The organism is Kribbella amoyensis (assembly GCF_007828865.1).
Taxonomy (GTDB): domain Bacteria; phylum Actinomycetota; class Actinomycetes; order Propionibacteriales; family Kribbellaceae; genus Kribbella; species Kribbella amoyensis.
In genome coordinates this window covers 1-230,686 of the sequence record NZ_VIVK01000002.1, presented here as the reverse complement: position 1 = coordinate 230,686, position 230,686 = coordinate 1, and the positions used below count along the sequence as shown (strand labels likewise).

General features: G+C 69.9%; 209 protein-coding genes, 1 tRNA gene, 3 rRNA genes and 2 pseudogenes (1 of these 215 cut by a window edge). 92 read left to right on the top strand and 123 right to left on the bottom strand.

Annotation, left to right across the window (positions count from 1 at the left end):
• A protein-coding gene (locus FB561_RS31350) for a sensor histidine kinase (RefSeq protein ID WP_145813663.1) crosses the window boundary here: on the top strand, window positions 1–131 show its final stretch. 1,057 nt of this gene lie to the left of the window's left edge; 131 of the gene's 1,188 nt are visible here — the last part of the coding sequence; the start codon falls outside the window, past its left edge; it ends in the stop codon at window positions 129–131.
• Window positions 122–781 carry a response regulator transcription factor gene (locus tag FB561_RS31345; protein ID WP_145813662.1) on the top strand — a complete coding sequence of 220 codons (660 nt, stop codon included), beginning with the start codon at window positions 122–124 and terminating at the stop codon, window positions 779–781. The genes FB561_RS31350 and FB561_RS31345 overlap by 10 nt, the downstream gene beginning before the upstream one ends.
• Before the next feature lie 77 nt (window positions 782–858).
• On the opposite strand, the gene FB561_RS31340 is transcribed toward FB561_RS31345, so the two are convergent.
• Entirely contained in the window at window positions 859–1,620 is a 762-nt protein-coding gene (locus tag FB561_RS31340; protein WP_145813661.1) for an SDR family oxidoreductase, read from the bottom strand.
• Between the two features lie 55 nt (window positions 1,621–1,675).
• On the opposite strand from FB561_RS31340, the gene FB561_RS31335 reads away from it, so the two are divergent.
• Window positions 1,676–2,266 carry a TetR/AcrR family transcriptional regulator gene (locus FB561_RS31335; RefSeq protein WP_145813660.1) on the top strand — a complete coding sequence of 197 codons (591 nt, stop codon included), beginning with the start codon at window positions 1,676–1,678 and terminating at the stop codon, window positions 2,264–2,266.
• Here the strand turns inward: FB561_RS31335 and FB561_RS31330 are convergent.
• Window positions 2,259–2,882: a maleylpyruvate isomerase family mycothiol-dependent enzyme gene (locus FB561_RS31330; RefSeq protein WP_145813659.1), complete on the bottom strand. Its 624-nt coding sequence runs from the start codon at window positions 2,880–2,882 to the stop codon at window positions 2,259–2,261. The genes FB561_RS31335 and FB561_RS31330 overlap by 8 nt on opposite strands.
• A 69-nt stretch (window positions 2,883–2,951) precedes the next feature.
• On the opposite strand from FB561_RS31330, the gene FB561_RS31325 reads away from it, so the two are divergent.
• Complete coding sequence (locus tag FB561_RS31325) at window positions 2,952–3,386, top strand: MarR family winged helix-turn-helix transcriptional regulator (RefSeq protein ID WP_145813658.1); 435 nt, start codon at window positions 2,952–2,954, stop codon at window positions 3,384–3,386.
• Between the two features lie 136 nt (window positions 3,387–3,522).
• Window positions 3,523–3,828 (top strand): ArsR/SmtB family transcription factor, encoded by a 306-nt coding sequence (locus FB561_RS31320; RefSeq protein WP_145813657.1) that lies wholly within the window; start codon window positions 3,523–3,525, stop codon window positions 3,826–3,828.
• Between the two features lie 24 nt (window positions 3,829–3,852).
• On the opposite strand, the gene FB561_RS31315 is transcribed toward FB561_RS31320, so the two are convergent.
• The 4 genes from FB561_RS31315 to FB561_RS31300 form a co-directional block, all read right to left on the bottom strand.
• Window positions 3,853–4,227: a VOC family protein gene (locus FB561_RS31315; RefSeq protein ID WP_145813656.1), complete on the bottom strand. Its 375-nt coding sequence runs from the start codon at window positions 4,225–4,227 to the stop codon at window positions 3,853–3,855.
• A 3-nt stretch (window positions 4,228–4,230) separates the two neighbouring features.
• Window positions 4,231–5,070, bottom strand: a complete 840-nt coding sequence (locus FB561_RS31310) for a MerR family transcriptional regulator (RefSeq protein WP_145813655.1) — start codon at window positions 5,068–5,070, stop codon at window positions 4,231–4,233.
• A 102-nt stretch (window positions 5,071–5,172) separates the two neighbouring features.
• On the bottom strand, window positions 5,173–6,552 hold the full coding sequence (locus tag FB561_RS38850; protein ID WP_145813654.1) for a chitinase: 1,380 nt from the start codon (window positions 6,550–6,552) through the stop codon (window positions 5,173–5,175).
• Window positions 6,552–8,456, bottom strand: coding sequence for a ricin-type beta-trefoil lectin domain protein (locus FB561_RS31300; protein ID WP_145813653.1), 1,905 nt, complete (start codon window positions 8,454–8,456; stop codon window positions 6,552–6,554). Before FB561_RS31300 ends, FB561_RS38850 begins: the two co-directional genes overlap by 1 nt.
• 283 nt (window positions 8,457–8,739) lie before the next feature.
• On the opposite strand from FB561_RS31300, the gene FB561_RS31295 reads away from it, so the two are divergent.
• Complete coding sequence (locus FB561_RS31295; protein WP_145813652.1) at window positions 8,740–9,996, top strand: glycoside hydrolase family 16 protein; 1,257 nt, start codon at window positions 8,740–8,742, stop codon at window positions 9,994–9,996.
• Window positions 9,997–10,054: 58 nt separating this feature from the next.
• Here the strand turns inward: FB561_RS31295 and FB561_RS31290 are convergent, their stop codons facing one another.
• Together FB561_RS31290 and FB561_RS31285 are read right to left on the bottom strand one after the other, a co-directional pair.
• Entirely contained in the window at window positions 10,055–11,395 is a 1,341-nt protein-coding gene (locus tag FB561_RS31290; protein WP_145813651.1) for a GH1 family beta-glucosidase, read from the bottom strand.
• A gap of 78 nt (window positions 11,396–11,473) precedes the next feature.
• On the bottom strand, window positions 11,474–12,688 hold the full coding sequence (locus FB561_RS31285) for an ROK family transcriptional regulator (protein ID WP_145813650.1): 1,215 nt from the start codon (window positions 12,686–12,688) through the stop codon (window positions 11,474–11,476).
• 304 nt (window positions 12,689–12,992) lie between these two features.
• On the opposite strand from FB561_RS31285, the gene FB561_RS31280 reads away from it, so the two are divergent.
• From FB561_RS31280 to FB561_RS31250, 7 genes are all read left to right on the top strand, one after another.
• Window positions 12,993–14,042 carry a LacI family DNA-binding transcriptional regulator gene (locus FB561_RS31280; RefSeq protein WP_145813649.1) on the top strand — a complete coding sequence of 350 codons (1,050 nt, stop codon included), beginning with the start codon at window positions 12,993–12,995 and terminating at the stop codon, window positions 14,040–14,042.
• 172 nt (window positions 14,043–14,214) lie between these two features.
• Window positions 14,215–15,894, top strand: coding sequence for an ABC transporter substrate-binding protein (locus FB561_RS31275; protein WP_145813648.1), 1,680 nt, complete (start codon window positions 14,215–14,217; stop codon window positions 15,892–15,894).
• A gap of 75 nt (window positions 15,895–15,969) precedes the next feature.
• Complete coding sequence (locus FB561_RS31270) at window positions 15,970–17,034, top strand: ABC transporter ATP-binding protein (RefSeq protein ID WP_145813647.1); 1,065 nt, start codon at window positions 15,970–15,972, stop codon at window positions 17,032–17,034.
• Window positions 17,031–18,011: an ABC transporter permease gene (locus tag FB561_RS31265; RefSeq protein WP_145813646.1), complete on the top strand. Its 981-nt coding sequence runs from the start codon at window positions 17,031–17,033 to the stop codon at window positions 18,009–18,011. Before FB561_RS31270 ends, FB561_RS31265 begins: the two co-directional genes overlap by 4 nt.
• A 3-nt stretch (window positions 18,012–18,014) precedes the next feature.
• The gene (locus FB561_RS31260; protein ID WP_145813645.1) at window positions 18,015–19,055 is read left to right on the top strand and encodes an ABC transporter permease; all 1,041 of its coding nucleotides are present in this window, start codon (window positions 18,015–18,017) and stop codon (window positions 19,053–19,055) included.
• Complete coding sequence (locus FB561_RS31255) at window positions 19,055–20,065, top strand: ABC transporter ATP-binding protein (protein ID WP_145813644.1); 1,011 nt, start codon at window positions 19,055–19,057, stop codon at window positions 20,063–20,065. The genes FB561_RS31260 and FB561_RS31255 overlap by 1 nt, the downstream gene beginning before the upstream one ends.
• Window positions 20,066–20,113: 48 nt before the next feature.
• A complete protein-coding gene (locus tag FB561_RS31250) occupies window positions 20,114–21,520 on the top strand; it encodes a GH1 family beta-glucosidase (protein ID WP_145813643.1) in 1,407 nt (468 codons plus the stop codon).
• A 45-nt stretch (window positions 21,521–21,565) separates the two neighbouring features.
• On the opposite strand, the gene FB561_RS31245 is transcribed toward FB561_RS31250, so the two are convergent.
• The 4 genes from FB561_RS31245 to FB561_RS31230 form a co-directional block, all read right to left on the bottom strand.
• Window positions 21,566–22,000 carry a DoxX family protein gene (locus tag FB561_RS31245; protein WP_145813642.1) on the bottom strand — a complete coding sequence of 145 codons (435 nt, stop codon included), beginning with the start codon at window positions 21,998–22,000 and terminating at the stop codon, window positions 21,566–21,568.
• Window positions 22,001–22,084: 84 nt separating this feature from the next.
• Window positions 22,085–23,479: an alpha/beta hydrolase gene (locus tag FB561_RS31240; protein ID WP_238335238.1), complete on the bottom strand. Its 1,395-nt coding sequence runs from the start codon at window positions 23,477–23,479 to the stop codon at window positions 22,085–22,087.
• Between the two features lie 195 nt (window positions 23,480–23,674).
• Window positions 23,675–25,432 (bottom strand): bifunctional metallophosphatase/5'-nucleotidase, encoded by a 1,758-nt coding sequence (locus FB561_RS31235; protein WP_145813641.1) that lies wholly within the window; start codon window positions 25,430–25,432, stop codon window positions 23,675–23,677.
• Between the two features lie 198 nt (window positions 25,433–25,630).
• Window positions 25,631–27,223, bottom strand: a complete 1,593-nt coding sequence (locus FB561_RS31230; RefSeq protein WP_145813640.1) for an FG-GAP-like repeat-containing protein — start codon at window positions 27,221–27,223, stop codon at window positions 25,631–25,633.
• A gap of 123 nt (window positions 27,224–27,346) precedes the next feature.
• On the opposite strand from FB561_RS31230, the gene FB561_RS31225 reads away from it, so the two are divergent.
• From FB561_RS31225 to FB561_RS31210, 4 genes are read left to right on the top strand one after another with little or no spacing between them, the layout of a single operon-like run.
• Window positions 27,347–28,069 (top strand): SDR family NAD(P)-dependent oxidoreductase, encoded by a 723-nt coding sequence (locus FB561_RS31225; protein ID WP_202880958.1) that lies wholly within the window; start codon window positions 27,347–27,349, stop codon window positions 28,067–28,069.
• On the top strand, window positions 28,066–28,791 hold the full coding sequence (locus FB561_RS31220) for a FadR/GntR family transcriptional regulator (protein WP_145813638.1): 726 nt from the start codon (window positions 28,066–28,068) through the stop codon (window positions 28,789–28,791). The genes FB561_RS31225 and FB561_RS31220 overlap by 4 nt, the downstream gene beginning before the upstream one ends.
• Window positions 28,788–29,933 carry a galactonate dehydratase gene (gene dgoD, locus FB561_RS31215; RefSeq protein WP_145813637.1) on the top strand — a complete coding sequence of 382 codons (1,146 nt, stop codon included), beginning with the start codon at window positions 28,788–28,790 and terminating at the stop codon, window positions 29,931–29,933. Before FB561_RS31220 ends, dgoD begins: the two co-directional genes overlap by 4 nt.
• Window positions 29,927–30,757 carry a hypothetical protein gene (locus tag FB561_RS31210; protein ID WP_145813636.1) on the top strand — a complete coding sequence of 277 codons (831 nt, stop codon included), beginning with the start codon at window positions 29,927–29,929 and terminating at the stop codon, window positions 30,755–30,757. Before dgoD ends, FB561_RS31210 begins: the two co-directional genes overlap by 7 nt.
• Before the next feature lie 8 nt (window positions 30,758–30,765).
• On the opposite strand, the gene FB561_RS31205 is transcribed toward FB561_RS31210, so the two are convergent.
• Entirely contained in the window at window positions 30,766–32,583 is a 1,818-nt protein-coding gene (locus FB561_RS31205; protein ID WP_145813635.1) for a sialidase family protein, read from the bottom strand.
• Between the two features lie 142 nt (window positions 32,584–32,725).
• Between FB561_RS31205 and FB561_RS31200 the strand changes: the two genes are divergently transcribed.
• Both FB561_RS31200 and FB561_RS31195 read left to right on the top strand, forming a co-directional pair.
• Window positions 32,726–33,352 carry a bifunctional 4-hydroxy-2-oxoglutarate aldolase/2-dehydro-3-deoxy-phosphogluconate aldolase gene (locus FB561_RS31200; RefSeq protein ID WP_145813634.1) on the top strand — a complete coding sequence of 209 codons (627 nt, stop codon included), beginning with the start codon at window positions 32,726–32,728 and terminating at the stop codon, window positions 33,350–33,352.
• The gene (locus tag FB561_RS31195; RefSeq protein WP_238335237.1) at window positions 33,349–34,311 is read left to right on the top strand and encodes a sugar kinase; all 963 of its coding nucleotides are present in this window, start codon (window positions 33,349–33,351) and stop codon (window positions 34,309–34,311) included. Before FB561_RS31200 ends, FB561_RS31195 begins: the two co-directional genes overlap by 4 nt.
• A 175-nt stretch (window positions 34,312–34,486) precedes the next feature.
• Here the strand turns inward: FB561_RS31195 and FB561_RS31190 are convergent, their stop codons facing one another.
• On the bottom strand, window positions 34,487–35,986 hold the full coding sequence (locus FB561_RS31190) for an ATP-binding protein (RefSeq protein WP_145813633.1): 1,500 nt from the start codon (window positions 35,984–35,986) through the stop codon (window positions 34,487–34,489).
• Window positions 35,986–37,647: an NAD(P)/FAD-dependent oxidoreductase gene (locus FB561_RS31185; RefSeq protein ID WP_145813632.1), complete on the bottom strand. Its 1,662-nt coding sequence runs from the start codon at window positions 37,645–37,647 to the stop codon at window positions 35,986–35,988. The genes FB561_RS31190 and FB561_RS31185 overlap by 1 nt, the downstream gene beginning before the upstream one ends.
• A 220-nt stretch (window positions 37,648–37,867) precedes the next feature.
• On the opposite strand from FB561_RS31185, the gene FB561_RS31180 reads away from it, so the two are divergent.
• The gene (locus FB561_RS31180) at window positions 37,868–40,132 is read left to right on the top strand and encodes a S8 family peptidase (protein WP_170284901.1); all 2,265 of its coding nucleotides are present in this window, start codon (window positions 37,868–37,870) and stop codon (window positions 40,130–40,132) included.
• Complete coding sequence (locus tag FB561_RS31175) at window positions 40,033–40,896, top strand: hypothetical protein (RefSeq protein ID WP_170284924.1); 864 nt, start codon at window positions 40,033–40,035, stop codon at window positions 40,894–40,896. Before FB561_RS31180 ends, FB561_RS31175 begins: the two co-directional genes overlap by 100 nt.
• A 64-nt stretch (window positions 40,897–40,960) precedes the next feature.
• Here FB561_RS31175 and FB561_RS31170 read toward each other — a convergent pair whose 3' ends face one another.
• The 4 genes from FB561_RS31170 to FB561_RS31155 all read right to left on the bottom strand — a co-directional run bounded on the left by FB561_RS31170 (window position 40,961) and on the right by FB561_RS31155 (window position 44,146).
• Window positions 40,961–41,437: a winged helix-turn-helix transcriptional regulator gene (locus FB561_RS31170; protein WP_145813630.1), complete on the bottom strand. Its 477-nt coding sequence runs from the start codon at window positions 41,435–41,437 to the stop codon at window positions 40,961–40,963.
• On the bottom strand, window positions 41,434–42,678 hold the full coding sequence (locus tag FB561_RS31165; protein WP_145813629.1) for an MFS transporter: 1,245 nt from the start codon (window positions 42,676–42,678) through the stop codon (window positions 41,434–41,436). Before FB561_RS31165 ends, FB561_RS31170 begins: the two co-directional genes overlap by 4 nt.
• A gap of 112 nt (window positions 42,679–42,790) precedes the next feature.
• Window positions 42,791–43,561: a helix-turn-helix transcriptional regulator gene (locus FB561_RS31160; RefSeq protein WP_145813628.1), complete on the bottom strand. Its 771-nt coding sequence runs from the start codon at window positions 43,559–43,561 to the stop codon at window positions 42,791–42,793.
• A 198-nt stretch (window positions 43,562–43,759) separates the two neighbouring features.
• Window positions 43,760–44,146, bottom strand: coding sequence for a hypothetical protein (locus FB561_RS31155; protein WP_145813627.1), 387 nt, complete (start codon window positions 44,144–44,146; stop codon window positions 43,760–43,762).
• Window positions 44,147–44,333: 187 nt separating this feature from the next.
• Between FB561_RS31155 and FB561_RS31150 the strand changes: the two genes are divergently transcribed.
• The 4 genes from FB561_RS31150 (at window position 44,334) to FB561_RS31135 (ending at window position 48,597) form a co-directional block, all read left to right on the top strand.
• On the top strand, window positions 44,334–45,662 hold the full coding sequence (locus tag FB561_RS31150; protein WP_145813626.1) for a helix-turn-helix domain-containing protein: 1,329 nt from the start codon (window positions 44,334–44,336) through the stop codon (window positions 45,660–45,662).
• Between the two features lie 34 nt (window positions 45,663–45,696).
• Window positions 45,697–46,806 (top strand): branched-chain amino acid aminotransferase, encoded by a 1,110-nt coding sequence (locus tag FB561_RS31145; protein WP_202880957.1) that lies wholly within the window; start codon window positions 45,697–45,699, stop codon window positions 46,804–46,806.
• 120 nt (window positions 46,807–46,926) lie between these two features.
• A complete protein-coding gene (gene ligD / locus FB561_RS31140; protein ID WP_238335236.1) occupies window positions 46,927–47,949 on the top strand; it encodes a non-homologous end-joining DNA ligase in 1,023 nt (340 codons plus the stop codon).
• Window positions 47,950–47,958: 9 nt separating this feature from the next.
• The gene (locus FB561_RS31135; protein ID WP_145813625.1) at window positions 47,959–48,597 is read left to right on the top strand and encodes a nucleoside/nucleotide kinase family protein; all 639 of its coding nucleotides are present in this window, start codon (window positions 47,959–47,961) and stop codon (window positions 48,595–48,597) included.
• On the opposite strand, the gene FB561_RS31130 is transcribed toward FB561_RS31135, so the two are convergent.
• Window positions 48,587–49,333 (bottom strand): TetR/AcrR family transcriptional regulator, encoded by a 747-nt coding sequence (locus FB561_RS31130; protein ID WP_145813624.1) that lies wholly within the window; start codon window positions 49,331–49,333, stop codon window positions 48,587–48,589. The two genes, FB561_RS31135 and FB561_RS31130, sit on opposite strands and share 11 nt — an antisense overlap.
• Window positions 49,334–49,414: 81 nt before the next feature.
• Here FB561_RS31130 and FB561_RS31125 point away from each other — a divergent pair, with 81 nt between their 5' ends.
• The 5 genes from FB561_RS31125 to FB561_RS31105 all read left to right on the top strand — a co-directional run bounded on the left by FB561_RS31125 (window position 49,415) and on the right by FB561_RS31105 (window position 52,508).
• The gene (locus FB561_RS31125; RefSeq protein WP_145813623.1) at window positions 49,415–50,329 is read left to right on the top strand and encodes an ATP-binding cassette domain-containing protein; all 915 of its coding nucleotides are present in this window, start codon (window positions 49,415–49,417) and stop codon (window positions 50,327–50,329) included.
• A complete protein-coding gene (locus tag FB561_RS31120; RefSeq protein WP_145813622.1) occupies window positions 50,326–51,099 on the top strand; it encodes an ABC transporter permease in 774 nt (257 codons plus the stop codon). The genes FB561_RS31125 and FB561_RS31120 overlap by 4 nt, the downstream gene beginning before the upstream one ends.
• A 299-nt stretch (window positions 51,100–51,398) precedes the next feature.
• Window positions 51,399–51,593, top strand: a complete 195-nt coding sequence (locus tag FB561_RS31115; RefSeq protein WP_145813621.1) for a hypothetical protein — start codon at window positions 51,399–51,401, stop codon at window positions 51,591–51,593.
• Window positions 51,594–51,675: 82 nt separating this feature from the next.
• Entirely contained in the window at window positions 51,676–52,140 is a 465-nt protein-coding gene (locus tag FB561_RS31110; RefSeq protein WP_145813620.1) for a hypothetical protein, read from the top strand.
• 41 nt (window positions 52,141–52,181) lie between these two features.
• A complete protein-coding gene (locus FB561_RS31105; RefSeq protein ID WP_145813619.1) occupies window positions 52,182–52,508 on the top strand; it encodes a putative quinol monooxygenase in 327 nt (108 codons plus the stop codon).
• Window positions 52,509–52,514: 6 nt separating this feature from the next.
• Here the strand turns inward: FB561_RS31105 and FB561_RS31100 are convergent, their stop codons facing one another.
• The 3 genes from FB561_RS31100 to FB561_RS31090 all read right to left on the bottom strand — a co-directional run bounded on the left by FB561_RS31100 (window position 52,515) and on the right by FB561_RS31090 (window position 54,158).
• Window positions 52,515–52,931, bottom strand: coding sequence for an SgcJ/EcaC family oxidoreductase (locus FB561_RS31100; protein WP_145813618.1), 417 nt, complete (start codon window positions 52,929–52,931; stop codon window positions 52,515–52,517).
• A 35-nt stretch (window positions 52,932–52,966) separates the two neighbouring features.
• Complete coding sequence (locus FB561_RS31095) at window positions 52,967–53,272, bottom strand: hypothetical protein (protein WP_145813617.1); 306 nt, start codon at window positions 53,270–53,272, stop codon at window positions 52,967–52,969.
• Between the two features lie 91 nt (window positions 53,273–53,363).
• Entirely contained in the window at window positions 53,364–54,158 is a 795-nt protein-coding gene (locus tag FB561_RS31090; RefSeq protein ID WP_145813616.1) for an NAD(P)-dependent oxidoreductase, read from the bottom strand.
• A 69-nt stretch (window positions 54,159–54,227) separates the two neighbouring features.
• On the opposite strand from FB561_RS31090, the gene FB561_RS31085 reads away from it, so the two are divergent.
• Both FB561_RS31085 and FB561_RS31080 read left to right on the top strand, forming a co-directional pair.
• A complete protein-coding gene (locus FB561_RS31085; RefSeq protein WP_145813615.1) occupies window positions 54,228–54,602 on the top strand; it encodes a DUF1304 family protein in 375 nt (124 codons plus the stop codon).
• A gap of 80 nt (window positions 54,603–54,682) precedes the next feature.
• Entirely contained in the window at window positions 54,683–55,135 is a 453-nt protein-coding gene (locus FB561_RS31080) for an iron chaperone (protein ID WP_145813614.1), read from the top strand.
• Between the two features lie 37 nt (window positions 55,136–55,172).
• Here FB561_RS31080 and FB561_RS31075 read toward each other — a convergent pair whose 3' ends face one another.
• The 4 genes from FB561_RS31075 to FB561_RS31060 all read right to left on the bottom strand — a co-directional run bounded on the left by FB561_RS31075 (window position 55,173) and on the right by FB561_RS31060 (window position 59,118).
• Window positions 55,173–55,811, bottom strand: a complete 639-nt coding sequence (locus FB561_RS31075) for a response regulator (RefSeq protein ID WP_238335235.1) — start codon at window positions 55,809–55,811, stop codon at window positions 55,173–55,175.
• A 6-nt stretch (window positions 55,812–55,817) separates the two neighbouring features.
• Window positions 55,818–57,815 carry a sensor histidine kinase gene (locus FB561_RS31070; RefSeq protein WP_145813613.1) on the bottom strand — a complete coding sequence of 666 codons (1,998 nt, stop codon included), beginning with the start codon at window positions 57,813–57,815 and terminating at the stop codon, window positions 55,818–55,820.
• 7 nt (window positions 57,816–57,822) lie between these two features.
• Window positions 57,823–58,512 (bottom strand): hypothetical protein, encoded by a 690-nt coding sequence (locus tag FB561_RS31065; RefSeq protein ID WP_145813612.1) that lies wholly within the window; start codon window positions 58,510–58,512, stop codon window positions 57,823–57,825.
• A 96-nt stretch (window positions 58,513–58,608) separates the two neighbouring features.
• On the bottom strand, window positions 58,609–59,118 hold the full coding sequence (locus tag FB561_RS31060; protein ID WP_145813611.1) for a DUF402 domain-containing protein: 510 nt from the start codon (window positions 59,116–59,118) through the stop codon (window positions 58,609–58,611).
• Window positions 59,119–59,193: 75 nt separating this feature from the next.
• On the opposite strand from FB561_RS31060, the gene FB561_RS31055 reads away from it, so the two are divergent.
• Window positions 59,194–59,862, top strand: a complete 669-nt coding sequence (locus FB561_RS31055; RefSeq protein ID WP_145813610.1) for a DUF1345 domain-containing protein — start codon at window positions 59,194–59,196, stop codon at window positions 59,860–59,862.
• Here FB561_RS31055 and FB561_RS31050 read toward each other — a convergent pair.
• From FB561_RS31050 to FB561_RS31025, 6 genes are all read right to left on the bottom strand, one after another.
• Window positions 59,846–61,063: a threonine/serine exporter family protein gene (locus FB561_RS31050; protein WP_145813609.1), complete on the bottom strand. Its 1,218-nt coding sequence runs from the start codon at window positions 61,061–61,063 to the stop codon at window positions 59,846–59,848. The genes FB561_RS31055 and FB561_RS31050 overlap by 17 nt on opposite strands.
• Window positions 61,064–61,076: 13 nt before the next feature.
• Entirely contained in the window at window positions 61,077–62,423 is a 1,347-nt protein-coding gene (locus FB561_RS31045) for a dipeptidase (protein WP_145813608.1), read from the bottom strand.
• Between the two features lie 5 nt (window positions 62,424–62,428).
• Complete coding sequence (locus FB561_RS31040) at window positions 62,429–62,878, bottom strand: hypothetical protein (protein WP_145813607.1); 450 nt, start codon at window positions 62,876–62,878, stop codon at window positions 62,429–62,431.
• Window positions 62,875–64,353 carry a glutamate/gamma-aminobutyrate antiporter GadC gene (gene gadC, locus FB561_RS31035; protein ID WP_145813606.1) on the bottom strand — a complete coding sequence of 493 codons (1,479 nt, stop codon included), beginning with the start codon at window positions 64,351–64,353 and terminating at the stop codon, window positions 62,875–62,877. The genes FB561_RS31040 and gadC overlap by 4 nt, the downstream gene beginning before the upstream one ends.
• A gap of 170 nt (window positions 64,354–64,523) precedes the next feature.
• Complete coding sequence (locus FB561_RS31030) at window positions 64,524–65,651, bottom strand: aminopeptidase P family protein (RefSeq protein ID WP_145813605.1); 1,128 nt, start codon at window positions 65,649–65,651, stop codon at window positions 64,524–64,526.
• The gene (locus tag FB561_RS31025) at window positions 65,648–67,147 is read right to left on the bottom strand and encodes an MFS transporter (RefSeq protein WP_145813604.1); all 1,500 of its coding nucleotides are present in this window, start codon (window positions 67,145–67,147) and stop codon (window positions 65,648–65,650) included. The genes FB561_RS31030 and FB561_RS31025 overlap by 4 nt, the downstream gene beginning before the upstream one ends.
• A 289-nt stretch (window positions 67,148–67,436) precedes the next feature.
• On the opposite strand from FB561_RS31025, the gene FB561_RS31020 reads away from it, so the two are divergent.
• The 4 genes from FB561_RS31020 (at window position 67,437) to FB561_RS31005 (ending at window position 70,655) form a co-directional block, all read left to right on the top strand.
• Complete coding sequence (locus FB561_RS31020; protein ID WP_145813603.1) at window positions 67,437–67,853, top strand: peptidoglycan-binding domain-containing protein; 417 nt, start codon at window positions 67,437–67,439, stop codon at window positions 67,851–67,853.
• Window positions 67,854–68,570: 717 nt separating this feature from the next.
• Window positions 68,571–69,185: a type IV toxin-antitoxin system AbiEi family antitoxin domain-containing protein gene (locus tag FB561_RS31015; RefSeq protein ID WP_145813602.1), complete on the top strand. Its 615-nt coding sequence runs from the start codon at window positions 68,571–68,573 to the stop codon at window positions 69,183–69,185.
• Window positions 69,186–69,277: 92 nt separating this feature from the next.
• A complete protein-coding gene (locus FB561_RS31010; protein ID WP_202880955.1) occupies window positions 69,278–70,084 on the top strand; it encodes a nucleotidyl transferase AbiEii/AbiGii toxin family protein in 807 nt (268 codons plus the stop codon).
• A 136-nt stretch (window positions 70,085–70,220) separates the two neighbouring features.
• Window positions 70,221–70,655, top strand: coding sequence for a hypothetical protein (locus FB561_RS31005; protein WP_145813600.1), 435 nt, complete (start codon window positions 70,221–70,223; stop codon window positions 70,653–70,655).
• A gap of 191 nt (window positions 70,656–70,846) precedes the next feature.
• Here FB561_RS31005 and FB561_RS31000 read toward each other — a convergent pair.
• Window positions 70,847–70,920 (bottom strand) — tRNA-Met (locus tag FB561_RS31000).
• 105 nt (window positions 70,921–71,025) lie between these two features.
• On the opposite strand from FB561_RS31000, the gene FB561_RS30995 reads away from it, so the two are divergent.
• Window positions 71,026–71,988, top strand: a complete 963-nt coding sequence (locus FB561_RS30995; protein WP_145813599.1) for a GNAT family N-acetyltransferase — start codon at window positions 71,026–71,028, stop codon at window positions 71,986–71,988.
• Between the two features lie 93 nt (window positions 71,989–72,081).
• Here the strand turns inward: FB561_RS30995 and FB561_RS30990 are convergent, their stop codons facing one another.
• The 6 genes from FB561_RS30990 to FB561_RS30965 all read right to left on the bottom strand — a co-directional run bounded on the left by FB561_RS30990 (window position 72,082) and on the right by FB561_RS30965 (window position 78,103).
• Entirely contained in the window at window positions 72,082–72,618 is a 537-nt protein-coding gene (locus tag FB561_RS30990; RefSeq protein WP_238335234.1) for a hypothetical protein, read from the bottom strand.
• Window positions 72,619–72,760: 142 nt separating this feature from the next.
• On the bottom strand, window positions 72,761–75,742 hold the full coding sequence (locus FB561_RS30985) for a UPF0182 family membrane protein (protein WP_145813598.1): 2,982 nt from the start codon (window positions 75,740–75,742) through the stop codon (window positions 72,761–72,763).
• Entirely contained in the window at window positions 75,739–76,386 is a 648-nt protein-coding gene (locus tag FB561_RS30980; RefSeq protein ID WP_202880954.1) for a PPA1309 family protein, read from the bottom strand. The genes FB561_RS30985 and FB561_RS30980 overlap by 4 nt, the downstream gene beginning before the upstream one ends.
• Window positions 76,374–77,411 carry a YlbL family protein gene (locus tag FB561_RS30975; protein WP_145813597.1) on the bottom strand — a complete coding sequence of 346 codons (1,038 nt, stop codon included), beginning with the start codon at window positions 77,409–77,411 and terminating at the stop codon, window positions 76,374–76,376. The genes FB561_RS30980 and FB561_RS30975 overlap by 13 nt, the downstream gene beginning before the upstream one ends.
• Complete coding sequence (locus FB561_RS30970; RefSeq protein WP_145813596.1) at window positions 77,408–77,647, bottom strand: hypothetical protein; 240 nt, start codon at window positions 77,645–77,647, stop codon at window positions 77,408–77,410. The genes FB561_RS30975 and FB561_RS30970 overlap by 4 nt, the downstream gene beginning before the upstream one ends.
• Window positions 77,648–77,677: 30 nt before the next feature.
• Window positions 77,678–78,103: a molybdenum cofactor biosynthesis protein MoaE gene (locus FB561_RS30965; RefSeq protein ID WP_145813595.1), complete on the bottom strand. Its 426-nt coding sequence runs from the start codon at window positions 78,101–78,103 to the stop codon at window positions 77,678–77,680.
• A 168-nt stretch (window positions 78,104–78,271) separates the two neighbouring features.
• Here FB561_RS30965 and FB561_RS30960 point away from each other — a divergent pair, with 168 nt between their 5' ends.
• Both FB561_RS30960 and FB561_RS30955 read left to right on the top strand, forming a co-directional pair.
• Window positions 78,272–79,594, top strand: a complete 1,323-nt coding sequence (locus FB561_RS30960; protein ID WP_145813594.1) for a zinc-dependent metalloprotease — start codon at window positions 78,272–78,274, stop codon at window positions 79,592–79,594.
• A complete protein-coding gene (locus FB561_RS30955; protein WP_145813593.1) occupies window positions 79,591–80,133 on the top strand; it encodes an NUDIX hydrolase in 543 nt (180 codons plus the stop codon). Before FB561_RS30960 ends, FB561_RS30955 begins: the two co-directional genes overlap by 4 nt.
• 222 nt (window positions 80,134–80,355) lie before the next feature.
• On the opposite strand, the gene FB561_RS30950 is transcribed toward FB561_RS30955, so the two are convergent.
• Complete coding sequence (locus FB561_RS30950; RefSeq protein ID WP_202880953.1) at window positions 80,356–80,967, bottom strand: DUF2064 domain-containing protein; 612 nt, start codon at window positions 80,965–80,967, stop codon at window positions 80,356–80,358.
• Window positions 80,964–81,368 carry a winged helix-turn-helix transcriptional regulator gene (locus FB561_RS30945; RefSeq protein ID WP_145813592.1) on the bottom strand — a complete coding sequence of 135 codons (405 nt, stop codon included), beginning with the start codon at window positions 81,366–81,368 and terminating at the stop codon, window positions 80,964–80,966. Before FB561_RS30945 ends, FB561_RS30950 begins: the two co-directional genes overlap by 4 nt.
• A gap of 115 nt (window positions 81,369–81,483) precedes the next feature.
• Here FB561_RS30945 and FB561_RS30940 point away from each other — a divergent pair, with 115 nt between their 5' ends.
• Window positions 81,484–82,413 (top strand): NADP-dependent oxidoreductase, encoded by a 930-nt coding sequence (locus FB561_RS30940; protein ID WP_145813591.1) that lies wholly within the window; start codon window positions 81,484–81,486, stop codon window positions 82,411–82,413.
• On the opposite strand, the gene FB561_RS30935 is transcribed toward FB561_RS30940, so the two are convergent.
• From FB561_RS30935 to FB561_RS30920, 4 genes are all read right to left on the bottom strand, one after another.
• A complete protein-coding gene (locus tag FB561_RS30935) occupies window positions 82,403–84,181 on the bottom strand; it encodes a helix-turn-helix domain-containing protein (protein WP_145813590.1) in 1,779 nt (592 codons plus the stop codon). The two genes, FB561_RS30940 and FB561_RS30935, sit on opposite strands and share 11 nt — an antisense overlap.
• Before the next feature lie 17 nt (window positions 84,182–84,198).
• Window positions 84,199–85,506: an MFS transporter gene (locus FB561_RS30930; protein WP_145813589.1), complete on the bottom strand. Its 1,308-nt coding sequence runs from the start codon at window positions 85,504–85,506 to the stop codon at window positions 84,199–84,201.
• 17 nt (window positions 85,507–85,523) lie between these two features.
• The gene (locus FB561_RS30925; RefSeq protein ID WP_145813588.1) at window positions 85,524–86,261 is read right to left on the bottom strand and encodes an SDR family NAD(P)-dependent oxidoreductase; all 738 of its coding nucleotides are present in this window, start codon (window positions 86,259–86,261) and stop codon (window positions 85,524–85,526) included.
• Window positions 86,262–86,336: 75 nt separating this feature from the next.
• The gene (locus tag FB561_RS30920) at window positions 86,337–88,628 is read right to left on the bottom strand and encodes a rhamnogalacturonan lyase (RefSeq protein ID WP_145813587.1); all 2,292 of its coding nucleotides are present in this window, start codon (window positions 88,626–88,628) and stop codon (window positions 86,337–86,339) included.
• Window positions 88,629–88,815: 187 nt separating this feature from the next.
• Here FB561_RS30920 and FB561_RS30915 point away from each other — a divergent pair, with 187 nt between their 5' ends.
• The gene (locus tag FB561_RS30915; protein WP_145813586.1) at window positions 88,816–91,077 is read left to right on the top strand and encodes an FdhF/YdeP family oxidoreductase; all 2,262 of its coding nucleotides are present in this window, start codon (window positions 88,816–88,818) and stop codon (window positions 91,075–91,077) included.
• Here FB561_RS30915 and FB561_RS30910 read toward each other — a convergent pair.
• Window positions 91,052–92,212 (bottom strand): MFS transporter, encoded by a 1,161-nt coding sequence (locus FB561_RS30910; protein WP_145813585.1) that lies wholly within the window; start codon window positions 92,210–92,212, stop codon window positions 91,052–91,054. The two genes, FB561_RS30915 and FB561_RS30910, sit on opposite strands and share 26 nt — an antisense overlap.
• 106 nt (window positions 92,213–92,318) lie before the next feature.
• Here FB561_RS30910 and FB561_RS30905 point away from each other — a divergent pair, with 106 nt between their 5' ends.
• Entirely contained in the window at window positions 92,319–92,855 is a 537-nt protein-coding gene (locus FB561_RS30905) for a CGNR zinc finger domain-containing protein (RefSeq protein WP_238335233.1), read from the top strand.
• On the opposite strand, the gene FB561_RS30900 is transcribed toward FB561_RS30905, so the two are convergent.
• From FB561_RS30900 to FB561_RS30890, 3 genes are all read right to left on the bottom strand, one after another.
• Window positions 92,831–93,523 (bottom strand): nucleoside/nucleotide kinase family protein, encoded by a 693-nt coding sequence (locus FB561_RS30900; protein ID WP_145813583.1) that lies wholly within the window; start codon window positions 93,521–93,523, stop codon window positions 92,831–92,833. The genes FB561_RS30905 and FB561_RS30900 overlap by 25 nt on opposite strands.
• Before the next feature lie 74 nt (window positions 93,524–93,597).
• Window positions 93,598–95,787: an MMPL family transporter gene (locus FB561_RS30895; RefSeq protein ID WP_145813582.1), complete on the bottom strand. Its 2,190-nt coding sequence runs from the start codon at window positions 95,785–95,787 to the stop codon at window positions 93,598–93,600.
• Between the two features lie 654 nt (window positions 95,788–96,441).
• Window positions 96,442–96,978: a M48 family metallopeptidase gene (locus tag FB561_RS30890; RefSeq protein ID WP_145813581.1), complete on the bottom strand. Its 537-nt coding sequence runs from the start codon at window positions 96,976–96,978 to the stop codon at window positions 96,442–96,444.
• A 511-nt stretch (window positions 96,979–97,489) separates the two neighbouring features.
• Here FB561_RS30890 and FB561_RS38060 point away from each other — a divergent pair.
• A complete protein-coding gene (locus FB561_RS38060; RefSeq protein WP_012922897.1) occupies window positions 97,490–97,648 on the top strand; it encodes a DUF5679 domain-containing protein in 159 nt (52 codons plus the stop codon).
• Window positions 97,649–97,832: 184 nt separating this feature from the next.
• Window positions 97,833–99,146 (top strand): ABC1 kinase family protein, encoded by a 1,314-nt coding sequence (locus tag FB561_RS30885; protein ID WP_145813580.1) that lies wholly within the window; start codon window positions 97,833–97,835, stop codon window positions 99,144–99,146.
• 4 nt (window positions 99,147–99,150) lie between these two features.
• Here the strand turns inward: FB561_RS30885 and FB561_RS38055 are convergent, their stop codons facing one another.
• Both FB561_RS38055 and FB561_RS30880 read right to left on the bottom strand, forming a co-directional pair.
• Window positions 99,151–99,318, bottom strand: a complete 168-nt coding sequence (locus tag FB561_RS38055) for a hypothetical protein (protein WP_170284899.1) — start codon at window positions 99,316–99,318, stop codon at window positions 99,151–99,153.
• Window positions 99,319–99,327: 9 nt separating this feature from the next.
• Window positions 99,328–100,887: an MFS transporter gene (locus FB561_RS30880; RefSeq protein WP_238335232.1), complete on the bottom strand. Its 1,560-nt coding sequence runs from the start codon at window positions 100,885–100,887 to the stop codon at window positions 99,328–99,330.
• On the opposite strand from FB561_RS30880, the gene FB561_RS30875 reads away from it, so the two are divergent.
• A complete protein-coding gene (locus FB561_RS30875; protein ID WP_145813579.1) occupies window positions 100,886–101,278 on the top strand; it encodes an NUDIX domain-containing protein in 393 nt (130 codons plus the stop codon). The genes FB561_RS30880 and FB561_RS30875 overlap by 2 nt on opposite strands.
• On the opposite strand, the gene FB561_RS30870 is transcribed toward FB561_RS30875, so the two are convergent.
• From FB561_RS30870 to FB561_RS30850, 5 genes are all read right to left on the bottom strand, one after another.
• The gene (locus tag FB561_RS30870; RefSeq protein ID WP_145813578.1) at window positions 101,275–103,029 is read right to left on the bottom strand and encodes a SulP family inorganic anion transporter; all 1,755 of its coding nucleotides are present in this window, start codon (window positions 103,027–103,029) and stop codon (window positions 101,275–101,277) included. The two genes, FB561_RS30875 and FB561_RS30870, sit on opposite strands and share 4 nt — an antisense overlap.
• 328 nt (window positions 103,030–103,357) lie before the next feature.
• Window positions 103,358–103,579 carry a hypothetical protein gene (locus tag FB561_RS30865; RefSeq protein ID WP_238335231.1) on the bottom strand — a complete coding sequence of 74 codons (222 nt, stop codon included), beginning with the start codon at window positions 103,577–103,579 and terminating at the stop codon, window positions 103,358–103,360.
• A gap of 28 nt (window positions 103,580–103,607) precedes the next feature.
• The gene (locus FB561_RS30860; RefSeq protein ID WP_012922902.1) at window positions 103,608–103,895 is read right to left on the bottom strand and encodes a WhiB family transcriptional regulator; all 288 of its coding nucleotides are present in this window, start codon (window positions 103,893–103,895) and stop codon (window positions 103,608–103,610) included.
• A gap of 151 nt (window positions 103,896–104,046) precedes the next feature.
• Complete coding sequence (locus FB561_RS30855) at window positions 104,047–104,241, bottom strand: hypothetical protein (RefSeq protein ID WP_145813577.1); 195 nt, start codon at window positions 104,239–104,241, stop codon at window positions 104,047–104,049.
• 369 nt (window positions 104,242–104,610) lie between these two features.
• Entirely contained in the window at window positions 104,611–106,728 is a 2,118-nt protein-coding gene (locus FB561_RS30850; protein ID WP_145813576.1) for an ATP-dependent DNA helicase UvrD2, read from the bottom strand.
• A 114-nt stretch (window positions 106,729–106,842) separates the two neighbouring features.
• Between FB561_RS30850 and FB561_RS30845 the strand changes: the two genes are divergently transcribed.
• Entirely contained in the window at window positions 106,843–107,082 is a 240-nt protein-coding gene (locus tag FB561_RS30845) for a mycoredoxin (protein WP_145813575.1), read from the top strand.
• Between the two features lie 54 nt (window positions 107,083–107,136).
• Here the strand turns inward: FB561_RS30845 and nudC are convergent, their stop codons facing one another.
• Complete coding sequence (nudC, locus tag FB561_RS30840; RefSeq protein ID WP_145813574.1) at window positions 107,137–108,060, bottom strand: NAD(+) diphosphatase; 924 nt, start codon at window positions 108,058–108,060, stop codon at window positions 107,137–107,139.
• A 114-nt stretch (window positions 108,061–108,174) separates the two neighbouring features.
• Here nudC and deoD point away from each other — a divergent pair, with 114 nt between their 5' ends.
• Window positions 108,175–108,888 (top strand): purine-nucleoside phosphorylase, encoded by a 714-nt coding sequence (deoD, locus tag FB561_RS30835; RefSeq protein WP_145813573.1) that lies wholly within the window; start codon window positions 108,175–108,177, stop codon window positions 108,886–108,888.
• Window positions 108,889–108,892: 4 nt separating this feature from the next.
• Here the strand turns inward: deoD and FB561_RS38845 are convergent, their stop codons facing one another.
• Window positions 108,893–109,060 carry a hypothetical protein gene (locus FB561_RS38845; protein ID WP_238335230.1) on the bottom strand — a complete coding sequence of 56 codons (168 nt, stop codon included), beginning with the start codon at window positions 109,058–109,060 and terminating at the stop codon, window positions 108,893–108,895.
• A 16-nt stretch (window positions 109,061–109,076) separates the two neighbouring features.
• On the opposite strand from FB561_RS38845, the gene FB561_RS30830 reads away from it, so the two are divergent.
• Window positions 109,077–109,454, top strand: a complete 378-nt coding sequence (locus FB561_RS30830) for a hypothetical protein (protein WP_238335229.1) — start codon at window positions 109,077–109,079, stop codon at window positions 109,452–109,454.
• A gap of 3 nt (window positions 109,455–109,457) precedes the next feature.
• On the opposite strand, the gene FB561_RS30825 is transcribed toward FB561_RS30830, so the two are convergent.
• Window positions 109,458–110,003 (bottom strand): hypothetical protein, encoded by a 546-nt coding sequence (locus FB561_RS30825; protein WP_238335228.1) that lies wholly within the window; start codon window positions 110,001–110,003, stop codon window positions 109,458–109,460.
• 104 nt (window positions 110,004–110,107) lie between these two features.
• The gene (locus FB561_RS30820; RefSeq protein ID WP_145813571.1) at window positions 110,108–110,788 is read right to left on the bottom strand and encodes a GOLPH3/VPS74 family protein; all 681 of its coding nucleotides are present in this window, start codon (window positions 110,786–110,788) and stop codon (window positions 110,108–110,110) included.
• A gap of 174 nt (window positions 110,789–110,962) precedes the next feature.
• Between FB561_RS30820 and FB561_RS30815 the strand changes: the two genes are divergently transcribed.
• The 4 genes from FB561_RS30815 to FB561_RS30800 all read left to right on the top strand — a co-directional run bounded on the left by FB561_RS30815 (window position 110,963) and on the right by FB561_RS30800 (window position 114,543).
• Window positions 110,963–111,550, top strand: a complete 588-nt coding sequence (locus tag FB561_RS30815; protein ID WP_145813570.1) for a GNAT family N-acetyltransferase — start codon at window positions 110,963–110,965, stop codon at window positions 111,548–111,550.
• Between the two features lie 2 nt (window positions 111,551–111,552).
• On the top strand, window positions 111,553–113,307 hold the full coding sequence (locus FB561_RS30810) for an IucA/IucC family protein (RefSeq protein ID WP_272952587.1): 1,755 nt from the start codon (window positions 111,553–111,555) through the stop codon (window positions 113,305–113,307).
• Between the two features lie 55 nt (window positions 113,308–113,362).
• Window positions 113,363–113,872 carry a Uma2 family endonuclease gene (locus tag FB561_RS30805; protein ID WP_145813568.1) on the top strand — a complete coding sequence of 170 codons (510 nt, stop codon included), beginning with the start codon at window positions 113,363–113,365 and terminating at the stop codon, window positions 113,870–113,872.
• Between the two features lie 116 nt (window positions 113,873–113,988).
• On the top strand, window positions 113,989–114,543 hold the full coding sequence (locus FB561_RS30800; RefSeq protein ID WP_145813567.1) for a Uma2 family endonuclease: 555 nt from the start codon (window positions 113,989–113,991) through the stop codon (window positions 114,541–114,543).
• Window positions 114,544–114,558: 15 nt separating this feature from the next.
• On the opposite strand, the gene FB561_RS30795 is transcribed toward FB561_RS30800, so the two are convergent.
• Entirely contained in the window at window positions 114,559–115,026 is a 468-nt protein-coding gene (locus tag FB561_RS30795) for a GNAT family N-acetyltransferase (protein ID WP_145813566.1), read from the bottom strand.
• Window positions 115,026–116,414 carry an MFS transporter gene (locus FB561_RS30790; protein WP_337692333.1) on the bottom strand — a complete coding sequence of 463 codons (1,389 nt, stop codon included), beginning with the start codon at window positions 116,412–116,414 and terminating at the stop codon, window positions 115,026–115,028. Before FB561_RS30790 ends, FB561_RS30795 begins: the two co-directional genes overlap by 1 nt.
• A gap of 90 nt (window positions 116,415–116,504) precedes the next feature.
• Here FB561_RS30790 and FB561_RS30785 point away from each other — a divergent pair, with 90 nt between their 5' ends.
• Window positions 116,505–117,134: a TetR/AcrR family transcriptional regulator gene (locus FB561_RS30785; RefSeq protein WP_272952586.1), complete on the top strand. Its 630-nt coding sequence runs from the start codon at window positions 116,505–116,507 to the stop codon at window positions 117,132–117,134.
• Between the two features lie 392 nt (window positions 117,135–117,526).
• On the opposite strand, the gene FB561_RS30780 is transcribed toward FB561_RS30785, so the two are convergent.
• From FB561_RS30780 to FB561_RS30740, 9 genes are all read right to left on the bottom strand, one after another.
• On the bottom strand, window positions 117,527–120,766 hold the full coding sequence (locus FB561_RS30780; RefSeq protein WP_145813564.1) for an ATP-dependent DNA helicase: 3,240 nt from the start codon (window positions 120,764–120,766) through the stop codon (window positions 117,527–117,529).
• Window positions 120,766–123,939 carry an ATP-dependent helicase gene (locus FB561_RS30775; RefSeq protein WP_238335227.1) on the bottom strand — a complete coding sequence of 1,058 codons (3,174 nt, stop codon included), beginning with the start codon at window positions 123,937–123,939 and terminating at the stop codon, window positions 120,766–120,768. The genes FB561_RS30780 and FB561_RS30775 overlap by 1 nt, the downstream gene beginning before the upstream one ends.
• A 158-nt stretch (window positions 123,940–124,097) precedes the next feature.
• Complete coding sequence (locus FB561_RS30770; RefSeq protein ID WP_202880952.1) at window positions 124,098–124,400, bottom strand: MGMT family protein; 303 nt, start codon at window positions 124,398–124,400, stop codon at window positions 124,098–124,100.
• A gap of 121 nt (window positions 124,401–124,521) precedes the next feature.
• On the bottom strand, window positions 124,522–125,361 hold the full coding sequence (locus FB561_RS30765; protein WP_145813561.1) for a TIGR03560 family F420-dependent LLM class oxidoreductase: 840 nt from the start codon (window positions 125,359–125,361) through the stop codon (window positions 124,522–124,524).
• 100 nt (window positions 125,362–125,461) lie between these two features.
• Window positions 125,462–125,728 carry a DUF2277 domain-containing protein gene (locus tag FB561_RS30760; RefSeq protein ID WP_145813560.1) on the bottom strand — a complete coding sequence of 89 codons (267 nt, stop codon included), beginning with the start codon at window positions 125,726–125,728 and terminating at the stop codon, window positions 125,462–125,464.
• Window positions 125,729–125,808: 80 nt separating this feature from the next.
• Complete coding sequence (locus FB561_RS30755) at window positions 125,809–126,657, bottom strand: alpha/beta fold hydrolase (RefSeq protein WP_145813559.1); 849 nt, start codon at window positions 126,655–126,657, stop codon at window positions 125,809–125,811.
• A gap of 125 nt (window positions 126,658–126,782) precedes the next feature.
• Window positions 126,783–127,973: an adenylyltransferase/sulfurtransferase MoeZ gene (moeZ, locus tag FB561_RS30750; RefSeq protein ID WP_145813558.1), complete on the bottom strand. Its 1,191-nt coding sequence runs from the start codon at window positions 127,971–127,973 to the stop codon at window positions 126,783–126,785.
• Window positions 127,974–128,159: 186 nt separating this feature from the next.
• Window positions 128,160–130,862: a Calx-beta domain-containing protein gene (locus FB561_RS30745; RefSeq protein WP_145813557.1), complete on the bottom strand. Its 2,703-nt coding sequence runs from the start codon at window positions 130,860–130,862 to the stop codon at window positions 128,160–128,162.
• Between the two features lie 183 nt (window positions 130,863–131,045).
• Complete coding sequence (locus tag FB561_RS30740) at window positions 131,046–131,957, bottom strand: alpha/beta fold hydrolase (protein WP_145813556.1); 912 nt, start codon at window positions 131,955–131,957, stop codon at window positions 131,046–131,048.
• A 41-nt stretch (window positions 131,958–131,998) separates the two neighbouring features.
• Between FB561_RS30740 and ligD (FB561_RS30735) the strand changes: the two genes are divergently transcribed.
• From ligD (FB561_RS30735) to FB561_RS30715, 5 genes are all read left to right on the top strand, one after another.
• The gene (gene ligD, locus FB561_RS30735) at window positions 131,999–132,925 is read left to right on the top strand and encodes a non-homologous end-joining DNA ligase (RefSeq protein WP_145813555.1); all 927 of its coding nucleotides are present in this window, start codon (window positions 131,999–132,001) and stop codon (window positions 132,923–132,925) included.
• A 39-nt stretch (window positions 132,926–132,964) separates the two neighbouring features.
• Window positions 132,965–133,195, top strand: coding sequence for a hypothetical protein (locus tag FB561_RS30730; protein WP_145813554.1), 231 nt, complete (start codon window positions 132,965–132,967; stop codon window positions 133,193–133,195).
• Between the two features lie 142 nt (window positions 133,196–133,337).
• A complete protein-coding gene (locus FB561_RS30725; protein ID WP_145813553.1) occupies window positions 133,338–133,967 on the top strand; it encodes a TetR/AcrR family transcriptional regulator in 630 nt (209 codons plus the stop codon).
• 122 nt (window positions 133,968–134,089) lie between these two features.
• Entirely contained in the window at window positions 134,090–134,317 is a 228-nt protein-coding gene (locus FB561_RS30720) for a DUF3107 domain-containing protein (protein ID WP_145813552.1), read from the top strand.
• A 178-nt stretch (window positions 134,318–134,495) separates the two neighbouring features.
• Window positions 134,496–134,771 (top strand): GlsB/YeaQ/YmgE family stress response membrane protein, encoded by a 276-nt coding sequence (locus FB561_RS30715; protein ID WP_145813551.1) that lies wholly within the window; start codon window positions 134,496–134,498, stop codon window positions 134,769–134,771.
• A gap of 79 nt (window positions 134,772–134,850) precedes the next feature.
• Here the strand turns inward: FB561_RS30715 and FB561_RS30710 are convergent, their stop codons facing one another.
• A complete protein-coding gene (locus FB561_RS30710) occupies window positions 134,851–135,534 on the bottom strand; it encodes a ferritin-like fold-containing protein (protein ID WP_170284897.1) in 684 nt (227 codons plus the stop codon).
• Window positions 135,535–135,993: 459 nt separating this feature from the next.
• On the opposite strand from FB561_RS30710, the gene FB561_RS30705 reads away from it, so the two are divergent.
• Together FB561_RS30705 and FB561_RS30700 are read left to right on the top strand one after the other, a co-directional pair.
• Window positions 135,994–138,180, top strand: coding sequence for a DEAD/DEAH box helicase (locus FB561_RS30705; RefSeq protein WP_145813549.1), 2,187 nt, complete (start codon window positions 135,994–135,996; stop codon window positions 138,178–138,180).
• A 186-nt stretch (window positions 138,181–138,366) separates the two neighbouring features.
• Complete coding sequence (locus tag FB561_RS30700; protein ID WP_238335226.1) at window positions 138,367–139,350, top strand: DUF4349 domain-containing protein; 984 nt, start codon at window positions 138,367–138,369, stop codon at window positions 139,348–139,350.
• A gap of 51 nt (window positions 139,351–139,401) precedes the next feature.
• Here FB561_RS30700 and FB561_RS30695 read toward each other — a convergent pair whose 3' ends face one another.
• Window positions 139,402–140,151: a ParA family protein gene (locus tag FB561_RS30695; protein ID WP_145813548.1), complete on the bottom strand. Its 750-nt coding sequence runs from the start codon at window positions 140,149–140,151 to the stop codon at window positions 139,402–139,404.
• A gap of 107 nt (window positions 140,152–140,258) precedes the next feature.
• On the opposite strand from FB561_RS30695, the gene FB561_RS30690 reads away from it, so the two are divergent.
• The 3 genes from FB561_RS30690 to FB561_RS30680 all read left to right on the top strand — a co-directional run bounded on the left by FB561_RS30690 (window position 140,259) and on the right by FB561_RS30680 (window position 143,786).
• Window positions 140,259–141,785 carry an MFS transporter gene (locus tag FB561_RS30690; protein ID WP_145813547.1) on the top strand — a complete coding sequence of 509 codons (1,527 nt, stop codon included), beginning with the start codon at window positions 140,259–140,261 and terminating at the stop codon, window positions 141,783–141,785.
• 16 nt (window positions 141,786–141,801) lie between these two features.
• Window positions 141,802–142,659 (top strand): alpha/beta fold hydrolase, encoded by an 858-nt coding sequence (locus tag FB561_RS30685; protein ID WP_145813546.1) that lies wholly within the window; start codon window positions 141,802–141,804, stop codon window positions 142,657–142,659.
• A gap of 131 nt (window positions 142,660–142,790) precedes the next feature.
• Window positions 142,791–143,786 (top strand): ArsR/SmtB family transcription factor, encoded by a 996-nt coding sequence (locus tag FB561_RS30680; protein ID WP_145813545.1) that lies wholly within the window; start codon window positions 142,791–142,793, stop codon window positions 143,784–143,786.
• A gap of 320 nt (window positions 143,787–144,106) precedes the next feature.
• Here FB561_RS30680 and FB561_RS30675 read toward each other — a convergent pair whose 3' ends face one another.
• From FB561_RS30675 to FB561_RS30625, 11 genes are all read right to left on the bottom strand, one after another.
• Window positions 144,107–145,126, bottom strand: a complete 1,020-nt coding sequence (locus FB561_RS30675; RefSeq protein WP_145813544.1) for a hypothetical protein — start codon at window positions 145,124–145,126, stop codon at window positions 144,107–144,109.
• On the bottom strand, window positions 145,123–145,638 hold the full coding sequence (locus FB561_RS30670) for an RNA polymerase sigma factor (RefSeq protein WP_145813543.1): 516 nt from the start codon (window positions 145,636–145,638) through the stop codon (window positions 145,123–145,125). Before FB561_RS30670 ends, FB561_RS30675 begins: the two co-directional genes overlap by 4 nt.
• A 227-nt stretch (window positions 145,639–145,865) precedes the next feature.
• Window positions 145,866–146,180, bottom strand: coding sequence for a hypothetical protein (locus FB561_RS30665; RefSeq protein ID WP_145813542.1), 315 nt, complete (start codon window positions 146,178–146,180; stop codon window positions 145,866–145,868).
• Window positions 146,177–147,004: a hypothetical protein gene (locus tag FB561_RS30660; protein WP_145813541.1), complete on the bottom strand. Its 828-nt coding sequence runs from the start codon at window positions 147,002–147,004 to the stop codon at window positions 146,177–146,179. Before FB561_RS30660 ends, FB561_RS30665 begins: the two co-directional genes overlap by 4 nt.
• A gap of 95 nt (window positions 147,005–147,099) precedes the next feature.
• The gene (locus tag FB561_RS30655; protein WP_145813540.1) at window positions 147,100–148,059 is read right to left on the bottom strand and encodes an ABC transporter ATP-binding protein; all 960 of its coding nucleotides are present in this window, start codon (window positions 148,057–148,059) and stop codon (window positions 147,100–147,102) included.
• Between the two features lie 3 nt (window positions 148,060–148,062).
• Window positions 148,063–148,878, bottom strand: coding sequence for an ABC transporter permease (locus tag FB561_RS30650; RefSeq protein ID WP_238335224.1), 816 nt, complete (start codon window positions 148,876–148,878; stop codon window positions 148,063–148,065).
• Entirely contained in the window at window positions 148,871–149,668 is a 798-nt protein-coding gene (locus FB561_RS30645; protein ID WP_145813539.1) for an ABC transporter permease, read from the bottom strand. The genes FB561_RS30650 and FB561_RS30645 overlap by 8 nt, the downstream gene beginning before the upstream one ends.
• 192 nt (window positions 149,669–149,860) lie before the next feature.
• On the bottom strand, window positions 149,861–150,712 hold the full coding sequence (locus FB561_RS30640; protein ID WP_145813538.1) for an alpha/beta hydrolase: 852 nt from the start codon (window positions 150,710–150,712) through the stop codon (window positions 149,861–149,863).
• Between the two features lie 86 nt (window positions 150,713–150,798).
• Entirely contained in the window at window positions 150,799–151,686 is an 888-nt protein-coding gene (locus FB561_RS30635; protein ID WP_145813537.1) for a RecB family exonuclease, read from the bottom strand.
• A complete protein-coding gene (locus tag FB561_RS30630; protein ID WP_145813536.1) occupies window positions 151,686–152,303 on the bottom strand; it encodes a MarC family protein in 618 nt (205 codons plus the stop codon). Before FB561_RS30630 ends, FB561_RS30635 begins: the two co-directional genes overlap by 1 nt.
• Complete coding sequence (locus FB561_RS30625; protein WP_145813535.1) at window positions 152,300–153,181, bottom strand: PHP domain-containing protein; 882 nt, start codon at window positions 153,179–153,181, stop codon at window positions 152,300–152,302. Before FB561_RS30625 ends, FB561_RS30630 begins: the two co-directional genes overlap by 4 nt.
• A gap of 80 nt (window positions 153,182–153,261) precedes the next feature.
• Here FB561_RS30625 and FB561_RS30620 point away from each other — a divergent pair, with 80 nt between their 5' ends.
• The 3 genes from FB561_RS30620 to FB561_RS30610 all read left to right on the top strand — a co-directional run bounded on the left by FB561_RS30620 (window position 153,262) and on the right by FB561_RS30610 (window position 155,747).
• Window positions 153,262–153,666, top strand: coding sequence for an NUDIX hydrolase (locus FB561_RS30620; protein ID WP_145813534.1), 405 nt, complete (start codon window positions 153,262–153,264; stop codon window positions 153,664–153,666).
• Window positions 153,667–153,834: 168 nt separating this feature from the next.
• Window positions 153,835–154,653 carry a GNAT family N-acetyltransferase gene (locus FB561_RS30615; RefSeq protein WP_145813533.1) on the top strand — a complete coding sequence of 273 codons (819 nt, stop codon included), beginning with the start codon at window positions 153,835–153,837 and terminating at the stop codon, window positions 154,651–154,653.
• Window positions 154,654–154,766: 113 nt separating this feature from the next.
• Complete coding sequence (locus FB561_RS30610; protein ID WP_145813532.1) at window positions 154,767–155,747, top strand: hypothetical protein; 981 nt, start codon at window positions 154,767–154,769, stop codon at window positions 155,745–155,747.
• A gap of 23 nt (window positions 155,748–155,770) precedes the next feature.
• Here FB561_RS30610 and FB561_RS30605 read toward each other — a convergent pair whose 3' ends face one another.
• Complete coding sequence (locus FB561_RS30605; protein WP_145813531.1) at window positions 155,771–156,346, bottom strand: histidine phosphatase family protein; 576 nt, start codon at window positions 156,344–156,346, stop codon at window positions 155,771–155,773.
• Between the two features lie 116 nt (window positions 156,347–156,462).
• Between FB561_RS30605 and FB561_RS30600 the strand changes: the two genes are divergently transcribed.
• Genes FB561_RS30600 through FB561_RS30575 form a run of 6 tightly spaced genes read left to right on the top strand, consistent with a single transcriptional unit; the run spans window position 156,463 to window position 164,042 of the window.
• A complete protein-coding gene (locus FB561_RS30600; RefSeq protein ID WP_145813530.1) occupies window positions 156,463–157,503 on the top strand; it encodes a LacI family DNA-binding transcriptional regulator in 1,041 nt (346 codons plus the stop codon).
• 11 nt (window positions 157,504–157,514) lie between these two features.
• Complete coding sequence (locus FB561_RS30595) at window positions 157,515–158,813, top strand: sugar ABC transporter substrate-binding protein (RefSeq protein ID WP_145813529.1); 1,299 nt, start codon at window positions 157,515–157,517, stop codon at window positions 158,811–158,813.
• 6 nt (window positions 158,814–158,819) lie between these two features.
• Complete coding sequence (locus tag FB561_RS30590; RefSeq protein WP_238335223.1) at window positions 158,820–159,767, top strand: carbohydrate ABC transporter permease; 948 nt, start codon at window positions 158,820–158,822, stop codon at window positions 159,765–159,767.
• Complete coding sequence (locus FB561_RS30585; RefSeq protein WP_145813528.1) at window positions 159,767–160,579, top strand: carbohydrate ABC transporter permease; 813 nt, start codon at window positions 159,767–159,769, stop codon at window positions 160,577–160,579. Before FB561_RS30590 ends, FB561_RS30585 begins: the two co-directional genes overlap by 1 nt.
• A 20-nt stretch (window positions 160,580–160,599) precedes the next feature.
• Window positions 160,600–162,192 carry a glucoamylase family protein gene (locus FB561_RS30580; protein ID WP_145813527.1) on the top strand — a complete coding sequence of 531 codons (1,593 nt, stop codon included), beginning with the start codon at window positions 160,600–160,602 and terminating at the stop codon, window positions 162,190–162,192.
• Between the two features lie 20 nt (window positions 162,193–162,212).
• Window positions 162,213–164,042: a GH39 family glycosyl hydrolase gene (locus FB561_RS30575; protein ID WP_145813526.1), complete on the top strand. Its 1,830-nt coding sequence runs from the start codon at window positions 162,213–162,215 to the stop codon at window positions 164,040–164,042.
• Here the strand turns inward: FB561_RS30575 and FB561_RS30570 are convergent.
• The 9 genes from FB561_RS30570 to FB561_RS30530 all read right to left on the bottom strand — a co-directional run bounded on the left by FB561_RS30570 (window position 164,039) and on the right by FB561_RS30530 (window position 173,759).
• Window positions 164,039–165,007: a 2-hydroxyacid dehydrogenase gene (locus FB561_RS30570; RefSeq protein WP_202880951.1), complete on the bottom strand. Its 969-nt coding sequence runs from the start codon at window positions 165,005–165,007 to the stop codon at window positions 164,039–164,041. The genes FB561_RS30575 and FB561_RS30570 overlap by 4 nt on opposite strands.
• Window positions 165,004–166,302, bottom strand: coding sequence for a glucarate dehydratase family protein (locus tag FB561_RS30565; RefSeq protein WP_238335222.1), 1,299 nt, complete (start codon window positions 166,300–166,302; stop codon window positions 165,004–165,006). The genes FB561_RS30570 and FB561_RS30565 overlap by 4 nt, the downstream gene beginning before the upstream one ends.
• 88 nt (window positions 166,303–166,390) lie before the next feature.
• A complete protein-coding gene (locus FB561_RS30560; RefSeq protein ID WP_145813524.1) occupies window positions 166,391–167,197 on the bottom strand; it encodes an IclR family transcriptional regulator in 807 nt (268 codons plus the stop codon).
• Between the two features lie 77 nt (window positions 167,198–167,274).
• A complete protein-coding gene (locus FB561_RS30555; RefSeq protein ID WP_145813523.1) occupies window positions 167,275–168,270 on the bottom strand; it encodes an ABC transporter ATP-binding protein in 996 nt (331 codons plus the stop codon).
• Window positions 168,267–169,295, bottom strand: coding sequence for an ABC transporter ATP-binding protein (locus tag FB561_RS30550; RefSeq protein WP_202880950.1), 1,029 nt, complete (start codon window positions 169,293–169,295; stop codon window positions 168,267–168,269). Before FB561_RS30550 ends, FB561_RS30555 begins: the two co-directional genes overlap by 4 nt.
• Complete coding sequence (locus FB561_RS30545; RefSeq protein WP_238335221.1) at window positions 169,292–170,281, bottom strand: ABC transporter permease; 990 nt, start codon at window positions 170,279–170,281, stop codon at window positions 169,292–169,294. Before FB561_RS30545 ends, FB561_RS30550 begins: the two co-directional genes overlap by 4 nt.
• Window positions 170,282–170,304: 23 nt before the next feature.
• The gene (locus tag FB561_RS30540) at window positions 170,305–171,234 is read right to left on the bottom strand and encodes an ABC transporter permease (RefSeq protein WP_145813521.1); all 930 of its coding nucleotides are present in this window, start codon (window positions 171,232–171,234) and stop codon (window positions 170,305–170,307) included.
• 13 nt (window positions 171,235–171,247) lie between these two features.
• A complete protein-coding gene (locus tag FB561_RS30535; RefSeq protein WP_145813520.1) occupies window positions 171,248–172,801 on the bottom strand; it encodes an ABC transporter substrate-binding protein in 1,554 nt (517 codons plus the stop codon).
• A gap of 76 nt (window positions 172,802–172,877) precedes the next feature.
• Window positions 172,878–173,759 carry a LysR family transcriptional regulator gene (locus FB561_RS30530; protein ID WP_145813519.1) on the bottom strand — a complete coding sequence of 294 codons (882 nt, stop codon included), beginning with the start codon at window positions 173,757–173,759 and terminating at the stop codon, window positions 172,878–172,880.
• A gap of 70 nt (window positions 173,760–173,829) precedes the next feature.
• On the opposite strand from FB561_RS30530, the gene FB561_RS30525 reads away from it, so the two are divergent.
• The 7 genes and pseudogenes from FB561_RS30525 to FB561_RS30495 all read left to right on the top strand — a co-directional run.
• Entirely contained in the window at window positions 173,830–174,978 is a 1,149-nt protein-coding gene (locus tag FB561_RS30525) for an L-talarate/galactarate dehydratase (protein WP_145813518.1), read from the top strand.
• A complete protein-coding gene (locus FB561_RS30520) occupies window positions 174,975–175,916 on the top strand; it encodes a 2-hydroxyacid dehydrogenase (RefSeq protein ID WP_145813517.1) in 942 nt (313 codons plus the stop codon). The genes FB561_RS30525 and FB561_RS30520 overlap by 4 nt, the downstream gene beginning before the upstream one ends.
• Window positions 175,917–175,998: 82 nt before the next feature.
• Window positions 175,999–176,913 (top strand): 5-dehydro-4-deoxyglucarate dehydratase, encoded by a 915-nt coding sequence (kdgD, locus tag FB561_RS30515; RefSeq protein WP_145813516.1) that lies wholly within the window; start codon window positions 175,999–176,001, stop codon window positions 176,911–176,913.
• Window positions 176,913–178,502: an aldehyde dehydrogenase (NADP(+)) gene (locus FB561_RS30510; RefSeq protein ID WP_145813515.1), complete on the top strand. Its 1,590-nt coding sequence runs from the start codon at window positions 176,913–176,915 to the stop codon at window positions 178,500–178,502. The genes kdgD and FB561_RS30510 overlap by 1 nt, the downstream gene beginning before the upstream one ends.
• 71 nt (window positions 178,503–178,573) lie before the next feature.
• Complete coding sequence (locus tag FB561_RS30505; protein ID WP_145813514.1) at window positions 178,574–179,524, top strand: 2-hydroxyacid dehydrogenase; 951 nt, start codon at window positions 178,574–178,576, stop codon at window positions 179,522–179,524.
• Entirely contained in the window at window positions 179,521–179,907 is a 387-nt protein-coding gene (locus tag FB561_RS30500; RefSeq protein WP_145813513.1) for a universal stress protein, read from the top strand. The genes FB561_RS30505 and FB561_RS30500 overlap by 4 nt, the downstream gene beginning before the upstream one ends.
• A gap of 104 nt (window positions 179,908–180,011) precedes the next feature.
• A pseudogene (locus FB561_RS30495) lies at window positions 180,012–181,304 on the top strand (alpha-L-fucosidase); the annotation flags it as partial.
• Window positions 181,305–181,333: 29 nt separating this feature from the next.
• On the opposite strand, the gene FB561_RS30490 reads toward FB561_RS30495, so the two are convergent.
• A complete protein-coding gene (locus FB561_RS30490) occupies window positions 181,334–181,849 on the bottom strand; it encodes a MaoC family dehydratase (protein WP_145813511.1) in 516 nt (171 codons plus the stop codon).
• A gap of 211 nt (window positions 181,850–182,060) precedes the next feature.
• Here FB561_RS30490 and FB561_RS30485 point away from each other — a divergent pair, with 211 nt between their 5' ends.
• Window positions 182,061–183,095, top strand: coding sequence for an ArsR/SmtB family transcription factor (locus FB561_RS30485; RefSeq protein ID WP_145813510.1), 1,035 nt, complete (start codon window positions 182,061–182,063; stop codon window positions 183,093–183,095).
• A gap of 69 nt (window positions 183,096–183,164) precedes the next feature.
• Here the strand turns inward: FB561_RS30485 and FB561_RS30480 are convergent, their stop codons facing one another.
• The gene (locus FB561_RS30480; protein WP_145813509.1) at window positions 183,165–183,680 is read right to left on the bottom strand and encodes a YflT domain-containing protein; all 516 of its coding nucleotides are present in this window, start codon (window positions 183,678–183,680) and stop codon (window positions 183,165–183,167) included.
• A gap of 86 nt (window positions 183,681–183,766) precedes the next feature.
• Here FB561_RS30480 and FB561_RS30475 point away from each other — a divergent pair, with 86 nt between their 5' ends.
• Both FB561_RS30475 and FB561_RS30470 read left to right on the top strand, forming a co-directional pair.
• Window positions 183,767–184,873 carry a magnesium and cobalt transport protein CorA gene (locus FB561_RS30475; RefSeq protein WP_238335220.1) on the top strand — a complete coding sequence of 369 codons (1,107 nt, stop codon included), beginning with the start codon at window positions 183,767–183,769 and terminating at the stop codon, window positions 184,871–184,873.
• Between the two features lie 219 nt (window positions 184,874–185,092).
• Window positions 185,093–186,103 (top strand): ArsR/SmtB family transcription factor, encoded by a 1,011-nt coding sequence (locus tag FB561_RS30470; RefSeq protein ID WP_238335219.1) that lies wholly within the window; start codon window positions 185,093–185,095, stop codon window positions 186,101–186,103.
• Between the two features lie 75 nt (window positions 186,104–186,178).
• On the opposite strand, the gene FB561_RS30465 is transcribed toward FB561_RS30470, so the two are convergent.
• From FB561_RS30465 to FB561_RS30455, 3 genes are all read right to left on the bottom strand, one after another.
• Window positions 186,179–188,962, bottom strand: coding sequence for an AfsR/SARP family transcriptional regulator (locus FB561_RS30465; protein ID WP_170284896.1), 2,784 nt, complete (start codon window positions 188,960–188,962; stop codon window positions 186,179–186,181).
• A gap of 115 nt (window positions 188,963–189,077) precedes the next feature.
• A complete protein-coding gene (locus FB561_RS30460; RefSeq protein ID WP_145813506.1) occupies window positions 189,078–190,268 on the bottom strand; it encodes an acyl-CoA dehydrogenase family protein in 1,191 nt (396 codons plus the stop codon).
• Window positions 190,269–190,440: 172 nt separating this feature from the next.
• Window positions 190,441–191,946, bottom strand: a complete 1,506-nt coding sequence (locus FB561_RS30455; RefSeq protein WP_145813505.1) for a serine/threonine-protein kinase — start codon at window positions 191,944–191,946, stop codon at window positions 190,441–190,443.
• A gap of 149 nt (window positions 191,947–192,095) precedes the next feature.
• Between FB561_RS30455 and FB561_RS30450 the strand changes: the two genes are divergently transcribed.
• Together FB561_RS30450 and FB561_RS30445 are read left to right on the top strand one after the other, a co-directional pair.
• Complete coding sequence (locus FB561_RS30450; RefSeq protein ID WP_145813504.1) at window positions 192,096–192,758, top strand: peptidylprolyl isomerase; 663 nt, start codon at window positions 192,096–192,098, stop codon at window positions 192,756–192,758.
• Window positions 192,759–193,027: 269 nt separating this feature from the next.
• Window positions 193,028–193,417: a VOC family protein gene (locus FB561_RS30445; RefSeq protein WP_145813503.1), complete on the top strand. Its 390-nt coding sequence runs from the start codon at window positions 193,028–193,030 to the stop codon at window positions 193,415–193,417.
• Window positions 193,418–193,440: 23 nt separating this feature from the next.
• Here the strand turns inward: FB561_RS30445 and FB561_RS30440 are convergent, their stop codons facing one another.
• Together FB561_RS30440 and FB561_RS30435 are read right to left on the bottom strand one after the other, a co-directional pair.
• The gene (locus FB561_RS30440) at window positions 193,441–194,412 is read right to left on the bottom strand and encodes an HpcH/HpaI aldolase/citrate lyase family protein (protein WP_145813502.1); all 972 of its coding nucleotides are present in this window, start codon (window positions 194,410–194,412) and stop codon (window positions 193,441–193,443) included.
• Between the two features lie 121 nt (window positions 194,413–194,533).
• The gene (locus tag FB561_RS30435) at window positions 194,534–195,802 is read right to left on the bottom strand and encodes a YeeE/YedE family protein (RefSeq protein ID WP_145813501.1); all 1,269 of its coding nucleotides are present in this window, start codon (window positions 195,800–195,802) and stop codon (window positions 194,534–194,536) included.
• Window positions 195,803–195,887: 85 nt separating this feature from the next.
• Here FB561_RS30435 and FB561_RS30430 point away from each other — a divergent pair, with 85 nt between their 5' ends.
• A complete protein-coding gene (locus FB561_RS30430; RefSeq protein WP_145813500.1) occupies window positions 195,888–196,415 on the top strand; it encodes a hypothetical protein in 528 nt (175 codons plus the stop codon).
• Between the two features lie 6 nt (window positions 196,416–196,421).
• Here the strand turns inward: FB561_RS30430 and FB561_RS30425 are convergent, their stop codons facing one another.
• Both FB561_RS30425 and FB561_RS30420 read right to left on the bottom strand, forming a co-directional pair.
• The gene (locus tag FB561_RS30425) at window positions 196,422–200,177 is read right to left on the bottom strand and encodes a S8 family serine peptidase (RefSeq protein ID WP_202880949.1); all 3,756 of its coding nucleotides are present in this window, start codon (window positions 200,175–200,177) and stop codon (window positions 196,422–196,424) included.
• 135 nt (window positions 200,178–200,312) lie between these two features.
• Window positions 200,313–201,281, bottom strand: a complete 969-nt coding sequence (locus tag FB561_RS30420; protein WP_145813499.1) for a helix-turn-helix domain-containing protein — start codon at window positions 201,279–201,281, stop codon at window positions 200,313–200,315.
• A gap of 174 nt (window positions 201,282–201,455) precedes the next feature.
• Between FB561_RS30420 and FB561_RS30415 the strand changes: the two genes are divergently transcribed.
• From FB561_RS30415 to FB561_RS30395, 5 genes are all read left to right on the top strand, one after another.
• Window positions 201,456–202,718: a magnesium transporter MgtE N-terminal domain-containing protein gene (locus FB561_RS30415; protein ID WP_145813498.1), complete on the top strand. Its 1,263-nt coding sequence runs from the start codon at window positions 201,456–201,458 to the stop codon at window positions 202,716–202,718.
• Window positions 202,708–203,238: a DUF1003 domain-containing protein gene (locus FB561_RS30410; protein WP_145813497.1), complete on the top strand. Its 531-nt coding sequence runs from the start codon at window positions 202,708–202,710 to the stop codon at window positions 203,236–203,238. The genes FB561_RS30415 and FB561_RS30410 overlap by 11 nt, the downstream gene beginning before the upstream one ends.
• 92 nt (window positions 203,239–203,330) lie before the next feature.
• Window positions 203,331–204,476, top strand: a complete 1,146-nt coding sequence (locus FB561_RS30405; protein ID WP_145813496.1) for an Mrp/NBP35 family ATP-binding protein — start codon at window positions 203,331–203,333, stop codon at window positions 204,474–204,476.
• A 39-nt stretch (window positions 204,477–204,515) separates the two neighbouring features.
• Complete coding sequence (locus FB561_RS30400; protein WP_145813495.1) at window positions 204,516–205,613, top strand: GNAT family N-acetyltransferase; 1,098 nt, start codon at window positions 204,516–204,518, stop codon at window positions 205,611–205,613.
• A 68-nt stretch (window positions 205,614–205,681) separates the two neighbouring features.
• Window positions 205,682–206,506 carry an SAM-dependent methyltransferase gene (locus FB561_RS30395; RefSeq protein WP_170284895.1) on the top strand — a complete coding sequence of 275 codons (825 nt, stop codon included), beginning with the start codon at window positions 205,682–205,684 and terminating at the stop codon, window positions 206,504–206,506.
• 118 nt (window positions 206,507–206,624) lie between these two features.
• On the opposite strand, the gene FB561_RS30390 is transcribed toward FB561_RS30395, so the two are convergent.
• The 13 genes from FB561_RS30390 to FB561_RS30330 all read right to left on the bottom strand — a co-directional run bounded on the left by FB561_RS30390 (window position 206,625) and on the right by FB561_RS30330 (window position 220,687).
• Complete coding sequence (locus FB561_RS30390) at window positions 206,625–207,278, bottom strand: NUDIX domain-containing protein (protein ID WP_145813494.1); 654 nt, start codon at window positions 207,276–207,278, stop codon at window positions 206,625–206,627.
• Complete coding sequence (locus FB561_RS30385) at window positions 207,275–209,083, bottom strand: CTP synthase (protein ID WP_145813493.1); 1,809 nt, start codon at window positions 209,081–209,083, stop codon at window positions 207,275–207,277. Before FB561_RS30385 ends, FB561_RS30390 begins: the two co-directional genes overlap by 4 nt.
• A 21-nt stretch (window positions 209,084–209,104) precedes the next feature.
• Window positions 209,105–210,130, bottom strand: coding sequence for a glycosyltransferase family 4 protein (locus tag FB561_RS30380; RefSeq protein ID WP_145813492.1), 1,026 nt, complete (start codon window positions 210,128–210,130; stop codon window positions 209,105–209,107).
• A complete protein-coding gene (gene murJ, locus FB561_RS30375) occupies window positions 210,127–211,731 on the bottom strand; it encodes a murein biosynthesis integral membrane protein MurJ (protein WP_145813491.1) in 1,605 nt (534 codons plus the stop codon). Before murJ ends, FB561_RS30380 begins: the two co-directional genes overlap by 4 nt.
• Window positions 211,732–211,762: 31 nt before the next feature.
• On the bottom strand, window positions 211,763–212,575 hold the full coding sequence (locus FB561_RS30370; RefSeq protein WP_145813490.1) for a hypothetical protein: 813 nt from the start codon (window positions 212,573–212,575) through the stop codon (window positions 211,763–211,765).
• Window positions 212,575–213,519 carry a copper transporter gene (locus FB561_RS30365; RefSeq protein WP_145813489.1) on the bottom strand — a complete coding sequence of 315 codons (945 nt, stop codon included), beginning with the start codon at window positions 213,517–213,519 and terminating at the stop codon, window positions 212,575–212,577. The genes FB561_RS30370 and FB561_RS30365 overlap by 1 nt, the downstream gene beginning before the upstream one ends.
• The gene (gene steA / locus FB561_RS30360) at window positions 213,516–214,697 is read right to left on the bottom strand and encodes a putative cytokinetic ring protein SteA (protein WP_145813488.1); all 1,182 of its coding nucleotides are present in this window, start codon (window positions 214,695–214,697) and stop codon (window positions 213,516–213,518) included. Before steA ends, FB561_RS30365 begins: the two co-directional genes overlap by 4 nt.
• Before the next feature lie 128 nt (window positions 214,698–214,825).
• Window positions 214,826–216,550, bottom strand: a complete 1,725-nt coding sequence (gene recN, locus FB561_RS30355; protein ID WP_145813487.1) for a DNA repair protein RecN — start codon at window positions 216,548–216,550, stop codon at window positions 214,826–214,828.
• Between the two features lie 2 nt (window positions 216,551–216,552).
• Window positions 216,553–217,488, bottom strand: coding sequence for an NAD kinase (locus FB561_RS30350; RefSeq protein WP_145813486.1), 936 nt, complete (start codon window positions 217,486–217,488; stop codon window positions 216,553–216,555).
• Between the two features lie 42 nt (window positions 217,489–217,530).
• Window positions 217,531–218,349, bottom strand: coding sequence for a TlyA family RNA methyltransferase (locus tag FB561_RS30345; RefSeq protein WP_145813485.1), 819 nt, complete (start codon window positions 218,347–218,349; stop codon window positions 217,531–217,533).
• On the bottom strand, window positions 218,350–219,081 hold the full coding sequence (locus tag FB561_RS30340) for a hypothetical protein (RefSeq protein ID WP_145813484.1): 732 nt from the start codon (window positions 219,079–219,081) through the stop codon (window positions 218,350–218,352).
• Between the two features lies 1 nt (window position 219,082).
• Window positions 219,083–219,493 carry a polyhydroxyalkanoate synthesis protein PhaF gene (locus FB561_RS30335; protein ID WP_145813483.1) on the bottom strand — a complete coding sequence of 137 codons (411 nt, stop codon included), beginning with the start codon at window positions 219,491–219,493 and terminating at the stop codon, window positions 219,083–219,085.
• An 84-nt stretch (window positions 219,494–219,577) separates the two neighbouring features.
• Complete coding sequence (locus FB561_RS30330; RefSeq protein ID WP_145813482.1) at window positions 219,578–220,687, bottom strand: HAD-IIA family hydrolase; 1,110 nt, start codon at window positions 220,685–220,687, stop codon at window positions 219,578–219,580.
• Between the two features lie 24 nt (window positions 220,688–220,711).
• On the opposite strand from FB561_RS30330, the gene FB561_RS30325 reads away from it, so the two are divergent.
• Entirely contained in the window at window positions 220,712–221,869 is a 1,158-nt protein-coding gene (locus FB561_RS30325; RefSeq protein WP_145813481.1) for a DUF1015 family protein, read from the top strand.
• 16 nt (window positions 221,870–221,885) lie between these two features.
• Here the strand turns inward: FB561_RS30325 and FB561_RS30320 are convergent, their stop codons facing one another.
• From FB561_RS30320 to FB561_RS39060, 6 genes and pseudogenes are all read right to left on the bottom strand, one after another.
• Window positions 221,886–222,824, bottom strand: a complete 939-nt coding sequence (locus FB561_RS30320) for a tetratricopeptide repeat protein (RefSeq protein WP_145813480.1) — start codon at window positions 222,822–222,824, stop codon at window positions 221,886–221,888.
• 1,220 nt (window positions 222,825–224,044) lie between these two features.
• Window positions 224,045–224,162, bottom strand: a 5S ribosomal RNA gene (rrf, locus tag FB561_RS30315).
• A 150-nt stretch (window positions 224,163–224,312) separates the two neighbouring features.
• Window positions 224,313–227,437: ribosomal RNA gene (locus tag FB561_RS30310) — 23S ribosomal RNA — on the bottom strand.
• A 442-nt stretch (window positions 227,438–227,879) separates the two neighbouring features.
• Window positions 227,880–229,399: ribosomal RNA gene (locus FB561_RS30305) — 16S ribosomal RNA — on the bottom strand.
• Together the 16S, 23S and 5S rRNA genes form the textbook arrangement of a ribosomal RNA operon.
• A 566-nt stretch (window positions 229,400–229,965) precedes the next feature.
• Window positions 229,966–230,433, bottom strand: coding sequence for a tyrosine--tRNA ligase (locus FB561_RS30300; protein WP_272952590.1), 468 nt, complete (start codon window positions 230,431–230,433; stop codon window positions 229,966–229,968).
• Window positions 230,433–230,686: pseudogene (locus tag FB561_RS39060) on the bottom strand (hypothetical protein); the annotation flags it as partial. The gene FB561_RS30300 and the pseudogene FB561_RS39060, both read right to left, overlap by 1 nt.

Sequence of the window (230,686 nt, the reverse complement as noted above, 5' to 3'; positions counted from 1 at the left end):
GCGGCGCCGATCCGGGCGGGCGCGGGCTCGGCGGACTGGCCGGTCGGGTCGCGGCCGTCGACGGAACCTTCCAGGTCCAGAGCCCACCCGGTGGGCCCACCGTTGTCCGAGTGGAGTTGCCGTGCGTCTGATCCTGGCCGATGACACCGTCCTGCTCCGCGAGGGCATGGTCCGCCTGATGGAGGAGGAGGGCCACGAGGTGATCGCATCCGTCGGTGACGGCCAGACCCTGATCGCCGCGGTCACCAGGTTCGCCGACGCCGGTGAGCCACCCGACGTGGTGGTCGTCGACGTCCGGATGCCGCCGACCCATACCGACGAGGGGCTCCGCGCCGCGTTGACGATCCGCGAGCGCTGGCCCGACATCGGCGTCCTCGTTCTCTCGCAGTACGTCGAGAAGGCTTACGCGACCGAGCTGATCACCTCCGGCCAGGAGGGCTTCGGCTACCTGCTCAAGGACCGGGTGATGCGCGTCGAGGAGTTCGTGGAGGCACTCGACCGGATCGGGGCCGGTGGTGTCGCGTTCGACCCCGATGTGGTCCGCCAGCTCCTCGCCCGCACCACCCACACCGATCCGCTCAGCAAGCTCACTCCCCGCGAGCGCGAGGTCCTCGCCCTGATGGCGGAGGGCCACACCAACCAGGGCATCGCCGGCAAACTCTTCATCTCCCAGAGCGCCGTCGAGAAGAACGTCAACGCCCTGCTCGACAAACTCGGCATCGCCCCCGAGCCGGGTTACAGCCGCCGCAGCCTCGCCATCGCCACTTACCTCACCAACTGACACCGCCCGCACCAACTGACCAACTGAAACCGCCTCGACCACCTGAACGGCCGCGCCCGCACCAACTGACGCAACACCTATCCGAGAGGAGCCCCGAGCAGAACGCCGCCGCTGGCTTCGAGGGTCTGGGCCGTGATCCAGCGGGCGTCGTCGGACGCCAGGAACGCGACCGCATCGGCGACGTCGGCGGCGGACCCGAGCCGGCCGAGTGCGGTGAAGCCGGCCAGGTAGTCCTCGATCCCGGTGAACACCTCGGCGTTGTCGGCCGTCTTCGTCGCGCCGGGCGACACCACGTTGACGGTGATACCGCGCGGACCGAGTTCGTGGGCGAGGGTGCGGCTCATCACCTCGACCGCGCCCTTCGTCATCGCGAACGACGTCTGCGCCGGGTTCGCGATCCGGGTCGCGACCGTGGACAGCGTGATGATCCGGCCGTGGTCCGACAACAACGGCAACGCCCGCTGGATCACGAAGTACGGCGCCCGGACGTTCACCGCGAACAACCGGTCGAACTGCTCCGGCGTATCCCCCGTGATCGGTCCGGCCGGTGCGGCGGCCGCGTTGTTCACCACGATGTCGAGCGCCCGCCCACCGAGCCCCGCCTCCAACTCGGCGAACAACCGATCCACCTCACCGTTCACCCCGAGGTCCGCCTGGATCGCGACCGCGGCCCCACCCGCGGCCTCGATCCGGGCCACCGTCTCCCGAGCACCGTCCGCGCTTCCCCCGTAGTGCACGGCCACGAACGCCCCGTCCGCGGCCAGCCGCTCGGCGATCGCCCGGCCGATCCCCCGCGACGCCCCGGTCACCAAGCCGGTCCGCCCATCCAGTCGCAGCATCGTCCCCAACTCCCTCATATGTGTTAGTCACTACCAGTTTGGTATGTTCTACCACATGACGAGCTTGCGGGAACGCCGGAAGACCGAGACCCGGCAGACGGTGCAACGGCACGCCCTGCGTTTGTTCGAGGACCGTGGCTACGACGAGACCACCGTGAACGACGTCGCGCAGGCGGCCGGCGTCTCCGCAATGACGGTCTACCGGCACTTCCCGACCAAGGAAGACCTCGTGCTCTGGGACGAGTACAGCTCCCTCACCGCCACGGTTCTCGCCGAGCTTCCACCCGAGGAACACCTGGCCCGACGGATCGGCCACGCCCTGATCCAGACCGCGACGACGGCGATCGGCGCGTCGCCGAGTCGGCGGCAGCTCCTGCTCACCCAACTCCGGTTGATGATCTCGGTCCCCGCGCTCCGCGCCCGCCACCTCGACAACCAGTACGCCGCCCAGGACGCGATCGTCCGCGCAGTCTGCGGCGAGGAGCCGGATCCGGACCAGGAGTTCCACACCCGCGCGATCTCGGGAGCCTGCCTCGGCGTGACCCACATCGCCCTGGTTCGCTGGGCCAAGGAAGACGGCAAGCCCGACCTCGCCGCGTTGCTTCGCGAAGCGCTCGCCGCCACGTTCCCGGCGGAATTCAGCTGAGCCGGTCCACGCCCCGACCGGTCAGCTCCGGCACCGACACGGTGCGCCCGCTCAACACCAACAGCAGGTCGCCCATCACCCCGCGGACCTCGGCGCCCTCGCCCACGCTCCACGCGCAGTCGGTCGCGACCAGCCGTACCCCGGCCAGCCGCTTCCGCGCTTTGAACGGGAACGCCTTCGTCCAGATCCGCTCTGCCGCGACCATCGCCGCATTCACGGGCACGTCTCGCCGAATCCCCAACGGGCGCGCGATGTCCTGCGTGTGAATCAGCACGTCCAGTAACGGATCGGCGGTCGTCGTCCCCGGCGGATGACGCCGCGACCCGGCGTACTCGCGGTACTGGGCGACGATCTCGGCCGGCGCGTACTGGGAACCCGCGCGCCGCGCCTCCTCGTACACCATTCGGTTGAAGTCACCGCGCGCCCGAGCCAGTCCTCGCACAACCGGCCAGACGCGTGCTTGTGGGGAGGAGATGACGTGGGCGGCGACGTCGCGGACTCGCCAGCCCGGGCAGACCGACGGCGTGTCCCACTGCTCGATCGTCAGGCCGGACAGCAGGTCGGCCAGGCTCGCTCGTTCGGCGTCGATGTGGTGCCAGATCGTCTCCGTGTCCACCGCTCCCCCAGTGGTAAGCCTCTCTGACCAAATTAGACAGCTTCTCTGACCATCGGTCAAGATGGCGGGGTGCCGGACCCACTGAACCTCGGGCTGTTGCTGTTCATCCCGTACCGCGCGCTGGAGAACCGGGTGTTCGAGGCGCTCGCGGCGGCCGGGTTCGACGACCTCACCCCCGCGCAGGGCCGGATCTTCCAGCGGATCGGGCCGGACGGCACCCGGCTGACCGAGCTCGCCGAGCAGGCCCAGGTCACCAAGCAGACGGCCGGCTTCCTGGTCGACCAGCTCGAGCGCTCCGGCTACGTCGAACGCGTCCCGGACCCCACCGACGCCCGCGCCCGCCTGGTCAAGATCGCTGCCCGCGGCCACCAGGCCGTCCCGGTCGCCAACACCGTCGTCGCCGAGGTCGAAGCCGAGTGGACCGCCCACCTCGGTCCCGCCCGGGCCAAGCAACTGCGCGAAGCCCTCACCAGCCTTCGCGAGATCACCGACCCCTGGGCATAACGCTCCAGCTGGGCCCGTAGGAAGAACGAGCCCGGCTGCCAGGAGAGATCGGCGCGGCCAGCTGCGGTACGGAATCAGCCCGACTGCGGATTGAGATGCCGCGCGACCGGACGGCCGGCGGGGTTATATTCCTCATATGGCAACTACGTTCGAGGTGCTCGCGGAACCGCGGCGGCGGGAGATCCTGGACCTGCTCCGGGCCGGCGAGCGCCCGGTCGGCGAGCTCGTCGAGCAGCTCGACCTCAGCCAGCCGGCGGTGTCGAAGCACCTCAAGGTCCTCCGCGACGCCGGCCTGGTCGAGGTCCGGCAGGACGCCCAGCGCCGCTGGTACCGGCTGCGGCCCGCGCCACTGGCCGAGATCGACGCCTGGCTGGCGCCGTACCGGGACCTGTGGCGGGACCGCCTCGACGCGCTCGAGGCCCACCTCGACCGAATGGACTGAGCACCCGCCGAGCCCGGAGACGCGTCAGCGAATCTCCGCCAGGTCGAACAGGTTGCCCTCGGGATCGGCCAGGGTGATCCAGTGCGCGCCGTACTCGTCGTACTCGTCCAGCCGCTTGGCCCCGAGTCCGACCAGCCGGTCCACCTCGTCGGACCAGTTCCGCGTGGCCAGGTCCAGGTGCAGCCGGTTCTTCCCGGTCCGCGGCTCCGGGACCTGGAGGAACATCAGCGCCGTCCCGGCCCCGTGCTTGTTCACGGTGGCGAAGTACTCGTTGCCACCGGCATCGACTTCCCGGCCCATCACCCGGGCCCAGAAGCCGGCCAGACCGGCCGCGTCGGCGCAGTCGAAGGTGACGTGCTCGAGCGAGATGCCCGAGCCGGCAGCGGATTCAGCAGACATGGTTCAGCCTTTCGTACTGGAGACGTTCGTCGAGGGGATGCGCCGGATCGGCCAGCAGATCTCGGTGCGGTAGTCGGCCGGCCCGGCACCGTCGTCGCCGGGTCCGACCAGGTAGAGCTCACGGATCGGGCCGGGCGCCACCTCGCAGTGCTCGGCGACGTGGCTCCCGAGGGCTCCGTAGGTGCGGTCGAAGTCGGTGAACGGCCCGCCGTGCACGGTGATCGCGAAGAAGCCCGCGGGCAGGTCGATCAGCTCCACGCCGTCGGCCGGCGCCTGGTCGGGTGCGACGGGCACGAACGCGACCACCTCGCCCGCCTCGTCGGCGAAGAACTCGTCGCTGTACGTCGCGCCGGCCGTCGCCGTGATCCCGGCCCGGGCGGCGGCCGCACCCAACCGGGGGAACACCTCACCGCACCACGGCCCGATGTCGTCCCGCGCGACGTGGTCGGCGACGCCGTACGCCCGGAACGCGGGGATGAAGCGGTACTCCACGGAGAGCGCCGACGTCGGCAGCGTGAGCATGGTCCGCAGCGACGCGACCACGTCCTGGGTCCGGACCAGCTCCTGCTCCATCTGGTCGAGGTGCGCCCGCAGTTCCTGGTCCCGCGTGGTCAGGTCGGGCGCGTCCACGACCGCCCGGACCTGCGCGAGCGGCATCTGCAGACTCCGCAGCCGCCGGATCAACTGCGCCACGTCCACCTGGTCCGTCCCGTACCGCCGGTACCCGGTGGACGCGTCGATCGAGGCCGGAGTGAGCAGGCCGATGTCGTGGTAGTGATGCAGCGTCTTCACGCTCAGATGAGTGAGCCGCGCGAACTCACCGATGGTCACCGATGCCGTCATGACCCCTAATCTGCACCCTCCGGCAACCGGAGGGTCAACACCGCCCCGGAACGGCGAACGGCCGCCACCCCAACCAGGCGACGGCCGTTCCCACCTCCGGGCTCAGCCGCGGTAACGACCGATCACCTTGGTGAACTCCCAGTTCTGTTGCGGGACACCACTGCACGTGTCCGCACCGCCAGCGTTGCAGGGCCGGTCCCGGTTGACCGACCAGAAGGTGAAGCGGGCGAGGTGATGCTGGGACGCGTAGCTCAGCATCGACTCGAAGTCGGCCAGGTTCACCCGCTCCCCGGCGACATCGGTGATGCCGTTCATCGAGGAGATGCCGATCTTGCGGTACGCCGCGTCGTCGGACAGCCCGTACGCGTCCCGGACCCGGTTCTTCAGTCCGTCGGCCGCTTGCCGGGTGAGCGTCGCCATGTTGGTCGTGCCGCCGCCGAAGTTGAACGGCATGATCACCCAGCCGTCCAGGTTCAGCCCGGAGGCCGCGCCCCGCCGGATCAGGTCCTGACCGTCACCGTCCGGTCCGGTCGTGCTGGTGCCGAAGGTGAGGTAGGTCGCGATCCCCGGGTTGTTCTGCTCGACGATCTTCAGCGCGTCGATCACCCGCTGCCGGGTGGTCGGGTTGGAGAACTCGCTCGCCTCGATGTCGACGTCGATCGCCTTCAGCGACAGCGCGTTGATCACCTTCTGGTACGCCCCGGCCAGCTCGCCCGCGCTGTTGCAGTTCTCACCGAGCTTGTTGCCGGACCAGCCGCCGACCGAGACCACCACGTCCCCACCGTTCGCGCGGATCGCGTTGACCGCCTGCTGGTCGACGCCACCGGTGAGCGGCCGACTGCCGTCCCACATCGGGTTGCAGTACCCGTTCGACAGGATGAACGCCATCGTGAACCACTTGACCCCGGTCGCGTTCATCACGGTCGCCGGGTTCGGCGGACTACCCCAGCCCTGGTACAGGTACGGCGCCGCCGCCATCGGCGCAGCACCGGCCGGCGGCGGGTTGCCGGGCAGGGCGGGCGCGGTCCACTTCTGGTTCGCCGCACCCGTGCAGGACCACAGCTGCAGCGGCGTCGCGTTCGTCGATCGGTTGCCGGTGACATCGAGGCACTTGTCCGCCTGTGGATTCACCAGGTCCCGGCCGGACGTGTACGTCCATTGTTGTGCGGCCGATCCGTTGCAGGTCCAGAGCTGGACCTTCGCGCCGTTGGCGACCGATCCCCCGCTGACGTCGAGGCACTTGCCGAGCGCCTTGACGGTGCCGTCCGAGCTCCGGGTCCAGTTCTGCGCGTTCGACCCGTTGCAGTCGTACAACTGAACCGCGGTACCGTCCGCGGAGTTGGCGGCGGCGACATCCACGCACTTGCCGGCCAGACCGGTGATCGTGCCGGTGGCCTCGACCGCCTGCGCGGCCGGCGGCGCGACGAGCAGGCCGGCTCCGAGGGCGACGACCGCGACGGTGGCCAGTACCCGGGCCCGCATCAGACGGTCCACTTCTGGTTCGCGGCGCCGGTACAGCTCCACAGCTGCAGTGGGGTGGCGTTCGCCGCATTGTTGCCGGTGACATCGAGACACTTGTTCGCCTGTGGATTCAGCAGGTCTCCTCCACTCGTAGGGGTCCATTGCTGGGCGGCACTGCCGTTACAGGTGAAGAGCTGGACCTTCGCCCCGTTCACCACCGACCCGGCGTTGACGTCGAGGCACTTGCCGAGGGCACGGATCGTCCCGTCGCCCGGCCGGGTCCACTGCTGGGCGGCCGTCCCGTTGCAGTCGTACAACTGGACCGCGGACCCATCGGTACTGTTGGCTCCGGCCACGTCGACGCACTTGCCGCCGAGTCCGGTGATCTGCCCACCGGTCCCGCCACCGCCACCGCTCTGATTACCCGCCCAGGTGAAGGTCGCCGAGGTCTTGGTGGGCAGCGTGTAGACGAACGACTGACCACCCCAGTTCACCCGGACCGACTGCGCACTGCCGGTGGTGTTGAACGCGATCAGCGCCTTCGACCCGTCCGGGTTCTTCCAGGCCACGTTCTTCACCGAGCTGTTCGCGGTCGAGTCGATCCGGACCGCCCCCGGCTTCACGAACTTGGTCAGGTGCCCCATCGTGTAGTACTCGACGGTCTTGTCCACCTGACCGGCCCGGGCACCACCCCGCTGCACGGTCACCAGGCCGGTACAGACGTTGCACCCGGCACCGACGTACGGAAGCATGTTCTGGTCCAGCGCGAGGCTCCACTTCACCCAGGATTTGGACCAGTTCCGGGTGTAGTCGATCAGGTTGTTCATGTCCTCGACCTGCTGGTTCGGGATCCAGGTCCCGCCCGAGTGCTCGGTCATGTAGTGGTTCACGGCCGGGTACTGGTTGTGCACCTGGGTCTGCAGGTTCACGTCGCCGCCGTACCCGTGCCACGCGATCCCGCCGAACAACGGGTCGTTGCGCAGCGCCGCGTCGGCGAGTGGGACCGACCCGAGATCGTTGTAGTTGCCCCAGTTGTAGTCGAGGATCATCACCTTGGTGGTGATGCCCGCCGCCCGGAACGCCGGCAACAGGTGGTTCTTGGTGAACTCGAGCAGCCCGGAACCGTTCCAGTTCATCGAGGCGTACCCGGTGTCGTCGGTGCCGCAGCAGGTCGGCTCGTTCTGCACCGACACGTAGTCGATGTGGTTGCCGGCGGCCTCGTTCTGCTGGACGTACTTGACGAAGTACTGGGCGTACATCGGGTAGTACTCCCACTTCAGCCAGCCGCGGTTGGTGAACTTGTTGTTGTCCTTCATCCAGGCCGGGGCGCTCCACGGCGCGCCCTTGACCTTGAGGGCCGGGTTCAGCTGCTTGGCCTGCTTGGTCAGCGGGACCACGTCCGCCAGGTCGTGGCCGATGCTGAAGTCGTTCAGGTCACAGCAGGTGTCGTCGAAGGAGTAGTTGAACCGGGCCAGGTCGGAGGCGCCCATCGGGTTGCGGGTGAAGGCCAGGCCGATCCCGTTCACCGGGTCGAACAGGTCCTTCATCACCTGGTTGCGGGTGGCGGCCGTGATCGTATTGCTGCTGTTGAGCAACCACGCCGCGCTGTCGGCGAAGGAGGCGCCACCACCCTCGAACGACTGGTACGTGGTGTTCTCGTCGACGGTGACGGTCTGGTTCGCCGTCCCGCCGGCCGGGCCGAAGGCGATCGGGGTCTGTTGCTGCAGGCCACGAGTCACGGTGCGGCCGGCCGCGTCGCTGGTGGTGGTCAGCCAGATGTTCACCGGCTCGCCGGCGGCGTGCGCGAGTGGCGGGTTCCCGACACCGAGCCCGGTCGCGACCACGGACAGGATCGCGAGCCCGGCGAAGGCGGGAAGTTGGCGGCGTCGCCGTCCGGGGCGACCACGACGAAGGGTCCTGGGCATGACGGATCTCCCTTTGCTGCAAGGGCTTCCACGAGGGTGGACTGATCCCCCGGATCCGGCGTCTGCCCGCGCCGCAACAGGTGGTCATGATGAGGTAACCATCGGTGAACGACCGTGTCAACGCCGGACGGGCACTTTTTCCATGTCTTGGATTTACTCGTGGCCTTGACGTGAAAGCGTTCTCACAGCAGGCTGCCTCCCGTCCCCTGTCTCGTTCACGTCCCGCCCCGCCCCCACCGGCCGGACCGCCCGAACGTCCGGCCGAGCGAGAAATGAGGCATCCATGAGAGTCCCGCGTTCCCGGATCCGGACCGCTGCCCTGCTTGCCGCAGGCGCCGCGCTGCTCGGCACCGCCCTCCTGCAATCCCCCGCGACGGCGCGAACACCGGCCGCCGACAGAGCCGAACCAGCCGCCGCACCCACAGCGGTGATCTGGGAGGACAACTTCGACGGCCCGGCCGGTCAAGGCCCCGACCAGAACAAGTGGCGCTACGACATCGGCGGCTCCGGCTGGGGCAACAACGAACGCCAGTACTACACCGACTCGCGCAGCAACTCCGCTCTCGACGGCAACGGCAACCTGGTGATCACCGCGCGCCGGGAGAGCGGCGGCCACCAGTGCCACTACGGCACCTGCGAGTACACCTCGGCGAGGTTGCTCACGGCCCAGACCTTCACCCAGACCTACGGCCGGTTCGAGGCCCGGATCAAGATCCCGCGCACGCAGGGGATCTGGCCGGCGTTCTGGATGCTCGGCGGCCTCAACTGGCCGGGCGACGGCGAGATCGACATCATGGAGAACATCGGCCGCGAACCCGCCACCGTGCACGGCACGATCCACGGCCCGGGCTACTCCGGCGCCGGTGGTATCGGTGCCTCGTACAACCATCCGAACGGCTGGTCGTTCGCCGACGACTTCCACACCTTCGCCGTCGACTGGGCGCCGGACTCGATCACCTGGTCCGTCGACGGCGTCCAGTACCAGCGCCGCACGCCGGCCGACCTGAATGGCAACCCCTGGGTCTTCAACCACCCGTTCTTCATGATCATGAACGTCGCGGTCGGTGGTAACTGGCCCGGGTACCCGGACGGGACGACCGTGCTCCCGCAGACGATGACCATCGACTACGTCCGCGTCTCCACCCTCGGCAGCAGCGGTGGCACCGGCAGCCAGATCACCGGCCTGGCCGGCAAGTGCCTCGACGTGGCCGGCGCCAACAGCGCGGACGGCACCACGGTCCAGCTGTACGACTGCAACGGCACCGCTGCGCAGAAGTGGACCCGCCCGGGGGACGGCACGATCCGCGCCCTGGGCAAATGCCTGGACGTCGCCAACGCCGGCATCACCGACGGCACCCGCGTCCAGCTCGCGACCTGCAACGGGAACGCGGCTCAGCAATGGGTCTACACGTCCGGCCGGGACCTGGTGAATCCCCGGGCGAACAAGTGCCTCGATGTCACCGGCAACAACGCGGCCAACGCCACCCCGACCCAGATCTGGACCTGCGGCGGCGGCGCCAACCAGAAGTGGACCGTCTGACCGTGATGACCTGAGACCAGGCCCTCCCGAACGGCCAGTGTCGGGAGGGCCTGTGCTCTCAGCGGCGGTGCGCGCGGATCAGGTCGGCGTACCGCTTGCCGCTGGTCTTCAGCACCCGCGTCCCGGTCGCGTAGTCCACGTAGGCGAGCCCGAAGCGAGGGTCGTACCCGTACGCCCACTCGAAGTTGTCCAGCAGCGACCAGGCGAAGTACCCAGCCAGCGGCGCGCCCTGCTCGACGGCACGGGCACAGGCGGCCAGATGCCCTTCCAGATAGGCGGTTCGCTGCGGATCGTCGACCGCGAACGACGCGTCCGGGTGGTCGACCCAGGCCGAGCCGTTCTCGGTGATGTAGATCCTCTCGGCGCCGTACTCCTTGGTCAGGCGCAGGATCAGCTCCTCCAGCCCGGCCGGGTGGACCTCCCAGGCGAGCATGGTGTGCTCCTGGTTCGGGCCTTCGACCTGGCTGAATCCCAGCCGGGGAACGGAATCGTCGGCCCGGACGATCTGCCGGAAGTAGTAGTTCAGCCCGACGAAGTCCGTCGGCGCGGCGATGATCTCCAGGTCGCCGGGCTGCTCAGGCAGCTCCACGCCGTACGTCTCCACCATGTCCACCGGGAAGCCGCGGCCGCCGACCGGGTCGAGCCACCAGCGGTTGACGTGGCCGTCGGCGATCCGGGCGGCCCGGATGTCCTCTGCGCTCTGGCTGGCCGGCTCGCACGGACTCAGGTTGACCACCAGCCCCACCGACGGCGGCTCGGGACAAGCGGCCCGCAATGCCTTGACGCCGAGGCCGTGCGCGAGCAGCAGGTGGTACGACGCGCGCACCGCGATCGCCGGGTCGGTGATACCGGGCGCCATCCGCCCTTCCCAGTGCCCGATCCAGGCCGAGCACAGCGGCTCGTTCAACGTCACCCAGTCCCGCACCCGGTCCCCCAGCTTGGCGCCGACGACCTCCGCGTACTCCGCGAACCGGTACGCCGTGTCGCGCTGGGCCCAGCCGCCGAGATCCTGCAGCGCCTGCGGCAGGTCCCAGTGGTACAGGGTGACAAACGGTTTGATGCCCTTGGCAAGCAAGTCGTCGACGAGGCGGTCGTAGTACGCCAGGCCGGCCGGGTTCACCGGGCCGGAGCCGGTCGGGATCACCCGCGGCCAGGCGATCGAGAACCGGTACGCGTCCACGCCGAGCTGCTCGAGCAGGGCGAGGTCCTCGGGCCACCGGTGGTACGAGTCGCAGGCGACGTCACCGGTGTCACCGTTGTCGATCGCCCCGGGAACGCGGCAGAAGGTGTCCCAGATCGACGGCAGCCGGCCGTCGGCGTCGACGGCCCCCTCGATCTGGTACGCCGAGGTGGCGGTGCCCCAGACGAAGTCCTGCGGGAGCGGGCTGAGCTCGGCCATCGGTGACCCCCTGAGGGTTCGGGTAGGCGGGTTTTTTCAAAGCATAAATGAAGGTCCGCCGACCCCCGCCGCGTCTCGTCAGCCGGCCGCGACCCGCCGGGTCGTGCCGCCGTCGCGCAGCAGCCGCAGCACCGGCAAGGTGGCCGCGCCGAGGGCGACCGCGTCCCGCCCGAGCTCACACGGCTCGATGGTGACCTGGTCGTACGGACGGCGCAGCGCGTGCTTGCCGACCGCCTCGCGCACCTCGTCCAGGTAGCGCTCGCCGAGCAGCAGCCCGGACCAGCCGCCGAGCACGATCCGCTCGGGGTTGACCAGGTTGACCAGGTTCGCGAATCCCGCACCCAGGTAGCCGATCGTGTCCTTCACGACCTGCGCCGCGATCTCCGACGAGTCCACCGCGTCGAGCACCGCGACGAACGCGGCCTCTTCGTCGGCCTCCGGCGCCACCTCTCCCCCGGCCAGGCGATAGCGATCCAGGACGCCCTCGGCTCCGACGTACGCCTCGAGGCAGCCCTCGGCTCCACAGCGGCACGGGCGGCCGCCGTAGACGATCGTGGTGTGGCCCCACTCGCCCGCGCTGCTCCTGGTCCCGCGGTAGCTGGAGCCGCCGGTGACCAGGGCGGCGCCGACACCCGAGCCGACCAGCGCGACCACGGCATCGGTCGCGCCGCGGCCCGCGCCGAACCACATCTCCGCCTGGCCGAGCGTGTTCGCGCCGTTGTCGACCTGGATCGGGATGTCGGTCGCCGCGGCGAGCATCGCGCCGAGCGGGACCGCGTCCCAGCCGAGCGTCTGGGCATGCACGACCGCGTCGGCGGGTCCCTCGACCACACCGGCGACGGCGACGCCCATCCCGAGCACGCGATCCGCGGTCACCCCCGCCCTCTCGATCACGTGTTGCAGGCCCTGCAGCACGTACTTCACGGCGAGCTCGGGGGCCGGTTTCGGCGTCTCGATCGGGTAGACCACGGTCGCCCGGACGGTCATCGAGAGGTCGAACAGCTCGACCCGGACCCGGGTCTCACCGACCTCCGCGCCGACCACGTACCCGAACTCCCGCGCGACCCGGAGCAGCACGCGCGGACGGCCGCCGTCGGACTCGACCGAGCCGGCCTCCTCGACGATGCCCTCCTCGAGCAGTTCGGCGACGAGGTTGCTGACACTGGCCGCGCTCAAGGCGGTCTCGTGGCTGAGTTCGAACCGGCTGAGCGGTCCCTGGCGATAGATGCTGGTCAGGATCACCGACCGGTTGGTCCGGCGCATGTCGCGCACGGTGGTCCGGCGTACGTCCATGGTGTGTCGACCCGCCCTCTGCAACAGCTCCGCCGAACGCGGCCTGGGCAGCCGCTGGAATCGATCCCCGTCCCGCGGACCATCATGCACCAGCACGGTGCCGCCGAGGCCGGGCCGAACCCGCGCGGACCCTTCCTACAACTCGTGAACTTAGCCGTGTTTCGTTACCGCGTCGTGATTGACGCGACCTGGCGGGCTCCGCTTCACTCTACGGAACCGCTTCCGAAACCGGTTCCGAACTCCACGTTCACCGGCCGGAAACACCGCCGACGCATCACCCCGACCGCCCGAGGGGAGCTGTGCAGTGTCGATCACGATCGCCGATGTCGCCGCGCGTGCCGGAGTCAGCAAGACGACGGTCTCGCGGGTACTGAACGGCAAGGGCGAGCTCGATCTGCGCACCGCCGAGCGGGTCCGCCAGGTGATCGCCGAGCTCGGGTACGTCCCGAGCGCCCGGGCCGTCGGCCTGGCCCGCGGCCGGACCCGGATCGTCGGCATGCTGGTCCCCTCGCTCACCTGGCCCTGGATGGGCGAGGTGCTGCAGGGCGCCGTGGACGTGGTCGAGTCCGAGGGGTACGGGCTGTTGCTGTTCACCTGCAACCGGGGTGAGGAGTCGATGCAACAGTTCGCCTCGCAGGTCTCGGCGCAGTCGTTCGACGGCCTGCTGGTGATCGAACCCGAGGGCACGCTGTCCTACATCGAGCAGCTGCACGCCCGTGGTCTGCCGGTCGTCCTGATCGACGACCGGGCCAAGCAGCCGCTGTTCCCGTCCGTCGCCACCACCAACCGGGCCGGCGGCGCGTCCGCGGCCCAGCACCTGCTCGAACTGGGCCGCCGCAAGCCGCTGGTGATCACCGGCGTGGACTGGTTCGGCTGTACCCAGGAACGCCTCGCCGGTTTCCGCGACACCTACGCGGCCGCCGGGTACGAGCTGGACCCACGGCTCGTCCTCGAGGGCGACTTCACCCACGAGAGCGGACGCCGCGGCGTCCAGCAGGCGCTCGACGCCGGCCTGGAGTTCGACGCGATCTTCGCGCACAACGACCTGTCCGCGGGCGGCGCCATCCAGGCCGTCCGGGAGGCCGGGCGGACCGTGCCGGACGACGTGTCGGTGGTCGGCTTCGACGACATCCCGTACGCCCAGCACACCGAACCACCGTTGACCACGGTGCATCAGCCGATGCGCCGGATGGGCCAGGCGGCGGCCCGGATGCTGATGAGCTACTTCGGCGGCGAGCCGCTGCCGGAGGAGCCCGAGGTGCTGCCCACGACGCTGATCGTCCGCAGCTCGACCGCCCCCACCCGCCCCTCCACCCCCGACCGTCCCACCGTCCCGGCCGGCGCCGGGCACTGAGCCCCCGGCGGCGAGGTAGCTGCCCCTGCCTCGTCGCCGGTCCCCCAGCGAGACCGATCCGTTAAGGCGTCCGCTCTTCCCATGAGAGCGCTTTCACGCCACGATGCGACCCCAACACCTGACAGTCATCCGGCCGTCATCCGCCAGCAGTTGGACGAACACAGGAGGAACGATGCGAGCTCGACGCACCGTCGCGCTGGCCCTCACGGGCCTGCTCGCGGCAGTCACCTTGGCTGCCTGTAGCAACGGGGACACCAACAACTCGACCGCCAACACCGGTGGCACCTCGACGGTGCTGAACGTCGGGATGCCGAACGGTCCCCAGACCGAGAACCACAACCCGTTCCTCGGGTCGTCGTCCGGTGCGTCGCTCGGCTATCGGTGGATGATCTACGAACCGCTGGTGATGCTGAACGGCATCAAGCCGAAGGAGCCCGGCAAGCCCTGGCTGGCCACCGAGTGGAAGTGGGCCGACAACTTCACCAAGCTGTCGTTCACGATCCGGGACGGGGTCAAGTGGTCGGACGGCAAGCCGATGACCGCCGAGGACGTCGCCTACTCGTTCCAGCTGCGCAAGGACAACGAGGGGCTGAACCAGGACGCGATCCCGTACGGCACCATCACCCAGACCGGCGACAAGGTCGACCTGACCTTCACCCGGTCCCAGTTCGTCAACCAGGCCAAGCTGCTCACCGTCTTCGTCGTGCCGAAGCACCAGTGGTCGACGTTCAAGGACCCGAGCCAGGACGTGGTCAAGGAGCCGATCGGCACCGGCCCGTACCAGCTGAAGTCGTTCACGCCGCAGACCACGACGCTGGAGCTGCGGGACGCGTACTGGCAGGAGCTGCCGAAGGTCAAGGAGCTGCGGTACACGTCGTACAACGACAACAACGCGCAGACCACCGCGCTGGCCAACGGCGCCGCCGAGTGGAGCTTCGTCTTCATCCCGAACTACAAGGCCGTCTACGTCGACAAGAACCCGGACCACCACAAGCTGTGGTTCCCGGCAAACCTGGGCATCCACGGGCTGTGGATCAACACCACGAAGAAGCCGTTCGACAACCCGGCCCTGCGGCGCGCGATGGACAAGGTGATCAACCGCGACGACATCTTCCTGCAGGGTGAGGCGGGCTACTTCTACCCGAAGGTCGAGTCGATCACCGGGATCCCGACCCCGGCGGGTGAGTCCTTCATCGCACCCGAGTTCAAGGACAAGGTGCACGCGGTGGATGTCGAGGGCGCGAAGGCCGAACTGGCCGCGGCCGGTTTCAAGCTCGAGGGTGACACGCTGAAGGACCCGAGCGGCAAGCCGGTCACGCTGACCCTGACGAACCCGGCCGGCTGGTCGGACTACGTCACCGACCTGGAGATCATCAAGGACAACCTGACCCAGATCGGGATCAAGGCGACCGTCGACAAGGCGAACCAGGACGCCTGGTTCAAGGCCGTTGACGAGGGCAACTTCGACGCCACCATGCACTGGACCAACGGCGGCGCGACGCCGTACGACATCTACCAGAACATCATGGACGGCAAGATCCTCAAGCCGGTCGGCAAGGGCGGGGTGAGCGGCAACTACGGCCGGTTCGACAGCCCGGAGGCGACCAAGGCGCTGGACGAGTACGCCAACGCCAAGGACGACGCGGCCCGCACCACCGCGCTGAACACGCTGCAGAAGATCATGGTCGAGCAGATGCCGATCATCCCGACCTCGGCGTCCAACGTCGGCGGCATGTACAGCACCAAGAACTGGGTCGGCTGGCCGGACGAGCAGAACCAGTACGCGCCGGCCCAGCCGACGCAGCAGAACGCGCTGCAGATCGTCCTGAACCTGAAGCCCGCGGGCGCCTGACCGCCCGGCGCGCCCGGGAGGCCGATCCGGCTCCCGGGCGCGCAGCCCTGTGCCGATCCAGCGAGGAGTCAGGAAATGACGGCGACCCAGACCGAACCGACCACCGGCGACGTGGTCCTCGAGGCCGAAAACCTCACCAAACACTTCCCCGTCCGGCGGGGACTGCGCACCCTGTTCACCCGCGACCGCCCGACGGTGCACGCGGTGGACGACATCCAGCTGACCCTGCGCCGCGGCCAGGTCACCGCCCTGGTCGGCGAGTCCGGCTCCGGCAAGTCCACGGTCGCGCGCCTGCTCGCCCAGCTGTACTCGCGGACCTCCGGCGACATCCGGTTGCACGGCGAGTCGGTGACCGTGCACGGCGGGCGGAAGTTCCGCGCGTACTGCCGGCAGGTGCAGATGATCTTCCAGGACCCGTTCGCCTCGCTGAATCCAGTCCACACCGTCCGGTACCACCTGACCCGGTCGCTGCGGATCCACGGCCGGGCCGGGAACTCCGCGGCCGAGCTGGAGCGGAACCTGCGCGACCTGCTCGGCCGGGTCCAGCTGACGCCGCCCGAGCGGTACCTGGACAAGTTCCCGCACGAGTTGTCCGGCGGGCAGCGGCAACGGGTGTCGATCGCCCGCGCGCTCGGCGCCGACCCGCAGGCGCTGCTCGCCGACGAACCGGTGTCGATGCTGGACGTGTCGATCCGGCTCGGCGTGCTGAACCTGCTCCGCGATCTCAAGGAGCGGCTCGACCTGGCCATCCTCTACATCACCCACGACATCGCCTCGGCCCGGTACTTCGCCGACGAGACCCTGGTGATGTACGCCGGCCGGATGGTCGAGGGCGGGGACTCCGAGTCCGTGACGCAGCGGCCGGCGCATCCGTACACCCGGCTGCTGATCGAGAGCGCGCCGGATCCCGACCGGCTGGACCGGGTCGGGGACGCGAGACCCGCGCCGGACGACGCGGGTGGGGGTGAACCGCCGAGCCTGATCGCGCCGCCGGCCGGGTGCCGGTTCAATCCGCGCTGTCCGTCGGCGTTGCCGAAGTGCTCCACCGACCTGCCGCCGCGGTTCGAGCTGCCGGTGGTGGACGGGAGCAAGGGCCACTGGGCCGCGTGCTGGCTCTACGAGGAAGGAGCGGCCCGGTGAAGTTCCTGCTGCAGCGGCTGGCGTTCTACCTGTTCACCGCCTGGGCCGCGATCACGATCAACTTCTTCATCCCGCGGCTGATCCCGGGCGACCCGGTGACCTCGTTGATCACCAAGTTCCAGGGCCAGATGAGCACCGAGGCGATCAACTCCTTGTACGTGCTGTTCGGGCTGGACAAGGACGCCGGAGTGTGGAGCCAGTACGTCGACTACTGGGGCCAGGTGTTCCGCGGCGACCTCGGGTTGTCGTTCACGTTCTTCCCGACGCCGGTGTCGGACATCCTCGGCCAGAGCCTGCCGTGGACGATCGCGCTGGTCGGCATCACCACGTTCGCGAGTTTCGTGATCGGGACCGGGCTCGGCGTGCTGGCGGGGTGGCGCCGGGGGTCCTGGCTGGACGGGTTGTTGCCGGTGGCCACCTTCTTGTCGTCGATCCCGTACTTCTGGCTCGGGCTGATCGCGATCGCGCTGCTGGCCGGACAGGGCAGCTTCTTCCCGTCGTCCGGCGGGTACGAGCCCGGCCTGGTCCCGGCCTGGGACGGCACCTTCATCGGCAGCGCGGTCCAGCACAGCCTGCTGCCGGCGCTGACGATCCTGATCTCGTCGGTGAGCGGCTGGATCCTCAGCATGCGGAACATGATGGTCACGGTCGCGTCCGAGGACTACATCACCGTCGCGCACGCCAAGGGCCTGACCGAGCGCCGGGTGATGCTCGGGTACGCGGCCCGCAACGCGTTGCTGCCGAACGTGTCCGGGTTCGCGCTGTCGCTCGGGTTCATCGTCGGCGGCACCCTGCTGGTGGAGATCGTCTTCTCCTACCCGGGGATCGGCTACAACCTGTTCCAGGCTGTCGGCGCCAAGGACTACCCGCTGATGCAGGGGGTCTTCCTGGTGATCACGATCTCGGTCCTGGTGGCCAACCTGATCGCCGACATCGCGTACCTGCTGCTCGACCCGCGTACCCGGAAGGAGGGCTGACCGATGTCCGCACCAGCCAGCACCATCACCGCGGTCACGCCGGACGGCCCCGAGGTCGAGGCGGCCCCGGCCAAGCGCCGCCGGCTCCGGTTCGTCGCGAACCCGAAGGCCGCCACCGGGCTCGTCGTGCTCGCGTTCTTCTGCCTGATCGCGATCATCGGCCCGTGGATCGCGCCGTACGACCCGTCGGCGCGCAGCAGCGACCTGATCCAGCCGCCGTCCGCGCAGCACTGGTTCGGTACCACCCATCTCGGCCAGGACATCTTCTCCCAGGTCGTCGTCGGCACCCGCGGCGTGATGTTCGTCGGGTTGCTGGCCGGGATCGTGGCGACCGTGCTGTCGGTCCTGATCGGGGTGAGCTCCGGCTTCCTCGGCGGCGCCGCGGACGAGGGGCTGTCCGCGCTCGCGAACGTCTTCCTGGTCATCCCGGCGCTGCCGCTGATCATCATCGTCGCGTCCACCATCCCCGGCGCCGGTGACCTGATGGTTGCCCTGGTCATCGGGTTCACCTCGTGGGCGTGGGGTGCCCGGGTACTGAGAGCCCAGACCTTGAGCCTGCGGCGCCGGGACTACGTCGAGGCGGCGCGGGCGACCGGTGAGAGTACCTGGCGGATCATCACCGTGGAGATCCTGCCGAACCTGACCGCGATCATCGCGTCCGGGTTCATCGGCACGGTGATCTTCGCGGTGATGTCGGAGATCACCCTGGCCTTCATCGGCATCTCGACGATCTCGGAGTGGAACTGGGGCACGATCCTGTTCTGGGCACAGAGCCAGCAGGCACTCGCCCAGGGCGCGTGGTGGTGGTTTGTCCCGGCCGGGCTGGCGATCGCGGTCCTCGGCACCGCGCTGTCGCTGGTGAACTTCGGCATCGACGAGTTCGTCAGCCCGCGGTTGCGCAGCAGCGGTCACACCCGGGTCCGGACCAAGGACGGCCGGACGGTCCGGATGCGGGTCGGATTCACCCCGGTCCTCACCACCAGCGGCAAGGACGCGCCGGTCACCCCGGTGATCCGGACCGACGAAGCGAAGGGCACGCTCTGATGGCGGGCAAGGAACCGGTACTGGAGATCCGCGACTTCAGCGTCGACTACGGACTGGGCGACCAGGCGGTCCGAGCGGTCCGCGACGTGACGTTGACCCTGCATCGCGGCGAGGTGCTCGGGCTGGCCGGTGAGAGCGGGAGCGGCAAGTCGACGCTCGCGTACGGCGTGACCCGGTTGCTGCCGCCGCCCGGCGTGATCAGCGGCGGCTCGGTGACGTACCACCCGCCGGGCGACCAGCCGTACGACGTGATGGCGCTGAGCAACGCCGAGTTGCGCGCGTTCCGCTGGGCGGAGACGTCGATCGTGTTCCAGGGCGCGATGAACTCGCTGAACCCGGTGCACAAGATCTCCACCCAACTGCTCGACGTGATCAAGGCACACGAGCCGCGGCTGAGTCCGCAGGCCCGGTTGGCGCGGGCCAAGGACATGCTGAAGCTGGTCGGCATCTCGGCCGACCGGATGGACGCGTACCCGCACCAGCTGTCCGGTGGGATGCGGCAGCGGGTGATGATCGGGATGGCGCTCGTGCTCGAGCCGCAGATCGTGATCATGGACGAGCCGACCACCGCGCTCGACGTGGTGATGCAGCGGCAGATCCTGGCCCAGCTGGTGGAGTTGCGCGAACGCCTCGGGTTCTCGGTGCTGTTCATCACCCACGACCTGTCGCTGCTGGTCGAGTTCTCCGACCGGATCGCGATCATGTACGGCGGCCGGATCGTCGAGGAGGCGAAGTCGGCCGACCTGTACAAGGACTCCCTGCACCCGTACAGCGAGCGGCTGCTGCAGTCGTTCCCGGCGTTGCGTGGCCCGCGCCGGGAGTTGAGCGGGATCCCCGGGTCGCCGCCGGACCTGCGCGGGATGCCGTCCGGCTGCGCGTTCCACCCGCGCTGCCCGCACGCCTTCGACCGCTGCTCGACCGACGTCCCCGTCCTCGGGGTCCCGGCGGCCAGGAACGACCCGAGCCGTTCGGTGGCCTGCTGGCTGCCCGGCCGGATCCCGGTCGGCTGACCTCCCTCCCACGAAAGGAGCCGGTACGGTCTCGGCCGTACTCCGCCTATGAACTCCACAACCACCACCGCGCCCGTTACCGAGCAGGAGCTGATCGCGTCACTGCCGGCCGGGTTCCGCTGGGGCGTCGCCACCTCGGCGTACCAGATCGAGGGCGCCGTCGACGCCGACGGCCGGACCCCGTCGATCTGGGACACCTTCTGCCGGGTCCCGGGCGCGATCGACGGCGGCGACACCGGTGACGTCGCCTGCGAGCACTACACCCGGATGCCGGCCGACGTCGCGCTGATCTGCGAGCTCGGGCTGGACACCTACCGGTTCTCGGTGTCCTGGTCCCGGGTCCAGCCGTACGGCACCGGCCCGGCCAACCCGGCCGGGCTGGCGTTCTACGACCGGCTGGTCGACGAACTCCTTGCCCAGGGCATCGATCCATGGGTGACCCTGTACCACTGGGACCTGCCGCAGGAACTGGAGGACGCCGGCGGCTGGCCCGCGCGCGACACGGCGTACCGGTTCGCGGACTACTCGATGCTGGTGTTCGACGCGCTGAGCGACCGGGTGAACACGTGGACCACGCTGAACGAACCGTGGTGCTCGGCGATGCTCGGCTACGCGTACGGAGTGCACGCGCCCGGGCGGCAGGACTTCCCGGCGGCCGTGTCCGCGGTCCACCACCTCCTGCTCGGCCACGGACTCGCCACCGAACGGATGCGGGCCGCGTCGCCCCGCAAGATCGACATCGGCATCACCCTCAACGCGGCCACGGCGTACCCGGCCAGCGACGCGGAGCCGGACCTGGAAGCGGTCCGCCGGGCCGACGGGATGGGGGCGCGGCTCTACCTGGATCCGCTGGTGCACGGCCGGTACCCGGCGGACGTGGTCGCGGACCTGGCCGAGCAAGGGGTGGAGCTGCCGGTCCAGGACGGCGACCTGGCCACCATCGCGGCGCCGATCGACGTTCTCGGGATCAACTACTACTTCAGCCAGAAGTTCACCGGGTTCGGCGAGGACGGCCGGACCGTCGACGCCGACGGCCGGCCGGTCACCCGGACGCTGCCGCTGGACCGGCCGCGGACCGCGATGGACTGGGAGATCGTGCCGGAGGGGTTCACCGACCTGCTGGTCCGGATCGGCCGGGACTACCCGGGGCTGCCGATCGTCGTGACCGAGAACGGTGCCGCCTTCCACGACGTCCCGGACGCGGCCGGCTTCGTCGCCGACGCGGACCGGACGGCGTACTTCACCTCGCACCTGGCGGCGGTCGCGGCGGCGATCCGGCAGGGCGCCGACGTGCGCGGGTACCTGGCCTGGTCGCTGCTCGACAACTTCGAGTGGGCTTACGGGTACGACAAGCGGTTCGGCATCGTCCGCGTCGACTACACCACCCAGGCGCGCATCCCGAAACAGAGCGCGCTGCACCTCAAGGAACTCGCCGAGCGCCACCGCGCCCGGTGACCGTTCGCCCCTCGCCGGCGGTGGCCCGGCGAGGGGCGTTCGCGGTCACGCCCTGATCCGGCCCGCGGCCAGCTCGCGGAGCGCGGCCCGACGGGACCAGGCGACCACACCGGCCACCAGCAGTACGACCAGGGGGACGACCGGCGCGACCCCGAGAACGAACACGTTGGTGACCGTGGCCCCGGCCATCAGCCCGGCCAGGCCGAGGGCAGCGGGACCGGCCAGCCGCGGGATCAGCAGGCCGAGCGCCCCGGCCACCTCACAGCAGCCGACGAAGAACCGCAGCCACTGGCCGGCCCCGATCTCGGCGAACATCTCCACCATCACCGGGTTCCCGGTCAGCTTCATCAGCCCGGCCGGGACGAACTGGACCGCCAGCGCCAGCTGCAGCACCCACAACCCCACGGTCGCCGGCCGCACCTTCCACGTCCTCGCCGTCGTCCTCGCCGTCGTTCTGGTGGTCGTTCCCAACTCGGTCATCGCTCTCTCCTGTCGTCGTTCGATCACTACGACGACCCTGCGTCCCCCGGCCACCTGAGAGCATCCGTGCCGAGCACTGATCCACTACGGAACCGCTCCGGTGGACAGAAAGGTGTTGACCGTCTTCACCATCGCCGGCACCCGCTCGTCGTACACGCCGTGGCCGCGCCGATCGACGGTCCGGAGCGTCGACTTCGGCAGCTTCCGGTGCAAGGACTCGGCCCAGCTCAGCGGGATGTTGTCGCGCTCGGCCTGGACGATGAGCAGCGGGACGTCGTTGCCGATCGTCAGCTCCGGCTCGGTGGTGCGGTCCCGCCAGTAGGCGCACTGCAGGATCGTGGTGGCGAACAGCGGCTCGGTCCGGCGAGTGCGCTGCACGTCCCGCCAGTACTGCGTGGGCCCGCTCGGCCAGCCGCGGTCGTTACAGGTGAACGCGAACGACGCGGCGGCGAACCGGGACAGCATCGGCACAGAGCTGTAGTACTGCGCGAGCCAGGCCTGGAGTTCCTCGGTCGGTGCGGACCCGTGGATCAAGGTGCTGACGTTGCGCGCCATCAGCTCGCGGTCGCTCTCGTCGCCGAGGGCGGACTGCAGCAACCACGGCAGCGCCGCGGAATCGACGCGGTACTCCCCCACCGTGATCGGCCGCTCCAGCAACCGGGTCACGGCCCGGCGGACCTCCATACCGGTTCGGCCGAGGTGGTACTTGTCGTCCCGCCAGGCGACCCAAGCGGCCCACTCGTCGAACGCGGCCTCGACGCGCTCGCCGGTCGCGAGATGCCGGTACTCCGAGCCTTCCACGTCCGTCACGCTGTCGACGACCATGCGGTCCACCCGATCGGGGAAGAGCTGGGCGTAGACGACCCCGAGGTCGGCACCCCAGGAGACCCCGTAGTACGAGATCTTCTGCTCGCCGAGCGCGGTCCGGACGGCGTCGAGATCGCGGGCGGCGTTGCGGATGCTCGCGTGTTCGAGCAGACCGGGGTTGCGTTCCCGGCAGGCGGTGGCGAAGTCCTTGGCCTTGCGATCCGAGGTCACGAAGTTCGTCCGGGTCACCGAGGTTCGTAAGACGTCGGCGAGGCGTACCGGTCCGCAGTCGAGGGGGTCGCTGCGGCCCATGAACCGTTGATCGATCCCGATCAGGTCGTACTGCGCGGCGACCTCACCGAGGAGCGGCCGCAGCGCGAGCGGATAGGTGATCCCCGGGCCGCCGGGACCACCCGGATTGGTCAACAGGACGCCACGTCGCTTGGCCGGGTCGGCGGGGATCCGCGAGATCGCCACGTCGATCGTGCGGCCGCGTGGCTTCGTGTGGTCGAGCGGCACCTTCACGGTCGCGCAGGAGGCGCCGGATTCGGCGAGTTGCTTGCCCTCCTCGTCGGCCGGCCCGGTCCGGCAGTCGTGCCAGGCAACCGGGGTGCAGGTGGAGGCGGACGCGCACCACTCACCAAGCCCTGCCGACGGCGTCCGCAGCGCCACTGCCGAGCGTGGGACATCCGGAGGCTCGCGGGTTGGTGAGTGGTGGAGGTTCGTGGCCACTCCCACCACGGGAAGCAACAGGAGACTCATCAGAACTCGCATGCCGACGACGCTACGAAGCGCGCGGGCGCGAGTCCCTGGTCCCAGGGCCAGGACCGAGGTAGCGCACGGGCTACCTCGGTCCTTGGAAAGGGCTCAGCCCTTGGTCGTGACCCGGGTGAGCGGGGCCGGGGTGAGGGTGCGGTGCTCCCGCAGGTACTTGGCGAACGTCTCGTGGTCGGTGTCGTTGCGGACCGGGTTCGTCGCCTGCTTGAACGCCGGGTACCCGTCCGCGCCGATGACCGTGTACGCCAGCGCCGCGACCCGGTACGTCCGGGCCGGATCGAGCGCGGCGCCGTCGATCTTCACGTCCGCCGGGTCGACCCGCGCACCGACCGGCTTGCTCGCGTCGTAGGCGTACGCGACGTTGCCGGACACCGCGAGCGGGGCGAACTTCACCGACCCGTCGGCCTGCGACTGCCACTGCTGCTCGAGGATCGCGTCCAGCTGGGCGCCGGTGAGGCTCACGGTGAGGACCGGGTTGCCGTAGCCGTAGGCATCCCACGACTCACCGAGCAGGACCCGGCCGTCCACGTCGCCGGGTTTGTTGCTGTTGGCCACCAACAGGTCACCGCGCAACGCCGTACTACCGACCGCGGGCTTGGTCGCGATCAGGCCGAGATCGGCGCGGCCGTCCTTGCGGGCGGTCCACAGGTGCACGTCGGCCGCGAGGTCGCCGAAGGTGCTCTCCCCCGCCGCGTTGGCGGTGCGGGTGAAGTCGCCGGTGATGGTCGCCACCGGTTCGGCGTACCGGCGCTGACCGGCCGTGGTCCAGTAGTCGACGATCTTCTGGATCGCGGGATCCGGCGTGACCGTCCGGGTGACGGCGTGGTTGACCGACGTCGTCCTGTCCCGCAGTACCTCGCCGGTCCTACGGTCCAGCTGCAGGTTGATCTCGTTGATCAGCCGGCCGTGGTTCGCGGCCTCGACGACCGGGCGTGGGTTGCCGTCGGGGTCGGGCAGGCTGCAGTTGAAGGCAGCGTGCCAGTGACCGGTGACGATCGCGTCGATCTTCGGCGAGACCCGGCGGGCCAGGTCGATCGCGGGGCCGCTCGGGTTCACGCAGTTGTCGAACGTCGCTGACGCGTCGGTCCCGCCGTCGTGCAGGTTCAGCACGATCGCCTTGACGCCGCGCCTGGCCAGTTCGTCGGCGGCCGCGTCGGCCGAGGCGACCGGGTCGAGCGCGCGGAGGTCCGGCTGGTACGAGGTGGACCCGACCGGGGTGTCCGGCACGGTCAGGCCGATGAAGCCGACCGGGTACGACCGGCCGTGGTCCTGGACCCAGCGGATCGTGTACGGCGCGACGATGCGGCGGCCCTTGGTGTCCACGATGTTGGCCGACTGGAACTCGAAGTCGGCGCCGCGGAACCGGCGCCCGGTCGAGTCGGTGAAGCAGCTGTCCACCCCGACCCGGCCGAAGCACTTGCCCTTCGACATGTGGTCGACCAGGAAGCTCTTCGACACGTCGAGCTCGTGGTTGCCGACGCTGGAGAACTCGACCCCGAGCGCGTTCAGCACCTCGACCGTCGGCTCGTCGGCGTGCGCGTCCACCTCGAACGGCCAGCCGGAGAAGTTGTCGCCGTCGGTGAAGAAGATCGAGTTCGGGTGACCGGTCCGGATCGACTTCAGGTGCGTGGCCAGGTAGGCGGCGCCGCCGACGGTGATCGGCTGCCCGTCCGGACCGGCGATGGTGCCGCCGTCGGCCGTCGAGGGCGGCCGGAGGTACCCGTGGAAGTCGGTGATCGAGACCAGCTGGACCGGTACCGGGGTCGGCGCGGCGGACGCTGGGGTGAGGGCGCCGAGCAGCGCGGTCACGACCAGACCGGCGCCGCTCCAGCGGAGAATTCTGCGCATAAGTGTCTCCTGATGGGCGGGGATAAGCACTTACCCTCAGAATCCTGGCGCGAAACGGCGCGGATGTCACCAGCAAACGACGCGCCGTCGAAGCGTGGAGGAAATTAACTGCCGCAGATCGGTTGAACTTCTGATCAAATAGAGCCAGGCGGTGGTCGGTGGTCCCGCGAAGTCACCGGCCACCGCCCTTTGTCCGGGTCAGCCGTTCCAGCCACCGCCGCGCTTGATGCGGGTGCCGAGGCCGTTCGCCTTGCCCGGGTAGAGGTACACGTCGCCGCCGGTGTTGGCGACGGTCATCAGGTCCGGGATGCCGTCACCGGTGAGGTCGCCGACGCCGGTCAGCGAGCGCATCCCGTTCCAGCCGCCGGTGCCGATCTCGACCCGCCCGGTGCCGCCGGGGAACGTCGGGCCCTTGTACAGCCAGAGCTTGCCGGTGCTCGAGTCGACGGCGACGAAGTCGGGCTTGCCGTCCCGGGACAGGTCGCCGACCGCGGCCAGCTTGGTCATCCTGGTCCAGCTGGTCCCGAGCTGCTTGCGGGTCCCGAGGCCGTTGGCCTTGCCCGGGTAGACCCAGAGCTTGCCGGTGGACTTCTCGATCGCGACCAGGTCCGCGTGCGCGTCACCGGTGATGTTGCCGACGTTGATCAGGTCGCGCATCCCGGTCCAGCCGCCGGTCCCGATCAGGATCCGGCTGGAGCCGGCCAGGCCCGGGCCCTTGTACAGCCAGAGCTTGCCGGTCGACTTCTCGATCGCGGCCACGTCGGCCTGGCCGTCGCCGGTCAGGTCGCCGACGCCGGTCAGCTCGGACATCCCGTTCCAGCTGGTACCGATCTTGACCGCGCTGCTGCCGCCCTCGAAGGCGCCGTTGCCGTTGTTCGTGTACCGGTAGAGGTCGCCGGTCGGACGGTGCACCGCGATCAGGTCCGCCAGCTTGTCGCCGCTCAGGTCCCCCGCGTTGGCGAGATCGGCGTCCGAGTGACCGGCGACGTACGCGAGGCCGTAGCTCTGCATGGTCGCGTTCAGCGCCGCGGCCGACAGGGTGTGCGTGCCACCGGACGGCTTCCACGGGTCCCACACGGTCAGCGTCTTCTTGGTCAGGTCGTAGCCGTAGATCAGGATGGCGTGGCCGAAGTGGCCGGACATGCCCTTGTTCCAGGGCAGCTTCTCCATCCAGACCCCGATCGTCGGCGCCTTCTGCAGCGTGCCGATGTCGTAGGCGGCCCAGTTCAGCAGGTTCGTCGCGTTGCCGGTGGTGTCGGCGTTCCAGACCGAGTACGCCAGCGGGTTGACGTATTTGTTCATCACCGGCAGCGAGGTGCGGCTGTAGGTGCCGTCGGTGGTGGTGCCCATCTCCTTGGCCAGCGTCTGCTGGCTGACCGTGACGCCGTAGGTGCCGAGGCTGATCGAGCTCGACGCCGGCACGCAGAAGTAGTTGGTGCTCTGGTAGACACCCTTGATCGACAGCTTGCCCGTCGCCGGCGCCGCGGCGACCGCCCGCGCGACGGCAGCGGCCGACTTCGGCCGGGGCGCCGCACCGGGTGTGCCGTCCGCGGCGGTGACCTCGGCGGCGGTGGTGGCACCGGCCGGCCGGGTGACGCCGCTGGGCGAGCTGGGCGCGAAGGCCGCGGCCTCGGCCGCGCTGAGCGGGACCGAACCGGTGGCCGGGGGCAACTGCTCGGCGCTCGCGGGGGCGCCGGTGTCCGCGGTGGCCATGTGCGCGACGCCGCCGACGACGAGCCCCAGGCTCACCACGACCGCTGCGCCGAGCTTCCACTGCTGACGAAGTTTCATGCACGTCCTCACAACTCGGGCGGATCGAAAGACGACCCACCCAAGCACATCAGAGGGGCAGACTGTGGCAGTATTTATTCGTAAATTATGATCAATGCTCTTGACCCGGAAAGGGGCATCCCCGTGCAGCTGGCTGGACAGGTGATCGTGGTGACCGGCGCCGCCACCGGAATCGGCGCGGCCTGCGTCCGGCGCTTCCTCGACCAGGGCGCGTCGGTCGTCCAGGTCGACGTGCAGCCCTGTCCGGAGGAGCCCGGCCGGTCCCTCGCCGTCCTCGGTGACGTGGCGGCCCCGGACACCTGGGCCGAAGCGCTGTCGCGGGCCCACGACGAGTTCGGCCAGGTCACCGGCCTGGTCAGCAACGCGTTCACGGTCGACGTCCGCCCCGCCCACGAGCTTTCGCCGGGATCGTGGCAGCGCCAGCTCGACGTCAACCTGACCGCCGCCTTCCTCGGCTTCCGCACCCTGCACGCCGATCTGGCCGAGGCCGGTGGTTCGGTGGTCCTGGTGTCGTCCGTGCACGCGATCGCCGGCCTGCCCGGACATCCGGCGTACGCCGCGAGCAAGGGTGCCCTGGTCGCGCTGAGCCGGCAGCTGGCGGTCGAGTACGGCGGCTCGATCCGGGTCAACACGGTACTGCCGGGCCCGGTCGAGACCGCGGCGTGGGACCGGGTCAGCGCCGAAGGCAAGGACCAGAGCGCCCGGGCGACCGCGGTCGGCCGGCTCGGACGGCCGGACGAGGTGGCGTCGGTGGTGGCGTTCCTGCTGTCCGCCGAGGCATCGTTCGTGACGGCGGCGAGCCTGACCGTCGACGGCGGCTGGTCCGCGGTGAAGGACTCGGCATGACAGGGACGGGGATCCGACGCGGGGTGTCCCGCGGACTGCACGGCCAGATCGTCGAGGTGATGGCCCAGCGCATCCTGTCCGGGCAGATCCCGGAGGGCGCCACCATCAACGTGCCCGCTCTGCAGGCCGACCTCGGTGTCAGCCTGACCGCGGTCCGGGAGGCGCTCAAGGTACTGACCGCGAAGGGCCTGGTCGACGCGCGGCAGAAGCGCGGTACGTTCGTCCGGCCCCGGTCGGACTGGAACCTGCTGGACGCGGACATGATCCGCTGGCAATTCTCCGACGCCGACAACCGGCCCGAGCTGCTCGAGCAGTTGCACGAGGTCCGCGGCATCGTCGAACCGGCCGCCGCCCGGCTGGCCGCGCTGCGCGCCGAAGCAGAGCACCTGCAGGCCCTGGACGAGGCGCTGGCCGCGATGGCGGCGGCGACCGACGACCTGGCCGCGGTGACCGCCGACCTGGCCTTCCACAAGGCGTTGCTGTCCGCCACGGGGAACGAACTGCTGACCAAGATGGAGGTCATCATGGAGACCGGCCTGGCCGACCGCGACCGGCTGGTCCACAAGGCGAAACCGTCCGACGACCCGGTACCGAGCCACCAGCGGGTGGTGGCGGCGGTCCGGGCCGGCGATCCCGAGGGCGCCGAGCTGGCGATGCGGGAGTTGCTGGCCAAGGCGGCCGAGGACCTCACCGAGGCGCGCGGCTCCAGGGGTCGCAAGTGAAGATCGAGCGGATCGAGACGTTCCTGGTCCCACCGCGCTGGCTGTTCTGCCGGATCGAGACCAGCGACGGCGTCGTCGGCTGGGGCGAGCCGGTGGTCGAGGGCCGGGCCGAGGTGGTCCGCACCGCGATCGAGACGTTGTCGGAGTACCTGATCGGCCAGGACCCGCTGCAGATCGAGCGACACTGGCAGATCCTGTCCAAGGGCGGCTTCTACCGCGGTGGCCCGGTGCTGAGCAGCGCGGTCGCCGGGCTCGACCACGCGTTGTGGGACATCGCCGGCAAGGTGTACGGCGCGCCCGTCTCCGCGTTGCTGGGCGGCCGGGTCCGCGATCGCGCCCGGGTGTACGCGTGGGTCGGCGGGGACGAGCCGGCCGAGATCGCCGAGCAGGTGGCCGAACAGGTCGCGGCCGGGATGACCGCGGTGAAGATGAACGCGAGCGGCCGGATCCAGCCGTCCCCGTCCGCCGCCGAGATCAAGGGCGTCGTGGCGCGACTCGCCGCCGCCCGTTCGGTCCTCGGCGACGAGCTGGACGTGGCGATCGACCTGCACGGGCGGATCGGCGTCGCGGGGGCACGGCGGATCCTGCATGCGGTGGAGGACCTGCACCCGCTGTTCGTGGAGGAGCCGATACTGCCGGAGTACCTGCACCACCTGCCCGACGTCGTGCAGAGTTCGACGGTACCGGTGGCGTTGGGCGAGCGGCTGTACAACCGGTCCGAGTTCGTGCCCGCTCTGGACGCGGGAGTGGCCGTGGTTCAGCCCGACGTGTCGCACGCGGGTGGGATCTCGGAGTTGCGGCGTATCGCGGTCCTTGCGGAGACGCACGGGGCACAGTTCGCGCCGCACTGTCCGCTCGGACCGATCTCGCTCGCGGCCAGCTTGCAGGTCTCGTTCGCGACTCCGAACTTCTTGATCCAGGAGCAGAGTCGCGGTATCCACTACAACGTGGAGAGCGACCTCACCTCGTACGTCGTGGACCCGGCGCCGTTCACCTGGGTCGACGGGCACGCGGAGTGGAATCCCCTGCCAGGCTTGGGGATCACGGTCGACGAGGACGCGGTCCGCGCGGCCGATCGCTTGGGCCACGCCTGGCGCAACCCGGTCTGGACCCACGAGGACGGATCCTTCGCAGAATGGTGAACCACCGTGCCGAGGTGACCGTCGATCCACGCGACGGCGGCCGCTGGACGTCGCTCCGGCTGGCCGGCCGGGAGTGGCTGTGGGCCGGACCAGGGTTGGTATCGGGTCCACGTGTCGGCCGGTCGTCGTTCGTGGACGCGGGCGGGCTGGACGAATGCTTCCCGACCGTGCGCGGCGTCCCCGACCACGGCGGCCTGTGGAACCAGCCCTGGAGCCCGTGGCCCGAGGACGAGTCCTGGGACGCTGTTCGGTTCGAGGACGCGGTGTTCCTCCGGCGGGTGAACGGTCGTCCGAGGCCGGTTGGGGTCTCAGAGCCGAACGGGCCGTCGACCGTCTGGGTGGACTATCGGGTGATCGCGGCCCCGGGGTACCGGTTTGTCTGGGCGGCGCATGCTCTGCTCGATTGCGGGGTCGGTGCGTCGATCGAGGTACCTGAGGGGAAGACGTGCCGGTTGTACCCGGAGGCGGCCGGCTCGTGGATCGAGGGCGAGTGGCCGAAGCCTGGTGGGATCGACCTCGGCTCGTACGGGCCGACCGACGGGAGCGCGGTGGGTGCCGTGGTGCTCGACTGTCCGACCGCGTCGGTCCGGGATGCGAATCTGGAGCTGACCTTCACGTTGAGTTGCCCAGGGCAACCAAATTCGACCGCGCTGTGGCGGAATCTCGGTGGCTTCCCGGCCGATGCGCCGTACCGGAGCCTCGGGGTGGAGCCGATGCTTGGGCGGGTGTTCGACCTCGCCGAGGCCGGGCCCGACGACGCCGCCGTCGTCCCGGCCTCGGGTGAGCTGACCTGGCGGCTGACGGTGTCCGCCAGATCAGCGTGAGGCCCCTGTCAGCCGAGCGGGAGGTCCAGGACGACGTCCGGGACGTTGGTCGCGTTGGTGGTGCGGATGGACGTGATCTCCGCCTGGGACAGCGCCCGCCGGTAGAGGCGTACCTCGTCGAGCGACCCGTCGAAGTGGTGCGCCCCGTCGAGCCGCTGGCCGACGTACATCTTGAACGGGCGCGCCGGGCTGACCGAACCGGCCGGCGCCGTACTGCTGCCGACCTGGGTGCCGTCGACCCAGAGGGAGAGCGTGCCCGCCTTACGTTGCAGGGCGACGTGGTGCCAGGCTTTGTCGTTGTACGCCTTCGTGGACGAGACCGACGCCGTCTTGCCGTTGGTCGTGATCAGGCCGCGGATCCGGGCATCGGCCGGCTCGGCACGCAGCCAGAACTGGGAGAACTCGTTGATCCCGTACCCCCAGAAGATCGCCTGCGGGGCCGTACTCGCGCCGTACTTGATCCACGTCATCGCGGTGAAGTCACCAGCCCCGACCGCGAGCGACTCGGCGAACGGCAGCTGGATCGCGTCGTCGGTCCCGTCCAGGTCCCGCGCCTGGCCGAACTTCCCCGCGACCGAAGTGGTACCGCCGCGCAGGTAGGCGTTGTTGGCGAGGCCGGACACGTCCGGCGTCGTCGGGGCTCCGAGCGGCGCATCCGGGTGCCCGATGTCCGACTCGGTGAACCGGGCGAACCGGATCTGGTCCCGCGCGTCCACCGAGCCGCCCTCGTACAACAGCCCGATCTCGCCGGTGTCGAGCATCGTCATGTCCGAGTACCCGGACCAGTCGCTGGTGATCCTGGTGCCTTCAGCAACGGTCTGCCAGGTGTTCCCCTCGGTGAAGCTGGACCGGATCGTCAGGTACCGCCGCCGCTCGGGATCCGCGGGCGAGGCGAACAGGATCCGGTTGTACTTCGCGCCCTGGTCGGTCGCGCGGAGGCGGAGCAACGATCCCTGGACGGTCGGCGAGGTGAGGCCGGTGACGGTCTGGAACGGTGCGGCGAACGTCTCCCCGCCGTCGTTGCTCACCGCGAACGCGCGGCTGTTGCCACCGGTCGCGCCGTTGTTGCGAGCGCCCGCGTAGATCCCGCCGTCGACCTTCTCGACCACGCTGATCTCCTGCGGGACCATCCCGTCGGTCCGGACATCGGTCGCACCCTTGTGCCAGGTGTCGCCGCCGTCGTCGCTGTAGACGAGCTGGCCGCCGCTCCCCTCCGGGCTGCCGTAGTTCGTCCCGGCGACCAGGCGGCCCTTGTGCGCACCGCGGGTCAGCTGGATCCCGTGCACCGGGCCGGTCGCGTACCAGCTCCAAGTGGGGTCGTCGATCTGTGCGCCGATGTCCCGCGCCTTGCTGAACGTCTTCCCGTCGTCGTCGCTGTACTGCACGTACGGCGTCCGCGGGCGGTTGACGGTCCCCGGGTCCATCGTGGTGAGCAGGACGATCCGGCCGGTGTCCTGGTCCACGATCGGGGTCGGGTTGCCGCGGGTCGCGACGGCGTTCGGGTCGTCGTCGGTCCCGGACAGCACCACCTGCGGCGCGGACCAGGTCCGGCCGTCGTCCTCGGACCTGCGCAGGACGAGGTCGATCTCCTGGGAGTCGCCGCACCAGGTCCGCCGCGCCTCCGCGAAGGCGAGCAGCGTCCCGGCGGTCGTGCGGACGATGGCGGGAATGCGGTAGCAGCCGTAGCCGGCGTCGCCCTTGTTGAAGAGGACGGTCTGCGTGACGGCGGCGGAAGCGGGTGGGATCTGGTCGGAGCCGGCCAGCAGTCCCGCGCTGAGCAGCGCGGTCGACAGCAGGATGAACAGCAGGCGGCGTGGTCTGGGCATGGGTTCCTGCCTTCCGGTGAGCAGAAAACTGACAGGGCGGAGCGCTCACCTCGAAAGTTATCCACCGCCGGACTGTTTGAAACGTGGACATCGGACGTCCTATGTCCTAGCTGATCCCCTACGGTTGGAGCCTGGAGGAACGATGGAACTGCTGGCAGAACTGAGCCGCCGCAAGGTGCTCGCGATCATCCGCGCCGACGGACCGGACCGCGCCCTGGAGTGCGTCCGGACCCTGGTCGACGCGGGCATCACCGCGCTGGAGATCTCGCTGACCACGCCCGGCGGGGCCGAGGCGATCGCGAAGGCGCGGTCCGAGCTCGACCCGTCCGTCCTGATCGGCGCCGGGACCGTGGTCACCGCCGCCCAGGCCGACGAGGTCGCCGCCGCCCGGGCCGGCTTCGTGGTCACCCCCGCGATCACCCGGGGCGCCCACCGCAGCGTCGAGCTCGGCCTCCCGCTGTTGTGCGGCGCCCTGACCCCGACCGAGGTGGTCGGCGCCCTCGACCTCGGCGCGCTCGCGGTGAAGATCTTCCCGGCCAAGGTGTACGGCCCGGGCTACCTCCGCGAACTCCGCGCCCCGTTGCCGAACGCGCCCCTGATCGCGGTCGGCGGCGTCGACGCGGCCACCGCCCCGGAGTACCTGGCCGCGGGCGCCCTCGCGGTCGGCGTCGGCTCGCCCTTGCTGGGTGATGCGGGCAAGGGTGGTTCGCAGTCCGCCCTGGCTGCCCGGGCCGCCGAGTTCCTCGCGGTCACCGGGGCTGAGCGGTGAGCCCGTCACCGGTGGTGGGTGCGGGGCTCGAGGTCCTGACGCTGGGCGAGGCGATGGTGTCGATCCGGACCAGCACCGCGCTGCGGATGGGCGGCGACGCGCGGCTCTCGGTCGCCGGGTCGGAGAGCAACGTCGCGATCGGGCTGTCCCGACTGGGTCACCGGGCCGCGTGGATCGGCGCCGTGGGCAACGACGAACCAGGCCGGCTGATCCAGCGCACGCTCCGGGCCGAGGGCGTCGACACGGCCTACCTGCGCTTCTCCGACGACTCGTTCACGGGCTTCATCGCCTTCGACCAACCGGCCCACGACATCACCAGGGTCAGCTACCACCGACGTGGGTCGGCCGGGTCCCAGCTCACCGCCGAGGAATGTGTCGGTGCACTGGAGGTTGCTCGGCCGGCGATCCTCCACGTCACGGGGATCACGCCGGCTCTGTCCGAGACGGCTCGCACCGCGACGGAGTCCGCCGTACGCGCGGCTGCCGAGGTAGGTGTGCGGGTGAGCCTGGACGTGAACTACCGCGGCCGCCTCTGGTCCCGATCCGAAGCGGCCGCCGTCCTTCGTACGCTGCTGCCTTCGGTCCACACGGTCTTCGCGTCCGAGGACGAGCTGGACTTGTTGACCGACGCGGACAAGCCGGTCGACGCGCTGCGGGAGAGCGGTGTGCAGGAGGTCGTGGTCACGGCGGGCGGCAAGGGCGCGTGGTCCCACACGGAGGCGGGCACGATCCACCAACCGGCTCTGCCCGTCACGGTCGTCGACAGCATCGGAGCCGGCGACGCCTTCGTCTCCGGGTACCTGTCAGCCACCCTCGACAACCAGTCCCCCGAACAACGCCTGACCCGAGCAACAACCTCGGGAGCCTTCTGCGTGGGCGCCTACGGCGACTGGGAAGCATTGCCAACCCGAGAAGACCTGACCCTCCTGACCCACACCCACGGCACAGCCCTCCGCTAGCGAAGCCACCTGCCTGGCTGGAAACGCGAGCAAGCTCGCAGCAGTAGTTGACGCGGTGCGGTCGGGTGAGTGGCGCGCGCCGGCGGCCGCGGTAAAGCAGCCCGGTACGCCGAGCCAGCACCACGCCGACCCGCACACAACCACGCCGCCGACGACCGGCGGCGTCGGGTGGTACTTAGTCGGCGGGGCCGGCCAGTAGGTCGGACTGGGCCTCGATCTCCTCTTCGGGGTTGATCGGGAGGACGATCTTGAAGCGGGTGTCGCCCGGTGCGGACTCGACGCGCAGGTCGCCGTGGTGTTTCTTGACCACGATGCGCCAGGAGATGTCGAGGCCGAGGCCGGTCCCTTCGCCGATGGGCTTGGTGGTGAAGAACGGCTCGAAGATGCGGCGGCGGATCTCCGGCGCGATCCCGGGGCCGGTGTCGCCGATCTCGACCACCGCGTACGCACCGTCGCGCTTGGTCCGCAGGGTCAGGGTGCCGGTGCCGTCCATCGCGGAGACGGCGTTGTCGATGATGTTGGTCCAGACCTGGTTCAGCTCGGCCGCGTACGCCGGGATCGGGGGCAGGTCGGGATCGAAGTCCTTCACCACCTCGAGGCCCTGGAGTTTGCCCGACATCATCACCAGCGTGGACTTCAGCAGTTCACGCAGATCCACCACCTGGAACGGCGCCCGGTCGATCTGCGAGTACTGCTTGGCCGCGCCGACCAGGGTGGAGATCCGGGTGACCGAGTCGTCGATCTCGTTCATCAGCGATTCGGTGTCGATCGTGTACATCAGCCAGCGGACCGCGCCTTCGAGGTACTTCGGGCCGACCGCCGTCAGCACCTCCTCCATCCACGGCACGTCCAGCCCGGCCGCGGCCAGGACCGGGGCGACGTCCCAGCTGGCCTGGACGTCGTGGTCGTCGAGCCAGTCGGTCAGCGCGTCCTCCGCGTCGGCCAGTTCGATCGCGGACAACTCCTTGGTCTTCGCCTTCGCGACCCGCTCGACAGCGGCTTCCTGCAACTCGATGATCTGGTGCAGCTTGGTCGCGTCCAGGGTGCCGTCGGCAAGCATCGCGAGCTTGGCCCGCATCCCGGCGACCCGCTGGCGCAGAGCGGCCGCGGCCCGGACCGCGGCGGCGGCCGGGTTGTTCAGCTCGTGGGTGAGACCGGCCGACAGCGACCCGAGGGCAAGCAGGCGCTCCCGCTCCCCCATCGTCTCGTTGGTCCGGCGCATCCCCATGATGAAGCCCTCGATCAGGTGCACCGCCATCGGGAACCAGGTGTTCATCATCTGCGCCATGATCGCGGCGTCGATGACGAAGAACTCCGACGGACCGAGCACCCGCATCGTGGCCGTGTAGGCCTTGCGGTCGTCGGCGCCGAAGAAGGCGTTGAAGGCTCCCGAGTACACCCCGCGCTGGGTGGTCCGGTTGATCTCCACCTCCTCGCCGTGGGACAGCTTGCAGAGCCGGACGCCACCTGAGAGCAGGACGTAGCAGCAGGTCGCCGCGTCGCCCTCGGTGAAGACGATGCCCTCCTCGACCGACTGCACGTAGCCTGCCTCGGACAGCCAGGTCAGCTGCTCGTCGGTCAGGCTCTCGAACAGGAACAGCGTGCGCAGCTCGTCGATCGGCAGCCGGCGCGGTTCCGCGTCGGTCGCCTCGGCGGTCTCGTTCTGCGAGCTCATCACAACATCTCCAGGTATCGGTGCACCAACGTCACGGCCATCGCTCCGTCGCCTACCGCGGACGCCACCCGCTTGACCGACTCGGCCCGCACGTCACCGGCGGCGAACACGCCCGGCATGCTCGTCTCCAGGTGGTACGGCTCCCGCTCCAGCGACCAGCCCTGCGGCTTGCCGTGCAGATCGGGCCCGGTCAGCACGAACCCGCGCTGGTCGCGGAGCAGGTCCGCCGGCAACCAGTCGGTCCGCGGTGCGGCGCCGATGAACACGAACATCCACTCCGAGTCCACCTCGCGCGACTCACCGGTCGTGCTGTTCCGCAGGGTCAGCCGCTCCAGGTGATCCGACCCCTTGCACGACACCACCTCGGTACAGGTGTGCACGTCGATGGTGTCGATGGCGTCGATCTGGTTGATCAGATAGCTCGACATGGTCGCCTCGAGCGAAGGACCCCTCACCAGCATATGCACGCGCTTCGCATGCCGGCTGAAGTAGACGGCCGCCTGACCCGCGGAGTTGGCCCCGCCGATGATGTAGACGTCCTGGCCGGCGCAGCTCGGGCCCTCGGTGGTCGCGGAGCCGTAGTACACCCCGCGCCCGCACAGGTCGTCGACGCCGGGCGCCTGCAGGGTCCGGTACGAGACGCCGGTCGCCAGGATCACCGAGTGCGCGGAGATCTCGCTGCCGTCGGAGAAGAGCAGCTTGCGCGCGGAGCCGAGGGTCTCCAGCCCGACCACCTGGCGCGCGGTGAGCAGCTCGGCGCCGAACCGGACCGCCTGCCGCCGGGCCCGGTCGGTCAGCTGGGCACCGGAGACGCCGTCGGGGAAGCCGAGGTAGTTCTCGATCCGGCTGGACTGACCCGCCTGGCCACCGGTGGCGAGCTGCTCGACCAGGACCGTCCGCAGTCCCTCGCTGGCGCCGTACACCGCGGCGCCCAGGCCGGCCGGACCGCCGCCGACCACGACGAGGTCGTAGAACTCCTCGGCCGGTGCGGTCGACAGCCCGACCTTCGCGGCCAGCTCGGCGTCGGTCGGAGCGACCATCACCGTGCCGTCCGCCGTGATCACCACCGGCAGGGTGGAACCGTCCACGCCGGCCGCGTCCAGCAGTCGTTTGCTCTCCTCGTCGTCCACCCCGTACCAGCGGTACGGGACCGCGTTCCGGGCGAGGAAGTCGCGGGCCGCGAACGACGGCGCGGACCAGCGGTGACCGATCACCCGGGTCTCGTCGGTGGACGGCTCCGGGGTCGACTTCCACAGGTCGAGCATGCCGTCGACCACCGGGTACAACTTCTCCTCCGGCGGGTTCCACGGCTTGAGCAGGTAGTGGTCCAGGTCGACCACGTTGATCGCCTGGATCGCGGCGTCGGTGTCGGCGTACGCGGTCAGCAGCACCCGCCGGGCGAGCGGAAACAGGTCCATCGCCTGCTCCAGGAACTCGATCCCGGTCATCTGCGGCATCCGGTAGTCCGCCAGCAGCAGCGCGACCGGCTCACCGCGCAGCTTGAGCTCGCGCAGCGCCTCCAGGGCCTGCGGACCGGTCTCGGCCCGGACGATCCGGTGCTCCTCGCCGTACCGGCGGCGCAGGTCACGGGCGATGGAACGGGACACACCCGGGTCGTCGTCCACGGTGAGGATCACCGGGCGGGAAGTCGACGCTGTCATGCCTCATTGATACCAGCGCGCCCGCGGTCGGCGGGAGCGCTGTCCACGCCGGTCACTGGCAGTTTTCCGTCAGTGGCCAGATGAAGCCAAAACGGTGTACCCGCGGGCCGGCGTTGGCAAGCTTTCGCCGTCCGTGCTCGGGGGCGGGCGACCGGGGCCACCGCCGCGGTCAGGACAACCGTGGGACGCCGAACGGGCGCGTCCCCAGTGGAGGCATCGCGTGAACCATCCATTCCTGCGCCGGCGGACCGCTCTGCTCGCCGGCGCCGTTCTGGTGACCGCCGCGCTGGCAGCACCGAACGGCACCGCCGCGCTCGCGGCACCCACCGAGGGCGTGGCCGCGACCCCGCCGGTCACCACGTCGGACCTCGCGGCGAAGCTGCCGCGGTTCGTCCCGGGCCGGTACATCGTGACGCTGGCCGACGCGCCGGTCGCGACGTACGCGGGTGACGTGGCCGGGCTGAAGGCGACGAAGCCGGCCAAGGGCCGCAAGGTCGACACCGCCGGCCCGGACGGCAAGCGGTACGCCGGGTACCTGACCGGCCGGCACCGCCAGGTCGCGGCGAAGGTCGGGGCGGAGGTCCGGCGGAACTACACCACCGCGGTGAACGCGTTCGTGGCCGACCTGACCGCGAAGCAGGCCGGCGAGCTGAGCCGGACCGGTGGCGTCGTGTCGGTCGTCCCGGACCAGCTGCGCACCGCGCTCGACGACCGCAAGTCGACCGACTTCCTCAAGCTGTCCGGCAAGCAGGGCGTCTGGAACGCGCTCGGTGGTCAGAAGGCGGCCGGCCAGGGCATCGTGGTCGGCGTCGTCGACACCGGGGTCTGGCCGGAGAGCGCCTCGCTGTCCGGGCCGAAGCTGGGCACCAAGGCGCCGACACCGGGCGACCCGTACCGGCCGTACCGCTCCGGCACCACCACGGTCATGCACAAAGCCGACGGCGACACGTTCACCGGAACGTGCCAGACCGGGGCCGAGTTCACCGCCGACCTGTGCAACACCAAGCTGATCAGCGCCCGCTACTTCGGTGACGGCTGGCTCAGCCTGGTCCCGCCGGAGCAGCGCGCCGACTACGTCTCCCCACGGGACGGCAACGGCCACGGCACCCACACGGCCAGCACCGCCGCCGGCCGGTACGGCGTCGACGTCGCGGAGAACGGCGTCAACCTCGGTACCGTCTCCGGCGTCGCCCCGGCCGCCAAGGTCGCCGTGTACAAGGCGCTCTGGGAGGGCAAGGACGGCAAGAACTCCGGCGGCGCCACCTCCGACATCCTGGCCGCGATCGACCAGGCCGTCGCCGACGGCGTCGACGTGATCAACTACTCGGTCGGCTCGATCTTCGAGTCCACGCACACCGACCCGATCCAGCTCGCGTTCCTGTCCGCGGCCTCGGCCGGCATCTTCGTCGCGGCGGCCGGCGGCAACTCCGGTCCGGACCCGTCCACGCTGGACAACACCTCGCCGTGGGTGACCACGGTCGGCGCCAGCACGGTCGCGCCGTGGGCCGCTACCGTTGCGCTCGGCAACGGGCAGAAGTACGCCGGGATCAGCACCACGCTGGCCCGCCAGACCACCTCGGTCCCGCTCGTCAACGGCCAGGCCGTGAAGACCGCGGGTGCCACCGACGCCGACGCGCTGCTCTGCCAGGCGGGCACTCTCGACCCGGCCAAGGCGGCCGGCAAGCTGGTGGTCTGCGAGCGCGGCGTCAACGCCCGGGTCGACAAGTCGGCCGAGGTGAAGCGCGCGGGCGGTGTCGGGATGGTGCTGATCAATCTGTTCGACCAGGACGCCGTCGGCGACTCGCACACCGTGCCCACTGTGCACCTGAACGTACCCGGCGCGCTGTCGGTCAAGGAGTACGCCACGACCGCGGGCGCCACCGCGCAGCTGGTCCCCGGCAACACGACCGGCCAGACCGCGGCGTACCCGCAGATGGCCGACTTCTCCTCCCGCGGCCCGTCGCTGTCGAGCAACGGCAACCTGCTGAAGCCCGACCTCGCCGCACCCGGCGTGAACATCCTGGCCGCGGTCGCCCCGCCGACCAACGGCGGTCAGAGCTATGCGTTCTTGTCCGGTACCTCGATGGCCGCGCCGCACATCGCCGGTCTGGCCGCGCTCTACCTCGGCCAGCACCCGACCTGGTCGCCGATGGCGGTCAAGTCGGCGCTGATGACGACCACCAGCGACGTGCTCAAGGCCGACGGTTCGATCGACAACGACCCGTTCGCCCGCGGCGCGGGTGAGGTCCAGCCGGCGAAGATGCTGGACCGGGACTGGTCTACGACTCCGGCGACCTCGACTGGCTCGGGTACCTGGAGGGCAGCGGCATTCGCACCGGGACCGGTGTCCCGGCGATCGCCCCGAGCGACTACAACGCGCCGTCGATCGCGATCGGCCAGCTGCTCGGCACCCGGACGATCACCCGGCGGATCACGGCCGTCTCCCCCGGCGTGTACCGGGCCAGCGTGGACCTGCCGGGGATGACGGCGGTCGTCAGCCCGTCGATCCTCTCCTTCACCAAGGCCGGTGAGACCAAGACCTTCACGGTGAAGCTCACCCAGGACACGGCGACCTCGAACCAGCCGACCACCGGCTGGCTGACCTGGTCGGGCGCCGGCAAATCGGTTCGCAGCCCGATCGTGGTCACCCCGACCTCCACGCTGGCGCCGACCGAGGTGAAGGGTTCGGGCGCGGCCGGGAGCATCTCGTACACCGCGACCTCCGGCTTCGCGGGAAGCCCGCTCGGCGCGTACGGCGTGGTGTCCGCCCCGGCCGTACCAGGCGAGGTGGTCGCGGGTGCTCCGGACGCCGAGCTGCCGGACTACCCGGTGACCGCGACCAGGGACACCAAGGCGATCCAGTGGCACGTGAAGACGAAGGACCCGAACGGCTCCATCTGGATGGTGCTCTACAAGGTGGTCGACGGCCGGATCCTCCTCCAGTCGTTCCAGGGTGACGGCTCGAACCAGGCGACCGCCTCGGTGGCCGCGCCGACGCCGGGCGTGTGGGGCGTTCTCACCATCACGCTGTCGAACCCGCCGGGCGCCGACACCACGGAGTACGACATCCAGACCAACGTGGTGAGCAGCACGGACCGCGGTGGCCTCCAGGTCACGCCGGCGACGGCCCCGGTCGCCAACGCGCCGTACCAGGTGACCGCGTCGTGGTCCGGCCTGGACCCGGCCAAGCACTACACCGGGTACGTCGAGTACCCGAACGGCGTGGGCACCGTGGTCGCGATCAACTGATCGTTGCCCCTAGCAAGAAAAACGGCGGGCTGGGTGTGCTGACCGGCCCGCCGTCCTCTGTTGTTCAGCGCCAGGTACCGCGGTCGGCGGGACCACCCGCGACCGGTTCGAACTCCACGTCCTCGTCCGGAACCGCGGTGCCGTCCTCGGTGACGAACCCGACGTCCACCAGCTCCCGGGACCGCCGGTCACGCCGCAGCACGGTCGGCCCGGCTTCACGCGGAACGTGCACGTCACCCCACTGCTGCAACGCCGCCAGCACGAGCTTGAGGTCCGCACCGGCCGGGGTCAGGTGGTACGACGACCGGGTCCGCTCGCCCTCGGCCCGGTAGTCGCGCTTCTCCAGCAGGCCGGACTCGACCAGCGAGGCGAGCCGGTTGGTCAGGATGTTCGGCGCGATCCGCAGGTAGTCGCGGAAGTCGGCGAACCGGGTGGTGCCGAGGTGCGCCTCGCGCAGGATCAGGAACGACCAGCGATCGGTGACCAGGTCGAGCGTCCGGGCGATCGAGCAGTTCGGCTGGGTCGCGGTCCGGGTGGTCATCGCCCCTCCTCAGGCAACCGGCGGTGGCCGCGGGCCAGGATCCCGGCGGCCACGATCACGAGCAGCGCCAGCGTACCGATGACGGTCACGCCGAGCAGGAGCGCCGTGCTCAGCCCCGCCGCCGTCGCGACCAGGCCGAGCGTCACGGCGATCGCGCCCTGCAGGACGTACGCCACCAGGTACACGGCGGCGACCGTGCCGCCCCGGTGGTGGGCCGGTGCGCGGGTGGCGATCAGGCTGAGTCCGCCGGAGAACAGCAGCCCGTAGCTCGTCCCACCGACGATCGCGGTGGCCAGGAACACCGGCAGGGAGTGCGCGGTCGCGGACAGCTCGAGCAGACCGAGGTCGACGAGCGTGAGGACGGCGCCCACGGTGACCAGCCGAGCGGCCGGGAAGCGGCGGCCGACGATCGCGGTCACGCCGGTCGCGACCGAGAAGATCGCCAGCAGCAGACCGATGACGAAGATGTTCGTGGTCCCGACGAGATCGCGGATGACCTCCGCCCCGAGCGCGAGGAAGACCGAGCCGAACGCGTACGCGGTGGTCACGGCGACGGCCGCGGCGGCGTACAGCACCCGGAGGCCCTTCGGCACCGTGATCGCGCGCGGGCGCCAGCGGCCCTGGCTCTCGTCCTTGGTGTGCCGCGGCATCCGCCAGACGAAGCCGAACACGATCGCGATCACGGCCAGCAGGACCCAGAAGTCGAGGTGCAGCGGGGCCGGGGCGTACTCGATCAGGCCGCCGCCGACGACCGTCGCCAGTGCTAGACCCACCGCGGTGGCCGCGGTGGTGACCGACGACGCCTTGGCTGCCTTGCCGTGTGCGCTGAACTCGACCGCGGCCGCCGTGGCCGGGGTCAGCGCCAGCCCGACGCCGGCGCCCATCAACGCGCGACCGGCGTACACCCAGCCGACCGACGGGGCGACCGCGAAGAGCAGGACACCGCCGAGCAGCGCGGCCACGCCGTACAGCATGGTGGCGCGGCGGCCGATGTAGTCGGAGAGCTGGCCGAAGATCAGCAGGAAAACCACCAGCACCACCGGGTACACGGCGAAGATCGCGGTCGTCGCCGTCGGGGTGAGGTGCCAGGTCGAGGCGTACAGCGGGTACGTCGTGGTGGGCGCCGCGCTCGTCCACAGGCTGATGCCCGCGACCGCGGCGGCGGTCCAGAAGCCGGCCCGGCGGCTCAGGGCGCGACGCGGGCGCGTGGTCGCCGAGACGGGCAGGTCGAGAGTGGTCATACCGGTTCCTTCCGGGAATCCCCTGAGTTGCGGGATGAAACCCAGAACGCCTGAGTTGCTTTGCGCAATCCAGCGTGGCCCAGTGACCCCCGTCACGCCTGCCGTCGCGGGGTCAGATCCAGCGTCGGCGGGCGGCCTGGACGCCGGCCTGGAACCGGGTCTGCGCGCCGAGGGACTCCATCAACGCGCGGACCCGGCGCTGCGTCGTCCGCGGACTGATCTGGAGCCGCCGGCTGATCATGTCGTCGGTCGCGCCACCCGCGAGCAGCAGCAGGATGTCCCGGTCGTGCGGCCGCAGCCCCGGCAGCTCACCGCTGAACGGAAGCCCGGGCATCGGGACCGCCAGCGCCCACAACATCTCGAAGGTGGCGATCAGCCCGTCCAGCAGCCCCGACGAGCGGATCAGCAGGTAGTGCTCGGACGGTGATCGCGTGGTCAGGCCGATCAGCGCGGTGTCGTCGTCGCCGATCGCCATCTTCATCGGCACCTGGGCGATCACCCGGCTGCGCTCCCCGGCCGTCTGCAGCTCGGGCAGCACCCCCATGATGTCCTCGCTCTCGAACACCTCGGTGCCGTAGATCGCGCGGTACCCGATCCCCGCCTGCAACCGCTGCAGCTCCAGCGCCTGCTGGGTCGACGGCGGCGTCACGTACGGCGGCCGGTCGAGCACGCGGACCTCCCGGCGCGCGTCTTCCTGCAACCGCTCGTACGCGCGGAGCAGTGTGGGTCCGTGCTCGATCAGCTCGACCTGGTTGCCGGTGAGCACCGGTGTCCCCCGGGCACCGCGCAGCTCGTCGGCGACATTTCGCAACCTGGCCAGCTGCGCGTCGAGCTCGTCGAGCGGATCGGTGCGAGCCGACGCCTCCCCACTTTCGTCCTGCACTCCCCACCTGCCTCTGTCGTCGCCGTCCTGCCGTCGCGGCCAGTCCCAGCACCCCGACTCGCGGCCGACCGCCGCTCACCTTAATCCCGTCCCCGCTGGCCTGACACCGTTGTCTCAGCGGCGACCGATCCGACGATCCGGCGGAGGCCGGCCACCGGGCGGCCGGCGGGATGGCTCGCGGGGTGGCTCGCGGGATGGTTAGCGGGGTGGGCAGGACAGGCATGGCCAGGTTCGGCCGCAGCCCAGGCAGCTCCCGTCCGGGGCGGCCGCCGGGAGCCAGCGAGCCCTGCTGCCCGGCACCGGCCGCGGCTTCTCGGCGTGCGACGGCGGAGCTGTTGACTGGGTGCGGCTGTCGAGCCAGCGGACCTGGGTGTCGTCGTGGCCGTGCAGGGTGAGGAAGGCGGTGACGCCGCCCATCCACAGCGAGACGGCCGGGAAGGTGCTGTCCTCCCCGCACCACCGCACGACCGCGAACCCATCGGCCCATTCGACGCCCTCCCCCACCGTCCTGGTGGCACCCGACCCGGACCGCAGCAGCCAGAAGGGCCGCGGCGGCCCCTGCTGCGTCACGTCCTGTCGGTCCACACCAGCAAGCCTCACCGCCGCCCACTGCCTCCACCAGGTGTGATCTGTGGGCTGTCCGAACAGCCCACAGCCCACTCCTCGCACGGACACCGCAGTACCCACGTTCTGTCGGCGGGCCCCTGTAGCGTCCCCACCACGCAGCGCATGGACCGGCCATCCGGCCCACGCCCGAGCGGGGGAGGAACTTGTGGCAGAGGAACGTGTCGATCCACCGTTCGGGGTGCGGCTGAGGCAGTCCCGGCAGGAAGCCGCACTGAGCCTGCGGCAGCTCGCGGCCCGCGTGGGCTACGACTACAGCTACCTGTCCCAGGTCGAGCGCGGCCGACGGCCCGGCTCGGCCCACCTGGCCCAGCTGTGCGACCGCGAGCTGGACACCGGCAGCACCCTGGCCACCGCCTTCGCACTGCACCGGCCGCCGCACCGCCCCACGCCCCGGCCGACCCACCCACCGACGCACCAGACCATCCACCAGCCGACGCACCGACCGGCAGCACCGCGGCCGTCCGGCCGGCCGCCGGTGGAGCTGGAGACGGTCCGGCACGGGCTGGCCGGCTGGCTGGGGCGGTCCAGCCACGACGAGTGGAGCTCGGTCGCGGCCGCCCGCGCGGCGGCCTTCACGACCACCCCGTCGGCGGACCTCCTGCCCGACCTCACCGCCGACCTGCGGGCCCTGCCCGAGATCGCGGTTGCCCGCCCGGAGGAGCTCGCGGTGCCCGCCGCCGAGCTGGCCGTCCTGATGGCGTTGACCGTCGCGTCGCTCGGCCGGGTGCGTGCCGCGGCCGAGTGGTGGCGGACCGCCCGCACCGCTGTTGAAGGTGCGCGGCGGCTGCAAGGCGACGACTCCGGGATCACGACGCGGGTGTACGCAGCCGAGGCGTGGAGCGGTCCGGCGGAGGGCCGCTCGTTGCCGGAGATGCTGGCGGTGGCCGACGCCGCTGTGCGCTGCTCGGAGAGTGCGCGACCGGACGACGACGCCGCACGACCAGCTGACCGAGCTCGTGCCCTCGCCGCCCGAGCCCGGGTGCTTGCCTTGCTCAACCGATCGGCCGAGACGCGGCAGACCCTCTGCGTACTCCGGGAAATCGCTGCCGGGCTCGACGGTCCCGCGACCCCGTTCGACTGGCCGCGGTACGAGACGGATCGGGTGGTGGGCTTCGTCCTCACCGCACTGGGTGACTCGGTGCCCGCCTGGCTCGCGCTGGATCGCGCGTTGGCGGGTTGTCCGCGGGTGTACGTGCGGGAGCGGGCCGAGCTGGAACTGCTGGGTGCGGAGTGCCTCGTCCGGGACGGCGAGTTCGTCACCGGGCTGTCGACGGCGATGCGGGTCCTGGTCGAGCTGCCGGACCAGTGGCACACGCACTACCTGTACGACGTCGCCGGCCGCGTACTCGCCGCAGTACAAGGGAAAGACGCGGGTCGGCCGGCTGTGCGGGACTACCGCGAGCTGCTGCGGCGCAGACCGTACGGTAGTCGCTCTGTGGGCGGCGGGTCGAGCACGGCGCCGACGCAGGAGTAGCGTGCCGCAAAGACCGGAACGGATCGGAGTGGCAGTGGCAGACACGTGGGACTTCGGGCTGGAGTTGCGGAGCGATCCGGCGACGACGGCGGCCCGGACCGCAGTACTGGACAAGCCCGGCTTCGGTCAGGCGTTCACCGACCACATGGTGGTGGCATCCTGGTCGGCGGATCGCGGCTGGCACGACCAGCGGGTCACGGCGTACGCACCGCTCAAGGTCAGCCCCGCCGCGGCCGTACTGCACTACGCGCAGGAGATCTTCGAGGGCCTCAAGGCGTACCGGCACGAGGACGGGTCCGTGTGGGCCTTCCGCCCGGACCGGAACGCCGCCCGCTTCACCACCAGCGCCGAGCGGCTCGCGCTGCCGAAGGTGCCGGAGCAGGACTTCGTCGCCGCGCTGCGGGCCCTGGTGACGGCCGACGAGAGCTGGGTGCCGCCGTACGGCAGCGGTGAGACCAGCCTGTACCTGCGCCCGTACATGATCGCGACCGAGGCCGCACTGAGCGTCCGGCCGGCCCGTGAGGTGCTGTTCGGCGTGATCGCGTCACCGGCCGGCGCGTACTTCGCCACCGGGCCCAAGCCGGTGTCGATCTGGCTCAGCACCACGTCGATCCGGGCGACCCCGGGTGGGACGGGCGCGGCCAAGTGCGGCGGCAACTACGCGGCCAGCCTCGCTGCCCTCGCCGAAGCGACCGAGAACGGCTGCGACCAGGTCGCGTACGTCGACGCGGTCGAGCGCCGGTGGCTGGAGGAGAGCGGCAGCATGAACCTCTTCTTCGTGTACGCCGACGGCCGCATCGTCACTCCGGAGCTGTCCGGCTCGATCCTGGAAGGCGTCACCCGGTCCTCGGTGCTCCAGCTCGCCGCGGACCTCGGTCACCCGGTCGAGCAGCGCCGGGTCTCCGCCGACGAGTGGCGCGACGGCGTCCGCACCGGCGAGATCACCGAGGCGTTCGCGTCCGGGACGGCCGCCGTGATCACCCCGATCGGCCGGCTCGCCTGGCCGGACGGCGACCTGACCATCGGCGACCACACCCAGGACCACGGCGTCGGCCCGGTCACGGCCAAGCTCCGCACGACCCTGCTCGACCTGCAGTACGGCCGCATCCCCGACCAGCACGGCTGGCTCACCCGCCTGTCCTGAACCCGCACCACTCACCAAGCCCCGCCGACCGGCCCGGCTGGGCGTGGACCACGCTGATTCCGGGGGAAGTCGGGGACTTGGTGAGTGCTGGATGTCCGGACAAGCGGCTAAGTTGGCCGCATGGCTGAGTCCAAGGCGGGGAACGGGTCCGGGGCGGGCAACGGGTCGAAGGCTGCCAAGAGCGCGAAGGCGAAGACGCCGGCGGTGGAGCTGCAGGTCGGTGAGCGGACCGTGCGGATCTCCAATCCGGATCGGGTGTACTTCCCGGCCCGCGGCGAGACCAAGCTCGACCTGGTGAACTATTACCTGTCCGTCGGCGACGGCATCGTGCGCGCGCTGCGGGAGCGGCCTTGCATGCTGCACCGGTTCCCGGAGGGCGTGTCCGGCGAGAAGGTGCACCAGAAGCGGCTGCCGCACGGCGCCCCACCGTGGATGGAGACCGTCCGCGTCCACTTCCCCCGGTACAACCGGACCGCCGACGAGCTGTGCGTCACCGAGGTCGCGCACGTCGCGTGGGCGGTGCAGATGTCCACCGTCGAGTTCCACCCGTGGAACAGCCGCCGCGCCGACACCGAGAAGCCGGACGAGTGGCGCATCGACCTCGACCCGATGCCGGACTGCCCGTTCGACCGGGTCCGCCGGGTCGCCCATGTCGCGCACGAGGTGCTCGACGACCTCGGCGCCGTCGGGTACCCGAAGACGTCCGGCGGTTCCGGCATCCACATCTACGTCCGGATCAAGCCCGAGCACGGGTTCGCCGACGTACGCCGCGCCGCGCTGGCGTTCGCGCGCGAGGTGGAGCGGCGCGCGCCCGACGACGTGACCACGACCTGGTGGCGCAAGGACCGCGATCCGAGCAAGCTCTTCGTGGACTACAACCAGAACACCCGCGACCACACGATCGCCAGCGCGTACTCGGTCCGCGGCAACCCGGAGGCCACCGTCTCCACCCCGATCCGCTGGGACGAGGTGGACGACGTCGAGCCGCGCGAGTTCACCATCGCCACGGTGCCCGCCCGGTTCGCCGAGCTCGGTGACCTGCACGCCACGATCGACGACGACCCGTACTCCCTCGACACCCTGCTCGAGTGGGCCGCCCGCGACGAACGCGAAGGCGCCGAGGAACCACCGCAGCCTGACTAAGATCTCCTGATGCGCTCCCTGGATCGGACCGCCGCCTTTGCCCGTGCGGCCGAGCTCGCGACGCTCGCGACCAGCACCCGGCGGGCGATCCTCGGTATCACCGGTGCCCCCGCGGCCGGCAAGTCCACGTACGCCGAGGAGCTCGCGGCCGGGCTCACCACGTCGGGCCATCGGGTCGCGCTGGTCCCGATGGACGGGTACCACCTCGCGCAGTCCGCGTTGGAGGAGCTCGGGATCGCCGACGTGAAGGGTGCGCCGCACACGTTCGACGGCGCCGGGTACGCCGCGTTGCTCCGGCGGCTGCGGGACCGTACCGGCGAGACGGTGTGGGCGCCGCGGTTCCACCGGGAGCTGGAGGACTCGATCGCGGCCGCCATCGGGGTCGGCCCGGAGATCGACCTGGTGCTCACCGAGGGCAACTACCTGCTGCTGGACCAGGAGCCCTGGGCAACGGCTCGCGGATCCGTCGACGAGATCTGGTACCTCGAACTCGACGACGACACCCGGCACGCCCGGCTGACCGCGCGGCACCAGCACTTCGGCAGGTCGGCGCAGGAGGCCCACGACCGGACCTTCGGCAGCGACGAGCGCAACGCCCAGTTGATCGCGGCAACCAAACACCTGGCCACGGCGACCCTCAGTCTGTAGCGCTCCCGCAGGTCCGCTCGATGAAGGCGGCCACCCCGTCCAGGTAGAGCTGCAGACCGAAGTCGAAGTCCGCGTCGTCGGCCTCGTCGAAGGACGTCTCCACCTCGAAGACGCCCGCCTCCAGGACCCGCGCCACCGCCGGCAGTTCGCGCGGATCGACCACCCGCGCCAGCGTCGCGCCGTACCGGGCGAAGACCTCCGGGTTGTCGGCGAAACCCGCGGCCAGGTCGAGCGCGAGCCGGATCTCGCCGTGTACGTAGGTCATCAGGCCCATCACGACGCCGACTTTGCCCGCCTCGTCCAGCCCGGTGCCGGCGAGCGCGGCGAGCGCGGAGTCGAACCAGGCCAGGTTGTTCGGCCCGGCGGGCGGACCGGAGATCGGCAGCCGGGCGTACCACCGGTGCTTGCGGATCGCCGTCATCACGCTGTCGGCCCAGAACGTCAGCCCGGTCCGCCAGTCGGCCCCGGTGGGCAGCGGCCCCGGTCGCTCGAGGGCGGCGTCGGACATCAGCACGAGCAACTCGTCCTTGCTCTTCACGTGGCGGTAGAGCGCCATCGTGGAGTTGCCCAGCCGCTCCGCGACCCGGGCCATCGACACCGCGCCCAGCCCCTCGGCGTCGGCCAGCTCGATCGCCGCCCGGGTGATGTCGTCGGCGGTCAGCGACGGCTTCGGCCCACGCCGGCTGCCGTCCCGCAGCCCCCACAGCAGGGCCACGTCGGCGGGTAGCTCGTTCATCTCCACCCCCTCAGTCTAGAAACGCCTATTGCGTACCTGCTACGCTAATTAGCGTACCTAATACGCAGTAGGAGGGGACGGATGATCGTCGAGGCGACACAACTACGGAAGTCGTACGGAGCCACGCACGTCCTGCGGGGCGTCGACCTGCGGGTCCGTGAGGGCGAAGTGCTGGCCCTGCTCGGGCCGAACGGCGCGGGCAAGACCACCACCGTGCGGATCCTGACCACGCTCACCCGGCCGGACGGAGGAACGGCGACGATCGCCGGGTACGACGTGGTCCGCGAGCCGACCCGGGTCCGCGGCGTCATCAGCCTCACCGGGCAGTACGCGGCCGTCGACGACAACCAGACCGGCCGGGAGAACCTGGTCATGGTCGGCAAGCTGATGCACCTCGGCGGGACCACGGCGCGGCGGCGGGCCGGCGAGCTGCTGGAGCGGTTCGCGCTGACCGACGCGATGGACCGCCGGGTGAAGACGTACTCCGGCGGGATGCGGCGCCGGCTCGATCTCGCGATGAGCCTGATCGGCCGGCCGCGGGTGATCTTCCTGGACGAGCCGACCACCGGGCTCGACCCGGCCAGCCGGCTGACCATGTGGGACGCGATCGGCGAACTGGTCCGGGACGGCACCACGATCCTGCTCACCACCCAGTACCTCGAGGAGGCCGACCGGCTCGCCGATCGGATCGTGCTGCTCGACGGCGGCGTGATCACGGCGTCCGGGACCGCGGACGCGCTCAAGGCCCGGATCGGCGGCGAGCGGATCGAGGTGTTCTTCACCGACCCGGCCGACGCGGCGAAGTCGGTCCAGGTACTCGGCGGCGTCGCCGACGGCGTCACCGTGAACCTGCCGTCCGACGGGACCGCGAATCACCTGCACACGGTCCTGGACGAGTTGCGCGACCAGGGTCTGCGGCCGGCCCGGGTGTCGTCGCACCGGCCGACCCTCGACGACGTGTTCCTCACCCTGACCGACCGGGAGAAGCAGCCATGAGCCATGACGGAGTCGCCGCGGCCGTGACCGACGCGGCCACGATGATCGACCGGTCCGTCCGGTTGACCCGGCGCAACGTCGACACCCTGTTCGTGTCGATCCTGCTGCCGCTGCTGATGATGGCGTTGTTCGTGTACGTGTTCGGCGGCGCGATCGAGACCGGCACGGAGTACATCAACTACGTGGTGCCCGGCATCCTGCTGCTCACCACCGGGTACGGCGCGTCGAACACCGCGATGGCGGTCGCCGACGACATGACCAGCGGCATGATCGACCGGCTCAGGTCGTTGCCGATCCGCAGTTTCGCGGTGCTGACCGGGCACGTCACCGCGAGCGTGCTGCGGAATGCGGTCTCGACCGGCATCGTCATCCTGGCCGCGCTGGCGATGGGGTTCCGGCCGGCCGCGACGTGGCTGGACTGGCTCGCCGCGATCGGGCTGCTGCTGCTCTACGTCCTCGCACTGTCCTGGCTGGCGGCCGGGCTCGGCGTGATCGCGAAGTCGGTCGAATCGGCCAGCACGCTCAGCTTCTTCATGTTGTTCCTGCCCTATCTGAGCAGCGCTTTCGTGCAGCCGGAGACGATGCCGCGGTTCCTCCGGCCGATCAGCGAGCACCAGCCGATCACGCCGGTGATCGAGACGGTCCGGAGCCTGCTGATCGGGACGCCGCTGGGCAACAACGGCTGGATCGCGTTGGCCTGGTGCGGGGGTCTGCTGGCCGGTTCGTTCGTGCTCGCGACCGTACTCTTCCGCCGGCGCGCCGGGCGCTGATCACGATCTGCCTTGCGGCGGGCTCGGAAAAACGAGTGCCCCGATCAAGGATCGGGGCACTCGCCCGTGCGGGTCCCGGGGGGAGTGGGACCTCCACACGTGGGGGGATTTCGAATCTATCGCGCGCGGAGGGTCACGGCGGAACAATTCGGCGATTCTTTCCAGGTCGTCCGCTCAGCGGTGCCTACCCGGCCGAAGAAATCTGGAAAAAGTTTCGGCGACGATGTCGAACCCGGCGGGTCCTCTCCGACGTATCAGTGACAGCAGGAACCGATCAGCAGACTGAGGAGAGGGTCAGGATGAACGAGAACGCCGCCAACCAGATGATCGTGACGATGCTGGCCGAGGGGAACCCGGTCTGGTACGTCGCCGCCATGGTCAACATGCGCAGCCACGACGTGTACATGATCGGCCGCGCCGCCGGCTACCCCGATCAGGCCAAGCTCCGCCACGCCGTCTGGGCCCGGCAGAACCGCACTCGCACCGCCGCCTGAAACGCCCAGCCGCTGATTCCCGCCGGCTCGCCCCTTGATGTGTCATCGTCTTGGCTGGGAGCTCGAGTGGAGGGGGAATCAGATGGCTGGTCCGTTGTCCCGGCTCTTCCTGAACAAGGGGCGCGAGGAGGAGGCGATCATCGAGGCGCCGGCCTTCAGCATCACGAAGGTCCTCGCGGTCGCGGCGCCCCTGGTGACCACCCTGGTCGGGGTGATCGCGGACAAGGTCGACTGGTTCAAGCTCGACATGCGCGCCTCCCACTTCACCGCTCTCGCCATCGGGGTACTCGGTCTGATCGCGGTCGCCGGCTCGGCCGACGTGCTGGCCCGGGCGATCGCCAGCCGCGGCAAGTCCACCGGCTCGGTGATCAGCTTCGCCACCCCACTCGGCGCGGTCCGGGTGACCGAGGCCGAGGACGTCCCGGTCGCGGCCGTCGCCGTCTCCGCGGAGCAACCACCGCGCTTCCTCTGCCTGCATCCCGACGGAGCGCTGGTCTGGGAGACCGAGCAGGATCTGCGGTTCACCACCGCGAAGGTCGCGTCCTGACCCTCCTGCCGGCGCGGAGATCGCTCGGTAGCATCGCGACCATGATCTTCATCACCGCGAAGTTCCGGGTCCAGCCCGAGCACGCTGCCGACTGGCCCAGCATCTCCGAAGCCTTCACCCAGGCCACCCGGGCCGAACCAGGCTGCCTCTGGTTCGACTGGTCCCGCTCGCTCGACGACGCCGACGAGTACGTCCTGGTCGAAGCCTTCCGCGACGACGACGCCGCCACCGCGCACGTCACCTCCGACCACTTCAAGGCGGCCCAGCAGACGCTGCCGCAGTACCTGGTCGAGACGCCGCGCATCGTCAACTTCAAGGTCGACCAGGACGACTGGTCCGAACTCGGCGAACTGGCCGTCAAGCGCTGAGCAGTTCTACTCCGGCACGACGACGGTGTTCTGCGCGGCCGCGATCCGCCAGCGGCCGGCGTCCTTGGCGAGGAGGTAGACCGGCGTGCCCTGGTCGACAGGTGCGGGATCTTCGCCGGCCGGGGTGTAGGTCTGGTTGACGTTCACGACAGCGATGTCGGACCGCACGAACAGCAGGTGATCAGGCACGTACGTCGCGGTCGCGTGCTGCGTCGCGCCCGGAAGAACCCGCCGGGTGAACTCCTCGATCGTCGCGCGCCCGTACAGCCCCTTCCCGTGCCCGGTCACCCAAAGAGCGTCCGCACGGAACAACCCGATGAACGCATCCACGTCCTCGGCACGCTGTGCCTTCTCGACCTGCGCGACCAGCTCCTCGATCGCGTCCACGTCAGCCTGGCTGGGAATCTGTCCGGTGATGTCCATGCACCGGGATCCTGCTAGCTCAACCAAACTTGAGGTCAAGCCCGGCTCTCGATCTCGTACTGCGTCCGCAGGTCGCCGAACCCGTCCTCGCGCCCGCGTCGGACCACCACGACTCGGTCGCCGACGACCCGGCGGACCCGGTCGGCGATCTCCTCGGCCTGGCCGGGCATGCAGTACAGCGCGAGGACGAGCGCGCTGTCCGCCGTCAAGGTGAGCGACCAGGGCACCTCGCACGGCCCGTCGTGCTCCTCCACCGGGCAGATCGTCCCGGTGACCAACCGCTTCAGCACGTCGTCGTCCGCGGCAGCACCGTGCACCCAAACCTCGTATCCGTCCACCATGCCCCGACCGTACGCACCACCCACCACCCATCACATCGGGGTTGCCCCGGTGCGGACCCCAACGCCGTCCGGGTACGGCCTGGGGAGGTACCTAGCCTCTGAAGTGGTTGATGATGCGGCCGATGTCTTCTTGTTGGGCTTGGGGGTAGGACTTGAGTCTTTCGTGGACCGCTTCGGCGATCGGGAGGTCGGCGGCCTCGGTGGCCAGGGCTACGTCCTTGGCGGCCAGTTCGGTTTGGTAGTAGGCGCCTTCGGCAAAGGCCCTTGCGGTCAGGCCGGCCAGGGGTGAGCTCGCCAGGGCTTTGCGTACCTGGTCCTCCGGCAGGCCGAACGCGTCGGCCAGTTGCAGCGCCTCGCCGACCACGGTGACGCCGTTGACGATGGCGTTGATCATCACGATCTTCAGCGCAGCCCCGGTCCCGACTCCGCCAGTGCGCTGGACCTGGCCGAACAGCTCGAGCAAGGGCATCACCTCGTCGGCGTCGCCGCCGACCAGGAGGTTGAGCTCGCCGCCGGCCGCCTTGTCGACGCTTCCCATCACCGGCGCGTCCACCAGCTTCGTCCCCGCGGGCAGCAGCGCGGCCACCTCACGAACAGCGGCCGGGCCGATCGTGGACACGTCGACCAGGACCGCTCCGGGCTTCAACTCCTTGGCGAACTCACCGACCACGGTGAGCACCGCCCGGGGATCCGCGAGCATCGTCACGACCACGTCCGCGTCCCGCACCGCCTCGGCCGGGGACGCCGCCACCCGCTCGAATCCGGCCGCCTTGTCCGCCGACCGGTTCCACACCGTCAACTGGTACCCGGCCGCGGCCACCCGTCGAGCCATCGGCGCGCCCATCGACCCCAACCCCAGAAACGCCACCTTGCTGCTGTTGTCCATCCTCCCAAACTAGCCTCTTGATTTAGTCAGAGACTCGTACCATTCTGAGGACAGGGTCAGGGGGAAACGATGGGAACGACCGAACAGGTACTCGCGATCGTCATCGGTCTCATCCTGGTCGCCGTCTGCGTGCTGGAGCTGTTCTTCTACGACCGGCCGCAGTTCTTCCCGCTGTTCCTGATCAGGTCCGAGGACAAGGACGCGGTCCGGCTCTGGCGGATCTCGATCGCCTTCTACAACCTGACCACCGCGGTTGCGCTGTTCGTCGGTGCGTACCTGCTCGGCACGTCGTCCTCGGACGCCGGTACGGCCCTGATCGTGTTCACCGCCTGCCAGCACGTGTTCCTCGCGATCGTCATGCTGATCACCCAGCCGAAGCTCTGGCTCAACTCGGTCATGGAGGCGTCGCCGAACCTGCTGCTGCTCGGCGTCGCGCTGGTCTGACCATCGATCAGTTTTCGAGAAGTTTTCCGCCGGTCGCGCTGCCTAGCATGAGTCTCGTACCGACCAGGAGGAGAGCAGATATGACCACGAAGAAGTCCACCGCCGAGAAGTCCTACGACGGGTTCAGCGAGGACGAGCGCGCCGCGATGAAGGAGCGGGCGAAGGAGCTGAAGACGACCCAGCGCGGCGCCAAGGCCAAGGAGGATGGCGAGGCCGCTGTCCGCGAGAAGCTCGCCGAGATGGGTCCGGCGGACCGGGCCATCGGTGAGCGGATCCACGAGCTCGTCCTGCACGCGGCTCCCGACCTCACCCCGAAGACCTGGTACGGCATGCCCGCCTACGCCCGGGACGGCAAGCTGATCTGCTTCTTCCAGTCCGCCGAGAAGTTCAAGTCCCGGTACGCCACCCTCGGCTTCGAGCAGCACGCCGATCTCGACGAGGGCACCATGTGGCCGACCGCCTTCGCCATCACCGAGCTGACCAAGGCCAACGAGGCCCGGATCACCGAACTCGTCCAGCGCGCCACCAGCTGACCGGCACGCAGATAGGGGCCGATAGCAACGGAACGGCTCAGGCGAGCCCGGCGTCACGGGCTCGCACGATGGCCTGGGCCCGGTCGGGGACGCCGAGTTTGGCGAAGATGTTGGTGATGTGGTTCCGGACGGTCTTGTCCGAGACCACCAGGTGACGGGCGATCTCAGGATTCGACCGGCCGTGCGCGATGAGCGTGAGGATCTCCTCTTCGCGATCGGTGAGCATCGGGAACGGGCCGGCGCGGGCGGCCCGGCGTTCGGCGGTGAGCCGGCCGAGGACCAGGCCCGCGATGTCGGCGCCGAAGACGGCCTCGCCTGCCGCCACCGCACGGACCGCCTCCAGGATGAGGTCACCGGAGGCGCCCTTGACGAGGTACCCACGGGCACCCGCCTGCAGAGCCGCGTGGACCGATTCCTCGTCGTCGAGCATCGTGAGGACGAGGACGGCGACCTCGGGGGCGTCGTCGGTGAGTTGCCGAGTGGCCGCGATCCCACCGGTACCGGCCATGTGCAGGTCCATCAGCACCACGTCCGGCCGGAGTTCGCCGACCTTCGCGATCGCCGCGTCCCCGTCACCGGCTTCGGCCACCACCTCGACGTCGGATTCCTCGGCCAGAACCCCGACCAGGCCGCGCCGGAACACCGGATGATCGTCAGCCACCAGGACCCGGATCACGGCCAGTCACCTCGTCAAGGACGATCGGCCCGCAGGCAACGCGGCGGCGACCTCGGTCCCACGGCCCGGCCGGAACGTCACGGTGCAGACACCACCCAGTTCCTCGGCGCGTTCCCGCATCGACATCAGCCCGGTGCCGGGAGTACGGGGTGGTTCGGCGGTGCCGTTGTCGGTGATGTGGAGATGCAGGTGGCTCGTGTCGTAGTCGAGGTCGACCTGGCACGTCGTCGCGTGGGCATGCCGGAGGGTGTTGGTCATCGCCTCGGTCGCGATGCGGTACGCCGCGACCTCCAGGGCGGACGGGAGCTCGTTCGCGGGAGTGGGGTTCGTGACCGTGTAGACGAGACGGCCGCCGGAGCGCGTCGTGAGCAGGTCGGCCTGATGCCGGAGGGCGGTGACCAGGCCCTCGTCGAGAGCGGGCGGGCGGAGATCGGCGACGATGCGGCGGACCTCGTCCACGCAGTCGGTGACATCGCCGCGGAGTTCGCGGAGCAGGTGGGTACCGCCGGCCGGGTCCCGGGTGACGACGCGGTCGGCGGCTTCGAGGCCGAGCGAGATCCCGGCGAGGGCGGGGCCGAGTCCGTCGTGCAGGTCCCGGCGGATCCGGTGGCGTTCCTCCTCGCGCGAGGCGACGACGCGTTCGCGGGAGCGGCGGAGTTCGCGGGTCGCCCGGACGCCGTGGGCCGCGACCCCGGCTTGCCGCGCGAACGCCTCCAGCAGGCGGCCGTCGGATCGGGCCAGCTGTTGTTCGCCCCGACGGAGCCCGACCACGAGGAGGCCGACTTCCTCGCCGGCGTGGCTCAGCGGGAAGTAGGCGACCCGGTCCGGCTGTGTCCCCGAGGTAAAGGCGGGGCTGTCCTCCCCCGCGAGCCGAACCTCGGCGTACGGGAGGTTGAGCGCGGTGCGGACGCCTTCGACGGTGGCAGGGAGTACGTCGTCGGTGTCGATGGCGGCGCTCAGCCGGTCGCCCAAGGTGGTGAGCGCGGACATCGGGTCGCGGCGCTCGCCGTACATCAGCCGGTCGACGACGCGCTGCACTCGTCGGCTCGCACCGGCCAGCAGCATGGCGGCCACTGCGGCGAGGACCGCGGGCAGGAGACCGGCGTCGGACCTGGCGCCGAGCAGTGCGGCCGCGGCGAGGTACACGCCAAGCGCGACCGCAGTGAGAGCGGCGTACACGACCGTGCGCGACAGGACGAGCTCTATGTCGAACAGGCCGTGCCGCACGACGCCGATCGTCAAGCAGGCAACGGCGATGACGTTGAGGACGAAGTCGACCACCTGCGGCACCGGGATGAACGACACCGGCCCGGCCAGAGCAACGGCGGCCACGAACCACGCGGCCTGCTGCCGTTGCCGCGTGTCCACCTGGCGCATCCGCAGCACGATCGCGATCACTGCAGCTACACCGACCACGAGTACGACCCCGAACCCGGCCGCGACGATCACCAGCTGCACGTCGTCAGGCACGGCCAGGTCGAGCGGGTTCCGGATCTGCGGGAACCCGGCGTCGTCCACGGCAGCCTGCGTCGTTCCGAACCCGACGAACGCGACCACCCCCGCTACGAGCGCAGTACGGGCGGGCCAGCGCCATCGGTACGACGGGAGCCGGCCGTCTGGGTACAGCAGGGGCACAGCGGCGACCGTCGCGAGGAACGGCGGCAACCACAGCACCGCAGCGAGCCATGCGGCCACTCCCCCGAGCGGCAGCGGGGTCGGGTCGAGCGCGATCGCGGCGTACTCCGAACAGGCGGACCCTGCTGATGCGCAGACGCCACCCGCACCCAGGACCCAGCCGAGGCGGTTCCCTGGTTGCGACGCGAGGACCAGCGCGCCGACGATCCCGAACGTGAGTCCGGCGAGCCACTGGTTCGCCCGGTTCTCCCCGATCAGGTCGGCGGCGTCCGTCACGGTGGTCAGCGCCAGCGTGAGCGAGGTGAGCGCGAGCGCGCCGGTGGCCCCGGCGACGATCACCGGGGCCAGAGGCCACTGCCGAACGGTCATCTCAAGGTCAGTGTGCGCGCACTCGCTCCCGTTGGCGCGGGGTCCGCACATATCCGGTGACGATCGCCCAGGCCAGGACCAGTCCGGCCGCCAGCGCCGCGAGGTGTCCGGCGACACCCTGCTGCAGGACGATGTCGAGGACCACGAAGGTGACCCCGAAGATCACCACGAGTCGCGGTGCGTACGGGGATCGCCACAGCGCGATGTTGATCAGCACGGTCCCGATCAGTGCGCCCCCGAGGAACATCACCAGCAGCAGTACCCCGGGTACGGTCGGTTCGCTGCTGTCGAGGATCGCGATGGCCGCGTCCTGGTGCCCGGCCCTGGTCGCGAACAGCGCGGCCAGCTCGGCCCCCTGGATCGCGGCGAGGCCGGTCATCGCCGCGGTGAGGCAGACGGCCGCGGCGGTCGCGATCCGGCGCGAGTGCCGGCGCGCGATCGTCACCGTGACGTACACCTGCCCGAGCAGGAACGGCACCGCCAGCAGCCCGGCCGCCTTCGACCACTCGATCCGGTCGGGATGCGCCACCCACCAGGCGACCCGGCTCGCGGTCGTGTCGCTGCCCGGCTCGAGCAGGAACTCCGCCACCTGCAACGCGGCGCCCACGGTCACGAGCAGCGCCGCCACCCAGCGGATCCGGCCCGTGAACACGGGGGCCGGCCGGTTGTCCCGGGTGTCTTCGACGATGACAGTCATGATGCACTCCCTGAATCGACTCCCTGTCGACAAAGAGCGTCGGCCGCCGTCGGCCCCAACCGCACGGGACCGCGGTCCCAACCCTCGATCTGGGACTCAGAACGGCGGCAGCTCGGCCAGCTTCGCGACGGTGGCCGGTGGGAAGTCGGGCCAGGAGGTCAGCGCGTCCTCGTCCAGGTTGCGCAGGTGGGAGTCGATGAAGCGCTGTGTCGTGCGCAGTGCCCGGATCGCCGTGGCGGTGTCGATCTCCCCGTTCTCCAGTGCGTCGGCGAACTCGTCCAGGTCGAGCACCTCGTACCGCAGGCTGGTGGCCGGCAGGACGAAGTCGATAGCGCGATCGTGGACGACCAGCCGGCCTGGTTCCGCTTCCTCGACGTCGACCACGTCGATGTACCAGCCGCCTCGGAGCGTGCCGCTGAACGTGTTCGGCCGGGTGATCTGCACCCCCTCGTCGGCGAGGACGAAGCACCGGTCGGTGGTCGGGAGGCCGGGGACCTGCCAGCGCGGAAGGATCGCCACGTCGTACGCGACGACGTTGTCGCCGGTTCGGACGCCACGGCACCACTGACCGGTCCGGTGGTACACGGACACTTCCTCGAGGATCACGGGGCCCAGTATCGACCTCTTCCGGACCAGCAGCCCTGGACGAGCCGGCGGCGTACCCTGGCGAGCGGGGGTGCCATGAGCACTGGCGGGGAGTCGGAGGGGCCGGTTCGGGGCGAACGCCGGTGGCCGAGTGTGGCCGCGGTCGTGGTGGCGATGGCGTTGACGCTCCTCCGGCCGAAGGAGTTGCGGATCGCCCCGGTGTGGGTGTTGCCGGCGGTCGAGATCGTGCTGCTCGCGGTACTGATGGTGCGCGACCCCGGCCGGATCGACAAGCGGTCCTCGTTCCTGCGGGGTGTGTCGATCGCGATCGTGGCGCTGCTGGTGCTGGATGCCTTGGTGGCGACGGTCCGGCTGATCGCGGCCCTGATCGAGGGCGGCGCGATGACCAACTCCCCCGAGATCCTGCTCGCGGCCGGCGGGGTGGTGTGGTTGTCGAACCTGATCTCGTTCGCCTTGCTGTACTGGGAACTCGACGCGGGCGGCGCCGCCAACCGGGCGCACCGGATGCCGCGGTACCTCGATCTCGCCTTCGTCCAGCAAATCAGTCCGGAGGTCGCCCCTCCCCACTGGCGCCCCGGCTTCGGCGACTACCTGTACCTGGCGCTGACCACGTCGACCGCGTTCAGCCCGACCGACGTGATGCCGCTGGCGTTCTGGGCCAAGCTGGCGATGGGCCTGCAGTCGCTGATCTCGCTGGCCGTCGTCGGTCTCGTCGTGGCCCGTGCCGTCAACGTGTTCTCGTGATCCGCCGGGTCGTCGCGAGCACACCGATGGCGATCGAGATCGCGACCGTCGGTACCTGGAGCAGGAAGTCGCGCAGGCTGTCGAACCCGGAGATCACGTCGCCACCGATCAGTGCGGTGAAACCCCGCAGCCCGAGCCCGCCGACGGTGAGGACGAAGAACCCGCCGACCACCAGCAACAGCCGCGGTGGCCGGTGGTTCGGGGCCGACAGCACGTTCGCGACCGCGCCGAGGGCGATCCCCGCGAGCAAGGTACCGAAGACGTCCCCGCCCAGCCTGGTCGCGCCTTGCTGGAGCAGATAGGTACCGATGACGGTCGGCAGCAACCACGGCACCATCCTCGGCTGCCCGTTGAACGCCAGCACCAGGCCGACCGTGAACGGGATCCACGCCAGCACGACCACGAGAAACGGCAACGTGGCTTCGACGGGCGTCTCGGTCAACGCCTCGTCGCGATCGGTCAGCTGGGTCGCACCGACGATGCCGACCACGAGCATGCCGAGCAAGAGGGCCGCGTACACCAGGCGGACCGCGCCCGCGCTGAGATGCCCCGCTACCAGCTCGGCCACGGACGCGGACAGGTAGTCGCCGGGGACGACGACGAACAACGCGGGCACGACCACCAGGACGACACCCGAGGTCGCCGTCATGCCGTCGAGCAACGTCGCCGCCAGGACCGTCAACGTGAACGCGGCGACGAACGGCAGTACCGGCTCGAAGCGGCGGCGTTCGAAGGACACCAGCAGGACACCCATCACGGCACCCAGCAAGGCGGTCGCGGCGACCTCGGACGCGGTGGCCACGACGCTCGGCGCGAACCCGACGGCGAACAGCATGACCCCGACGACCCGCAACCAGGCCGGCCATCTCGGCCCGCTCGCGGCGAGCTCGTCGACCCGGCGGCCCGCTTCGGCCGGTGCGAGTCCCGCCTCGATGTCGGCGACCAGCACCTTGAGCGCGGCCACCTGGTCCAGCCGGGACAGCCCCGGTGCGGCGCGAACGACGGCGACCGGCGCGGACGCGGGCGAACTCCGGTCGGCGAGCAGGATCTGCTCAGGCAGGATCAGCAGGCCGACCTCGATCCCGAACGCCCGGGCGACCCGGGTGACGTACAGCTCCAGCATCCCGACGCCTTCGGCACTCGATGCCAGCAGCAACGACGCGATCCGGACCGTCACCCCGAACGGCTCGGACGAACTCATCGGGTGCAGTGGGTCAGCTGCGCACGGCCGCGAACTGCCGGAGGAAGAGGGCCTCGGTGTGGGCGAGCCGCTCGATCTCACCGGGATCCACGCTCTCGTTCGGGGCGTGGATCAGGGCCAGCGGTTCCTCGACACCCATCATGATCACCTCGGCGTCCGGGTAGGTGTCCGCGAACACGTTGCACAACGGGATCGATCCACCCTGCCCGAGCCTGACCATCTCCCGGCCGTACGCCTCCTTCATCGCGGCCGCCATCACCCGGTACGCCGGCCCATCGGTCGCCGCCCGGAATGGCGACCCGGTCGCCTCCTCCTCCACGGTCACCCGCACACCCCAGGGAGCCACCGCGCGCAGATGGTCCTCCAGCGCCTTGGCAGCCTGTTCCGGCCCGGTCCCCGGGGGAATCCGCAGGTTCAACCGGGCCTTCGCCCGCGGCACGATCGCAGCCGTGGAACCGAGGACGGGTGGGGAGTCGATCCCCAGGATGGTGATCGCGGGACGGGCCCACAACATGTCCGACACCGTGCCGGATCCGAGCAGCTCGACCCCGTCCGGTACTCCCGCATCGGTCCGGAACGTCTCGGCGGCGTACGGTTCCCCGGGCCAGACCTGGGTGTTGTCCAGGCCGCGGATCGTCGTGTCACCCCGGGCGTCGCGCAAGGTGGCGAGCATCGCGACGAGGGCCGCGAGACCGTCCGGCGCGGGACCGCCGAACATGCCCGAGTGCAGCTCCGACGGGATCGCGTACACGGTGACGACCACGTTGACCAGGCCGCGCAGGCTGACCGTGACCGCGGGACGTCCGACAGCCGCGTTGCCGGTGTCGCAGACCAGGATCGCGTCGGCCCGCAGCAGGTCCGCGTTCTTCGGGACGAAGTCCTCCAGTCCACCGGTGCCCTGCTCCTCCGAGCCTTCCACCACCAGCTTGAGGTTCACCGGGAGATCGTTGCCCAGAGCCCGCAACGCGGTGAGGTGCATGAGGATGTTGCCCTTGCAGTCCGCCGCACCCCGCCCGTACCACCGTCCGTCGACCTCGGTCAGCTCGAACGGCGGAGTTCGCCAGGCGTCGTCGTCGAGCGGTGGCTGCACGTCGTAGTGCGCGTACAGCAGGACCGTCGGAGCGTCCGGGCCGGGGCCGGGCCGCGATCCCACCACCGCGTGACTGCCGTCCGCGGTCTCCTCCAGATGGGCGTCCGCGAATCCTTCGGCGGCGAAGGCGTCCAGCACCCACTTGGCGGCCTTCGCACACTCCTCCGGCGGGAACTGGCGAGGATCGGCGACCGACCTGATCGCGACGAGTTCGGACAGTTCGCCGTGCACCCGGCCCATCAGACCGGCCACGCTCTCTCGTAGCTCCATCGCGATCACTCGTTGATCGTGTCGTCGTACTCGAGCTGGTCGACGTACTGCTGGAACTTCGGCAGCTCGTCGGGGCAGTAGATCTTGATCACCAGCAGTTGCCCCTTGATGATCCGGCTGTCCGCGATCACCGGCCGGGCCCCGGGTCCACCGGCGCCGTTCGCGATCATGCCGTACAGGATCGCCTTGCTGAGCGCCTCGGACGGATCGGCGCACAGCGCTCCGCCGTCGTCGCCGAGGACACCGGTGATCTGCTCGACCGACGGCGTCCGCTGGATCCCGGCCTGGTGCAGGGCGCCGATCAGCTGGTTCGCCTTGTCCTCGGCCTCCCGGTTCGACTTGCCGGCGGAGTAGGTGATCAGCCCGATGATCAGCAGCACCACGAGGGCGGCCCCGATGACGATGTAGATCGTCCGGCGTTCGCGCTTGGTCGACATCTCGTTCATCGTGCTCATGCTGAACCCGCCTCCGCCTCGCCGGCCTCCACCTCGTCCTCGGGCAGCTTCCAGGACGGTTTACGGAGCCGGTAGAACAGGAACGGCACCAGCAGGCCGAGGCCGAGCGCGCCGCCCGCGACGATGATGAAGTACACGCCGCCGTTGCCCGACTCGAACTGCGAGGGCGGGATGAACCCGACCAGCAGCGCGGCCAGCGATGCCGTGAAGCCGACCCCGCAGAGACCGATCAGCATCGGCGCCTTGTAGCCCCGTGGGTGATCGGGATCCTTGCGGCGCAGCTGGACGGCCGCGACGAACATCAGCAGGTACATGATCAGGTACACCTGCGTGGTGATCACCGAGAAGATCCAGTACGCGCTGGAGACGTTGGGGATCAGCGCGTAGCCCAAGGCAATGACCGTGGTGACGATGCCCTGCGTGACCAGGATGTTCTGCTGCACGCCGTTCTTGTTGAGCCGCTGCAGGAACGGTGGCAGGTAGCCCTCCTGCCGGGAGATCAGCAGCAGGCCCTTCGACGGCCCGGCCAGCCAGGTCAGCATGCCGCCGAGCGACGCGGTGACCAGCATGATGCCGAAGATCGGCGTCAGCCACTGCGTCCCGAACTCCGCGAACACCGCGTCGAACGCCTGCATCACGCCCGCGGTCAGCGACAGCTGGTCGGCCGGGACCACCCAGCTGATCGCCAGCGCCGGCAGGATGAAGATCAGCAGCACCAGGCCCATCGCCATGAAGATCGCGCGCGGGAACTCCTTGCCCGGGTTGCGCAGTGAGCCGACGTGCACCGCGTTCATCTCCATGCCCGAGTACGACAGGAAGTTGTTGACGATCAGCACCAGGCTGGACAACCCGGCCCAGGCGGGCAGCAGGTGGTCGGCGTTCATCGGCGCGGCGGACTGGTTGCCCTGGCCGAGGAACGCGATGCCGAGAATCACCAGCACCGCACCGGGGATCAGCGTGCCGATGATCAGGCCACCGCTGGCCAGCCCGGCGACGCCCTTGGTGCCGCGCGACGACACCCAGACCCCGGTCCAGTACACGACGACGATGACGCACGCGGTGTACGGGCCGCTGGAGGCCAGCTCGGGATCGAAGACGTAGGCGAGCGTGCTCGCGACGAAGCCGAGCAGGCTCGGGTAGTAGAAGATCGTCATCGCGAACTGGCACCAGACCGCTAGGAACCCCATCGGCTTGGAGATCCCCCGCGCCACCCAGTTGTAGACGCCGCCGTCGTACCCGGAGGCCAGCTCGGCCGACACCAGCGAGGTCGGCAGCAGGAAGACGATCGCGGGGACGATGTAGAGGAAGACACAGGCCAGCCCGTACACGGCCATCGTCGGCGACGGCCGCAGACTGGCCACCGAGCTGGTCGTCATCAGGGCCAACGCGACCCACGAGATCCAGGCCCGTGCCGGGACGGCGGCCCGCTCGGCCTTCGCGACCGGCTTGTCGGCGGGGACGTCCATGGCGTTCATGGCGTCGCCCCGGTGATCGTGGCGCGGCCGTCGGTACGGTCACTCCTGGATCGTGGCCCTGCGATTGCCTCCAGCACCATCGTGGTCCCCCTTCTGAGGCCGACACAGCCGGCGACGTGATGGTCCCGCGAGCGTGGTGCCGGCCACCTCACCTGTCGAGGGTGAGATGGTCACCCGACGACACGGATCCCGTGATCGGTGGAATTGAAGCGCCGCCCGCCGTCGGCGGTGACCGTGACGATGTCCTCGATCCGGACCCCGAACCGGCCGGGCAGGTAGATGCCGGGCTCCACCGAGAAGCACATCCCGGGGACCAGCGGTTGCTCCTCCCCCTCGACCATGTACGGCGGCTCGTGCGTCGTGGTCCCGATCCCGTGCCCGGTCCGGTGGATGAAGTACTCGCCGTACCCCGCGTCGGTGATCACCGCACGCGCGGCCCGGTCGATGTCCTGGCAGGTGACCCCGGGCCGGACCGCGTCCACGCCCGCCTGCTGCGCCGCCCGCACGATGTCGTGCACCTTCTGGATCTCCGCGGTCGGCTCCCCGACCGTGACGGTCCGGGTGGTGTCGGACCCGTACCCGTCCATCAGCCCGCCGAAGTCGAGCACCACGGCATCGCCTTCCTCGATCACCCGCTCACCGGCTTCGTGGTGGGGGTTCGCGCCGTTCGGGCCGGACCCGACCACGGTGAAGTCGACCTGCTCGTGCCCGAACTGCCGCAGCAACGCGGCCAGGTCCGCGGCGACCTCGGTCTCCCGCCGGCCGGCGAACTTGGCGTTCACGATCTCGCCGTACGTCGCATCGGCCGCCGCACCCGCCGCCGCGAGCCGGGCCAGCTCGTTGTCGTCCTTGACGGCCCGCAGCATCGGCAGACACGCGCTCAACCCTTCGTACCGCGTGCCGGGCAGCGCTCGTTGCAGGCCGAGCAGGTGCAGGGCCCAGGACGAGTCGGAGATGCCGAAGCGCCCGTCGTTCCGCAGGAGTGCGCTCGCGGCGGCGTACGGATCCGAGCCGTCCGTCCAGTCCACTAGCGTCAGGCCCGTTGCGCCTTTCGCGGCCGCGGCGTCAGGGTGTTCGAGGATCGGGACGAGCAAGGTGGGTTCGCGGTCCGGGAGCAGGGCCAGCATCGTGAGGCGTTCGGTGATCGCGGTCGGCTGGTAGCCGGTCAGCCAGACCAGGTCCGGTCCGGGCCCGACGATCACCCCGGCCAGCCCGGCCTGCTCCGCGTCCCGCGTCACCCGGGCCATCCGGGCCGCGTAGTCGTCGGCGGTGAACGGGACAGGTTCGTTCGCGGTCATGGGTTCCTCCGGTCAGCGTTCGCGGCGGCTGTGGTCGGCAAGGTGTGGGAGACCGCGGCGGCGGAGGCGGCGGCGTCCTGCAGGGTTCCGCGGGCGGCCCGGTGCCGGCCCATCACCACGGCCATCAGGACCCCGACGAAGCTGAACACCGCCATCACCCAGGACGCGGTGGCCAGACCGGCCGCGAGCGCCTCCGACTCGGTGTGCCCGGACTCGGTGCGGTTCTGGATCACGCTGGCGTAGATGGTCGCGGCCAACGCGGTCGCCACGGCAGCGCCGACGTACCGGGCCATGTTCGACACTCCGGAGGCGGACCCGACCTGGTCGGCGGACACGGACGCCGTCGCCGCGGACGAGGCGGGGCCGTTCGACAGTCCCATCCCGACCGCGATCGCGACCAACGGCAGCAGGAACGGGAGGTACTGCCAGGACGGCTGGACGAATCCGATCACGGCGAACCCGGCCGCCGTGATCAGGAAGCCCAGCCCGACGACCTGCCGACCACCGAGCTTCGCCGCGAACCGCGGGACGAGTGGAGCGATCGCAACCAGGCCGGCTGTGGCCGGGAGCGTGGCGAGGCCGGCCTGGAGGGGGCTGAAGCCGAGGGCCTGCGGGTCCTGGAAGTACAGGCTGAGCAGGTACATCAGGCCGTTGATCGTGCCCGCGCCGATCAGGATCGCGATCGTGGAGCCGACCAGGATCCGGTTCCGCAGCAGGGCCAGGTCGAGCAACGGGACGGCGACCCGGCGCTCGACGGCGACGAACCCGAATCCCGAGCCGATCGCCACGACCAGACAGATCAGCGTGCCCAGCGAGACCCAGCCCCAGTCGCCGCCCTTGCTCAGGGCCAGGACCAGCGGGCTGAGTGTCGTGGCCACCAGCACGGCCCCGGCGAAGTCGATGTCCCGCGGCCGGTTCGGATCGCGCGACTCGGCCACGGTGAAGTAGGTCAGCACCACACAGACCAACCCGATCACGGCGTCGATCCAGAACAAACCCTGCCACCCGGTGACGTCGACGAGCACCCCACCGACCAACGGCCCCGCGGCGGCACCAACGGCAGCGGCCGCGCCCCACAGCGATACCGAACGCAGTTGCGCCGCACCGCTGCTCGCCACGGACAGCAGGCTGAGTCCACAGGCGAGGATCGTCGAGCCGGCGGCGCCCTGGATGGCCCGCCCCGCGATCACCATGCCGCCTGTCGTGGACAGCGCGATCAGCACACACGAGACGACGAACAGCAGCAGCCCGAGCTGGAAGACCCGCTTCCGCCCGAACACGTCCCCCAACGACCCCGCCGTCACGATCACCGCTGCCCCGACCAGCGAGTACCCGGTGACGGCCCACTGCAGGGTGTCGACCGACGTGCCGGTGTCGTCGCTGATCGCGGGCAGCAGGATGCTGACCGCGGACGTGTTCGCGTTCACCACCAGCGTCGACAAACAGGTGGCCGCGAGCACCCCACCGGTCCGGACGGTCGCCTGAGGAACGCTCATCGGATACCTCCGAACGGTGGCTGACTCGCTCCGGATGGTAGGGCGACCAACTCACCGCCAACTCACCCTTCCCGGGCGAGGGCTCACCGTCCCGGGCGAGATGGAGGGTGAATGACGCGGCCGTAAGTCAGACCGCGCGCGGGTGGTACGGGCGGTACGGGCAGGCCGGTGGAGGTGGTGACTTCTATCGTTGGAATCGGGCTGCCCGATCGACGTACCAGGGGCGACCCGGGGCGTTTCTCAGGCGGCCGCTGATCCAGAAGTGTTATCCCCTGAGAGGAATATCCCCATGCGCAAGAAGTTGGTCGGCGTCCTCGTCGCCATCACGGCCCTGCTCGGCACTTCGATCGTCGCCACCCCGGCGGCGTCGGCGGCCAAGGCACCCTGCCGGCAGAACGTCTACGGACCCGGTGGCACCGGCAACTGTGTGAAGGCCCTGCAGGGTCTCGCCAACGTCCTGTCCATCAGCAACAGCGCCCGCCGCGAGGCCGGGCCGATCTCGGTCGACAGCGTCTACGGCACCCAGACGAAGAACGCCATCTGGAAGATCCAGACCGCCGCCCGCGCCGCCAAGCACCCGGGCACCAAGGTCGACGGCTGGGTCGGCCCGCAGACCTGGGCGATCCTCTGCTACTACGGCGCCTTCTGGGGCAGCGACACCAAGGCCCGCGACACCTACCGCTGGGCCAAGTCCTACGCCTGCTGACGAGTCCTGAGTTCTCCGTCGGCTGACGGAGCCGTGGAAACCGCTGCCGGGCTGGTGGATCACACCGGCCCGGCAGTTCACGTCTCGGTCAGTCCCACCACAGGTGACCAGGCGAGCGTTCGGCGGAACCTCGATCTGCTGCAGCGGCGGCGCCCCGTTCCACCAGTCGTGCCCCGGCTCGTCCGGCGACAACTCGTCGGCCCAGGCCCGGACCTCATCCGGCGCGGCGGTGGTCACCACGTACACGTGATCGCTGAACGGCCACTCGTCCTCCGCGACCACCTCGGACACCCCGACCCACACACCGAGCACCTCAGGCCGGTCCCGGATCGCACTCAACACGGCATAGAACCGAGCGGTCCCCGGATGCTCCGGCAAATTGCACCCGATCGACCCAGGATCGTCGTTCCCGTCGAAGAACAACTCCAACGGCACCACCGGCTCCGGCCCAGCCCCCTCCTCGTACCCACCCTGCCGACCGATCTCCGCCTGCAACTCCGCCAGCATCCCAACTCCCCAGTACTCGACACGACCGAATCCTCCAGCCCGGCAAGAACAGTCCGATGATCCGCCCCACCGGGTCCACGCCGCCGATGTGATAATCCGGCCAGTCACGTTCTCACCCATCGACAGCTTTGTTGTCTAAGCCGGTTCGGCCGCCGCGAGTCGTGTATCGAATCGCACCCTTAAACAACATCAAGGGGTATGATTTAGTACATGATGTCCGTCGATCCACCTCGTGCACGCCAACGGCTGGCGACGCTGCCGCCCACTTTCACCACGGCGCAGGCACGCAGGGCCGGGCTACCGTCGCGGGATCTGGCGGCTCTGGTCAGCGACGGTGCCGCGATCGAACTCTCACGCGGGGTCTACCGGCGATCAGATGCCCCCGAGACCGCACATCTCGATCTGCTGGCTGTACACACACGGGCGTCCCACGCAGTCGTCTGCGGCGAGTCCGCACTCGCGCTCCACGATCTGATCGACGACATTCCAGCCGCCGTCCACATCGCCGTACCGCGTGGCACCCGCCGCCCGGCGATCTCCTACCCACCCATCGTCGTCGCGCAGTTCGCGACCAAGACCTTCGACCTCAACATCGAGCAGTACGAGGCTGCCCCAAGCGAGTTCGTACCGGTCTACGACGCGGCCCGGAGCGTGGTCGATGCCATGCGCCACCGCAACCGCATCGGCCAGACACTGGCCCTGGCCGCGCTCGGCCGTTATCTGCGAACCAGTGGGCCCGACGGGGTCGGGAAGCTGCAACGCATCGCGCGCGAACTACACGCCCTGACAGTGATCCGGCCGGCCGTCGAGGCGGTGCTCGCCTGATGGTCAACCCAGCCCGCGACACCACCCCCGGCCGCGTCTACAACGACTTGCGGAACTCAGCACGCCGTGACCGGCGCGCTACCGACGAGGTCATGATCGAGTACGTCCTCGAACGATTTCTCTACCGTCTGGCCGCATCTCCCGCAGGCCGAGAACACTTCGTCCTCAAAGGTGGCCTGCTCCTGGCCCAGTTCGGCGCACGCCGCACGACGCGAGACATCGACATTCTCGGACAGGCCTTCACCGGCGAGGAGACCGAGATCATCCGGCGGGTCAGGGCGATCGCCGCGACCGAGATCGACGACGGCGTCGCGTTCGATGGAGCAAACTTGAGAACAGCCCCGATTCGTGAGGACGGCCGGTACCACGGGCTCCGACTCGTGATGCCTGCCTCGATTGCCCGTGCGCAGCTCAAGCTTCAGCTAGATGTCAGCCTCGGCGATCCCATCACCCCTGAGCCCCAACTCATCGCCTATCAACAACTGTTGGAGACCGAGACATTCACTATCCTCGGCTATCCGCTCGCCACCGTCATCGCCGAAAAACTGTCCACCGCTGTCGAACTCGGTGACCTCAACACCCGCGACCGTGACTACGGCGATCTCTACCGCCTGCTACGTGCCAACGTCCTCCGCGCCGACGAAGTATCCACCGCTCTAGAAGCCACCGCGGCACACCGACGCATCACCTTGAGACCACTCAGTTCGAGCATCGTTGATCTCCCCCAGCAGCGGCAACGCTCCTACTCCGCGTGGCTACGGCGTCAAGGCCAGGCTGCCAGCGGCTACCCAACGAGCTTCGCGGACACGGTCGCGGTGGTCGCAGCTTTCGCGGACCCACTCATCAGCGGCCAGGCCCGGAGCAAGAGCTGGGATCCTGAGATCGCTCGGTGGACCTGACCGACGCGTCAGGCGCCGGACCCTTCTTCGTAGTCGGTCCTCGGTGTGCGCGACAGTGATCTGAAAGTGACGACTGTTTACCTGACCGTGTTCGGCAAGCGGCGAAAGGAAAGCAGATATGAGGAACTCACGGATAATGTCGTTGCTCGCGGCCACGGTCACGGCCGCCAGTTCTCTCACCCTCCTAGGAGCGTCGTCCGCGGCTGCGGCCGAGCCCTTGTCCCCGCAAGCCGGCCCGTCGCCACAAGCCGGTCTGTGTGGCTCCGGTGTCTACCTCGACGGCCTCCGCGCCCTCGACACCGAGCCCGGTCACGACGAGGTGTACATCACGAGGGCCGGAACCAAGATCTGGCCGGCGACCGCGGACTATGTGTCGATCGCGGCCGGCCAGCGGGTCGAGATCGACAAGTGTGTCGCCCGCCCCGCCCAGATCCAGATCTGGGACGTGGACGGCGTCTTTCCGTTCGAGACGCGCCAGCTCATCTGCGGCTTCACGATCCACGGTGAGTCCACCTTCGACCAGAAGTGCAGCAGCGGAGTCGGCAGCTACCGGGTCGGCGTCCTCCGCTAGTCTCCCTGGCTCGGCCCTGGGTACCGATCGGGGTAAATCTTCAACGACGAGGTGGCCGGCTCAGCCGGTTGATCTGATGTGAAGCAGCTCACGGCCGTCGGCACCAAGGTTCAACGGCGCCGGGAACCCGCCGTCGACTGCACGTCTGACAAAGCGAAAGGCCCGGACCGGTGGTCCGGGCCTTTCTGGAGTAGCGGGGGCAGGATTTGAACCTGCGACCTCTGGGTTATGAGCCCAGCGAGCTACCGAGCTGCTCCACCCCGCGTCGTTGTGTCTTTAGTTTAGGGGATGGGGTGGGGAGAAACCAAATCGGGGTCGGGGGCCGAAAAGGTGTGTCCCGGTGGGGGTCGCTGGGCGTACCTTCCGGGGTATGGCTGGGAGGGTGATCAGGGAGTTCGGTGCGGGGGATCTCGGGGCGGCGGCGCGGTTGCTGGCCGGGCGTCACCGGGAGCATCGGGTGAAGTACCCGCTGTTGCGGGCCGACTTCGAGGACCCGCGGGTGGCGTTGACCGAGGTGACCGCGGCCTGGGAGACCGAGGGGGCCTCCGGGGCGGTGCTGGTCGACGGTGACGAGGTGACCGGGTACTTGCTCGGGGCACCGAAGTCGGCGACCTGGGGACCGAACGTGTGGGTCGAGTCCGCCGGGTTCGCGGTCCAGGAGCCGGAGACGGTCCGGGACCTGTACGCGGTGGCCGCGGCGAAGTGGGTCGACCAGGGGCGGACGGCGCAGTACGTGGTGGTGCCGGATCAGGCCGAGTTGGTGGACGCGTGGTTCCGGCTCGGGTTCGGTGGGCAGCACGCGCACGCGATTCGGGATGTCCCCGCGTTGCCGCTGCCGGTGCGTGACGGCGGGACCGTCCGGCGGGCGGACCGCGGTGACGTGCGTGTCCTGGCCGAGCTGGATCTGGTGTTGCCGCAGCACCAGGGGTTGTCGCCGGTGTTCTCGGCCGGTGAGGTGCCGACGCTCGAGGAGGCGCTCGCGGACTGGGAGGAGGCGATCGACGATCCCGAGTTCGCCACCTTTGTTGCCGAGGTCAACGGTCGGGTGATCGGGTCGGCGATCGGTTGCTCGCTGGAGAAGTCCAGCTCGCACACCGGGCTCGCACGTCCGGACAACGCCGGCTTCCTCGGCTTCGCGGCCGTGTTCCCGGACGCTCGCGGACACGGCGCCGGCCGCGCTCTCGGGGAGGCCGTGCTGGCGTGGTGCGCCGAGACCGGGTACGACTCGGTGGTGACGGACTGGCGGGTGACGAACCTCCTCTCCTCGCGCACCTGGCCGCGCCTCGGTTTCGAGCAGACCTTCCACCGCGTCCACCGCCTGATCGGCTACTGAGCACCCGCAGACCGAGCAGACCAGGCTGACCGAGGCTGGCCGGATCGCAGCGGCCGCACCGGGCGATCGGTGCGGCCGCCGCGCCGGACCAGCTCAGCCGGCGTTCTCCGGGTGGAACCCGGACGCCACCGCGACCAGCTCGTCCGCGGCGAACCGGCCCCGGTCGATCATGACCTCGGCCGCCACCCCTGGCTCGACGAAGAAGAACGCCTGGTCGTCGGCCACGTAGCCGCCGTACGAGCCGAGCTGGGTGGCGGTGAGCTCCCAGGTCTCCGGGTCCTTCTCGTGGTACTCGGTCAGGAACGTGCGCAGCGTCTCGAGGTCGGTCAGCTGCGCCCCGCGGACGGTCTTGACGGTCAGGTCGACCTTCGTCGCGCCCTCGGGATCGGGACCGGTCTCCCAGACCCGGCTGACGAACTTCACGTCCTCCCACTCGTACTGGAAGTCGCTCGGGCTGCCGAGGCCGTCGGGCAGGTGGTCGATGGCGAATCCGTCCAAGGTGCACACCTCTCGCTGGGTCGTGGTCGCGGAGATCGGATGGGCGACGGCGGGCGGGGTGGGGAGCGCGATCCCGGCTCCGAACAGGACCAGGGCGCCGGCCGCCACGATACGGGGACTGAACACGGACATGCTGCCTCCTTCGCAGGTGTTGTCGTACTGAGAAGGTGCAGTCGTCACCACCACTTGGAGCCGACGAGTTCCGGAGCTGTGGACAAACGAAAGCGGCGGCCTCCCCTCCGAGGAGAGGAAGCCGCCGCTCACGAACCGAACGTCAGCCGGTCGGCGAGGTCGGTGGACTCGTCGGTGTCGGCGGTGGCGTCCCCGGCGTCCCGCTCGGGGTCGGCGTCGTCGGTGTCGCCGGCAGTTGCGCACCGGCCGCGATGGCCCGGTCGATCGCCGCCTTCATCTTGTTGACCTCACGCTGGTACCCGGCCAGGTCGCCGGCCTTCAACGCCGTCTGGGCCGCGTTGTACGAGTTCTGCGCCTCGCTCAACGCCGACTTGATCGTCTCGTTCGCCGGTGGCGTCGTGGTCGGTGGTTTGTTGTCGTTCGGGTTCTCGTCGGTGTTGACCGACGTGTTGAACACCTTCGCCAACGCCTCCTGCAGGGTGGCCCCGTACGCGACCCGGTCACCGAAGCCGACCAGGACGTACCGGAGCACCGGATAGCTACCCGGACCGCTCGTCCGCACGGAGTACACCGGTTGGACATAGAGCAACCCGTCACCCAGGGGCAGCGTCAGCAGGTTCCCGAACTGGGCTCTGGCGCCGCTGCTGGGTTGGTTGATCGGCAGCAACGCCTGTCTGATCGACTCGTCGGTCTGGAACTTGTTGGCCACCTGTCCCGGGCCTGGAATCTGCACGTTCCCCGGTAGTCGGAGGATCCTGAACTGACCGTAGTCCGCTGAGGAAGCCTCCGCATCGACGGCCAGGAAGGCGGTCAGGTTCTCCCGGTCGGCGTTCGGCACGTACACCGAGGTGAGCGAGAACCGGGCGTCCTTCTGCCCCGGCATCCGCAGCGACAGGTAGAACGGCGGCTGCTTCTGCACGGACGCGTCGTTGGAGCTGGTCCCCGCGGTCGGGTCGGCCGGGACCCGCCACAGGTCGCTGTTCTGGTACCAGGTACCCGAGTCGGTCACGTGGTACTTCGCGAGCAGGTCGCGCTGCACCTTGAAGATGTCCTCCGGGTAGCGCAGGTGCGACATCAGCGCCGGCGAGATGTCCGACCGCGGCTTGACCGTGTCCGGGAACGCCTTCATCCACGTCTTCAGCACCGGGTCGCTCTCGTCCCAGGCGTACAGGTCGACCGATCCGTCGTACGCGTTCACGACGGCCTTGACCGAGTTGCGGATGTAGTTGATCTCCTCGCTCGGCTGGGACGCGATCGACCCGCGGCCCGTGGTGGTGTCCCGGGTGCTGTCGTCCAGCGCGACCTTCTGCGCGTACGGGTAGTTCGCCGAGGTGGTGTACCCGTCGACGATCCAGACCACCTGGCCGTCCACGACGGCCGGGTACGGGTCGCCGTCCGGGGTCAGCCACGGTGCGGCCTTCTCGACCCGCTCCCTTGGACTGCGGTCGTAGAGGATCTTCGACGCCTCGTTCACCCGGCTGGACAGCAGGATGTTCGCGTCCCGGAACTTGGTGGCGTAGAGCAACCGGTTGGCGAACGAGCCGACCGGGACGCCGCCCTTGCCCTCGTAGGTGTTCAGCGTCGGGTCGCCGCCGTCCTCACCCTCGGGCGTGTCCAGCTCGACGGCCGGGGCACCCTTCGGCGCACCGACGATCGAGTAGTCCGGGGACTGCTCGCCGAAGTAGATCCGCGGCTCGTACTTGCCGAGGTCGCCGACCGGCGGCAGGTCCTTCGACGACCACACCGGCGTACCGTCGTCGGCGCGCTGGTTGCCGTTCGCGGCGACCACGCCGTACCCGTGGGTGTAGACGGTGTGGTCGTTGTTCCAGTTGCGCTGGCCCGGAGGCAGCCGGTCGACCTGGACCTCGCGGACCGCGATCACGGTGTCCTTGACCTGGTTGCCGATCTTGTACCGGTCGACGTCCAGGTCGGTCGGGAACGAGTAGAAGCCGCGGACCTGCTGCAACTGCTCGAACGTCGGACCGACCACGCTCGGGTCGATCAGCCGGATACCCGGGAGCAGCCCGGCGTCCTGGGACAGCTGGGCCGGGGTCGCCGTGGTTTTCGCGTTGTAGTTGATGACCTCGGTCTTCTCCAGGCCGTACGCCTGCCGGGTGGCCTCGATGTTCTTGGTGATGTACGCCGCCTCGCGGACCGGCTCGCTCGGCCGGACCCGCAACTGCTGCAGGGCCGCCGGCCACAGAGCGCCGAGCAGCACGGCGGACAGCACCAGCACGACCGTGCCGACGCCGGGGAGCAGCCAGGTCTTCCGGATCACGTTCGCGAAGAACAGACCGGCACACAGCACCGCGATGACCGCGAGGATCTCCTTGCTCGGCAGGACGGCGTTGTCACCCGTATAGGAGATACCGGTGAAGAGTCTGCTGTCCTCCACGGTGAGGCCGAACCGGTCGAGCCAGTAGCTGAACGCCTTGAGCAGGACCAGCAGGCCGAGCAGGACGGAGAACTGCACCTGCGCCGCGCCGGACGCCTTCTGCCCCTTCGCCGACGGCCGGAAGCCGCCGTACAGGTAGTGCGTGATGATCGCGGCGACCAGGGAGAGCAGGACGATCGAGTACCCGAAGCCGAGCAGGACGCGCAGCCACGGGTAGTCGAAGACGAAGAACGCGATGTCCTTGTTGAAGTGCTTGTCGGTGACGCCGAACGGGGTCCGGTTCCGCCAGGCGAGGAAGACCTTCCACTCCCCCGACGCGGCCGAGCCGCCGAACACCAGCATCAGCGTGGCGAGCACGCCGATCGCGATCTTGCCGCGCTGTTTCAGCAGCTCGCCGTACCGCTCGAAGCCGGGCGACGGCGACGGCGCCAGCGCGACCCGGGGCCGGGTCCGGAAGGCGATGATCACGTTCGCGACCACGGCGGCGGCCATCAGCAGGCCGACCACGACGAACAACAGCACCCGGGTGCCGAGCACGGTGCTGAACACCGAGCCGAGGTCGACCGAGCGGTACCAGAGCCGCTGCGTCCAGACGTCGGTGAAGACGCTGAACAGGATCAGCAGCACGATCAGGGTCGCGATGGTGGGCAGCAGGGCCCGTGGCCGCTGCCCCGGAGTACGCCGCGACCTCCGCGGCTCCTCCGGCATGTCGTAGACGCCGTCGCTCATGCTTGCTTCTCCTCGTCGTCGCCCCGGACGTCGTCGACCGAGGTGCCGTCGACCGGGCGGCCACCCGCGGCCCGGTCACCGTCCGCCGGTTCGCCCGACGGCTCGAATGTCAATGACAGTACTTGGCAGAGCGTAGGGACCAAGTCGGCGCCGGTCAGAACGGCGCTGTCCTCGTCGTGGGCCCGCAGCCGGACGGCGCCGAACCGCTCCCCGTCCCGCAGCACACCGGCGATCATCCGTACCTCGTGCCGGCGCGGGTCGCTGGCCGCCATCCGGGCCAGCTCCTGGTCCGACTCGGCGTCGGCCAGCCCCTGCTCGACCGAGGCCGGCAGCACCACCCGCTCGACGGCGAGGGCGCAGCCGCTGACGCCGTCGGGCCACTCGATCCGGGCCAGCGCGTCGGCCAGGTTCGCGTCGTCGACGCCACCGGGCAGCTCGCCCTGGGCCACCGGCGTGAGCGGCTGCGAGGCGTCGTCCGCCCCGAGCTCGGCGGCCAGCTGCGGCTCGGCGGCGAGCAGCTCGGCGGTGGGGACCAGCGCGAACAACTGCGCGGGCTGGTCCCAGCCCGCGCCGCTGACATGCTTCTCGATCTCCACCACAGCTCGCCGCAGCGCGTCGGTGGGCAGGGTTTCTACGGGGTGCATGCCGGGACCTCTCCGGAGCCGCTGGCCAGGGTCTTCAGGGAACTGATCGCGTCCTCGAGCTTGGTGATCTTCACCAGCTGGATGCCGTCCACGCCGGCGTGCACGGCGGCCGCGCAGTTCGGCGCCGGGACCAGGAAGACGGTGGCGCCGTCGTCCTTCGCGCCGGCGATCTTCTGCTGGATGCCACCGATCGCGCCGACCTGGCCGAGCGCGTCGATGGTGCCGGTGACGGCGACGTGCTTGCCCTCGAGCAGCGGGCCGGGGGTGAGCTTGTCGTAGATGGCCAGCGCGAACGCCGTGCCCGCGCTGGGGCCGCCGATGTCCTGGCCGAGGTTCACGCTGACCTTCACCGGGGAGTCGACGCCCACGGTGATGCCGACCATCGGCCGGGACGGCTCGCCCGGGGTGGCCGCGGTCTTCACCACGACGGTCTGCTCCTGGCCGCCCCGGCGGATCAGGAAGTCGACGTTCTCGCCGACCTTGTTCTTCCGGACCAGCTCACCGACCTGCGGTACCTGGGTGGCGGCCTGGCCGTCCACCTTCAGCACCACGTCGCCCGGCTTGAGCTTGCCGTCGGCAGGGCTGTCCTTGGCGACGGTCGAGACCTTCGGGTGGTACGGGACCTTGGCGGCCTGCAGCGCGGCGGCGACCGCACTGTCCTGCGAGCCGGTCATCTCGGCGGTGTTCTGCTCCTCCACCTCGCTCGCGCTCTGCTCGGGCGGGTAGATGATCGCGCGCGGGAACAGGTCGTGGTGCGGGTCGAGCCAGTTCCGCATCGCCTGCGGCAGGGTCAGCTCGCGGTCGGGCGAGGTCACCGATACCGTGGTCAGGTCGAGCTGACCGGTGGTCGGGAACGTCTCGTGCCCGCTGATCTCGATCACCGGCTTGTTCTTGCTGCTGCCGAGCGTGTCCTTGACCGGCCCCGGGCTGAACGACACGAACGGCACCGGGAAGACGGTGACCAGTCCGAGCGAGCAGACGAGGACGACGATCGAGGTGACCAGCGTGGCGGTACGACGTGTCACGAACCCTGCCCTGCGATCTTTGACTTGTGGAAGAGGCCGCGCAGCCCGCGGCGCGGCGTGGGGGTGGCGCGGGGGCCCGGAGCGGCCAGCGCGTCGGTGAACCGGCGGAAGTCCTCCACCGACGCGAACCCGGTCCCGGACCGGCGCGGCCCACGGCTCCGCCCCCGCCAGGCGGCCCAGCCCATCGCGAGGACCGTGGCGGCCAACGGGAACACCAGCCAGGCCAGCACCTTCATCCGGTCACCTTCATGCGCCCAGCGTACGTGTCAGCAGGCGCCGACCCACTCGCTCGCTCCGTCGGTGAAGTGCTGGTGTTTCCAAATCGGGACCTCGGCCTTGAGATCGTCGATCAGCCGCCGGCAGGCCGCGAAGGCGACCTCCCGGTGCGACGCGGCGACACCGACGATCACCGCGGCGTCACCGATCTTCAGCGCGCCGGTCCGGTGGACGGCCGCCAGCGCCGTCACGGCCGGGTCCGCGCAGACCCGCTCGGCCACCGCCCGCAGCTGCTCCAGCGCCTCCGGGTGCGCCTCGTAGCTGAGCTCGTCGACGCCCCGCTCGTGGTCGTGGTTGCGCACGGTGCCGATGAACAGCGCGGTGCCACCGGCCGTCGGATCGGCGATCGCGGCCAGCACCTCGTCACTGGACAACGCGTCGGCGCGGATGTCCAGCAGCCTGATCGCGTCGGTCATGACCATCCCTCCATTCCCCGGGACTGAACACCGTATCCAACCCGTCCCAGCCTCCGCTTGCCGCCGCGGGCGAAGTCACACGCCTGAAACCGTTCACCCTGGGCGGAACGGTCCGCGGCAACCAGTACGTTGGAGTTGTACGCCCCAGCGCAGAGGAAGGCCACTCCGATGAGCGACGAACCGGACAACCCGTTCAAGGGAACTCCGTTCGAGGCCATGTTCCAGCAGTTCTCCGGCATGGCCGGCGCGGGCGGTGCCCCCGACCTGAACGCGATCTTCGCGCAGGTCCAGCAGCTGCTCAGCGGGACCGCCGACGGGCGGCCGGTGAACTGGGACCTGGCCAAGGACCTCGCCCGCAAGACCGTCGCGGCGAACGGTGACCGCTCGGTCACGAGCACCGACCACGAGCGGGTCGCCGACGCGGTCCGGCTGGCCGAGCACTGGCTGGACCAGGCCACGACGCTGCCCGAGGCGTCCACCTCGTCGGCGGCGTGGAGCCGGGCCGAGTGGATCGAGAACACGCTGCCGGTCTGGCAGACCGTGGTCGACCCGGTCGCCGAGCACGTCGCCGGCGCGATGGGGACGGCCCTGCCCGCCGAGGCGCAGCAGCTGGCCGGTCCGATGGCCGGCATGCTCCGCCAGCTCGGCGGCTCGATCTTCGGCGCCCAGGTCGGTCAGGCACTCGGTGAGCTGGCCGGTGAAGTGGTCAGCTCGTCCGACATCGGCCTGCCGCTCGGCCCGGGCAGCCAGGCGGTGCTGCTGCCGGACAACGTGGCGAAGTTCGCCGAGGGCCTCGGGGTGACCGACGAGGACGTCCGGCTGTACCTGGCGCTGCGCGAGTGCGCGCACCAGCGGCTGTTCGCCGGCGCCCCGTGGCTGCGGCAGCGGCTGTTCTCGCACGTCGCCGACTACGCGGCCGGGATCCAGGTGGACGCCGGCAAGATCGAGCGCGCGATGGCCGACGTCGACATGCAGAACCCGGAGGCCATGCAGGAGGCGCTGGCCGGCGGCCTGTTCGAGCCGGAGGACTCCGAGCAGCAGAAGGCGTCGCTGGCCCGCCTGGAGACCGCGCTCGCGCTGGTCGAGGGCTGGGTCGACGACGTGGTCCGCGAGGCCACCAAGGACCGGATGCCAGCCGCGGTCCAGCTGGCCGAGACGGTACGTCGTCGCCGCGCCGCCGGTGGTCCTGCCGAGCAGACGTTCGCGACGTTGGTCGGCCTGCAGCTGCGGCCCCGCCGGCTCCGCGACGCGGCGAACCTGTGGGCCGCGGTCCGCGACGCGCGTGGCGCCGAGGGCCGGGACACGCTCTGGTCCCACCCGGACCTGTTGCCCAGCGCCACCGATCTGGACGACCCGATCGGATTCGCGCAGTCGGCCGGCGAGCTGTCCGGTCTCGACATCGACATCACCGACTTCCTCACCGAGGAGGAGTCCGGGGACCAGGGCAACGAGAAGAAGGACGACGGCGGCGAGGACGACAAGAACCGGTGACGCTGCATCAGGACGCCACCGACACGCTGACCCGCTGGACTCCCCCGGACGCCGACCAGGCCGAGCTCCGGGAGCACTACCTGCGCCATCTCGCCGCGCACGAGGACGGGCTGGTCCGGAGTTGCCGGCCCGAGCACCTCACCGCGTCGGCGCTCGTGGTCGACCCCTCGACCGATCGGGTGCTGCTCACGTTGCACCGGACGGTCGGCCGCTGGTTGCAGCTCGGTGGGCACTGCGAGGACGGCGACACCACGCTCGCCGGGGCCGCCCTGCGCGAGGCGACCGAGGAGTCCGGGCTGACCGACCTGCGGGTCGATCCGATGCCGTTGCAGTTGTCCCGGCACCTGCTCCTCGCGGGCGGTTGCCGCGACGCATACCACCTGGACGTGCAGTTCCTGGTGACGGCCGACGCCGGGACGCGGTACGTGGTGAGTGACGAGTCGGACGATCTCGCCTGGTTCCCGGCAGCCGAGCTGCCGGCCGGGATCGACCAGTCCGTCGTCGACCTGGTCCGAAGGGTTTACCGCCAGGTCGGGTAGGGGCCGGAAGCTGACAGGTGTGCGGGCCGGTCCCTGTGATCCGGCCCGCACACGTCTGCTGCGAGTCGCAGACCCGACGGGCCGTCGTCGTCCCCTGACACCGGTCCTGCCGATCACCGCCCCTGAACGGCACCGACAGACCCGGCTCGCGACGACGGCCGCGCGGACACCCCCATGGCTTCTCTCGGACAGAGAACGAGCGGGACGCGAGAAGGTGACGGCTCAACTTCCACGAAGTTGGGAGCGGGTCGCGTCCCAGCCCTCCAGGCCCGGATCCAGCCGGGCGATATCGGCCGCCGAGCGCAGCCGGTGCCAGCCCGGACCGAGGGCGACCGCGTGCCGCCGGGGTTTGTGCTCGTCCAGCGTGGCCAGCGACGTGTCGAAGTCCGGAGCCAGCTCGTCGACCCACCCGGCCACCGGCAGCCGGACCCCGATCGCGGCCAGCGAACCGTCCTCGGCCGGGGTCACCGCCAGATCCGCGGATCCGAGCGCGCGGAACAACTTGCCGACCAGCAGCCCGGGCAGATCCGGGACGTCGTGGCTCACCGCAACGACCGCCGGCGACGGGCCCACCTTCGCCACCGCGTCGAGCACGGCCCGCTCCGCGTCGACAGCGAACACGGGTGTCCCCGGCCAGGTCAGCGCCGCCAGCTCCTCCACCGACTCGTCGTCCCCGCCTGCCACGGCGATCGCGACGTCGACGAGATCGAGGGCGGCCAGTACCTCGTACGTGTCCTCGGCCAGCGCGAGCCGCCAGGCCTCCGGGTCCCGTCCAGGCGGTGCCCACGTCCCCCGGGCCGGTACGACCAGGACGACGTAGCGCCGATCGCTCACCGGGCCGCCACGGCGTCGTACGCCTCGCGCGACGTCGCGACCTCGTCCATGTGCGTCTCCGCCCACGTCTTGATGGCGGCGATCAACGGCATCAACGTCGTCCCCAGCGGAGTCAGCTCGTAGTCCACCCGGACCGGCACGGACGGCGTGACCTCCCGGACGACCAGGCCGTCCCGCTCCAGCGAGCGCAGCGTCTGGGTCAGCATCTTCTGGCTCACCCCGGCGATCCGGCGGGACAGGTCCGAGTACCGTTTCGGCCCGTCGCCGAGCGCGCAGAGGACCAGGGTCACCCACTTGTCGCTGATCCGGTCCACCAGCTGCCGGGTCGGGCACACCGCGATGAAGGCGTCGTACGCGCGCGCGGCCTCCTCGCGGCGCTGCGCGGCGGTCCTCGTCGGCATCAGGGCTCCCCTCGGGGTCGGATACGCACTTCCAGGTGCCTACTTACCGAAAGAGAGTAGCTCTCCGATAGTTGTGTCAGCAACACGAGATCACACCACTTCCGAGGAGAATCCCATGCGCGCACTTGTCACCCGGCGGCCCGAAGGCGTCGACCACCTCGAGCTCGTCGAGACCGACATCCCCGAACCGCGGCCCGGGCAGGTCCGGATCAAGGTAGCGGCCGCCACCGTCAACCCGGTCGACCTCGCCCTGGCCGGCGGCCAGCTGATCCAGGCCGGCCTGACCGCGGCTCGCCCCCAGTTCGGCCTCGGCTGGGACGTGGCCGGCACCGTCGACGCGGCCGGCCCCGGCGCCGACCTGCTTCCCGGTACGCCGGTCATCGGGCTCGCGGCGCATCTCGGCCAGCCGCTGAAGACCCACGCCGAGTTCGTCGTCCTGGACGCCGACGCGGTCGCCCCCGCACCGGCCGGCCTCGACCTGGTCGCGGCGGCGACGATCCCGCTCAACGCCCGCACCGCCCAACTGGCCGTGGACGCGCTCGACCTCGAACCAGGCCAGACCCTGCTCGTCACCGGTGCGGCGGGCGCCGTCGGGGGGTACGCCATCGAGCTCGCCAAGCACCGCGGGCTCACCGTGATCGCGAACGCGGGCGACGAGGACGAGGACCTCGTTCGCGGGCTAGGGGCCGACCACTTCGTACCGCGGACCGCGGACCTGCCGTGGGCGGTACGGGACGTGGTTCCCGGCGGGGCGGACGGGGTGGTCGACGGTGCCGTCCTCGGGATCACCGCGCAGGAGGCGGTCCGCGATTACGGCGCCCACGCGCACCTGGTCGGCCCGACTCCGTGGGCGCTGCGCGGGATCTCGGTCCACCACATCCTGGCCCACGCGGATCGTCGCGCGCTGACGGAGCTCGTGCAGTTGGTGGAGAAGGACATCCTCTCGACCAGGGTCGCCACCACGTACCCGCTGGCCGATGCGGCCACGGCGTACGAGCGGCTGGCCAAGGGCGGAGTACGGGGGCGGCTGGTCCTCATCCCCTGAGGGTGGTGAGGAGCCGGAGCGCGACCTGGACGTCGAGGGCATGTTCCGGTTGTTGCCAGCCTTCGCCCAGGAGGGCTGTGATGCGGTCGAGGCGTTGCTGGACGGTGTTCGGGTGGATGTGGAGGGCTGCGGCTGCGCGGGTCGGGCTCTGGCTTGCCGCGAAGTACGCCTGGAGTGTGCCGATCAGGTCGGTACCGCGCTGTTCGTCGTACGTGAGCACAGCACCGAGTACGTGATCTACATGCGCTTCCACATCCACCGCGGCCGCACCGACCAGGCCCGCGACGCCCAGGTCGTCCGGAGCCGCTGACTGGCCGTACTTGCCGAGGCGGAGCATCGTGGTGACCAGTCGCGTTGCCCGCTGGTGCGTGTCGACCAACGGCGCTCCCCACGCAGCCGGACCGACCACCGCGATCGTCACACCGACCCGGCGAGCCACCTCGCTCAGTGTGCGAGCCGTGGCCACCGCGTCGGGCAGGGCCAGCAGGAGTACGAGGTCCCCGGCGTACGGGCCGGCCAGGACCAGCTTCTCGCCGAGCGGCGCCGGCAGCCTGGCCAGTACTGCGCTGTGGTCGCCCCGGCAGACCGCGACCACCACTGTGCTGGGGAGTCGGCGAGTGGACTCCAACAGGCGAAGGCGGTCGGCGAGGGCTCGTGGTTCGGAGTTGCCGCTGAGGGCGTCGGCGAGGATGTCTGCCTGGGCGCGTTGGGACTGCTCGGCGGCTTGGCGCCGGAACAGCAGCACCAACGCGGTGACCACTGCGGCGCGTTCCACGATGCGCTGATCCGCGCCGGACAGTTCGTCGACGCCACCGATCACCAGAGCGCCCAGCCGCTCCCCCTTGGCCGTCGCGGCGATCATCCAGCCGTCGCCGACGCGGGTCAGGCGGCCTGATTCCGAGGCGGCCGCGGCCTTCCGGGCCAGGTCGTGGTCGACGTCGCCGGCCACGGCCAGTTCGTTGCCGAGGGCATCCACCAGGACGACCCAGACGTCGAGGAGTTCGGCGACGGCGGCGGCGATCGCGTCCACGTCGCCACCGGACAGGACGATGTCGGCGAACCGGTCGTGCGCGGCCGCTGCGTGCTCCACACCCGCGTGGGCGGCCGACAACTGCTCCAACGCCGCGGCTGTCTCGGCCGCCGCCCGGACCTGGACGATCGTGACCGCGGCCAACGCGGCCAGGGAACCGAGCAGCGAGACCTCCTCGCGGTTGAACGGCCGCCTGGTCCGGTTGGACGCGAACAGGACACCGACGAAGGCGCCGTCCACGATCAGCGGCGTGCCGAGGATCGCGACCAGCCCCTCCTCCCCGACCGCGTCGTCGATCGGGCTCGTGTGCCGGAAGCGGTGGTCCTTCGGGTAGTCGGCGGTCCAGTACGGCTTGTACGTCTCGGCGACGAGGCCGCCGAGACCTGCGCCGAGCGGGACCCGCAACTGCTGGAAGGCGGCCGACACGGATCCGTCGGTGGCTCGCATGTACGTGTCGCCGCGGGCCGGGTCGAACAGGGTCAGGTAGGCGACGTCGGTCCCGATCAGGGTGCGGGCCCGGTGCACGATCGTGTGCAGGACGCTGCCGGGATCCCGGGCCGAGGCCAGTTCGCGAGCGACGTCGACGAGTGCGGACAGCTCCGCCTCGCGCTTCTTGCTCGCGTCCATCCCGGCCCGGATCCGCAGCGCGAGCTCACGGGCCGCCGCGTCGTTCCCGGCGGCCCGTGCCAGCTCGCTCCCTGGCGCGTCCTCGGCCAGGAGCCGTAACAGCTCCTCCACGGAGGCGATGATGCCAGTCAGACCTCGGCGAGGTCGCGGCGGCGGGTTTCGCCGTACGAGGTGACCGCGACGATCGAGATCAGCGAGCAGACCGCCACGTAGATCGCGATCGCGTACCCGGTGTCGTACGCCTTCAGCAGCGCCACCGCGATGAACGGGGCCAGGCCGCCGGCGACGATCGAGGCCAGCTGGTAGCCGACCGAGACGCCGGAGTACCGGACCCGGGTGCCGAACAGCTCGGTGAAGAACGATGCCTGCGGCCCGTACATCGCGCCGTGCAGGACCAGGCCGACGGTGACGGCGAGAGTCGCGAGCGCGAAGTTCTTGGTGTCCACGAACGCGATGAACACGAACGCCCAGACGCCGACCCCGACCGCGCCGAGCAGGTACACCGGTTTGCGCCCGATCCGGTCGGACAGCGCGCCCCACAGCGGGATCGTGCAGAAGTGCACGGCGGCGCCGATCAGCACCGCGTTCAGCGCGAACGACTTGCCGAGGCCGAGGTGATCCTTGGCGTAGGTGGCGATCACGATCGTGAAGATGTAGTAGCTGACGTTCTCGGCCATCCGGGCACCCATCGCGGTCAGCACCTCGCGCGGGTACTTCGTGATCACCTCGAGGAACGGGATCCGATCGGTCGGCTGCTGCTTCGCCCGGGCCTGCTGGAACAGCGGTGACTCCTCGATCCGCAGCCGGACCCAGAGCCCGACCAGGACGAGCACCGCGGACAGCAGGAACGGGATCCGCCAGCCCCAGGAGTTGAAGGCGTCCTCGTTCTGGAAGGCCGCGAGCGCCGCCAGCACGCCGTTCGCGATCAGCTGGCCGGCCGGCGCACCCGCCTGCGGCCAGGAGGCCCAGAAGCCGCGCCGTGCCGGATCACCATGTTCCGACACGATCAGGACGGCCCCGCCCCACTCGCCACCGAGCGCGAAGCCCTGGATCAGCCGGAGCACGGTGAGCAGGATCGGGGCGAGCGCGCCGACCTGGGCGTACGTGGGCAGCAGGCCGATCGCGAAGGTGGCCAGACCCATCATCAGCAGCGACAGCACCAGCAGCTTCTTGCGGCCGATCCGGTCGCCGAAGTGGCCGAACACGACGCCGCCGATCGGCCGGGCGAAGAACCCGACCGCGAAGGTGGCGAAGCTGAGCAACGTACCGGTCAGCTGCTCGCCCTTGGGGAAGAACAGTTCCCCGAACACGACCGACGCGGCCACGCCGTAGAGGAAGAAGTCGTACCACTCGACGGTGGTCCCGACCAGGCTGGCGCCGACGATCCGGCGGATCGGCGTCCTGGTCCCGGTCTGGTCTGTGGAGGTTGTACTCATGGCGGCTCCTGTGATGACTAGTGGGCGGTCCAGCCGCCGTCGAGGACGAACGAGCTCCCCGTGACAGAGGCCGAGGCGGGACCGCACAACAGCGCGACCAGCTCCGCCACCTCGGCCGGCTCGATCAGCCGCTTCACCGCGACCGGTTCGAGCAGCACCTTGTCCAGCACCTCGGCCTCGGTCAGGCCGTGCGTGGCCGCCTGGTCGGCGAGCTGCGCGGTGACCAGCGGGGTGCGGACGTACGCCGGGTTCACGCAGTTGCTGGTGACCCCGTGCGGCGCCCCTTCCAGGGCGACCACTTTGCTGAGGCCCTCCAGCCCGTGCTTGGCCGCGACGTACGCCGCCTTGAACGGGCTGGCGCGCAGTCCGTGCACCGAGCTGATGTTGACCACCCGGCCCCAGCCGCGTCCGTACATGTACGGCAGCGACTGCCGGATCAGGCGGAACGGCGACTCGAGCATGAGCCGCAGGATGTACCCGAACCGCTCCGGCGGGAACTGCTCGACCGGGGCGACCTGCTGGACGCCGGCGTTGTTCACCAGCACGTCCACGTCGGTCGGCAGCCGGTCCAGCCGATCCAGGTCGGCGAGGTCCGCCCGCAGCGGCTCGATACCGGCCGCGGCCAGCGCCTCGAGTCCGTCGGCGTCGTAGTCGACGGCGATCACGTGCAGGCCCTCGTCAGCGAGCCGCCGGGCGCAGGCTGCGCCGATGCCGGAGGCGGCGCCGGTGACGAGGGCACGACGTGGTGTGGTCATGCGGAGACCTTAGGAATCCGCCTGGCGTGCGGCTATGTGATGGCGTCACACACCTTGGCCGCCGACCATGTGAGATCAGCGGGTGAGTGGAACCTTCGACCAGTCGACGTCGGAGGCCAGGTAGAAACTCGGGTACGACGGCTGGTTGTACGTCGTCTGCTGCCGCGCGACCTCGGCGCGGTACTGCGCGTCGTGCATCAGCGTGTACAGCTTCCGGTCGGTCACCTCGGTGCTCAGGTAGATCCGGATCGCGCTGCTGTCGGCCGTACGGACGAGCAGTTCCTCCCGCCAGTCACCGAGCACGTCGGCGACGAGGGACGGGTTGCCCTTGGTGCCGTTGTTCGTGCGGGTGTCCGTGGCGGTGAGCAGGGTGCCGCGGCGCCAGTCCTTGATGGTCGGAGTGGTGTCGCCGGAGCCGTCCACGAGCTGCGTGGTCATGTCCGCCGCCCAGCGGATGCTCTGGTTCGTCCCGGGCATCGCCGTACCGAGTGCGTCGCCGTCCGCGGTCCGCAGCCGGGTCGCCCACGTCTCCAGGCCCGGCTCCTCCGGCACGATGTCGCCGACCATGCCGCGGCCCGTGTCGCGACCGGAGTACTCCCCGTAGAGCACCTCGCCGGTCTTCGCGTCCCGCAGGGCGTACCCGTACGGGGCGGAGGTGGCGCCCTCGTGCACGGTGAAGATCTCCTTGCCCGGCCGCTGCGGGTCGATGTCGGTCACGTGCATCGCGTCGCCGTGGCCGAGTCGTGCGACGGCACCAGGGTTCGCACTCTGCGGTGGGAGCACGTCCTTGGAGCTGTAGAGCACGCTGCCGTCGTCGTCGATCGTGGCGGCGCCGTAGACGATCTCCTGCTTGCCGTCCTCGTCCACGTCCGACGCGCTGAGCGAGTGGAAGCCTTGTGTGGTGATGGATCCGTACTGCGGGTCGGTGCCGTCACGGCCGTGCGGGCTGTCGTTGAACGGGTTCGTCATCGGGGTCCAGCCGCTGTCGACGGCCCACTGCTTGGTGATGCGGTCACCGTTCCACCCGTACGCGGCCAGCGTGGTCCGCGTGTAGTAGCCGCGGGCGAACACTGCGGACGGGCGCTTCCCGTCGAGGTACGCGACACCGGCGAGGAACCGGTCGACCCGGTTGCCCGGTTCGATCCGGGACATCGCGTAGTCGCCCCAGCGAAGACCGTCGTCGGCCCGCCCCGGCTCGTACCGGATCGTCTGCAGCTCCTTGCCGTCGGAACCACGGAACACCGACAGGTACTCGGGTCCGCTGAGGATGAACCCCTCGAAGGCGCGGAGCTGGTTCCGGGTGCTGCGGCTCGGTGCGTACGTGTCCATGAAGTAGTCGACGAGCGCGGCCGCATCGCTGTGGGACAAGGGATAGCTGTACCGGTCGGGGATGCCGAACGCGGCCTCGAGCGTCTTCGGCCACTGCCCGGCCACCACCTCGGGCTGTGCGTGCCAGTGCTCGAACAGGTCGACCAGGTGGTCGTAGTAGTCGGTGGCGCTGACCCGGTAGTCGTCCTGGTGCGTGTAGCCCGCCTTGCGGTCCGCGGCCGGCATCGTCACGTACCGCTCGGACCGGACCCGGCCGTCCCGGTCGTAGCTCGTGGTCTTCGTCCCGGGCGCCGTCTTCAGCATCATCTCCGAGCGGCCGTCACCGTCGAAGTCGTACACGAGGAACTGCGTGTAGTGGGCGCCGGCCCGGACGTTCTTGCCGAGGTCGAGGCGGTACAGCAGAGTCCCGTCCGCCTTGTACGTGTCGATGTACACGTTGCCCGTGTAGCCGACCTGGGAGACGTCCTTGGAGTTCGACGGGTCCCACTTCACGACGTACTCGTACTGCCCGTCTCCGTCCACGTCGCCGACGCTCATGTCGTTGGCGGAGTAGGTGTACGGGTCGCCCTTGGGCGTGACGCCGTCAGCGGGTTTGCGGAGCTTCAGCTCGGTGTGGTCGGTGGCCCATGGCTCGACCGTGTCGCTGAGGTCGTCCTCGCGCCCCTTGACCACGGACACGACCCGGTACTTCGCGCCAACGGTCGGCGTGCGGTCCAGGTAGTTCGTGCTGTCGGTGACAGTGGCAAGCTTGCGGCCGCCGCGGTACACGGCGAAGTCGGTGCCGGTGAGACCGTGGTCGCCGGCTCTGGTGGCTTCGTGGGCGAGCAGCCGCCAGCTGAGGAAGACGCCTTCGCTGGTGGTGGCGGCGGTCAGGCCCCGGTCCAGCTTCTCCATCTTCGGCGCCGGCCGGTAGGTGGCGGTGACTTGGCCGGACTGCAGTGGCCGGGCCTGCGCCGGACCGCTGAACGCGGCGGTGGCGGCCAGGGCCAGGGTGAGCACGGGGACGACGAGCCGGCGGGATCCGGAGGCAGTGACCATGGTCGAAATCCTTGGGTGGCGGGAGGCGGCCCGCTTGACCAGACAGCGGCAAGCGCTTTCCTCGCTGAGGCTAGGGCTGAGCCCGCGCACTGTCGACGGATCTGTCCGCAATCGGTCGCGGAACTGCCATCGATTGACGACGCCTATCGAACCTGCCCGTGCTGAGAGGACGATTTATGGTTGAAGCATGGTCGACATCGAACAACCGAAGAAGAAGGCCGCAGGGGTCCCGGCCGTGCTTTCCTCGTTCAAGTTCGGTTTCCGCGAGATGGGCCCGGCGAGGACCGGCAAGGTCTTCCTGAAGATGAACCAGGACGGCGGCTTCGACTGTCCGTCCTGCGCGTGGCCGGATCCCGACCACAAACGCAAGCACGCGGCCGAGTTCTGCGAGAACGGCGCCAAGGCCGTCGCCTGGGAGGCGACCCGTAAACGGGTCCCGCGGGCGTTCTTCGCCGAGAACTCGATCGACGACCTGAACCGGATCTCGGAGTACGAGCTGGGCAAGCTCGGCCGGATCACCGAGCCGATGCTGAAGCGGGCCGGCTCCGACCGGTACGAACCGGTCGGCTGGGACGAGGCGTTCCACGTCGTCGCCCGGCACCTGCGCGCCCTCGACACGCCCGACGACGCCGTCTTCTACACCTCCGGCCGGACCAGCAACGAGGCCGCCTTCCTGTACCAGTTGCTGGTGCGCGCGTACGGCACGAACAACCTGCCGGACTGCTCGAACATGTGCCACGAGTCCTCCGGTACGGCGCTGACGCGGGTGATCGGCAGCGGCAAGGGCGCGGTCACCCTGGAGATGCTGGAGGAGGCCGAGCTGATCGTCGTGGTCGGCCAGAACCCGGGCACCAACGCGCCGCGGATGCTCAGCCACCTGGAGATCGCCAAGAAGAACGGCGCCGACCTGGTCTCGGTGAACCCGTTGCCCGAGCCGGGGATGATGAACTTCAAGAACCCGCAGCGCCCGTCCGGCTGGGTCGGCAAGGGCACCGAGCTCGCGGACCAGCACCTGCAGATCCGGATCGGCGGCGACCAGGCCCTGTTCCTTGCCGTCGGCCACCTTCTGCTGGAGGCCGAGGCGAACGCCCCCGGGACCGTGCTGGACAAGACCTTCATCGACCGGCACACCAGCGGGTTCGAGCTGTACGCCAAGCACAACGCCGAGCTGGACTGGCCGGCCGTCGAGCTGGCGACCGGGCTGAACCGGGCCGAGATCGAGGAGTTCACCCGGCGGTTCCTGAAGTCCAAGGCGACCGTGATCTGCTGGGCGATGGGGCTGACCCAGCACCGCGAGGCCGTGGCCACCATCACCGAGATCGTCAACGTCCTGCTGCTGCAGGGCAACATCGGCAAGCCGGGCGCCGGACCGTGCCCGGTCCGCGGTCACTCGAACGTCCAGGGCGACCGCAGCATGGGGATCTGGGAGAAGATGCCCGACGCGTTCCTGGATCGGCTGGACGCGGAGTTCGCGTTCAGCTCGCCGCGGGAGCACGGGATCGACGCGGCCGCGACCGTCCAGCGGTTGCGTGACGGTGGCGTCCGGGTCTTCTTCGCGATGGGCGGCAACTTCGCGATGGCGACACCTGACACCGATGTGGTGCACCGGGGTCTGCGCGAGTGCGATCTCACCGTGCATGTGTCGACCAAGCTGAACCGCTCCCACACCGTGACCGGACGGGAGGCGCTGATTCTGCCGACGCTCGGCCGGACCGACCACGACCAGACCGCCGCCGGTCCGCAGTCGGTGACGGTCGAGGACTCGCAGGGCGCCGTCCACCTCTCCACCGGCAACCTGCTGCCCCCGTCACCTGAGCTGCGCTCCGAGGTCGGCATCGTCACCGGGCTCGCGCAGGTCCTGGTGCCCGACGTCGGCGAGATCCCGTGGGCCGATTTCGCGGGCGACTACAGCCTGATCCGGCAGCGGATCGGCCGCGTCTGCGACGGGTACGAGAACTTCGAGGACCGGCTGCGGGAGAACGAGGGCGGCTTCCTGCTCGCGCACGCGGCAAGGGATCGGCGCGAGTTCAGGACGTCCGACGCGCGGGCCCAGTTCAGCGCGAACGACCTGACCTGGTTGCCGACCGAGCCGGGCCGCCTGCTGCTGCAGACGATGCGGAGCCACGACCAGTTCAACACCACGGTGTACGGGCTGGAGGACCGGTACCGCGGGGTGCACGGGACGCGCGAGGTGGTCTTCGTGCATCCGGACGACCTGGCCGACCTGGGGCTGGCGGACGGGCAGTACGTCGACATCGTGAGCGAGTACGCCGGGGTCGAGCGCCGCGCTTCGCGGTTCCGGCTGGTGTCGTACCCGACTGCTCGCGGGTGCGTCGCGGCCTACTACCCGGAGACGAACGTGCTGATGTCGGCCGACGACGTTGCCAAGGGCAGCAACACCCCAGTGGCGAAGGGCCTGACGGTCAGGCTGGAGCCAACCGAGTCCTGAACCACGGTTGCAGCGCGGCCAGGACGACGGCCACGGCCGCGCTCGACAACCACAGCCCCTCGGGACCGGTGGACTCCAGCAACCGCGTCACGGTGAGCGGGGCGATCGCGGTCGCTACACCCCAGCTCAGGCCGAACACGGCGAGGTAGCGGGCTCGCGCGTGCTCCGGTGCGAGCCCGGACGCCTGGGTGAGGTAGCGGGTGAGCAGGAAGAGTTCGCCGAGGCTCCAGAACACGGTGGCGACCAGGAAGACCACGAGGTGCTGAGCGAACGCGCTCACGACCAGGCCGACCGCGAGTAGGAGATAGCCGATCGCCATCGACCGGAAGTCGTCCAGGCGCTGTACGCGGAGCAGGCGCTGGCCGAGGATCAGGACGACCGCCGACGTGGCCAGGATGAAGCCGCTGCCGGAGGTGGACAGCCCCTTCTCGACCAGGGTCAGCGGGAGCCCGATCACCAACTGCATGGCGAGCGTCGCGAACGCGGTACCGCTGACGAGCAGCAGCAACAGCCGGCGGTCACGCCAGACCGGTACCTTCGTCGTCGGCTGCCGGTCGCGCGGGCGGTCGGCCGGGAGCGCGACCGCGACCAGGACCGCGCAGGCCAGGCAGGTGAGCGCGTCGGCGGCGAAGAGCCAGCGCAGGTCCCAGTGACTGACCGCGGCCGCCAACAAGCCGGCGAGTACACCGGCCGCCGCGAGCGCCGCACTGAGCAACCCGTACGCCGCGGGTCGGTCGGCGGGGTCGGTCACATCGGCGATCGTCGCCTGACTGGAGGGTTCGTAGATCTCGAAGGCGAGCCCGAGCAGCACCGCGGCGGCGATCGCGGACCAGAGCACAGGGCTCACCGCGATCCAGAGCTGGGCTGCGCACCCGACGAGGCCGAGGACGATGGTGCGCCGGCGGCCGAGACGGTCGGCCAACTGGCCCCCGATCAACCGGGACGGGATCGTGGCCAGCCCGAAGACGGCCAGGATGAACCCGGTCTCGCCGAGCGACGCGCCGAACTCCACGGTCAGCAGCACCCCCAGGAACGGCAGTGTGAACGCGCCGATCCGGTTCACCGCGCGGGCTGTCACCAGGATCCACACCGTCCGGGAGATCTGCCGGGGTGGCGCGGCCTCGGTCGTGGTCATCGTCGCCTCCGTGACTACCTAAACGGGTATGGTCAGTCATGCGAGGTCGAGACTACGGAGATTGCACGTGACCGGTCAAGCGTCTTTTGATAGTCATACGCGGAGTGTGCTGGCCGCGTCCGTCGAGTACGTCAACCGGCTGACACCCGGCTGGTCCGGCGGCACGGAGTACGCCGGGCCCGAGGACGAGGCGCAGGCGGTCGGCGAGGCGCTGGTCGCGATCGGGTACCCGCAGCCGACCGTCCGCGGGGAGGACGCGCGGCGGTTGGCGGTACTGGCCGGGCGGATGCGGATCGTGTTCGAGACGGCGCATGCGGGCGACCTGGATCGAGCGGCGCAGGAGATCAACGCGCTCCTGCTGGACACCAACGCGCGACCGCAGCTCGATCGGCGGGAGAACGGGTGGAGCCTGCATTTCCACGGCCCCGACGACGGCCTGGTCAACGGCTGGGCCGCTGGTTGCGCGGCCGGACTCGCGTTGGCGGTCGGCAGTGACCTGGCCGGGCGGCTGGGTGTTTGTGCGGCGCGCCAGTGTGACCGGGTTTTCGTCGACACGTCCCGCAACGGTCAACGGCGCTTCTGCTCAGCCCAATGCCAGAGCCGGGTCAAGGCAGCCGCTCATCGAGCCCGCCGGTCCGGCTGACCCTTCGGCTGCCTTGTGATGGTGGGGTTGGCGAAGTCCTCGTTGTCGACCACCAGTTGCGCGCGGTCTTGCGGGCGCACCTGGTCGACGTACATCCGTTCGCCGGGGATGTATCTGGTGCGGTAGCGATGCTCGGCCGCGGCCGCCGAATCCATCCACTGCTGATCGCGGGCCGTCCCCCGCCGAAGGACCTCGTCGAAGCCGATGTGTACAAAGATCCTCAGGTCCCAATGGGCGTCGAGCTCTGGGCGCTGCAGGAACGCGCCGTCCGCGATCAGCACCGCGTCGTCGGCCGCCGTCGCCTCTGGCACGTCGAGAACCTCGCGTGCAGAGCTGTCTCGCAGACCGGTCGTGTAGCGGCGACTTCCGCCCGGCCCGAGGGGAACCAGCAACCGGCTGCGGATCGCGTCGAGGTCCCACATGTCCAGGTAGTAGCTCTCCGCCGAGTCGACCGGGTAGGCGGTCCGCAGCTCGACGGCCAGCTTGAAGTAGTCGATATCGGCCCGGATGATCTCGCGGTCGGTCCGGGCCCGGAGTACGACGGCCAGCTCGTCTGCGAGCGTCGTCTTGCCCGCCGCCGAACAGCCGTCCACGGCGACCCGCACTGGATGGGGCCGCTCGACCTCGAGCACGGCGTCGGCCAATGTCTGCAGCAATACGGTCCGCACCGCCCCATCCTCCCCGAACCCGTTCCGCCCCGCCCGCCGGAGCAACCGACGAACGGGGCGGAGTTGGCGAGATGTCAGCCGACCGGGGTCAGCTCACGCTCGTCCTCCTGCGGCGCCGGCGGGGCGGCGTGCCTGGCGCGGCGGCCGCGGAGCCACTTCGGGGCCCACCAGTTCGCCTCGCCGAGCAGGATCATCGCGCTGGGCAGCACGACGGCCCGGATGATCGTCGCGTCGATCAGGATGGCGACCGCGAGACCGACCCCGAGCTGCTTCATGTCCAGCGTGCTCAGCGTCGCGAAGACCGCGAACACCCCGATCATCACCGCGGCCGCACTCGTCACCACACCGGCCGATCCGGTGATGCCCTGCGCGACCGCCTGCCGCGTCGGCACCCCGCGAAGCACGGCCTCGCGGATCCGGCTGACGACGAACACGTGGTAGTCCATCGACAACCCGAACAGCACCACGAAGAGGAACAGCGGCAACCAGGACACCACCGCACCGTTGGAGCGGAAGTCGAGCAACCCCTCGGCCCAGGTGTTCTGGAAGACCGCGGTCACCACCCCGTACGCCGCGCCCGCGCTGAGGATGTTCAGGCCGATCGCGGTCAGCGCGACCACGACGGACCGGAAGGTCACCATCATCACGATCATTGTCAGCAGCAGTACGAACCCGATCACCAGCGGCAGCTTCGCCTTGGTGTGCGCGGCGTAGTCCACGTCCGCGGCGACGAACCCGCCCACGGCGTACTCGACTCCCGGCACCTTGCCGACCGTCTCAGGCATCAACTCGTTGCGCAGCTTGGCCAGCGAATCCCTGGCCTGCTCGCTGCCGCCCTCGTACGGGGTCGCGACCTCGAGCACGGTGACTGTGCGGTCCTGCGAGACCCGCGGCTTCTCCAACCCGTCCTGCGCGAACAACGGGTCGCTCTTGGTCCGCTGAACCAGCTCCGCCAGCTCGGTCTCGACGGCCGCCTGCTGCGCCGCGGGAGCCCGGACGGCCACCTGGTGACTGGTTCCCGTGCTCGGGAACGCGGCGGTCAGCCGGTCGTACGCCTGCATCACCGCGGTGTCGCGGGGCAGATCCTCGGTGCCTGGGAACTTCAAGTTCATCCCCAGTGCCGGGGAGGCCAGCGCCAGCAGCGCGACCACGGAAACGAGCAAGGTGGCGAGCGGGCGCTTCAGGGCCGGCTTCAGGACGGCCGGCCAGAACCGGGGCTCGCCGGTCCGCGCGGTCAGGCGCCAGAGCAGCGGGATCCGCGGACGGTCGACCCAGCGACCCAGCTTGGCCAGCACTGCGGGCAGGACGGTCAGCGAGCCGACCACCGCGACCGCGACGACCAGGATCGAGCCGACCGCGAAGGACGAGAACACCGCGTCCCGGGCCAGGAACAGCCCCGCCATCGAGATGATCACCGCGGTCCCGGACACCACGACCGCGTGCCCCGAGGTAGCCGCCGCAATCTCGACCGCGTCGACGTGGCCGCGGCCCTTGGCTCGCTCCTCCCGTTCGCGGCGGAGGTAGAAGAGTGAATAGTCGACGCCGACGGCCATCCCGATCAGCAGGATGACGCTGTTCACCGCGTCGACCGCCGGGACGAAGTGCGAGGCGGCCGCGGCGAGCCCGATCGCGGCGGCGACCGCGGACAACGCCAGTAGCAACGGCACCGCCGCCGCGATCAGCGCTCCGAACGCCACCAGCAGGATCGCCAGGGTCACCGGCAGGCTGAACATCTCGGCCCGCTTGAAGTCCTCGCCGAGCGTCTCCTCGAGCGCCTTGCCGATCGACTCGCCGCCGACCTGCTCGACCCGCAGCTCGGGATGCTCCTGCTGGATCTTGGCGGTGGTGTCGAGCAGCGGCTGGACCCGGTCCTCGGCGTCACCGTCCTTCAGCGTGACCCGGAGGATCATCGCGTCCTGCTTCGGCGCGACGATCGGCTGAGCGACGTCCGCGACCCCACCGAGAGCGCGCATCCGCTCGGTCACCACCTGGGCGACCTGGTTCGCCCGGACCTGGTCGAGCTTCCCGGCGGTCGGCGTGATCAGCACGCTCTCCACGTCCGGGTCGTCGAAGTTGCCGGACTTCACGATGTCCTCCGCGCGGGTGACCTCACCGATGTCACCCTCGTTGTCGGACTCCTTGGTCCCCGTCACGTTGCCGAGCGCGAAACACGCGACGACCACGACGAGCCACATCGCGATCGCCCGCCACGGATGGGTGGCACTCCAGCGCGCCGCCCTGACCGTGAGCTGTCCCCTGGCCATTGACTTCCCTACCCCTCCGCGCCCCCTCCGGCGCTGCCGCCCGGCCCGGCCCCACGCCGGTGCTGGTCACGGGGTCAAGCCTTCGGGAGACAGGCCACCCGCCACCATGAGGGAGACCACCGAATCCCCCTGGGGACACCCCCACCCCCACCCCTGCGGAAAACCACACCCCAGCCACCCGAGAACCCCGCCGACCCCGCCAGGAAATCGCCATCCCCCCAGTCCCACCAACCCTGACCACACCCCGGCTCCCCCACCTACCCGAACCAGAACCCCACCTCGGGGCTGCGGACACCTCGCCGGGACCGCGGACGCATCACCGGGACCGCAACCGGGAGCCCGGGAGCCCGGGAGCCGGGACCGGGGACACCTCGCCGGGACCGGGGACAGCCAGCCGGGGGTACGAACACCTTGCCGGGACCGGGGACCGGCGAAACCGGGACCGTGAACACGTTGTGCGCTGTCCCAGGCCCCGGGTTCCTGTTCAAGGTTGAGGGCCCCCGGCGGAGCGGGGCGCGGGGTACGGGGGCGCGATGCTGGGGGGCTCGGCGCGGCGGCGCGAGGTAAGGGGCGCGATGCTGGGCGCTCGGCGCGGCGGGGCGAGGTACGGCGGGGCGAGGTGCCGGCGCGGGGTACGGCGGCGTCTGGTACGGGCTAGAAGTCGTCGAGGGTCAGGTTGGCGGCGGCTGAGACGCCTTCCAGGTAGCCCTCGGCTCTTTCGGCTTTGGGGTAGCGGTGGACCAGTTTCCAGAAGGCCGCGTTGTGGCTCGGTTCGACCAGGTGGGCCAGTTCGTGGACCAGGACGTAGTCGACGACCCAGGACGGCATCGACTGCAGCCGGGTGGACAGCCGGATCGAACGGTCCGCCGGAGTACAGGATCCCCACCGTCTGTTTTGGTTCGAAACCCACCTCACCGACGCAGGTTCGGGCACTTCCGGGAGGTGGCGACACGCGAGTTCGTGTGCTCTGGCCAACAATTTTTCGTCCGACACGCGGGATCGGCTGCGCTGCTTCTCCAACCGCTGGAGCATGGTCTCGACCCAGCGCGCCTCCTCGGCGGCGGAGAGCCGGTCGGGCATCAGCACGACCACCCGCTCACCGTCCCGGTAGGCGCTCACGGTCCGCTTGCGCCGCTTGCTGCGGCGGATGTCCACGTACGGCGGGATCGGGCGCGGTGGGGAGTCGGCCATGGGTCAAACCGTATCCCGCGAATCCACCGACTTTCTTCCGTCCACATCCTGTGCATGAACGTTTTCGCAGGTCAGACGCAAGATGGCGAGACTGTGGACAATCTCTGTTCACATCGTGTTCCCCCGCATGTCCACAGTGCCGCCCGGCGCGTCCCACAAGTTGCGCACAGGGTTATCCACAGGGGTGGACAATCCGGTCTTGTGCCGGCGCCCGGTGGCTTCTAGCGTCGTCGGCAACAGGCTCCCGGACCGGCTCCGGGGCTGCTCGGAGGGGAAGCCGAGCGGTTCCGGCGCCGGATCACCGGGAGCCTGTTCCCTGCCGGGACGACGGGCGGAAAGGGGTTTCCACGCGGCACGCGGGCCGGGTGGTGCGCTTGAGCCACGCTCAGCCTGCCGTAGGGTGAATCCCGACTGGGCCGAACGGCCTACGGCAGGACGGTCTGCCGTTAGCATCCACGCGGCCAGGGGGCTGGAACCCCGGGCTGGTATTCAGAGCAAGGAGAGGGCCCTCATGGCAGAGACCTGGAGCGGCGAGTTCTACTGCGTCAAGTGCAAGGCCAAGCGCACCGCCGACGGCGAGGTCAAGGTCAACGACAAGGGCACGCGCATGGCCAAGGCCAAGTGCCCCGAGTGCGGTACGAACCTGAACCGGATCCTCGGCAAGGCCTGACGCACCAAGTCGTAGGGGCGGCGGCCCGGGGCAACCCGGGCCGCCGCCCCTCGTCGTTGCCGGGCACCTCGCGCCGCGGCCGGTACAGTCCGGAGACGGGCGCCGGGGACGCGGAAGGCAAGGCCGTACGACGCGCCGGTGCCCCCGGCTGTCGGCGGCTTGGGTGACCCGACAGAATGGGAACGTGTCCGACCTTCCCCGCAAGGCGCTGAGCCGCACCGCCAAGCTCGCCAGCCTGCCGCTCGGCGCCGCCGGGCGCGCCACGGTCGGGCTCGGCAAGCGGATCGGCGGGGCGCCGGCCGAGGCGGTGATGGCCGAGTTCCAGCGCCGCACCGCCGACCAGCTGTTCGCCGTCCTGGGCGAGCTCAAGGGCGGCGCGATGAAGTTCGGGCAGATGCTGAGCCTGATGGAGACGGCGATGCCGGAGGAACTCGCCGCGCCGTACCGGGCGACGCTCACGAAGCTGCAGGACTCCGCTCCCCCAATGCCGGCCTCGACCGTGCACACGATCCTGGCCCGCGAGCTGGGCAAGCGCTGGCGGGACCGGTTCGAGGAGTTCGACGACCTGCCGGCCGCGGCCGCGTCGATCGGCCAGGTCCACCGGGGCCGCCTCAAGGACGGCCGCGAGGTCGCGATCAAGCTGCAGTACCCGGGTGCCGCCGAGGCGCTGCGTGCGGACCTGCGCCAGCTCGGCCGGTTCGCCCGGACGTTCGGCACCCTGGTCCCCGGCCTGGACATGAAGCCGCTGATCACCGAGCTGCAGGAGCGGATCGGCGAGGAGCTCGACTACGACCGCGAGGCCCAGGCCCAGCAGCAGTACGCCGACGCCTTCAAGGGGCACCCCGAATTCGTCGTCCCGCGGGTGGTCAAGCACTCGCCGACGGTCATCGTGTCGGAGTGGATCGAGGGCAAGCCGCTGTCCAGGGTGATCGCGGACGGGACCCAGGAAGAGCGCGACGACCTCGGTCTGAAGTACGTCCGGTTCATGTTCAGCGGACCGCGGCTGGCCGGCCTGCTGCACTCGGACCCGCATCCGGGGAACTTCCGCGTGATGCCGGACGGGCGGCTCGGTGTGGTCGACTTCGGCCTCTGCGCGCGACTCCCCGACGGGCTGCCGCCGGCGATCGGGCGGCTGCTGCGGATCTCGCTGTCCGGGGACGGCGCCTCGGTGCTGGCGGGGCTGCGCGAGGAGGGGTTCATCAAGCCCCGGATGGAGATCGACCCGGACCAGCTGATGGACTACCTGGCGCCGTTCGCGGAGCCGGCCCGGACGGAGACGTTCAAGTTCAGCCGGGCCTGGATGCGCGAGCAGGCGAACCGGGCCGGCGATCTCCGCTCCCCGAACGCGTCCCTGGCGCTCCGGCTCAACCTGCCCCCGTCGTACCTGCTGATCCACCGGGTCTGGATCGGTGGGATCGCGGTGCTGTCCCAGCTCGAGGCGGAGGCGCCCTTCCGCGAGGTGCTGGAAGAGTTCCTGCCCGGGTTCGCGGAGGACTGAGCGGCTACCACCAGGCGCTGTCGAGCTTGCCCTCGATGCTGCGGACGTTCTCGCGGGCACAGCGGTCGCAGTAGACGAGCCGGCGGCCGTTCTCGAGCGACGTCACCCAGGTGAGCGGCAGATCCTCGCTCTCGGCTTGCTGCCCGCACAATGCACAGGTCGGGTTGGCCATGCCACCAATCTAGTGGCTTCCGTCGTCGCCGAGGACGGGCAGCGAGCGCAGTACTCGGCTGAGCAGGACCGCGAGGCCGGTGACGACGACCGCGCCGATCGCGGCGAGGACGTGCACGCCGTCGGTGAAGGCGGACTTCGCCAGGTCCACGGGGTACTCCGGAAGGCCCGCCGACAGCGCAGTGGCCAGGGAGTCGCCCGCGTCGGCCGGCGCCGATCCGCGGTACACGGCGGTGACGATCGAACCGAGGATCGCGATGCCCAGCGCGTACCCGAACTCGTTGCCCGTCTGGGTGATCGCGGCGGCCGCACCCGCCTTCTCCGGCGGCGCGGAGCTGATCACGAGGTTCGTCCCGAGGACCACCAGCGGCGCGACACCCAGGCACTCGACCGCGAAGGCGACGACGAACCCGGTGACCGAGTCGGCGAACACCATCAACACCATCCCCGCCGACGTGAACAGCAGCGCACCGGAGGTCAGCCGACCCGGCCGGATCCGCCGAGCGAGCACCGGCGCGATCTGGAAGCTCACCGTCGACGTCAGCATGCCTGGCACCAACGCGAGTCCCGCCTGGAGCGGCGACAGCCCCTGCACCAGCTGGAAGTACTGCGCGACGAACACCATCACGCCGCCGGAGGTCATCGAGTACGCCGCCATGCTGCCGAGCGTCGCGCTGAACTGGAGCCGCCGGAACAGTCGCAGGTCCAGCAGCGGATCGGTCAGCCGCAGCTGCCGCCGCACGAACAACCAGCCGAGCGTGATCCCGACGACGAGGAACGCCGCCGGTACCGGACCCCAACCGTGCGAGGCGAGCTGCTTGAGCCCCTGGATCGCCGGCAGGATCGCGCCGAGCGACAACGCCACGCTCGGCAGGTCGATCCGGCCCGCCGTCTGGTCGCGGAACTCGGGCAGCAGGAACGGGCCCGCGATCAGCAGCACGACCATCGCCGGGACGCCGATCAGGAACGCCGAGCCCCACCAGAAGTGCTGCAGCAGGACGCCACCGACGACCGGGCCGATCACCGCGCCGACCGTGAAGCAGCCGGTCAGGAGGCCGATCGCCTGCGCCTTCCGCCGCGGATCGTCGAACAGGCTCATTCCGATCGACAGCACGCACGGGGTCAGTGCCGCACCCGCGATCCCGAGCCCGGCCCGGGCGCCGATCAGCATCTCCGGACTGGTCGAGTACGCCGCGACCACCGAGGCGATCCCGAACACCGCGGCCGCGCCGAGCAACAGCCGGCGCCGCCCGATCCGGTCCCCGAGCGAGCCCATCGTGATCATGAACCCGGCCACCATGAACCCGTACACGTCCATGATCCACAGCTGCTGGCTGCTGCTCGCGCCGAGGGCGGACGCGATCGGCGGCAGCGCCAGCAGCATCACGAACGTGTCCAGCGAGACCAGCAGGATCGCCAGCGCGAGCACCGCCAGCCCGGCCCCTTGCCTCCGGTGCACCCGGGTCAGCGTCTCCACGGTCGGCATGGTCAGGATCCCTTCGGTCGGTCCGTCCTCGTCACCAGTGCGTCGGACGGCCCGGACCCGGATCGACATACCCTTCCGGATCATGCGATGGAAGATCTTCGGCGAACGGGACGCCTGGTCCAGTCCCTGGCTCCGCGTGACCCGCCTGGACGTCGAACAGCCGGACGGCGAGCGGGTCGAGTACCACGGGATCCGCGCGAGCGACGTCGCCGCCGCGGCCGTCACGGACGCCGAGTCCCGGGTCCTGATGCTGTGGCGGCACCGCCTGCTGACCGACACCTGGGGCTGGGAGCTGCCGATGGGCCTCGTCGAACCCGGCGAGTCACCGGCCGAGGCGGCCGCGCGCGAGGTCGAGGAGGAGACCGGCTGGCGGCCTGGCCCGTTGCGCGAGCTGATCTACGCCCAACCCGCCGCGGGCATCATCGACTCGGCGCACCACGTCTTCCACGCCGGTACCGCGACCCGGATCGGCTAGTCGGGGATCTCGTACGAGCCGGGGCCGCGCTCCCAGGTCCGGCCGGTACTCGCCTGGTACGCCTCGACGGCCATCCTGATCGTCTCGAAGAAGTCGCCCGGCTTGATCGTGTCGGTCAGCTCGTAGTGGTCGAGGCGGCGCCGGACCGGGTCCTTGAGCTCGGCGAAGACCAGTCGGATCCCCTGTTCGTGCAGTCCGCGGACCAGGTCGCCGAGCATGTCGGCGGCGGTGGTGTCGATGTCGGTGATCGGCTCGGCCGCGACCAGGATCCAGGCGGGTCGTGGTTCGGCGGCGGCCAGCGCCCGGACCTGGTCACGGAACGACCGCGCGTTGGCGAAGAACAGCGGCGCGTCGAACCGGTAGATGACCAGCCCGGGCAGATGCGTGGTCGCCGGGTGGAAGGTGAGGTCGTGGTACCCGGCGAGGTCCTCGGAGCGGCCGAGGACGGCCTGGTGCGGGCGCCACGCGCGGTTGAACACAACCAGGATCGACAGCCCGACCGCGATCCCGATCCCGGGCAGGACGCCCAGCAGCGCGACGCCGAGGAACGCCGCCAGGGCGAGGACGAAGTCGGAGCGGCGCTGCCGGCCGAGCCGCCGGAGCCCGGGGAGGTCGGCCAGCGACAACGAGGCCGCGATGACGACGGCGGCGAGGGTCGGCTGTGGCAGGTTCCGGAGCAGCCCGGGCGCGAAGACCAGCAGGGCCGCGATCGCGAGCGCGCCGACCAGGCCGGTCACCTGGGTCTTCGCCCCGTTCTGCGCCGCGACCGCCGTCCGCGACCCGCTGGTACTGACCGGGAACCCCTGGAACAGGCCGGCCGCGATCGAGGCGGCGCCGACAGCGACCATCTCCCGGTCGGCCGACACCTCCTCCCCACGGCGCGCGGCGAACACCGACGCGGTCGAGATCGTGTCGGTCAGCGACACCAGCGCGATGCCCAGCGCTCCGGCCAGCAGCAGCCCGAAGTCCTCCAGCGGCACGCTCGGGATCACGAACGGTGGTAACCCCTCCGGCATCGGCCCGACCACGTCCACCCCGCGCTCCGGCAGATCGAACAAGGTCACGCAACCGATCGCGAGCACCACCGCGACCAGGACGCCTGGTACCCGAGGCAGGATCCGCTGGAAGAGCAGGATGAGGATCAGGCTCCCCACCCCGACCGCAAGCGCGGGCCCGACCGTGTCACCGTCGACCAGCCCGCGGAAGAACCCGGCCGCCTCGTCGAGGAAGTTGTCGGCGTCGACCGAGAAGCCGAAGAGTTTCGGCAACTGACCGACCAGGATGGTCAGCGCCAGCCCGTTCATGTACCCGAGCTGGGTCGGCTTGGAGAGCAGGTCCGCCACGAACCCGAGCCGGAAGATCCCGGCGAGAACGGTGATCGCGCCGACCATCAGGGCCAGCATCGACGCGTACGCGACCGCGCGGCCCGGGTCGCCGTTCGCGGTGACGAGCGGGATCACGGTGGCGGCGATCATCGGGCCCAGCGAGGAGTCCGGTCCGAGGACGAGAACCCGGGACGGGCCGAAGACGGCGTACCCGAGCAGGGCGAGCACGGTGGTGTAGAGCCCGGTGATCGGCGGCAGCCCGGCCAGTTCGGCGTACGCCATGCCCTGCGGGACGAGCAGGGTGGTGAGGACCAGGCCGGCGACCAGATCGCGGCTCAGCCAGCGCGGCTGGTACGTGCGCACCGTGGTGAAGCCGGGCAGGGTTCGCCACGAAGCCTGCTCGGTCCCCCGCTGGACATCTGTCACAAGGGCATCGTCGCCGCGCCCGCCCGACCTGCCAAGAGGGACTGAACATGCCGAGGGGCGGCATCCGGTGGTGGATGCCGCCCTCGGCTCGGGCCGGCAGTGCACGGTCCCCTGTTCCGGGACTGCGCGGCCGTGGGTGGCCCGCCGCCGCGCGGGAACCGCGAGACGGCGGGCGGTCGGCTGCCGCCCGGAGACGGGGTCCGGGTGGACAGCCGGTGGTCAGGGCTGGGGCGGCACTCGGGAGATCGGCTCCCGCCGCCCAGCTGCCTGGGTGGAGCCGGCCGGCCGGACCGCGACGGTCCGGCCGGTGGATCGGCTCCGGGGTGGATCAGACCAGACGGGCGAGGGTGAGGCGCGCCTTTGCGCTGGCCCTCTCCGCGCGCCGGGTGGCCCGCTCGGCCTGCTTCTGCGCCTTGGCAACCTGCTGCGCCAGGCGGAAGCGCCGGTTCTGCTCGGCGTCGTTCAATTTAGAACGACAATGAGCACGAGCAAGATCTTCCTGAAGTAAATTCATCTCAATTCTCCTGCGTGAAGTCTGGTTCCGGTTCATGGTTCGAAGTCTCGATTCGGGGGCGGGATCAGGCAGCGGTCACGGTGTCGCTCTTGCGGGGACGTCCGCGGGGCCGCTTGCGCGGAACCACGACGCCCTGGACGAACAGCTCGCCGCCCCACACTCCCCACGGCTCGGAGCGCTCGAGCGCCCCGGCCAGGCACTCGGCCTTGAGCGGGCAGGTGGTGCAAAGAGACTTGGCGTACTCCACGTCCGCCGGGGATTCGGCGAAGAAGAGTTCTGGCGCGTAGGACCGACAGGGCAGGTCCTGCGACGCGGCCACCTCGGTGAAGGCATCGAGGAAGCTCACGCTCATTCCGGTCACCTCCTAGTGACTGTCTTGCTGGTAACTCTTGTCGTCCTGACCGACCACCGGTTGGTGGCCGGAAATCTGGGTCTGACAAACAGAAAGGCCGCGGACCCTAGGTGGGTTCCGCGGCCTCGGAGGTGCCGGCTGACTTCGAGAGTCAGGCCGGTGGACTCCATGCTCGAGAACCCTGACCGCCACGCTTGGCATCCGACACAGCTCCGCCCTGGAACGGAACGGCGATCGGCGCCATCAGCACAACGGCCGCGACGTGCAGCTGCGAGGCACCCTGAATCGGGGCGCAAGCGAGCGCGGCAACGCCGGACTTCGGCTTCTGCGCCATGTTGGTGATCATTTCCAGGGCACCTCCTCTCGTTGTGTGCGAACGGGCGGCAAGCTCGATCGCTATGGTGTTTGAAGTTTTCGGCCACAGGTCTGACCGCAGAAAGAACAGTACGCCGAGGCACGCGAGGCCCGCAAACTATTTATCGCCAGTTTCCGAAGTTGGCCGGAAGTTGCCGTTGCAGCGGCGGAAAGTAGCTGCCACGACGACCGATCCAGCACGCTCCGGGGCCTCACCAGCACCCTCCGAGATCGTTGCCTGTGTCACCTAAATGCCACCGGCCCGATCCCCGTCTGCTCCCAGCAGAATCACACCCCACCAGAGTGCGCCCCGAACCCCAACCCCGCAACGGGATTAGCCAGGGACGCCGGGCGTCCGGGGTCAGCGGGTGCAGATGTTGAGGACCGGTTCGCCGTACTTCTGGAGTTTGGTGCGGCCGATGCCCGGGATCCGGAGCAGTTCGCGCTCGTCGGTGGGGCGGAGTTCGGCGATGGCGGTGAGGGTGGCGTCGGTGAAGATGACGAAGGCGGGCATGCGCTCCTCCTCGGCCTTCTCGGCGCGCCACTCGAACAGGGCGTCGTAAAGCTTCTGGTCCATCGTCGAGGGGCAGTCCTCGCAGCGGCCGAGCTTGCGGGCGCCCGCGTCGAGCAGGCCGCGCCCACAGACGCGGCACTTCGGGATCGGCTTCTCGGTACGCTCGCGGCCGGTCCGGGCGGACGGCTGCCAGTCGGACGCCGGCCGGGACGAACCACGGACGCCTAGCGTGTCCAGGAACCGCGTCGGACCCCGCTGCCCCCGTCCACCCGGCGAGCGGGAGGTCGACCAGCTGATCGCGAGCTGGTCCTTCGCCCGGGTGACACCGACGTAGAAGAGCCGGCGCTCCTCCTCGACCTGCGCGGGGGTCTGGGCGTAGCTGATCGGCAGCGTGCCCTCGTGGGCGCCGACGATGAACACGCAGCCCCACTCCAGGCCCTTCGCGGTGTGCAAGGTCGCCAGCGTGACGCCCTCCGCGAGCGGCGCGTGCTGGATCGCCGCCCGCCGGTCCAGCTCGGTCATCAGCTCGGCCAGTCCGGCCTCGGGGTGCGCGGCCGCGTAGTCCGACGTCATCGTCACGAGCGCGCTGAGCGACTCCCAGCGATCCCGGACGGCGCCCTTGCCCTTCGGCGGCTCCGGCGTCCAGCCGGCGCCCGCGAGCACGCCGCGGACCACCTCCGCCAGGTCTCCGCCGGGCTCCCCCGCCTTCGCCTGACCGCGGAGCAGCATCGCCGCCTGCCGGATCTCGGGCCGCTCGAAGAACCGCTCGGCGCCCTTCAGGACGGCCGGGATGCTCCGCTCGGCGAGCGCCTGCTCGAAGTTCTCGGACTGGGCGTTGGTGCGGAACAGGATCGCGATGTCCCGCAGCGCCGTCCCCGAGTCCCGCAGCTTCGCGATCGCCCGGGCGACAGCGTCCGCCTCGGCGACCTCGTCCGGGTACTCCCGGTACGTCGGCGTGGGGCCGGCGTCGCGCTGGGACCGCAGGGTGACGCGACCGGGCAGACCGGCCGGGCCGGTGGAGTCGAGGATCTTGTTCGCGACGTCGACGATCTGCGGGGTGGACCGGTAGTCGCGGACCAGCTTGATCACGGTCGCGTCGTCGTGCCGGGAGGCGAAGCGGACCAGGTTCTCCGGGTCGGCGCCGGCCCAGGAGTAGATGGTCTGCGCCGGGTCGCCGACCACGCAGACGTCGCCACGGCCGCCGAGCCACAGGTCGAGCAGGCTCTGCTGCAACGGGCTGACGTCCTGGTACTCGTCGACGACGAAGGTCCGGTACTGGCGGCGGATCTCGGCCGCGACCCGCTCGTCCTCGGCCAGCAGCGCGACGGCGCAGAGCAGCACGTCCTCGAGGTCGATCCGGCCGCGCTCCAGCTTCACGTCCTCGTACGCCGCGAAGATCCGGGCGATCGTGGCCGGGTCGAAGGCGGCCAGCGTGCGTCCGGAGGTCGGGGCGAGCTTGGCGTAGTCGTCCGGGCGGACGTTGCTGACCTTGGCCCACTCCACCTCGCCGGCCAGGTCGCGCAGGCCGGGCGTGTCCACCCGGACCCGGCACCGCGACGCCGCCTCGGTGAGCAGCGGGAACTTGCGGTCCGCGATCGGCGGCAGCTCCGACTTGTACACCTTCGGCCAGAACCATCTCGCCTGCCGGAGCGCGGCCGAGTGGAACGTCCGGGCCTGGACGCCGTCCGCGCCGAGCTGGGCGAGCCGCCCGCGCATCTCCCCCGCCGCGCGCTGCGTGAACGTCACGGCGAGCACGCGGGCCGGGTCGTACGTGCCGGTGCGCACGCCGTACGCGATCCGGTGGGTGATCGCGCGGGTCTTCCCGGTGCCGGCGCCGGCCATCACGACGACCGGGCCGTGCAGGGCGGTGGCGACGGCGCGCTGCTCGGGGTCCAGCGCCTCGAGCAGGGCGTCGGCCGACCGGGCGGCAACGACCTGTGTGATGTCGCTCACGGGCTGAGACATGCGGGAACAGGACCCCCGGGCGCTGTGGTTCAGATAGGACGAGAGCAACCCTAGACGGGCCGGCCGACAGAACGCGCAGCCCGTTGACCCCGCAGAGAGACGGAGCGAGCCACGATGGCGGCATTCACGATGTACTCGACACCTTGGTGCGGTTACTGTCACCGGTTGAAGGGGCAGCTGAAGCGGGCCGGGATCGAGTTCGCGGAGGTCGACATCGAGCAGGTGCCGGGGGCGGCGGAGATCGTCGAGAAGATCAACAACGGGAACCAGACGGTCCCCACGGTGGTCTTCGCGGACGGCACCGCGATGACGAACCCGAGCCTCGCCCAAGTCGCGGAGAAGCTGGCCGCCTGAGGACGACGAACGCGGCGCCGAGCCCCCGAGGGCCGGCGCCGCGTTCTTCTGTTGTTACCAGCTGCCGGTGAGGGAGTTGCCGTACCAGCCTTCGATCAGGCGGCGGGAGATGGAGATGTTGCCGGGGAGGGCCATGGTGCCGGCTTTTACCAGGGCGGTGAGGTCTTCGCGGCTGAACCAGCGGGCGTCGGAGATCTCGTCGTCGTCGACCTCGATGTCGAACCCGGTAGCGGTGGCGTAGAAGCCGAGCATCAAGCTGGACGGCAGCGGCCACGGCTGGGATCCGGCGTACCGGACGTCCTCGCCGACGATGACGCCGGTCTCCTCCAGCACCTCCCGGCGGACCGCGGCTTCCAGCGACTCGCCTGGTTCGACGAAGCCGGCCAGGGTCGAGTACCGGCCCTCGGGCCATTTCGGGTTCCGGCCGAGCAGGGCGCGATCCTGGTCGTCGGTGACCAGCACGATGATCGCCGGGTCGCTCCGCGGGAAGTGGTGCATCCCGCACGACGGGCACTCCAGTACGTGCCCCGCCTCCACCGTCTCGGTATGCGCGCCGCAGTTCCCGCAATGCGTGTGGACGGCGTGCCAGTTGGCCAGGCCGACCACGTTCACCGCGATCCCGGCCTCCCGGTCGTCCAGCAGCCCACCGATCTCGCGCAGTCCGGCGTACTCCTCGCCCGGTTCGCCCTCCACCAGTACGGCGAACACGGCGCGCCCGTCTGCCGTCTGCCCGGCCCCGCTCTCCCGGTCGATGCCGAGGAAGATCCGTCGTCCCTCCGGCGCCTCGGCGGGTGGTACCAGCTTCAGCGTGGTCCGGTCCGGGTTCACCAGCAGCTGGTCCCCCGCGACGGTCGCCACCTGGGTGTCCGGATCGGCCCAGGCCTTGTCCAGCCATTCCTGGTCGCGGCGGCGGTCCGCGGCGCGGTCGAGGACCGAACGGGACAGGGCGAGGGACTGCGGATCGATCGAGTAGGCCACGGCGACCAAACTATCTCGCCCGGCCCCGGCACCCGCCGACACACCAGGCACCCGTCTCCGCGGTCCCGCCGGTCCGGGCCCGGGACGAGCGGTCTGCCGTGAGAGCATCCCCGCATGAGTATTCACATCGCCGCCGAGAAGGGGCAGATCGCACCGCGGGTGCTGTTCCCGGGCGACCCGCTCCGGGCCAAGTGGATCGCGGAGACGTACCTCTCCGACGTCACCTGCTACACCGAGATCCGCAACATGTTCGGGTTCACCGGTACCTACAAGGGTGAGCGGATCTCGGTCCAGGGCTCCGGGATGGGCCAGGCGTCCGCGTCGATCTACGCGCACGAGCTGTTCGCGGAGTACGACGTGCAGACGCTGATCCGGGTCGGGACCTGCGGCGGGTTGACCGAGAAGGTGCGGATCCGCGACGTGATCGTGGCGATGTCGGCCAGCACCGACTCGCAGATGAACCGGCTGCGGTTCCACGGCATCGACTACGCGCCGACCGCGGACTACCAACTGCTCCGGTCCGCCGTGGACAACGCCGAGCGGGCCGGGCTGACCGTGCACGTCGGCCAGGTGTTCTCCGGCGACCTGTTCTACAACGACCGGCCCGACCTGGTCTCGCGGACCGCGGAGTACGGCGTGCTCGGGATCGAGATGGAGGCCGCCGCGCTGTACACGCTGGCCGCGAAGTTCGGCCGTCGCGCGCTCGGCATCATGACCGTGTCGGACCACCTGGTCACCAAGGAGGAGACGTCGGCCGAGGAGCGCCAGACCACCTTCTCGGAGATGATCACGATCGCCCTGGACGCGGCGATCGAGGTACCGGCCTGAAGCGCTACGCCGTCACCTTCCTGAGCGCCGCCCTGCTCGTCGGTACCACGGCCTGCTCCAGCGACAACCCCCAGAGTGAGGCAACGACCCCGGCTCCGGGGACGGCTCCGGCTTCGTCGCCGGCCGCATCCCCGACCGAGCCCGACGGGTCGCCGTCGGCGCTGCCCGACATCCCCGCGACCCAGGTCGTGTCCGGCCTGACCGGCGCGGGGTACAAGTGCGGCCGCGACGGCGACTACGCGATCTGTACCTCCGGACCGGTGGCCGTCTGGGTCCTGAACGGCACCCACAAACGCCCGCCGGTCGTCTCCCTGCACGCGGCCGGGACCGCTGAGTCCGCGTCGGCGGAGATCGGCAAGGTCCTGCCGAAGGCGCTCGAAGTCGCGCACGTGAATCCGCGCGGCGCGATCGTCGACTGGTTCGGTCAGCAGGCGAGCAAGACGGAAGCGCAGACCAAGCAGGGCGACTGGCAGGTCGACTGGTCGGTCGAGGTGGACACCGAGGAGCCCGGCGCCCATCTCAGCCTGACGGACCAGACCTGCAAGGCCGACTGCCAGGCGGAGTAGCCCTCAAGAGGCGAGGCGCTCACCGAGCAGTTGGTGAAAGGCCTCGGCCAGGCCCGGGCGGAAGCGCAGGTAGCGACGGGTTGTGCCGTCGTCGAGAGTGAGCTCGACGGCGGTCCCCCGCACCTCGCGAACCACCCGCGCGGACCGCACCCTGGTCACAGCGATCGTCTCGGGGCGCCGGGTGAGCTCCATCAGGTCGTCGACGATGCCGTCCGCCTCGGCCTTCAGCCGGCGGCGCCCACCGCGGGTCAGCGCCGACCCGGTCATCCAAGCGGCACCGAACACCGTGGCGACGAAGTCGAGCCCGACCAGGATCGCCGCCGCCGTGAGCAGCACCCCCGCGACGATCAGCAGCGGTTTCACGGCCGCGTCCAAGCCGGCCAGCTTGGCCAGCCCGGCGAGGACCAGCGCGCCGCCCATCCAGATCGCGCACCACTGCGCGAGATCCGGCCGGGACCCCTGGATCTGCCGCGACGTCCAGCCCTCCGCGGTGAACTCCAGATCCACCAGCCCACCCGGCTCCGACCGCACCCGCCGCACCCTGCTCACGCGCGGAAGCGTACGTCCGCCCCAGGTGCAAACCGACCTACCGCCCGCCTCGGCCCCGCAGGTCGGGGTCGGCAGTCGGACGCCGGCGGTCCGGAGCGCGCGGGTCAGGAGCCCGAGGTGGCTCCGGCGCTGGCGCTGACCACGATCGCGGTGGTGACGGCGGCCTGCATCTCCTGGACGGCCTTGCGCACCGCTTCGGCAGCCCAGGCGGACTCGGAGATCTCCTTGGCCCGCTGCTTCAGCGCCTTCTTGTCCACCGCGTCGGTGACGACCTTCGGCACCACGTTCAGCGCGTTCAGCAGCGCGACCAGGGCGCCGGTGCGCTCGTCCGGCAGCGAACCCAGCTTCAGGACGTTCTCCAGCGCCTCGCGGACCTGCGCCTCGTGCTGCGCGTCCTTGGCCGGCCAGCGGGTGACCGGGAACAGCCCGAGCACCTTGTCCTGGTCGGCCTCGAGGATGCCGCGCTCGGCCAGCCGGGCGAGCAACTCGTCGCGCAGCTTCTTGGACAGCTTGCCGAGCACGTTCTTCGGCTTCTGCCCGGTCTTCTCGGCCAGCACGGCGAGCCGTTGGTCCAGCACGGGATCACCAGTCGGCCCGGCGTCGAGCACCTTGAGCCGGCCTTCCTTGACCTCCTCGCCGGGCCCGGCCACGTCGACCCTGCCGAGCATCGTCAGCTCGATCACGACGGCACCGGCCAGCGCGTAGTCCAGCCCCGGCGACCCGGTGATGGGCTTGCCGCTCTCGTCGTCGTACAACAACAATAGGAGGTCCTCTGCGATCAACATGCTTCCAACCTAGGCCGCCGTCACCCTCCGCACATCCGCCGCCCGAGCTATTTCGGACGTAGTACTCCCGTAGCGGGTCGGTCACCATCCGGACCGGATCGCGAGGTCGAAGCGAGCATCAACTAAGGTTAGCCTTAGCTAACAGGCTCGCCCACCTCGAAAGCAGAGTCCGCCATGACCCGTGCAGTTCCCGAGCCGTCCTTCCGGCGTTTCACCGCCGGGATCGGCTCCCTCACCCTGCGACCGTTCGACCTCCGGACCGACGTCCCGACCCTGCACGCCTGGGTCACCCAGCCGTACGCGCGGTACTGGGGCCTGCTCGGCGCCTCCGTCGACGACGTGCGCGCGGAGTACCTCCGGATCGAGCGCAGCGGCCACCACCGGGCCTTCCTCGGTGAGCACGACGGCCGGCCGGCCTTCCTCACCGAGCGGTACGCGCCCGAGCACGATCCGGTCGGCCAGGTGTACGCCCCGTCGCCCGGCGACGTCGGCATGCACGTGCTGGTCGCGCCGGCCGATCGGCGGATCCCCGGATTCACCGGCGCCGTGTTCGAGACGATCCTCGACTTCCTGTTCAGCGATCCGCTGGTCGACCGGGTGGTGGTCGAGCCGGATGTGCGCAACACGAAGATCCACGCGCTGAACGAGCGGATGGGGTTCCGCAAGCACAGCATCGTGGACCTGCCCGACAAGCAGGCCTGGCTGAGCTTCTGCACCCGTGACCAGTACGCCGACGCCGTCCGGATGGGCGAGGCAGGATGACGATGGAACCGACCTTGCACCTGCAGCCCGCGACCTGGACCACGGTCAACCGCGCCCTGGTCCGCAAGGCGCTCGCCGAGTTCACCCACGAACGCCTTTTCGAGCCAGTTGCCAACGACAACGAATACGTCGTCGCGGGCCCCACGAGCGAGTACCGGTTCACCGCGCGCCGCTATCCGCTGAACCACTGGGAGATCGACGCCGCGAGCATCCGCCGGACCGTCGGCGGCAATGACTCACCGGTGGACGCGCTCGACTTCATCACCGAGTTCCACGAGGTGCTCGGGATCGCGGCCGACATGCTGCCCGTCTACCTCGAAGAGATCAGCAGCACGCTCGCGAGCGCGGCGTACAAGCTGAGCCGGCCGGACCTCACCGCGACCGATCTGCTCACCGCGGACTTCCAGACGATCGAGGCCGCGATGACCGAGGGCCACCCGTGCTTCGTCGCGAACAACGGCCGGCTCGGCTTCGGCGTGACCGACTACCGCGCGTTCGCACCGGAGACGGGCCAGGCGGTGCGGCTGACCTGGATCGCCGTGCGCAAGGACCGGGCCACGGTGTCGCACAGCGAGACGATCACGTACGCCGAACTGCTGCGCGACGAACTGGGGACCGATGTCCTGCAGCGCTTCGCGGAGCGGATCCGCGCGGTCGGCGAGGAGCCGTCGGAGTACCAGCTGATGCCGGTGCACCCGTGGCAGTGGGAGAACAAGACGTCGATCACGTTCGCGGCCGACATCGCCCAGCGGCACATCGTGTACCTGGGGAGCACTGACGACGACTACCAGGCACAGCAGTCGATCCGTACTTTCTTCAACCGCTCCCACCCGGAACGGTGCTACGTGAAGACCGCGTTGTCGGTGCTGAACATGGGCTTCATGCGCGGGCTGTCCCCGACATACATGGAGAAGACGCCCGCGATCAACGACTGGGTGTACGGCGTGGTCGAGAACGACGTGACGCTGAAGCGGTACGGGTTCTCCGTGCTCCGCGAGATCGCCGCGATCGGGTACCACAACACGTACTACGAAGCGGCGACGCCGAAGACCTCGCCGTACCGCAAGATGCTCGCCGCGTTGTGGCGGGAGAGCCCGGTTCCCTCGCTCGACCCGGGTGAACGGCTGGCCACGATGGCGAGTCTGCTGCACGTGGATCGGCACGGTGCCTCGCTGGCGGCCGCGTTGATCCGTGCGTCCGGACTACCGCCGCGGGAGTGGTTGCGCGCGTACGTGGACGCGTACCTGGTGCCGTTGCTGCACTGCTTCTACGCGTACGAGCTGGTCTACATGCCGCACGGCGAGAACCTGATCCTGGTCCTGCGGGACTCGGTACCGACGCGGCTGGTGATGAAGGACATCGCGGAGGAGATCGCCGTGATGAGCGCGGCGACGCCGATGCCCGCGGACGCCGAGCGGGTGCGGTTCCCCGACGTGGCGGACGACGAGAAGCTGCTGTGCGTCTTCACCGATGTGTTCGACTGCATCTTCCGGTTCCTGTCGCCGCTGCTCGACCAGGAGGGGCTGCTCACCCCGGACGAGTTCTGGGCAGTGGTCCGCGAGGCTGTCCGCGACTACCAGGCCGCGACGCCCGAGCTGGCGGACGCGTTCGCGAAGTACGACCTGTTCACGCCGGAGTTCGCGCTGTCCTGCCTGAACCGGTTGCAGCTGCGGAACAACCGGCAGATGGTCGACCTGACCGACATGTCCAACTCACTGGTGTTCGTGGGCACGCTGGCCAATCCCCTCTGTGGATAGCCATGTCTGTGGATAACCGCCGCGGCGGTCGGGCGATGTCGGTCAAGCTGGAGCGGTGACCCGACTCCAGGCCGACCACCGCCCCCGCGACGCCCGCCGCTACGAGATCGCCGACGGCCGGCTGCTGGTGACCGGCACCCAGCCACCCGCCCACCAAGCAGCCGTCGTCGGCCTGCTCGTCGCCCTCAAACAAGCCTGCCCACCCGGCCTGCGCGTCGCGGTCAACTCCCTCGACTTCCGCCCCACACCCCACCTGACACTCCGCCCCGACCTCCTCGTCTGCCCAGCCGAAGCAGCCGGCCCGCAGTACACCCCGACCCTGCTGCTCGCCGTCGAGGTCATCTCCCCCACCACCCGCACCACCGACGTGGTCCTCAAACGTGCCCTGTACGAAAGGGCCGCCGTCCCCGCGTACTGGCTCCTCGATCCAGCAGCCCAAGAACTCACCATCCTCCACCTCACCCCCACCGGCTACACCTGCGAAACCGTCATCCAGGCGGAGGAGATCCACGAGGCGACGTTCCCTTTCCCAGTCACCCTCTGCCCCACGAAGTTGCTGAGTTGAAGGGGCAGGGCAGGGCATTCGAGGGCATCGGCGGGCAGATCGGCGAAACTGTGCGATCGGGGTGCTCGGAGCGCTGATGCTGGTCGAGTGACCGAGAAGGAGGCACCACGGAAGCCGTGCGAAACCTTGATCCCGGCGGATTCACGCCGGCCGATCTAGCAGCTCTTCCCGACGACGGACGCCGCTACGAACTCGTCGACGGGCAACTGCTGGTGACACCTGCGCCCCAGTTCATCCATCAACGAGCTGTTGTTCGATTGACCACCTTGCTCGAGTCGAGTTGCCCCGACGGTCTCGAGGTACTAGTAGCACCCTTCGACTTCCGCCCCACCAGCGGTCGATGTCTCCAGCCCGACGTGCTGGTCCGCCAATCGGAAGACGTAGCCCGGAGCAGCGTCACTCGCCTGCAGTTGGCCGTCGAAGTGCTCTCACCCAGCACGCGCAGCGTCGACCTGTTACTCAAGCGTGGTTTGTACGAGCAGGCGGGTGTCGAGTCGTACTGGCTGTTCGATCCGGAGCAGGAAGAGCTGACCGTACTGGAGCTGGTCGACGGATCCTACGTCGAGTGGGCGGTGGTGCAGGGTGCCAAGGAGTTCAGCACCCAGCGCCCGTTCGACGTGCGGGTCGTGCCGGCCGACCTGGTCCGGAGGTCGCACCGGCAGGCGGTGTGACCTCCGGCTCCTCCTTCAGTCGAGGAGGGGGTTGTAGTTGTCGGGGGACCAGGCGGCGAGGGTCTTCGTGCGGAGGGTTGCGCCGAGGCGGTTGTAGAAGCGGGCGCCGGCTTCGTTCTCCAGGCGGAGGCCCCAGGTGATGGTGAGGTTGTCGGGGCTGGCCAGGCGGGCCAGTTCGAGCATCAGGGTGCGGCCGAGGCCGGCATCACGGTGGGCTTCGCGGACGTAGAGATCGTCGAGGGCGAGGATGTCCCGGCCGGTCCAGAGGTGGGCGCGGCGGAGCGCGGACACGTAGCCGGCCGGAGAATCGTTGCCCTCGGCTACCAGGACGATCACGTCGTCCCGGCCGAGCGCGGTCCGCCAGTCGTCCTCGGTACTGGTGACGAACCGGCCTTCGTCCTGATGGTCGGCGAGCTCGACCACCATCGTCCGGACCATGGCCGCGTCGGCCGGACCAGCTTGGCGGATCTTGTAGTCGGTCATCAGCTGTTCTCCCGTGCGGGGACGACGAGCAGAGCGAGGACGGCGGCGACCGCGGCGGTGACCGCGGCGAAGGTGAATCCGCGGCTGAAGCCTAGGTCGCTGGTTCCCGCGATCCCGGCGGCCGCGATACTCGACACCGCCGCGACCCCGACGGACGCGCCGAACTCGTGAAACGTACTCAGGATCCCAGACGCCAGACCGGCCTCGTGGAACGCGACCTTGGACAGTGCCGTGGCGGAGGAGGCGACGAATGCGGCCCCGATCCCGGCAGCACCGACGCTGATCCCGACCACGAGCAGGACGGACCCACTCCAGATCGCCGGGATGGCCGTACCGACCGCCGCGACCGCGAGTCCCACCATCGCGACCGACCGAGCGCCGTAGCCACCGATCACCTTGCCGGCGATCTGCGCACCGGCGATCGTGGTGAGTGCGACCGGGAGGAACAGCAGGCCGGTCCGCAGCGCGCCGTACCCCTTGAGGTGCTGCAGGTAGAACGAGCCGAGGAAGAACACCGCGATCATCAGCGCGGTCGCGATCAGGATCAGGAACGTCCCCGCGGCGACCGGCCGCCGAGCCAGGATCTTCAGGTCCATCAACGGCGACCGGACCGTCTTCTGCACCAGCGCGAACGCCGCGTACAGGACGACCGCCGCGGCGAGCATGCCGAGCGTTGCCATCGACAACCAGCCGCGGTCGCCCGCGTTGATCAGCGCGTAGATCGCCGCGCCGGTACCGGCGGTGACGAGCAGCGCACCCGGTACGTCGAGTCGGGCGGGCGGACCGTCCCTCCGGTCGGCCGGCATCATCCGGCTCAGCACGAGCAGCACGACGGCGCCGATGGGCACGTTCACGTAGAAGACCCACGCCCACCCCGGTCCCGCGGTCAGCAGGCCGCCGAGCAGGACGCCGACCGCGGCACCACCGCCACCTAGCGACGACCAGATACCGAGCGCCTTGTTCAGCTCGTCGCCCTGGAACGTCTTGGTCACCATCGACAGTGCGGCCGGCGAGAGCATCGCGGCACCGATGCCCTGCGCGACCCGGCCACCGAGCAGCGTGGTCGCGTCACCGGCCAGCCCGGTCACCAGCGAGGCCGCGGTAAAGACCAGCAGGCCGGCCAGCACCAGCGTGCGGGAGCCGAACAGGTCGGCCGCGCGCCCGCCGAGCAGCATCAGCCCGCCGAACATCAGGGTGTACGCGCTGACCACCCAGGTCAGGGTGTCGCGCTCCAACCCGAGCTCGATCCCGATGTGCGGCAGCGCGATCGCGACCACCGTGACGTCGAGGATGAGCATGAACTGCGCGATGCCGAGCAACGCCAGCATCCGCCACCGCCGCGGATCGGCGGCCACCGTTCCGGAGTCCCCGAGGACCTGATCGGACACGGCGACACCTCCTTCACTAAATTGAACAAGCATGTACGAGTTAGTTCGGCTAAGATAACTCGTACACCACTGTTCGACAAGGGAGATTCCGTGGCGAGCTCGACGCAGACCCAGAAGCGACCGGATCCGCAGGCCAAGAGCGCGGGGAAACGAGCGGACGCGCAACGCAACATCGCGGCGATCCTGGACGCCGCGGTCAGCACGCTCGGGCGCACTCCCGAGGCCAGCGTCAGCGAGATCGCGAAGGCGGCCGGGGTCGGGCGGGTCACGCTGTACGGCCACTTCCCGAATCGGACCGACCTGGTGGACGCCGCGTTCGCGCACGCGATCGAGGAGGGCGAGCGGGCACTCGGTCAGGTCGACCTGGACGGTGATCCGCGGGCGGCGCTGAGCCGGTTGATCGCCTCCAGCTGGCACCTGGTGGACCGGTTCCGCTCACTGCTGCTGGCGGCGCAGAGCGTGTTGCCGGCGAGCCGGATCCGCGAGCTGCACGCGGAGCCGGCCGCCCGGGTCGAGCGCCTGGTCGAGCGGGGGCGGCACCAGGGCGTCTTCCGGACCGACCTGCCGACGTCGTGGCTGGTCGGCGTCATGCACAGCGTGATGCACAGCGCCGCCGACGAGATCAACGCCGGCCGCGTCGACACCGACGACGCCGCCGCCTTCATCACCGCGACCGTGCTCGCCTCCTTCACCCCACCCGGCGAACCCGTCCCCCGCTGACCTCAACACCCAACCACCCTGATCCAGGGACCTGGGACACAACCTGGGGATCTGGGATCCCACCTCGGAGACCTCGGACCAAACGCGCGGAGCGGTGAACCACCACGGGAACCGGGGCCCTCGACACCCAGCCCCATGAGGACATAATGCCGGGACTCAGAACACGTCCTGCCATGTCCCAGGACCCGACAACCTGTTCACTGTTGCGGCGGCCGGTGTCTGCTCTCGCCGGCGGGCTGGTGTCGACAGTTCGGACGCCAGCCGAGCCGCTAGCGAACGGGGCGGCAGGCACCAGGCTGGGACCGGCGAGCTGATGCCGGCGAGCAGGTACCGGGCAGGTACCGGCGGACTGGTTCCGGGCTGGTACCGGCGGGTTGGTGTCGGCGGGGGACTCAGCCGGCGAGCAAGGTGGTGAGTGCCTGTTGGCCGGGGAGGTTGTCGGGGCGGACGATGTCGCCGGTGCGGACGTAGTAGAAGGCCGCGTCCACGTGGTCGAGGGGGATGCCGAGCAGCTCGGACCAGGCGACCCGGTAGATCGCCAGCTGCAGCGAATCGGCGGTCTCGGAGCGGCTGGTCTTCCAGTCGATGACGTCGTACCCGCGCCCGCCGTCCGGCCGGATCGTCTGGTACACCGCGTCGATCCGGCCCCTGATCACCCGGCCGCCGAGCGACAACGCGAACGGCGCCTCGATCTCGTACGGCACCCGCTCCCCGAACGGTCCGTCCCGGAATGCGTCCATCAGCTCGAACAGGTCGGTGTCGTCGACGATGCCCTCGTCCGCGGCCCCCGGCAGGTCGTCCGGGTCGAGCAGGAACTGCTGGCCGAAGTAGCTCTCCACCCACGCGTGGAAGCGGGTCCCGAAGCGGGCAGCCCGGTTCGGCTTGCGGGGCATCGGCCGGGCCAGCTCGGACGCCAGCCCGTCGGGATCGCGGGCCAGCCGCATCACCTGGGTCGCCGACAACGCCCGCGGCAGCTCGACGTCGTACGCCTTCCGGCTGCGGCTCTCCCTTGCCTCGGACAACAAGCGCTCGATCTCCGAGTCCCAGCGGGCCACCGTCGCCTGCTCGTCCAGCAGCAGCGACTCCTCCGCGTCGAGCGACGGACCCTCCACCCGCGCCTGCTGCACCAACGCGGCCGCGTCGAGCCGCCGCTGGTACGCGTCGGGGTCGTACGCAGCGGGCCAGGGCGCCTGGGTCTGCTCGGCGAGCTCCGGGTTCTCCTGGTTCAGCTCGGGTTGGTCCGCCCACGCGACCACCCGGTCGCCGGCGTGCCGCTTCAGCAGTTCCAGGTACGCCGAGGGACCGCGGGGCCGTTTCTGGGTCGGGCCCCACCAGTGCCCCGTGGCGACCAGGATCTCCTTGGCCCGGGTGAACGCGACGTACCCGAGCCGGCGTTCCTCCAGCGCGTTCACGTCCTTGCACTCGTCGGCGAACGCCTTCAACCCAGCGTTCGACAGGTCGTGGAAGTCGGGCAACGTGTCCGCGTCACCGCGCAACGGCCACGGCAGCACCTTCGCGTTGGTGGTCCACTTGTCCCGGCCGCGGTCGGACGGGAACACCTTGTTCACCAGGGTCGGCACGAACACGACCGGCCACTCCAGCCCCTTCGACCGGTGCGTGGTCAGCAGCTTCACCGAATCCGCCTCGCTGGGCACCGCGAGATCCAGGCCGGCCGCGTACTCCTCCTCGGCCGCCAGGTACGCGAGCAGGCCGTCGAGGGACCCGTCCGACTCGGTCGAGACGAAGTTGCCGACGGCATCGAGGAACGCGGCCAGGTGGTCCCGGCGGCCGGAGTCGACGTGGTCCGGCGTCGCGGTCAGCTCGACGTCCAGGCCGATCGTGCTGATCACCCGGCGGACCAGGTCGAGCAACGGCTCCCCCGCGTGCCCGCGCAGCTCCCGCAGCTCGGCCGACAGCTCCTGGAACCGCGCCAGCGCTTCCGCCGAGTACCCCCAGGCGGCCGGGCCTGGGTCGTCCACGGCCTCCGCCAGCGAGATCACCTCGGTCGAGTCCATCCCCGCGACGGCCGCGTCCAGGGCGGCGACCAGGTCGTCGGCCGCCGGGCGGTCCCCGCCGTCGGCGAGGGCGCGGGAGCGGTTCGCGAGCAGGGCGAGATCGCGGTGACCGATCCGGTACCGCGGGCCGGTGAGGATCCGCAGCATCGCCGCGTTCGCGGTCAGGTCGTTCACCGCTTGCAGAGTGGCGACCACGTCGACCACCTCGGGCAGCGCGAGCAGACCGCCCAGGCCGACCACCTCGACCGGGACCTTGCGGGCGATCAGTGCCTCGTGCACCGCGCTGAGGTCGACGTTGGTCCGCATCAGGATGCCGATGTCCTTCCACCGGCGGTTCGGCGTCCGGTGCGCGGCGACGACCGAGTCGGCCACCCACTCGACCTCCTCGGACCGGGTCTCGAACAGGCCGACCGTGATCGCGCCCTCCGGTGCACCCTCGGGCGCCTCCAGCGGGATCACACCGGGGTGCTGCTCGTACAACTCGGTGGCGTGCTGGTTCGCCGCGGCGAGGATGCGGCTTCCGCAACGGCGGTTCACACTCAGCACGTACCGCTGGGCGGGTGACCCGTCCTGCTGAGGGAAGTGCTCGGGGAACTCGTCCAGGTTCGCCACCGAGGCGCCTCGCCAGCCGTAGATCGCCTGGCACGGATCGCCGACGGCGGTGACCGGGTGCCCGCGACCGTGCTCGGGATCCGGGCCCGCGAACAACGCGGTCAGCATCCGGCGCTGCGATACGGAGGTGTCCTGGTACTCGTCGAGCAGGACCACCTTGTACCGCGACCGCTCGATGCCGGCCACCTCGGGACACTCCTCCGCGAGCCGGGCGCCCCAGGCCATCTGGTCCGCGAAGTCGACGACCCCACGCTCCCCCTTGTACGCCTGGTACTCCTCGACCAGCTGGAGGATCTCGCCCCGCTTCAACGCCGTCTCGCCGAGCTTCTTCACCTCGACGGTCTGCTTGCGCGCCGCGGCCACCTCCTGCCGGACCGCCTCGTCGTGGTCGCGGACGTCACCGGCGCGAAGCAGGTGGTCGGCCAGCTCACCATCGAGCGAGAGCAGGCTGTTCACCAACGTGGGCACGTGGTGCGACGCGTACCGGATCGGGCCGGCGGAGCGGCGGACCACCCGGCCGGCCAGCTGGAAGCGGGTCGCGTCGGCGAGCACTCGCAGGTCAGGCTCAAGGCCGAGCCGCAGGCCGTGCTCCGCGATCAGCGTGCCGGCGAACGCGTGGTACGTCGAGACGACCGGCTCACCCGGCTCCTCGGGCTCCCAGTTCGGCACGTTGCTGCGCAGGTGCGCGGCGAGGATCGGGTGCTGGTCCGGCGGCAGGGTGCTGCCGATGACGCCGGCCTTGGTCAGGTCCTCGCGGATCCGGACGTCGAGCTCGTTGGCCGCCTTCTTGGTGAAGGTCAGGCCGAGCACCTCCTCCGGCTTCACCTGGCCGGTACAGATCAGCCAGACCACCCGGGCCGCCATCGCGGTCGTCTTCCCGGACCCGGCACCGGCGACGATCACGCCGGGCGCCAGCGGGGCCGTGATCGCGGCCAGCTGCTGGTCGCTGAACGGGATGCCGAGCAGGTCGACCAGGTCGGCCGTACTGCGGAGCTGTGCGGGCATCAGACGATCTCCCGGCCCTCGGGCTGGATCGGGCAGAGCCCGCGGACCTCGCACCGGGTGCACCCGTCGTTGCGCTTGGCCACGAACTCCTCGGACCGCACCATCGCCTCGGCATCCTCGACCGCCTGGTCCAGCCAGGTCCGGCCGTCGTCGTCCGGCTCCAGCGGAGCCTGGCCCTGTACCTTCGGCAGGCCGCTGTCGTCGTGCCGGAGCTGGACCAGCTCGGCACCACCGCTCTCCTGCTCCTCGCCCAGCTTCTTCAGCTGCCTGGACGCGATCGCGCGCTGGTAGATCGCCAACTGGACGTGCCGCTCCAGGGCCGGCTTGGTCGGGATCGAGCGGCCCGTCTTCAAGTCGATCACCCGCAGCTTGCCGTCGCCGTCCTGCTCGACCCGGTCCATCCGGCCCTTCACCTGGACGGCCGGCTTGTCGGTGTCCGGCAGCAGCACGCTGAAGTCGAGCTCGGTGCCGATCAGCTTCCGGTCCGGGCGGCCCTTGTGCCAGGCGACGAACCGCCGCAGCGCGTCCTCGGCTTCGACCCGCTCGCGATCGGAGATCCAGCTGGACTCGAACTCCAGCTGCGTCCACACCTTGTCGAGCCAGCCGTTCAGCTCGTCGGTGTCGGGTGGCAGCGTCCCGGTCGCGACCGCGTCGGCGAGTGTGTGCAGCACCATGCCGAAGCCGATCGCGGAGTTGCTCGGCGTCTCCCCGCCCGCCCGTCGCTGCAGGAACCAGCGCAGCGGGCAGTCCACGATCGTGGTGAGCGCGCTCCCTGACAACGGCACCGGCTGGTCCGGATCCGTGATCGGGCGCTCGGACCTGGTCCGCTCCCGGACACCCCACCAGCGCTGCGGGTCGGCGGTCGGTACCAGGTACTGGTCCCGCTCGTCGGTCGCGTCGGCCAGCTGGGCCAGCCGGTCCGCGGCCACCCGCTTGAGCTCGGGGGACGACGCCGGGTCGGACAGGACGCAGCGCAGGTCGGCGACGAGCCCCGGCAGCGACAGCGGACGACGGGGCCGGCCGGCCACCAGTTTCAAAGGAATGTCGAGCTCGTTGAGCAAGCGGGAGGGCTGGTCGCCGTCGGCCTCGGGTGCCTGCACCGCGGTCACGATCAGCCGCTCGCGCGCGCGGGTGATCGCGACGTAGAACAGCCGTCTCTCCTCGGCCAGCAACGCGCCGGCCGACAACGGCTCGACGAGTCCGTCCGGTCCGAGCCGGTCCGGTTCCAGCAGCGAGCCGCGGCGCCGCAGGTCGGGCCACTGCCCCTCCTGCACGCTCCCGACCACGACCAGCCGCCACTGCAGCCCCTTCGACCGGTGCGCGGTCATCAGCTGAACCCCGGCCTCGCGGTACGTCGCGTCGAACCGGTTGTCGGCGGCGATGTCGAGCGACTCCAGCTCGCTCAGGAACGCGGACACGCCCTTGAACCCGACCTGCTCCTCGGCCCGGCTCGCCGCGTCGAACAACGCGCACAGCGAGTCGAGATCGCGGTTCGCCGTCCGGGCCGGCTCGCCGCCGCTGTTCGCCTGGCCGCGGAGCCGGCGCAACCACGGCGACTCGGACCACAGCGACCACATCACCTCGTCCGGCGCGGCCCCGGCGGTCACGATGTTCCTTGCCTTGAGCAACCTCTCGCCGAGGGCCACGAACCGCGCCTCGGCCGGGGACGCCTGCTCGTCCAGCAGCAGCGGGTCGAGCAACGCCTCGCGCAGCAGCTCGTCCGAGGACCGGGGCAGCCGCTGACCGTTCGCGGTCTCGCGGTCCCGCTTCCGTAGCTCGCGGGCCAGCCGCCGGAGCTGGCCGGCGTCCATCGCCCCCAACGGCGACAACGCCAGCGCGCGGACCACGTCCACGGTCAGCGTCGCCGGATCCGCGACCGCCCGCAACGCGAGCAGCATCGGCCGGACAGCGGGCTCGCGGGACAACGGCAGCTCGTCACCGGCGACGTCCACCGGGATCCCGGCGGCGGCCAGGGCACGGCGCAACGGCGGGATCGACCGGCTGCCCGAGCGAACCAGGACCGCCATCTCGTGCCAGCCGACCCCGTCCTGGACATGGGCCCGGCGCAACAGGTCCGCGATGTGCTCCAGCTCGGCCCCGCTGGTGGAGTACAGATTCGCCTCCACCTTGCCCGGGCCGTACACGCACCCGCTCCCGTCGGGATTGCGGAACCGGTCGAACGTGTCCCGGTCCAGCGTGCCGGGCACGCCGAGCCGGTTCACCACGTTGCGGGAGACGCGCAGCAGCGTCGTCCCGAACCTGCGGGTGGTCGCGAGTGCGATCTGGTCGGCCGGCTCGCCGGAACGCTGGGGGAACTCCTCGGTGAACCGCAGCAGCCCGCGCACGTCGGCCCCGCGGAACGTGTAGATCGACTGGTCCGGGTCACCCACCACGACCAGGTCACGGCCGTCGCCCGCGATCGCCTGCAGCAGCTTGGTCTGTCCCGGGTCGGTGTCCTGGTACTCGTCGACGAAGACGACCTTGAACTCCTCCCGCAGCTTCGCCTGGACCTCGGGCTGCTGGGCCAGGATGACGGCCCGGTGGATCAGCTCGGAGTAGTCCAGCACCTGCTCGTGGTCGAGGATCTGCAGGTACTCCTCGAAGAAGTCACCGACCGCGACCCACTCTGGCCGGCTCGCCGAGTGCCCGATCGCGGCCAGGTCCTCCGGATCCAGCCCGAGCTGCCGGGCCTTGCCGATCACGGCCTGCACCTCGTCGGTGAACCCGCGCGTCTTCAGCGCCGGATGCAGGCTCCCCGGCCACTGCACGGCACCGACCTCGCGACTCCCGCCGAGTGCCTCGCTCAACCGCAGCGACTGCTCGGGACCCGACGGCAACCGCAGTGGTACGTCGAACGCGTCGGCCGGGGTGAAGCGGCGCAGCAGCGCGTAGCAGAACGAGTGGAACGTCATCGACGGCAGCACCCGCGTGGTCTTGCCGAGCCTCGAGGTGATCCGGTCCCGCAACTCGGTCGCGGCCTTCCGCCCGAAGGTGAGCACGAGCACCTGGTCCGGACTCAGGCCGCGGTGCCGGACCCGATCGACAACGGCCTCGACGAGCGTCGTGGTCTTGCCGGTACCAGGACCAGCCAGCACGAGAAGTGGACCACCGGAGTGGTCCACCACAGCTTGCTGGTCGGCGTCGAGAACAGGCGCCGGTGGAGGCGCTGCCACCCGTCCCTCCGGCCGCACCAGCCGGTACCGGGATCCTGTTCTGCTGACCACCGGCACATCCCATCAGAAGCCGCCGACAAAACGCCTACCCCACCCCAGTCGGCAGCACATCGCTCGCAATCCGGACACTCTCTCCGGCCGGTCGCGGTCGGAGGATTTCAGTCCGCGGTCTCGGGGTCCCAGCGGACGCTGCGGAGATCGACCTTGCCGTTGGTGACCCGGACGCCGTCGCCGCGCAGCAGTTGGAGCTGTTCGTCGACGACCTCATCCGCGGGGACTCCGCTGGCCCGGATCACCCGCCACCACGGCACGCCCCCGCCGTACTCGCGCATGATCGCCCCGACCTGCCGCGGTCCACCCTGGCCGACGTACGCGGCGATGTCCCCGTAGGTGGCCACGCTGCCCTCGGGGATCGCCTCGACGGCTTGCAGGACGGCTTCGACGTACTCCTCCCGATCCACGGTCACACGCTAGTACCTGGCCCGGACACCCAGCACTCACCAACCCGGGCCGCCGGGCGACCGTCCCGCGGTGCCGCCGCCTCGGACGTCGGAATCGCGGAGGTTGGTGAGTGGTGGCGGTTCAGGCGAGGGGGGCGAGCGCCTTGGCGAGAGGGGCGAGCACCGACGGCGGGGCGTCGAGGGGGAGGTTCATGACGACCAGGTCGACCCCGGCCTCGCCGTACGCGGCGGCGTCGGCGACCGCCTTGTCCAGCGGCTCGTCCGGGTCGATGCGGACGTTGACCGAGCAGGTGATCTCGTCGACGTCACGGCCGACCTCCTCGCAACGCTGGACGAGGATCTCCTTGAGCGGCTTCCACTCGTCCGGGTTCGGCACGATGACATTCCACTGCTGGGCCCAGCGGGCGACGGCGCGCAGGGTCCGCTTCGGTCCCTTGCCGCCGATCGTGATGGGCGGATGCGGGGTCTGCACGGCCTTCGGTTCGCAGTACGCGTCGGTGAGTTTGACGTACTGGCCGTCGAAGTTGGCGACCTTCTCGGTGAGCAGCGCGATCATCGCCTGCACCCCCTCGTCGAACCGGTCGAACCGCTCCTTCAACGGGTACAGCGGAATGCCGTAGGCGTCGCACTCCATTTGGTTCCAGCCGGCGCCGATCCCGAGTTCGAGGCGGCCGTCGGCGATGATGTCGGTGGTCGCGGCCATGTTCGCGAGCACGGCGGGATGCCGGTAGATCATCCCGGCCACCTGGCAGCCGACCCGGATCCGGCTGGTCGCCTGGGCCAGTGCGGCCAGGGTCGTCCAGGCCTCCAGGTTCGGCCCGGCCAGGTCGCCACTCAATGGGTAGAAGTGGTCCCAGTGCCAGGCCGACTCGAAGATCTCGAACTCGTCCGCCGCCACCCACACGTCCCGCAGCTGCTGCCACGTGGTGTGTTCCGGCCGGGTCTTGATCGCAAACCGCATCGCACGCCTCCGGGGTAAGGGTTTTCCACCACCCCGCAACCTACCTCCTGCCGCGCTCGCCCGGCAGCCTCGACCGGTCCGGCCAGGCGGCCGGTCCCGGTCAGTCCAGGCCGAGGCGGGCGCGGACCTCGGGGCGGCGCAGCGGCGGCACCGTCTGCGGCGGAACACGGCGCTGCGGCATCTCCTCCAGCAGCGCCTCGGTGATCTTGGCGACCTCGGCGGCGGCGCGCTCGATCGGGCCCCGGGTGGTCGCGCTCAGCGACCCCACCCCGGTGACCTTGCGGACGTACTGCAGGGCGGCGGCGTAGATCTCCTCGGAGGTCGCGGCCGGCTCGAGCCCACGGAGAACGGTGATGTTTCGGCACATGCCACCGACAGTACGCGGCCCCGGGGACACCACGCGGTGGATCGGCCCTGGCACGGGACGATCCACCGCGCGTGATCTCGTCACCGGACCGCGGCGTCGAGCGCGGCCACCTCGCGGACGGCGGCGGCGATCGCGCGGTAGTCCTTCCGCAGGATCGCGCCGTGGTTGCTCTCGACCTTCGCGCTGACCTCGATGTTCGGGTTGCGCTCGGTCACGGCCGCGAGGCTGGTCCGGATCCGCTCCTGCTCGTCACCCTTGCTCCCGAAGGACGTCCCCGAGGCGACCACGTACCGGGCCGGGACGGTGATGCTGTCCAGGACCGGGCCGAGCTCGCGTTCCCGGGAGATCCGGCCGACCTCGATGTTGCTCTCGGCCTGCTGGGCGGCGCTCATCCGCGGGGCCAGGCCGGTCGGGCGCAGCAGTGGCAGGAACCAGCCCATCCGGCGGAACAGCTTGCGGATCCGCTGCTCCATGGCCTCGTCCAGCCAGTCGTACGGGAAGGCGCCGTCGACCAGGACCGCGCCGATCGTCCGGTCCGGATTGCGGCTGGCCCAGTGCGCCCCGACGAACGCCCCGTAGGACCAGCCGACCAGCACGGCGCGGTCCACGCCCCGGGCCGCGAGCACGGCGTCGACGTCCCGGACCGCGGTCTCGAAGGAGTAGTCGGCCGAGCGCTTCGACTTGCCCCGGGCCCGTTCGTCGAAGGTGATGTGCCGCCAGTCCGGACCGAGTTCGGCGATCGGCCGGCGCCAGTACCCCTGGGTGGCGAACTGGCCGTTGAGGTAGAGGATCGGGACACCGGAACCGCCGGTGTCGGTGACGGCCAGGGCGGTGTCGTCGACCGGCACCAGGCCGGTCCAGGGGGCGGTGGTCGAGGAGCCGGTGGTCGAGGAGGCGGTGGTCGAGGAGGTGCTGTTCGTCGTCGTCATGGGACAACCTTCGCGATCCGGCCTGACACCTCCCTGACATTGCGCTGACGCGACGGCCGTACCGGTGGCGGAACGCAGAACGGAGGGGAGCCCCGAGTTCGGGACTCCCCTCCGTTCGGTGGAACTCAGTACGCCGGCTGGGACGGGTCGATCTGGTCGACCCAGGCGACGACGCCGCCGCCGACGTGAACCGCGTCGCCGAAGCCCGCACCCTTGGCGATGGCGAGCACCTCGGCCGAGCGGACGCCGGACTTGCAGTGGAAGACCAACTGCTTGTCCTGCGGGAGCTTCTCCAGCGCGACACCGGTCTGGAAGTCGGCCTTGGGGATCAGCACCGAGCCCGGGATCCGGTTGATCTCGTACTCGTTCGGCTCCCGGACGTCGATCAGGACGAAGTCCTTCTCGCCGTTGTCCTTGAGCTTGATCCACTCGGACAGCTGCTTGACCGAGATGGTCGAGCCGACGGCCGCGTCGGCGGCTTCCTCGGTGAGGGCGCCGCAGAAGCTCTCGTAGTCGATCAGCTCGGTGACGGTCGGGTTCTCGCCGCAGATGGCGCAGTTCGGGTCCTTGCGGACCTTCAGTGCGCGCCAGTTCAGGTCGAGCGCCTCGTAGATGTTCAGCCGGCCGAGCGACGGGTCGCCGATCCCGGTGAGCAGCTTGATCGCCTCGGTCACCTGGGCGGCGCCGACCGACGCGCAGAGCACGCCGAGCACACCACCCTCGGCGCAGGACGGGACCATGCCGGGCGGCGGCGGCTCGGGGTACAGGCAGCGGTAGCACGGGCCGTGCTCGGCCCAGAAGACGCTGACCTGGCCGTCGAAGCGGAAGATCGAGCCCCACACGTACGGCTTGCCGAGCAGCACGGCCGCGTCGTTCACCAGGTACCGGGTGGCGAAGTTGTCGGTGCCGTCGACGATCAGGTCGTACGGCTCGAAGATCTCGAAGACGTTGTCGTTGTCCAGCCGGGTCTCGTGCAGGACGACGTTCACGTTCGGGTTGGTCTCGAGGATCGACTCCTTGGCCGACTGCGCCTTCGACTTCCCGACGTCGGACTGGCCGTGGATGATCTGGCGCTGCAGGTTCGACTCGTCGACCGTGTCGAACTCGACGATGCCGAGCGTGCCGACGCCGGCCGCGGCCAGGTACAGCAGCGCAGGGCTGCCGAGGCCGCCGGCACCGATCACCAGCACCTTGGCGTTCTTCAGCCGCTTCTGGCCGGCCATGCCGACCTCGGGGATGATCAGGTGCCGCGAGTACCTGCGGACCTCGTCGATGGTCAGCTCGTCGGCCGGTTCGACCAGCGGGGGCAATGACACTTGTCGGCTCCTCGTCAGCGGGATTGCGGGGGGACTCTCCGGGTTTCAACCATCGATCCCTCGTCCATGTTCCCGCACCGTTCCAGCCCAGACCGCCAGGGTCCGCATCCCGGGACGTCCGTCTCACCACAACCGGTACCGGACCGCGTACGCCGAGCCGTCCCGCGCACGCGGTCCCGGGTTCTGTCAGTCGTTGTCGCGGATCGTCCCCGTCACCGTCTTCGGCCCGGTCAGGGTGGCACCGTCCGTCTCCGTGACGGTCGCCGTGAACGTCTCGCCCGGCTCCTTCACCTTGTCGTCGACCACGAGCACCTGGCCGGCCCCGCGGGTCTGCCCGGGCTCTACGTACCCGTTGACCGAGCGCACCGGCGGGTTGGCGCCGTCGTCGTCCACGCTGCGGTAGTCCTTCCGGATCACCGCGGTACCGTCCGCCAGCGTGCCGGTGACAGTGACGTACTTGTCGCTCGGCGCCGAGAGCGTGAGCGGGAACTCGAGGAACTCCTGACCCTCCACCGCGGCCGCGGCACCGATCTTGAGCGTCGGCTCCGGGTCGTCGTCGAGGACGGATCCGCGCCCGAACGATTCGGCGAGCAACGCGTCCCGCGGCGTCGACAGGACCAGGTTGAACAGCAGGTCGTACCCGTCCCGCGTGTTCGCCGTCACCGGCACCGTGACCCGCTGCCTCGTCTGGCCCGGCTCGAACACGAGCTGCCAGGAGACCTCGCCGACGACCGTGCCGAGGTCGCCGTTGGTCTCCACGGACACGCTGACCGGCCGGATGCTCGGCCGCGACATCGTCACCCAGAAGTCGACGTTCCGGGTCCCGCTGTCGCCCTCGACCACCTTGACGCTCGACGCCGACAGCTTCGGCAGCAACGACGCCGGCGCCGGCCGTCCGAGTCCCGGCTTGCCGAAGCCGAGATCGCTGACGAACACGGACCCGCGAGCGACCCGGTCGGTCCGCAGCTCCACGGCGCGAACGTCCCGCAGATCCAGCCCCTTCAGCGAGGTCAACGGGATCCGTACCGTCCGCAGCAGGTTCTTCGGCAACCCGCTGTCGCCCGCCCCCGGCATCCGGACGAGCGCGTCGCCCAGGCTCGACACCGGCACCGACACCGCTCGCCCGTGTCCGTCGACCACGCGCACACTGAGATCCGTCCGAGGCGCCCCGGTCGGATCAGGAGCGGCGCGGAACGTCAGCGCGGAGTACCGCCGTACGTCGCGTTGCAGAGCAGGTAGATCGACCCGGACGGCACCGTTCTTCCCCGTCCAGCTCAGCTTGGTGACAGCCGTGACCGGAGCCTTAGCCGCGAACCACGCCTCACCCCAGTGCGGGGACTGAGCGGGATCGTCCAGCTTCACGCAGTCGGCCGAACACGCGACCGCCTTCGCACTGCCCGACACGGCCCCCGCCGGCAACGCCTGGTCGAACCGCTGCACGACCCGGTCAGCCTGTGCCACCACACGGACCACGGCTCGCCCGGCCGACGCGGCCCGCGAGTCCGATCCGTCGAACATCGGCAGGAACTGCGTCTCCCGGCCGAGGTGGAGCCGGAAGAACCCGGCCAGGTACGCGGTGCCCACGGCCTGCTGCTCCTTGGCGGACAACCTCCCCGCGTACTTCGCGCCACAGGGTGACTCCTTCTCCTCGCCCCACCAGTCGTCCACCGAGGGAGCCACCGACTGGCCCGGCGTCCACTCCGTGTTGAAGAAGTTGTGGTTCGCGCCGAGCACCGTGACCGTGGACCTCGCGGCGCCGTCGCCGGACACGGAGTACCGGGTGTCGTCGTAGAACTTCTGCCCCTGCAGGTCGGACACGTCGCCGTCGCAGTACGGCAGCAGCACGCTCATCGCGACCCCGGGCACGGTCGAGCGGGCGACGTCGGTCGGTGCCAGCGGCAACACGGCGCGGATCCCGTACTGCGCACGGCGGCCCGCGTTCAGGACGGCCGCGCGAGCGACGCCCTCGCCACCCCGGGAGTGACCCATCAGCCCGACGTTGCGGAAGTCGATCTTGCCGACGAACCTGCTCCCGAACGGTCCGCCGCCGACCGTCGCCCACTTCCGCCACCGGTCGAGGTGATCCAGGACGAGCTCACCACGAGCCTGCGCACCCGCGTCGTACGCCGCCGCGTCCCACGCGTTCACGGCGTTCGCGCTGATCGACACGACCTGGTACCCGTGGCTCGCGAGCGCCTCCGCCGGTCCGTCGTACCCGCGGTAGCTCGGCACCGCCTTTCCGCCGGCCGCACACGGCCACGGCACCTCGAGCTCGCTCTCGTCACCGCCGTAGCAGGGGTGGTGCCGGCCGTGCAGGAACACCACCAGCGGACGCGGTCCGCGGGCACCGCTCGGCGTGTAGACCTTGCCCCTGATCTCGGACTTGTGCCCCAACCCTGGCAGCGTCACCGCCTCGTCGCCGAGGTCGTACTCCGCGGTCTCGACCTGGTAGTTGCCACGGGCCCCTGGATCCTCCGGCAGCAGCGGACCCTGCTTCGCCTTGAGCCAGTCCGCGTCGGTCGGTCCCGAGGTCTGCCGGGACTTCTGCCGGCCGTTCGCCGGATCCCCCGACCAGGTCAGCCGGACGTCGCGCGCCCGCAGGACTGCCGGGTCCTTGCTGATCACGCTGACCGTCCGCCGGTCCGCGGCCTGCTGCGCGACCCCGACAGCGCGACCGTCGACTGTCAGCAGGGGCAGCGCGTCGCGGACCGGGACCGGCGTGGTCAGCCGGAGGGTGACCTTGTACCCGCCGGTGGCCGGTTCGACCGTCCAGTTATTGCCTTGGGCAACCGATGGCGCCGGTGGCGGGGCGGCGGACGCGACCGGCCCGCTCAGCCCCGCGAGTGCGACCATCCCCAGCGACAGGGTGATACCGCCGATCAACCGCACAGGAGTCCTTTCGTCGACCGAACCAACCTCCGTCCGACGCCACGCTCCGGGCGGAAGTTGTCCAGGTCAACGGATCTGTGCGGAGATCATCCCAGAGAATGACCTCGCACCTGGCAAAGCCCTACCGGGGTCGCTCGACCCACCCGGTACGGGAGTACTCGACCTGACGAATCGGTTGAGGAGTCAGGCACCGAGGAGCTGGCGGACCGCCCGTTCGACCTCGGCCGGATGCTCCATCTGGGCCACGTGACCGGAGTCGGGCAGGTAGAGCAGCCGGGCGTCCGGGAAGGTGCGCTGCGCCTTGGTCCGGATCCGCGCGTCCACCAGCCGATCCTTGCCGCCGTAGATCAGCAGGACCGGGCAGGTGATCTTCGCGGCCGCGGCCCACAGCGACCGCTGCGGCGGAGCCAGCGAGGACAGCAGCACGCTGCGGGCACCGTCGAGCGTCGCCTGCGTCCCCCACGGCTGCTCGTCGCGTCGGTGCAGTTCGTCCTCGTACGCCTGCCGCACCTCGTCCGGCAGCGAGCGCGGGTCCCCGAACACCATCGCCAGTGACGCCTGGAACCGCCGGTCGAACGGGATCCGCCGGGACCGCTCGAGCACGACCTTGCCGAGTCGCGGCGTCGCCAGCGCGGTGAACCACAACGCGCTCGCCGAGGCCCGGGGATGCGGCAGGGCCGGCGAGATCAGGGTCAGCGAGGCGATTCGCTCGGGCCGACGGGCGGCGAGCGCGACCGCGGCGGCCCCGCCCATCGAGTTGCCGAAGAGGTGCACCGGGGTCGACGTACCCCACTCGGAGTCCATCAGCTCGGCGAGCACGTCGGCCTGTTCGGAGATCCCGGCCACCCCGGCGGCCGGCGTCCGGCCGAAGCCGGGCAGGTCGGGGGCGATACCGCGGACCGTGTCGTTCAGCAGCAGGCCCAGCGCGGTCCAGTTCAGCGACGAGCCGCCGAGTCCGTGCACGAAGAGGGCGGGCGGCAGGTCAGAGGCCGCACCCGGTACGTCCCGGACCAACAGGTCCACCCCAGCGACCGGCACGGTGCGTGCCGGCCATTCCTGCGCTCCCAGCCCGGTTACTGACCCGTAACTCTCCATCTGGCCATGTTAGAACCGATCGACGCTGGACACTGGGGGGTATGGCGGCCGGACCCACCCAACTGACCACCGAGGTCGACGGGCAGACGATGAAGCTCACGAACCTCGGCAAGGTGCTGTACCCGAAGACGGGCTTCACGAAGGCAGAGGTGATCGACTATTACCACCAGATCGCCCCACTGCTGCTCCCCCATCTGTCCGACCGGCCGCTCACCCGGAAACGCTGGCCGGACGGCACCGACGCGGCGTACTTCTTCGAGAAGAACGCGCCGCGCGGGACGCCTGCCTGGGTCCGGACCGTGACGCTGCCGACGCCGGGGAGCTCGACCGGGCGGGACGAGGCCGATTTCGTGGTCGCGGACGACATCCAGACCGTCGTCTGGCTGGCGAACCTGGCCGCGCTCGAACTGCACGTCCCGCAGTGGCGGATCGGGGACTCCGACCAGGGCAAGGAGCCGCGCGCGGACCTGATCGTGTTCGACCTGGACCCAGGTCCGGGCGTGACGATCGTGGACTGCGCCGACGTGGCCCTGGCGCTGCGCGAACTGCTCAACCATTTCGGCCTCGAGGGCTGGCCGAAGACGTCCGGCAACAAGGGCATGCATCTGTACGTCCCGATCGAGCCGGCCGCGTCCCGGGCGACCAGCGCGTTCGCGAAACTGCTCGCCGAACAACTCGCCGAGGCGCTGCCGGAGAACGTCACCGCGAACATGACGAAGGCGCTGCGGCCCGGCAAGGTCTTCATCGACTGGAGTCAGAACAACAGCGCCAAGACCACCCTCGCGCCGTACTCCCTGCGCGGTGCCGACGAGCCGCGGGTGTCCACCCCGATCGACTGGGACGAGGTGGCGGCGGCCTCCGACCCGGCCGAGCTGACGTTCCTGCCGCACGAGGTGCTGGCCCGCGTCGAGGAGTACGGCGACGTCCTCGAAGGCCTGTACGACGACCCGCGGCCACTGCCGTCCTGACTGTTCACCGACAGGCACGCACACCGAGAGGAGATCCGCATGTCCGAGCTCGAAGTACCTGGAGAAGCACCCGAGGCCGACGCGCCCACGCAGTACCAGCACGCGGAGGACCGGCCCGGCGAGGCGAACCCGGCCGACGTCGAGGAGCAGCGCCGGACGGTGAGCGAGGACGAGGACGAGGCGCCCGGCGAGACGCCGCCCGAGGCCGATCCGGCCGACGTGGAGGAGCAACGCCGGGCGATCGGCGAGGACGACGATCCGTACCGCTGATCCGGGCTCCCGGGACGCGCCTGCCCGCTCCCCGGGACGGGAAGCTACTGACGGGACACACCGGTAGGTAGGATTCGGACGGTATACACCGCCGGGGGTCGTGTGACGCATCCCGGTGCCCGCACCACCTGAAGGAGCCGACGTGTCGACGACACCGGAGACCGCACCGAAGCGCGGCAGCCGCCTGCCGCGGCTGGCCCGGCGCGCCCAGTTGCTCGAGGCGGCCCAGGAGGTCTTCGTCGCGAACGGCTACCACGCCGCCGCGATGGACGACATCGCCGACCGGGCCGGCGTCTCCAAGCCGGTCCTCTACCAGCACTTCCCCGGCAAGCTGGACCTCTACCTGGCCCTGCTCGACACCTCCTGCGAGGCGATCGTGGCCTCGGTCCGTGACGCCCTGCGCTCGACCGAGGACAACAAGCAGCGGGTGGCCGCGACGATCCACGCCTTCTACGACTACGTGGCCAACGCCCAGGGCGCCTTCCGGCTGGTGTTCGAGTCCGACCTGACCAACGAGCCCGCCGTCCGCGAGCGGGTCGACCGCGTCACCCAGGCCTGCGCCGAAGCGTGTTCCGAGGTGATCAGCGCCGACGCCGGCCTGAGCAAGGAACAGTCGATGGTGCTGGCCGTCAGCCTGGTCGGCATGGCCCAGGTCAGCGCGCGGTACTGGCTGGCCTCCGACGACCCGACCCTGGCCCAGCAACAAGCCGCCGACCTGGTCGCCAGCCTCGCCTGGCGAGGCATCCGGGGCTTCCCCCGCACCGAAGGCTGACCCCGGTCCGGACGACGCGCGTTCTGCTCTGGGCGGACGGGTGAGAGACGGCGGGCGGCAGCGGATAGGCTCGAAGCGGTGCTGGCGAGAGCCGTCGGCGTGAACGTGCCCGGGAGGGTTTCGTGGAGGTCAAGATCGGCGTGCAGCACGCCAATCGTGAGTTGGTGCTGGAGAGCGAGCAGACCCCGGAAGAGGTCGAGGCGGCCGTGGCCGACGCGCTCACCGGCAAGGCCAACCTGCTGCAGCTGACGGACGAGAAGGGCCGCCGGGTACTCGTCCCGGCCGACCGCCTCGCCTACGTCGAGATCGGCGAGGTCTCGGTCCGCAAGGTTGGTTTCGGCGCGATCTGACGCCCGTGGTGACCGGGCCGGCATCGGTCCGGACACACTGGCGTGTCCTGGTTGCGGAGCGCGACGATGAGGGCACGATGAAGACGAGACCTGTGCTCAGGTGGTCTGATGGACAGACGGTGGTTTGCCCAGCGGACACCGGACAGGCGCAGGTCAGTCATCCCTCAAAGGAGGAACCGTGTACTGGGTCTGGATGCTCATCGTCAGTCTCATCGCCGGAATCATCTTCGGGCCGCTGGCCCGGCTGGTCCTTCCGGGCAAGCAGAACATCGGCCTCGGCTGGACCATCCTGGGCGGCGGGATCGGCGCCTTCATCGGTGGTCTGATCGCCTACTTCCTCGACGTCAAGGACACCGACGGCCCGGACTGGATCCAGTACCTGATCCAGATCATCTGCGCCGCCATCGTGGTCGCCTTCATCTCGTCCCGCACAGGCAGTAGCAAAACAGCCTGACGTACCAGCGCAACGGCCGCCGCCCCCTCGGGCCGGCGGCCGTTCTGCGTTCCTGGGCAGGACCGGGTGAGCGCGCGCATCAGGCCTGAAGGCCGAGGGCGGTCATGCGGGCTGTGTGGGCTTCGGTGAGGCGGGTGAACATGCGGCCGATGGCGGCCAGGTCCAGGCCGGGGCGGTCGACGCTGCCGGCCAGCAGGGACGCCAGGGAGTCCCGGTCGGCGGCGATGCGCTGGGCCTGGCTGAGGGCTTCACCGACCAGGCGGCGGCCCCAGAGCGCGAGCCGGCCGCCGAGCTTGGGGTCGTCGGCGATGGCGGCCCGGACCCGGTCGACGACGAACTCCGCCTGGCCGGAGTCGGCGAAGACCTCGAGCACCAGCGACCGGGTCCCGGCGTCGACGTACGACGCGATCTCGCGGTAGAAGTCGTTGGCCAGACCGTCCCCGACGTACGCCTTGACCAGGCCCTCGAGCCAGTCGGACGGGGCGGTGTGGTCGTGGAACGCGTCCAGCGGGGTGACGAACGGCTGCATCGCGTCCATCGGGTCCACGCCGAGCTCCACCAGCCGGTCCCGGAGCCGGACGAAGTGGCCGAACTCGGTGGTCGCCAGCTGGGCCAGCTGGGCCTTGTCGTCGAGGGTCGGCGCCAGCTTCGCGTCCTCGGCGATCCGCTCGAACGCGGTCAGTTCGCCGTACGCCAGAACGCCCAGCAGATCCACCGCCGCGGCCCGGTAGGCGGGATCGTCGAAGGCGGTCGTCTCACTCACCGACGGCCCCGATCCGCTCCGGGGTCTGCGCGGCACAAGGCGGGGTGGATCGGTCGAATCCCTCACGGCGCTCGGTCATGTCCCGCACCATATCGGCCCATCGCCGGAGGGTGGGGTAACGCTCGGAAAACGGTTCCGCGCCCGCCGTCCGCGCAGCGTGTCCGAGCCGTGGAACGACGGGTGGGGGTACCACGACATGGTTTACGGCTACACTGGAGGGCGTTTCGCCGGTGACGTGCCCGGATGGGCAGCTGGTGCGAGCCGCTTGCACAGTGTCCCGCGCCTCCACACACCAGGGCAGTTAGTGCCCTCTTGCGCCCGGCTCACTGTTGCATCTGTCCGTATCAAGCATGTTGAGAGGCGATCAGCCTGACCACCTTCCGAGAGCTCGGGGTTCTGCCCGAGATCTGCGACGCGCTCGATCGCGTCGGCATCGTCGAGCCGTTCCCGATCCAGGAGATGACCCTGCCCGTCGCGTTGATGGGCACCGACCTGATCGGTCAGGCCCGCACCGGCACCGGCAAGACCCTGGGGTTCGGTATCCCGCTGCTGCAGCGCACCATCTCCCCCGGCGAAGCCGACTACGAGGAACTGGCCGCGCCCGGCAAGCCGCAGGCCCTGGTCGTCACCCCGACCCGTGAGCTGACCATCCAGGTCGCCAAGGACCTCACCACCGCGTCGACCGTCCGCACGGTCCGCGTCCTCACCATCTACGGCGGCGTCGCGTACGAGCCGCAGCTGGACGCGCTGAAGACCGGCGTCGACGTCGTCGTCGGTACGCCCGGCCGGCTGCTCGACCTGGCCAACCGCGGCGTCCTCGACCTGTCCCACATCAAGGTGCTCGTCCTGGACGAGGCCGACGAGATGCTCGACCTCGGCTTCCTGCCCGACGTCGAGCGGATCCTGCGCAAGACGCCCGAGCTGCGCCAGACGATGTTGTTCTCGGCAACGATGCCGTCGGCCGTGATCGGGCTGGCCCGCACGCACATGCGGCATCCGCTGAACATCCGGGCCGAGTCGCACCAGGACACCCAGATGGTGCCGACCACGGCGCAGTTCGTGTACCGGGCGCACGACCTGGACAAGCCCGAGGTGGTGGCGCGGATCCTGCAGGCCGAGGACCGCGGCCGGGTGATGATCTTCTGCCGCACCAAGCGGGAGGCGTCCCGGCTCACCGACGACCTGCAGGACCGCGGGTTCAAGGCCGCCGCGATCCACGGTGACCTGAACCAGCAGGCCCGCGAGCGGGCGCTGACCCGGTTCCGCGGCGACAAGATCGACGTGCTGGTCTGTACCGACGTCGCCGCCCGCGGGATCGACGTCGAGGGCGTCACGCACGTCATCAACAACACCTGCCCCGAGGACGAGAAGACCTACATCCACCGGATCGGCCGGACCGGCCGCGCCGGTGCGAGCGGGATCGCGGTGACGTTCGTCGACTGGCCGGACGTGATCCGCTGGAAGACGATCAACAAGGCGCTCGACCTGCCGTACGACGAGCCGCAGGAGATCTACTCCACCTCGCCGGAGCTGTACCACGACCTCGGCATCCCGACCGAGGCGAAGGGCCGGATCAAGCCGGTCAAGCCGGTCCGCGAGGAGAAGCCCGAACGGACGCCCCGGCGGTCCGAGGACGAGAGCGGCGAGCGCGGTCCCCGCAAGCGCCGCAACCGGAACCGCCGGCGCACCCGCGGCGGTCAGGCGATCGACGAGACGCAGCAGAAGTCCGAGTCCGACGTCACCGCGAAGACCGAGGTCCCGCCGACGGCGGAGTCCTCGACCGAAGCGGCCGAGGCCCGGACCGAGCGCAAGCCGCGGCAGCGCACCCGCCGTCGTCGCGGCGCCGACCGGGCCGAGAGCCAGGAGTCGCTCAGCCCGCAGCCGACGGACGACGCCGGTACTGCTGTCGCTGATCCTGCTGACGGTGGCGCGGCTGTTGTCGATGGTCGAGCTGCTGTCGTCGACGGTGGTGACGCGGAGGTCGCCGAGGTCGCGGAGGTCGCGGAGAAGAAGCCGGCTCGCCGGACTCGGACCCGCAAGACCGCGGCGTCGACCGAGGCACCCGCCGAAGCGGTCGAGGCTGCGCCGGTCGCTGAGGTGACCGAGGCTGTGGCGGACGCCGAGCAGAAGCCCGCTCGCCGGACCCGTACGCGCAAGGCGGCGGCGAAGGCGGAGGCCCCGGTGGCGGCCGAAGCATCGACCGAGGTTGCGACCGACGCGACGGCTGAGAAGCCGGCCAAGCGGACCCGCACCCGGAAGACTGCCGAGCCGACCACAGAGGTACCTGCTGAGGCGGTTGCCGAAGCGCCGGTCGAGGAGAAGCCGGCCAAGCGGACTCGCACGCGGAAGACTGCTGAGCCGACCGAGGCGGTCGCGGAGGCGACGGCCGAGGTGGAGAAGCCGGCCAAGCGCGCGACGCGGAAGAAGGCGGTCGCGGCGAGTGCGGAGGCTCCGGCCGAGGAGAAGCCGGCGAAGCGGACGCGGACCCGCAAGTCCACGGAAGCACCGGCCGAAGCACCCTCGGCCGAGGTGGAAGCACCGGCGGCGCCGGCCAAGCGCACCCGTGCCCGCAAGTCCGCCGAAGCACCAGCGGCACCCGAGGCCGGCGCGGCTCCGACCATGCCGACCTTCACCGCCCCGCAGTAACCAGCAGTACTGAACCGCCGCGGCGTCGACCACCTGGTCGGCGCCGCGGTTGTTCTTTGTGGCGACCAGGTGGGCGAGACCGGTTCGTGCTCGGGTCGTGGCTGAACGGTGATCGGGTGCTGCAACACCTTGCCGCGGTGAGCCGTCCTAGGGCCGACGGATTGTCGGTGAGGGGATGGTTTCGCGATGACCAGGATGCGTTCTATCGGCGCGACGGCGGCCGTACTGCTGGCCACGGCCGCGCTTGTGGCGGGTTGCAGTTCGGTGTCGGGCGGAGACAGCGCCGCGCCCGCTTCGCAGCAGGGTGAGTCGAGTACGGCGGACCAGGCGGCGCCCGAGAGCGGGAAGACGAACGGGAAGACCGACAAGGGCCGGCCCGAGCAGCCGACCGTGACCCGGGCGATCATCAAGACCGGGACGCTGACGGTCGAGACCGACAAGGTGGACGAGCAGCGGCAGGCGGCGATCACGATCGCGGCGAGCCTGCGCGGCCAGGTCGCGTCCGAGGACACCGGTGGTTCGGGCGGCACCGGTGACGACGGCCGGATCACCCGGGCGAGCCTCGTCCTCAAGGTGCCGACCGCGGCGTACGAGACGGCGATCCAGCGGCTGTCCGGGCTCGGCAAGCGGACCTCGATCCACCAGGAGTCGAGCGACGTCACCGAGCAGGTCGTCGACGTGGAGAGCCGGATCAGTACCCAGCGCGCCAGCCTGGAACGGATCCGCGCGTTGCTCGCGAAGGCGACCACGATCGGCGACGTCGTCTCGGTGGAGACCGAGCTGACCCGGCGCGAGGCGGACCTGGAATCGTTGCTCGCCAAGCAGAAGTCGCTGTCACTGCAGACCGAGCTCGCCACCCTCACCCTGGTCCTCGCCGAACCGGGCAAGGCACCCGAGCTGCCCGCGGACGACAAGGGGTTCGTTGCCGGACTCAAAGGTGGCTGGAACGCGTTCGCGGCCACGTTCTCCGCGCTCGCGACGGCGCTCGGCGCGTTGCTGCCGTTCCTGATCCTGTTCGCGCTGATCGGCATCCCGCTCTGGCGCTTCCGGCACCGCCTCCGCCGGACGCCGGCCGCGATCTCCGCCACCGCGGGCCCGGTTCCCGGCGGTGCCGCGGGCCCCGGGACCGGCGGCCTGCCGCGCCACCCGGACCAGCCCAGGCCCCGCTGATCCAGCCCCGGCGCACGTTGAACCAGCCCGGCCCGCGCTGATCCGGACAAGTCAGGCCAGCGCCGCCGCCAGTTCGCGATAGGCGGCGGCGCCGCGGGTGGTCGGGGCGGTGCTGAGGATGCTCTGCCCGATCGCCGGCGCCTCGGCGAACCGGATCGACTTCGGGATCGCCGGTGTGAGCACGGTCAGGCCGTACGTGTCCGCGATCGTCTCCAGGACGGTCCGCGCGTGCGTCGTCCGCCCGTCGTACAGGGTCGGCAGCACGCCGAGGATCTCGAGCCCCGGGTTCGTCAGCTGCTGGACGTCGTGGATCGTGTCGAGCAACTGACCGACACCACGATGCGCCAAAGTCTCGCACTGCAAGGGAATCAGGACCTCGGACGCCGCCGACAGACCGTTCACGGTCAGCAGTCCCAGCGTTGGCGGGCAGTCCACCAGGATCCAGTCGTACGCCGGGATCACCGGGCGCAGCGTGGCCCGCAGGACCTGCTCCGGATTGGTCTCGCGGGCGAGCCGCAGCTCCGCGGTCGCGAGCTCGATCGTCGCCGGCAGCAGGTCCGGGCCGTCGTCCAGGCCGACGATCACGTCCCGCGCCTTCACCCCGCCGAGGAGGGCGTGGTGGATCGACTTGTCCAGCTCCTCGGGATCGATCCCGAGCGAGAACGTCAAGCAGGCTTGCGGATCCAGGTCGACCAGCAGGACCCGGTGACCGAGCTCGGTCAGGGCAGCACCGAGCGAGGCGACCGTGGTCGTCTTGGCCACGCCGCCCTTCTGATTGGCGACAGCGAGTGTGCGAGGCACGCGGCCATTGTGCCGCACGGTGGAACCCTTGTCCGGCCGGGTCGGGCCGCGGGCCGGCCGATCGCTCGCTTGACTTAAAGCTTTCTTGAGGTCCCAGGATATCCGGCATGGCTGAGACGAGAGACCTGACCAAGGAGCCGACCGACCCACCGACCGCGGTACCACCGCGCGCCGGCCGCCGGGAATGGCTCGGCCTGGCCGTCCTGGCGTTGCCGACCATCCTGCTCGGCCTCGACATGACCGTGTTGCACCTGGCCGCGCCGATGCTGTCCGCCGACCTGGCCCCGAGCAGTTCGCAGTTGCTGTGGATCGTCGACGTGTACGGGTTCGTCGTGGCCGGGCTGCTGATCACGATGGGTACCATCGGCGACCGGATCGGCCGGCGGCGGTTGCTGATGATCGGCGCGGCCGGGTTCGCGGTGGCCTCGGTGCTGGCCGCGTTCGCGACGAGCGCCGCCCTGCTGATCGCGGCCCGTGCCCTGCTCGGCCTGGCCGGGGCGACATTGATGCCGTCGACGCTCTCGCTGATCAGCAACATGTTCCGCGATCCGCGGCAGCGCCAGCTCGCGATCGCGATCTGGATGACGAACTTCATGATCGGCGGGATGGCCGGCCCGCTGATCGGCGGCGCGCTGCTGGCGAACTTCCACTGGGGCTCGGTCTTCCTGATCGGCGTCCCGCCGTTGCTCCTGCTGCTCGCGCTCGCCCGGCCGCTGCTGCCCGAGTTCCGGCACCCCGGCGCGGGCCGGATCGACCTGATCAGCGTGGCCCTGTCGACCGGTGCGATCGTCGCCGTCGTCTACGGGCTCAAGGAGACCGCCAAGGACGGACTGCACCTGACTCCGCTCGCCGTGACGGCCGTCGGCGCCCTCGCCGGGTACGTCTTCGCGCGGCGCCAGCTCCGGCTGACCGAGCCGTTGCTCGATCTCCGGCTCTTCCGCCGGGCCGCCTTCAGCGTGTCCCTCGGTGCGCAGACGTTCGGCCTGTACGTGCTCGCCGCGATGCAGTTCCTGCTGATCCAGTACCTGCAGCTGGTGCTCGGGATGAGCCCGCTCGAGGCCGGCCTGTGGACCCTGCCGAGCGCAGTCGCCGGAATCGCCGGAACGCTGGCCGCCCCCTTCATCGCCCGTCGGCTCCCCGCCCGGATCGCGATGACCGGCGGCTTCCTCCTCGCGCTCCCCGGGCTCGCGCTGATGGCCGTACCCGGAAGGACCACCCTGGTCGCGGGACTCACGGTCGCCAGTGTCGGGATCCAGGTCGTGCTGGCGCTGACGTACGACCTGATCGTCGGCAGCGCGCCGCCAGAACGCGCCGGTGTCGCGTCCGGGATGGGCGAGACCGGGACCGAGTTCGGGATGGCGCTGGGCGTCGCGGTCGCGGGCAGCCTGGTCACCGCGGTGTACCGGGGCCAGGTGACCGAGCAGAGTCTGCCGACCGGCGTACCCACCGAGGCGAGGGAGACGCTCGGCAGCGCTGTCGCGATCGCCGAGCAGCTGCCCGGCCCGCTCGCCCGGGAACTCCTGGACCTGTCCCGGGCCGCGTACACGGACGGGGTCCAGCTGGCCGCGCTGGTGAGTGCGGGCATCCTCGCCGTCCTCGCTGTGGCGACCGCCACCCTGCTCCGAGCCCGCTAGCCGATATCTTCTACTTGTGAGTACGCCGCGCACGTTGACGCTCCCGGACGGGGTCCAGCCCGTCACCCTCGAGACCGATCGAGGGAACTTCGCCACCCTGACCGCGGTACCGGACGTCGGTACGCCGCTCGGCACGGTCCTGCTGGTCCCGGGCTGGACGGGCAGCAAGGAGGACTTCACGCCGCTCGTCGACCACCTGGCCCGGTACGGCTGGCGGACCGTCGCGGTGGACCAGCGCGGCCAGTACGAAACTCCGGGCCCGGCCGACCCGGCGGCGTACACGCTGGCCGAGCTCGGCGCCGACGTGGTCGCGATGAGCCGGGCCCTCGGTGGGTACAGCCAGCTGGTCGGGCACTCGTTCGGCGGCCTGGTCGCCCGGGAGGCGGTCCTCGCCGAGCCCAGCGTGTTCTCCACGATCAGCCTGCTCTGCTCGGGCCCGGCCGGGTTCAGCGACGAGGTGAAACGGCAGGGCCTGGAGATGCTCGCGTTCGGCCTCGAGAACCTGCCGATCGAGCAGGTGTACGACCTCAAACTCGACCACGACAGCAAGGCTCCGCAGTACGTCACGCCGGCCGGGGACATCGCGGCGTTCCTGCGGAGCCGCTTCACCGGGAACACGCCGGCGAGCCTGGCCGCGATGAGCCGGCGGTTGCTGGACGCCGACGACCGGACCGACAAGCTGGCCAAGACCGGCGTCCGGGCCCAGGTCCTGTACGGCGAGTCCGACGACGGCTGGCCGCTCGAGATCCAGGACCGGATGGCCGACGCGCTCGGCGTCCACGCCCAGGTGATCGCGGACGCGGGCCACTCCCCCGCGATCGAGCAGCCGGCGATCACGGCACGGCTGCTGACCGAGTTCTTCCACGACCGCTGAGGGACCTCGACCCTTCGTCTCCTAAACTGGTCTAGGCCAGCAAATTCGGGGAAGCGGGGGCTGATGACGGATCGACGGGTTGGTGCTGCCCGGGATCACCAGGTAGCAGCATTCGGCGCGAGGCAGACGAGGTGACCACGGCGGCGCCCGAGCGGCTCCGGCACACCGAGCTGGTCGTCGGCGATCCGGACCAGTTGCGCGTGACCGTGGCCCCGGCACCGATGGCGAGCCTGATCTCGCTGGTCGTGGACGCGCTCGGCGGACCACGGCAGGGCATCGCACCGCCGTGGATCAGCGCGGTCCGGCGTGCATTGCCCGGGGACGCGGCCCAGGCGGTGACGCCGATGTTCGACCGGACGCGGGCGTTCCTGCCGGACTGCCTGACCCCGCTCGGGATCGACGGTGCACCGGTGAGCGAGCAACTCGCCGAGCTCGCCGACCTCGGCCCGGACCAGCTGGCCACCGGGGTCGCCCAACTCATGCCGGGCGATCCCCCACGGCAATGGCGGGCGGCGCTGCGGCGTCCACGGCACTGGCTCGGCCTGTACGTCCAGGTCCTCGCGGCCGCGTGGCACGCGTACGGGCCGATCTGGCAGCAGTCGACGACCCTGCGGACCCGCGAGACCGAACGGATCGGCGCCGCCTCGGTGACCGGCACCCTCGACGTCCTGCTGTCGAGCCTGAGCACCCGCGTCCGGTACCACGAGCAGACCGTGTACCTGTCCGACCGGCTCCCGTACCGGGTGGAGTTGGGCGCGCGCCCGATCACGCTGGTGCCGCTCGTCTCGGGGAGCGGGGCGTCCGTGTTCAACCTGGACGAACCCGACCGGGTCTGGCTCGGGTACCCGGTGCCGGGCTTGGCACGGCTCGGGCGGGAACGCGTCGACCGGACCACCGACAGCCTCACGCTGCTCGTCGGGCCACTCCGCGCCGCGATCCTGCGGGTGCTCGAGCGACCGACCACGATGGGCCGCCTCGCGGATCACCTGGACGCCGGGCGCAGTACCGCGACGTACCACTGTGATCAGCTGGCCATGGCCGGACTCGTCGCGCGGGAACGGCGCGGCCGCGAGGTACGGATCGGGCGGACGCTGCGGGGCGACGCGCTGGTCGACCTGATGAGCTGACCCGAGTTCCGCCCGGGGGTGGAGGGGTGACGCGCCGGGCAGCCGAACCGGCTGCCCGGCGCGCCTCTCAATCTCCAGGCCTGGTGCAACAGACCTGGTAGGTGACCTCGCCCCGGAGAGCCGATGGGGCCGGCCACTCTCCCCGCGCGCCGCCGTCCCGAACTCCCCCGAGGACCTCCCCTGAGAAACTTCCTGAGGCGACGAGCAAAACCGCTGTGAGGCTACCTCGCGCGGAGGTCACCGTAACGTCACTGCGCGTCGCCGTCGGTCGTCGCGTCAGCGTGGCCGGCGCCGGCCTGTTGCCGTCGGCATCCGATCGGTCAGGGGGCGGGCCGGACGAGCGGCTGGAAGGTGAGGTTGTCGAGGCCGATCGGGCGGAAGACGTCCGCGGCGCGCTGGTCCAGAATGCGCAGCGAGATGATCACCGGACGGTCGCCCACCCCGACACCGATGCCGGTGATGTGCAGGTCGTCGAGCGGAAGCTTCTCCACGGCCGCGCGCTGGGCGGCGATCTCGTTCTGGCTGACCCGCACCTTCGTGACACAGAGATTGGCGGCGACCAGCGGATCCAGCGCCTTGCGGATCGCCTCGACGTCGCCGTGCGCGACACCGACGACGAGCACACTGGGCTTGTTCGGCGGCTGGCCCGGTTTCGGATTGGGTGAGCCTTCCGGCCAGCCGATCCAGGGTGTCTGGAGCTGGTCCGCGCGCGCCTTGACGAACGCGTCCAGGGCCGGCGTGATCGCCGTACTCGCGTCGCCCGGCTGCCATCCCCCGGCCGGCGGCGGGCACGGTACCTTGTCGGGCTCCCCCGGGGCCGGCGGAGTGGGCGCGGACTGCTGCTCGACAGCGATGCGGCCGGCGTTCCAGGTACCGACCAGGCGGGCGGTGCCCGACTTCACGCCGAGAACGGTGGTCAGGTCCTCCAGCCGATTCACGTCCACGCCGGTGACTTCGATCTGCTGACCGGGTGTGCAGGCGGGCGGCTTCGTCTGCTGGTTCACGTCGAGGGGCAACGTGGTCGCGATCGGCAGGCAGTAGTACACCGGGGCCGACGGCGCCGCCACCACCTGGCCCTCCACCTGGACCTTGTCGCCGTCGCGGACGAGCAGCGGGTGCTCCTTGCCTGGGGCAACCGACGGCGCCTGGTCGCGGTGCGGGAGGACCTGGATCACCGCGACGGCGATCGCGGCGACACTGGCGGCCGCGAGAACGGGGACCCAGCGCTTCGGCCGACGAGGGCGCAGCATCCGGTCCAGGTCGGGCTCGGGCGGCGAGGGCTGGTCCGCGCGCCAGCGGGCGCCGGCCTCCGCCAGTACGTCGTCGACGTCGCGGTTCATTCGCTGACCTCCAGCAAGGAGCGCAGGCGGGCCCGCGCATCGGAAAGAGTTGACTTCACGGTGCCCTCCGAGCACCCCATCACGGCCGCGGTGTCGGCGACCGACAGATCGGCGAAGTAGTAACAGTCCACCGCCAGCCGCTGCCGCGCCGACAGAGCCTCGAGCGCGTGATCCACATCCAGCCGGGCCTCCACGTCCGGCCGCGGCGCGACCCGGTCGTGCTCACCCTCGTCGTCGGACAGCTCGGCCACCGGCCGCAACCGCCGCGCCGCCTTCCGCGCCTGATCAGCGGTGATCGCCAGCAACCACGCCGACGCCGATCCCCGCGCCGCGTCGAACTGCCCCCGCTTCACCCAAGCCCGCGCCAGCGCCTCCTGCACGATGTCGTCCCGATCGGCCCCCACCGCCAACCGAGCCGCCACCCGAGCCATCGCCGGCAGATGAGGCCGTACCCACTCGACAAACCCACCCCCGTCCGAAGGCGGCGCCCCAGCACCCAACCGATCCCTCATCGCAGTAGGCACACCCCGTCTACCCCCCGATCCCCATCCCCGGTTGGGTCCCAGCCATCACAAATCCCCCAACGACCCCGACCACCCCAAGTCATGCCCCACCCAACTCATCCACACAACCGAGAAGAACGGGTCGTCGGACGAGTGATTGGCGAAGGAGTACGGCGTTCACCAGGGGCGACGATCCCGCCTGATCAATCAGGTACCAGAGGCTGAGCCGGACCCGGTCAGGTGTGGTCGGCGACCGCGGCGGCGAAGACCGTTTCGGGACTGAGGGTCTCCGCGTCAGCGTCCCATGCCCTCAGGGTCTGCGTGACTTTGTCGTCGTCAAGGCGACCGACACCTTCGTCAACGTGCTGCCGAGCAGTCCGCGGACCGATCTCGGTGAACTCCAGCTCGGCACCGGTGAAGAACTCGTCGCGCAGTTCGCGGTTCAGGTGGAACTGCCCGGTGTTGGCGACGTACGTCCACACGTCCTCGTCGATCAGCGCCGTGACCCACACCTTCTGGCCGTCGAGGGTCGCGAGGTACAGCCGCGTCATCTGGTTCTCCCGTCGTTGTCGATCATCCGCTGGCGAGTGAAGTCCCTTGCGCGACCGGCCTCCTCCGACTCCGTGGCCGGTGCCTGCCCTTCGGTGCGCCGTACCCGAGAACCGTAACGCCTGACGTCGACCGGCACTCCGCCCAACTCGGTCATTTCGTCGAGGCCGGCCGGCTGAGTCATCCCGGCGGAGAGTCTGGTTGCTTCCGCGCCGGCTGCGCGCCGCTCGGCCTTACTCCGACGCTGGTCCCGCCCGACGTGGTACAGCTCCGTCGTCTGCATCTTCACATCGATGGACTCCAGCGAGTGGAACTGCACTTCTACCGTCGCTCCGTCCCGAGCCTCGAAGTGAGCATGGATCCCCTTGTACCGGCTCCCGTCCACGTAGGACTGGTGGGCGGCCCGTACCTTCCACCCTCGTTGCTCGAGCTGATTCACCGTGTCTCGAACCGAGTCCACCAAGGCGTTCGGCGTACTGGTGACCACCGTGAAGCGCAGCACATCATCCAGTGGTGGTTTCGGAAGGTGCTGGTACTTCGCGATCTTGCGCGCGAGCGACGCCGGCGACTTGACCCTGTGTTCGAGTTCATGGGTCATGTCGCCCGGTCCGATCGACTCCAGCAGGGCTCGGGTCACCTCATCGTGGTGGTCCGCTGCCTGCCGCAGTAGTTCCAGGCTCTTGACCGTCGGTTCCTTACCGAACTCCGTGGCGATCTCTTGCTTGGAGGGGACGGGATCTCCCCAGTTCAGGGCATGACCGGTGTTCAGTCTGGCGTGCAGCTCTTCGGGTTCCGGTACGCCCTGCAGCCCGTCGTCCGGCGGCATCTGTCCCCCAGGTCGGTTGTCGTTCTTCGACCGTAGTTATTCGGGGATGGGCCGTGGGGTGGGTTTTGGGATCTGTGGATAAGTGGTTTGGGCTACTACTGGTGGGCTGGGGTTGTGGAGTAGAGCTTGGCGATGATGGATTCGATGGTGGGTTCTTGGACTGTCAGGTCTGTGAGGGGGTAGTTGGCGGCTATCTGCGCTACCAGTGGGGCTGCCGAAGTGGTGGCTGGGAAGGTGAGCCATTGGCGCGGGCCTTCGGTTTTGGTGACCTCGGCTCCTTCCACCTGGATGGGTGGTTGGGTGGTGGCGAGGTCCACGACCAGGGTTCTCGGGGCGTTCTGGGAAGCCCTCAGGCCGGGGAGGGTGCCGTCGTAGACCTGGTGGCCGTGGTCGATGACCATGACCCTGGTACTGAGGGCTTCGATGTCGTCGAGGTCGTGGGTGGTGAGGATGACCGTGGTACCGCGGTCGCGGTTCACCTGGCCGAGGAATTCGCGCAGCCTGGCTTTGCTGACGATGTCGAGGCCGATCGTGGGTTCGTCGAGGTAGACGATCTCCGGGTCGTGCAGGAGGGCGGCCGCGATGTCGCCGCGCATCCGCTGGCCCAGGGACAGCTGACGGACCGGGACGTCGAGGAGGTCACCGAGGTCGAGCAGGTCGACGAAGGTGGCGAGGTTCTCGGCGTGACGGGCGGGCGGGACGTCGTACATCTTCTGCAGCACCGCGAACGAGTCCTTCAGCGGCAGGTCCCACCACAGCGTGGTGCGCTGGCCGAAGACGACGCCGATCCGCCGGGCCAGCCTGGTCCGGTTCCTCGACGGGTCCACGCCGGCGACGCGGATCGAGCCGCGGGTGGGGACCAGGATGCCGGTGAGCATCTTGATCGTGGTCGACTTGCCGGCACCGTTGGGGCCGATGTACCCGACCACCTCGCCTGGTTCCACGGTGAACGACAGCCCGTCGACGGCGCGGACCTCGCGACGGGTCCGGCGGAATCCGGTGCGGGTGGAGACGGTGAAGGCACGGGACACGTTGTCCAGTTCGATGACCGGCACGACTCAACTCCCTGTACTGCGGTAGCGACGGAGACCGGCTCGCCACGCGAGTGCCGCCAGCGCGACCATCACGACGGCGACCAGCGGGGACAACAGACCGATCCAGGACGGCAGGCCCAACGGGGCCGGCTTCCCCAGGACGAACAACACCGGGTAGTAGTTGACGAAGGCAAGGGGTACGACGAACGTGACGGCCCGGACGATCTCCTTGCCGAAGACGGCCAGCGGGTACTGGGTCAGCGTCTGGCCACCGTAGGTGAAGGAGTTGGCCAGTTCGGCCGAGTCGATCGCGATGAACTGGAACGCGGCGCCGAGGACGAAGATCGCCGCGAAGATGACCGACCCGGCGACCACCGAGACGACCAGCATGATGCCCTTGGCAACGGTCCAGTCGAGGTCGAGGTGGCCGAGGGCGAACCCGAGTACGATCAGGGCCTGCAGCGGCCGGCCGAGACGGCGCAGCGCGAACTGGTCCGCGGCCGTCTGCAGGAACGTCGGGACCGGCCGGATCAGGTACACGTCGAGGGTGCCGGTCCGGATCCGCTGGCCGACCTGCTCCACCGACCCGGTGGCCAGGTCGGCGAACCCGAGCGTCATCGAGGCCGTTGCGTACAGCAACCCCATCTGCGCGAGCGTGAACCCGCCGAAGACGTCGATGTGGCTGAACATCAGCAGGATCGCGACGAAGTCCATCACCGTCATCAGCATCGTGCTGAGCATCATCAGGACGAACGACGTCGGGTAGGCCAGCGCCGACCTGATCCACATCAGCACCAGCATCCAGTACTGCGCCGGCATCCGGCGGATCCCGTCAACCACCCTGGATCACCACCTTCCGGGTCGCCACCGACGTGACGAGTAGCCCGGCCAGCAGCAGCACCAGAACCCAGCCGAGCTGGAACACCAGGGCAGCCCCGGTACCCCCTGGGTTGCGGCCGAGCCAGATGTCGATCGGGACCTGCATGGTCGCCGCCCACGGGGTCGCGCGGGCGAACTCCCCGATCCAGCCCGGGAACACCACCAACGGCAGGATCATCCCGGAGAAGAACGACGACACCACCTGGGCGAGATGCTCCATACCGCGCGAGTCGGTGATCCAGAACCCGGACAGCGCGACCAGGTACCGGATGCAGAAGCTGATCACGATCGCCAGCACCAGACCGACCGCGAAGGCCAGCCAGGCGACCGGGTCACTCGGGAACGTCAGGTCGAACACCAGCGCACCGACCAGCAGCGGAGTACCGCCCCGAAAGGTCAACTGGAAGAGCGCGCGACCGAGGTCGACCGAGAGCCACCAGAGCAGCAGGTGCGTGGGCCGGTACAGGTCCACGGCGATCTCGCCACTGCGGACCCGGGCCCCGAGTTCGATCGTGGTGGTGGCACCGAAGATCCCGATCGGCATCAGCAGCCCCTGCTGGAGCCAGACAAAAGTGAGCGCGTCGGCGACGTCGTACCCGCCGAGGCCGGGACGTTCGTGCCACAGGGTGAGGTAGATGCCGCAGAGGATGAAGCCGAAGACGGTGTTGGTGAACGCGCCGGACACGGTGGCGATGCGGTACGTCGAGAAGCGGCGGAACGATCTTGCCGCGATCGCCCAGTACACGGCCACGGCCACCTCCTTTCACTCACGCTCGGGTGGTGTCCGGGGGCCCAGCGGCACGCGAAACCGCCCCGGATCCAGGAGGACCCGGGGGGATCGGACACCACTGTGGCGGCATGCGGGCATGCCGTTGTCAAGGGAAGAGGAGTGACAGTACGCCGGAGCGCGGCCGGGCGTCAACCGGAATTCGTCAGCGCGGAATCAGCCGACTTCGGGCACGTTCACCTCGGCGTACAACAGCTTCCCGAGCAACGTCGCGAACGGGACCGGGTGACTCGCGTACCCCAGATGTCCGCCCGGGAACGTGACGACGGGCCAGCCGATGGTGTCCGCGATCACCTCGATCGGCCGGCCGGGCAGGTGGTTCGCGGACTCCGCCCCGGCCGCCGGGACCACCTTGTGCGCGACCGTCTGCAACGCCCCGAGGTCCGGCACGTACCGGGTGTACGGGAGCAGCTTGTGCTCGAAGAAGAGGGCCGCGTTCGCCTGCATCCGGTCCACCACCTCGCGGTACTCCGGCCGCAGATCCTCGGGCGCCGGCTCCTCGTCGTCCAGCCCGAGCCCGCCGGCGAACAACGCCAGCGCCGCGCCGACGCCGTCCTCGGCGTATGTCTCCCGCACGTCCTCGAAGAACGCGCGAGCCGTCTCCGCGTCCGGGAGCAGCTCGACCGCGGGTGGTTCGTGGGCGACGAGCATCCGGACCCGATCCGGGAACCGGGTGATCAGCTCGAGCCCGGTGATCGCCCCGGAGCTGCTGCCGAACACGTACGCCGGCTCCTTCCCCGCGACGTGGTCGATCAGCGCCAGCGCATCCGCCGCGGCGGTGCTCACCTTCTCGTCCACCGGCGCCCCTTCGTACGGGCTGCGCGAGTTCCCCCGCGGGTCGTACGTGACGACGGTGTACTCCGCCGCCAGCTGACCCACGATCGAGTCGAACACGCCCCCGTCCGTGAACCCACCAGCGATCAGCAGCAGTACCGGCCCGGACCCCGTCACCTCGTAGTGCAACGTCGCCCCCGGCACGGCCAGCTTGTTCACGGTCTTCGCAGTCATTCGGTCACCCCTTCGTCCCAGCAGATGACCTCACCCTCCCGCGCCCCGCTGGCATCCCACGCACACGCCGCTGGCACGACCCCCGCTCAGTCGGTGTCGTCGGGTTGTGGGGTCGGGTCGTCGAGGCCGGACCAGGGGTCGCGGGGTGGGGCTACGCGGCGGCCTTGCGGGCAGATGCGGGCGAAGTCGCACCAGCCGCAGAGTGGGCCCGGCTCGGGTGGGAAAGCTTCGTCGGCTTCGGCCGGGGTGAGGCCCGTGTGCCAGCGGGCCTCGGCCGCGGCGGCGTCGTCGGCGATGGACTCGGCGCGCCGTTGGTGCCGGGCCAGGGACGCGTCGTCGTGGTCCGCGGCGGCGACCGAGTTGGTCGGCAGGTGGTGGAGCTCGACCCGGGTGCACGGGCGGTGCAGAACGCGGCGCGCGCCGAGGACGTACAGCGCCATCGCCAGGGACGACCGAGCGTCGGTACTGGTGAGGGGGCGGCGGCCGGTCTTGTAGTCGACGATCGCCAGCTCGGTCCCACCCTCGCCGTCACGGGCAGGTCGCTCGTCGATCCGGTCGACCCGACCGCGCAGGCTGGCCCGCTCGGTGGTGAAGGCGACGGTGCGCTCGACGCCGAGCGGTTCGTAGTACGGGTCGGTGTCACGCAGGTACCCGAGCACCATGTCGGTGGCGCGGTCCCGCCAGGTCAGCGACTGCTGCTCGTCGCGGAATCCCTCACTGCGCCAGCTCGACCGCATCTTGGCGACCACCTCGTCGGGGGTCCGCCGGGAGGCGGGCCAGCGCCCGAAGAAGTCGGCGAACACCTCGTGGACCACGGCGCCGACCGTGTTGTGCGCCCAGGGCGGGCCCTTCGGCGGCCGCGGCGTCTCCAGGTAGGTGTACCGGTACTTGCGCTTGCAGTCCGCGAACGTCATCAGCTTCGTCGGCGTCGCGACGAACAACCGCGTCGGCATCCCCGGCAGCATCTCGTTCATCAGCCCGCCTTGATGAAGTCCGCGACCGCGTCGGCGACCAGCTGGACCGCGATCGCGCTCAGCAGCAGACCGGCGATCCGGGTCACCAGCAGGACGCCGTTCTCACCGAGGACCCGCATGATCACGCCGGAGAACCGCAGCGTCAGCCACATCACCAGGTGGATCAGCACGATCCCGATCGAGATCGCCGCCACGTCGGGGAAGGACCCGTTCGCGCGCTGGACGAACACCATCGTCGCCACGATCGCGCCCGGGCCGGCCAGCAGCGGCGTACCGAGCGGGACGAAGGCGATGTTCACGTTCTTGGTCTGGACCGGGTCCTCGGCGGTGTCGGTAAGCAGCTGCAGCGCGATCAGCAGGAGCAGCAGACCTCCCGCGCACTGCAGGGCCGGCAATGTGATCCCGAGGTGGTGCAGGATCTGCTGCCCGAACGCGGCGAACACCACGATCACGCCGAACGCGACCAGGACCGCCTGCCAGGCGGCCTTCTTCCGGACCGCGCGGGACTGACCGGCCGTCAGCGAGATGAAGACCGGGACCGTCCCGGGCGGGTCCATGATCACGAACAGCGTGACGAACACCTCGCTCAGCAGCGTGAGGTTGATGACATCGTTCACGGCAGATAGGCCTCGGGCACCGTCGCGTCACTGGCGGCCGCGTTCGCCTTGGCCACCTCCAGCAGTCGCTCGAACTGCTCCGGCTCGGTGGTGTTCACGCCCAGGTCGTGGTCGATCTTGCCCACCCCGTGGTGGTCCGACGAACCGGTGGCGATGATGCCGAGGTCGTCCGCGATCCCCCGCAGGGTGGCGCGCGACTCCGGCGAGTGGTCCTGGTGGTCGACCTCGATCCCGGCCAGCCCGTGGTCGGCGACCAGGCGGGCGATCGTCTCCGCGGTCACCACCTTGTAGCTGGACCGGCCCCACGGGTGCGCGATCACCGGCACACCGCCGGCCGCGCGGACCAGGTCGATCGCGCGCGCCGGGTCGATCGCGTAGTGCGACACGTGCCCGGCCCGACCGTCCGCGAGGTACTTGTCGAACGCCTCGCTCCGGGTGGCGACCGTGCCGTTCGCGACCAGCGCGTCGGCGACGTGCGGGCGGCCGACGGACGGCGTACCGGTGGCCTGGGCGAGCACCTCGTCCACGGTGAGCCGGACGCCGAGACCGTTCAGCCGGGCGACGATCGACGGGATCCGCTCGGTCCGGCCGTCGCGGACGATCCGCAGCTCCTCGGCCAACGGGGCGTACGCCGGGTCGAGCAGATATCCGAGCAGGTGGACGGAGATGCCGTTCAGCTTGCAGGAGATCTCGATCCCCGGCACGAAGCCGATCCCGAGGTCCTCGGCGGCCCGGCGCCCGTCGGCCCAGCCGTCAGCCGTGTCGTGATCGGTGACGGCGATCACATCCAGCCCGTCCCGCTGCGCATGCGCGATCAGGACGTCGACCGGGTCGGTGCCGTCCGAGCGGTTCGAATGGGTGTGCAGGTCGATGCGCACGAGCGATCGGGGTCCCTTCTCTGGACAGCTCTCGACGCAGATGCTATCGGTGCGCGCGGACGACTTTTATGGTTCTCCCCATGGAACGTGACCGGGTCGACTGTGTGGGGGCGCTCGTGTACGACGAGCAGCACCGGTTGTTGGTGATCCGCCGGGCGAACGAGCCTGGCCGGGGGTTGTGGTCGCTGCCGGGTGGACGGGTCGAACCGGGTGAGGACGATCCGGCCGCGGTGGTGCGCGAGGTGGCCGAGGAGACCGGTCTCGAGGTGGTGGTCGGGGACCTCGTCGGCGAGGTGGAACGCGAGGGCCCGGGCAACACCCTCTACGTCATCCGCGACTACGAAGCCGAAGCGGTCGGCGGCGACCTCACCCCCGGCGACGACGCCACCGAAGCCCGCTTCGTCGACCGGGCCGAGTTCCGGTCCCTCCCGACCACCACCCTCCTCGTCTCCACCCTCTCCCAGTGGAACGCCCTGCCCGGTTAGACCATCGACCGCGGCGCGTCAGTAGCTGATGTAGTACCAACCCGCCGCGATAGTCGGGTACACGCCGGGGAACTCGTCGCCCTGCGCGCCGGCCGGTACCTGCGAGCTGTCACGCCGCTCTCACGGAACTGACGCGACGGCAGGTGACCATGCCGTGATACTGAGTTGATGGACGATGCCGGAATGGTCAGGGCCATCGAGGGGAACTTGGCCGAGTTGCTGGTGCGGATGGGCGCTGCTGGGGGTGGGGAGCAGCGGGACGACGGGGTGGTGCGGTGGACGATCGGGGGGTCGCCGATCGACTATCACAACGCCGTGGTCGGGGCCGATCTCTCTCCGGGCAACGCGGACGCGGTCATCGCGGAGTCGCTGGAACTACTGCAGGACAAGGGCGTTCCGGGGTGCTGGCATGTCGGGCCTTCGATGCGGCCCGCGGATCTCGGCGTCCGACTCACGAAGGCGGGATTCACCGCGGCCGGTGGCGAACCTGGGATGGCGGTCGCGCTCGCCGACCTGAGCGACGAGCCGCTCGGACCGGACCAGCTCCGCATCATCCGGGTCGAGGACGACGCCGACCTCGGTACCTGGGCGACCACGCTCGCGCGCGGGTTCGGGGAGGGTCCGAAGGAGGCGGACTGGGTCGCCGAGATCTACCGAAGGGAAGGGCTCGGCGATCCGTGGCGGCACTACCTCGGGTGGCTCGACGGTGAACCGGTGGCGACGACCACGATCTTCCTGACCCCGGGGATCGCAGGGGTGTACTTCGTCATGACGGTCCCGGAGGTTCGCCGGAAGGGCATCGGTGCCGCGATCACCCGCGCCGCCGTCCGCGCGGCCGAGGACGTCGCGACGCATGCCGTCCTCGGCTCGTCCCCCGCGGGCCGGTCCGTCTACGCGGGGCTCGGCTTCCGCGAGTACTGCTCGATCGACCTCTACGAGTGGGCCTCCACGGCCAAGCCACCCTCACCGCCCGCGACCCGACCGTGATGTGTGGAACTAAATGTCCGCCCCAGGGTCATTTAGTTCCACAAACCGGCGGCCGGCGCCGTTGTCCACAGGGGGCGGCGCCGGGGGTGGGGAAGTGCGGCAGGCTTGGGTGGGTGGAGTGGTGGTGGCAAGGACAGCTGGAGGCCGACGGCGTTCACGCCCTCATCCACGACCAGCTCCGGATCGTGTCGCGTGGGCAACTCCAGGCCGCCGGGTGGCCGGAGTCGCGGATCAAGCGCGGGTTGCGCGGCCGGCGCTGGCAGGTGGTCCATCCCGGCGTCTACGCCACCCACACCGGACCGATCGGGTACTACGAACGTCTGCTCGCCGCCCTGCTCTACGCCGGCCCCGACGCGGCATGGAGCCACTACACGGCAGCCGAACAGCTCGGTCTACTCAAGCGCGACGCCGCTCGCCCCGTCTACATCACCATCCCGAAACAGCGGAAGGTCCGACCACAGCCACACCTGGTGATCCACCGCGACGAGCACTGGGCCGGGCGACTCGCGCGGGTGCTGCCACCCCGGCGGACGCCCGCCGACGCGGTACTGGACATCGTGGGGGTCTCCGCAACGCTGGACAGCGCGGCAGCCGTCATCGCCGAGGCCTGCCAGAGCGGGCGTGTCGATCCGTCCGCGATCCTGCGGGCCCTGGAGACGCGTCCGCGGCTCCGTCATCGCAGGGCATTGCGGCCGGTCCTGCGTGACGTCGCGGACGGGTCGCACTCGCTGTTGGAGCTTCGGTACCTGCGCGACGTGGAGCGACGGCACGGGTTGCCACGCGGGACCCGACAGCGGGCGGTGGACGGTGAGTTCACCGATGTGTACTACGACGGGTTCGCGTTGCTCGTCGAACTCGACGGGCGGCTGCACCTCGTGCCGCGGCAGCGGTGGCGAGATCTCGATCGGGACAATCGCGCCACGCTGCGGGCCGAGGCGACCTTGCGGTACGGGTGGTTCGACGTGACGAACCGGGCGTGCGAGGCCGCCGTCCAGGTACTCGAAGTGCTGCGCCGTACCCAACCGACCCTGAACGCAAGCCCCTGCTCACCGAGGTGTCCGGTCGCCGGTTTGTGGAACGTTTTGGCCGTATAGCGCGCAGAAGGTTCCACAAACCGTCAGCTGTTCCAGTGGAGGATTGCGGGGGAGCCACGTTCCCAGCCGAGGACCGAGAGGGTGGCGGTGTTGAGGACGAAGTGGCGGCCTTCGGTGACGTCGAGTTCGAGCCAACGGGCGGTGAGGGCTCGGAGGGCGTGGGAGTGGCCGAAGACCAGCGCGTCGCCGGGAACCGCGGCGAGGCGGGCGGTGACACGGTCGAGCCGGGCCGAGACTTCGGCGGGGGTTTCGCCGTGGGGGACCGGGTTGTCCCACACGGTCCAGCCGGGGACGGTCTCGCGGATCTCGGCGGTCGTGACGCCTTCGTAGTCGCCGTAGTTCCACTCGACCAGGTCGTCGTCGACCTGAGCCTCGGGGAAACCGGCGAGTTCGGCGGTACGGCGGGCACGGCGGCGCGGCGACGTGAGCACCAGATCGAACGACTCCCCCGCCAGCCGCGGGGTCAGGCTCGCCGCGACATGCTCACCCTCGGCGGTCAGCGGCAGGTCGGTGACCGAGGTGTGCCGGCCCGACTTGCTCCACTCGGTCTCCCCGTGGCGGACCAGGAAAACCCGGTCCTTTCGTTCCTGTGTGGTCACGCTGTCATCTTCGCAGACCGGAAGCCGGGGACGCCGAACCCTTGACCGTTTGAACGATCCAGGGCAGGGTAGCAAAACTGTAAGCGCTTCCACTTCGTCCGCCAGGAGGAACCACAGTGGCTTCCGGACCCACCGGCAGGCCGGCGACGATCTACGACGTCGCCGCGCTCGCGAAGCTGTCGATCGCGACGGTTTCGCGGGTCCTGCAGGGCACCGGACCGGTGTCGGAGAAGGCCCGTGCCCGGGTGGACCAAGCCGCCCACGAGCTGAACTACGTCCCGCTGCGCGCCGCCCGGAGTCTCGCGGTGCAACGGCACGAGGCACACGGACTGGTCCTGCCCGACCTGGCCGGACCGTTCTACGGCGACCTGCTGATGGGGTACGAACGCTGGGCCGGCGAACACGGCCAGAGCGTGATCCTCACCGTCACGCACGGCAACCCGGATCCACGCCGCAGCCTGCGCGACCTGGCCGGCCGGGTCGACGGGATCGTTGTCCACGGCAACGCTCTGGACCTGGCCGCGATCCAGGGCCTGCGCCGCGCCAAGGTCCCGGTCGTGGTCGTCGCCCATCCCCCGATCCCCGGCTGCGACACAGTGCGTAGCGAGAGCGCCGCGAGTGCCGAACAGCTCACCACCCGGCTGCTCGGCCACGGCCGTCCCGATCTGCTCTTCGTCGGCGACCCGGCCAGCTCGTACGACGTGTCCGAGCGGTACGCCGGGTTCTCCAAGGCGCACCGTGACCACGGACTCGCCGTCCCGGAGCCGGCCCGGGTACCGCTGACCGAGGACGCCGGCACCGCCCTCGCCAAGACGTTGCTCGCGGCAACCGAGCGGCCGGGCGGCCTGGTCTGTGCGAACGACGAGCTCGCCCTGGCCGCGGTGAAGACGCTGACCGCGGGCGGGCTCTGTGTCCCGGCCGACATCGTCGTCACCGGCTGGGACGACGTGATGGCGGCGCGGTACGTGTCGCCCGGATTGACCACCGTGCGGCAGCCGATGGCCGAACTCGGCCGGCTCGCCGCCCAACGACTGCACGAACGCGTGACGGGCGAACGGTCCCGCGCGCGCAACGACGTACTGGCCACACAACTCGTGCTGCGCGACAGCTGCGGCACGGCATCGGGGGAAGCAGGCTCCACCACCCCTTCCAACTGAGGAGAAACACGATGTTCACCCAGACCAACCGGGTCCGCCGCCGGCTGGTGACCGGCGGCGCGCTACTGACCGCCACCGCGCTCGCCCTGGCCGGCTGCGGCCGGTCGGAGGACTCCGGCGCCGCGGCACCCGAGTCGACCACCAGCGTGGGCAGCGGACCGGCCACCGGCGACCTGACCGTGTGGGCGATGGGCACCGAGGGCGAGAACCTGCCCCAGCTGACCAAGGCCTTCGAACAGGCCAACCCCGGCACCAAGGTGACCGTCACCCCGATCCCGTGGGACGCGGCGCACAACAAGTTCACCACCGCGATCACCGCGCAGTCGCTGCCGGACGCCGCAATGGTCGGCACCACCTGGATGGGTGAGTTCGCCGGCCTGGACGCGCTCGACCCGACGCCGAACGGCTTCGACACGGCCGGCTTCTTCCCGGGCGCGCTGGACACCACCAAGGTCGGCGGCGTCGGCTACGGCGTGCCCTGGTACGTCGAGACGCGGGTCGTCTACTACCGCAAGGACCTCGCCGCGAAGGCCGGCATCACCACGCCGCCGACCGACTGGGACGGCCTGAAGGCGATGGCCAAGGCGATGCAGGACAAGGCCGGCGCGAAGTACGGGATCAACCTGCAGCCCGGTGGGCAGGGGTCCTGGCAGACCGTGATGCCGTTCGCCTGGTCGGCCGGGGCGAGCATCACCAGCGACGACGACAAGCAGTTCACCCTGGACTCCCCGGAAATGCAGGAGGGGCTGAAGTACTACCAGAGCTTCTTCACCGAGAAGGTGGCCGGCACCGACCTGCCGCCGAACCAGACCGAGGCGCAGTTCGTCAGCGGCCAGGTGCCGATGTTCATCTCCGGACCGTGGATGGCCGGCTCGATCGCGAAGCTCGGCGGCGACAAGATGAAGGCGAACATCGGCGTCTTCGAACTGCCGAAGAACAAGACCTCCACGTCGTTCGTCGGCGGCAGCAACTTCGTCGTGTTCAAGGCGAGCAAGAACAAGGACAGCGCCTGGAAGCTGGTGCAGTGGCTGTCCGAGGCGAAGACGCAGACGGAGTGGTACAAGCTGTCCACCGACCTGCCCGCGGTGCAGAGCGCCTGGCAGGACCCGAGCATCGCCTCCGACCCGCTGCTGCCGGTGTTCGGCAAGCAGCTGGAGACCGCGAAGGCGCCACCGGCCATCGTGAACTGGGAGCAGGTCGCGACCGCGTTCGACGCCGAGGTGGAGAAGATGGCCAAGGCCGGGCAGTCGCCGGCCGACACCGCCAAGGCGATCCAGACCAAGGCTACGTCGATCGGTACCGGTAGCTGATCGAGGATGTCCACCGCCACCTTGCAGGAGAAGTCTGCCCGCGTCCGGCCACCCGGCCGGCCGTCGGCGCGGGGCCGCCGCCCGCTGGACCGCCAGACGCTCGCCGCCTGGATCCTGGCGCTGCCGTTCGTGCTGCTGTTCCTCGCGTTCTCGGCCGGACCGGTGATCGGCTCCCTGGGGATGAGCTTCACCGACATCAAACAGCGTGACCTGCGGACGCCGTTCGCGGTGAACGGCGTCGGGATCGAGAACTACGTCAAGGCGCTGTCCGACGAGACCTTCCGCCGGGCCGCGCTGAACACGGCGTACTTCGTGGTCGTCGGCGTCCCGCTCACCCTGGTGGCGGCGCTCGGGGCCGCGGTGCTGCTGGACCGCGGCGTGAAGAAGTTCCAGAGCCTGTTCAAGGTCGCGTACTACCTGCCGGTGGTCACGTCGATCGTCGCGATCGCGGTGATCTGGCGGTTCGTGCTGTCGCCGGACGCCGGGCTGCTGAACACCGTGCTCGGCTGGGTCGGCATCGACGGGCCGAACTGGCTGGCCTCGAAGACCTGGGCGATGCCGTCGCTGATCGCGATGGCGGTCTGGCGCAACTTCGGGTCCGCGATGATCATCTTCCTCGCCGGACTGCAGGGCATCCCGCAGTCCGTCGAGGAGGCCGGCCAGCTCGACGGTGCGGGCTCGTGGCAACGGTTCCGGTACCTGATCCTGCCGTTGCTGCGGCCGACCGTGCTGTTCACCAGCGTCGTCACCGGGATCGGCTACCTGCAGTTCTTCGAGGAGCCGTTCGTGATGACCCAGGGCGGTCCGCTGAACAGCACCGTCTCGGTGTCGATGTACACCTACCAGCAGTTCGGCTTCGGCAACTACGGCCTGGCCACCGCGATGAGCTACCTGCTGTTCGTCGTCATCGCCGTCGTCACGTTCATCCAGTTCCGGCTGCTGAGGGAGAAGTGATGCGCCGCACCTGGTGGATCTACCTGATCGGAGTGCTCGGCCTGATCGCGGTCGCGGCGCCGTTCGTCTGGATGCTGCTCGGCAGCTTCAAGACCCAGGGCGAACTGCTCCGCGTCCCACCGACCTGGTGGCCGCAGGAGCCGACGACACGGAACTACGGCGACCTGTTCGGCAAGGCCAACTTCCCGCACTACTTCCTCAACTCGACCCTGGTCGCGCTGGTGGTGACCGCGGGCAACCTGATCTTCTGCTCGATGATCGGGTACGCCCTGGCCAAGCTGCGGTTCAAGGGCCGCAACGCGTTGTTCGTGCTGGTGATGGCGACGCTGATGATCCCCGGCATGGTCACCTTCGTCCCGTTGTTCGTGATGGTCACCAACGCGGGGCTGGCGAACAGCTACCCGGGCCTGATCCTGCCGTTTCTGGTCTCGCCGTTCGGCGTCTTCCTGATGCGGCAGTTCTTCTCCGGGCTGCCCGACGACCTGATCGACGCGGGCCGGGTCGACGGCACCAGCGAGCTGGGCATCTTCGCCCGGATCATGCTGCCGCTGACCCGGCCGGCCCTGGCCACGCTCGGCATCCTGACCTTCCTCGGCTCCTGGAACAACTTCCTCTGGCCGCTGGTGATCGCCCAGACCGAGGACAAGTACACCCTGCCCGTCGCCCTGGCGCTGTACTCGACCGGCCAGAACGCGCAGAACTTCGGCCTGCTGATGGCCGGCGCGGTCGTGGTCGTCGTCCCGGTGCTGGTGATGTTCCTGGCTTTCCAGCGGCACGTCACCAAGGGCATCGCGATCACCGGACTCAAATAGACCCTGCATTGGAGACCTCGATGACCGCCACCATCAGTCGCCGCACTCTGCTCGCCGCGACCGGATCAGCCGCCCTGATCGGGACCACGGCCACCGCCGGCCCGTCGTACGCCGGACCGCGTGACCCCGCCCAACTACTGAAGGGGAGCTGGCAACCCACTCGGGAGGACAAGGCTCTGGTCGGCCGGTGGGCCCGGGACACCTGGCGCAGCCTGGTCGCGATGACCGACGAGCGCACCGGCCTGCCCGCCGACAACATCGGCGCGTCCGTCACCGACCCGGTGCGCAGCAAGTACACGTCGCCGACCAACATCGGCGGGTACCTGTGGAGCACCGTGGTCGCGCGGCAGCTCGGCATCATCTCGCCGCAGGAGTCGCTGCGCCGGATCACCCAGACGCTCACGACGATGCGGACCGTGGACCACCACGAGCCGAGCGGCATGTACTTCAACTGGTACGACGAGGCGACCGGCGAGGTGCTGCACGTCGACCCGGACGGGACCCGGGAGATCACCCCGTTCGTGTCCAGCGTCGACAACGGCTGGTTCGCCGCCGCGCTGATGGTGGTCCGCAACGCCGAACCTCGGGCCCGGGCGCTGGCCGACTCGCTGCTCGGCACAATGAACTTCGCCTACTACTACAACCCGGACGCGCGGCCCGGGCTCGGCGCCGGCCTGATGCGCGGTGGTTTCTTCGAGACCCCGCCGCCGGACGAGGAGACCGACAAGGGCAACCACGCCGGGACCGGGCCGGACGTGTACTACCGCAAGTTCCACTACGACACCTGCAACACCGAGGCCCGGATCGCACCGTACATCGGGATCGCGCTCGGCCAGGTCCCGCCCGAGCAGTACTTCGCCACCTACCGGGTGTTCCCGGACTCGTGCGACTGGTCCTGGGTCGAGCAGAAGGCAAGGGGCGTGCACCGGAAGTACCTCGGCATCGACGTGTTCGAGGGCACCTACTCGTACCGCGGGATGCGGCTGGTGCCGTCGTGGGGCGGCGACATGTTCGAGTCGCTGATGCCGGACCTGTTCGTGCCCGAGTCGAGATGGGCGCCGCGGAGTTGGGGGATCAACCACCCGTTGACCGTCCGGGCCCACATCGAACACGGCATGGACGACGCGAAGTACGGCTACTGGGGCTTCTCCCCCGCCTCCAACCCGAAGGGCGGGTACTCCGTCTACGGCGTGGACGCGATCGGGATGGACCCGAACGGCTACCCGTCCGACCTGGAGGCGACCAACTACGACGCCGGCTTCGAGGGCTGCCGGGAAGGGACGAACCCGAACCCGGCGTTCGGCGACGGCGTGGTCACCCCGCACGCCGCGTTCCTGGCGATGCAGTACGCGCCCCGGCAGGCGATCGACAACCTGGGCCGGATCGAGTCGACGCTGAAGGCGTACTCCGCTGGCGGGTTCTACGACTCGGTCGCGGTCCGGTCCGGCCTGATCGCCCGCCGGTATCTGTCCCTCGACCAGGCGATGGTGATGGGAGCCATCGGCAACGTTTTCGGCAACGACGTGATCCGGCGGAACTTCAGCGCCGGCGCGGTGGCCCGCAAGGTCCGCCCGCTGATCGCGATGGAAGAGTTCACCGCCGGTCTCGACTGATCTCGGAGAGAGCGCAAGCTATGCAGAGCGACGCGAAGAAGGACTGGGACGAGCGGATCGCCCGCCGCAGCGACGAGGACCGGGACTTCACCTTCCCGGACCTCGATCCGCCCAAGGAGGTCACCGCGGTGGGTGGGGTCGGCCAGGTCACCGTCGACTGGTCCCCCGTCCCCGGCGCGGTGGGGTACCTGATCCTCCGCGGGCCGGAGGACGGCCCGCTCGAACCGGTCGACCACCACAGCCGGGACATCCTGTCGATCCCGGAGCCGCCGTACGTCGACACCACGGTCACACCGGGGACGCCGTACCGGTACGCGGTGGCGAGTGTGCCCGAGGTGACCGTGGCGGGCCGCGCCAGCGAGGTGGTCGGCGCCGTCCCGCTGGTCGCCGACGGCACCGAGCCGGCGGTGAGGATCGCGGTCGACACCGTTGCCGACGGCATCGAGCTGCACCGGCCGTGGGTACCGATGGTCGGTAGTGAACGGCTCAGCCAGCTGCTCTGCAAGGACCTCAGCGGCGGCCGGGAGATCGGCGTCGAGCTGGAGCAGGCGCTGCGCCGGATGCACGACGACCTCGGCGTCCGGACGGTGCGTGCGCACGCGATCTTCCACGACGACACCCGCGTCTACACCGAGCGGGACGGGCAGCCTGTGTACGACTTCACCGTCGTGGACGCCATCTACGACAAGGTGCTCGCGATCGGGCTGCGGCCGGTGGTCGAGCTCGGGTTCATGCCGCGGGACCTGGCCAGCGATCCCGGCAAGACGGTCTTCGAGTACGGCGCGATCATCTCGCCGCCGAAGTCGTACGACCGGTGGGCCGCCCTGGTCCGCGAACTGGTCGAGCACCTGATCGAGCGGTACGGCCTGGACGAGGTCCTGGGCTGGGACTTCGAGGTCTGGAACGAGGCGAACCTCGAGGTCTTCTGGTCCGGCACGAAGGCCGAGTGGATGCGCCTGTACGACGTGACCGCGGCCGCCGTGAAGTCGGTCGACCAGCGGCTCGCCGTCGGCGGTCCGTCGTCCGCCGCGGCCGGATGGGTGGACGACCTACTCGCGCATGCGGCGGCGAACGGGTCCCCGGTGGACTTCGTCTCCACGCACACCTACGGGAGTCCCCCGCTGGACGTGCGGGCGTCGTTGGAGCGGCACGGGTTCGGCGAGGCCCGGGTGCTGTGGACCGAATGGGGTGTCACGCCGACGCACTTCAACCCGATCAGCGACTCGGTGTTCTCCGGAGTGTTCCTGCTCCGGGGGATGCGCTCGGCCGCCGGCCGGGTGGACGCGCTGGCGTACTGGGTCGCGTCGGACCACTTCGAGGAGCTCGGTCGTCCGCCTCGGCTGTTGCACGGTGGCTTCGGCCTGCAGACGGTCGGCGGTCTGCCGAAGCCGCGGTACCACGCGTTGTCGCTGCTGAGCCGGCTCGGCCGGATCGAGCTGCCGGTCGAGTTCACCGGTGACGGCGGCGGCAGCCTGGTCGAGGCGTGGGCGTCCCGGGACGAGGACCGGGTCGCCGTCCTGGTGTGGAACCTGACCCTCGACCAGACCAAGGCGGACGGCGCACCGGAACTGGCTCGCCGGATCCAGCTCGACCTGGCCGGGCTGGATCCGGACTGGCAGGGTCGGGCGACCTACCTGACCATGCCGGCCGAAGCTTGGCCGGACGGCTCGGGCGACCTGGTCGCAGCCGCCACGGCACTCGGGATCGGCGACTGGCCGGAGTCCGACGAGCAGTGGGCCGCCCTGGCCGAGCGGGCCGAACTGGTCACCACCGCGGTGACCAGGACCGGCTCGACGGTCGAGCTGACCCTGCCGATGCCGGCCGCGGTCCTGCTCGAGTTCACGCCCTAAAGGTCCACCAGATTGCGCAGGGGGCGGCCGTCGGCGAGGGCATCGACGTTGTCGGTGATGTCAACGGCCCGCCCCGCGAAAACCTCGGCGGTGTGACCGGACTGGTGCGGCGTCAGCACGACGTTGGACAGCTCGGTGAAGTCGAGGTGCGACGGCGGTGGGTTGCCGGGTTCGCGGGGATTGCGCCACCACACGTCGATCCCGGCGCCCGCGATCGTGCCGGTCTCGAGCGCGTCGTACAGGGCCTGCTCGTCGACGACGGCGCCACGGGCGACGTTGATCAGGATCGCGGTCGGCTTCATCGAGGCCAGCGCGGCCGCGTCGATCAGGCCGCGGGTCGCGTCGGACAGCGGCACGGTCACCACGACGACGTCCGAGGCGGCGAGCAGTTCGTGCAGTTGGTCGTCCCGGCCGACCCAAGCCACGTCGAGCCCGGCGGGCAAGGGCGCTTCCGGGCGGCGCCGGACAGTACGGATCGTCATGCCCATCGCCGCACCGAGTCGGGCCACGGTCGCCCCGATCTCGCCGAAGCCGACCACTCCCAGGGTCCGGCCGGCCAGCACCCCGCCGAACGGGTACTCCTGGTCGACCATCGCGTTCTGCCAGACTCCGCGGCGAAGATCCGCCTCGGACCGCAGGACCCGGCGCAGCAGCATCATCGCCGTCATCATCACGTGCTCGGCGATCGAGCGGCCGTGGTGGAACGTATTCGCCAGCTGCACCCCCGACGGCAGCGGCGGGATCTTGTCCACCCCGGCACCCGTCACGTGCACCAGCCGCAAGCGGGGCATCGCGGCCAGCAGCTCGGGCGTGGCCGAGGAGCAGACCAGCACGTCGTACTCCGCCGGGTCGGCCGCCGCGGTGAAGTCGAAGGTCCAGGTGTGTGGCGAGGCGCCGTCACGGGTCAGCACGTCGGTGAACCGGCCCATCACGGGCTCGGTCACCAGGACTCGGAGCGCACTCACCAGCGCGGGATCGAGTTGTCGAAGTCCGGCTGGAACTTCCGCATGTAGCCGGTGTCGTCACGATTCCGCAGCCCGCACTCGATGTACTGCTCGTGCAGCCGCGCGAGCCGGTCACGGTCCAGCTCGATGCCCAGCCCGGGCCCGGTCGGTACCGGGACGGCACCGTCGACGAAGCTCAGCACGCCGTCCACGATCACGTCCTCGTCGGCCCGCTTCCACGGCCAGTGGGTGTCGCAGGCGTAGTCCAGGTTCGGCGTCGCCGCGGCCAGGTGGGTCATCGCGGCCAGCGAGATGCCGAGGTGCGAGTTCGAGTGCATCGACAGCCGCAGCCCCCAGGTCTGGCAGATCCCGGCCAGCAACTGCGAGCGCCGCAGTCCGCCCCAGAAGTGGTGGTCGGACAGGATCACCTGGACGGCGTCCTTCGCGAACGACTCGGGCAGGTGGTCGAACGACACCACGGCCATGTTCGTCGCCAGCGGCATCCCGGCCGACCGGGCCACCGCCGCCATCCCGTCGATCCCGGGCGCCGGGTCCTCCAGGTACTCCACGATGCCGTCCAGCGCCTCGGCGACCTTGATCGAGGTCTCCACGGTCCAGGCGGCGTTCGGGTCCAGCCGCAGCGGGTGGTCCGGGAACGCCGCGCGCAACGCCTTGACCGCCTCGACCTCCTGCTCCGGGGCGAACACGCCGCCCTTCAGCTTGATCGCGGAGAACTTGTACTCCTCGATCATCTTGGTCGCCTGCCGGACCAGGCCCTCCGGATCGAGGGCCGCACCCCACTCGTCGTCCTCGTGGCCCGGGTGCCCGGCCCACTTGTAGAACAGGTACGCCGAGTAGTTCACCCGGTCGCGGACCGCGCCACCGAGCAGGTCGCTCACCGGGACGCCGAGCAGCTTGCCCTGGAGGTCCAGCGCGGCCACCTCGAACGGCGAGAACACCCGGTCGGCGGTGGCCGAACCGGTGACCATGCCGCTCATCCCGTGGCCGCCGACACCGTCGTCGGTCGCCAGCGAGGTGACCACGGCGCGCATGATCGCGTTGGTGTCGAAGACGTTGCAGCCGACCAGCCGGCCGGCCGCCCGCTCGAGGCGCTGCAGGTGCGGCAGGTCGCCGTACGACTCACCGAGCCCGTACACCCCGCCTTCGGTGACCACCTCGACGATGCTGCGCAGCGCGAAGGGCTCGTGCACGCCGACGCTGTTGAGCAACGGCAGGTCGTCGAAGGCGACCGGGGTGACCCGGACCGCGGTGATCCGGTGCGAGTGGGCAGGAGGCGGCGTCGAGGCTGAAGTCACGATCGTGATTGTGCCACCCGTCCACATTCGTAGACAAGGGTCCCGTATGAAGATCGCCGCGATGTCGCTCCGCGCGGCCGGGCCGGGGTCAGTCCCAGGCCATCGAGCTCGTCATCGGGGCGACGATGCGGGAGATCTTGCCGCTGACCTGCCGGAGCGCCTCGACGATCTCGGCCTCGCGTTCCGGGGTCAGCCGGGCCAGCGGGATCGAGGCGCTGATCGCGTCGGTGGCGGGCTCGCGGTAGTGCAGGGCGACCGCGAAACACCGCAGCCCGAGGGTGTTCTCCTCGTTGTCCACGGCGAATCCGCGCTGCCGGGCGACCTCGAGATCCTTCTCCAGCTCGGCGGGGTCGGTCAGCGTCTTCACCGTCAGCGGGGCCAGCTCGGCGGGCAGGTGCCGGGCCACCTCGTCGGGCGGCTGCGCGGACAGGATCGCCTTGCCCAGCGAGGTGGAGTACGCCGGCAGCCTGCGCCCGACCCGGCTGTACGGGCGGAGGTACTGGCTGGACTCGCGGGTCGCCAGGTACACCACGTCGGTCCCGTCGAGGCGGCCGAAGTGGAAGGTCTCGTCGAGCTGCTCGCGGAGCTCGTCGAGGAACGGCGCCACCAACGGGAGGTACGGGTCGGTGTCGAGGTAACTCGTCCCGGCCAGCAGTGCGCGGATGCCGATGCCGTACAGGGTGCCCGTCGTGTCGGAGCGGACCCAGCCGTGGGTGGCCAGCGTCCGGAGCAGCGCGTGCAGGCTGCTCCTCGGGACGCCGAGCGCCTCGCTGAGCTCGCGCAGACGGACAGGACGGTTCTGGCGAGCGGCCAGGAACTCGAGGATCTCGACGGTCCGAGCCGCCGACTTCACCTCGCGTACCCCGGCCGCTCCCTTGGCGACGGACTCACTCATGGCCGTCACCCTATGTCCCATGTGGACGCCCGTCCACGTATGCGAACACACCGGCACGACCGTGTCAGGCCTCCGGGCTAGACGGGAACCGGTTCGGCGGCGTTGATCGGGTGGAAGCACTCGGCCGCATGGGTGTCGTGGGCCGGGTCCGCGGTGAGTGGTGGAGCGGCGGTGGCGCACTCGTCGGTCGCCCGCCAGCAACGGGTCCGGAAGCGGCAGCCGGACGGCGGGTCGAGCGGTGACGGGATCTCGCCGGACAGGATGATCTGCTCCCGCCGGCGGGACTCGTCGAGCGACGGAGCCGCCGACATCAGCGCGTTGGTGTACGGGTGCAACGGCCGCTCGAAGGTCGATTCGGTGTCGCCGTGCTCGACGATCCGGCCGAGGTACATCACCACGATCCGGTCGGCGACGTGCCGGACCACGGACAGGTCGTGCGAGATGAACAGGTACGCCACTCCGAGCTCCTGCTGCAGTTCGTTCAGCAGGTTGAGCACCTGGGCCTGCACCGACAGGTCGAGCGCGGACACCGGTTCGTCGCAGACGATCAGCTCGGGGTTGAGCGCCAGCGCCCGGGCGATCCCGAGTCGCTGCCGCTGCCCGCCGGAGAACTCGCTCGGGTACTTGCGCGCGTCGGACGGCCGCAGACCGACCAGGTGCAGCAGCTCGCGGACCCGGGCGGCGCGATCGCGGGAGGTCTGGTAGAGCGACCGGTGCGTGTGCCACGGCTCGCTGACGATGTCGCCGGCCGACATCCGCGCGTTCAGCGAGGCGAACGGGTCCTGGAACACCATCTGGACCCGGCGCCGGAAGGCGAGCAACTCGGCCCCGCGGAGCTTCTGCGGATCCACCCCGTCGAACCGGATCGACCCACCGTCGGGGCGTTCCAGCATCAGCAGCGTGCGGGCCAGGGTGGACTTGCCGCAGCCGGATTCGCCCACCAGGCCGAGGGTTTCGCCGCGGCGCAGGTCGAAGGTGATGCCGTCCAGGGCCCGCAACTGCTTGCGCTTGCCCTGGTGCCGAACACCGAAGACCTTGCTCAGATCGCGGACCTCGAGCAACGGGGTACTCATGCGGTGACCTCCTCGGGGAAATGGCAGGCGGCGACCCGGTCGGGCCCGACCTCGCGGGGTACCGGTCGCTCGGTCCGGCAGCGGTCGCGGACCAGCGGGCAGCGGTCCTGGTACACGCAGGCGGCCGGGATCGCGGCCAGCTCGGGCGGAGCGCCGCCGATCGACCTGAGCTCCGCACCGCGTTTCGCGCTGACCGGGACCGAGTCGAGCAATCCCTTGGTGTACGGGTGTTTCGGGTCGGCGAAGACGGTCGCGACCGGACCCTGCTCGACCACGGTCCCGGCGTACATGACGACGACCCGGTCGGCCTGTTCGGAGACCAGCGCGAGGTCGTGGGTGATCAGGACGACCGCCATGTCCCGCTCGGTCCGCAGGTCCTTGAGCAACTGCATGATCTGCGCCTGGACGGTCACGTCGAGCGCCGTCGTCGGCTCGTCGGCGAGCAGGACCGCGGGTGAGAGCGCGACGCCGATCGCGATCAGCAGCCGCTGCCGCATCCCGCCGGAGAACTGGTGCGGGTACGCGTCTACGCGGGTCTCGGGTTCGGGGATACCGACCCGGCCCATCAGCTCGATCGCGGCCGCGCGGGCCTGCTTCTTCGACATCCCGCGGTGGATCCGGAACGGCTCGGCGAGCTGGGTACCGACGGTGTAGACCGGGTTCAGGGCGGTCAGCGCGTCCTGGAACACGATCGCCAGCGAGGGTCCGGCCAGTTCGCGGCGCCGAGCGGGTGAGGCACCGACGAGGTCGGTGGTCTCCCCGTCGTCGGTGAGGCGGACCGCGCCCTCGGTGATCTCGGCGACCGGTTCGAGCAGCCCGACGACGGCGGTCGCGGTCATCGACTTCCCGCAGCCCGATTCGCCCAGCAGGGCAAGGGTTTCCCCCCGCCGTGCGTCGAAGCTGACGTGGTCGACGGCGCGAACCGTCCCGGTCGGTGTCTGGATGTCGACGGTCAGGCCGTCGACCCCGAGCGCGACGGGATGCGCGACCACGGCGGCGGCGGTGTTCTCGGCGATGGTGGTCACTTGGTGTCCTCCTCCAGGGTCACGGCGACGGCCGGCGAGACGGCCGCCTTCCGGCGCTTCGACCGGGGCAGGGCCAGCCGCCAGCGCTGGGCGGGATCGGTGGCCAGCCGCAGCCACGAGGCCAGCACCGTCGCCGACACCGTGGTGACGACGATGGCGAGGCCGGGGAAGATCGACAGCCACCAGGCCGACTGCAGATAGGTCCGGCCCTGCGCCACCAGCAGGCCCCAACTGACGTCCGGCGGCTGGATGCCGATGCCGAGGAAGCTCAGCGAGGACTCGGCCAGCATCACGTAGCAGAAGTCGAGCGTCGCCACCGTGACGATGGTCGGCAGCACGATCGGGAAGACATGCCGCGCGATGATCGCCCGGCTCGGCGTCCCGAAGGTCCGGGCCACGTCGACGAAGGTCCGGCTCTGCAGCTCGGCCGACTCGGCCCGGGCGGTCCGCAGGTAGATCGGGATCCGGGTGACCGCCAGGACGGCGACCAGGTTCGCGACGCTCGGCGAGAAGACGAACAGCACGACGACGGCCATCAGCAGCGAGGGGAAGCTGAGGATCACGTCGGCGATCCGCATCACCACGGTCTCGCGGCGGCCGCGGTGGTACCCCGCCCACATCCCGATCAGCGAGCCGACCACCATCGAGATCAGTACTGCCGGGACCGCGACCGTCAACGTGGTTCGGGCGGCGACGATCATCCGGGCCAGCAGGTCGCGGCCGAGCGGGTCGGTCCCGAGCATCCCGAGGAAGCCTCCTCCGCTGAACGGCGGCTGCTTCGCGTTGGCCAGGTCGAGGTGGTTGGCGCGGTCGCCGAGCAGCATCGGCCCGACGATCGCGGTGATCACGACGACGGCCAGGACGACCGCGGCCAGCAACGCGGCCTTGTCCCGCGTCAGCATCCGCCAGTAGCTCGGGCGGCCGGGACCCGCCTTCGGCTCGGCCTCGGGCGGGGTGGTCGCCGTCTCGTTCCGGGTGGTGGTCACGCTCGCTCCTTCGGGCCGGCCGGTCATGCCATCGCCTTGTCGCGGACCCGGGCGTCCAGCAGGGCGTAACAGATGTCGATGACGACGTTGAGGACAAAGATCGTCACCGCGGTGAGCAGCACACAGGCCTGCAGGACGGCGAAGTCGCGCTGCAGGATCGAGTCGATCATCAGCTTGCCGATCCCGGGCCAGCCGAAGATCGTCTCGACCACGACAGCGCCGTTCACCAGGCCGACGGTCAGGTCGCCGGCCACGGTGAGCGCGGGCGCGGCCGCGTTCCGCAGGGCGTGATGGGTGACGACTCGCTTGCTGTCGGCCCCTTTACTGCGGGCCAGCCGGACGTACGGCGCGGTCAGCGCGGACACCATCGCACCGCGGACGACCTGGGTGAGTACCCCGACCGGCCGGACGCAGAGGACCACGATCGGCAGCACCCACGAGGCCGGTCCGGCGTCGACACCCGACGTCGGCAGCACGCCGAGGACGACGGCGAAGATCCATACCCCGGTGATGGCGAGCCAGAAGTCCGGGATGCTGGCGGCCGTCATCGAGGTGAACGACGCGATCCGGTCGGCGGGCGAGTTCGGCCGGTACGCGGCCCAGGACCCGATCACCACGGCCAGGGCGACCGCGATCAGCATCGTCGTGCCGGCCAGCTGGAGCGTGGCCGGGAAGGCCCGCAACGCCATCGCGGCCGCGCTGTCACCGGTCCGCAGCGAGGTCCCGAAGTCCAGGTGCAGCACGCCCCACAGGTAGTCGAGCAACTGCCGCCAGACCGGCTGGTCCAGGCCGTTCGCGATCCGGAACGCGTCCCGCTGCTCGGCAGTGGCGTTCTCGGGCAGGTAGAGCAGGGCCGGGTCACCGGTGAGCCGGGCCAGCAGGAAGACGCCGAGCAGTACCGCGACCAGCGGCAGGAACGACGTGGTGGCACGCTTGCGCAGGAAGGTCAGCACGGGGATCCCTCCGTCACTTCCGGCTCATGTCGGCGAGGTGCATCTCGTCACCGGTGGCCGAGTCGGGCTCGTAGTCGATGTCGGCGCCTTTGCCGAGGACACCGGTCATGTGGGCGATGTAGGCGAACTGGCCGATCTCGGTCGGCTCGGTGGTGAAGATCCGCGCGTACGCGTCCTGGCGGGCCTGGCCCTGCAGCCGGCCGGCCGCGGCGATCCTCGCGTCCAGCGCGGGCGTCCCGAAGGTCGACTGGGCACCGTCGGACACCATGTACTGGTCGACGCTGAACGCCGTGTCGCCGGCCTGGTTGCCGTGCTGGACGAGCATCACGTACGGCCCGGTCTTCGCCGGGAACGGCCGCACCTGGTACGGCAGCGAGGCGGCGGTGTCGAACATCTCGATCTTGGCGTTCAGCCCGATCTCGGCGAGTTCCTGCTGCACCACCTGCATCACGATGTCGACCTTCGGGAACAGGCCGTTGCGGCTGATCAACCGGATCCTGGTGTCGGTCGGGACGCCGTCCGCCTTCGCCTCGGCGATCAGCTTCCGCGCCTTGTCCGGGTCGTACGGCCACGGTTGCAGCTGGGGATCGTGACCGACCACGCCGTCCGGGACGAGCTGGGCGGCCACGATCGCGTCCCCCTCGAACAGCGCCTTGACGATCGAGGCCCGGTCGATCGCGTAGTTGATCGCCTGCCGGACCCGCAGATCGTTCAGCGGGGCGTACGTCCCGGTGATCCGCAGCGCGGTGGTCTCGTTGTTCGGGAACGTGACGCCGAGATCGCCGGCCCCGTCCTCGGGCGAGAGGTTGGTGACCACGTCGGCCTCGCCGTTGGTCACCATCGCGGCCCGCACGCTGCCCTCGTCGCGCCACTGGTACTCGGCGGTCTGGAACGACGGCGCCTGGTCCCAGTACTTCGGGTTCCGGGTCAGCACCAGCTTCTCGCCGGCGTCCCAGCGGGCCACCTGGTACGGCCCGGTACCGATCGGGACGCGGGCCTTCTTCGCGGTCCCGGTACTCGGCGGCACGATCTCGACGAACGACAGCCGCAACGGCAGGATCGGGTCCGGCTCGGCGGTGCTGACGTCGAGGGTGTTCGCGTCGACCACCTCGGTGGTGAGCTTCGCGTCGCCGAAGACGTACCCCTGAACGTTGCAGCCGAGGCTGGTGGTGAGGACCCGGTCGATCGCGAACGCGGCCGCCTTCGCGTCGAACGGCGTGCCGTCGGAGAAGGTCACCCCGGGCCGCAGGGTGAAGCGCCAGGTGGTGCCGCTGACCTGCCGCCAGCCCGTGGCGAGCAGCGGTTCCAGCTTCCCGCTGGTGGGGTCGCGCTCGACCAGCGGCTGAGTGATGTTGGAGCGGACGACGACGCCGGTCGAGGTGAGCGAACTGTCGCACGGCTCGAGCGTCGGCGGTTCCTGCGGAAGCACGATGCGCACCGTGGAGGGGGACGCGGGCCCGGAGGATCCGCTGTTCGCCACGGCGCAGGAGGAGAGTCCGACGGCCGCGAGGGTCACGGCCACCAGGGCTGCGCCGCGACGCCGGGAGGCGCGGATGGAAAGGATCATCGACTGCCCTTCGCCGAACGGCATCCACATATGTGGACGTGGTTCTAGTGTGCGAATGGGACAGTAGGACGCATTCTCAGTTGGCGTCAAGAACGCGGAGCAGGGCATCGACCGCCGGGTCGGCGTCGTCGCGGAGTCGGACCGAGCGCAGTTCGACGCAGTCCGCGGGCGCGTCGGCGAGCGGTACGCAGCGCACTTCCGGACCGGCCAACCGGGCCGCGGTCGCCGGGACCAGGGCGACGCCGAGGCCCGCCCCGACGAGCGCGAGGATGCTGGTCTGCTGCCCCGCTCGCTGGACCACCTCGGGCGCGCCGACCTCGCGCAGTACGCCGGCGACCAGGTCGTGGAAGTACCCCGCGGTGTCCGCGCCGTATCCGACCATCGGGTGCTGGACGACGTCCGCCAGCCGGACGGGCTTCCCTGGTTCGAGCAGGGGATGACCGACCGGCGCGGCCAGCAGCAGCGACTCCCGATGGACCAGCCGGCCGGTCAGCCGATCACGACGAGGCCGGCCGCGGACCAGGCCGAGGTCGAGCTCCCCCGCGAGCAACGCCGGTACCTGCTCGGACGTCGGCATCTCCCGCAGTTCCAGCTCGACGCCGGGCAACTCGGCTCGCGCGGCGGTCACCCAGTCGGCGAGCACGGTCATCGCCGCCATCGCGGTGTACCCGAGCACGACCCGGCCGACGAGTCCGGCCGCCGCTCGCCGAGCCGCCGTCGGGGCCGCCTCGACGAGGGCCAGGATGCGCCGCGCGTCGGCCAGCAAGGCGGACCCGGCGGCGGTCGGCTCGGCACCGCGCGGCGTCCGGCGCAGCAACGGCGCGCCGACGGCCTGCTCGAGCCGCTGCACCTGACGGCTGAGCGGCGGCTGGGTCATCGAGAGCCGAAGGGCGGCCCGGCCGAAGCCGCCCTCCTCGGCGACCGCGACGAAGCACCGGAGCTGGTCCAGGGTGTACATGCCGGAAAGGTATCGCGGGATGCCAAAGCGATGTTGGACGGGAATGAAGTCACGTTCGTACGTTCGGCCCATGACCAGCGCAGACGAAGCCCAGCAGCATGCCCCGGACCGGATCGCGCGGGTCCGGGTCAGCCAGATCCGGGTCCCGCTCGCCCGCCCCGCCAGCGACGCCAAGGTGCTCACCGGCCGGCAACGCCCGATCGCGGACGTCCCGGTGACGCTGGTCGAGCTCACCACCGCCGACGGCGCCCAGGGCCTCGGCTTCGGGTACTGCCTCCGCGTCGGCGGCCCGGCCCTGTACGCGCACACCGCCGAGCTCGCCGCCGAACTGATCGGCCAGGACCCGGCCGACATCGCGGCGATCTGGGAACACCTGGTCTGGCAGGGCGCGTCCGCGGGCCGCAGCGGCCTGGCTGTCCAGGCGGTCGGTGCGATCGACACCGCGCTGTGGGACCTCAAGGCTCGCCGCGCCGGGTTGCCGTTGAGCCGCCTGATCGGCCGGCACCACGATTCGGTCCGGACGTACAACACCTCGGGCGGCTACCTGAGCACGCCGACCGACCAGATGCTGGTGAACGCGTCCGCCGCGGTCGAGGCCGGGATCGGCGGGATCAAGGTCAAGGTCGGTCAGCCGGACGCCGCCGCCGACCTGGACCGGGTCCGCCGGATGCGGGACCACCTGCCGGCCGGGATCGAGCTGATGGTCGACGCCAACCAGCAGTGGGACCGGCCGACGGCGATCCGGATGGGCCGCGAACTCGAGCCGCTCGGGCTGACCTGGATCGAGGAACCGCTGGACGCCTACGACCACCCCGGCCACGCCCGGCTCGCCGAGGCGCTCGACACCCCGATCGCGACCGGCGAGATGCTGGCCTGCCTGCGCGACCACGAGGACCTGTTCGCCGCCGGCGGGGTCGACGTCCTGCAGGCCGACGCGCCGCGGATCGGCGGGATCACGCCGTACCTGCGGGTGATGGACCTGGCCGCGCGGCAGCACGCCCGGCTCGCGCCGCACTTCGTGATGGAGATCCACCTGCACCTCGCGGCCTGCTTCCCGACCGAGCCGTACGTCGAGCACTTCGACTGGCTGGAACCGCTCTTCGAGGAACGGCTGGAGATCTCGGCCGGCCGGATGCACGTGCCCGATCGTCCCGGGCTCGGCTTCACGGTCAGCGCCGACGCCCGCACCTGGACCGTCGCCGCCACGGACATCCGGTGAGCGCCCGCGTCCTGCGGTCCGGCTGGTTCAAGCCCGACCTGGTCGAGCGGCTGGACCGCGACCACGCCGCGATCGCCCTGCCGGCGGACGGGAGCTGGCGCGAGTTCGCCGCCGAGTACGGCCAGGACGTCGAGGTCGCGGTCGTCTCCGGGCGGACCGGGGCGTCGGCCGAGCTGATGGCCGCGTTGCCGAAGCTGCGCGCGGTGGTCAGTCACGGGGTCGGCGTCGAGCGGACCGACATCGCGTACGCCGCGGCGCACGGCATCCAGGTCGCCAACACCCCCGACGTCCTGACCGACTGCGTCGCCGACACGGCCGTGGCGATGCTGCTCGACGTGATGCGCGGACTCTCGGCGGCCGACCGGTTCGTCCGGGCCGGACACTGGCCCGCGGCCGGCAACTTCCGGCTCACCCGGCGGGTCAGCGGTGCCCGGGTCGGCATCCTCGGCCTCGGCCGGATCGGGCTGGGGATCGCCCGCCGGCTGGAAGGGTTCGGGATCTCGGTGAGCTACCACAACCGCCGCCCACGGCCGGATCTGCCGTACGCCTACGCTTCCTCGCCGCTCGCGCTGGCCAAGGACGTCGACGCGCTCGTCGTCGCGGCGACCGGTGGGACCGATTCGGACCAGCTCGTCGACGGGCCGGTCCTCGAAGCCCTCGGGCCGCGCGGCTTCCTGGTCAACATCGCCCGCGCCTCGATCGTCGCCGAGGACCGGATGATCGCGATGCTGGCCGACGGGCGACTCGGCGGCGCCGCCCTGGACGTCTTCGCCGCCGAACCCCAGGTCCCCGCCGAACTCGTTGCCCTCGACAACGTCGTGCTGCTGCCGCACCTGGCCAGCGGGACCCAGGAGACCCGGGAGGCGATCGCGCGGCTCGTCCTGGCCAACCTCGAGGCGTACCTGGCGACCGGTGAGGTCTTGACTCCGATCCACTAGCTGTCACATATGTGGACAGCATTCGCATTCTTAGCCGATTTTGCTACTGTGCCCGTACCGCACCTGACCCAAGGAGATCCAGATGGGCCGCTTCTCGCCGGCTGAGCTCGCGACCGCGCTCGGCGCCGGTCTGCTGTCGTTCCCCGTCACCCACACGACCCCCGACTACGCCTTCGACGAGGCCGCGTACCGCGAGCACCTGCAGTACCTCGACGGGTTCGACGTCGCCGGGCTGTTCGCGGCGGGTGGGACCGGGGAGTTCTTCTCGCTCACCCACGCCGAGGTGTCCACCGTGCTGCGCGCCACCCGCGAGGAGGTCACGGACGGGACCCCGGTGCTCGGCGCGGCCGGGTACGGCACCTCCACCGCGGTCGCGATGACCCAGCAGGCCGAGGCCGACGGCGCGGACGGGATCCTGCTGCTCCCGCCGTACCTCACCGAGGCGCCGCAGCACGGCCTGTACGAGCACGTCGCCCGGGTCTGCCGGGCCACCTCGCTCGGCGTCATCGCGTACCACCGCGCGAACGCCCGGTACGACGCCGCCACCGTGATCCGGCTGGCGAACGAGTTCCCGAACTTCATCGGCTTCAAGGACGGCGTCTGCGACATCGACCTGCTCGCCACCCTCTCCGCCCACCTCGGCGACCGGCTCGTGTACATCGGCGGGCTGCCGACCGCGGAGACCTACGCGCTGCCGTACCTCGAGCTCGGCGTGACGACGTACTCGTCCGCGATCTTCAACTTCGCGCCCCGGTTCTCCACCGACTTCTACGCCGCGGTCCGGGCGCACGACCGGGACAAGGTGCGGGCCATGCTCCGCGACTTCGTGGTGCCGTACATCGCGATCCGCGACCGCCAGCCCGGGTACGGCGTCTCCATCGTCAAGGCCGGCCTGACCGCGGCCGGGCGTCCGGCCGGTCCGGTCCGTCCGCCGCTCACGGACCTGACCCCGGAGGAGCTCGCCGAGCTCACCGACCTCGTGAAGACGGTGATCTGATGCCGACCGAGCTGACCGGCGAGATGTACCTGGGCGCCGAGCGCGTCCTCGGGACCGCGGGCACCGTCCACGGTGCCGACCCGCGGACCGGGACCCAGCTGGCACCGGCGTACGGACTCGGGACCCGGGCCGACGCCGCCCGGGCCGCCGAGCTCGCGGCCGCCGCGTTCGGGGCATACCGCGCCACCGGGCCGAAGGAGCGCGCCGCGTTCCTCGACCAGGTCGCGGACAACATCGACGCGCTCGGCGACACCCTGGTCGAGCGGGTCCAGCTGGAGACCGGCATCGTCGAGGCCCGGGTCCGTGGCGAGCTGGCCCGGACCACCAACCAGCTGCGGCTGTTCGCGACCGTGGTTCGCGACGGCAGCTGGGCGGGTGCCCGGATCGACCCGGCGCTGCCCGACCGGACTCCGCTGCCCCGCCCCGACATCCGGCAGCGCAAGGTGCCGCTCGGGCCGGTCGCGGTGTTCGGCGCCAGCAACTTCCCGCTCGCGTTCTCGGTCGCCGGAGGAGACACCGCGGCCGCGTTGGCCGCCGGGTGCCCGGTCGTCGTCAAGGCGCACAACGCGCACCCCGGGACGTCCGAGCTGGTGGCGGGCGCGATCCGTGCCGCGGTCGCCGAGCACGGGCTGCCCGACGGCGTGTTCTCGATGGTCTACGGCTCCGGCGCCGAGGTCGGGATCGCCCTGGTCGAGCACCCGGGCATCAAGGCCGTCGGCTTCACCGGTTCCCGCTCCGGCGGCACGGCGCTGATGAATGCCGCGGCCGCGCGGCCGGTCCCGATCCCGGTGTACGCCGAGATGTCGTCGATCAACCCGGTGTTCCTGCTGCCGGGGGCGCTCGCCGCCGACGCGGCCGGCATCGCGACCGGGTACGTCGGTTCGCTGACGATGGGCGTCGGCCAGCTGTGTACCAACCCGGGGCTGGTCTTCATCGTCGACGGCCCGGGCGCGGACGCGTTCGAGGCCGCGGTCGCCGAGCAGGTCCCCGCCTGCCCGGCCCTGCCGATGCTGAACGCGGGGATCCACTCCTCTTATACAGAGGGCGTGGCCAAGCTCGGCGCGCTCGACCAGGTCGAGGAGGTCGCGGCCGGCCAGGACGACGCCGCGATCGTGGCCGCGGGTCAGGCGCACGTGTTCCGGACGACCGGTGCCGCGTTCGCCGCCGAGCCGGCTCTGCAGGACGAGGTCTTCGGCTCGGCCTCGCTGGTCGTTCGGGTCCGGGACACCGCCGAGCTGCTCGAAGCGGTCGCCGGCCTGGAAGGGCAGCTGACCGCGACGGTGCACGCGACCGGGTCCGACCATGCGGTCGCGGCCGAGTTGCTGCCGGCGTTGGAGGAGAAGGTCGGCCGGATCCTGTTCAACGGCTGGCCGACCGGGGTCGACGTCGGCCCCGCGATGGTGCACGGCGGACCGTTCCCCGCCACCTCCGACGGCCGCAGTACGTCGGTCGGCACGCTGGCGATCGAGCGGTTCCTGCGCCCGGTCGCGTACCAGAACGTGCCCGCCGAGCTGTTGCCCGCGGCCATCGACACCAGCAACTCGCTGGGCCTGTGGCGGCTGGTCGACGGCGAGCTCGGCCGCGGCTGAGCCATGCCGTATCTCCTGACCGGCCGGGCCCTTGTCCCGAGGGGCCCGGCCCTCGATCGGAAGGGATCGCGATGACCCGGGTCCTCCAGGTGGGCGCCCTCAAGCCCGCCCTGGCCGAGGCGCTCGCCTCGTCGTACGACGCGCTCGTTCTGCCCGCACCGCACGAGCAGGCCGCGTTCCTCACCGAGCACGGGCCGTCGATCGGGGTCGTGGTGACCTCCGGCCGGTTCGGGGTGGACCGCGCGTTGCTGGACGCGTTGCCCGAACTCGGCGCCATCGTGAACTTCGGCGTCGGGTACGACAGCACCGACGTGGCGGCCGCGGTCGAACGCGGCGTGGTGATCAGCAATACCCCGGACGTCCTCACGGACTGCGTCGCGGACACGGCGCTCGGGCTCACCATCGACACCCTGCGCGGACTGGCCGCCGCCGATCGGTACGTCCGGTCCGGTGGCTGGGAGAGCGGCGGCGACTACCCGCTCACCCGCCGGGTCACCGGGCGCCGGGTCGGCATCCTCGGACTCGGCCGGATCGGCCAGGCGATCGCGACCCGCTTCGAGGGATTCGCGTGCCCGATCGGCTACCACTCCCGCCGCGAGGTCCCGGGCACCTCCTACCGGTACCACGCGACGCCGCGGGACCTGGCCGCCGCCAGCGACATCCTGGTGGTCGCGACCTCCGGTGGCCCGGCGAGTAACGGCCTGGTGGACCGGTCGGTGCTCGAGGCGCTCGGTACCGAGGGGTACCTGATCAACATCGCTCGCGGGTCGGTCGTCGACGAGGACGCCCTGGTCGAACTGCTCCGCGACGGCGGGCTGGCCGGGGCCGGGCTGGACGTCTTCGCCAAGGAACCGCGGGTCCCCGAAGAACTCCTTGCCCTCGACAACGTCGTACTGCTGCCGCACCTGGCCAGCGGCACCGTCGAGACCCGGGCCGACATGACCCGGCTGACCCTGGACAACCTCGCCGCCTGGCTGCGTGACGGCCGGCTGCTCACCCCGATCCCGGAGGTCCGCGGATGACTGTCGTCGTCGGTTACCTGACCCAGGCCGAGGGCCGTGCCGCCCTCGGCCACGCGATTCTCGAGAGCACCGTCCGCGGCGACGACCTGCTGGTCGTGGCCGCCGACCCGGTCGCGTCGTCACCGGAGTTCGCGGCCGACCTGGCCCTGGCCCGCGCCTCCGTCGGCGGCCGGATCGTCGAGGTCCGCACGGCCGCGTCGGAGTCCGAGGCCGGCTCGGAGCTGATCGACCTCTCCTACGACCAGCACGTCGCCCTGCTGGTGATCGGGCTGCGTCGCCGCTCCCCCGTCGGCAAGCTCGTGCTCGGCTCGGTCCCGCAGCAGGTCCTGCTCGACGCGTCCTGCCCGGTCACCGCGGTCAAGCCGCCAGTCACGCCCGCTTGACCCACAGACATCCGACCTTCTCGCCGTCTGCGACACACCTCACCCTTGACTCGGCCATCCGGTGCTCATAAAGATCGGATGACCAGTCTCTCTTCGAGGAGTGTTGCCACATGACCGACGCCCCGTCGTCCGAAGCACGGTTCCGCGACTGGCGGTTCGGCCTGTTCGTCCACTGGGGCCTGTACTCGCTGCCCGCCCGGCACGAGTGGGTGAAGAACCGCGAGCGCCTCACCGACGAGGACTACCAGCCGTACTTCGAGCACTTCGAGCCCGACCTCTACGACCCGGTGCAGTGGGCCCGCGCGGCCCGCCAGGCCGGCATGCGGTACGCGGTGCTGACCACCAAGCACCACGAGGGCTTCTGCCTGTGGGACTCGGCCGTGTCGGACTACACCGTGGCGCAGACGCCGTGGGGCCAGGACCTGGTCGGGCCGTTCGTCGAGGCCTGCCGGGCGGAGGGACTCGGGGTCGGGTTTTACCACTCGCTGATCGACTGGCACCACCCCGAGTTCCCGATCGACGCGGTACACCCGCAGCGCGACGACCTGGAGGCCCGGGCCAAGGCGGCCGGCCGGGACGTCCAGGTGTACGCCGACTACCTGCACGCGCAGACCCGCGAGCTGCTCACCCGGTACGGGCCGATCGACATCATGTGGTTCGACTTCTCCTACCCCGGCCGGACGTTCGAGGACGGCAGCCCGGCCGGCAAGGGCCGGGACGACTGGCGGTCCGAGGAACTGATGGCGATGGTCCGCGAACTCCAGCCGGGCATCCTGATCAACGACCGGCTCGACCTGCCCGGCGACTTCGTCACGCCCGAGCAGTACCAGCCGAGCGGGCCGATGACGCGGGACGGCGAGCGGGTGCTCTGGGAGGCCTGCCAGACCCTGAACGGCAGCTGGGGGTACGACCGCGACAACCTGGACTGGAAGTCACCCGACCTGCTCGTGCGGATGCTGGTCGACTCGGTCTCCAAGGACGGCAACCTGCTGCTCAACGTCGGACCGACCGGCCGGGGCGAGTTCGACCCGCGGGCGCTGGACACGCTGGCCGGGATCGGCGAGTGGTTCCGGCTGCACGAGCGGTCCGTCCGCGGTGCGGGGCCGAGCGAGTTCACCGCGCCGGCCGACTGCCGGTACACACAGCGCGGTGACCGGCTCTACCTGCACCTGTTCTCCTGGCCGATGCAGCATGTGCACCTGCCCGGGCTGGCCGGCAAGGTGAAGTACGCACAGCTGCTGAACGACGCGTCCGAGATCCAGCAGATCGTCAACGATCCGCATCAGGCGGCGCAGAACACCACGATGGGCGGCCTGGCGGCGGACACGCTGACCCTGAAGCTCCCGATCCAGCGGCCTGCCGTCGCGGTTCCGGTGATCGAGCTCTTCCTCTCTTGAGGCTCAGCGGGCGCAGTCTGTCCTGACCCTCAGTCGGCGGGCGGCTCGGCCATCACCGGCCGGCCGGGCTGCTCGCCGCCGCGCTGCTCGAGGTACGAGTTCTTCGGCACCATCACCTTGCGCCGGAACACGCAGACCACGGTGCCGTCCTGCTTGTAGCCCTTGGTCTCGACGTAGACCACGCCGCGGTCGTCCTTCGACTTCGACTCCCACTTGTCCAGCACCGTCGTCTCGCCGTACACGGTGTCGCCGTGGAAGGTCGGCGCGACGTGGCGCAGCGACTCGATCTCCAGGTTCGCGATCGCCTTGCCGCTGACGTCCGGCACCGACATCCCGAGCAGGATCGAGTAGATATAGTTGCCAACCACAACGTTCTTGCCGAACTGGGTGGTCTGCTCGGCGTAGTGGGCGTCCAGGTGCAGCGGGTGGTGGTTCATCGTGAGCAGGCAGAACAGGTGGTCGTCGGACTCGGTGACCGTCTTGCCGGGCCAGTGCTTGTACACGGCACCGATCTCGAATTCCTCGTAACTGCGGCCGAACTGCATCCGGGCTCCTTCCGTCTGGGCCCATGGTGACCCGAACCGCGCCACCAGCGGCAGTCCCTCGCCGCGTGGCCTTCCTCTCAGGACGAGCCCGCCGCGGCGGAAATCGGTTCGGCTGTGATGCAACCCTCCAGGCGCCGGCAGGCATCTGTGTTCGGCGGGGGCCGTCGACGTGACGTGCCCCACGCCAGGACAGGTACCAGGGAAGGACGGCATGCTCCGCATCCACTTCACTGCCGAGGATCTCGCCCGGACCACGCTCGCGGCCGAGCCGGACCCGTTGTGGGAGCTGCTGCTCAGCCTGCACATGCTGCAGGTCAACGACGGGCCGGTACCGTTCGGCACCTGGCGGCAGCGGATCCGCCGGCGGCTGCCCCGCGACCTGGTGGCGCCGCTGGCCGCGCTCGCCCCGCCCGTCGGGTACTCCCCAGACTTCCTGACGCCGTCGGAGGAGCCGATCGGGACGGGCGACTTCGGTACGTCGCTCAACCTCATGCTGTCGACCCCGCGGAAGCGGATCCAGCACGACTTGTCCAAGCTGGCCGCGCGTCCTGCGGCCGCTGGGTGGGTCCGCCATCTCGCGGAGGGCGGTGCGGAGCCGCTGAACCGGCTCGGGCACGTCGCTCGCGCATACCACCAGGGCGCGCTCGCACCGTACTGGGCGTCACTGTCGGCCGCGGTCCGGGCGGACCACCGGGAACGGGCCACGCAGCTCGCGACGGGCGGGGTGGGGTCCGTGCTCGCAGGGATTCACCCGCGCGCACGATGGCGGGATCAGGTCCTGGAGATCGAGCCCTTCGCCGACCAGGATCTGCACCTGGACGGACGCGGCCTGCGGCTGCAGCCGTCGTACTTCTGCTGGCGGCAGCCGACCAAGCTGGAGAACCACGACCTGTCGCCGGTCCTGGTCTTCCCGATCACCACGGCCGGCGGACTCGTCCGCGGTGACCAGGTGATCGAGGACACCCAGCAGCGACTCGGTGCCCTGCTCGGCCGGACCAGGGCCGCCGTCCTGGCCCTGACGGTGAAGGGCTGCACCACGACCGAACTGGCCAACGCCTGCGACATCACCCTCGCCACGGCGAGCCACCAGACCGCCGTACTGCGGGGTGCCGGGCTGATCGAGTCCCAGCGGCAGGGCAAGTCGGTCCTGCACCTGGCGACACCACTGGGGCTGGCACTACTGGAAGGACGCGGTCCGTCGGCAAGTGAGTCCGGCTCGCCGGAACTCCCGGACCACGGTCCTTGAAGAGATCAGGGCACCGCACCCGCCGTCCTCAGCGGGTCCGGTCCCCTGGTCGTCGGGTGGTGACCTATATCAGCTGGACTGCTCGGGGAGGCGGGGAGCCACCTCGCCCTTGAGCGCCAGCTTGGCCAGGTGGTTACGGGCCTCCTCGGCGAACTTCAGGTCGCACAGCACGTCGTACGTCGTCGCCACCACCGCGGTGCGCGAGGTGAAGTCGCGGCGGCCGCCCATCTGGGCGTACCCGATCGCGCCGAACGCGATCCCGAAGACCGCGCCGAGCACCACGCCGGTGAGCAACGCGGCCAGCCAGCCGCCGTCGCTGGTGAACAGCCCGAGCAGGACGCCCACGAACAGCCCGAACCAGGCCCCGCTGGCCAGTCCGGCGGTGAGGGCGCGGCTCCAGGTCAGCCGGCCGGTGATCTTCTCCACCTGACGCAGGTTGTTGCCGACGATGGTGGTGTGCTCGACCGGGAACTTCTCGTCCGAGAGGTAGTCGACCGCTCGCTGCGCCTCCGCGTAGGTGTCGTACGTGCCGATCGTCACGCCCGTCGGCCGGGGGTCCATCGAGGGCATGCCCTGGGTGGTCATCGTCGTTCCTCTCCGCTCTTGCCTGGTTCCATCATTGCCGACGCGTGGTAACACCGGAGCGACGGCACATTGATAGCCTCGCGTCGATGGCCGGGCGGAGGTGGGACATGGGCGCGACACGCCGGGTAGGACGGGTGTTCGCGCGTCGGTCCGGCAACGGTCCCCCACCCCTCGACCTGGTGGGCAGCGGCAAGCTGGACGGTGCCCTGGTCGACTGGGCGTACTACCGCGACGGCAAGCGCGACGCCCGCACGGACTCGTACGTGGACGCGTTGCAACGAGCCCGCCGCGGTGAGGGGTTCGTCTGGATCGGGTTGTTCCAGCCCGACGAACACCAGCTCACCGTGATCGGGCAGGAGTTCGGCCTGCACCCGCTCGCGCTCGAGGACGCCACCGAGGCCCACCAACGACCGAAGCTGGAGCGGTACGACGACGTCCTCTTCTCCGTGCTCAAGACGGTGCGCTACGTACCGCACGGGGACCTGACGGCGACCAGCGAGGTGGTCGAGTCGGGTGAGGTGATGGTGTTCTGCGGGCCCGGGTTCGTGATCACCGTGCGGCACGGGGACCACGGCGAGCTGGCCGGCCTGCGGCAACGCCTGGAGCAGCAGCCCGATCGGCTGGCGGCCGGCCCGGGTGGCGTCCTGCATGCGATCGCCGACCACGTGGTCGACACCTACCTGGACGTGGCGACCGCGGTCCAGGCCGACATCGACCTGATCGAGACCGAGATCTTCACCCCACGCGGCTGGCGCTCGATCGACCGGGTGTACCAGCTGAAGCGCGAGGTGCTCGAACTGAAACGGGCGGTGGCCCCGCTGACCGGGCCGATGCGCGCGCTGTCCACGGTCCGGCATCCGCTCATCGCCGACGAGACCCGGAACTACTTCCGCGACGTCGACGACCACCTGATCCGGGTCAAGGAGCAGGTGGTCTCGTTCGACGAGCTGCTCAGCTCGATCCTGCAGGCCGGGCTGGCCCAGGTGCAGGTGTCGGAGAACGAGGACATGCGCCGGATCTCCGCCTGGGTGGCGATCCTGGCCGCGCCGACGCTGATCGCCGGCATCTACGGGATGAACTTCGACAACATGCCGGAGACCCGGACGAGGTACGGGTACTTCGTGGTGCTGCTGGTGATGCTGGGCGTCTGCACGCTGCTCTACCGGCTGTTCAAGCGTAATCGCTGGCTCTGACACCTTCCCGTCATATCTTTTCCACCTCTCACCCGTTTTGGTGAGTTGGCAACCTGATGCCATGGCCGTCAGTCCCGGATTCGACCGGGGGGCAAAGGGTTGTGCGAGCCGGAAACCACACGGTTTAATGCGGCCATCGCACTAGGTCAGCGGACCGCCACTATCCGCGACCACGGCGTCCGGGACGCCGTGTGCCGATCGGGTCACCGGGAGGGTGTCGTGCTTCGGATCCACTTCACGCCGCGCGACCTCGCGCGCACCACGATCTCGACCCGGCCCGCGCCGGCCTGGGAGATCCTGCTCAGCCTGCACATGCTCCAGCACACCGACGGCCGGCTGGTCTTCGAGGACTGGCGGCGGCACGTCCGGACGAAGGTCGCCCCCGACCAGATGCGGTTACTGCTCGAGCTGACCCCACCTCGCGGCTACTCCCCCGACTTCCTCACCCCGGCCGCGTCGGCGCCGGACTTCGAGACCTCGCTCGAGCTGACCCTGTCGACGCCACGGCAGCAGATCCGCAGCCAGCTCGACCTGCTCGGCAAGTACCGGCCCGCGTCGCCGTGGATCCGCCAGCTCGCCCAAGGAGACGGCGCCTCGATCCGGAGACTCGGTCGGGCCATGCGGACGTACCACGACGCCGCGATCGTCCCGTACTGGAAGGCGATCGGCACCCACGTGTCGGCCGACCAGGCGTACCGCGGTGAGGCGCTCGCGCGGCACGGCGTGGACCGGTTGCTGTCGACGCTGCACCCGCGGGTCCGCTGGAACGCACCGGTCCTGCAGGTGCTCGACATGCACGACCGCGATCTGTACCTGGACGGGCGCGGGATCGAGCTGCAGCCGTCCGCGTTCTGCTGGCAGGTACCGACGAAGCTGCGCGACCCGGACCTGAAGCCGATCCTCGTCTACCCGATCCACCACGCGCCCGGGTTCCTGCGGCAGTCGTCGGTCGAGCGGTGCAAACCCAACGACGCACTCGGCTCGCTGCTCGGCTCCACCCGCGCGGCCGCGTTGGACGCGACGGTGACCGGTTGTACGACGACCGAGCTGGCCCGGCGGTGCGACATCTCGCCGGCCGCGGCCAGCCACCAGGCGACCGTACTGCGCGAGGCCGGGCTGATCACGACCCGCCGGGCCGGCGCCTCGGTCCTGCACGAGATCACCCAGCTCGGCATCTGGCTGTTGTCCGGCCACGGCTCCGGCACTCCCCGGGACCGCGTCCGCGGCTGACCCACCGGCCGGGTCGGCCGCTCCGCCCCGCAGCCGACCCGGCCGCGGCCGTCAGCCGGTGAGCGTGATCGGTGGTCAGCCGGTGAGCGTGGTGAGGTGGCCGGCGATCTCGTCCCGGAGCGAGCTCATCGTGCTCAGGTTGTGGGCGTCGATGAGGTCCAGGGCCCGTTGCCACGCACCGGCGGCGGCCCTGTCGTCCCCGTCGTCGAACCTGGCCTGACCGAGGCGGAGCAGGGTGGCGGCCGCCGGCGCGATGTTGCCGATCTCCAGGTTCAGCCGGACCGAGGTCTCGTACCGGTCGGCGGCCGCCGCGACCTCGCCCAGTCCGACGTACGCCTGGCCGAGGGTGTCGTTGACGTAGCACAGGGACCGTTTGTCGGTGAGGTCGCGGCTCAGGTCGACGCATTCGAGCGCGGTCCGCTTGGCGTCGGCGTACCGGCCGGCCTCGATGTAGGTCATCGCGAGGTTGTTCAGCTTCGCCGCGGACGCGTGGTCGTCACCCATCCGGCGGGTGCTCTGCAACGCGAGCTGCTGTTGCTCGATCGCCTCGTCCAGTTGGCCCCGCAACTGCAGCAGATAACCGAGATTCCCGCGGACCAACGCGATCCCGACCTCGCTGTCGATCGCCTCGAACGTCGCCAGCGCCCGGCGCAACTCGGGCTCGGCCCGATCCAGGTCGCCGCGGGCGCCGTAGCTCGTCCCGAGTTGGTTGTACGCGAGCGCCTCGAGCTTCCGGTTGCCGACCCGGCGGCCGCAGTCGACGGCGATGCGCTGGATCGAGATCGACTCGTCCGGGCTGACCAGGCGGGACAGATGCACCCACAACTGCAGACCGAGGCGGCCCGCGCTCGCGTACAGACCGCGGGCGGCGCCACCGACCACCATCGCCATCAGGCCGCGCAGCTCCAGGTCGAACCACGCCCGCGCGGCCGCCTGGTCCTCGAAGCGCAGCGGGACCGTCGTCGGCAACGGGTCGTCCAGATAGTCCAGCCGACGCGGTTCGCCGAGGACTTGCCGCGCCGCGAGGACCGTCTGGATCGCCCAGTCCAGCAGGCGCTCCCAGGCCCGCTCCGCTTCGCGTGGATCGTCCAGCTCGCCGAACCGTTCCCCGGCGTACGCGCGGAGCAGGTCGTGCAACTGGAAGCGGTTCGGGCCGGACTCCACGACGAGGTGCAGATCGGTGAGCCGCCGGAGCAGCTTGGTCACGGTCCGCTCGTCCAGGCCGGCCAGCGCGGCAACCGCGGGCGGGCCGAAGCGGCGCTCGGGGTACAGGCTGAGGATCCGGAACAGCCGCGCCGCCTCTGGCTCCAGCGCACGGTACGACCAGGAGAAGACGGCACGTAGATCGGTCGCCACGTCCTCGTCGGTCTCGAACGCGTCCAGCTGGTACTCGTCCAGTTCCTCCACCAGCTCCGCGAGGGCCGAGCCGGACCGATGCGCCACCTGCTCGGCCGCGATCACCAGGGCGAGCGGCAGGTGGTTGCAGCTGTGCGCCAACTGGTCCAGCAGCTTCGCCTCCGTGGTCACCGGTGGGCCGATCCGGTCGGTCAGCAAGGTCCGCGCGTCCGCCTCGGACAACTGGTCCACGGGAAGTTGCCGTGCTCCCTCCCGGGCAACCAGTCCCCGCAGGCGGCTGCGGCTGGTGATCAGGACGACTGCGCCTCGGCCCGGCAGCAACGGCCGGACCTGCTCGGCACTGCGCGCGTTGTCGAGCACCAGCAGGATGCGCCGCCCCGCCAACGTGGAGCGGAACAAAGCACTCCGTCCGTCCACCTCGGCCGGGATCTGCCCCGCCGGTACGCCGAGGGCGTGCAGCAGGTACCCCAGCGCGACCGACGGCTCGACCGGTTCGCCGGGACCGTAGCCGCCGAGATCCACGAAGAGCGTGCCGTCCGGGAACTCTGCGGCGGCCTGGTGGCTCCAGTGCACGGCCAGACTCGTCTTGCCGACACCGCCCGGCCCGTGCAGGACAAGAGTGACCACAGATTCCGGTCCATGGGCGGCCGTCATCCGGTCGAGCTCCGCGAGTGCCTGCTTGCGTCCGCAGAAACCGGGCACGTCGGCGGGCAGCTGACTGGGCGCAACCGGCGGCTTCACCGACGGAGCGGGTACGGGCGTCTCCCCGGCGAGCAACTCCGCATGGACCGCGCGCAGCTCCGCACCTGGATCGACACCGAGTTCCTCCGCGATCCGTTGCCGCACACTCTCGTACAGCTCCAGCGCCTCGGCAGTACGGCCGCTTCGGGCGAGCAGGCGGAGCAGGCGCACCCACAGAGACTCGCGCAGGGGGTACGCCGTGGTGAGTTCGCGGAGCTCGGCCAGGTCCGCACCGATGCGGCCGCTCGGGTCCTCGGTCCCTCGGCGGTCGGGGTCGTCGCGGAGTTCGAGGCGGCGTTCGACGGCCAGCAGGTACTGCTCGACGAGTGGGGGCAGCGCGACCGACTCGAACCAGCTGGGCGCGAGTCCCTCGAACGGCCGGCCCGTCCACAACTCCAGGGCCTCGGTCAGCAGAGTCAGCTCGGTCTCACGGTCACCCATCTGCGCCGCGACGCGCTGCAGCCCGGCGAAGCGCAGTACGTCCACCTGGTCGGGGACGACCAGCAGCGTGTAGCCGGTGGGCGCCGTGCTGATCAGGTCGGCTCCGATCGCGCGGCGCAATCTGCTGATCAGGGTGTGCAGGCTGTGGCTCGCATCGGCCGGCGGTGACTCGCCCCAGATCCGCTCGACCAGCGAGGACTTGCTGACACTGCTGCCGGCCGCCAACGCGAGCAGCGCGAGCAAGGAGCGCAACCGGTCGCCGCGAAGCTCAGCGGGCCGGTCGTCGACCTGGACGGAGACACCGCCCAGCAAGCGGATCACGACGCGTGGACCTGTTCGTTCCCCGCCAGTCATCGGCCTCCGCTCCCCAGTCGCAGGCTGGCAGGCTATCGCGGCGACCGGTCCGTCGGCGCGAAGAAACCACGCAGCGTGACCGTCAGAGCTTGTAGTCCTCGAGCAGCCGGCGGCCGATGATCATCCGCTGGATGTCCGCGGTGCCCTCGCCGATCAGCAGCATCGGCGCCTCCCGGTACAGCCGCTCGATCTCGTACTCCTTGGAGAAGCCGTAGCCGCCGTGGATCCGGAACGAGTCCTCCACCACCTGCGCGCAGTACTCGCTGGCCAGGTACTTCGCGACACCGGCCTCGAAGTCGTTGCGGGACCCGCTGTCCTTCTTGCGGGCCGCCTTCACCATCAGCTCGTGCGCGGCCTCGACCTTGACCGCCATGTCGGCCAGCCGGAACAGCACGGCCTGGTGGTCGGCGATCTTCTTGCCGAACGTCTCCCGCTGCTGGGCGTACGAGATCCCCAGCTCGAACGCGCGCCGGGCCACCCCGCAGCCCCGGGCGGCGACGTTGACCCGGCCGACCTCGACGCCGTCCATCATCTGGTAGAAGCCCTTGCCCGGAACGCCGCCGAGGATCTGGCCGGCCTCGATCGCGAACCCGTCGAACACGAGCTCGGTGGTGTCGACGCCCTTGTAGCCCATCTTCTCGATCTTGCCCGGCACGCTCAGTCCCGGTGCGACCTCGCCGAAGCCCGGTTCCTTCTCGACCAGGAAGGTGGTCATGTTCTTGTAGACCGAGTCGGCGCCCTCGTCGGTCTTCACCAGCACGGCGACCAGGTTGCTCGATCCGCCGTTGGTGAGCCACATCTTCTGGCCGGTGATCGTGTACCCGTCGGCGGCCTTGACCGCCTTGGTCTTGATCGCGGACACGTCGGACCCGCAGCCCGGTTCCGACATCGAGAACGCGCCCCGGACCTCCCCGGTCGCCATCCGCGGCAGGTGCTTCTGCTTCTGCTCGTCGGTGCCGTGCTGGAGCAGCATGTACGCGACGATGAAGTGGGTGTTGATGATGCCGGACACGCTCATCCAGCCGCGCGCGATCTCCTCGACGCAGAGCGCGTAGGTGAGCAGCGACTCGCCGAGCCCGCCGTACTCCTCGGGGATCATCAGCCCGAACAGGCCGAGTTCCTTGAGGCCCTCGACGATCTCGGTCGGGTACTCGTCCTGGTGCTCCAGCTCGGTCGCCACCGGCAGGATCTCGGCCTCGACGAAGGCCCGGACCGTCTTGAGGATCTCCTCCTGGATGTCGGTGAGACCCTCGGTCTGCTGCAACCTGCTCATCTGCGGCTCCTTGCGTCGAGATCGCCTACCCGCGAGTATCGCGGTTCCCAGCATCGCGGCGGCGGCAGGACACCCGCTGTGACACCGACCACCCGGAGGCCGTCGTGTGCCTCACGCCCGGGGTGCTCGACCAGCGGTCGCGCAGTAGCAGCGGTGGTGCAGTGGCTGGTGCCTACTCCTCGGAGTTGCGGCCGTCGCCGGACGTGGCCAGGCTGCGGCCCACGCTGTTGAACAGTGTGACGATCTGCTGGGTCGGCTGCCAGTTCTGCGTCCGCTGGGCGAAGTAGAGCCGGCGCCGCGCGTCGTTGAACTGCTCGGCAGCCTTCTCCTCGTCGCCGTCGGCCAGCGCGCTCGCGGCCTGGTCAAGGTCCTTCGCGGCCTCCCGCACCGAGCGGCCCTCGCGGCCTTCCTTGCTGCTCTGCCGGACGAGCTGGGCCAGCTGCTTCAGCGCGGCCTGGCCGGTCTTCGGCTGCTCCGGGGTCTTCTTGGGCGTCTTCTTCGGGGTGGCCTTCGGGGTCGGCTTGGGCGTCGGCGTCACGGTCGGCTTCGCCTTGGCCGTCACCTTGGCGGCCGGTGGCGGGGTCGTCGGGAGACCACCCGCCTGCACCGGCGGCTCAGCGACGCCCTGCCGCAGCAACGCGGCCGCGAGCACGCCGACCACGACGACGGCCAGGCCGACAAGGATCTTGGGGTACAAGGCCCGGCGACGCGGTTCCCACTCGTCGTCGTACCGCTCATCGCCGTACTGCGCGTACTGCTCGTTGCCGGGTTGGGCCGTCGCCGGTTGTGGGGCGTCGGCGAGGAACGGCATCACCCGGGTGAGACTGTCGGGCGCGTCCGGGACTGCCTGCGCGGCCTGCGCGACCTGCGCGGTCGCCGTGGTGCCGTTGAGCAGGCCGGTGACCTCGGCCGCGGACGACGGGCGGTCCGCGGGGTCCTTGGCGAGCAACCGCATCACCAGGTCCGCGAGCCCGGGCGGCCCGTCGGTACGGCGCACCGGGATCGGGGTGGCGTCCAGGTGCTGACGCAGCACCAGGTCGGTCGTCTCCGCGACGAACGGCGGCGCGCCTTCGAGCAGTTCGTACAGGACGCAGCCGAAGGAGTACCAGTCGCTCGCGGGGGTCGCCGACGCGCCACGGACCTGCTCCGGCGAGATGTACGCGGCCGTGCCGAGCAGGACGGGTCCGGTGGCGCCGTTGAGTCCGCCGGTGTGGGCGAGACCGAAGTCGGTGATCTTCAGCGTGCCGTTGGTGGCGAGCAGCAGATTGGCGGGCTTGACGTCACGGTGCACGATGCCGGCCGCGTGCGCCGCGTCGAGTGCGCGGGCGCCCTGGACGGCGATGTCGGCGACCACCTTCGCGGTCGGCAGCCCGTTCCCGCGCAGCAACTGGGCGAGGTCGGTGCCCTGGACGAGCTCCATCACCAGGAAGATCTGGTCACCGGCCGCGCCCACGTCGTACGTGGCGACCACGTTCGGGTGGGTCAGCCGGGCAGCCGCCTGGGCCTCGATACGGAACCGCTCGACGGCGTCCATCTGGTCACCGTCGAGGCTGCGCAGCAGTTTCACCGCGACCGAACGGGCCAGTACCTCGTCCTCGGCCCGCCAGACCTCACCGGCGCCGCCGCGGCCGAGCAGCTCGACCAGGCGGTACCGCTCCGCGAGTAGCTCGCCGTTCACCACAACACCTCACTGAACCTTCGTCCTGGGCGGATCGACGCCCCACCTTAGGTGGCCGCGGCGGCGAGAGCGAGTGCGCGGCGTTTTCTTGACACAGGCCTGTGGATGAAGGCGGCCCGCGTCGGCACGATGCGTATTAGGTTGGTCGCATGAAGCGATCACTTCTCCCCGCCCTGATCGCGACGACACTGCTCGCCGCGACACTGACGACGACGCCCGCGGCGGCCGTGCCCGCCGGTCACGGGTCACCCTCCGTGCAGTGCGAGTTCACCCCCACCCCGGAGAACCCGGCCGCCAAACCGGTCACGGTCCCGTCCGCGACCGCCAAGGCCCGCGGCAAGGTGAACGTGTACTTCCTCACCAACTACGGCCCGTTCGTGGTCCGGATGGACCGCGGCAACGCACCCTGCGGCGTGCACAACTTCGTCCACCTGGTCCGGAGCAGGTTCTACGACCGCACCCGGTGCTTCCGCCTGACGAACTCGGCCCGCCTCGGCGTCCTCCAATGCGGCGACATCTACCGCCAGGAAGAAGGCGGCCCGGGCTACAAGTTCCCCGACGAGGTGACCGGCCAGGAGACCTACCCCCGCGGCACCGTTGCCTACGGCAACCAGGGTCCCGGGACGAACGGCAGCGAGTTCTTCGTCGTCCACAGCTTCGCCAACATCGACCCCAACTACACCGTCCTCGGCCAGGTCGTGCACGGCATGAGCACCTTCGACCGCATCGTCGCCGCCGGCATCGCCGACCCCGACCAGGACGGCCCGCCCACCCACCCGGTCCGCATCCTCAAGGTCACCACCCTCCACTAACCGAATCCCCTTGCCCCCGGCGACTTGCGAGGCGAGCGCTTGGGTCTGGGGTCCGCGGACATGTCCGCAGCCCCCAGCACCACGTCCGCAGCCCCCAGCACACGTCCGCAGACCCCAGCACGTGTCCGCAGTCCCGGCTCCCCGTTCACCCTTTGGCGGCGGACAGCGGCAACTCGGTGGGTGTTCGGGCTAGCTTGGCTAGGTGGGTGGGCGCCGGCGTACCCGGTCGGTGGTCTGTTGCTGGTTGATCGGGAGGAAGGGGCCCGGCGATGGAACGAACACCTCTGCGACTCGGCCTGATCGGGCAGATTTCGCGGCCGGTCAGCGAGATCGGGCGGGCGGTGCGGTGGTACTCGGAGGTGCTCGGGTTGCCGCATCTGTACACGTTCGGGGACCTGGCGTTCTTCGACTGCGCCGGCACCCGGCTCTACCTCCAGGCGAGCGAGCCGTCGAACCACGGTGAGCCGTCCGTACTGTACTTCCGCGTCGACGACATCCAGGCCGGATACGACGAGTTGCGGGCGCGCGGGGCCGAGTTCGAGGACGCTCCGCACCTGATCCACCGGCACGACGACGGGACCGAGGAGTGGATGGCGTTCTTCCTCGATCCCGACGGGCACCCGCTCGCGATCATGGCGCAGGTCCCGCCACCACCCTGACCCTCGGCGTACCCAGGAAGAGCTCAGTCGGCCGGCGGCTGCCAGACGTCGGTCCGGGTCATGCCGGCGGCGCGGCCCTTGGCGGAGATGACCAGCGCCATCTTCCGGGACGCCTCGTCGATCATCTCGTCGCCCAGCATCACCGCACCGCGGGCACCACCGGCGGCCGAGGTGAAGTGGTCGTAGGCGTCGAGAATGTTCTCGGCGTGGTCGTAGTCGTCCTGGCGCGGCGAGTACACCTCGTTGGCGGCCGCGATCTGGTCCGGGTGCAGCACCCACTTGCCGTCGAAGCCGAGCGCCGCGGACCGGCCGGCCACCCGGCGGAAGCCGTCGACGTCCTTGATCTGCAGGTACGGGCCGTCGATCGCCTGCTTGCCGTGCGCGCGGGCCGCCATCAGGATCTGCATCAGGATGTAGTGGTACGCGTCGCCGACGTCGTACCCGGGCGGCTGCTCGCCGACCACCAGCGACTTCATGTTGATCGACGCCATGAAGTCCGCCGGGCCGAAGATGATCGTCTCCACCCGCGGCGAGGCGGTGGCGATCGCGTTCACGTTGGTCAGGCCGAGCGCGTTCTCGATCTGCGCCTCGATCCCGATCCGGCCGGGCTCGTACCCGTGCACCTTCTCCAGCTGGGTGAGCAGCAGGTCCAGCGCGACCACCTGCTCGGCGGTCTGCACCTTCGGCAGCATGATGCAGTCGAGGTTCGCGCCCGCGCCGGAGACGACCTCGATCACGTCGGCGTAGGTCCACTCGGTGGTCCAGTCGTTCACCCGGACCACCCGGAGCTTCGAACCCCAGCCGCCCTCGTTCAAGGCGGCGACGATGTTCTTGCGGGCGTCCACCTTGGCGATCGGCGCGACCGAGTCCTCCAGGTCGAGGAACACCTGGTCCGCGTCCAGCCCCTTCGCCTTCGCCAGGAACCGCGGGTTCGACCCGGGCGTCGCCAGACAGGACCGCCTGGCCCGATATCCCTCAGCAGCCGACTCAGCCATGACCCAGGTCCTTCCCTCGGTTACCCGCCAGTCACCGCAGCGTAAGGCCAAACCGCCGTCCCCGCGGGTGACCCGCCTCACCTCCACCCGCGATGTGGCCCGACTCACCGCGGGCAGATCGTCAGCAGACCGAGGAGGTGGGCTTGGGATTGGCGAGGCGGAAGAGCGGGCGAGTACGGAGACCGAGGTACGTGCCGACGAGCGCGGCGGCGGCCCAGAGCCAGCCGTGCAGGCTGCCGGAGGCGATCCCGGCCAGGTAGGCGCCGATGTTGCAGCCGCCGGCGAGGCGGGCGCCGACGCCCATCACGATGCCGCCCAGGACCGCCGCGAGAGCCGTGCGCCAGGGGATGTGCCGGTGCAGGGTCCACGCACCACCGGCGGCGGACGCGACGGCCGCGCCGAAGACGATGCCGAGGTCGGTCAGGCTGGTCTTGTCGGCGAGGATCGGGCCGGCCAGCATCTTCGCCTGCGCGGGCTGCTGCCAGAAGGCCCACGCCTCCGGGTGCAGACCGACCGCCTGCAACAGTTTCGCGCCCCACAGGTTGAACGCGCTGGTGATTCCCCACGCCCCGCCCGACACGATCAGAACGCCCGCACCGAGTACCGCCAGGACAATCGCGCCCACCCACAACGGCCACGACCCGCGGATCACCCGCAGGACGCCGCGCGCACTCGGGACCGCGTCGGTCGGCGGCGGGACCCGGCGCCGCTGCACCACCAAGGAGAGCGTGAAGATCCCGGCCAGGACGGCGAGCGTGACGATCCACGAACCGAACCAGCCGAGGTGATCCGCCAGCACCACCGCCGGGACGGAGGGCAGGTCGTCGACGAGCCCGTACTGCCACGAGTACAGCACCGAGCCGGCGATGAACCCGCCGAGCGTCAGCACGATCGTCGACTGGCCGGACCCGACCGCGAACAACGTGCCCGACGCGCACGCCCCACCCAGCTGCATCCCGAACCCGAACAGGAACGCGCCCAGCACCAACCCCACTCCGAGTGGCCCGCCGGACGGCGCCGGGGTACTGCCGAACGCGCCCGTCCCGGTACCGATCACCAGCGCGAACAGCGTCGCCGTGGCACCGAGCAGCACGGTGTGCGCCCGCAACCCCGCTCCATTGCCGACTGCAACCAACTGGCGCCAGGCCGAGGTGAATCCGAACCGTGAGTGGAACAACGCGATCCCGAGCCCGAGCCCCAGCAACAACAGCACGCCCGGTTTGGCTCCGTGCGAGGACCAGACGACGATCTCGAGCACCACCGCGCCGAGAACGGCGACGATCAGCGGGATCCGGCTCACCGGGCCGAGGGCGGGCGCGGCCGGGACCGGGGCCGAGGTGACTCCGTCGAGGAGCTTGCGGGTCAGGGGTGGGGCGGTGGTGGCGGTCATGACGCCCACGATAGGAAGCAATGTCCACCGGCCGAGTCCGGTTTCACACTACGGACATCGGTAGCCGGTGTGACACCCTGGTGCGGTGACGACGGAGCAGGCCGGCGCCGAGATCGCCGCGGTGATGAAGAAGGCGGGTCTGGTCTGGCTGTCCTGGGACGGACGACGGGCCGCGCCCGCGTGGTTCGCCGCGGTCGACGGCGCGTACGTCGTGCTCGCGGATCGCTCCGGCAGCGCCGAGCAACCGTTGCCCGGACTGGCGGAGGCGGGCCAGGTCGAGGTCGTCGTTCCCGCGAAGCCCGCCACCAACCGGCTGGCCGCCTGGACCGCGACCGTCCGGCGCCTCGATCCGGCGAGCGAGGAGTGGACGGCGGCGGCCCAGGTGCTGCGGACCGAGCGGCTGAACGCGGCCGGCCTCGACACCCAGCTGGACCGCTGGAGGACCGAGGCCGACCTTCTGGTCCTCGACCCGACCGGCGAGTTCACCGACTCGGCCCACGCGTACGACGAGCAGACCCGGACCGTCTCGCCCTCCGGCTCCCCCGCTGCCACGCGCGGCAAGCTCCCCTTCATCCTCCACCGCCGCCCCACCCGCCGTACCCCGCTCAGCTGACCCGCGTCAGCGCAGACCGAACGCGCGTTCCACCGTCTGCGTGACGCTGTTGCCGGCCGTATCCCGCGCTGTCGTCCGCAAGCTGACGTACTCCGCCTTGGACGGCGCGTCCACCTGCCCCGTCCAGGACGCTCCCGCACGCCGCAGCTTGAGCGGATGCCACGTGTGGCCGTCGTACGACGCGTCGACCGTCACCGCGTTCACCGTCCCCGCACCGGCCGCGCCCGCCAACTGCGACGGCGTCACCGCTACCGCCGTACGCCGATGCGCGCGCCCCGCCAGGTCGGTGGACACGTCGTAGTCCAGCTGGATCAGCGGCAACGGCTCGAGCGTGGTGAAGTCCGCCTGGTCGGAGCTGAAGCCCCACTCGGTCAGCGTGCGCGGCGAGTACGGCCGCTCCGGCAGGTCGCGGGTGGCGTCCACGACCAGGCGGTACGGCAGGGCTTCGGGAGCCACCTCGGCCGAGACGAAGTCGCTGCCCTCGCCGACCAGCGTGTCGCCCTGGTAGAGCGACGTACTGACCGTGACCCCGCTGTAGACGACGCCCTGGTGCCCGCCCGAGTCGCCCCAGGCCGGCATCCCGAAGACGCTGATGAGGTCGCCGACCCGGGACGGCGAGGTGAACATCGCGCTGTCGGTCAGCATCCGCGGCCGCTGGATCCCGGCGAACCAGGTCTCCCGGGTCGTACTGCGCGCCGGATACGCCACCGACGAGCCCAGCTCGGTCAGGTCGGACACCGCGGCCTGGCTGAGCCACTTCACCTTCGCCCCGGCCGTGACCCAGACCGTGTGATTGCCCTGGGCAAGTACCTTGGTCGCCGCCGACCCGACCGCCCAGCTGAGATCGGGCGCCAGGTCGTAGCGGATGTCGAGCGCCTCACCCGGCGACGTGTTCCGGAACGACTGCTCGATCCGGGCCAGGTCCTGCGTCCGCGGCCGGTACGCCGGATCGCGCGGGATCGCGCCGTCGTGGTGCTGGACCAGGTCGTAGAGGTACTGCGGGTACGGGTGCGACGACAGCCGGAGTACCCGGGTGCCGCGCTTGATCCCGTCGATCAGCCGCTGGCCCTGGTCGGTACTCAGCGACGCTACCGGCAGCGGGGCCTTGTCCTCCTCGGGCAGATCGGACCAGGCGTCGAGCGGACCGTAGCCGTCGTTGACCAGCAACAGCAGCTTCGCTCCCGCCTTCGCAGCGGACGTTGCCTGCTCGGTGGGCTCCACCCCGTCGTTGCGCTGAACCACGGCGACCTTGCCGCGCACCGAGGTCTTCGCGAAGTCCGCGGCCGCACCGTTGCCCACGTACGCGACCTGCTGTGCGCCAGTGCCCTGCGGCAGCTTCGGGGAGAAGCTCTGCATGATCGTGTCGAAGGACTGCAGTCCGGAGCCGACCGTCAACGCCGGCTGCACCTGACGCCATCGTGCGGCGAACGTGTACGACCCCTGGGTCACCTTGCGCGTGGGAGTCGCCCAGACACTGTCGTAGATCCACGGCTCGAGCTGGTAAAGGTCGACGAAGCGGCGCAGTCCGCCGAAGCTGCGGTACTGATCGATGCGGACCGCGGTGTTCGCAGTCGGCAGCGGCGTGGTCGCGCTGACCTTGCGCAGCGTGGCCGCGTCGAACGTCAGACCCCGGTCGCTCGTCACCACGACCTCGGGCTCGCTGATGATCGCGCGGCCCAGCGAGTGCGGTCCCTCCAAGCCGGCGACATCGGCGTACATCCAGGTGGCGTACGTACTCGGGCGCAGGCTGAGGTCGGCGGTACCGCTCGCGTCGACGGTGTACACCTCGGGCACCGTGTCGCGGGCGATGTCCTTCACCACGACGACACCGGGCAACGCCGCACCGCGCCGGTCCTTGGCGTTCACCGACAGCTTGACCCGCTCGCTCTGCTTGCTGACCCCGATCGGCGTGTGCGCACGCAGTACGCCATCGGTGCCGGTGGCCGTGAGGACCGAGCTGTAGCCGGCGTCGTCCGCGGCGAGGTTCAAGTGGCTCACGACGCCGACGGTCGCGGTGCCGTGCGCCGGCACGGTCACCTGCGGCGTCGTCACCGTGAACAGGCCGGCCGGAATCCCCTGCGCCTTCACCGCGAGGTCGAGCGTGAGCGGTTCCGCGCCCAGGTTCGTGTACGTGACGTCCTTCTGCACCAGTCCGCTGGACGGGTACGGCCACTTCACCGCCGCAAACGCCGAGCCGGTGGCGAACAGCGTGCTCTTCACGGCAGCAGCGACGTCGAGTCGACCGCTACCGGCCCAGAACGGGCTGTACTGCACGGTCGTCTTGGTGGTGCTGACCAGAGCATCCTTCAGCTGCGCACCGGTCCACTCTGGGTGTGTCGCCGCGAGCAGAGCAGCAGCACCAGCGACGTGCGGCGTCGCCATGGAGGTCCCGCTCATCGTCTGGTACGGCCCTTCGCCCTCCGGCGCGTACTGCGAGCGCGCGGCCAGCACGTTGACGCCGGGACCGGTCAGGTCGGGTTTCAGCGCGCTGTCGCCGAGACGCGGACCGCGGCTGGAGAACGAGGCCAGGCGGTCTGCGGTGTCCACCGCACCCACGGTCAGCGCCGCGTCCGCCGCACCGGGGGCGCTCACGCTGTACGGATCCGGTCCCGAGTTGCCCGAGGCGATGACGAACAGGGCACCCGTTTCCGCGCTGAGCCGGTTGACCGCCTGGCTCATCGGGTCGGTGCCGTCGGTCGGGCCCGAGCCGAGGCTCATGCTGATCACCTTGGCCCGCTGGTCCCGGGCGGCCCACTCCATCCCGGCCAGGATCCACGAGTCCTGGCCGCTGCCGTCGTCGGCGAGCACCTTGCCGATGTGCAGGCCGGCGCCGGGCGCGACCCCCTGCTCCTGACCGTTCGACGCGGCACCGGTGCCGGCGATCGTGGACGCGACGTGGGTCCCGTGCCCGTTCCGGTCGGTGACGTCCTGGCCGGGGACGAAGCTCTCCGTCGCGTCGATGCGGCCGCCGAAGTCGGGATGCGCCGCGTCGATCCCGGTGTCGAGCACGGCGACGTCCACGCCTTCTCCAGTGGTACCGCCCTGCCACACCTGCGGCGCCCCGATCTGAGCCGTGGTGTCGGACAACGTCGCCTTCACCTTGCCGTCCAGCCAGACCTTGGCGATTCCGCCCTGCAATGCTCCGGCCACGCTCGTACCCCGTGCGGTCGCACCCGCCGCGTTACCGGTGAGCGAAGCCCAGAGGTCCGCCGCGTCGTCGTGGCCGGCGGCGAGGGCCGCGCCCTGGATGCTGGTCAGCTCCAGGGTCTTGCGCGCACCCGACGGTACAGACTGCTTGCGGGCCCTGGTCGCTGCGTCTGTGTACGAGACGATCAGCGGCAGGTGGTCGCTGTGTGCGTCGTCGTAGCCGTCGGCGAGCAACTCGGTGACGTTGAAGAGACCCTTGTCGAGCACGCCGGAGGCCAGGTACGGCAGGGCCGCGTCCGGGTACACGTAGGTGTCCTTGCCCACGGCCATGATGTGCGCGCCCGCCGGTTCGCCGTTGGGCTTGCGGACCGTCGCCGTGGTCTGCCCGTCGGCCAGGACGGTCGCGGTGACCTTGTCACCCGTGATGAGCGTGACCGTGCGCGGCACACCACCGGACGGAGCAACAGGACCGATGGCCGCCGCGGAGAGGGTGCCGGCCGTCGACGGCGTACCGGCGGGGGCGGCGCCGGCTGTCGACGTCCAGGCGGTCGCCACGACCAGGACCGCGGCGCCGGCGGCGAGCAGACCGCGCCGGTGGGGAGGAGTCGGGGACAAGGGAGCTCCAGGGGATGGGGACGGACGCGAGGGATCCCCCGCATTACATGCGGTTCCGGCCCGTCCCTGCCATCGATCCGGGTGGCGCAAACTTGACACGACCAATCCGGCCAGCGCTGGGCGGCTTCCCCCGGCTCACAGCCAGCCGCGTTCGCGGGCGTGCCAGCCCAGTTGCAGACGCGAGCGGGAGTTCGTCTGCTCCATCAACAGCTGGACCCGCCGAGCCACCGTGCGCCGGCTGATTCCGAGGCGTGCACCGGCCGCCTCATCGGTCAGGCCGGCCACCAGCAGTGACAGGAGGTGCCGGTCGTCCGCCGACATCGCCGCTTCGGCGGACAGCCCGTCCGAATCGGTCACCGACAGCGGACTCGCCCTGCTCCACACCGTCTCGAACAACGCGACCAGGGCATCCAGGAGGCTGCACGGATGGACCAGCAACGCCGCGTCGTGGGCGGGTGTGGCCCAGTCCAGCGGCAACAACGCAGCCTCCCGGTCCGCGATCGCGAGCTTCGTCGGCAGCGCGTCCGCGATCCGCGCCTGCTCCCCCGCCCGGACGTGGCTGACCGCACTCGCAGCGAGCAGTGGATCGGCCAACGCCGAGTTGTCGTAGACCACCCGGTACTCCACGCCGGCGGCCTGCCGGTCGAGCTGGGTCCGGTTCACCTCGGCGGTCGCCGCGTACGGCGGGGCGACCAGTTCGCGCATCTCCTTGCGGGCGGTCCGCTGGACCCGGTCGAACGCCAGACCGACCGCGGTCTGCCCGGAGACGATCTCGATCAGCTCTTCGGTCCGCCGGTTGCCGGCCTGGTTGTACGCCTCGGCGGTCAGCCGGTACGCCGCCGCCCGGATCCGCTCCAGCTCGTCCTCCTGGCGCTGGAGGAGCCGTTCGACCGCCAACTCGGGTGGGACCGGGACGACCAGTTCGCGCGGCGGCGGGGTCCGGTGCACGAATCCCTCGCTCTGCAGCGCGTCGACGGCCCGCAGCACCTCGTCGACCGGCAGACCGGCCCGGACCGCGAGCTCCTGGACGGACGCCGGGCCCTGGCGGACCAGGGCCAGATACGTGGCCTCGTTCTCGGCCCCCAGCCCGGTGGATCTCAGCATGCGCCGCCCCTGTTTCGAAGGTTCCCGGCCGATCCCCCGGTGCCGACCCGTGGGAAGTCTACGGATCCGCACCCACGGCCGTGACGGCCTTCCGACAGGCGGAACCGGCAGTCGGTACGGTCCGGCCCGACGCGGTGCCGAGGTCTGGGCGGGCCCGGAGGTTAGCCTCAGGGCATGAGTGGATCTCCGTCGCGCGTCTACGTCGCCCGGCTGGCGGGTCTGCCGGTGTACGACCCGAACGGGGACCAGGTCGGCAAGGTCCGCGACGTGGTGGTGATGCTGCGGCAGGGCGACCAGCCGCCCCGTGTTCTCGGGCTGGTGGTGGAGGTGTTCACCCGGCGGCGGATCTTCCTGCCGATGACCCGGGTCACCTCGGTCGACGCCGGTCACGTGATCACCACCGGCCTGGTGAACATGCGCCGCTTCCAGCAGCGGCCGACCGAGATCCTGGTCCTCGGCGAGTTGCTGGACAAGACGGTCGCGATCCGGGAGACCGGGGCGAGCGCGGTGGTGTTCGACCTGGCGATGGAGCAGGTCCGCAACCGGGACTGGGTACTGTCGAAGGTCGCCGTGACCGAAGGCGCGAAACGGTTCCGCCGCCGGGGCCAGTCGCACGTCCTGGACTGGATCGACGTCACCGGGATCGCGCAGACCGAGGAGGGCCAGGGCGCCAAGCACATCCTGGCGGCGTTCGAGACGATGAAGCCGGCCGACCTGGCCGGCGTCCTGCACGAGCTGTCGGCCAAACGGCGCAAGGAGATCGCCGCCGCGCTGGACGACGAACGGCTCGCCGACGTCCTGGAGGAGCTGCCCGAGGACGACCAGGTGGAGATCCTGGCCGGCCTGGACACCGAGCGCGCGGCCGACGTGCTCGAGGAGATGTCCCCGGACGACGCGGCCGACCTCATCGCCGAGCTCCCCACCGACACGGCCGAACGGCTGCTCACGTTGATGGAACCGGACGAGGCCGAGGACGTCCGCCGGCTGCTCACGTACGAGGAACGCACCGCGGGCGGCCTGATGACGTCGGAGCCGGTGATCCTGCCGGCCGACGCGACCGTGGCCGACGCGCTCGCCCATGTCCGCAACGCGGATCTCAGTCCGGCCCTGGCCGCGATGATCTACGTCTGCCGGCCACCGCTGGAGACACCGACCGGACGGTTCATCGGGGTCGGCCACATCCAGCGGCTGCTCCGCGAACCCCCGTCCGCGCTGGTCTCCGGCGTGCTCGACACCGACCTGGACGGGCTGCGGCCGGACGACAGCCTGCAGGCGGTCAGCAAGTACCTCGCCACCTACAACCTGGTGGCGGCCCCCGTGCTCGACGACGAGGGCAGGCTGCTCGGCGCGGTCACGGTCGACGACGTGCTGGACCACCTGCTCCCCGAGGACTGGCGCGAATCCCAACAGCAGGAGGTGGACCGCCGTGCCCCGTGACGACCGCAGTACCGACGAGCGCCGCTGGCTCCGGGCCGCCGACCGCCTCGACATCCCGCGCGAACTGCGCCGCACCATCGTCCGCCGGCCGACGTACGACGCCGACGCCTTCGGCCGGTTGTCCGAGCGCATCGCCCGGTTCCTCGGGACCGGTCAGTTCCTGGTCTGGATGACCGGCACGATCCTGTTCTGGGTCGCCTGGAACATCTTCGCTCCGTCCAGTCTCAGGTTCGACGAGTACCCGTTCATCTTCCTGACCCTCGCGCTCAGCCTGCAGGCCTCGTACGCCGCGCCCTTGATCCTGCTCGCCCAGAACCGCCAGGAAGCCCGCGACCGGGTCCAGTACGAACGAGACCGCGACGTCGACGCCCGGACCCGCGCCGACATGGAGTTCCTGGCCCGCGAAATGGCCTCCCTGCGCATGTCCATCGGCGAAGTGGCCACCCGCGACTTCCTCCGCTCCGAACTCCGCACCCTCCTCAACGAACTGGACCGAGACCGCGAGGACGACCGGGTCTGACTCACCCCGGCTGAAGTTAGGTGTGCCTTGCCGGAGGTAGGTCACAGTGGGCTGTGGTGGGGTGGGTTCGCGACAGCACGTAGCCTGTACGTATGGCTCCCTCTGCTGATCAGGTGACTGCTGCGCTCGGGTCCGTGCTGGATCCGGAGATCAAGAAGCCGATCACCGACCTGGGGATGGTCGAGTCCGTCGTCGTCGGTACCGACGGGGTCGTGACCGTCAAGATCCTGCTGACCGTGGCCGGTTGTCCGATGAAGGACACGCTGCGGCGGGACACCACGGCCGCCGTGAGCAAACTGGACGGCGTGACCGGCGTGCAGGTCGAGCTCGGCGTGATGTCGGCCGAGCAACGGGCGGCGTTGCAGACCCAGTTGCGCGGCGGAGTGGCCGAGAAGGAGATCCCGTTCTCCCGACCGGACTCGCTGACCAAGGTGTTCGCGATCGCGTCCGGCAAGGGCGGCGTCGGCAAGTCGTCGGTGACGGTCAACCTGGCCGTCGCGATGGCGGCGAAGGGGTTGTCGGTCGGCGTCCTGGACGCCGACATCTACGGCCACTCGGTACCGGCGATGCTCGGGGTCGCCGACGAGCGGCCGACCGCGGTGGACGACATGATCATGCCGGTGCCCGCGCACGGCGTGAAGGTGATCTCGATCGGCATGCTGAAGCCCAAGCGCGACCAGGTGGTCGCCTGGCGTGGCCCGATCCTGGACCGCGCGCTGGTGCAGATGCTGGCCGACGTGTACTGGGGCGACCTGGACGTGCTGCTGCTCGACCTGCCGCCGGGTACCGGTGACATCGCGATCTCGGTCGGCCAGCGGCTGACCAGCGCCGAGGTCATCGTGGTGACCACGCCGCAGGAGGCCGCGGCCGAGGTGGCCGAGCGGGCCGGGACGATGGCGCAGATGGTGCACCAGCGGGTCGCGGGCGTGATCGAGAACATGTCCTTCCTGCCCTGCCCGCACTGCGGACCGGAGCACCGGATCGAGATCTTCGGTACCGGCGGTGGCCTGCGCGTCGCGGAGACCCTGTCCGCCCGCCTCGGGTACCCGATCCCCCTGCTCGGCGAGATCCCGCTGGACGAGCGGCTGCGCAGCGGCGGCGACCTCGGCAAGCCGCTCACCGCCGCCGACCCGGAGGCCCAGGCCGCACAGGTCCTCGGCGACATCGCCCAGCGTCTCGGCGGTCGCCCGCGCGGCCTGGTCGGCCGCCAGCTCGGCCTGTCCCCGGCCGGCCGCTGACCTTCACCGCGTAAACCAGTACCAGGGGTACGCTGCGGCGTGCCCGTACCCGAGCAGCCCCCGGTCCTTGCCGACGGCGTCGTCACGCTGCGGGCGCCCGAGCCGCGCGATCTGACCGGAGCACTCGAGCGTGCCGCCGAATCCGGGGCGTACACCGCCGCCGACATCGAACGCTGGATGGCGTACGGCATCCGCGACGCCTGGCAGGCACGGACCCGGCTGGTTTTCGTCATCGAGTACCAGGGCCGGTACGCCGGGACGGTCAGCCTCGCCCCGGATCCGCACGGCAACGCGTCCGTGCACTACGGGCTCGCCCGCTGGGCCCAGGGTGCCGGGGTCGCGGCTCGCGCGGTCCGGTTGATCCTCGACTTCGGCTTCGGGACCTGCGGGTTCCACGTCGTGACCTGGTGGGCCCGAGTCGGCAATTGGGCATCCCGCCGCGTCGCCTGGGCCACCGGGTTCCACCTCGGTGAGACGATTCCGGCGTACGCCGAGGACGGGGGCACCGTGGTCGACGCCTGGACGGGCTGGACCGGGCCGGACGACGAGCGGAGGCCGCGCGGTGCGTGGTTCGACGTGCCGGTGCTGGAGGCGGAGCGGATCCGGTTGCGGACCTGGCGCGACGACGAGCTCGACCGCATCACCACGGCCCGGACGAACCAGGCGACGGCGCATTTCCTGCCGTTCATCCCGCAGCCGTTCACCGTGGAGGACGCGCGGTTCTGGTTGCGCGACATGGCCGAGCAGGCGGCCGCCGGGAAGCGGTTCAACTGGTGCGTCGCCGACCGCGCGACCGATGTTGCCCTGGGCAACGTGACGCTGTTCGGCCTGCACCCGGACGAGATCGGCGACGGCGAACTCGGGTACTGGGCCCACCCCGACGCCCAGGGCCGCGGCGCGATCACCGACGCGATCAAGCGCATCGCCGAGTGGTACTTCGCGACCCCGGACGCCGGCGGCTTCGGCGGGAAGAAGCTGCTCATCCGCACCGCGGCGACGAACCAGGCCGCACGACGAGTCGCAGAACGCAGCGGATTCCAGCACGTCGGCACCGAGCGCGCCGCGTTCCCCTTGCTCGGCGGAAAGCTCGATGACCGTGTCGTGTACGACCTCCTGCCGACCGACCGATCAGCCTGACCCGTGCAGAAGTCGGCCCGTTCATCGCCTAGAGTGATCGCGGCATCACACGATTCGGAGGACCGCCGGTGACCGCAGAGGACCAGCAGCAGCCCGCCGCGAACCGCGTGGCCGGAATCGACGCCACCAAGCCGAGCATCGCCCGCACGTACGACTACCTCCTCGGCGGCAAGGACAACTTCGCCGTCGACCGGGCCCTGGGCGACAAGTTCATCAACGATCTGCCCGGCTCCCCGGCGATCGCGCACACCAACCGCGGTGTCCTGATCCGCGCGGTCAGCGAACTCGTCGTGACCGCGGGCATCCGCCAGTTCATCGATCTCGGCAGCGGCCTCCCGACCGCCGACAACGTCCACCAGGTCGCCCAACGCCACCAGCCCGACGCGAGGGTGGTCTACGTCGACAACGACCCGGTCGTCCTGGCGCACGGCCGGGCGCTGCTGGAGGACAACGAGAACACCACGGTCTTCCGAGCCGACCTGCGCGATTCGGAAGCGATCTTCGCGAGCCCGGCGACCCGCGAGCTGATCGACTTCGACCAGCCGGTCGCGGTGATCTTCAGCGCGATCCTGCACCACATCAACGACGACGAGAACCCGGCCGACCTGGTGAAGTTCTGGGTGGATCGCATCGTGCCCGAGAGCTACGTGTTCATCAGCCACTTTCGGAGCGAGGACGACCCGCGAAGCGCCCAGATGCAGGAACTGCTGCAGGGTTCCCTCGGACGCGGTCGCTGGCGGACCGACGAGGAGATCCTGGCGCTGTTCGGGGATCGGGTCGAGGTACTGCCGCCAGGGCTGGTGCCGGCGAAGGAGTGGCGCCCGACCGAACCGGTGGACGAGCTGACGGACTGGGAACGCCTGATCGCGGCAGCAGTTGCGGTGAAGGTCTGAGGCCGGTCACCCACCACTCACCAACTCGGGCTGACACCCTAACGAACGCCTTGAACGAGCGTGCGCCCATCACTCACCAGCGGGTGTGACACGCGTTGGTGAGTGATGGGGGTCCGCGTCAGCTGTCTTTAGCCGGCCACGGTGCGTCGGCCGGCCGGAGCGCGTCGAAGCCGTCGCCGTTCAGTGCCGTCCAGGCCGCCAGCGAACCCATCACCAGCACCGGGTTGTGGAGATCGCCCGCGAGCGCCGCCCTGACCACGTCTTCCAGCGGCGCCCAGACCGTTTCCATGTCGGCTTCTTCGTGCAGGCGGTCGTACGTCTCGTCCGCCACCGACAGGTCACGGGCCAGGAAGATGCGGACCGCTTCGTTCGTCAGACCCGGTGACGTGAACGCGTCGACCAGGACTCGCCAGTCGGTCGCCTTGGTGGCCGCTTCTTCCCACAGTTCGCGCTCGGCGCCGATCCGGTACGCCTCGCCCTGGACGTCGAGGAGGCCCGCGGGTGGTTCGAGGAGGCGGTAGCCGACCGGATGGCGGTACTGGCGGACCAGCAACATCCGGTGCTGCTGGTCGAGGGCCACCACGCCGACGGCGCCCGGGTGGACGACGACGTCGCGGACGAAGGGCTCGCCGCCGACCGGCGGAATGATCTCGTCCCGACGGATCGAGATCACCCGGCCGGTGCGGTGGACGATCTCGGAGCCGCCGACCGGCCAGGACTCGCGTTCGTCGGCGAGTCCCGCGCCGAGGCGGAGTTCCGGGTGATCCGTCATCGAGTCTTGGCCTTGCCGGCGCCGGCCTTCACCGACTCCTTGCCGGCTGTCGACGCCGAGCCCGCGGCACCCGATCCAGCCGCCGCCGATCCAGAAGAACCAGCAGAAGCACCCTCCGACGAGGCCTTCGAGGTAGGTACGTCCTCGACCGGCAGCCGGGTCTCACGCTGACGATCCACGGCCGCCGCGATCAGGCCGGAGAACAGCGGGTGCGGCTTGGTCGGCCGGGACCGCAGTTCGGGATGTGCCTGGGTGGCGACGAAGTACGGGTGCCGGCTGCGGTCCAGCTCGATGAACTCGACCAGCTCGTTGTCCGGCGACAGCCCGCTGAACACCAGGCCGGCGGTCTCCAGCTTGTCCCGGTACGCGTTGTTCACCTCGTACCGGTGCCGGTGCCGCTCCTGGACCGACGGGGCGTCGTACAGGTCGCGGACGATCGAGCCGTCGGCCAGGTTCGCCGGGTACAGGCCGAGCCGCATCGTGCCGCCCAGGTCGCCGGACCCGGAGACGATGTGCTTCTGCTCCTCCATCGTCGCGATCACCGGCTGGTCGGCGTCCGGGTCGAACTCGCTGGAGTTCGCGTCCACCAGGCCGGCCAGGTTCCGGGCGACCTCGATCACCATGCACTGCAGGCCGAGGCAGAGCCCGAGGATCGGGATGCCCGCCTCCCGGGCGAACTTGATCGCGCCGATCTTGCCCTCGATCCCACGGACCCCGAATCCGCCGGGGATGCAGACCGCGTCCACGTCGCCGAGCAGCTTCGCGGCCGCCTCGGGGGTGGCGCACTCGTCGGAGGCGATCCAGCGCAGGTTGACCCGGGCGTCGTTGTCGAAGCCGCCGGCCCGCAGCGCCTCGGCGACGGACAGGTACGCGTCCGGCAGGTCGATGTACTTCCCGACCAGGCCGACCGTGACCTCGTCCTTCGGGTGGTGGACGACGCGCAACAGCTCGTCCCAGCGGGTCCAGTCGACGTCGCGGAACGGCAGGTTCAGCCGGCGCACGACGTACGCGTCCAGGCCCTCGGCATGCACGACCTTGGGGATGTCGTAGATGCTCGGCGCGTCGACGGCGGCCACCACGGCCTCGACGTCCACGTCGCACATCAGCGAGATCTTGCGCTTCACGTTGTCCGGGATCGGCCGGTCGGCCCGGCAGACGATCGCGTCCGGCTGGATACCGATCGAGCGTAGCGCCGCGACGGAGTGCTGGGTCGGCTTGGTCTTCAGCTCACCGCTCGGCCCCATGTACGGCACCAGCGAGATGTGCAGGAAGAACACGTTGTCCCGGCCGACGTCGTGCCGGACCTGCCGGGCCGCCTCGAGGAACGGCAGCGACTCGATGTCGCCGACGGTGCCGCCGATCTCGTGCAGGACGACGTCGACGTCCGGGCCGGCCATCGCCAGCATCCGGTCCTTGATCTCGTTGGTGATGTGCGGGATGACCTGGACGGTGTCGCCGAGGTACTCCCCGCGCCGCTCCTTGGCGATCACCGAGGAGTAGATCTGCCCGGTGGTGACGTTGGCGACCTGGGAGAGGTCGCGGTCGAGGAAGCGTTCGTAGTGACCGATGTCCAGGTCGGTCTCGGCGCCGTCGTTGGTGACGAACACCTCGCCGTGCTGGAACGGGTTCATCGTGCCTGGATCGACGTTCAGATACGGATCCAGCTTCTGCATGGTGACCCTGATGCCCCGTGCCGTCAGCAGACTGCCGAGGCTCGACGCCGTCAGCCCCTTACCGAGACTGGACGCCACACCACCGGTGACGAATACGTGCTTGGTCCGCTGGGAATTCAAAGCCCTGTCCACGGGCCTCCAGCCTACCTGCTGTCAAGCACCGGTCGCGACGAGACCCGCGTAGATGTCGAGCAGATTCTTCGCGACCGCGTCCTCGTCCGGCCATCCGGCGGCCAACTGCAGGCCTTCTGTCCGGAGTGCGGACGCGACGGTCGGTTCGGCCAGCACCCGGCGTACCGAGTCCGCGAGGCCGGCCACGTCGCCCGGGAAGGCGAGCAGCGCGCTGTCGCCGACGAGCTCGGGGATCCCGCCGACTGCGGTCGCCACCACCGGCAGACCGACCTGCATCGCCTCCTGGACGACCAGCGCCCGCGCCTCCCAGTGCGACGTGAGCAGAAACACGTCCGCAGCGCCCATCAGGTCGGCCACGTCGCCGCGTTGCCCGAGCAGGCGGACCGGGAGCCCTTCGGTGTCGATCCGCGCCTGCAGGGAGTCCTGCAGCGGCCCGTACCCCGCGACCGCGAACACCACGTCCGGGTTCGTCCGCTGCACCTCAGCCGCAACGGACAGGAGCGTCGGGTAGTCCTTCTGCGGAGCCAGCCGCCCCACCGCGATCACCAGCGGCGCGTCCCCGATCCCGAGGGCCTCTCGCGTCTCCGCGGACGGCGTACGCACCTCCGGTACCGCGGGAGCCGCGACAGGGGCGAGGCGAGCCTGCCGCGCACCGAGGGACCGTGCGAGCTCCACCAGGTCGGACGACGCCCCCAGCGTGAGGTCGGCACCACGGGCCACGACGCGCTGGCCGAGTCGCATCAGCAGGCCCCGTGGACCGGACATGAGCACCGCGTTGTGCCAGGTGACTACGAGCGGGCGCAGATGGGACCGATCCCGCAGCGCCGACATCCCCGCCTTGTACCCGTGCGCGTGGATGACGTCGCAGCCACGCAGCCCGATCGCCTGCTCCACCACGCTCGCCGCACCGAAGTCGAAGTGCGCCGCGGTACCCCGGGGAGCACAGACCACCACCTCGTGCCCCGCGTCCACGTACCGCGGGACCAGGGACGCCACGTGCTGCCCGATCCCACCACGGGACTCCGCGAGCAGCAGGCCGATCCTCATCGCTTCTCCTCCACGTCGGCCGGGACACCTCTGCGGAGCAACGCCCGCGCGTCCGGTCGGTCCAGGGCGACCACCACCCCGGCGTACACGATCACCACAGCCAAGCCGGAAAGCACCGCAAACACCAGGCCACTCCCCCAACTCCCGTCGCCCGCAGGGATCGACACAAGCCACCCTGTGGCCCCAGCGAGCACGGCACCGACCAGGGACGCCACCGTGGCTCGCGGTAGCCCGTGCAGCACACCGGGCCCGGCAGCGCGCCGCAGAACGACGAGGAGGACCACAGCACCCGCCACCATGCCGAGCGACATCGCAGCCGCCAACGAGAACACAACTCCGCCGCCGTCCCACTTCAGCGTCAGCAGGAACCCGGACCCGGCCACGAGCAACCACGCTCCACCCGTGACCGCAGCGACCCGCCGACCAGCGTGCCGCGCATACAGGATCCGCCCCACGTGCATGAGTACCGCGAACCCGAGCAGCGCCGGCGCGAACGCGAACAACCCGTCGATCAACGAGGACGCCTGCGTCTCCTGCACCCGCCCGTCGTCGTACGCGAACACGCGAGCCACCGGCACCGCAGTACCAATCAACAGGGCTGCCCCGACTCCACCGGCAAGCATCACCGCCCGCGTGGACGTGGACGCGTACAGGTCGAACGCAGCCTCGTCCCCCGCGTCGTACGCCGAGGCGAGCCGCGGGAAGACCGCGGTCGTGATCGGCACGGCCAGTACCGCGTACGGCAGCACGTACACCGCGTTCGCCCACGTATAGACCGCGATGCTCCCCGGGATGCCCCGGTGGTTCGCCAGGTACGTCGCAGCCAGCAACGCGATCTGCTGCGCGATCAGTACGGCGAGACCGGCGAACGCGAGTCGGCGCAACACCGGACCGACCCCTGGATCCAGCCGCAGCGTCGGCCGGATCGGGATCCGCAACGTCAGCATCGGGATCAGCACCGTCAACGCCAGCGCGAGCACGCCGGCCGTCGTCCCCCAGGCCAGCAGGTCGTTCGCGGACCGGGACGCCTCGTCCGCCCGCGGCGCCTGGGTCGCGAACACCAGGTACGTCGCGACGACGACCAGACTGGACACCAACGGCGCCAACGCCCCTGCCCCGAACCGGTGGTGCGACTGCAGGACCGCGGTCGCGATCACGGCCACCGCGTACCCGAAGATCTGCGGCACGAAGATCACCAGCATCCGCGTCGCGATCGCCGCGGAGCCACCGCAGTCGGCCCCGGCGTCGAGCATCGCGGACGTGTAGCGCGACGCGAGAACCCAAGCCAGCAAGGCGAACGGGGCCAGCAGCACGAACGACCAGGTCAGCAGCGCACCGATGATCCGGCCCTGCGCGGCCCGATCACCTCGGGACACCGGCCCGGCCAGGACCGGGATCACGGCGCCCGCCAGCGCACCGCCGACGACCACCTCGAACATGACGTTCGGGAGCTGGTTCGCGGTCGCGTACGCCTCGGCCAGACAGCCCGCGCCGACCGTCTTGGAGAAGACCAGCCAGCGCCCGAACCCGACCACGCGGGCCAGGACGGTGATCCCGGCGACGAGCAACGCCGCCCGGGCGATCCGCCCTCCTGCGCTCACGGCGCCGTCACCTCGAACAGTGCCGAGCCCCTCACCGGGGGCGCCGGCCCCATTGGTCGACCTTGTCCAGCGCCGGGGTGTTCGCGATCACCTTGGTGAAGCTGACCTTCTCGCTCGCCAGGTTCAGCGCGACGACCGCGCCGAGCGCGAGGACCTTCAGCGGCCGCGGCAGCGACGCGGCGAGCGCCGTACCGGTGATCGCGCCGAGGCCGTTCGCACCGCAGTCACCAAGCATCGACCGCTCCCCCAGGTCCGACGGTGCCGCAGCAGCCGCGGCACCGACCACGGCAGCGGCGGGACCGCTCCCGGCCAGGGCCACCGGAGCGGTCACCGCGGTGACGGCCTTGAGCGCGCGACCAGGACGCAGGTCGAGCAGGTTGGCGAGGTTCGCGGTGCCGGCGATCAGGGCGCCGTCGGCAACGATCTCCGCGACCGCGCCGACGCCCTTGGACCGGCGCGGCAACAGGGCCGCGGCGGCGAGTCCGGCCGCACCGACCCCCAGGATCTTGACCGCGCCGCTGGTCACCTCGCCCCGCTTCAACGCGGAGAGGTGGCCGCGGAACCCCTTGGTTTCAGTGGCTCCCGCGAGATCGTCGTACGCGCCGACCGCACCCGACACCGAGCCGGCCAGCAACGCGGCGGCCTTCACCTTGCCGTTCGCGCCACTGGCGGCGACGCCCGCCAACGCACCGAGGACGGCGACCGGGCCCTCCAGCAGGGTGACGGTCTCGCCGCGGTGGTTGAGGCGTTCGAAGGGCTCGCGGTTCTCCTTCGGCAGCTTCGCCGCGGCACGCTCGAGCCCCGCGGTGGCAGCAGCAGCCACCACCGCGCCCAGAAACCCCATCAGTTCTCCTTCGCCTGGACCGCGGACGGGGCGACACCGTTCTTGGCGTCGACACCGCCGTACTGTCCGGCCTTGCCACCCGCCTGCTCGACCAGGGCGAAGACGACCGTCGCCTGCCCGGACGGCATGTTCGCCACGTCCACCGAGGAAACGATCTTGGTGGCTTCGGAGTCACTGCGCAACGTCTTGAGCATGCCGCCGTTCTGCGCGCTCTCCGGCATCCCGGCGACCACGACACCGGCGCTGCCCTGGTCCAGGCCCTCGGCGAAGTCGACCGCGTCGTCGTACGTCGCGTTGTCCGGAGCCGGCGTCGGCGGCACCCCGGCCACCACGACGACCAGGCTGGCCCGGTCCTTCGGCGTCGGCTTCAGGGCCAGCAGCTTCGACCCGGTCAGGCCGCTGAGGATCTTGGTGGACTCGCCGTCGACCGGCTTGCCCTCGTCCGGCGCGACGATGCCGCGGGCCAGGATCAGGCCGGCCCGCTGGTAGGTGTTGCTGTCGGCCGGGAAGGTGATGTCGGCGGTGACGAGCTCGTTCACCAGCGGCTCGACCAGCTGGCGCTGCCCCGGGTCGAACAGCTTGCTGTCCAGCGAGACCCGGGTGGTGACCTGCCCGCCGGCCTTCTCCACCGAGTCCGCGAGCGCGTTCGTCATGTCGTTGTCGGCGTTCGGCATGGTCACCACGGCGACCTTCTTGTTCGCCAGCTTGCCGTCGGTCAGCCCGGCGGTCACCTTGGCCACGTAGTCGTCGCGGTACTTGTCCAGCGCCTTGGCCTGGATCAGCTGGGCCCGGGCGTCCTCCAGGGCCGCGCGGTCCTTGTTCGCCTGGCTCTGGATCACCTCGCTGCCGGTGCCCTTCAACGGGCCGGCGCCCAGCACCACGCCGGCGCCGAGGGCGAAGAAGATCGCCACGATCGAGACGATGTGGTAGCGAAAGTCGATCACGTGAACAGCTCCCGGATCCAGTAGACGAGGTCGTTCCAGCGCGCCCGCAGGATCGACCAGAGCACGTCGTCGGCTCCGGCGGCGACCATCGCCACCCCGAGCGCGAACAGGCCGGCCACGATCAACGCGACCACCTGGGTGGTGGAGACGCGGCTGCGGTACAACCGGCCCACCCCCTTGGCATCCACCAGCTTGGCACCGACGCGCAAGCGGGTGATGAAGGTGCTGGCCATCCCGGAGCGGCCCTTGTCGAGGAACTCCACCAGCGAGTTGTGGGTGCCGACCGCGACGATCAGCGAGGCGCCCTTGGAATCGGCCAGCAGCATCGCGACGTCCTCGCTGGTGCCGGTGGCCGGGAACTCGATCGAGTCGACGCCGAGCCGCTCCAGCCGCTCCGAGCCGGGCGCGCGGCCGTCGCGGTACGCGTGCACGACGGCCTCCGCGCCGCACTTCAGCGTGTCGTCACTGACCGAGTCCATGTCGCCGACGATGAGATCGGGGACGTACCCGTTCTCGACCAGCGCGTCCGCGCCGCCGTCGACCCCGATCAGCACCGGCCGGTACTCGCGGATGTACGGGCGCAGCGCGACCAGGTCCTCGCGGTAGTCGTACCCGCGGACCACGATCAGGACGTGCCGGCCCTCCATCGGGGTGTGGATGCTCGGAATGCCGACGCCGTCGAGCAGCAGGTCGCGTTCGCGGCGGAGGTACTCCAGCGTGTTGGCGGTGAACGCCTCCAGCTGGGTGGACAGCCCGGCGCGGGCGTCGTCCATCAGCTCCGCCACCGTCTGGCTGTCCTGCGAGACGCCCTTCGCGACCACCTCCTCGCCGCGGTACAGGGTGCCGTCGTGCAGCCGGACCCGCTCGCCCTCGTGCAGGGTCGAGAAGACCTCACGGCCGACCCCGTCGACCAGCGGGATGCCGGCCTCGACCAGGATCTCCGGGCCGAGGTTCGGGTACCGGCCGCTGATCGAGTCGGCGACGTTCAGGACGGCGGCGACCCGGCAGTCCACCAGCGCCTCGGCACTGACCCGGTCCAGGTCCACGTGGTCGATGACGGCGATCTCGCCGGGCTTCAGTCGCTTGGTGAGGTTTTTGGTACGGCGGTCCAGCCGGACCACCCCGGCGATCCCGGGCAGTTCAGTAGGGCGTGCTTTGCGCAGGCTGGGCAGTTTCATCGCGCTCTCATCCTGCCATGTCAAGAGCCCTCGACCGGCCAATTTCGGGCCGCCGAGGACAATCACCGTCCGGAACTCCGGTGACTGTGCGTCAAATCATTCTTTTGAACGAGGGCCGGGTTGCGTGCTCAGCGCTTCTTCTTGGCCGGTTTCCGGCGGCGTTCCGCGGCCAGCGCGAGCAGCTCCTCGGCGTGGGCCTGGGCCGCGTCGGAGTTCTCCAGGCCGGCCATCATCCGGGACAGTTCCTTCAGCCGGGCGTCGTCGTCCAGGGCGACCAGGCCGCTGGTCGTCACCGAGCCGTCGTCGCTCTTCAGCACGACCGCGTGACGGTCCGCGAACGCGGCCACCTGCGGCAGGTGCGTCACCACGATCACCTGGGCCTTCTCGGCCAGCCGGGCCAGCCGCTTGCCGACCTCGACCGCGGCCCGGCCACCGATCCCGGCGTCGATCTCGTCGAAAACGAGCGTCGGCACCTTGTGCGTGTCGGACAGGATCACCTCGAGGGCGAGCATCACCCGGGAGAGCTCACCCCCGGACGCCGCCTTCTGCAGCGGACGCGCCGGGCTGCCCGGGTTCGCCGCGAAGCAGAACTCCACCTCGTCGATGCCGAACGGCCCGGGCGTGGTCTCGTGCACCTCGACGGTCAGCGTCGCGTGCGGCATCGCGAGGCCGGTCAGCTCCTTGGAGACCGCGACCCCGAGCCGCTCGCCCGCTTCCTGCCGCGCGGCCCGCATCTGCTGACCGAGATCGGCGAGCCGCGCCCGCAACTCGGCCAGCTCGGCGTTCAGGAGCTCGACCCGCTCGTCGCTGCCGTCCAGGTCGGCCAACCGGACCGCGGAGCGCTTGCCCCAGTCGAGCACCTCGTCCACGGTGCCCTCGTCGCCGCCGTACTTGCGGACCAGGTTCGTCAGGACGGCGCGGCGTTCGCTCACCACGGCCAGCCGGGCGGGATCGGTGTCCACGTCCGCGGCGTACGACGACAGCTCGCCGGCCAGGTCGGCGGCCAGGTACCCGAGTTCGCTGGTCCGGTCGGCCAGTTCGGCGAGCTTCTGGTCGTGCTCGCGTTCGCCGTCGAGGGCCTGCTTGGCCAGGGCGAGCAGGCCGAGCACGTCGCCGGGACGGGTGGCCTCGAGGTCCTCGGCAGCCAGGGCGCCGGCCGCCGTCGTGGCCGCGGTGCGCAGGCCGTCGGCGTACGCGAGCCGATCCTCCTCGGCGGCCAGCTCGGTGTCCTCACCCGGCAACGGTTCGAGCTTGGCGATCTCGTCGAGCCCGAAGCGGAGCAGGTCCGCCTCGGCCAGCCGATCGCGCTGCCGCGTGGTCAGCTCGGTCAGCTCCGCCTCGACGTCACGGTGCCGCTTGTACGCCGCGGCGTACTCGTCCAGCGGACCGAGCACCTTCTTGCCCGCGAACGTGTCCAGCGTCTCCCGCTGCCGGGCCGGCTGCAGCAGCCGCCACTGGTCGGCCTGGCCGTGGATCGCGACCAGGTCGCCGGAGACGTCGCCGAGCACCGAGACCGGCACGGACGCGCCGCCCAGGAACGCCCTGGACCGGCCCTCCGACGACAGCTCGCGGGCGATCAGCAGTTCGTCGTCGTCCAGCTCGCCGCCGCGCTCCTCGGTCTGCCGCAGGATCGACTTCGGCAACGCGCTGGCCCGGCCCTCGACCCGGGCGCGGCGGGTGCCGTGCCGGACCAGGCCGCTGTCCGCGCGACCGCCGAGCAGCATGTTCACCCCGGTGACGACCATCGTCTTGCCGGCCCCGGTCTCACCGGTGACCGCGGTGAAGCCCGGATCGAGGTCGAGGGTGGCGTCCTCGATCACGCCCAGTCCGGTGATGCGGATCTCCGAGAGCATGCCTACGACTCCTCTTTGGCGCTTCGGTTGCGCTTGCGCTCGGCGGCGCCCCGCCAGCCGAGCACCGGCAGGTCGAACTTGGCGACCAGCCGGTCGGTGAAGGACGACTCGTGCGCCCGGGCCAGCCGGACCGGGGTCCGGCCGCGGCGGACCTGGATCCGCGCGCCCGGCGGTACCTCCACCATCCGGCGGCCGTCGCACCACAGCACCCCGCGCCCGTGCCAGGCGGCGACCAGCTCGACCGACAGCTGGGACGTCGGCGCCACCACGATCGGCCGGGAGAACAACGCGTGCGCGCTCAACGGCACCAGCAGGATCGCCTCCACCTCGGGCCAGACGATCGGCCCGCCGCCGGAGAACGCGTACGCCGTACTGCCGGTCGGCGTGGCGACCACGACCCCGTCGCAGCCCCAGCGGGACAACGGGCGGCCGTCGACCCCGACCATCACCTCGAGCATCCGCTCCCGGGCGGCCTTCTCGACGCTCGCCTCGTTCAGCGCCCAGGTCTGGAAGATCGGCTCGTCGTCGACGAACACGTCGACCGCGAGCGTCATCCGCTCCTCGACCGTGTAGCTGCGGTCGACCACCACCTCGACGATCCGCTCCAGGTCGTCCACCTCGGCCTCGGCCAGGAAGCCGACATGGCCGAGATTGACGCCGAGCACCGGCGTGCCGTGCGGCCGGGCCAGTTCGGCGGCGCGCAGGATCGAGCCGTCACCGCCGAGCACGATGATCAGCTCGACGTCCAGCGCCGCCTTGTCCGGGTCGTCGGCGATCTCGACCGGGTCCAGCGCGAGCGCGTCGGCCTCCTCGCCGAGGAGCCGGACCAGCAGACCGGCCGCCGTCAGCAGCCGGTGCGCGGCCCGGGCGACCTCGACCGCCTCGTCCCGCCCGGTGTGCGTGACCAGCAGCACCCGCCGCGGCTCGGACTCAACCACTCCGACCTGCCTTCGATCGACACGCGGACCATGCCGGCCCGCTCACTGGGGACCGCTCTCGACGGCGGTCCGGAGCATCGTCTCATCGAGAGGCGGCGCCGACTGCCGTATCCACAGGAAGTATTCGACATTTCCTGACGGGCCAGGCAACGGACTCGCCGCGACCCCCTCGATCCCCCAGCCCAGCTCTGCCGCTTTCGCCGCGACCCCGCGGACCGCGTCGGCGCGTAACTCGGGGTCGCGGACGACGCCGCCCTTGCCGAGCCGCTCCTTGCCGACCTCGAACTGCGGTTTCACCATCAGGACGAGGTCGCCGTCCGGCTTGACCACGCCGAGCAACGCGGGCAGGACCAGGGTGAGTGAGATGAAGCTGAGGTCGCTGACGACCAGGTCGACCGGGTCGCCGCCGATCGCGTCGAGGGTGAGGGTCCGGACGTTCGTGCGGTCCATCACCGTGACGCGGTCGTCGGTCTGCAACGCCCAGACCAACTGGCCGTACCCGACGTCGACCGCGATCACGCTCGCGGCACCGTTGCGCAGCAGGACGTCCGTGAATCCGCCGGTGGACGCGCCCGCGTCGAGACAGCGCCGGTCCTTCACCTGGACCCGAGGGAACGCCTCCAGCGCACCGATCAGCTTGTGCGCGCCACGGCTGGCGTACCCGGGATCGTCGGACTCCGACGTGTCCACGACGATCGGGGCGTCCGCGCCGACCCCGGTCGCGGGTTTGCTCGCGACCGTGCCGGAGACCTTCACCCGGCCGGCGGCGACCAGCTCACTGGCGTGCTCGCGGGACCGCGCGAGGCCACGGCGTACCAGCTCCGCGTCGAGCCGGGACCGCTTGGCTGCTCCTTTGGCCACTCAGCCGCGGTCGCCGCTCTCGGCGTCCGCCTCCACCAGCGCGTTCTGCAGCCGCTCGTGCAGATCCCCGTAGACCTCGGCATGCTCCGACACCGGCTTGTCCCGCAGCCCGTCCAGCCGAGCCATCGTCTCTTCCACCAACGGATGCCCCTCCTCGTCCCGCTCCGCCTCGCGATCGCCGTCGTCCGTCCACCGATCCCTGGAATCGGCGGGCAGCGCCTCGTCCGCACGCCCGTGGTGCGAAACCGCCGGGGCGGTGGGGCGTACGTCATCGCCGCCGTGCGTCTCGGCCGTCTCGGCCGTCTCGTCGGTGACCGGTCGGGCGTACTCAGCGGGGGCAGCCGCCGCAGGAACACCAGCGGGCGGTGTCGGCCTCGGCACAACCCCACCAGGCGGTCCGAGCCGCGGAGCGAACCCCGACGGCGGCCCCGGCCTGGGCGCACTTCCGATCGGCGGCCCTGGCCGCGGCGTGACTCCCGCCGATGGTCCCGGCTTCGGCGCGAACTGCTCGTGAGGCGCCAGGCCTTCGTCGCGCTGGACGTGTTCGTGCGGTGCGACGTCGTCGTCCAGCGAGGCGGCGAAGGACTGCTCGGTGTCCTCGTACTCGAAGGTCCGCGGGTCCGGCTCGGTGTCGTAGTCCGGCGCCTCCCGCTGCTCTTCGGGATCAGGCTCGTGCCCTGGTTCGACGTCGGGGTCGAACGGCGGCACCTGCTCGCCGGGATGGTCGGTCACGTCACGCCTTCTTCGCCGCGGTCTTCTTCGCCGGCGCCTTCTTGGCCACCTTCTTCGCAGCTGCCTTCTTGGCGGGCCGGACCACCGGCTCCTCCACCTCGTCCTCGACCTCGGCCAGCCGCGCCTCGAGCAGGCTGATCCGGCGGGTCAGCGCGGCGACCTCCTCGGACCGGACGAAGCCCAGGCGCGCCACCGCGCCCTCCACCTCGTTCGCCACGATCGCCTGCAGCAGCTGCCGGTTGCTCTTGCTGGTGGCAACGATCTCGTCGGCCAGGTCGGACACCTTGGTGGTCAGCGTGTCCGCGCCGGTCTGCTGCAGCAGCGCCTTCGCGGCCTGCTGCGCCCGCTGCCTGGTCACCTCGGTCAGCCCACTCGCGAGCTGTACGTACCCGCGCAGAGCGTCCATCACCATGACTGCCTCCTCGTAGCGTTCCCAGCAACGGTATCGCGACCGCCGCCCGAGACCAGGCCGGACATCCACAGGCCCCTGGGGGACCTACTTGTCCAGCCCGATCCGGTGCAACGCGGCGTCGATCGCGATCGAGCCCGGCGCGGCGGCCGGCTTCGGCAACGGACGCCGGCCGCGCCCGACCGACTTGGCCGCGGACTTGGCCGGCTTCGGCGGTTCGTCCACGGCCGCCCAGACGGCGGACAGGATCGCGCGCAGCCCGTCGTACGGCTCGCCGTCGCCCTTGACCGTGACGGCCCCGTCGACGACCTCGGCGGTCCAGCCCTCGCAGCTGTGCTTGCCGCCCTCGACCTTGACGCCCGGTTGCTTCTCCGCAAGGGCTCCCAGCCCGGCCGCGATGTACGTCGGGCGCTGGTCCTTGGGCGCGCGGGCCAGGTCGTGCGCGTCATGCACGCCGGTCGCGACCCAGAGGCTGGCGATTCCGACCTTGTGCGCGCCCTCGATGTCGGAGTCGAGCCGGTCGCCGATCATCAACGGGTGCTTGGCTTCCAGCCGCTCGATGCTGGTCTCCAGCAACGGCGGTTCGGGTTTGCCGGCAACGACCGGGTCGACCCCGACGGCCGCGCGGACCGCCTGCACCAGGGTGCCGTTCCCGGGCGCCATCCCGGCCGCGGTGGGGATGGTCAGGTCGAGGTTCGTCGCGTACCACTTCGCGCCCTCGTTGATCGCGTGCGCGCCGTCGGCAAGCATCACCCAATTCACGTCCGGGTGGAAACCCTGCACCACCGCGACCGGGTGCGCGTCACTCGACCGCACCGGCTGCAGCTCGTACTCCTCCAGCGCCGCGTACAGCCCCTCGCCGCCGATCACGAGCACCGGCGAACCCTTCGGGAAGTCCGCCGCGATCAACCGGGCCGCGGCCTGCGCGGAAGTCACCACGTCCTCGGTCAGCACGTCCAGGCCGAACGAGGTGAGGTGCTCGGCAACGGCGCCCGGCGGGCGGCTGGCGTTGTTGGTGACGAAGCCGATCCGGACGCCTTCCTTCGCCGCCTTACGCAGGTTCTCCGACGCGTCCGGGACCGGATCAGGCCCCACGTACACGACCCCGTCGAGGTCCAGGAGGGCTACGTCGTACCGGCTGGCGAGTGGTTCGTCACAGGCCGACAACGGCGCGGGCGCTTCGCGTTTCGTGGTCATCCGTCCCCCCGTACGATGCCGCTCATGTCTGACGCCACCATGCTGCGGCTGGAGCCGCTGCGGGCCTGGCGCTTCGTCGCGGGCAAGGTGAGTGCGCTCGGCGCGGTGACGTCGCCGCCGTACGACGTGCTGGAACCCGCCCTGGTCCGGCGGCTGACTGACTCTGATCTGCACAACATGGTGAGGCTCATCCTTCCACGCGATCCGGCCCTCGGTTCGCGCCGGTACGACGAGCCCGCGCGACGGCTGAGCGGATGGCAGCACGACGGCATCGTCGTCCGGGACCAGCGGCCCGCTCTGTACGTGTACGAGCAGCGTCTCGGCGACGCGATGCTGTGTGGTCTGGTCGGCTCACTCGGCCTCGATCCGGACCGTCGGGTGGTGCTCCCGCACGAGGACGTGATGCCGCACTGGGTGGACGACCGGCTGGAGTTGATGGAGGCCACGGACGCCGACCTGGAGCCGATCCTGCTCGCGTACGCGGGCGGGGGCGCGGCCAGCGACGCGGTGGACGCGGCCCGCGCGGGTGAGCCCTGGCTGGTCGCGGACACGGAGAACGGTGCGCACCACCGGATCTGGCGCATCGACGACCCCTTCGTGCTCGAGCGGATCACCGCGGAACTCGGCCGGCACGAGGCCCTGATCGCCGACGGCCACCACCGGTACGCGGCGTACCTGGAACGGCTCCGTCGGCAGCCGGATCGTCCGGGTGTCGGGGTCGGCCTGGCGATGCTGGTGGACCAGGATCGCCATCCGCTCACGCTGGACCCGATCCACCGGGTCGTACCCGGGTTGTCGCTGGCCGTGGTCCGTGAACGTACGCCCGCTGGGTGGGAGGTGCTGCAGGGACGAGTGGACGGCGTACCGGATCGCATCGCGCTCACGGACGGGACAGAGTGGGTCACGCTGCGCACGACGGCGCACAGACCGGAGCCGACGGTGTCGCTGTTGCACGACGAACTGCTGCCGGCCTGGGACATCGACACGGACGAGCTGAGCTTCCACCACGTACTCGCGGACGCCGTGGCGCTCGCTGGGCCCACACAGGCCGCTGTGGAGCTTTCAGCGCCCCGGATGGACCAGGTACTGCGGTCGGCCGCTCAGGGCGTCGTACTGCCGCAGAAGGCGACCTCGTTCGGCCCGAAGCCACGCGTCGGCCTGCTCTTCCGCACGCTCGACTGACTCCGGGCCGCCGCGGTCAGTCCTTCTCGTCCTTCTTGGCTTCCGTGGTGTCGTCACCGTCGGTGGGGAGGTCGACCTCGCCGTCGAGAGCGTCGTCGACGATCAGCTCGTCCGCAGGTTTCTCGTCCGCCTCGTCGGTCACGTCGTTGTCGGTGTCCGTGGGCTGCTCGTCGGTGTGGTCCTCGTCGTCCTCGTCCGCGAGGTCCTCGTCGAGGTCCGTGAAGTGCAGGCCCTCAAGCTCGGCAGCGCGTTCGGCCGCACCGGTGGAGCCGTCCTGGTCGGCACCCGCGGCGCGGTGGAACCACACCAGCGCCTCCTCGGTCCGCCCAGCCTCCGCCAGCGCGTCGGCGTACGCGTACCGCAGTCGTGGCAGCCACTCGGCACGCGTGCGCTTGGACAGCTCCGGTACGTCGAGCGTCTGGATCGCGGCCGCGGTCTGCCCCATGTCCCGGCGCGCACCGGCGGCAACGATCAGCATCTCGATCTGCGACGCCGGCTCGAGCTCGTGCACGACCCGCTCGCGCGACAACGCCAGCGCCTTCTCCGGCCGGCCGAGCGCGCGCTCGCAGTCCGCCATCATCGGCAGGACCTCGTTGTTCCCGGTCATCCGCCGCACCGCACGGAATTCGGTCAACGCCTCGTCGTAGTGCTCCGCCAGGTACGCCGTGATCGCGACCGCTTCGCGAACTCCACCGAGGCGCGCGGCCAGTCGGCGAGCAGTCCGCGCGTGCAGGTACGCGCGCTCCGCGTCCTCGTCCAGGAACCGTCCCGAGGCGACCAGGTGCTGAGCGACCAGGTCCGCCAGGCTGCGCGGCAACGACCGCAGCTCCGCCTTCACGCCCCGATCGAGCTCGGCTCCCGTGATCCCCTCCGGAATCGCCGGGTCGTCCCGCCGCGGACCGGCCTTCTCCTCGTCGTTCCGATCGCGGCCCCGGGCATCCCGCCGCCCGGCCACCCGCTCGTCCCGGCGGAATCCACCGCGCCCACGCTCGTCCCGGCCACCCGAACGCCCACCGCGCTCATCCCGGCCACCCGAGCGTCCACGCTCGTCACGCCCGCCGGTCCGTCCAGCACGCTCATCGCGCCCACCGGCCCGCTCGTCCCGCCGGAACCCACCACGGCCACCACGCTCGTCCCGCGCACCACCCCGGTCGTCCCGCCGGAACGCACCCCGCTCCGCACTCGGCCGCTCCGAACTCCGGAACCCGCCGCGCTCTCCACGAGCCCCGTCCCGCGCCCCCCGGTCGTCCCGCTGGTACCCCGAACGGTCATCCCGCTGGTAACCAGAGCGGTCGTCCCGCCGACCACCGGAACGCTCATCACGCTGGTACCCGGAACGATCGTCCCGCCGGAAGCCACCGCCCTGACGCCGATCATCCCCGGACCGCCCAGCTCCACGCTCGTCCCGGCGTCCACCGCCGTAACCACCGCCCGCGCCCCGGTCATCCCGGCGTCCACCGCTGTAGCTTCCCGATCCCCGGTCGTCCCGCCGATTGCCGCCGTAGCCACCAGCCCCACGGTCGTCCCCGCGGCCATATCCACCGGATCCGCGATTAGCGGATCCGCGGTCGTCCCGCCGGGAACCGCTGAATCCGCCGGCCCCGCGATCGTCGCGGCGGTCGTCGCCGGAGCGTCCCGCACCGCGGTCGTCCCGTCGACCTCCGCTGTACCCACCGCCGCGCTTGTCTCCGCGGTCGTCGCCATAGCGCCCGGCGCCGCGATCGTCGCGGCCGCCGAACTGTCCCTTGAACGGATCGCGCTGTGCTTTGTCGTCCCCACGGGAGCCCGCAAAGCCGCGCCGGTTCTCCGTACGCCCTTCGCCGCGATCGTCCCCACGCCCACCGGAGCGGTCGTCGCGGTAGGAACCACCACGGGGAGCAGATCCGCGCCCACCGGCCCGCGGACCACCGGAGCGAGGACCGTCACCTCGGCTAGAGCTGCCTCGGTACCCGCCGGATCCGCCGCGCCCGGTGGAGTCCGAGCGCCCGCCGCCAGACCGACCGGAACGGCCGGCACCGCCGGACGCATCACGGCGGTCGCCCGAGCCGGAACGGGGGTTGTGAGGTGGCGTCGCCACGATGACTCCTAAGGGTCGTGCCAGGGGGTGATCAGACCAAAGCTACCCCGGGAAATGTTAAGGGCCACCCCTGGGGGGTGGCCCTTAACAGTGTGAATGTCCGGCGACGTCCTACTCTCCCACGATCTCCCGATCGCAGTACCATCGGCGCTGAAGGGCTTAACTTCCAGGTTCGGAATGGAGACTGGGTGTTTCCCCGACGCTATGGCCACCGAAACTCTATAGAAATATCAACCACAACCACACGGGTACCAGCCAGTGCTGGTACGTGGTTCTGACCGTATTCCGGGAACCGTACAGTGAACGCGAACAACTCGTATCGCAGCTTGACGTTTTGTTGAAAGTCTCTACACACCGGAAGGTGTGTGTGACAAGCCCTCGGCCTATTAGTACCAGTCAGCTCCACACGTTGCCGTGCTTCCACTTCTGGCCTATCAACCCAGTGGTCTACTGGGGGCCTTACCCGATTAACTCGGTGGGAGACCTCATCTTGAAGCGTGCTTCCCGCTTAGATGCTTTCAGCGGTTATCACTCCCGAACGTAGCCAACCAGCCGTGCTCCTGGCGGAACAACTGGCACACCAGAGGTTCGTCCACCCCGGTCCTCTCGTACTAGGGGCAGCCCTTCTCAAGTCTCCTGCGCGCGCAGCGGATAGGGACCGAACTGTCTCACGACGTTCTAAACCCAGCTCGCGTGCCGCTTTAATGGGCGAACAGCCCAACCCTTGGGACCTACTCCAGCCCCAGGATGCGACGAGCCGACATCGAGGTGCCAAACCATCCCGTCGATATGGACTCTTGGGGAAGATCAGCCTGTTATCCCCGGGGTACCTTTTATCCGTTGAGCGACGGTGCTCCCACATGCCACCGCCGGATCACTAGTTCCGACTTTCGTCCCTGCTCGACATGTCTGTCTCACAGTCAAGCTCCCTTGTGCACTTACACTCGACACCTGATTGCCAACCAGGCTGAGGGAACCTTTGAGCGCCTCCGTTACCTTTTAGGAGGCGACCGCCCCAGTCAAACTACCCACCAGGCACTGTCCCTGATCCGGATAACGGACCTAAGTTAGACAGCCAGAACAACCAGAGTGGTATTTCAACGATGACTCCACCCGAACTGGCGTCCGAGCTTCACAGTCTCCCACCTATCCTACACAAGTTGTACCGACCACCAATACCAAGTTGTAGTAAAGGTCCCGGGGTCTTTCCGTCCTGCTGCGCGTAACGAGCATCTTTACTCGTAATGCAATTTCGCCGAGTCCATGGTTGAGACAGCGCCCAAGTCGTTACGCCATTCGTGCAGGTCGGAACTTACCCGACAAGGAATTTCGCTACCTTAGGATGGTTATAGTTACCACCGCCGTTTACTGGCGCTTAAGTTCAAAGCTTCGCCGGCCGAAACCGACTAACCTGTCCCCTTAACGTTCCAGCACCGGGCAGGCGTCAGTCCGTATACATCGAATTACTTCTTCGCACGGACCTGTGTTTTTAGTAAACAGTCGCTTGGGCCTGGTCTCTGCGGCCATCAACGCCTCGGCCAGCAAGTGGCCTCACGTATCAGGCCCCCCTTCTCCCGAAGTTACGGGGGCATTTTGCCGAGTTCCTTAACCATGGTTCACTCGATCGCCTTGGTATTCTCTACCTGATCACCTGTGTCGGTTTGGGGTACGGGCGGCTCTAACACTCACTGCGAAGTTTTTCTCGGCAGCATGGGATCATCCACTTCCCCTGAACGGGTCCGCCTCGGCTCTCAGGCTATATGAGACACGGATTTGCCTATGCCTCGCCCTACCACCTTGCCCGCGGATCAGCTTGCGCCTACCATCGCCGCGGTTGGACTACCCTCCTGCGTCACTCCTCAGTGCACCTACTACCACCTCGGGTCAAAACCTCCACCACGCAGCCCGAAGGCCTTACGGATTCAGTTTCTTAGCATCAGCGGGTTCGGCCGGGTCGTGTTAATGCCGGTACGGGAATATCAACCCGTTGTCCATCGACTACGCCTGTCGGCCTCGCCTTAGGTCCCGACTTACCCAGGGCAGATTAGCTTGACCCTGGAACCCTTGATCATCCGGCGGACGGGTTTCTCACCCGTCATTCGCTACTCATGCCTGCATTCTCACTCGTGCAGCATCCACAACTCCATCACTAGGCTGCTTCACACGCTGCACGACGCTCCCCTACCCATCCACACACCTGGACCACACCCGAAAGTGAGGCCGGGTACAAGTGTGAATGCCACAGCTTCGGCGGATTGCTTGAGCCCCGCTACATTGTCGGCGCGGAATCACTTGACCAGTGAGCTATTACGCACTCTTTCAAGGGTGGCTGCTTCTAAGCCAACCTCCTGGTTGTCTGGGCAACTCCACATCCTTTTCCACTTAGCAATCGCTTAGGGGCCTTAGCTGGTGATCTGGGCTGTTTCCCTCTCGACTACGGAGCTTATCCCCCGCAGTCTCACTGCCGCGCTCTCACTTACCGGCATTCGGAGTTTGGCTGATTTCGGTAAGCCGGTAAGCCCCCTAGACCATCCAGTGCTCTACCTCCGGTAAGAAACACACGACGCTGCACCTATATGCATTTCGGGGAGAACCAGCTATCACGGAGTTTGATTGGCCTTTCACCCCTATCCACAGGTCATCCCCCAGGTTTTCAACCCTGGTGGGTTCGGTCCTCCACGCGGTCTTACCCGCGCTTCAACCTGCCCATGGATAGATCACTCCGCTTCGGGTCTAGAGCATGCGACTCAAACGCCCTATTCAGACTCGCTTTCGCTACGGCTACCCCACACGGGTTAACCTCGCCACATACCACTAACTCGCAGGCTCATTCTTCAAAAGGCACGCCGTCACACACCCAAAGGCATGCTCCGACGGATTGTAGGCAACCGGTTTCAGGTACTATTTCACTCCCCTCCCGGGGTACTTTTCATCTTTCCCTCACGGTACTAGTCCGCTATCGGTCACCAAGAAGTATTTAGGCTTAGCGGGTGGTCCCGCCAGATTCACACAAGATTTCAAGAGTCCCGTGCTACTCGGGAAAACACTCAAGAGTCACCGTCTTACGCCTACGGGGCCATTACCCACTACGGCTCAACATTCCAGAAGATTCGACTTCAACGATGATTTATAACTCTTCGGACCCACGGCATTAGGCCCAGAATGCTCCCACAACCCCACATACGCAACGCACGCCGGCTATCACACGCACATGGTTTAGCCTCATCCGCTTTCGCTCGCCACTACTCACGGAATCACAATTGTTTTCTCTTCCTGCGGGTACTGAGATGTTTCACTTCCCCGCGTTCCCTCCAGAACCCTATGTGTTCAGGCACTGGTAACTGGCTTTAGAATGCCAGCTGGGTTTCCCCATTCGGACACCCCCGGATCACAGCTTGGTTGCCAACTCCCCGGGGCTTATCGCAGGCTCCTACGTCCTTCATCGGCTCTTGGTGCCAAGACATCCACCGATTGCCCTTAGTAGCTTGTCACAAAAAAACAACAAAACACTACAAAGAGATGCTCGCGTCCACTATACAGTTCTCAAAATACGGGCAGGAAAACCGACCCCGAAACCACCACTAACCAAGAACACCTGGCAGTCTGGTGAGAGCCGGCCCCAGCCACACACCAACCCCGAACCCAACGGTCCCGGTTGGTTGCGACCCAGAAAAACCGTCCACCCAAGAAGAAAAAACTCGCTTCTCCAGGGCGGCCCGATTTCTCAGGACCCAACAGCGCGCCTCGAAACATTCCTCCACCAGCCACCGCGTTCCACGCTCACAAAAGAGCAGTACTAACGACACCCAGCATCGGTCCGAATCTAATGGTCAATGTTCCACATTCCGAAGCACGGCCGCCCCGAGACACTCGCTCGAGAAACGACCTGTAGACACCAGCCCCTTACGGGAACCAGTGCCAAATGCTCCTTAGAAAGGAGGTGATCCAGCCGCACCTTCCGGTACGGCTACCTTGTTACGACTTCGTCCTAATCGCCAGCCCCACCTTCGACGGCTCCCTCCCACAAGGGGTTAGGCCACCGGCTTCGGGTGTTGCCGACTTTCATGACGTGACGGGCGGTGTGTACAAGGCCCGGGAACGTATTCACCGCAGCGTTGCTGATCTGCGATTACTAGCGACTCCGACTTCATGGGGTCGAGTTGCAGACCCCAATCCGAACTGAGACCGGCTTTTTGGGATTCGCTCCACCTTACAGTTTCGCAGCCCTTTGTACCGGCCATTGTAGCATGCGTGAAGCCCTGGACATAAGGGGCATGATGACTTGACGTCATCCCCACCTTCCTCCGAGTTGACCCCGGCAGTCTCCTATGAGTCCCCACCATAACGTGCTGGCAACATAGGACGAGGGTTGCGCTCGTTGCGGGACTTAACCCAACATCTCACGACACGAGCTGACGACAGCCATGCACCACCTGTATAGGACCCTTACGGACCTCCCATCTCTGGGAGATTTCCCTATATGTCAAACCCAGGTAAGGTTCTTCGCGTTGCATCGAATTAATCCGCATGCTCCGCCGCTTGTGCGGGCCCCCGTCAATTCCTTTGAGTTTTAGCCTTGCGGCCGTACTCCCCAGGCGGGGCGCTTAATGCGTTAGCTGCGGCACGGAGGACGTGGAATGTCCCCCACACCTAGCGCCCAACGTTTACGGCGTGGACTACCAGGGTATCTAATCCTGTTCGCTACCCACGCTTTCGCTCCTCAGCGTCAGGTAAGGCCCAGAGAGCCGCCTTCGCCACCGGTGTTCTTCCTGATATCTGCGCATTCCACCGCTACACCAGGAGTTCCGCTCTCCCCTGCCTACCTCTAGTCTGCCCGTATCGGAAGCAGGCTCGGAGTTAAGCTCCGAGTTTTCACTCCCGACGTGACGAACCGCCTACGAGCCCTTTACGCCCAATAATTCCGGACAACGCTCGGACCCTACGTATTACCGCGGCTGCTGGCACGTAGTTGGCCGGTCCTTCTTCTGCAGGTACCGTCACTCTCGCTTCGTCCCTGCTGAAAGAGGTTTACAACCCGAAGGCCGTCATCCCTCACGCGGCGTTGCTGCGTCAGGCTTTCGCCCATTGCGCAATATTCCCCACTGCTGCCTCCCGTAGGAGTCTGGGCCGTGTCTCAGTCCCAGTGTGGCCGGTCGCCCTCTCAGGCCGGCTACCCGTCGACGCCTTGGTAGGCCATTACCCCACCAACAAGCTGATAGGCCGCGAGCCCATCCCCAACCGCCAGAACTTTCAACCAAAAACCATGAAGAAATTGGTGATATCCGGTATTAGACCCGGTTTCCCGGGCTTATCCCAGAGTTGGAGGTAGGTTGCTCACGTGTTACTCACCCGTTCGCCGCTCGTGTACCCCCGAAGGGGCCTTACCGCTCGACTTGCATGTGTTAAGCACGCCGCCAGCGTTCGTCCTGAGCCAGGATCAAACTCTCCGTTGAAAAATATGACAAACCACAAAAGTGGCGAGTCGACATCGAGTAGATCCCTTGAATCAGAAACAATCAAACTGACTTGAATCAATATTTCAAAGGAATCCGCCACAGCACAACAGACAACCCAACACCCAAAATCTCGAAAAGACCAGGGGAGTCAGAAATCATCCAATGCCTGTGAACGGGGTTAATGCATCTTTCGGCATTGACTTTCGGCACGCTGTTGAGTTCTCAAAAATCGGGCGCACACCGCGACCGGACCTTTCGGCCAGATCCCCGGGCAACCTGCGTTACTCTACCGGATGCGATCCCCTCGGTCAAGACCGAGTTTCTTGCGATCCCTGCCCCGCGTCTGAGCTACCGACCCGAGTCCGAAGACGCGTTTCGGCTGCTTGATCCTTTGGGGGTTCGGAGCGACCGGCCGCTTTCGCGTCCCGCGCCTCGCTCCAACAGAAGAACAGTACGTGGCTTGCAGGTGGCCGGTCAATCCGTTCCCGGTGGGAGGCATCACATCGCTGTAATTTGCCTCCGGCACCGGGTCTGTGGGAAGGCTCAGCCGGCCGCGGTCTCGGTCAGAACCCCTGCGAACGAACGCTTCCCGCGTCGCAGCACCAGCGCGCCACCCGGCAACAGGTCCTCGCCACCGGGACGTACTCGGGGTCGCTCAGTTTCTCGTTGTTCAGGTACGCGCCACCTTCGGCCACCGTTCTGCGCGCGGCCGACTTGCTCGCCACCAGGCCCGTGTCCACCAGCAGTTCGGCGACAGTCGGCAGCTGACCGGCCGCACCTCCACATGCGGAGCCTCCCGGAGTGCGGCCACCAGCGTGTCCGGACTGAGGCTGCGTAGTTCCGACTGGCCGAACAACGCCTTCGGCCGCCAGCTGTACCTGCTCGGTCTCGTCCCGCCCGTGCACCAGAGTCGTCACGTCCTCGGCAAGGACCCGCTGCGCCTCCCGTGCGAACGGACGCTCCGCTGTCGCCTTCTCCAGCTCGGCGATCTCGTCGGCCGAGCGGAACGTGTAGTAGCGGATCAGCTGCATCACGTCGCGGTCGTCGGTGTTGAACCAGAACTGGTAGAACGCGTACGGCGATGTGACTCACGGTCCAGCCAGACGGTCCCCGACTCGGTCTTGCCGAACTTGGTCCCGTCCGCCTTCGTCACCAGCGGCGTCGCCAGCGCATGCGCCTTGCCGCTCTCCGTCCGGCGGATCAGCTCGACGCCGGCGGTCAGGTTCCCCCACTGGTCGCTACCACCGGTCTGCAAGGTGCATCCGTACCGCCGTAGAGCTCCTT

Coding starts and splice junctions, on each gene's coding strand:
- FB561_RS30755 (WP_145813559.1), bottom strand. CDS start 126,657: ATGACGACGACGAACAGCACCTCCTCGACCACCGCCTCCTCGACCACC.
- FB561_RS31120 (WP_145813622.1), top strand. CDS start 50,326: ATGAGCCATGACGGAGTCGCCGCGGCCGTGACCGACGCGGCCACGATG.
- FB561_RS30460 (WP_145813506.1), bottom strand. CDS start 190,268: ATGAGCAGGTTGCAGCAGACCGAGGGTCTCACCGACATCCAGGAGGAG.
- FB561_RS31125 (WP_145813623.1), top strand. CDS start 49,415: ATGATCGTCGAGGCGACACAACTACGGAAGTCGTACGGAGCCACGCAC.
- FB561_RS30700 (WP_238335226.1), top strand. CDS start 138,367: ATGACCAGGATGCGTTCTATCGGCGCGACGGCGGCCGTACTGCTGGCC.
- FB561_RS31005 (WP_145813600.1), top strand. CDS start 70,221: ATGTCGTTGCTCGCGGCCACGGTCACGGCCGCCAGTTCTCTCACCCTC.
- FB561_RS30580 (WP_145813527.1), top strand. CDS start 160,600: ATGACCGCCACCATCAGTCGCCGCACTCTGCTCGCCGCGACCGGATCA.
- FB561_RS31070 (WP_145813613.1), bottom strand. CDS start 57,815: ATGACCGTTCGGCAGTGGCCTCTGGCCCCGGTGATCGTCGCCGGGGCC.
- FB561_RS31015 (WP_145813602.1), top strand. CDS start 68,571: ATGATGTCCGTCGATCCACCTCGTGCACGCCAACGGCTGGCGACGCTG.
- FB561_RS30485 (WP_145813510.1), top strand. CDS start 182,061: ATGCTCCGCATCCACTTCACTGCCGAGGATCTCGCCCGGACCACGCTC.
- FB561_RS31235 (WP_145813641.1), bottom strand. CDS start 25,432: ATGCGCAGAATTCTCCGCTGGAGCGGCGCCGGTCTGGTCGTGACCGCG.
- FB561_RS31090 (WP_145813616.1), bottom strand. CDS start 54,158: ATGGACAACAGCAGCAAGGTGGCGTTTCTGGGGTTGGGGTCGATGGGC.
- FB561_RS31055 (WP_145813610.1), top strand. CDS start 59,194: ATGAGCACTGGCGGGGAGTCGGAGGGGCCGGTTCGGGGCGAACGCCGG.
- FB561_RS31045 (WP_145813608.1), bottom strand. CDS start 62,423: ATGGAGCTACGAGAGAGCGTGGCCGGTCTGATGGGCCGGGTGCACGGC.
- FB561_RS30995 (WP_145813599.1), top strand. CDS start 71,026: ATGGCTGGGAGGGTGATCAGGGAGTTCGGTGCGGGGGATCTCGGGGCG.
- FB561_RS30945 (WP_145813592.1), bottom strand. CDS start 81,368: ATGCCGACGAGGACCGCCGCGCAGCGCCGCGAGGAGGCCGCGCGCGCG.
- FB561_RS30330 (WP_145813482.1), bottom strand. CDS start 220,687: ATGACCACGAAACGCGAAGCGCCCGCGCCGTTGTCGGCCTGTGACGAA.
- FB561_RS31310 (WP_145813655.1), bottom strand. CDS start 5,070: ATGACGGCATCGGTGACCATCGGTGAGTTCGCGCGGCTCACTCATCTG.
- FB561_RS30620 (WP_145813534.1), top strand. CDS start 153,262: ATGGAACGTGACCGGGTCGACTGTGTGGGGGCGCTCGTGTACGACGAG.
- FB561_RS31085 (WP_145813615.1), top strand. CDS start 54,228: ATGGGAACGACCGAACAGGTACTCGCGATCGTCATCGGTCTCATCCTG.
- FB561_RS30640 (WP_145813538.1), bottom strand. CDS start 150,712: ATGACTGCGAAGACCGTGAACAAGCTGGCCGTGCCGGGGGCGACGTTG.
- FB561_RS31080 (WP_145813614.1), top strand. CDS start 54,683: ATGACCACGAAGAAGTCCACCGCCGAGAAGTCCTACGACGGGTTCAGC.
- FB561_RS30380 (WP_145813492.1), bottom strand. CDS start 210,130: ATGAGGATCGGCCTGCTGCTCGCGGAGTCCCGTGGTGGGATCGGGCAG.
- FB561_RS30535 (WP_145813520.1), bottom strand. CDS start 172,801: ATGATCCTTTCCATCCGCGCCTCCCGGCGTCGCGGCGCAGCCCTGGTG.
- FB561_RS30665 (WP_145813542.1), bottom strand. CDS start 146,180: ATGACGCGGCTGTACCTCGCGACCCTCGACGGCCAGAAGGTGTGGGTC.
- FB561_RS30920 (WP_145813587.1), bottom strand. CDS start 88,628: ATGGTCACTGCCTCCGGATCCCGCCGGCTCGTCGTCCCCGTGCTCACC.
- FB561_RS31230 (WP_145813640.1), bottom strand. CDS start 27,223: ATGAAACTTCGTCAGCAGTGGAAGCTCGGCGCAGCGGTCGTGGTGAGC.
- recN (WP_145813487.1), bottom strand. CDS start 216,550: ATGCTCTCGGAGATCCGCATCACCGGACTGGGCGTGATCGAGGACGCC.
- FB561_RS31065 (WP_145813612.1), bottom strand. CDS start 58,512: ATGACTGTCATCGTCGAAGACACCCGGGACAACCGGCCGGCCCCCGTG.
- FB561_RS30660 (WP_145813541.1), bottom strand. CDS start 147,004: ATGCCGCCGGACGACGGGCTGCAGGGCGTACCGGAACCCGAAGAGCTG.
- FB561_RS30690 (WP_145813547.1), top strand. CDS start 140,259: ATGGCTGAGACGAGAGACCTGACCAAGGAGCCGACCGACCCACCGACC.
- FB561_RS30860 (WP_012922902.1), bottom strand. CDS start 103,895: ATGAGCGTGAGCTTCCTCGATGCCTTCACCGAGGTGGCCGCGTCGCAG.
- FB561_RS31040 (WP_145813607.1), bottom strand. CDS start 62,878: ATGAGCACGATGAACGAGATGTCGACCAAGCGCGAACGCCGGACGATC.
- FB561_RS31030 (WP_145813605.1), bottom strand. CDS start 65,651: ATGACCGCGAACGAACCTGTCCCGTTCACCGCCGACGACTACGCGGCC.
- FB561_RS31340 (WP_145813661.1), bottom strand. CDS start 1,620: ATGCTGCGACTGGATGGGCGGACCGGCTTGGTGACCGGGGCGTCGCGG.
- FB561_RS30810 (WP_272952587.1), top strand. CDS start 111,553: ATGGAACCGACCTTGCACCTGCAGCCCGCGACCTGGACCACGGTCAAC.
- FB561_RS30960 (WP_145813594.1), top strand. CDS start 78,272: ATGAGCGACGAACCGGACAACCCGTTCAAGGGAACTCCGTTCGAGGCC.
- FB561_RS31050 (WP_145813609.1), bottom strand. CDS start 61,063: ATGAGTTCGTCCGAGCCGTTCGGGGTGACGGTCCGGATCGCGTCGTTG.
- deoD (WP_145813573.1), top strand. CDS start 108,175: ATGAGTATTCACATCGCCGCCGAGAAGGGGCAGATCGCACCGCGGGTG.
- FB561_RS30820 (WP_145813571.1), bottom strand. CDS start 110,788: ATGTTGATCGCAGAGGACCTCCTATTGTTGTTGTACGACGACGAGAGC.
- FB561_RS30675 (WP_145813544.1), bottom strand. CDS start 145,126: ATGAACCGCGACGTCGACGACGTACTGGCGGAGGCCGGCGCCCGCTGG.
- FB561_RS30370 (WP_145813490.1), bottom strand. CDS start 212,575: ATGGGGTTTCTGGGCGCGGTGGTGGCTGCTGCTGCCACCGCGGGGCTC.
- FB561_RS38850 (WP_145813654.1), bottom strand. CDS start 6,552: ATGCGGGCCCGGGTACTGGCCACCGTCGCGGTCGTCGCCCTCGGAGCC.
- FB561_RS30490 (WP_145813511.1), bottom strand. CDS start 181,849: ATGCAGTTCGGCCGCAGTTACGAGGAATTCGAGATCGGTGCCGTGTAC.
- FB561_RS30985 (WP_145813598.1), bottom strand. CDS start 75,742: ATGAGCGACGGCGTCTACGACATGCCGGAGGAGCCGCGGAGGTCGCGG.
- FB561_RS30895 (WP_145813582.1), bottom strand. CDS start 95,787: ATGGCCAGGGGACAGCTCACGGTCAGGGCGGCGCGCTGGAGTGCCACC.
- FB561_RS30780 (WP_145813564.1), bottom strand. CDS start 120,766: ATGCCCGCACAGCTCCGCAGTACGGCCGACCTGGTCGACCTGCTCGGC.
- FB561_RS30590 (WP_238335223.1), top strand. CDS start 158,820: ATGTCCACCGCCACCTTGCAGGAGAAGTCTGCCCGCGTCCGGCCACCC.
- FB561_RS30880 (WP_238335232.1), bottom strand. CDS start 100,887: ATGATCCGGAAGGGTATGTCGATCCGGGTCCGGGCCGTCCGACGCACT.
- FB561_RS31025 (WP_145813604.1), bottom strand. CDS start 67,147: ATGAGCGTTCCTCAGGCGACCGTCCGGACCGGTGGGGTGCTCGCGGCC.
- FB561_RS30415 (WP_145813498.1), top strand. CDS start 201,456: ATGAGTGGATCTCCGTCGCGCGTCTACGTCGCCCGGCTGGCGGGTCTG.
- FB561_RS30740 (WP_145813556.1), bottom strand. CDS start 131,957: ATGGAGAGTTACGGGTCAGTAACCGGGCTGGGAGCGCAGGAATGGCCG.
- FB561_RS31315 (WP_145813656.1), bottom strand. CDS start 4,227: ATGTCTGCTGAATCCGCTGCCGGCTCGGGCATCTCGCTCGAGCACGTC.
- FB561_RS30440 (WP_145813502.1), bottom strand. CDS start 194,412: ATGGCTGAGTCGGCTGCTGAGGGATATCGGGCCAGGCGGTCCTGTCTG.
- FB561_RS31285 (WP_145813650.1), bottom strand. CDS start 12,688: ATGGACGTACGCCGGACCACCGTGCGCGACATGCGCCGGACCAACCGG.
- FB561_RS30965 (WP_145813595.1), bottom strand. CDS start 78,103: ATGACCGACGCGATCAGGCTGCTGGACATCCGCGCCGACGCGTTGTCC.
- steA (WP_145813488.1), bottom strand. CDS start 214,697: ATGAAACTGCCCAGCCTGCGCAAAGCACGCCCTACTGAACTGCCCGGG.
- FB561_RS30970 (WP_145813596.1), bottom strand. CDS start 77,647: ATGAAGGTGCTGGCCTGGCTGGTGTTCCCGTTGGCCGCCACGGTCCTC.
- FB561_RS31300 (WP_145813653.1), bottom strand. CDS start 8,456: ATGCCCAGGACCCTTCGTCGTGGTCGCCCCGGACGGCGACGCCGCCAA.
- FB561_RS31010 (WP_202880955.1), top strand. CDS start 69,278: ATGATCGAGTACGTCCTCGAACGATTTCTCTACCGTCTGGCCGCATCT.
- FB561_RS30730 (WP_145813554.1), top strand. CDS start 132,965: ATGTCCGAGCTCGAAGTACCTGGAGAAGCACCCGAGGCCGACGCGCCC.
- FB561_RS31105 (WP_145813619.1), top strand. CDS start 52,182: ATGATCTTCATCACCGCGAAGTTCCGGGTCCAGCCCGAGCACGCTGCC.
- FB561_RS30990 (WP_238335234.1), bottom strand. CDS start 72,618: ATGTCCGTGTTCAGTCCCCGTATCGTGGCGGCCGGCGCCCTGGTCCTG.
- ligD (WP_238335236.1), top strand. CDS start 46,927: ATGGCTGAGTCCAAGGCGGGGAACGGGTCCGGGGCGGGCAACGGGTCG.
- FB561_RS30980 (WP_202880954.1), bottom strand. CDS start 76,386: ATGCACCCCGTAGAAACCCTGCCCACCGACGCGCTGCGGCGAGCTGTG.
- FB561_RS30865 (WP_238335231.1), bottom strand. CDS start 103,579: ATGAACCGGAACCAGACTTCACGCAGGAGAATTGAGATGAATTTACTT.
- FB561_RS30595 (WP_145813529.1), top strand. CDS start 157,515: ATGTTCACCCAGACCAACCGGGTCCGCCGCCGGCTGGTGACCGGCGGC.
- FB561_RS31130 (WP_145813624.1), bottom strand. CDS start 49,333: ATGAACGAGCTACCCGCCGACGTGGCCCTGCTGTGGGGGCTGCGGGAC.
- FB561_RS31290 (WP_145813651.1), bottom strand. CDS start 11,395: ATGGCCGAGCTCAGCCCGCTCCCGCAGGACTTCGTCTGGGGCACCGCC.
- FB561_RS30445 (WP_145813503.1), top strand. CDS start 193,028: ATGGAACGAACACCTCTGCGACTCGGCCTGATCGGGCAGATTTCGCGG.
- FB561_RS31200 (WP_145813634.1), top strand. CDS start 32,726: ATGGAACTGCTGGCAGAACTGAGCCGCCGCAAGGTGCTCGCGATCATC.
- FB561_RS30915 (WP_145813586.1), top strand. CDS start 88,816: ATGGTCGACATCGAACAACCGAAGAAGAAGGCCGCAGGGGTCCCGGCC.
- FB561_RS30555 (WP_145813523.1), bottom strand. CDS start 168,270: ATGAGTACCCCGTTGCTCGAGGTCCGCGATCTGAGCAAGGTCTTCGGT.
- FB561_RS30615 (WP_145813533.1), top strand. CDS start 153,835: ATGGACGATGCCGGAATGGTCAGGGCCATCGAGGGGAACTTGGCCGAG.
- FB561_RS30530 (WP_145813519.1), bottom strand. CDS start 173,759: ATGTACACCCTGGACCAGCTCCGGTGCTTCGTCGCGGTCGCCGAGGAG.
- FB561_RS31335 (WP_145813660.1), top strand. CDS start 1,676: ATGACGAGCTTGCGGGAACGCCGGAAGACCGAGACCCGGCAGACGGTG.
- FB561_RS30510 (WP_145813515.1), top strand. CDS start 176,913: ATGCCGACCGAGCTGACCGGCGAGATGTACCTGGGCGCCGAGCGCGTC.
- FB561_RS31260 (WP_145813645.1), top strand. CDS start 18,015: ATGTCCGCACCAGCCAGCACCATCACCGCGGTCACGCCGGACGGCCCC.
- FB561_RS30670 (WP_145813543.1), bottom strand. CDS start 145,638: ATGAGGGATCGGTTGGGTGCTGGGGCGCCGCCTTCGGACGGGGGTGGG.
- FB561_RS30795 (WP_145813566.1), bottom strand. CDS start 115,026: ATGACCGACTACAAGATCCGCCAAGCTGGTCCGGCCGACGCGGCCATG.
- FB561_RS31275 (WP_145813648.1), top strand. CDS start 14,215: ATGCGAGCTCGACGCACCGTCGCGCTGGCCCTCACGGGCCTGCTCGCG.
- FB561_RS30850 (WP_145813576.1), bottom strand. CDS start 106,728: ATGTCTCAGCCCGTGAGCGACATCACACAGGTCGTTGCCGCCCGGTCG.
- FB561_RS30930 (WP_145813589.1), bottom strand. CDS start 85,506: ATGAGTACAACCTCCACAGACCAGACCGGGACCAGGACGCCGATCCGC.
- FB561_RS31205 (WP_145813635.1), bottom strand. CDS start 32,583: ATGCCCAGACCACGCCGCCTGCTGTTCATCCTGCTGTCGACCGCGCTG.
- FB561_RS30890 (WP_145813581.1), bottom strand. CDS start 96,978: ATGGCCGACTCCCCACCGCGCCCGATCCCGCCGTACGTGGACATCCGC.
- FB561_RS30575 (WP_145813526.1), top strand. CDS start 162,213: ATGCAGAGCGACGCGAAGAAGGACTGGGACGAGCGGATCGCCCGCCGC.
- FB561_RS31250 (WP_145813643.1), top strand. CDS start 20,114: ATGAACTCCACAACCACCACCGCGCCCGTTACCGAGCAGGAGCTGATC.
- FB561_RS30760 (WP_145813560.1), bottom strand. CDS start 125,728: ATGTGCCGAAACATCACCGTTCTCCGTGGGCTCGAGCCGGCCGCGACC.
- FB561_RS30940 (WP_145813591.1), top strand. CDS start 81,484: ATGCGCGCACTTGTCACCCGGCGGCCCGAAGGCGTCGACCACCTCGAG.
- FB561_RS31110 (WP_145813620.1), top strand. CDS start 51,676: ATGGCTGGTCCGTTGTCCCGGCTCTTCCTGAACAAGGGGCGCGAGGAG.
- FB561_RS30325 (WP_145813481.1), top strand. CDS start 220,712: ATGTCTGACGCCACCATGCTGCGGCTGGAGCCGCTGCGGGCCTGGCGC.
- FB561_RS30475 (WP_238335220.1), top strand. CDS start 183,767: ATGGCCGGGCGGAGGTGGGACATGGGCGCGACACGCCGGGTAGGACGG.
- FB561_RS31020 (WP_145813603.1), top strand. CDS start 67,437: ATGCGCAAGAAGTTGGTCGGCGTCCTCGTCGCCATCACGGCCCTGCTC.
- FB561_RS30405 (WP_145813496.1), top strand. CDS start 203,331: ATGGCTCCCTCTGCTGATCAGGTGACTGCTGCGCTCGGGTCCGTGCTG.
- FB561_RS30635 (WP_145813537.1), bottom strand. CDS start 151,686: ATGAACGAGATGCTGCCGGGGATGCCGACGCGGTTGTTCGTCGCGACG.
- FB561_RS30765 (WP_145813561.1), bottom strand. CDS start 125,361: ATGCGGTTTGCGATCAAGACCCGGCCGGAACACACCACGTGGCAGCAG.
- FB561_RS30855 (WP_145813577.1), bottom strand. CDS start 104,241: ATGATCACCAACATGGCGCAGAAGCCGAAGTCCGGCGTTGCCGCGCTC.
- FB561_RS31170 (WP_145813630.1), bottom strand. CDS start 41,437: ATGACCACCCGGACCGCGACCCAGCCGAACTGCTCGATCGCCCGGACG.
- FB561_RS30420 (WP_145813499.1), bottom strand. CDS start 201,281: ATGCTGAGATCCACCGGGCTGGGGGCCGAGAACGAGGCCACGTATCTG.
- FB561_RS30500 (WP_145813513.1), top strand. CDS start 179,521: ATGACTGTCGTCGTCGGTTACCTGACCCAGGCCGAGGGCCGTGCCGCC.
- FB561_RS31190 (WP_145813633.1), bottom strand. CDS start 35,986: ATGAGCTCGCAGAACGAGACCGCCGAGGCGACCGACGCGGAACCGCGC.
- FB561_RS30435 (WP_145813501.1), bottom strand. CDS start 195,802: ATGACCGCCACCACCGCCCCACCCCTGACCCGCAAGCTCCTCGACGGA.
- FB561_RS31165 (WP_145813629.1), bottom strand. CDS start 42,678: ATGACCACTCTCGACCTGCCCGTCTCGGCGACCACGCGCCCGCGTCGC.
- FB561_RS31100 (WP_145813618.1), bottom strand. CDS start 52,931: ATGGACATCACCGGACAGATTCCCAGCCAGGCTGACGTGGACGCGATC.
- FB561_RS31220 (WP_145813638.1), top strand. CDS start 28,066: ATGACAGGGACGGGGATCCGACGCGGGGTGTCCCGCGGACTGCACGGC.
- gadC (WP_145813606.1), bottom strand. CDS start 64,353: ATGAACGCCATGGACGTCCCCGCCGACAAGCCGGTCGCGAAGGCCGAG.
- FB561_RS31210 (WP_145813636.1), top strand. CDS start 29,927: ATGGTGAACCACCGTGCCGAGGTGACCGTCGATCCACGCGACGGCGGC.
- FB561_RS31270 (WP_145813647.1), top strand. CDS start 15,970: ATGACGGCGACCCAGACCGAACCGACCACCGGCGACGTGGTCCTCGAG.
- FB561_RS30300 (WP_272952590.1), bottom strand. CDS start 230,433: ATGCAGCTGATCCGCTACTACACGTTCCGCTCGGCCGACGAGATCGCC.
- FB561_RS31245 (WP_145813642.1), bottom strand. CDS start 22,000: ATGACCGAGTTGGGAACGACCACCAGAACGACGGCGAGGACGACGGCG.
- FB561_RS38055 (WP_170284899.1), bottom strand. CDS start 99,318: ATGGCCAACCCGACCTGTGCATTGTGCGGGCAGCAAGCCGAGAGCGAG.
- FB561_RS30390 (WP_145813494.1), bottom strand. CDS start 207,278: ATGACGGATCACCCGGAACTCCGCCTCGGCGCGGGACTCGCCGACGAA.
- FB561_RS31095 (WP_145813617.1), bottom strand. CDS start 53,272: ATGGTGGACGGATACGAGGTTTGGGTGCACGGTGCTGCCGCGGACGAC.
- FB561_RS31255 (WP_145813644.1), top strand. CDS start 19,055: ATGGCGGGCAAGGAACCGGTACTGGAGATCCGCGACTTCAGCGTCGAC.
- kdgD (WP_145813516.1), top strand. CDS start 175,999: ATGGGCCGCTTCTCGCCGGCTGAGCTCGCGACCGCGCTCGGCGCCGGT.
- ligD (WP_145813555.1), top strand. CDS start 131,999: ATGGCGGCCGGACCCACCCAACTGACCACCGAGGTCGACGGGCAGACG.
- FB561_RS31115 (WP_145813621.1), top strand. CDS start 51,399: ATGAACGAGAACGCCGCCAACCAGATGATCGTGACGATGCTGGCCGAG.
- FB561_RS30815 (WP_145813570.1), top strand. CDS start 110,963: ATGACCCGTGCAGTTCCCGAGCCGTCCTTCCGGCGTTTCACCGCCGGG.
- FB561_RS30450 (WP_145813504.1), top strand. CDS start 192,096: ATGAAGCGATCACTTCTCCCCGCCCTGATCGCGACGACACTGCTCGCC.
- FB561_RS30910 (WP_145813585.1), bottom strand. CDS start 92,212: ATGACCACGACCGAGGCCGCGCCACCCCGGCAGATCTCCCGGACGGTG.
- FB561_RS30505 (WP_145813514.1), top strand. CDS start 178,574: ATGACCCGGGTCCTCCAGGTGGGCGCCCTCAAGCCCGCCCTGGCCGAG.
- FB561_RS30335 (WP_145813483.1), bottom strand. CDS start 219,493: ATGGTGATGGACGCTCTGCGCGGGTACGTACAGCTCGCGAGTGGGCTG.
- FB561_RS30480 (WP_145813509.1), bottom strand. CDS start 183,680: ATGACCACCCAGGGCATGCCCTCGATGGACCCCCGGCCGACGGGCGTG.
- FB561_RS31320 (WP_145813657.1), top strand. CDS start 3,523: ATGGCAACTACGTTCGAGGTGCTCGCGGAACCGCGGCGGCGGGAGATC.
- FB561_RS30525 (WP_145813518.1), top strand. CDS start 173,830: ATGACCAGCGCAGACGAAGCCCAGCAGCATGCCCCGGACCGGATCGCG.
- FB561_RS31135 (WP_145813625.1), top strand. CDS start 47,959: ATGCGCTCCCTGGATCGGACCGCCGCCTTTGCCCGTGCGGCCGAGCTC.
- FB561_RS31295 (WP_145813652.1), top strand. CDS start 8,740: ATGAGAGTCCCGCGTTCCCGGATCCGGACCGCTGCCCTGCTTGCCGCA.
- FB561_RS30705 (WP_145813549.1), top strand. CDS start 135,994: ATGACCCTGCCCGTCGCGTTGATGGGCACCGACCTGATCGGTCAGGCC.
- FB561_RS38060 (WP_012922897.1), top strand. CDS start 97,490: ATGGCAGAGACCTGGAGCGGCGAGTTCTACTGCGTCAAGTGCAAGGCC.
- FB561_RS31185 (WP_145813632.1), bottom strand. CDS start 37,647: ATGACAGCGTCGACTTCCCGCCCGGTGATCCTCACCGTGGACGACGAC.
- FB561_RS30925 (WP_145813588.1), bottom strand. CDS start 86,261: ATGACCACACCACGTCGTGCCCTCGTCACCGGCGCCGCCTCCGGCATC.
- FB561_RS38845 (WP_238335230.1), bottom strand. CDS start 109,060: ATGTCGGGCAGCGCCGACGGCGACCCGTCGGGCTCGGTCGGGGATGCG.
- FB561_RS30875 (WP_145813579.1), top strand. CDS start 100,886: ATGCGATGGAAGATCTTCGGCGAACGGGACGCCTGGTCCAGTCCCTGG.
- FB561_RS30845 (WP_145813575.1), top strand. CDS start 106,843: ATGGCGGCATTCACGATGTACTCGACACCTTGGTGCGGTTACTGTCAC.
- FB561_RS30585 (WP_145813528.1), top strand. CDS start 159,767: ATGCGCCGCACCTGGTGGATCTACCTGATCGGAGTGCTCGGCCTGATC.
- FB561_RS30560 (WP_145813524.1), bottom strand. CDS start 167,197: ATGAGTGAGTCCGTCGCCAAGGGAGCGGCCGGGGTACGCGAGGTGAAG.